At 62.9% G+C, this 230,686-nt stretch carries 203 protein-coding genes, 5 tRNA genes and 7 pseudogenes (1 of these 215 cut by a window edge); 93 read left to right on the top strand and 122 right to left on the bottom strand.

Annotated elements, in window-relative coordinates; translation table 11 throughout:
- The 11 genes and pseudogenes from BLT03_RS03770 to BLT03_RS03720 all read left to right on the top strand — a co-directional run.
- Positions 1-2,131, top strand: partial view of an efflux RND transporter permease subunit gene (locus BLT03_RS03770; RefSeq protein ID WP_092740464.1) — the 3' portion only. 1,037 nt of this gene lie to the left of the window's left edge; only the last 2,131 of its 3,168 coding nucleotides appear in the window; its start codon lies beyond the left edge, outside the window; the stop codon is at positions 2,129-2,131.
- A gap of 93 nt (positions 2,132-2,224) precedes the next feature.
- Positions 2,225-2,311, top strand: a tRNA-Leu gene (locus tag BLT03_RS03765).
- A gap of 53 nt (positions 2,312-2,364) precedes the next feature.
- Positions 2,365-3,675 carry a trigger factor gene (tig, locus tag BLT03_RS03760; RefSeq protein ID WP_092740462.1) on the top strand — a complete coding sequence of 437 codons (1,311 nt, stop codon included), beginning with the start codon at positions 2,365-2,367 and terminating at the stop codon, positions 3,673-3,675.
- 124 nt (positions 3,676-3,799) lie between these two features.
- The gene (gene clpP, locus BLT03_RS03755; protein WP_092740460.1) at positions 3,800-4,408 is read left to right on the top strand and encodes an ATP-dependent Clp endopeptidase proteolytic subunit ClpP; all 609 of its coding nucleotides are present in this window, start codon (positions 3,800-3,802) and stop codon (positions 4,406-4,408) included.
- Positions 4,409-4,508: 100 nt separating this feature from the next.
- A complete protein-coding gene (clpX, locus tag BLT03_RS03750) occupies positions 4,509-5,774 on the top strand; it encodes an ATP-dependent Clp protease ATP-binding subunit ClpX (protein ID WP_092740458.1) in 1,266 nt (421 codons plus the stop codon).
- A gap of 139 nt (positions 5,775-5,913) precedes the next feature.
- Complete coding sequence (gene lon / locus BLT03_RS03745; RefSeq protein WP_092740456.1) at positions 5,914-8,337, top strand: endopeptidase La; 2,424 nt, start codon at positions 5,914-5,916, stop codon at positions 8,335-8,337.
- 85 nt (positions 8,338-8,422) lie between these two features.
- A tRNA-Gly gene (locus BLT03_RS03740) sits at positions 8,423-8,498 on the top strand.
- 55 nt (positions 8,499-8,553) lie between these two features.
- Positions 8,554-8,627, top strand: a tRNA-Cys gene (locus tag BLT03_RS03735).
- Between the two features lie 121 nt (positions 8,628-8,748).
- Positions 8,749-8,824, top strand: a tRNA-Gly gene (locus tag BLT03_RS03730).
- Between the two features lie 221 nt (positions 8,825-9,045).
- Positions 9,046-10,293, top strand: a pseudogene (locus BLT03_RS03725) (tyrosine-type recombinase/integrase); the annotation flags it as partial.
- 586 nt (positions 10,294-10,879) lie between these two features.
- Entirely contained in the window at positions 10,880-12,490 is a 1,611-nt protein-coding gene (locus BLT03_RS03720) for a hypothetical protein (RefSeq protein WP_139160312.1), read from the top strand.
- A gap of 61 nt (positions 12,491-12,551) precedes the next feature.
- Here the strand turns inward: BLT03_RS03720 and BLT03_RS03715 are convergent, their stop codons facing one another.
- From BLT03_RS03715 to BLT03_RS03675, 9 genes are all read right to left on the bottom strand, one after another.
- Positions 12,552-12,923, bottom strand: a complete 372-nt coding sequence (locus tag BLT03_RS03715) for a hypothetical protein (RefSeq protein WP_092740452.1) — start codon at positions 12,921-12,923, stop codon at positions 12,552-12,554.
- Entirely contained in the window at positions 12,920-13,882 is a 963-nt protein-coding gene (locus BLT03_RS03710; RefSeq protein ID WP_245711226.1) for a phosphoadenosine phosphosulfate reductase domain-containing protein, read from the bottom strand. Before BLT03_RS03710 ends, BLT03_RS03715 begins: the two co-directional genes overlap by 4 nt.
- Complete coding sequence (locus BLT03_RS03705) at positions 13,879-15,279, bottom strand: integrating conjugative element protein (RefSeq protein ID WP_092740450.1); 1,401 nt, start codon at positions 15,277-15,279, stop codon at positions 13,879-13,881. Before BLT03_RS03705 ends, BLT03_RS03710 begins: the two co-directional genes overlap by 4 nt.
- A gap of 10 nt (positions 15,280-15,289) precedes the next feature.
- Positions 15,290-16,222, bottom strand: coding sequence for a TIGR03756 family integrating conjugative element protein (locus tag BLT03_RS03700; protein WP_092741041.1), 933 nt, complete (start codon positions 16,220-16,222; stop codon positions 15,290-15,292).
- Positions 16,222-16,671 (bottom strand): TIGR03757 family integrating conjugative element protein, encoded by a 450-nt coding sequence (locus BLT03_RS03695; RefSeq protein ID WP_217640136.1) that lies wholly within the window; start codon positions 16,669-16,671, stop codon positions 16,222-16,224. Before BLT03_RS03695 ends, BLT03_RS03700 begins: the two co-directional genes overlap by 1 nt.
- A gap of 139 nt (positions 16,672-16,810) precedes the next feature.
- Positions 16,811-17,311, bottom strand: a complete 501-nt coding sequence (gene radC / locus BLT03_RS03690; protein ID WP_092740448.1) for a RadC family protein — start codon at positions 17,309-17,311, stop codon at positions 16,811-16,813.
- Between the two features lie 462 nt (positions 17,312-17,773).
- Complete coding sequence (locus BLT03_RS03685) at positions 17,774-18,718, bottom strand: HNH endonuclease family protein (protein ID WP_092740446.1); 945 nt, start codon at positions 18,716-18,718, stop codon at positions 17,774-17,776.
- Positions 18,718-21,024: an AAA family ATPase gene (locus BLT03_RS23745; protein WP_139160311.1), complete on the bottom strand. Its 2,307-nt coding sequence runs from the start codon at positions 21,022-21,024 to the stop codon at positions 18,718-18,720. Before BLT03_RS23745 ends, BLT03_RS03685 begins: the two co-directional genes overlap by 1 nt.
- Before the next feature lie 101 nt (positions 21,025-21,125).
- Positions 21,126-22,364, bottom strand: coding sequence for a patatin-like phospholipase domain-containing protein (locus BLT03_RS03675; RefSeq protein ID WP_092740444.1), 1,239 nt, complete (start codon positions 22,362-22,364; stop codon positions 21,126-21,128).
- A gap of 93 nt (positions 22,365-22,457) precedes the next feature.
- Here BLT03_RS03675 and BLT03_RS03670 point away from each other — a divergent pair.
- A pseudogene (locus BLT03_RS03670) lies at positions 22,458-22,712 on the top strand (transposase); the annotation flags it as partial.
- 264 nt (positions 22,713-22,976) lie between these two features.
- On the opposite strand, the gene BLT03_RS03665 reads toward BLT03_RS03670, so the two are convergent.
- From BLT03_RS03665 to BLT03_RS03605, 13 genes and pseudogenes are all read right to left on the bottom strand, one after another.
- Positions 22,977-23,219 carry a DUF2274 domain-containing protein gene (locus BLT03_RS03665; protein ID WP_092740442.1) on the bottom strand — a complete coding sequence of 81 codons (243 nt, stop codon included), beginning with the start codon at positions 23,217-23,219 and terminating at the stop codon, positions 22,977-22,979.
- Entirely contained in the window at positions 23,216-24,496 is a 1,281-nt protein-coding gene (locus BLT03_RS03660; protein WP_092740440.1) for a TraB/TrbI/VirB10 family type IV secretion system protein, read from the bottom strand. The genes BLT03_RS03665 and BLT03_RS03660 overlap by 4 nt, the downstream gene beginning before the upstream one ends.
- Before the next feature lie 2 nt (positions 24,497-24,498).
- Complete coding sequence (gene trbG, locus BLT03_RS03655; RefSeq protein WP_092740438.1) at positions 24,499-25,503, bottom strand: P-type conjugative transfer protein TrbG; 1,005 nt, start codon at positions 25,501-25,503, stop codon at positions 24,499-24,501.
- Positions 25,500-26,204, bottom strand: coding sequence for a conjugal transfer protein TrbF (trbF, locus tag BLT03_RS03650; RefSeq protein ID WP_092740436.1), 705 nt, complete (start codon positions 26,202-26,204; stop codon positions 25,500-25,502). The genes trbG and trbF overlap by 4 nt, the downstream gene beginning before the upstream one ends.
- A 24-nt stretch (positions 26,205-26,228) precedes the next feature.
- On the bottom strand, positions 26,229-27,623 hold the full coding sequence (gene trbL / locus BLT03_RS03645) for a P-type conjugative transfer protein TrbL (protein WP_092740434.1): 1,395 nt from the start codon (positions 27,621-27,623) through the stop codon (positions 26,229-26,231).
- On the bottom strand, positions 27,620-27,910 hold the full coding sequence (locus tag BLT03_RS03640; RefSeq protein ID WP_092740432.1) for a hypothetical protein: 291 nt from the start codon (positions 27,908-27,910) through the stop codon (positions 27,620-27,622). Before BLT03_RS03640 ends, trbL begins: the two co-directional genes overlap by 4 nt.
- 12 nt (positions 27,911-27,922) lie before the next feature.
- Positions 27,923-28,459, bottom strand: a pseudogene (gene trbJ / locus BLT03_RS03635) (P-type conjugative transfer protein TrbJ); the annotation flags it as partial.
- A 161-nt stretch (positions 28,460-28,620) separates the two neighbouring features.
- Positions 28,621-29,688, bottom strand: coding sequence for an alpha/beta hydrolase (locus BLT03_RS03630; RefSeq protein WP_092740430.1), 1,068 nt, complete (start codon positions 29,686-29,688; stop codon positions 28,621-28,623).
- A 130-nt stretch (positions 29,689-29,818) separates the two neighbouring features.
- Entirely contained in the window at positions 29,819-30,895 is a 1,077-nt protein-coding gene (locus BLT03_RS03625) for an alpha/beta hydrolase family protein (RefSeq protein ID WP_092740428.1), read from the bottom strand.
- A gap of 56 nt (positions 30,896-30,951) precedes the next feature.
- The gene (locus BLT03_RS03620; RefSeq protein ID WP_092740426.1) at positions 30,952-32,079 is read right to left on the bottom strand and encodes an NADH-dependent flavin oxidoreductase; all 1,128 of its coding nucleotides are present in this window, start codon (positions 32,077-32,079) and stop codon (positions 30,952-30,954) included.
- 51 nt (positions 32,080-32,130) lie between these two features.
- A complete protein-coding gene (locus tag BLT03_RS03615; protein WP_092740424.1) occupies positions 32,131-33,126 on the bottom strand; it encodes an aldo/keto reductase in 996 nt (331 codons plus the stop codon).
- Between the two features lie 206 nt (positions 33,127-33,332).
- Positions 33,333-34,382 carry an aldo/keto reductase gene (locus BLT03_RS03610; protein WP_092741037.1) on the bottom strand — a complete coding sequence of 350 codons (1,050 nt, stop codon included), beginning with the start codon at positions 34,380-34,382 and terminating at the stop codon, positions 33,333-33,335.
- Positions 34,383-34,557: 175 nt separating this feature from the next.
- A complete protein-coding gene (locus tag BLT03_RS03605; protein WP_092740422.1) occupies positions 34,558-35,454 on the bottom strand; it encodes a LysR family transcriptional regulator in 897 nt (298 codons plus the stop codon).
- 240 nt (positions 35,455-35,694) lie between these two features.
- Here BLT03_RS03605 and BLT03_RS03600 point away from each other — a divergent pair, with 240 nt between their 5' ends.
- From BLT03_RS03600 to BLT03_RS03590, 3 genes are all read left to right on the top strand, one after another.
- Positions 35,695-36,543: an SDR family NAD(P)-dependent oxidoreductase gene (locus BLT03_RS03600; protein WP_092740420.1), complete on the top strand. Its 849-nt coding sequence runs from the start codon at positions 35,695-35,697 to the stop codon at positions 36,541-36,543.
- 35 nt (positions 36,544-36,578) lie between these two features.
- Entirely contained in the window at positions 36,579-37,346 is a 768-nt protein-coding gene (locus BLT03_RS03595; RefSeq protein ID WP_092740418.1) for an SDR family NAD(P)-dependent oxidoreductase, read from the top strand.
- 129 nt (positions 37,347-37,475) lie between these two features.
- Positions 37,476-38,438, top strand: coding sequence for a quinone oxidoreductase family protein (locus BLT03_RS03590; RefSeq protein ID WP_092740416.1), 963 nt, complete (start codon positions 37,476-37,478; stop codon positions 38,436-38,438).
- A gap of 161 nt (positions 38,439-38,599) precedes the next feature.
- Here BLT03_RS03590 and BLT03_RS03585 read toward each other — a convergent pair whose 3' ends face one another.
- Positions 38,600-39,664: a PDDEXK nuclease domain-containing protein gene (locus BLT03_RS03585; protein ID WP_092740414.1), complete on the bottom strand. Its 1,065-nt coding sequence runs from the start codon at positions 39,662-39,664 to the stop codon at positions 38,600-38,602.
- Positions 39,661-40,863 carry a tyrosine-type recombinase/integrase gene (locus BLT03_RS03580; RefSeq protein ID WP_092740412.1) on the bottom strand — a complete coding sequence of 401 codons (1,203 nt, stop codon included), beginning with the start codon at positions 40,861-40,863 and terminating at the stop codon, positions 39,661-39,663. Before BLT03_RS03580 ends, BLT03_RS03585 begins: the two co-directional genes overlap by 4 nt.
- A 177-nt stretch (positions 40,864-41,040) precedes the next feature.
- On the opposite strand from BLT03_RS03580, the pseudogene BLT03_RS03575 reads away from it, so the two are divergent.
- Positions 41,041-41,946 (top strand): annotated as a pseudogene (locus BLT03_RS03575) (IS3-like element ISXac3 family transposase); the annotation flags it as partial.
- Between the two features lie 23 nt (positions 41,947-41,969).
- Here BLT03_RS03575 and BLT03_RS03570 read toward each other — a convergent pair.
- From BLT03_RS03570 to BLT03_RS03520, 11 genes are all read right to left on the bottom strand, one after another.
- Entirely contained in the window at positions 41,970-42,773 is an 804-nt protein-coding gene (locus BLT03_RS03570; RefSeq protein WP_217640134.1) for a patatin-like phospholipase family protein, read from the bottom strand.
- Positions 42,774-43,034: 261 nt separating this feature from the next.
- Positions 43,035-43,727 carry a DsbA family protein gene (locus tag BLT03_RS03565; protein WP_092740408.1) on the bottom strand — a complete coding sequence of 231 codons (693 nt, stop codon included), beginning with the start codon at positions 43,725-43,727 and terminating at the stop codon, positions 43,035-43,037.
- Positions 43,728-43,741: 14 nt separating this feature from the next.
- Positions 43,742-46,651, bottom strand: coding sequence for a conjugative transfer ATPase (locus tag BLT03_RS03560; protein ID WP_092740406.1), 2,910 nt, complete (start codon positions 46,649-46,651; stop codon positions 43,742-43,744).
- Complete coding sequence (locus BLT03_RS03555) at positions 46,651-47,115, bottom strand: TIGR03751 family conjugal transfer lipoprotein (protein ID WP_092740404.1); 465 nt, start codon at positions 47,113-47,115, stop codon at positions 46,651-46,653. The genes BLT03_RS03560 and BLT03_RS03555 overlap by 1 nt, the downstream gene beginning before the upstream one ends.
- Entirely contained in the window at positions 47,096-48,574 is a 1,479-nt protein-coding gene (locus tag BLT03_RS03550) for a TIGR03752 family integrating conjugative element protein (protein WP_092741035.1), read from the bottom strand. The genes BLT03_RS03555 and BLT03_RS03550 overlap by 20 nt, the downstream gene beginning before the upstream one ends.
- Complete coding sequence (locus BLT03_RS03545) at positions 48,564-49,517, bottom strand: TIGR03749 family integrating conjugative element protein (protein WP_092740402.1); 954 nt, start codon at positions 49,515-49,517, stop codon at positions 48,564-48,566. The genes BLT03_RS03550 and BLT03_RS03545 overlap by 11 nt, the downstream gene beginning before the upstream one ends.
- Complete coding sequence (locus BLT03_RS03540; protein ID WP_092740400.1) at positions 49,514-50,233, bottom strand: PFL_4703 family integrating conjugative element protein; 720 nt, start codon at positions 50,231-50,233, stop codon at positions 49,514-49,516. The genes BLT03_RS03545 and BLT03_RS03540 overlap by 4 nt, the downstream gene beginning before the upstream one ends.
- Entirely contained in the window at positions 50,230-50,658 is a 429-nt protein-coding gene (locus BLT03_RS03535; RefSeq protein WP_092740398.1) for a TIGR03750 family conjugal transfer protein, read from the bottom strand. Before BLT03_RS03535 ends, BLT03_RS03540 begins: the two co-directional genes overlap by 4 nt.
- Positions 50,658-51,026, bottom strand: a complete 369-nt coding sequence (locus BLT03_RS03530) for a TIGR03745 family integrating conjugative element membrane protein (RefSeq protein WP_245711225.1) — start codon at positions 51,024-51,026, stop codon at positions 50,658-50,660. Before BLT03_RS03530 ends, BLT03_RS03535 begins: the two co-directional genes overlap by 1 nt.
- Before the next feature lie 19 nt (positions 51,027-51,045).
- A complete protein-coding gene (locus BLT03_RS03525; RefSeq protein ID WP_092740396.1) occupies positions 51,046-51,285 on the bottom strand; it encodes a TIGR03758 family integrating conjugative element protein in 240 nt (79 codons plus the stop codon).
- Positions 51,282-51,674, bottom strand: a complete 393-nt coding sequence (locus tag BLT03_RS03520; RefSeq protein WP_092740394.1) for an integrative conjugative element protein, RAQPRD family — start codon at positions 51,672-51,674, stop codon at positions 51,282-51,284. The genes BLT03_RS03525 and BLT03_RS03520 overlap by 4 nt, the downstream gene beginning before the upstream one ends.
- Before the next feature lie 189 nt (positions 51,675-51,863).
- Here BLT03_RS03520 and BLT03_RS03515 point away from each other — a divergent pair, with 189 nt between their 5' ends.
- Positions 51,864-52,685 (top strand): hypothetical protein, encoded by an 822-nt coding sequence (locus tag BLT03_RS03515; RefSeq protein ID WP_092740392.1) that lies wholly within the window; start codon positions 51,864-51,866, stop codon positions 52,683-52,685.
- A gap of 222 nt (positions 52,686-52,907) precedes the next feature.
- Here BLT03_RS03515 and BLT03_RS03510 read toward each other — a convergent pair whose 3' ends face one another.
- Positions 52,908-55,856: a UvrD-helicase domain-containing protein gene (locus tag BLT03_RS03510; protein WP_092741031.1), complete on the bottom strand. Its 2,949-nt coding sequence runs from the start codon at positions 55,854-55,856 to the stop codon at positions 52,908-52,910.
- Between the two features lie 367 nt (positions 55,857-56,223).
- On the opposite strand from BLT03_RS03510, the gene BLT03_RS03505 reads away from it, so the two are divergent.
- The 3 genes from BLT03_RS03505 (at position 56,224) to BLT03_RS03495 (ending at position 58,446) form a co-directional block, all read left to right on the top strand.
- Positions 56,224-56,733 carry a hypothetical protein gene (locus BLT03_RS03505; RefSeq protein WP_217640133.1) on the top strand — a complete coding sequence of 170 codons (510 nt, stop codon included), beginning with the start codon at positions 56,224-56,226 and terminating at the stop codon, positions 56,731-56,733.
- A 194-nt stretch (positions 56,734-56,927) separates the two neighbouring features.
- Positions 56,928-57,563 (top strand): DUF4124 domain-containing protein, encoded by a 636-nt coding sequence (locus BLT03_RS03500; protein WP_092740390.1) that lies wholly within the window; start codon positions 56,928-56,930, stop codon positions 57,561-57,563.
- Positions 57,564-57,765: 202 nt separating this feature from the next.
- The gene (locus BLT03_RS03495; RefSeq protein ID WP_092740388.1) at positions 57,766-58,446 is read left to right on the top strand and encodes a DUF6988 family protein; all 681 of its coding nucleotides are present in this window, start codon (positions 57,766-57,768) and stop codon (positions 58,444-58,446) included.
- 97 nt (positions 58,447-58,543) lie between these two features.
- Here BLT03_RS03495 and BLT03_RS03490 read toward each other — a convergent pair whose 3' ends face one another.
- The 5 genes and pseudogenes from BLT03_RS03490 to BLT03_RS03475 all read right to left on the bottom strand — a co-directional run.
- Entirely contained in the window at positions 58,544-58,885 is a 342-nt protein-coding gene (locus tag BLT03_RS03490; protein WP_092740386.1) for a hypothetical protein, read from the bottom strand.
- Positions 58,886-58,899: 14 nt separating this feature from the next.
- Positions 58,900-59,229 carry a hypothetical protein gene (locus BLT03_RS03485; RefSeq protein WP_092741027.1) on the bottom strand — a complete coding sequence of 110 codons (330 nt, stop codon included), beginning with the start codon at positions 59,227-59,229 and terminating at the stop codon, positions 58,900-58,902.
- A gap of 82 nt (positions 59,230-59,311) precedes the next feature.
- The gene (locus BLT03_RS03480) at positions 59,312-59,551 is read right to left on the bottom strand and encodes a DUF1161 domain-containing protein (protein WP_092740384.1); all 240 of its coding nucleotides are present in this window, start codon (positions 59,549-59,551) and stop codon (positions 59,312-59,314) included.
- Between the two features lie 108 nt (positions 59,552-59,659).
- Entirely contained in the window at positions 59,660-59,794 is a 135-nt protein-coding gene (locus BLT03_RS24995) for a hypothetical protein (RefSeq protein ID WP_281243275.1), read from the bottom strand.
- Between the two features lie 206 nt (positions 59,795-60,000).
- Positions 60,001-60,327 (bottom strand): annotated as a pseudogene (locus tag BLT03_RS03475) (transposase); the annotation flags it as partial.
- Between the two features lie 427 nt (positions 60,328-60,754).
- Here BLT03_RS03475 and BLT03_RS03470 point away from each other — a divergent pair.
- The 3 genes from BLT03_RS03470 to BLT03_RS24400 all read left to right on the top strand — a co-directional run bounded on the left by BLT03_RS03470 (position 60,755) and on the right by BLT03_RS24400 (position 62,820).
- Positions 60,755-61,336, top strand: a complete 582-nt coding sequence (locus tag BLT03_RS03470; protein WP_092740382.1) for a hypothetical protein — start codon at positions 60,755-60,757, stop codon at positions 61,334-61,336.
- A 165-nt stretch (positions 61,337-61,501) separates the two neighbouring features.
- Complete coding sequence (locus BLT03_RS03465; RefSeq protein WP_092740380.1) at positions 61,502-62,620, top strand: hypothetical protein; 1,119 nt, start codon at positions 61,502-61,504, stop codon at positions 62,618-62,620.
- A 56-nt stretch (positions 62,621-62,676) separates the two neighbouring features.
- Complete coding sequence (locus BLT03_RS24400) at positions 62,677-62,820, top strand: hypothetical protein (protein WP_175537647.1); 144 nt, start codon at positions 62,677-62,679, stop codon at positions 62,818-62,820.
- 85 nt (positions 62,821-62,905) lie between these two features.
- Here BLT03_RS24400 and BLT03_RS03460 read toward each other — a convergent pair whose 3' ends face one another.
- The 24 genes from BLT03_RS03460 to BLT03_RS03345 form a co-directional block, all read right to left on the bottom strand.
- Entirely contained in the window at positions 62,906-66,571 is a 3,666-nt protein-coding gene (locus BLT03_RS03460) for a hypothetical protein (protein WP_092740378.1), read from the bottom strand.
- Between the two features lie 171 nt (positions 66,572-66,742).
- Positions 66,743-67,492 (bottom strand): TIGR03747 family integrating conjugative element membrane protein, encoded by a 750-nt coding sequence (locus BLT03_RS03455; RefSeq protein ID WP_092740376.1) that lies wholly within the window; start codon positions 67,490-67,492, stop codon positions 66,743-66,745.
- Complete coding sequence (traD, locus tag BLT03_RS03450; RefSeq protein WP_092740374.1) at positions 67,489-69,660, bottom strand: type IV conjugative transfer system coupling protein TraD; 2,172 nt, start codon at positions 69,658-69,660, stop codon at positions 67,489-67,491. Before traD ends, BLT03_RS03455 begins: the two co-directional genes overlap by 4 nt.
- 1 nt (position 69,661) lies before the next feature.
- The gene (locus tag BLT03_RS03445) at positions 69,662-70,246 is read right to left on the bottom strand and encodes an integrating conjugative element protein (protein WP_434802327.1); all 585 of its coding nucleotides are present in this window, start codon (positions 70,244-70,246) and stop codon (positions 69,662-69,664) included.
- On the bottom strand, positions 70,243-70,845 hold the full coding sequence (locus tag BLT03_RS03440) for a lysozyme family protein (protein WP_175537655.1): 603 nt from the start codon (positions 70,843-70,845) through the stop codon (positions 70,243-70,245). The genes BLT03_RS03445 and BLT03_RS03440 overlap by 4 nt, the downstream gene beginning before the upstream one ends.
- The gene (locus BLT03_RS03435; RefSeq protein ID WP_092740370.1) at positions 70,830-71,588 is read right to left on the bottom strand and encodes a TIGR03759 family integrating conjugative element protein; all 759 of its coding nucleotides are present in this window, start codon (positions 71,586-71,588) and stop codon (positions 70,830-70,832) included. The genes BLT03_RS03440 and BLT03_RS03435 overlap by 16 nt, the downstream gene beginning before the upstream one ends.
- A 7-nt stretch (positions 71,589-71,595) precedes the next feature.
- Positions 71,596-72,246 (bottom strand): hypothetical protein, encoded by a 651-nt coding sequence (locus BLT03_RS03430; protein WP_217640132.1) that lies wholly within the window; start codon positions 72,244-72,246, stop codon positions 71,596-71,598.
- Entirely contained in the window at positions 72,243-72,839 is a 597-nt protein-coding gene (gene pilL2, locus BLT03_RS03425; RefSeq protein WP_245711249.1) for a PFGI-1 class ICE element type IV pilus protein PilL2, read from the bottom strand. Before pilL2 ends, BLT03_RS03430 begins: the two co-directional genes overlap by 4 nt.
- A gap of 132 nt (positions 72,840-72,971) precedes the next feature.
- Positions 72,972-73,607 (bottom strand): hypothetical protein, encoded by a 636-nt coding sequence (locus BLT03_RS03420; protein WP_217640131.1) that lies wholly within the window; start codon positions 73,605-73,607, stop codon positions 72,972-72,974.
- 40 nt (positions 73,608-73,647) lie between these two features.
- Complete coding sequence (locus BLT03_RS03415) at positions 73,648-77,544, bottom strand: coiled-coil domain-containing protein (RefSeq protein ID WP_217640130.1); 3,897 nt, start codon at positions 77,542-77,544, stop codon at positions 73,648-73,650.
- A 43-nt stretch (positions 77,545-77,587) separates the two neighbouring features.
- On the bottom strand, positions 77,588-78,235 hold the full coding sequence (locus tag BLT03_RS03410) for a DUF1629 domain-containing protein (protein ID WP_092740366.1): 648 nt from the start codon (positions 78,233-78,235) through the stop codon (positions 77,588-77,590).
- Between the two features lie 601 nt (positions 78,236-78,836).
- Positions 78,837-79,076, bottom strand: coding sequence for a hypothetical protein (locus BLT03_RS03405; RefSeq protein ID WP_217640129.1), 240 nt, complete (start codon positions 79,074-79,076; stop codon positions 78,837-78,839).
- 151 nt (positions 79,077-79,227) lie between these two features.
- On the bottom strand, positions 79,228-79,806 hold the full coding sequence (locus BLT03_RS03400; protein ID WP_139160310.1) for a hypothetical protein: 579 nt from the start codon (positions 79,804-79,806) through the stop codon (positions 79,228-79,230).
- A gap of 138 nt (positions 79,807-79,944) precedes the next feature.
- The gene (locus BLT03_RS03395; RefSeq protein WP_092740360.1) at positions 79,945-82,215 is read right to left on the bottom strand and encodes a helicase-related protein; all 2,271 of its coding nucleotides are present in this window, start codon (positions 82,213-82,215) and stop codon (positions 79,945-79,947) included.
- Positions 82,216-82,315: 100 nt separating this feature from the next.
- A complete protein-coding gene (locus BLT03_RS03390; RefSeq protein WP_092740358.1) occupies positions 82,316-82,621 on the bottom strand; it encodes a hypothetical protein in 306 nt (101 codons plus the stop codon).
- 83 nt (positions 82,622-82,704) lie between these two features.
- Positions 82,705-83,031 (bottom strand): methyltransferase, encoded by a 327-nt coding sequence (locus BLT03_RS03385; RefSeq protein WP_092740356.1) that lies wholly within the window; start codon positions 83,029-83,031, stop codon positions 82,705-82,707.
- Between the two features lie 54 nt (positions 83,032-83,085).
- Positions 83,086-84,195 carry a DUF6094 domain-containing protein gene (locus tag BLT03_RS03380; protein ID WP_092740354.1) on the bottom strand — a complete coding sequence of 370 codons (1,110 nt, stop codon included), beginning with the start codon at positions 84,193-84,195 and terminating at the stop codon, positions 83,086-83,088.
- A gap of 64 nt (positions 84,196-84,259) precedes the next feature.
- On the bottom strand, positions 84,260-84,913 hold the full coding sequence (locus tag BLT03_RS03375; RefSeq protein ID WP_092741017.1) for a hypothetical protein: 654 nt from the start codon (positions 84,911-84,913) through the stop codon (positions 84,260-84,262).
- Positions 84,914-84,988: 75 nt separating this feature from the next.
- Entirely contained in the window at positions 84,989-85,249 is a 261-nt protein-coding gene (locus BLT03_RS03370) for a hypothetical protein (RefSeq protein WP_092740352.1), read from the bottom strand.
- A gap of 14 nt (positions 85,250-85,263) precedes the next feature.
- The gene (locus tag BLT03_RS03365) at positions 85,264-85,671 is read right to left on the bottom strand and encodes a hypothetical protein (RefSeq protein ID WP_092740350.1); all 408 of its coding nucleotides are present in this window, start codon (positions 85,669-85,671) and stop codon (positions 85,264-85,266) included.
- A gap of 105 nt (positions 85,672-85,776) precedes the next feature.
- Positions 85,777-86,121, bottom strand: coding sequence for a hypothetical protein (locus BLT03_RS03360; RefSeq protein ID WP_092740348.1), 345 nt, complete (start codon positions 86,119-86,121; stop codon positions 85,777-85,779).
- 93 nt (positions 86,122-86,214) lie between these two features.
- Positions 86,215-86,910 (bottom strand): DUF3275 family protein, encoded by a 696-nt coding sequence (locus tag BLT03_RS03355; protein ID WP_092740346.1) that lies wholly within the window; start codon positions 86,908-86,910, stop codon positions 86,215-86,217.
- 95 nt (positions 86,911-87,005) lie between these two features.
- Positions 87,006-87,833, bottom strand: coding sequence for a DUF932 domain-containing protein (locus tag BLT03_RS03350; protein WP_092740344.1), 828 nt, complete (start codon positions 87,831-87,833; stop codon positions 87,006-87,008).
- Positions 87,834-87,988: 155 nt separating this feature from the next.
- On the bottom strand, positions 87,989-88,897 hold the full coding sequence (locus tag BLT03_RS03345) for a DUF3577 domain-containing protein (RefSeq protein WP_092740342.1): 909 nt from the start codon (positions 88,895-88,897) through the stop codon (positions 87,989-87,991).
- Positions 88,898-89,335: 438 nt separating this feature from the next.
- Here BLT03_RS03345 and BLT03_RS03340 point away from each other — a divergent pair, with 438 nt between their 5' ends.
- The gene (locus BLT03_RS03340; protein ID WP_092740340.1) at positions 89,336-90,661 is read left to right on the top strand and encodes a HEPN/Toprim-associated domain-containing protein; all 1,326 of its coding nucleotides are present in this window, start codon (positions 89,336-89,338) and stop codon (positions 90,659-90,661) included.
- Positions 90,662-90,833: 172 nt separating this feature from the next.
- Here the strand turns inward: BLT03_RS03340 and BLT03_RS03335 are convergent, their stop codons facing one another.
- The 5 genes from BLT03_RS03335 to BLT03_RS03315 all read right to left on the bottom strand — a co-directional run bounded on the left by BLT03_RS03335 (position 90,834) and on the right by BLT03_RS03315 (position 93,606).
- Entirely contained in the window at positions 90,834-91,199 is a 366-nt protein-coding gene (locus BLT03_RS03335) for a DUF3085 domain-containing protein (protein ID WP_092740338.1), read from the bottom strand.
- An 82-nt stretch (positions 91,200-91,281) separates the two neighbouring features.
- Positions 91,282-92,058 (bottom strand): GTPase, encoded by a 777-nt coding sequence (locus tag BLT03_RS03330; protein WP_092740336.1) that lies wholly within the window; start codon positions 92,056-92,058, stop codon positions 91,282-91,284.
- Between the two features lie 418 nt (positions 92,059-92,476).
- On the bottom strand, positions 92,477-92,836 hold the full coding sequence (locus BLT03_RS03325; RefSeq protein WP_092740334.1) for a hypothetical protein: 360 nt from the start codon (positions 92,834-92,836) through the stop codon (positions 92,477-92,479).
- A gap of 140 nt (positions 92,837-92,976) precedes the next feature.
- The gene (locus tag BLT03_RS03320; RefSeq protein ID WP_092740332.1) at positions 92,977-93,330 is read right to left on the bottom strand and encodes a hypothetical protein; all 354 of its coding nucleotides are present in this window, start codon (positions 93,328-93,330) and stop codon (positions 92,977-92,979) included.
- Between the two features lie 18 nt (positions 93,331-93,348).
- Entirely contained in the window at positions 93,349-93,606 is a 258-nt protein-coding gene (locus tag BLT03_RS03315; RefSeq protein ID WP_245711224.1) for a hypothetical protein, read from the bottom strand.
- A gap of 545 nt (positions 93,607-94,151) precedes the next feature.
- Here BLT03_RS03315 and BLT03_RS03305 point away from each other — a divergent pair.
- Positions 94,152-95,144 (top strand): hypothetical protein, encoded by a 993-nt coding sequence (locus BLT03_RS03305; RefSeq protein WP_092740330.1) that lies wholly within the window; start codon positions 94,152-94,154, stop codon positions 95,142-95,144.
- A gap of 562 nt (positions 95,145-95,706) precedes the next feature.
- Here BLT03_RS03305 and BLT03_RS03300 read toward each other — a convergent pair.
- The 16 genes from BLT03_RS03300 to BLT03_RS03225 all read right to left on the bottom strand — a co-directional run bounded on the left by BLT03_RS03300 (position 95,707) and on the right by BLT03_RS03225 (position 114,306).
- Positions 95,707-97,263, bottom strand: a complete 1,557-nt coding sequence (locus tag BLT03_RS03300) for a DNA cytosine methyltransferase (protein WP_092740328.1) — start codon at positions 97,261-97,263, stop codon at positions 95,707-95,709.
- A 496-nt stretch (positions 97,264-97,759) separates the two neighbouring features.
- Complete coding sequence (locus tag BLT03_RS03295) at positions 97,760-99,802, bottom strand: DNA topoisomerase III (RefSeq protein ID WP_092740326.1); 2,043 nt, start codon at positions 99,800-99,802, stop codon at positions 97,760-97,762.
- Positions 99,803-99,965: 163 nt separating this feature from the next.
- Positions 99,966-100,352, bottom strand: coding sequence for a single-stranded DNA-binding protein (locus BLT03_RS03290; RefSeq protein WP_092740324.1), 387 nt, complete (start codon positions 100,350-100,352; stop codon positions 99,966-99,968).
- A gap of 132 nt (positions 100,353-100,484) precedes the next feature.
- A complete protein-coding gene (locus BLT03_RS03285) occupies positions 100,485-101,024 on the bottom strand; it encodes a DUF3158 family protein (RefSeq protein ID WP_092740322.1) in 540 nt (179 codons plus the stop codon).
- Positions 101,021-101,875, bottom strand: a complete 855-nt coding sequence (locus tag BLT03_RS03280) for a PFL_4669 family integrating conjugative element protein (protein WP_245711223.1) — start codon at positions 101,873-101,875, stop codon at positions 101,021-101,023. The genes BLT03_RS03285 and BLT03_RS03280 overlap by 4 nt, the downstream gene beginning before the upstream one ends.
- Before the next feature lie 358 nt (positions 101,876-102,233).
- Positions 102,234-103,478 carry an STY4528 family pathogenicity island replication protein gene (locus tag BLT03_RS03275; RefSeq protein ID WP_092740320.1) on the bottom strand — a complete coding sequence of 415 codons (1,245 nt, stop codon included), beginning with the start codon at positions 103,476-103,478 and terminating at the stop codon, positions 102,234-102,236.
- A 4-nt stretch (positions 103,479-103,482) separates the two neighbouring features.
- Positions 103,483-104,043: a DUF2857 domain-containing protein gene (locus BLT03_RS03270; RefSeq protein WP_092740318.1), complete on the bottom strand. Its 561-nt coding sequence runs from the start codon at positions 104,041-104,043 to the stop codon at positions 103,483-103,485.
- A gap of 13 nt (positions 104,044-104,056) precedes the next feature.
- A complete protein-coding gene (locus tag BLT03_RS03265; RefSeq protein WP_092740316.1) occupies positions 104,057-105,718 on the bottom strand; it encodes a ParB family protein in 1,662 nt (553 codons plus the stop codon).
- Positions 105,718-105,957 (bottom strand): hypothetical protein, encoded by a 240-nt coding sequence (locus BLT03_RS03260; protein WP_092740314.1) that lies wholly within the window; start codon positions 105,955-105,957, stop codon positions 105,718-105,720. Before BLT03_RS03260 ends, BLT03_RS03265 begins: the two co-directional genes overlap by 1 nt.
- Entirely contained in the window at positions 105,941-106,792 is an 852-nt protein-coding gene (locus BLT03_RS03255; protein WP_092740312.1) for a ParA family protein, read from the bottom strand. The genes BLT03_RS03260 and BLT03_RS03255 overlap by 17 nt, the downstream gene beginning before the upstream one ends.
- Before the next feature lie 46 nt (positions 106,793-106,838).
- Entirely contained in the window at positions 106,839-107,051 is a 213-nt protein-coding gene (locus tag BLT03_RS03250) for an AlpA family transcriptional regulator (protein WP_092741013.1), read from the bottom strand.
- A 58-nt stretch (positions 107,052-107,109) separates the two neighbouring features.
- Entirely contained in the window at positions 107,110-107,970 is an 861-nt protein-coding gene (locus BLT03_RS03245) for a hypothetical protein (RefSeq protein WP_245711222.1), read from the bottom strand.
- A gap of 365 nt (positions 107,971-108,335) precedes the next feature.
- The gene (locus tag BLT03_RS03240; RefSeq protein WP_092740310.1) at positions 108,336-108,737 is read right to left on the bottom strand and encodes a DUF2628 domain-containing protein; all 402 of its coding nucleotides are present in this window, start codon (positions 108,735-108,737) and stop codon (positions 108,336-108,338) included.
- A gap of 64 nt (positions 108,738-108,801) precedes the next feature.
- Positions 108,802-110,463 carry a tetratricopeptide repeat protein gene (locus BLT03_RS03235; RefSeq protein ID WP_092740308.1) on the bottom strand — a complete coding sequence of 554 codons (1,662 nt, stop codon included), beginning with the start codon at positions 110,461-110,463 and terminating at the stop codon, positions 108,802-108,804.
- Between the two features lie 246 nt (positions 110,464-110,709).
- Positions 110,710-111,117, bottom strand: a complete 408-nt coding sequence (locus tag BLT03_RS03230) for a hypothetical protein (RefSeq protein ID WP_092740306.1) — start codon at positions 111,115-111,117, stop codon at positions 110,710-110,712.
- 126 nt (positions 111,118-111,243) lie between these two features.
- Positions 111,244-114,306 (bottom strand): TonB-dependent receptor, encoded by a 3,063-nt coding sequence (locus BLT03_RS03225; RefSeq protein ID WP_092740304.1) that lies wholly within the window; start codon positions 114,304-114,306, stop codon positions 111,244-111,246.
- Positions 114,307-114,763: 457 nt separating this feature from the next.
- Between BLT03_RS03225 and BLT03_RS03220 the strand changes: the two genes are divergently transcribed.
- The 3 genes from BLT03_RS03220 to BLT03_RS03205 are packed head-to-tail and all read left to right on the top strand — an operon-like array spanning position 114,764 to position 118,618.
- Positions 114,764-115,966: a hypothetical protein gene (locus tag BLT03_RS03220; protein ID WP_092740302.1), complete on the top strand. Its 1,203-nt coding sequence runs from the start codon at positions 114,764-114,766 to the stop codon at positions 115,964-115,966.
- Between the two features lie 9 nt (positions 115,967-115,975).
- Positions 115,976-117,166 (top strand): caspase family protein, encoded by a 1,191-nt coding sequence (locus BLT03_RS03215; RefSeq protein ID WP_092740300.1) that lies wholly within the window; start codon positions 115,976-115,978, stop codon positions 117,164-117,166.
- 9 nt (positions 117,167-117,175) lie between these two features.
- Positions 117,176-118,618: a hypothetical protein gene (locus BLT03_RS03205; RefSeq protein WP_139160309.1), complete on the top strand. Its 1,443-nt coding sequence runs from the start codon at positions 117,176-117,178 to the stop codon at positions 118,616-118,618.
- A 189-nt stretch (positions 118,619-118,807) separates the two neighbouring features.
- Here BLT03_RS03205 and BLT03_RS03200 read toward each other — a convergent pair whose 3' ends face one another.
- Positions 118,808-119,857 carry a FecR family protein gene (locus tag BLT03_RS03200; protein ID WP_092740294.1) on the bottom strand — a complete coding sequence of 350 codons (1,050 nt, stop codon included), beginning with the start codon at positions 119,855-119,857 and terminating at the stop codon, positions 118,808-118,810.
- Positions 119,838-120,413 carry an RNA polymerase sigma factor gene (locus BLT03_RS03195; protein ID WP_092740292.1) on the bottom strand — a complete coding sequence of 192 codons (576 nt, stop codon included), beginning with the start codon at positions 120,411-120,413 and terminating at the stop codon, positions 119,838-119,840. The genes BLT03_RS03200 and BLT03_RS03195 overlap by 20 nt, the downstream gene beginning before the upstream one ends.
- Positions 120,414-120,600: 187 nt before the next feature.
- Here BLT03_RS03195 and BLT03_RS03190 point away from each other — a divergent pair, with 187 nt between their 5' ends.
- Complete coding sequence (locus BLT03_RS03190; protein ID WP_092740290.1) at positions 120,601-121,263, top strand: LuxR C-terminal-related transcriptional regulator; 663 nt, start codon at positions 120,601-120,603, stop codon at positions 121,261-121,263.
- Positions 121,264-121,446: 183 nt separating this feature from the next.
- On the opposite strand, the gene BLT03_RS03185 is transcribed toward BLT03_RS03190, so the two are convergent.
- The 3 genes from BLT03_RS03185 to BLT03_RS24395 all read right to left on the bottom strand — a co-directional run bounded on the left by BLT03_RS03185 (position 121,447) and on the right by BLT03_RS24395 (position 122,947).
- On the bottom strand, positions 121,447-122,031 hold the full coding sequence (locus BLT03_RS03185; RefSeq protein ID WP_245711221.1) for a hypothetical protein: 585 nt from the start codon (positions 122,029-122,031) through the stop codon (positions 121,447-121,449).
- A 98-nt stretch (positions 122,032-122,129) separates the two neighbouring features.
- Positions 122,130-122,558 carry a hypothetical protein gene (locus tag BLT03_RS03180; RefSeq protein WP_139160308.1) on the bottom strand — a complete coding sequence of 143 codons (429 nt, stop codon included), beginning with the start codon at positions 122,556-122,558 and terminating at the stop codon, positions 122,130-122,132.
- Positions 122,559-122,776: 218 nt separating this feature from the next.
- Entirely contained in the window at positions 122,777-122,947 is a 171-nt protein-coding gene (locus tag BLT03_RS24395; protein WP_175537654.1) for a hypothetical protein, read from the bottom strand.
- Between the two features lie 547 nt (positions 122,948-123,494).
- On the opposite strand from BLT03_RS24395, the gene BLT03_RS03170 reads away from it, so the two are divergent.
- From BLT03_RS03170 to BLT03_RS03130, 10 genes are all read left to right on the top strand, one after another.
- Positions 123,495-123,950, top strand: coding sequence for a hypothetical protein (locus tag BLT03_RS03170; RefSeq protein ID WP_217640128.1), 456 nt, complete (start codon positions 123,495-123,497; stop codon positions 123,948-123,950).
- Positions 123,951-124,370: 420 nt separating this feature from the next.
- Entirely contained in the window at positions 124,371-126,560 is a 2,190-nt protein-coding gene (locus BLT03_RS03165) for a TonB-dependent siderophore receptor (RefSeq protein WP_245711220.1), read from the top strand.
- A 220-nt stretch (positions 126,561-126,780) separates the two neighbouring features.
- The gene (locus BLT03_RS03160) at positions 126,781-129,015 is read left to right on the top strand and encodes a type VI secretion system Vgr family protein (protein ID WP_092740282.1); all 2,235 of its coding nucleotides are present in this window, start codon (positions 126,781-126,783) and stop codon (positions 129,013-129,015) included.
- A gap of 9 nt (positions 129,016-129,024) precedes the next feature.
- A complete protein-coding gene (locus BLT03_RS03155; RefSeq protein WP_092740280.1) occupies positions 129,025-130,368 on the top strand; it encodes a DUF2169 family type VI secretion system accessory protein in 1,344 nt (447 codons plus the stop codon).
- Complete coding sequence (locus tag BLT03_RS03150) at positions 130,358-130,717, top strand: DUF4150 domain-containing protein (protein WP_092740278.1); 360 nt, start codon at positions 130,358-130,360, stop codon at positions 130,715-130,717. Before BLT03_RS03155 ends, BLT03_RS03150 begins: the two co-directional genes overlap by 11 nt.
- Before the next feature lie 6 nt (positions 130,718-130,723).
- The gene (locus BLT03_RS03145) at positions 130,724-131,713 is read left to right on the top strand and encodes a hypothetical protein (RefSeq protein ID WP_092740276.1); all 990 of its coding nucleotides are present in this window, start codon (positions 130,724-130,726) and stop codon (positions 131,711-131,713) included.
- Complete coding sequence (locus tag BLT03_RS03140) at positions 131,713-132,189, top strand: hypothetical protein (RefSeq protein ID WP_092741007.1); 477 nt, start codon at positions 131,713-131,715, stop codon at positions 132,187-132,189. The genes BLT03_RS03145 and BLT03_RS03140 overlap by 1 nt, the downstream gene beginning before the upstream one ends.
- Positions 132,190-132,313: 124 nt before the next feature.
- Positions 132,314-133,315, top strand: coding sequence for a hypothetical protein (locus BLT03_RS03135; protein WP_092740274.1), 1,002 nt, complete (start codon positions 132,314-132,316; stop codon positions 133,313-133,315).
- 166 nt (positions 133,316-133,481) lie between these two features.
- Positions 133,482-133,844, top strand: coding sequence for a hypothetical protein (locus BLT03_RS23735; RefSeq protein ID WP_139160307.1), 363 nt, complete (start codon positions 133,482-133,484; stop codon positions 133,842-133,844).
- A 246-nt stretch (positions 133,845-134,090) separates the two neighbouring features.
- Entirely contained in the window at positions 134,091-134,942 is an 852-nt protein-coding gene (locus BLT03_RS03130; protein WP_092740272.1) for an AP2 domain-containing protein, read from the top strand.
- 89 nt (positions 134,943-135,031) lie between these two features.
- Here the strand turns inward: BLT03_RS03130 and BLT03_RS03125 are convergent, their stop codons facing one another.
- Genes BLT03_RS03125 through BLT03_RS03115 form a run of 3 tightly spaced genes read right to left on the bottom strand, consistent with a single transcriptional unit; the run spans position 135,032 to position 136,719 of the window.
- Positions 135,032-135,748 (bottom strand): LysE family translocator, encoded by a 717-nt coding sequence (locus BLT03_RS03125; RefSeq protein WP_139160306.1) that lies wholly within the window; start codon positions 135,746-135,748, stop codon positions 135,032-135,034.
- Between the two features lie 6 nt (positions 135,749-135,754).
- The gene (locus tag BLT03_RS03120) at positions 135,755-136,090 is read right to left on the bottom strand and encodes a hypothetical protein (RefSeq protein ID WP_092740268.1); all 336 of its coding nucleotides are present in this window, start codon (positions 136,088-136,090) and stop codon (positions 135,755-135,757) included.
- On the bottom strand, positions 136,087-136,719 hold the full coding sequence (locus BLT03_RS03115; RefSeq protein WP_092740266.1) for a hypothetical protein: 633 nt from the start codon (positions 136,717-136,719) through the stop codon (positions 136,087-136,089). The genes BLT03_RS03120 and BLT03_RS03115 overlap by 4 nt, the downstream gene beginning before the upstream one ends.
- A 309-nt stretch (positions 136,720-137,028) precedes the next feature.
- On the opposite strand from BLT03_RS03115, the gene BLT03_RS03110 reads away from it, so the two are divergent.
- From BLT03_RS03110 to BLT03_RS03080, 7 genes are all read left to right on the top strand, one after another.
- Positions 137,029-138,258 (top strand): DUF1444 domain-containing protein, encoded by a 1,230-nt coding sequence (locus tag BLT03_RS03110; protein WP_092740264.1) that lies wholly within the window; start codon positions 137,029-137,031, stop codon positions 138,256-138,258.
- 277 nt (positions 138,259-138,535) lie between these two features.
- Positions 138,536-138,967 carry a tetratricopeptide repeat protein gene (locus BLT03_RS03105; RefSeq protein ID WP_092740262.1) on the top strand — a complete coding sequence of 144 codons (432 nt, stop codon included), beginning with the start codon at positions 138,536-138,538 and terminating at the stop codon, positions 138,965-138,967.
- A gap of 7 nt (positions 138,968-138,974) precedes the next feature.
- Positions 138,975-139,445: a tetratricopeptide repeat protein gene (locus BLT03_RS03100; protein ID WP_092740260.1), complete on the top strand. Its 471-nt coding sequence runs from the start codon at positions 138,975-138,977 to the stop codon at positions 139,443-139,445.
- 179 nt (positions 139,446-139,624) lie between these two features.
- Complete coding sequence (locus BLT03_RS03095; protein WP_139160305.1) at positions 139,625-140,329, top strand: hypothetical protein; 705 nt, start codon at positions 139,625-139,627, stop codon at positions 140,327-140,329.
- On the top strand, positions 140,326-141,042 hold the full coding sequence (locus BLT03_RS03090) for a hypothetical protein (protein WP_245711219.1): 717 nt from the start codon (positions 140,326-140,328) through the stop codon (positions 141,040-141,042). Before BLT03_RS03095 ends, BLT03_RS03090 begins: the two co-directional genes overlap by 4 nt.
- Before the next feature lie 284 nt (positions 141,043-141,326).
- Positions 141,327-142,322, top strand: coding sequence for a hypothetical protein (locus BLT03_RS03085; protein WP_175537653.1), 996 nt, complete (start codon positions 141,327-141,329; stop codon positions 142,320-142,322).
- 24 nt (positions 142,323-142,346) lie between these two features.
- Entirely contained in the window at positions 142,347-142,811 is a 465-nt protein-coding gene (locus BLT03_RS03080; RefSeq protein WP_139160304.1) for an STY0301 family protein, read from the top strand.
- A 353-nt stretch (positions 142,812-143,164) separates the two neighbouring features.
- Here BLT03_RS03080 and mobH read toward each other — a convergent pair whose 3' ends face one another.
- The 4 genes from mobH to BLT03_RS03060 form a co-directional block, all read right to left on the bottom strand.
- Positions 143,165-145,063: a MobH family relaxase gene (gene mobH / locus BLT03_RS03075; protein WP_092740250.1), complete on the bottom strand. Its 1,899-nt coding sequence runs from the start codon at positions 145,061-145,063 to the stop codon at positions 143,165-143,167.
- A gap of 130 nt (positions 145,064-145,193) precedes the next feature.
- On the bottom strand, positions 145,194-146,369 hold the full coding sequence (locus BLT03_RS03070) for an MFS transporter (protein WP_092740248.1): 1,176 nt from the start codon (positions 146,367-146,369) through the stop codon (positions 145,194-145,196).
- 71 nt (positions 146,370-146,440) lie between these two features.
- Positions 146,441-147,274, bottom strand: coding sequence for a hypothetical protein (locus BLT03_RS03065; protein ID WP_092740246.1), 834 nt, complete (start codon positions 147,272-147,274; stop codon positions 146,441-146,443).
- Positions 147,275-147,449: 175 nt separating this feature from the next.
- Entirely contained in the window at positions 147,450-148,301 is an 852-nt protein-coding gene (locus BLT03_RS03060) for a helix-turn-helix domain-containing protein (protein WP_175537652.1), read from the bottom strand.
- A gap of 119 nt (positions 148,302-148,420) precedes the next feature.
- Here BLT03_RS03060 and BLT03_RS03055 point away from each other — a divergent pair, with 119 nt between their 5' ends.
- The 18 genes from BLT03_RS03055 (at position 148,421) to BLT03_RS02970 (ending at position 165,122) form a co-directional block, all read left to right on the top strand.
- Entirely contained in the window at positions 148,421-149,410 is a 990-nt protein-coding gene (locus tag BLT03_RS03055; protein WP_092740242.1) for a Bug family tripartite tricarboxylate transporter substrate binding protein, read from the top strand.
- A 65-nt stretch (positions 149,411-149,475) separates the two neighbouring features.
- Complete coding sequence (locus BLT03_RS03050; RefSeq protein WP_175537651.1) at positions 149,476-150,336, top strand: PhzF family phenazine biosynthesis protein; 861 nt, start codon at positions 149,476-149,478, stop codon at positions 150,334-150,336.
- On the top strand, positions 150,333-150,812 hold the full coding sequence (locus BLT03_RS03045; RefSeq protein WP_092740238.1) for a RidA family protein: 480 nt from the start codon (positions 150,333-150,335) through the stop codon (positions 150,810-150,812). Before BLT03_RS03050 ends, BLT03_RS03045 begins: the two co-directional genes overlap by 4 nt.
- Positions 150,813-150,823: 11 nt before the next feature.
- Positions 150,824-152,077, top strand: a complete 1,254-nt coding sequence (locus BLT03_RS03040) for a lyase family protein (protein WP_092740236.1) — start codon at positions 150,824-150,826, stop codon at positions 152,075-152,077.
- Between the two features lie 33 nt (positions 152,078-152,110).
- Positions 152,111-152,860, top strand: coding sequence for a sulfite exporter TauE/SafE family protein (locus tag BLT03_RS03035; protein WP_092740234.1), 750 nt, complete (start codon positions 152,111-152,113; stop codon positions 152,858-152,860).
- Between the two features lie 313 nt (positions 152,861-153,173).
- Positions 153,174-153,785, top strand: coding sequence for a hypothetical protein (locus BLT03_RS03030; RefSeq protein ID WP_139160303.1), 612 nt, complete (start codon positions 153,174-153,176; stop codon positions 153,783-153,785).
- A gap of 139 nt (positions 153,786-153,924) precedes the next feature.
- Positions 153,925-154,200: a hypothetical protein gene (locus BLT03_RS03025; RefSeq protein ID WP_092740230.1), complete on the top strand. Its 276-nt coding sequence runs from the start codon at positions 153,925-153,927 to the stop codon at positions 154,198-154,200.
- Positions 154,201-154,460: 260 nt separating this feature from the next.
- Positions 154,461-156,209: an ATP-dependent nuclease gene (locus BLT03_RS03020; RefSeq protein WP_092741005.1), complete on the top strand. Its 1,749-nt coding sequence runs from the start codon at positions 154,461-154,463 to the stop codon at positions 156,207-156,209.
- Entirely contained in the window at positions 156,182-157,972 is a 1,791-nt protein-coding gene (locus tag BLT03_RS03015; protein WP_245711218.1) for a UvrD-helicase domain-containing protein, read from the top strand. The genes BLT03_RS03020 and BLT03_RS03015 overlap by 28 nt, the downstream gene beginning before the upstream one ends.
- Before the next feature lie 3 nt (positions 157,973-157,975).
- A complete protein-coding gene (locus BLT03_RS03010) occupies positions 157,976-158,581 on the top strand; it encodes a poly-gamma-glutamate hydrolase family protein (protein ID WP_092740228.1) in 606 nt (201 codons plus the stop codon).
- A complete protein-coding gene (gene qatA / locus BLT03_RS03005; protein WP_092740226.1) occupies positions 158,578-160,542 on the top strand; it encodes a Qat anti-phage system ATPase QatA in 1,965 nt (654 codons plus the stop codon). The genes BLT03_RS03010 and qatA overlap by 4 nt, the downstream gene beginning before the upstream one ends.
- Positions 160,464-161,432: a Qat anti-phage system associated protein QatB gene (gene qatB, locus BLT03_RS25070; RefSeq protein ID WP_353615272.1), complete on the top strand. Its 969-nt coding sequence runs from the start codon at positions 160,464-160,466 to the stop codon at positions 161,430-161,432. Before qatA ends, qatB begins: the two co-directional genes overlap by 79 nt.
- Positions 161,429-162,796 (top strand): Qat anti-phage system QueC-like protein QatC, encoded by a 1,368-nt coding sequence (gene qatC / locus BLT03_RS02995; protein ID WP_092740222.1) that lies wholly within the window; start codon positions 161,429-161,431, stop codon positions 162,794-162,796. The genes qatB and qatC overlap by 4 nt, the downstream gene beginning before the upstream one ends.
- Before the next feature lie 14 nt (positions 162,797-162,810).
- Complete coding sequence (gene qatD / locus BLT03_RS02990; protein ID WP_092741001.1) at positions 162,811-163,590, top strand: Qat anti-phage system TatD family nuclease QatD; 780 nt, start codon at positions 162,811-162,813, stop codon at positions 163,588-163,590.
- A 66-nt stretch (positions 163,591-163,656) separates the two neighbouring features.
- Complete coding sequence (locus tag BLT03_RS02985) at positions 163,657-163,797, top strand: hypothetical protein (RefSeq protein WP_175537650.1); 141 nt, start codon at positions 163,657-163,659, stop codon at positions 163,795-163,797.
- 301 nt (positions 163,798-164,098) lie between these two features.
- On the top strand, positions 164,099-164,332 hold the full coding sequence (locus BLT03_RS02980; RefSeq protein ID WP_092740220.1) for an AbrB/MazE/SpoVT family DNA-binding domain-containing protein: 234 nt from the start codon (positions 164,099-164,101) through the stop codon (positions 164,330-164,332).
- Positions 164,319-164,732, top strand: a complete 414-nt coding sequence (locus BLT03_RS02975) for a PIN domain-containing protein (protein ID WP_092740218.1) — start codon at positions 164,319-164,321, stop codon at positions 164,730-164,732. Before BLT03_RS02980 ends, BLT03_RS02975 begins: the two co-directional genes overlap by 14 nt.
- A 24-nt stretch (positions 164,733-164,756) precedes the next feature.
- Positions 164,757-165,122, top strand: a complete 366-nt coding sequence (locus BLT03_RS02970) for a DUF3742 family protein (RefSeq protein ID WP_139160302.1) — start codon at positions 164,757-164,759, stop codon at positions 165,120-165,122.
- 13 nt (positions 165,123-165,135) lie between these two features.
- Here BLT03_RS02970 and BLT03_RS02965 read toward each other — a convergent pair whose 3' ends face one another.
- Positions 165,136-166,632, bottom strand: coding sequence for a conjugal transfer protein TraG N-terminal domain-containing protein (locus tag BLT03_RS02965; RefSeq protein WP_092740214.1), 1,497 nt, complete (start codon positions 166,630-166,632; stop codon positions 165,136-165,138).
- Positions 166,633-167,199: 567 nt separating this feature from the next.
- Here BLT03_RS02965 and BLT03_RS02960 point away from each other — a divergent pair.
- Both BLT03_RS02960 and BLT03_RS02955 read left to right on the top strand, forming a co-directional pair.
- Entirely contained in the window at positions 167,200-172,188 is a 4,989-nt protein-coding gene (locus BLT03_RS02960) for an NACHT domain-containing protein (RefSeq protein WP_092740212.1), read from the top strand.
- Positions 172,189-172,417: 229 nt separating this feature from the next.
- Positions 172,418-173,641 carry a Swt1 family HEPN domain-containing protein gene (locus BLT03_RS02955; RefSeq protein WP_139160301.1) on the top strand — a complete coding sequence of 408 codons (1,224 nt, stop codon included), beginning with the start codon at positions 172,418-172,420 and terminating at the stop codon, positions 173,639-173,641.
- Positions 173,642-173,864: 223 nt separating this feature from the next.
- Here BLT03_RS02955 and BLT03_RS02950 read toward each other — a convergent pair.
- Positions 173,865-174,157 (bottom strand): annotated as a pseudogene (locus BLT03_RS02950) (transposase); the annotation flags it as partial.
- A 95-nt stretch (positions 174,158-174,252) separates the two neighbouring features.
- On the opposite strand from BLT03_RS02950, the gene BLT03_RS23730 reads away from it, so the two are divergent.
- The 3 genes from BLT03_RS23730 to BLT03_RS25145 are packed head-to-tail and all read left to right on the top strand — an operon-like array spanning position 174,253 to position 176,053.
- Positions 174,253-175,332 (top strand): hypothetical protein, encoded by a 1,080-nt coding sequence (locus tag BLT03_RS23730; RefSeq protein WP_139160300.1) that lies wholly within the window; start codon positions 174,253-174,255, stop codon positions 175,330-175,332.
- A 59-nt stretch (positions 175,333-175,391) separates the two neighbouring features.
- Positions 175,392-175,775, top strand: coding sequence for an IS5 family transposase (locus tag BLT03_RS02945; RefSeq protein WP_092740208.1), 384 nt, complete (start codon positions 175,392-175,394; stop codon positions 175,773-175,775).
- The gene (locus BLT03_RS25145) at positions 175,751-176,053 is read left to right on the top strand and encodes a transposase (RefSeq protein WP_139160299.1); all 303 of its coding nucleotides are present in this window, start codon (positions 175,751-175,753) and stop codon (positions 176,051-176,053) included. Before BLT03_RS02945 ends, BLT03_RS25145 begins: the two co-directional genes overlap by 25 nt.
- Here BLT03_RS25145 and BLT03_RS02940 read toward each other — a convergent pair.
- Both BLT03_RS02940 and BLT03_RS02935 read right to left on the bottom strand, forming a co-directional pair.
- Positions 175,991-177,084, bottom strand: a protein-coding gene (locus tag BLT03_RS02940) for an IS3 family transposase (protein WP_092740206.1) whose coding sequence is annotated in 2 segments (ribosomal slippage) — positions 175,991-176,823 and positions 176,823-177,084 — 1,095 coding nt in all. Because the reading frame shifts where the segments join, the coding sequence is not laid out codon by codon here. The two genes, BLT03_RS25145 and BLT03_RS02940, sit on opposite strands and share 63 nt — an antisense overlap.
- 447 nt (positions 177,085-177,531) lie before the next feature.
- On the bottom strand, positions 177,532-180,060 hold the full coding sequence (locus BLT03_RS02935; RefSeq protein ID WP_092740204.1) for a tetratricopeptide repeat protein: 2,529 nt from the start codon (positions 180,058-180,060) through the stop codon (positions 177,532-177,534).
- Positions 180,061-180,793: 733 nt separating this feature from the next.
- On the opposite strand from BLT03_RS02935, the gene BLT03_RS02930 reads away from it, so the two are divergent.
- From BLT03_RS02930 to BLT03_RS02920, 3 genes are all read left to right on the top strand, one after another.
- Positions 180,794-180,885: transfer RNA gene (locus BLT03_RS02930), tRNA-Leu, on the top strand.
- 13 nt (positions 180,886-180,898) lie between these two features.
- The gene (locus BLT03_RS02925; protein ID WP_092740202.1) at positions 180,899-181,531 is read left to right on the top strand and encodes a DUF6806 family protein; all 633 of its coding nucleotides are present in this window, start codon (positions 180,899-180,901) and stop codon (positions 181,529-181,531) included.
- Positions 181,532-181,591: 60 nt separating this feature from the next.
- Positions 181,592-182,107 carry a M48 metallopeptidase family protein gene (locus BLT03_RS02920; protein WP_092740200.1) on the top strand — a complete coding sequence of 172 codons (516 nt, stop codon included), beginning with the start codon at positions 181,592-181,594 and terminating at the stop codon, positions 182,105-182,107.
- 61 nt (positions 182,108-182,168) lie between these two features.
- On the opposite strand, the gene murI is transcribed toward BLT03_RS02920, so the two are convergent.
- The 3 genes from murI to BLT03_RS02905 all read right to left on the bottom strand — a co-directional run bounded on the left by murI (position 182,169) and on the right by BLT03_RS02905 (position 187,079).
- The gene (gene murI, locus BLT03_RS02915) at positions 182,169-183,065 is read right to left on the bottom strand and encodes a glutamate racemase (RefSeq protein ID WP_092740198.1); all 897 of its coding nucleotides are present in this window, start codon (positions 183,063-183,065) and stop codon (positions 182,169-182,171) included.
- Between the two features lie 154 nt (positions 183,066-183,219).
- On the bottom strand, positions 183,220-184,773 hold the full coding sequence (locus tag BLT03_RS02910; RefSeq protein WP_092740196.1) for a fumarate hydratase: 1,554 nt from the start codon (positions 184,771-184,773) through the stop codon (positions 183,220-183,222).
- An 86-nt stretch (positions 184,774-184,859) separates the two neighbouring features.
- Positions 184,860-187,079 (bottom strand): putative bifunctional diguanylate cyclase/phosphodiesterase, encoded by a 2,220-nt coding sequence (locus tag BLT03_RS02905; RefSeq protein ID WP_175537649.1) that lies wholly within the window; start codon positions 187,077-187,079, stop codon positions 184,860-184,862.
- Positions 187,080-187,278: 199 nt separating this feature from the next.
- Here BLT03_RS02905 and fumC point away from each other — a divergent pair, with 199 nt between their 5' ends.
- Positions 187,279-188,667 (top strand): class II fumarate hydratase, encoded by a 1,389-nt coding sequence (gene fumC, locus BLT03_RS02900; protein WP_092740194.1) that lies wholly within the window; start codon positions 187,279-187,281, stop codon positions 188,665-188,667.
- A 63-nt stretch (positions 188,668-188,730) separates the two neighbouring features.
- Here fumC and BLT03_RS02895 read toward each other — a convergent pair whose 3' ends face one another.
- From BLT03_RS02895 to BLT03_RS02865, 7 genes are all read right to left on the bottom strand, one after another.
- Complete coding sequence (locus tag BLT03_RS02895) at positions 188,731-189,885, bottom strand: DNA topoisomerase IB (protein ID WP_245711216.1); 1,155 nt, start codon at positions 189,883-189,885, stop codon at positions 188,731-188,733.
- Positions 189,886-190,195: 310 nt separating this feature from the next.
- Positions 190,196-190,930: a response regulator gene (locus BLT03_RS02890; RefSeq protein ID WP_092740192.1), complete on the bottom strand. Its 735-nt coding sequence runs from the start codon at positions 190,928-190,930 to the stop codon at positions 190,196-190,198.
- Positions 190,927-192,582, bottom strand: coding sequence for an ATP-binding protein (locus BLT03_RS02885; protein WP_092740190.1), 1,656 nt, complete (start codon positions 192,580-192,582; stop codon positions 190,927-190,929). Before BLT03_RS02885 ends, BLT03_RS02890 begins: the two co-directional genes overlap by 4 nt.
- A gap of 15 nt (positions 192,583-192,597) precedes the next feature.
- A complete protein-coding gene (locus BLT03_RS02880; protein ID WP_245711215.1) occupies positions 192,598-192,942 on the bottom strand; it encodes a hypothetical protein in 345 nt (114 codons plus the stop codon).
- Between the two features lie 89 nt (positions 192,943-193,031).
- A complete protein-coding gene (locus BLT03_RS02875; RefSeq protein ID WP_139160298.1) occupies positions 193,032-193,919 on the bottom strand; it encodes a dioxygenase family protein in 888 nt (295 codons plus the stop codon).
- A gap of 189 nt (positions 193,920-194,108) precedes the next feature.
- The gene (locus BLT03_RS02870; protein ID WP_092740186.1) at positions 194,109-195,488 is read right to left on the bottom strand and encodes an aminotransferase class V-fold PLP-dependent enzyme; all 1,380 of its coding nucleotides are present in this window, start codon (positions 195,486-195,488) and stop codon (positions 194,109-194,111) included.
- Entirely contained in the window at positions 195,488-196,396 is a 909-nt protein-coding gene (locus BLT03_RS02865) for an amino acid ABC transporter substrate-binding protein (RefSeq protein ID WP_092740993.1), read from the bottom strand. The genes BLT03_RS02870 and BLT03_RS02865 overlap by 1 nt, the downstream gene beginning before the upstream one ends.
- A 191-nt stretch (positions 196,397-196,587) precedes the next feature.
- Here BLT03_RS02865 and BLT03_RS02860 point away from each other — a divergent pair, with 191 nt between their 5' ends.
- Positions 196,588-197,499 (top strand): LysR family transcriptional regulator, encoded by a 912-nt coding sequence (locus tag BLT03_RS02860; RefSeq protein ID WP_092740991.1) that lies wholly within the window; start codon positions 196,588-196,590, stop codon positions 197,497-197,499.
- Positions 197,500-197,514: 15 nt separating this feature from the next.
- Here BLT03_RS02860 and proX read toward each other — a convergent pair.
- The 5 genes and pseudogenes from proX to BLT03_RS02840 form a co-directional block, all read right to left on the bottom strand.
- Positions 197,515-198,453 (bottom strand): annotated as a pseudogene (proX, locus tag BLT03_RS02855) (glycine betaine/L-proline ABC transporter substrate-binding protein ProX); the annotation flags it as partial.
- Entirely contained in the window at positions 198,454-198,576 is a 123-nt protein-coding gene (locus BLT03_RS25140) for a hypothetical protein (RefSeq protein WP_434802326.1), read from the bottom strand. It abuts the pseudogene before it with no gap.
- Positions 198,577-198,643: 67 nt separating this feature from the next.
- Positions 198,644-199,876: a glycine betaine/L-proline ABC transporter permease ProW gene (gene proW / locus BLT03_RS02850; RefSeq protein WP_092740184.1), complete on the bottom strand. Its 1,233-nt coding sequence runs from the start codon at positions 199,874-199,876 to the stop codon at positions 198,644-198,646.
- On the bottom strand, positions 199,873-201,186 hold the full coding sequence (gene proV / locus BLT03_RS02845; RefSeq protein WP_092740182.1) for a glycine betaine/L-proline ABC transporter ATP-binding protein ProV: 1,314 nt from the start codon (positions 201,184-201,186) through the stop codon (positions 199,873-199,875). The genes proW and proV overlap by 4 nt, the downstream gene beginning before the upstream one ends.
- Before the next feature lie 579 nt (positions 201,187-201,765).
- Entirely contained in the window at positions 201,766-202,377 is a 612-nt protein-coding gene (locus BLT03_RS02840; RefSeq protein WP_092740989.1) for a TIGR00645 family protein, read from the bottom strand.
- 200 nt (positions 202,378-202,577) lie between these two features.
- Between BLT03_RS02840 and acs the strand changes: the two genes are divergently transcribed.
- Together acs and BLT03_RS02830 are read left to right on the top strand one after the other, a co-directional pair.
- Entirely contained in the window at positions 202,578-204,572 is a 1,995-nt protein-coding gene (gene acs, locus BLT03_RS02835; protein ID WP_092740180.1) for an acetate--CoA ligase, read from the top strand.
- A gap of 300 nt (positions 204,573-204,872) precedes the next feature.
- Complete coding sequence (locus tag BLT03_RS02830; RefSeq protein WP_092740178.1) at positions 204,873-205,352, top strand: Signal transduction histidine kinase; 480 nt, start codon at positions 204,873-204,875, stop codon at positions 205,350-205,352.
- Between the two features lie 100 nt (positions 205,353-205,452).
- Here BLT03_RS02830 and BLT03_RS02825 read toward each other — a convergent pair whose 3' ends face one another.
- Positions 205,453-205,758: a c-type cytochrome gene (locus BLT03_RS02825; RefSeq protein WP_092740176.1), complete on the bottom strand. Its 306-nt coding sequence runs from the start codon at positions 205,756-205,758 to the stop codon at positions 205,453-205,455.
- Between the two features lie 107 nt (positions 205,759-205,865).
- On the opposite strand from BLT03_RS02825, the gene BLT03_RS02820 reads away from it, so the two are divergent.
- Positions 205,866-206,108, top strand: coding sequence for a TIGR04438 family Trp-rich protein (locus tag BLT03_RS02820; protein WP_092740174.1), 243 nt, complete (start codon positions 205,866-205,868; stop codon positions 206,106-206,108).
- A 95-nt stretch (positions 206,109-206,203) separates the two neighbouring features.
- On the opposite strand, the gene ilvD is transcribed toward BLT03_RS02820, so the two are convergent.
- Entirely contained in the window at positions 206,204-207,898 is a 1,695-nt protein-coding gene (gene ilvD / locus BLT03_RS02815; protein WP_092740172.1) for a dihydroxy-acid dehydratase, read from the bottom strand.
- Between the two features lie 152 nt (positions 207,899-208,050).
- On the opposite strand from ilvD, the gene BLT03_RS02810 reads away from it, so the two are divergent.
- Positions 208,051-209,028, top strand: a complete 978-nt coding sequence (locus BLT03_RS02810) for a LysR family transcriptional regulator (protein WP_092740170.1) — start codon at positions 208,051-208,053, stop codon at positions 209,026-209,028.
- Positions 209,029-209,132: 104 nt separating this feature from the next.
- On the opposite strand, the gene bfr is transcribed toward BLT03_RS02810, so the two are convergent.
- Entirely contained in the window at positions 209,133-209,609 is a 477-nt protein-coding gene (gene bfr / locus BLT03_RS02805) for a bacterioferritin (protein ID WP_092740168.1), read from the bottom strand.
- A gap of 589 nt (positions 209,610-210,198) precedes the next feature.
- On the opposite strand from bfr, the gene BLT03_RS02800 reads away from it, so the two are divergent.
- Positions 210,199-211,740, top strand: coding sequence for a Fic family protein (locus BLT03_RS02800; protein ID WP_175537648.1), 1,542 nt, complete (start codon positions 210,199-210,201; stop codon positions 211,738-211,740).
- Positions 211,741-211,800: 60 nt separating this feature from the next.
- The gene (locus BLT03_RS23720) at positions 211,801-212,244 is read left to right on the top strand and encodes a hypothetical protein (protein ID WP_139160297.1); all 444 of its coding nucleotides are present in this window, start codon (positions 211,801-211,803) and stop codon (positions 212,242-212,244) included.
- Positions 212,245-212,249: 5 nt separating this feature from the next.
- Here the strand turns inward: BLT03_RS23720 and BLT03_RS02795 are convergent, their stop codons facing one another.
- Entirely contained in the window at positions 212,250-214,391 is a 2,142-nt protein-coding gene (locus tag BLT03_RS02795) for a TonB-dependent receptor (RefSeq protein ID WP_245711214.1), read from the bottom strand.
- A gap of 417 nt (positions 214,392-214,808) precedes the next feature.
- Here BLT03_RS02795 and lgt point away from each other — a divergent pair, with 417 nt between their 5' ends.
- The 7 genes from lgt to BLT03_RS02760 all read left to right on the top strand — a co-directional run bounded on the left by lgt (position 214,809) and on the right by BLT03_RS02760 (position 223,602).
- A complete protein-coding gene (gene lgt, locus BLT03_RS02790; protein ID WP_092740164.1) occupies positions 214,809-215,630 on the top strand; it encodes a prolipoprotein diacylglyceryl transferase in 822 nt (273 codons plus the stop codon).
- Between the two features lie 397 nt (positions 215,631-216,027).
- Positions 216,028-216,714 (top strand): GntR family transcriptional regulator, encoded by a 687-nt coding sequence (locus tag BLT03_RS02785; protein WP_092740162.1) that lies wholly within the window; start codon positions 216,028-216,030, stop codon positions 216,712-216,714.
- Positions 216,711-218,165, top strand: coding sequence for a malonyl-CoA decarboxylase (locus BLT03_RS02780; RefSeq protein WP_092740160.1), 1,455 nt, complete (start codon positions 216,711-216,713; stop codon positions 218,163-218,165). The genes BLT03_RS02785 and BLT03_RS02780 overlap by 4 nt, the downstream gene beginning before the upstream one ends.
- Positions 218,166-218,311: 146 nt before the next feature.
- On the top strand, positions 218,312-219,307 hold the full coding sequence (locus BLT03_RS02775) for a Bug family tripartite tricarboxylate transporter substrate binding protein (RefSeq protein WP_092740158.1): 996 nt from the start codon (positions 218,312-218,314) through the stop codon (positions 219,305-219,307).
- Positions 219,308-219,390: 83 nt separating this feature from the next.
- On the top strand, positions 219,391-220,248 hold the full coding sequence (locus tag BLT03_RS02770; protein WP_092740156.1) for an enoyl-CoA hydratase/isomerase family protein: 858 nt from the start codon (positions 219,391-219,393) through the stop codon (positions 220,246-220,248).
- 8 nt (positions 220,249-220,256) lie between these two features.
- Positions 220,257-221,846, top strand: a complete 1,590-nt coding sequence (locus BLT03_RS02765) for a malonate--CoA ligase (protein ID WP_092740154.1) — start codon at positions 220,257-220,259, stop codon at positions 221,844-221,846.
- A 154-nt stretch (positions 221,847-222,000) separates the two neighbouring features.
- Entirely contained in the window at positions 222,001-223,602 is a 1,602-nt protein-coding gene (locus tag BLT03_RS02760; protein ID WP_092740152.1) for a sensor domain-containing diguanylate cyclase, read from the top strand.
- 60 nt (positions 223,603-223,662) lie between these two features.
- Here BLT03_RS02760 and BLT03_RS02755 read toward each other — a convergent pair whose 3' ends face one another.
- Positions 223,663-224,634: a LysR substrate-binding domain-containing protein gene (locus tag BLT03_RS02755; protein WP_092740150.1), complete on the bottom strand. Its 972-nt coding sequence runs from the start codon at positions 224,632-224,634 to the stop codon at positions 223,663-223,665.
- Positions 224,635-224,849: 215 nt separating this feature from the next.
- On the opposite strand from BLT03_RS02755, the gene BLT03_RS02750 reads away from it, so the two are divergent.
- The 6 genes from BLT03_RS02750 to BLT03_RS02725 form a co-directional block, all read left to right on the top strand.
- The gene (locus tag BLT03_RS02750) at positions 224,850-226,082 is read left to right on the top strand and encodes a metal-dependent hydrolase family protein (RefSeq protein WP_092740147.1); all 1,233 of its coding nucleotides are present in this window, start codon (positions 224,850-224,852) and stop codon (positions 226,080-226,082) included.
- 58 nt (positions 226,083-226,140) lie between these two features.
- Positions 226,141-227,361 carry an ABC transporter substrate-binding protein gene (locus BLT03_RS02745; protein ID WP_092740145.1) on the top strand — a complete coding sequence of 407 codons (1,221 nt, stop codon included), beginning with the start codon at positions 226,141-226,143 and terminating at the stop codon, positions 227,359-227,361.
- Between the two features lie 78 nt (positions 227,362-227,439).
- Positions 227,440-228,315, top strand: a complete 876-nt coding sequence (locus tag BLT03_RS02740; protein WP_092740143.1) for a branched-chain amino acid ABC transporter permease — start codon at positions 227,440-227,442, stop codon at positions 228,313-228,315.
- A 16-nt stretch (positions 228,316-228,331) separates the two neighbouring features.
- Complete coding sequence (locus tag BLT03_RS02735; RefSeq protein WP_092740140.1) at positions 228,332-229,210, top strand: branched-chain amino acid ABC transporter permease; 879 nt, start codon at positions 228,332-228,334, stop codon at positions 229,208-229,210.
- 92 nt (positions 229,211-229,302) lie between these two features.
- On the top strand, positions 229,303-230,058 hold the full coding sequence (locus tag BLT03_RS02730; protein WP_092740985.1) for an ABC transporter ATP-binding protein: 756 nt from the start codon (positions 229,303-229,305) through the stop codon (positions 230,056-230,058).
- A partial coding sequence (locus tag BLT03_RS02725; protein WP_092740138.1) for an ABC transporter ATP-binding protein occupies positions 230,055-230,686 on the top strand: 632 nt, incomplete at its 3' end. The genes BLT03_RS02730 and BLT03_RS02725, both read left to right, overlap by 4 nt.

The raw sequence follows: 230,686 nt of genomic DNA, 5'->3' as shown, positions 1-230,686 counted from the left end.
GGTGCTGATCGAGGCCGTGGTGATCGTGCTGGCCGTGAGTTTCCTGGCGCTCGGGCTGCACAAGCGCCCCGGCCAGCACCCGTTGTGGAAGCGCTGGACGCTGGACATCCGCCCCGGCCTGGTCGTGGGCATCACCATCCCGTTGGTGCTGGCCGTCACGTTCCTGGCCATGTGGTACTGGAATATCGGGCTGCACAAGATTTCGCTGGGCTCGCTCATCATCGCCCTGGGGCTGCTGGTGGACGACGCCATCATCGCCGTCGAAATGATGGTGCGAAAGATGGAGGAGGGCTACGACAAGGTGCGCGCGGCCACGTTCGCCTACGAGATCACCGCCATGCCGATGCTGACCGGCACGCTCATCACCGCCGCCGGCTTTCTGCCCATCGGCATCGCCAAGTCGGTGACCGGCGAATACACCTTCGCGATCTTTGCCGTGACGGTGATCGCGCTGGTGCTGTCGTGGCTGGTGTCGGTGTACTTCGTGCCTTATCTGGGCACGCTGCTGCTCAAGAAGCCGCCGCACGTGCACGTGGGCGAGGACGGCCAGCCGCACGAGGCATTCGACAGCGGCTTCTACAACGTGTTCCGCCGCTGCGTGGACTGGTGCGTGCGCTACCGCTGGATCACCATCGGCCTCACCGTCGGCATCTTCGCGCTCGGCATCGTCGGCATGGGCCGGGTGCAGCAGCAGTTCTTCCCGGATTCGAGCCGGCCCGAACTGCTCATGGACATCTGGTTCCCCGAAGGCACTTCGTACGAGGCCAATGAAGCGGTCACGCGCCGCGTCGAAGAGCGCCTGCGGGCCGAAGCCGGCGTCTCCACGGTCACCGTGTGGGTGGGCTCGGGCGTGCCGCGCTTCTATCTGCCGCTCGACCAGGTGTTCCCGCAGACCAACGTGTCGCAGTTCATCGTGGTGCCGCAGGACCTCAAGGTGCGTGAAACGATGCGCGTGGGGCTGCCCGAAATGATGGCGCGCGAGTTTCCCGAAGTTCGGGCGCGCGTGAAGCTGCTCCCCAACGGGCCGCCGGTGCCGTATCCGGTGCAGTTCCGCGTGGTGGGCACCGACCCGACCGTGCTGCGCGCCCGGGCCGATGAGGTCAAGGCCATCCTGCGCGACCACCCGCAGATGCGGGGCGTGAACGACAACTGGAACGAGTCCGTCAAGGTCATGCGCCTGGAAGTGGACCAGGACAAGGCCCGCGCCCTCGGCGTGACCAGCCAGTCCATCGCGCAGGCCGCCCGAACCGTTTTCACCGGCACGACCGTGGGCCAGTACCGCGAGGGCGACAAGCTCATCGATATCGTGTTCCGCCAGCCGCCGGACGAGCGCAAGGCCATCACCGACGTGGCCAACGCTTACCTGCCCACCGCGTCGGGCAAGGCCATCCCGCTGACGCAGATCGCGCGGCCGGTCTTCACCTGGGAGCCGGGCGTGATGTGGCGCGAGAACCGCGACTACGCCATCACGGTGCAGGGCGACGTCATCGAGGGCCTGCAGGGCGCGACCGTGACCGAAGCGCTGCTGCCGGGCCTGCGGCAACTGGAAGCGAAGTGGCATGCCGCCGGCCAGAGCGGCTACCGCATCGAAGTGGCGGGCGCGGTGGAGGAAAGCTCCAAGGGCTCAGCCTCCATCGCGGCGGGCATCCCGATCATGCTGTTCATCACGTTCACCCTGCTGATGCTGCAACTGCACAGCTTCAGCCGCGCGGTGCTGGTGTTCCTGACGGGCCCGCTGGGCATCGCCGGGGTGGCCGGAGCGCTGCTGCTGCTCGGCCGGCCGTTCGGCTTCGTCGCGCTGCTGGGGGTGATCGCGCTCATGGGCATGATCCAGCGCAACTCCGTGATCCTGATCGATCAGATCGAGCAGGACCGTGCGCGCGGCGTGCCGGCCTGGGACGCGATCGTGGAATCGGCCGTGCGCCGGCTGCGCCCGATCGTGCTCACCGCCGCTGCGGCCGTGCTGGCCATGATCCCGCTGTCGCGCAGCGTGTTCTGGGGTCCGATGGCCGTGGCCATCATGGGCGGGCTGATCGTGGCGACGGTGCTGACACTGCTGGCGCTGCCCGCGATGTATGCAGCGTGGTTCCGCGTGAAAGAGCCCGATCGGCACGCTCCGAAACCGGCTTGATGGGAGTCGGTCCGCCGACAAGGTAAAATCGAAGGTTGACCAATTTCACACAGGTGTCCGGCCCTGCCGGGCGCCTGTTTTGTTTGTAAGTTTGCGCGGGTGGCGAAATTGGTAGACGCACCAGGTTTAGGTCCTGACGCCAGCAATGGTGTGGGGGTTCGAGTCCCCCCCCGCGCACCACGGTGCGGCTGCAAAGCAGCCGTCACGGTCCCCATATTCATAGAGGAAGAGCCATGGCCGTTACTGTTGAGACCCTTGAAAAGCTCGAGCGCAAGATCACGCTGAGCCTGCCCCTCACCGCGATCCAGTCCGAGGTCGACACGCGCCTCAAGCGCCTGGCCCGCACCGTGAAGATGGACGGCTTCCGTCCCGGCAAGGTGCCGATGAACGTCGTGGCCCAGCGCTATGGCTACTCGGTGCAATACGAAGTGCTGAACGACAAGGTCGGCGAAGCCTTCGCCCAAGCCGCCAACGAAGCCAACCTGCGCGTGGCCGGCCAGCCCCGCATCACCGAAAAAGACGGCGCTCCTGAAGGCCAGGTCACCTTCGACGCCGTGTTCGAAGTGTTCCCTGAAGTCAAGATCGGCGACCTGACGGGTGCCGAAGTCGAGAAGCTGTCCGCCGAAGTGACCGACGCCGCCATCGACAAGACCATCGACATCCTGCGCAAGCAGCGCCGCAGCTTCGCCCAGCGCGCACAAGGCGCCGCCGCCGAAGACGGTGACCGCGTGACGGTCGACTTCGAAGGCAAGATCGACGGCGAAACCTTCTCCGGCGGCAAGGCCGAAGACTTCCAGTTCCTGGTCGGCGAAGGCCAGATGCTCAAGGAATTCGAGGACGCTGTGCGCGGCATGAAGTCCGGCGAAAGCAAGACCTTCCCCCTGGCTTTCCCTGCCGATTACCACGGCAAGGACGTGGCCGGCAAGACGGCCGACTTCATGGTCACCGTGAAGAAGATCGAAGCCGCCCACCTGCCGGAAGTCAACGAGCAACTCGCCAAGTCCCTCGGCATCGCCGACGGCACGGTCGATGGCCTGCGCGCCGACATCAAGAAGAACCTGGAGCGCGAAGTCAAGTTCCGCCTGCTGGCCCGCAACAAGCAAGCCGTCATGGACGCCCTGGTGTCCAAGGCTGAACTGGACCTGCCCAATGCCAGCGTGCAGGCCGAGATCGCCCGCCTGCTGGAAGGCGCCCGTGCCGACCTCAAGCAACGTGGCATCAAGGACGCCGACAAGGCTGAAATCCCTGAAGACGTGTTCCGTCCCCAGGCCGAGCGCCGCGTGCGCCTGGGCCTGGTCGTGGCAGAACTGGTTCGCGCCAACGAACTGCACGCCAAGCCCGAGCAACTGAAGGCCCACGTGGACGAACTGGCTGCCAGCTACGAAAAGCCGGAAGACGTCGTTCGCTGGTACTTCGGCGATCGCCAGCGTCTTGCCGAAGTGGAAGCGGTCGTCATCGAAAACAACGTGACCGATTTCGTGATGGGCAAGGCCAAGGTGACGGACAAGTCCGTTTCCTTCGACGAACTGATGGGCCAGGGCTGAAGCACTGGTACCGCTGGATGAACCCATTGCGGTTTCTGGCGGTTGGATGACATTGGGGGCTTGTGCTTGCGTGCACAAGCCCCAATTCATTTCTGGGTACAGTATCCGCTTGACAGGAGAAAACATGAGTGCACTGGAAACACAAGCCTTGGGCATGGTCCCGATGGTCATCGAGCAGTCGGGGCGCGGCGAACGCTCCTACGACATCTATTCGCGGCTGCTGAAAGAGCGCATTATTTTTTTGGTGGGCGAGGTCAATGACCAGACCGCCAACCTCGTGGTGGCCCAGTTGTTGTTCCTCGAAAGCGAGAACCCCGACAAGGACATCTCTTTCTATATCAACTCGCCTGGCGGCAGCGTCACTGCAGGCATGGCGATCTACGACACCATGCAGTTCATCAAACCCGACGTTTCGACGATGTGCGTGGGCTTCGCGGCCAGCATGGGTGCTTTCCTGCTGGCGGCGGGTGCCAAGGGCAAGCGGTTTTCGCTGCCCAATTCCAAGATCATGATCCACCAGGTTCTGGGTGGCGCCCGTGGTCAGGCGACGGACATCGAAATCCACGCAAGGGACATCCTGCGTACCAAGGACCAGATGAACCGCATCCTGGCGGAACGCACCGGCCAGCCGTTGGACAAAGTCAAGAACGACACCGAGCGCGACTACTTCCTGACGGCCGACGAAGCCAAGGAGTACGGTCTCGTGGATCAGGTCATCGCCAAGCGCCCCTGATCGCTCCGCAAGGGAATACGCGGCGTTTTCCCTAGGGAAGACGCCGTTTTTTATTTCGTTATCATCCCGACAACTTTCCGCAACACGAGGCATTGCCCCCATGGCCGAGAAAAAAGGCTCTTCCAGCGAAAAAACCCTTTACTGCTCCTTTTGCGGCAAAAGCCAGCACGAGGTAAAGAAGCTGATCGCCGGTCCGTCGGTTTTTATCTGCGACGAGTGCATTGACCTGTGCAATGAAATCATCCGGGATGAGCTTCCCGCAGCAGACGGCACCCGTGAATCGCGCGGCGATCTGCCCACCCCGGCAGAAATCAAGGCGAATCTGGATAGCTATGTCATAGGGCAGGACTTTGCCAAGCGCACGCTGGCGGTCGCGGTGTACAACCACTACAAGCGCCTGCGCCACAAGGACAAAGCAGGCAAGGATGAGGTCGAGCTCTCCAAGAGCAACATCCTGTTGATCGGCCCCACCGGCTCCGGCAAGACGCTGCTCGCGCAAACCCTGGCACGCATGCTCGATGTACCGTTCGTGATGGCCGATGCCACCACGCTGACGGAAGCGGGCTATGTGGGCGAGGACGTGGAAAACATCGTCCAGAAGCTTCTGCAAAGCTGCAATTACGAAGTCGAACGGGCCCAGCGCGGAATCGTCTACATTGACGAGATCGATAAGATTTCCCGCAAGTCGGACAATCCTTCGATCACCCGGGATGTGTCGGGTGAAGGTGTTCAGCAAGCCCTGCTCAAGCTCATCGAAGGCACCATGGCCAGCGTGCCACCGCAGGGCGGACGCAAGCACCCCAACCAAGACTTCTTGCAGATCGACACCACGAACATTCTGTTCATCTGCGGTGGGGCGTTTGCCGGGCTTGAAAAGGTGATCGAGAACCGTACGGAAGCCTCCGGCATCGGTTTCGGAGCCTCGGTCAAGAGCAAGAAGCAGCGTTCGCTGACCGAAGTGTTCACCGAAATCGAACCGGAAGACTTGATCAAGTTCGGCCTGATTCCCGAATTGGTGGGTCGTATGCCGGTGGTCACTGCCTTGGCTGAGTTGAGCGAAGATGCCTTGGTTCAGATCCTGACCGAGCCCAAGAATGCACTGGTCAAGCAGTACAACAAACTGCTGTCCATGGAGGGCGTGGATCTCGAAATCCGCCCTGCGGCCCTGAAGGCCATCGCCCGCAAAGCACTGGCTCGCAAGACCGGCGCGCGTGGACTGCGATCGATTCTGGAGCAATCCTTGATCAGCACCATGTTCGACCTGCCCAACGCCACCAATGTGGAAAAAGTGGTGGTGGATGAATCCACCATCGAAGAAAACAAGGCTCCTTTGCTCGTTTATCGAGAGGCTGCCAAGAAAGCCTGAGGCTCGGCACGCCGGTAACACAGCAGCCCGCCTGCAGTCCTCTTCGCCTGCAACCCATCGCCTTCGCTTTCCGGCGATTGTGGTGGGTTGAAAAATCTCGCTGTTGGACCATATTCCGAACAGCTTCATGAGGATTTCCATGTCCGGACACACCCCCCTGCCTGCCACCCCTATCGACCTGCCGTTGCTGCCTTTGCGCGACGTCGTGGTCTTCCCCCACATGGTGATCCCGCTCTTCGTGGGACGCCCGAAGAGCATCAAGGCCCTGGAGCTGGCGATGGACGCCGACCGGCGGATCATGCTGGTCGCCCAGAAAACGGCCGCCAAGGACGAGCCCCTCGTCTCCGACATGTTCGACGTGGGCTGCGTGTCCACGATCCTGCAAATGCTGAAATTGCCCGACGGCACCGTGAAGGTGTTGGTCGAAGGGCAGCAGCGGGCGCTCGTTTCGGCCATTCAGGACAACGAAACCCACTTCACGGCGACGGTTGCGCCTGTCGAAGCGCAGGACGATGGGCACAAGCCCAGCGAGATCGAAGCACTGCGCCGCGCCGTGATGCAGCAGTTCGACCAGTACGTCAAACTGAACAAGAAGATCCCGCCGGAGATTCTCACGTCGATTTCCGCCATCGACGATCCGGGCCGTCTGGCAGACACGATCGCCGCCCATCTCCCGCTCAAGCTGGAGAACAAGCAGGTGGTGCTTGATCTTTCAGACGTGAAACTGCGGCTGGAAAACCTCTTCGAGCAGCTGGATCGGGAAGTGGACATTCTCAATGTCGACAAGAAGATCCGCGGCCGCGTAAAGCGGCAGATGGAGAAAAACCAGCGCGATTTCTACCTCAACGAGCAAGTCAAGGCGATCCAGAAGGAGCTTGGCGAAGGCGAAGAGGGCGCTGACATCGAGGAGATCGAAAAGAAGATCAAGCTCGCGAAAATGCCCGCCGAGGCGCGCAAAAAGGCCGACAGCGAGCTCAAGAAGCTCAAGCTCATGTCGCCCATGTCGGCGGAAGCGACGGTCGTGCGCAACTACATCGAAGTGCTGACCGGCTTGCCCTGGAGTAAGAAGACCAAGATCAAGCACGATCTGATGAACGCCGAAGGGGTGCTCAACGAAGACCACTACGGCCTCGACAAGGTCAAGGATCGCATCCTGGAATACCTCGCGGTCCAGCAGCGCGTCGACAAGGTCAAGGCCCCGATCCTTTGCCTGGTGGGCCCACCCGGTGTGGGCAAGACGTCGCTTGGCCAGTCGATTGCCAAGGCCACGGGCCGAAAGTACGTCCGCATGGCGCTGGGCGGAATGCGCGACGAGGCGGAGATCCGCGGCCATCGCAGGACTTACATCGGCGCCATGCCTGGCAAGGTGCTGCAGAGCCTGAACAAGGTCGGCACGCGCAATCCGTTGTTCCTGCTGGACGAGATCGACAAGCTCGGCACGGACTTCCGTGGCGACCCTTCGAGCGCGCTGCTGGAAGTGCTCGATCCTGAGCAGAACCACAAGTTCGGCGATCACTACGTGGAAGTGGACTTCGATCTGAGCGACGTCATGTTCGTCGCCACGTCGAACTCGATGAACATTCCGCCTGCGCTCCTGGACCGCATGGAAGTCATTCGCCTGTCGGGTTACACCGAAGATGAAAAGACCAACATCGCCGTGAAGTATCTGTTGCCCAAGCAGATGGGCAACAACGGGGTGAAAGACGAAGAGTTGCAGGTCACCGAATCGGCCGTGCGGGACGTCGTGCGTTACTACACACGCGAAGCAGGTGTGCGCTCACTGGAGCGCGAACTGTCGAAGATCTGCCGCAAGGTCGTCAAAGCGTTGCAGCTCAAGCAGGCGACGCCCCAGGTCGTGGTAACCGCGGACAACCTGCCCGATTACCTGGGCGTTCGCAAGTACACCTATGGCCGTGCGGAGCAGCAGAACCAGGTGGGGCAGGTCGTCGGTTTGGCTTGGACCGAAGTGGGAGGCGATCTGCTGACCATCGAAGCGGCCACCATGCCTGGCAAGGGCGTCATCACGCGCACCGGTTCGCTGGGAGACGTGATGAAGGAGTCTGTCGAAGCGGCGCGAACCGTGGTGCGAAGCCGTGCGCGCATGCTGGGCATCAAGGATGAGGCCTTCGAGAAGCGCGACATTCACATTCACGTGCCCGATGGCGCCACGCCTAAGGACGGCCCCAGCGCGGGCGCTGCCATGACCACGGCTTTCGTGTCTGCGCTCACCGGCATCCCGGTGCGTGGCGACGTGGCCATGACCGGCGAAATCACCCTGCGGGGCGAAGTCACGGCCATTGGCGGGTTGAAAGAGAAACTGCTGGCGGCATTGCGCGGCGGCATCAAGACCGTGCTGATCCCGGAAGAAAACGTGAAGGACCTGCAGGAGATTCCTGAGAACGTGAAAAGCGGTCTGGAAATCGTGCCGGTGAAGTGGATCGACAAGGTGCTGGAAGTGGCACTCGAGCGCAAGCCGATTGCACTGACGGACGAGGAGATCGCTGCTGCCGTGCCGACGCCCGACGAAAAAAATGCTGCAACGGCAGGGTCCGTAAAGCATTGATGGATTTTTGTCCGGAACCTCCAAAAGTTGCGCTACAATTCATCCCATCGATGCAAACGTTGTACAATGTGAGGCTTCGGTAAACGCGGGAATAGCTCAGTTGGTAGAGCGCAACCTTGCCAAGGTTGAGGTCGAGAGTTCGAGACTCTTTTCCCGCTCCAATTTCCAAAAAAAGGGGAAGCAACGCTTCCCCTTTTTGCCAAGGAAAACAGGTTTGGCGCGGTAGCAAAGCGGTTATGCACCGGATTGCAAATCCGTGTAGGTCGGTTCGACTCCGGCCCGCGCCTCCAGTACACCGATGTTGAAAAGCTGAGGTGCTTGGTAGATCCAAAATCAATTTGGGTTGAACAGGGAAAATTTGGTGATATAATTTGAGGCTTGCTGAGATGATGAAAATCAAATCGGCAAAATGCGGGAATAGCTCAGTTGGTAGAGCGCAACCTTGCCAAGGTTGAGGTCGAGAGTTCGAGACTCTTTTCCCGCTCCAATTTTTATGCTGTGGACTTCCATCGAAGTCCACAGCGCCTTGATCCCACAGTGGTTTATGCCTGTGGAGCATCCAGCGAAGTCTGCTGAAATCCACCTCCAGCCAAGCATTTTTAGTACATAAATTAGTACTGGAAATCCGGTGGCCATGCGGTGCGGTTTTTGGCTGTTGGCGCTTCATCGACGTCGGTACACCTCTCCTCCAACTTGAAGGAGAGTGCGATGGCTTTGACAGATACCGCCGTTCGGCAAGCCAGAACGACCGGCAAGGACTACACCCTCAACGACGCGCATGGCTTGTTGCTCTTCGTGAGTGCCAAAGGCAAGAAGAAGTGGCACTTCCGTTTTTCATGGATGAGTCAGCAGCAGCGCATCGCTATCGCTCCGTATCCCGAGCTCAGCCTCAAGGATGCGAGGGCACGCCGCGATGAACTGCGGGCACACCTGGCCAACGGCATTGATCCGCGCGTCTATCTTCGCCAGGCCGAAGAAAAGGCGCATGCGGCAGCGACGCACACCTTCCAGGCAGTGTTTCAGTCGTGGCGGGACTTCAAGGCATTGAGCCTGAAGACCGGCCGGCAAAGCACGCTGTCGCAGATCAATCGCATCTTCGACAAGGATGTGTTGCCTTGGCTCGGCACGGTCTCCATCTTTGACGTGACGCCGGCACACCTGCTGGAAGTGTTGCGCAAGATCGAGCGCCGCCATGCGCTGACCACTGCTGAGAAGGTGCGCACCTGGTTCAACCAGATGTTTCGCTATGCGATGGTGGAGAAGGGCCTGCCTGCGAACCCTGCCAGCGATCTGGACATCGTGGCCGTGCCCAAGCCCCCGGTGAGCCATAACCCGTTCCTGCGCATGGAGGAACTGCCCGCGTTCCTGCGGACCTTGCGCAAGTACCGTGGCTTCAAGACCACTCGCCAAGGCATTCAATTGTTGTTCCTGACCGGCGTTCGGACGGGCGAGTTGCGCTGGGCGGTGCCGGAGCAGTTCGACCTCGAAAGAGGCCTGTGGACCATCCCCGCGGTGATCGTCAAGCAGTTGCAGTTGAAGATGCGCAAAGAAGGCAAGACCGTGCCGCCCTATGTGGTGCCACTGTCGACCCAGGCCATTGCTATCGTCCGCGAACTGCTGGACGCGCAGGCACGGCGGCCAGCGCAGCGATATCTGCTGCCCAATCGTGACGACCTCAAAGAGCCCATCAGCGAAAACACGCTCAATGGCGCGCTGCGTCGCATGGGCTACGAAGAGCAACTGACCGGTCATGGCATCCGGGGCACCATCTCCACCGCACTGAATGAGCTCGGCTACCGTGTGGAGTGGATCGATTCACAACTGTCGCACGCCGACCCCAACCAGATTCGTGCCGCGTACAACCATGCGGCCTACGTGGAGCAGCGTCGTCTGATGATGCAGGACTGGGCCAACCGACTGGATCGTTGGGAGGCCGGGGAACAGGTTGAGGAAGCGGGCGCATCGCCCGTGGCCCCAGAGAGCCTGGAAGTGATCGAAGCCTATCTCAAGGCGCTTGCCTCGGGTCAGTTGCGGCCCAAGGACGATGCGCTGCAGCTGTTAGGCCAACTCTTTGCCCGGGCCGGTGACAGTGGGAATGCTGCCGTGCGGGCGAGGGCATGAGCAATCGAACGCGGTCCAGAAAGCACCTTGAAGTCACCGCGCCAATTGGCTGCTGCTCCGTGCGGGAGAGGTTCTGCCTGGGATTGAGTGAGTGCCCGGTTCGCGGTGTGCCGCAATGACATGCTTGCAGATCCAAAACTTGCGCCATGAGAGATGGACTTGGCTTTGGACCTACAGCTGTCATGTCGGTGGCGAAAGCGCACGCCAATGGCTCCAGGGGGATGTTTTCATCGTCTCTTTCAAGGGGTAAGATTCACTCCTGCGCCGTTGCATGGTCGGCGTGCTGCCCATCCCCAGGGCCCATCGGGCCACAGCGAAGTGGAATCAACCTGCGGTTTTTCTGTCCCTTGGTTCAGCTCTTTGCGAGCACTGGGGAAGGTGGATGGGCGTCTCCAGTGCAAACCGCATTGAGGACATAACCATGACCGATTCAATCCTTGTCGAGCACAAGCTCGACACTATTCATCGCCAAGCGAAACGTTTCGCGGCAAGGCTCAAGCTTCCAATCACCGTGGCCAAGGACATCTTGGCCAGGTCTTGTTACCGCTGCTCCGCGTGGACTGACTTGGTTAACCGGCTGAAGCGCCGAACGCTGGACAAAAATATCCAACTCTTGGCATCTCTGCCTAGTTCCAGCGAGGCGCGGTCGTATTTCTTTGAGCAGCGTCGCGATCTAGCAAGGTCGATGAGTCAGCATCTGCTGACCAACACCAATTTGGCGGGGATGCTCGGCCACTTGCAAGAGATTTTTGCTGTGGGCTCTGGTCCGATTTTGCTTGGAGATGTGGTGCCGACGCTCAACGCGTCGGAATGGCAGCCGGCAAACATCGGCCCCGACCCTTGGGCTGTCGTCGAGTCCACGGTCGTTGTCAATGGAACCTGCCTACGTTTGATCGGCACGCGAACCTATCTGCCGAGGTTCTACGATTTCGGCTCTGAGAGAGGCGAGTATGCCGAACCCGTAGGAAAGCTTCGCATCGTATGGAAAGAACCAGCGGCTTGGTACCAAGCCGCCCTCGATTATCTGAATGACCCAAACGCAACAGACGTACTGCTTCCCATCATTGAGCTCACCGAAGAGATGGCTCGGCATCAGGATTGGTTTGAAACAGCGCTAGCGACGAGCAGCTATGTGGAAGAATATGGTTTTGGCGACGATGATCTTGTGCCAGTGTTCGTCGAAGGGCAAAACTGCTACGTCGTGTTTGGCTATCCAGTCAATCCAAGCCAAAAGCAGGCAAACCTCACCACCATCGAACTTGCTTTGGCAGATCACAACTTTAGCCAGGTCGTCGAGCTGCATGGGAGCCCAGTCTGCCTCGAATGGATCTCGTATGATTCCAAGACCCGGATGCATTCGGGCGAATTTGGCGAATACTTTGAAAAGCTGAAGCTCGCGATTTTGAGAGGCGATGAATTGTACCCAACGCTTCGAAAAGATGGTCAGTCGGGTATTCTGTTTGTTCATCCCGCGACCGATTTTGATATTCGGTATGAGCTGAAGATGGAGTTCACTCATTTGGGGGATGAGATTGCATTTGTGTTGAAGACAACGAATCTGGCGCTGTGCCGCGATCTTTTGGGGAAAGTGGCGTCCAGAGAGTTGATGGTTTATTCCTCGGGCGGGAAGCGGAGATACTTTTCTCTTCTGCTAGTCTCTAAGCATGACGGACCACCCGAGTTGAGTCTTGCATTTGAGTCGGAAAGTCCCGGCAGGGCAAGCATGTCGAATCTTGTCCACTCATTTTTTGTCAATGAGGAAAAAGATGGGTGGGAAATTCTGTTGGAAATTGCGCCTGAATTAATCAACTTGACCGATAGAATTGGTGTTAGGGCGCTAGGTGCGGCGATAAATCATGGATTAATCCAGCGACTTCCTGTCGACTTTATGGATAATTTTAATAAGCCTCCTGCGCGGTGTGACAAGATCCCGCAGGTGTCGGAGGATGTTATCAAACGGCTTGAGCGGCCATTAAATAGCGATGGCGTGGTGACATTGCGATCTGCGGATTACTCGCGCGAAAATTTCTAAGGTTCTGCAGCTATTAGAACTCTGGTGCAGAAATTAACCTGCTCGCAGTACTGCAGTGAGGTCAATGAACGGATGGGCCAAGGGGCCATCCGTTCAGCGCGCTTATTTCCAGTAATGCAATCACCAGCACTGAGGCGATCTCCGTGCGCCGCAGACGAGAGAATGCCTCGGTTGAGGCTTCACGCTGCCGAAGACGCCGGTGCATCCACCGCCAACCCCAGGCGGTCGCTCCATACAGAACCAACCGCCAGGCGAAAAAATAGCCGGCGTACGCTCGCAGCCAATGGCTCCAGGCTTCGATGCCGCCCAGCATGCGGATGCCCACCACGTTCGCAGCCACGGCGATGCCGATGGCCAGCGCGGTCCACAGCAACGCGATGCCCAGCCGGCGGTTGAGCAGCCATGCAAAGCGGTATCCGCGCTTTTCTGTCACGAAGGGTTCCTCTCGCACAGCGCCAGATCGGATGTGCATCCGCCACCAGGCGGGTCATCGAAGAACAACGCGTACTGCCGTCCTCCCCGCGCCGTGCGGCACCACTGCACCAGCCGGCGGATGCCGGAGTACCGGCCGGGCCGATCCGCATCGGTCGGGTCCTTCATGGCCGGGAAGAACGTCGCTGCATGCCGCTTGTTCGCCGCGGCCACCACCCGCTCCCAGCGCTCGATCCGGTCGATGTGCTCCGGGAAGCGCTGTGCGATCGAGCGCAACTCGGCCTTGCCGCAATGGATGCAGGGCATGCATCCGACCCGCCCCATGCCCATGGCATACAGCGGGTTAGGCGCCAAGCCATGGTCGGCGTGCTTCTTCCACACCTCCTGCACCGTCCAATCGAAGATCGGGCGCCACAGGAAGCAGCCCGACTCGTGCCGGTTCCAGCGGGGCTGCTGTGCCCGGTGCGTGCTCTCGTCGGCGCGGATGCCCAGCCACTGCAGCACCGGGCCTCGGCGCAGCATCGGAATCACGATCTGCTCGGTGATCGGCAATTCCTTGAGCTCGGACGTGCAGAACTGCGCCATCCGCGACGGAAAGCGTCCCTTCGTGATGCAGAGATCCAGGTATGGGTTGCCGGTCGGCTCGTGCAATTGCGCGGCCTCTTGCACCAGCGCATCGGGAATGCCCATGCGTGGCCAATGCTCCAGCACATAGGCCCGGTGCTTGGCCATCCGGGCACGAAAATCCGCCTTCACCCATTCCACCCGCGGCCCGCCGGTGCGCTCATGCAGCCGCCGCACGTACTCGTACGTCAGTTCGTGCTCGTTGCCCGTGTCCGCAAATACCGCACGAAACGGGCGGCCGGACTCGATCGCCATCAGGTACACCGCAGTGGAGTCCTTGCCGCCGGAGACATTGACCAGGTGCTGCACGCGCAGGCTGCGTCCCGCGGCGGTCACGGCGTGCTCCGTGGTTTCTGGATCTCCTGCACGCGATCACGCGTCGGATCGCCCTGGTAGATGCCGCGCGAGCCCGCCGCACGGGTGCTGTGGCGCTGGATCAGCGCCATCGGCGAATTGCCGGCCAGTTCGCGGCGCAGCTCCAGTTCGGTCTTGAGGTTCTGGATCTCCTGCGCCAGGGCGCCGCTCTCCTGGTCCACGGCCTTCGTCGCGAGTTCGTTCGCGGCGACGTTGGGTTCCTTGCGGCCGGTGAGCAGCGTGCGCTGCAGAAGCAAGGCCTTCTCCATCACGCTCGCCAGCGCCACTTCCGAGGCCAGGCGCTTGCCCAGCAAGTCCTGGTCGGGTTCGTCGCGCAGCGCTTCGATCACGCCGCGCGTGACCGGCAGCGATGCGCTGCCCGCCGCATCCAGGTTGGCGGCCGTCGTTGGCTTGGCGCCGCTCACCAGTTCCTGCAGTGCCTTGAGCTTGGTTTCGTACTCTTCCTGGATGAGTGGGGTCAGGCCCACGCCGGGCGTGGTCGCCGTCTTGTTGCAGGCCTGGCAGGTGCGCTGCTCGCGCTCGCCCAGCACGCGGGTCGCCCAGGTCGCCGCAGCCTGAGGGGATGTCCAGGTCTGGCAGGTCAGCCGGCCGTTGCAGTCGCTCGCGTTGATCGACGAGGTGTCGGTGACCCCGCGGCCATTGAGCAGGTTGTAGCCGGCGCGCGTCACGTCGCCCACGACCTTGATGGCAGCCTGGCCCGAGCCGCCCGCGCTGCTGCCGCCCACCCAGGGCACGCCGCTGTTGCCCTTGTTCGCCTCGGCCCGTTCGATGGCCGACACCGCATCGGTGCTGGACACCGCCTGCTTGAGTGCCATGCCCTCGGAGAGCTGGTCCCATCCGGTCTGTCCGCCGGCGATGTCCGCCATGCGGTTGGCGATCGCGCGGCAGGTCATCTTCGAACGGTCGAAGTCCAGGCGCGCCTGCAGGATGCCGTTGGTCAGCAGGTTGTACAGGCCCGGGTCGGCGCGCTGGATGATCAGCGCCGGCAGCGACGCCACCGCGCTGGTGGCGTTCTGGATCACGTTGCTCATGATCGACTGGAAACCGTTGGTGACGCCGTTGAGCTGGTTCTGCAGCGTCGTGGTGATGCTCATGTCGCCGCACACCAGGTTGCTGTTCCAGGCCGCGCCCACGCCGATGCTCTGCATGTTGCCGACCGGTCCCATGGATACGGCCCGGCCACCGCCGATGCTGTACAGCACGTCGCTGCCGAGCACGTTGCCGCTGGAGTGGATGCCGTCGGCATCCATGCGCGTCTGCGCCCACGCCGCGCTGGCGGCCAGCGTCAGCGCCGCAAGGCCCGCAGGCCCGAACCGGCGTACGGCAGAAAACTGCCTATGGGAAAAACGGTGTTTCATCGGCGTGCCCTCAGAAGAAATCCACGCTGCCCAGGAACACCTGGCCGCGCCGCTGGCAGCAGCTGTAGGGGCGCCAAAGCGCCCAGGCGTAGTCACCTCGCTGCGCCTGCACATGGGTGTTCCTGTTGGGAAATACCGCGCAGCCGCTCGCCAGGGTAGGGGTCAGTTCCTGCCACCTTCCGGTGGCGGCGTAGCTCTCGAGCAGCGCGCCGGCCGGCCAGTAGCCCGCATGCGCGGTGGCGAGCAGTGGCTGGTAGACGTGTGGCTGGCCTTTGCGCGTGACCACATCGCCCGCCCGCTGCGCGACCACCGCACCAGCCAGATGGTCATCGCTCTGATGGAGGAACCCTCCACGGGGATAGACGTTGCCCCAGAGGTCGGCCGTCGAGCGCGAGCCGATCTCGCGCACGCCAGGTGTCAGTGCCTCGGGATAGGCCATCTCCGGCACGTTGTAGCGCCAGGCGAGCGTGTCGAAGGTGCTGAGCAAATAGGGGACGAACGGCGTCCCTGCACCTTCGCAGGTGTAGCCGGACTGGCTGGCAAATTCGCTGAACGCCGCGCCGGCCGGGTGCCCGATCACGTCAGCGTTCTTGAACTTGGCCAGGTTGTTTTCGTGGTCCTCATTGGTCGTGCCATCGCCGCCGGCCTGCGCGCTGGGATTGGGCTGGCTCATGGCCCGCACTTCCACCCAGGGGTTCTCCCCCGTGTTGCTGTAGCTCGACACGACTGCGTCGGGGATGTAGTGCTGCACCTTGATCGAAGTGCGCACGGTGCAGCCGCTCCAGGTGCAGTACAACCAGTAGCACACGCCCACCACGCGGTAGGCCAGGCAATCCGGCGACAGTGCCGACGCCACGATGGTGGCCGTGTTGAGCGCGAAGGAGGAGCCTGTACTCGCGAGCAACGCCCCCACGACCACGGCCCGAAACCGCCGGGAGCGCATCATGGCTGCGTGCTCCGGTAGGTCGTGATGCGGGCCAGTGCCCGGGGGACATTCGGCTCGCCGTAGACCACATAGCGGCCATCGACCATGACCGCCGGCAGCTTCGCGATGCCAGCGTTGTAGGCATCCGCCACACCCTGGTAGGCCTGTGCGATCCGTGCAGGCGCAGGAGCGCCGGGCGGGGCCTCTTTCAGGCGCCGGCGCATGATGGCCTCGGCCCGTGCGGGATCGCTCGGCAAACCCGCGCCCAGCGCGGCCACCAGGCGGGCAGGAGCGTCGAGCTCGGTGACGGTGAAGCCCGCGGGCGCAGTGACGGGATGGGCGCTGTCGGTGAAGACCCGGACTTCGGCGCAGGCCGTCGATGCCACTGGCAGGAGGATGAGCAGCGCCGCCACTGGCGGTGCCCGGCGGCGCAGGCGCTGGAGCAGCGAGAAAGCAGGGAACGGCACGTGTCGACTCCGAATGCGGGTGGGTGTCCCCAAGTCGAACCGAAGCCCCGATGGCAAGCCATCGACAAACGGAAGCACCGCGGCCCCGCGTTGTTGTTGGGGCGAGAAGAGCGGGCGCCCGGTGGGGGGCGCCCGTGGGTCAGAGCAGGCCGTCTCGGGCGAACGAGTAGGGCGTGCCCTTGCCGACGATGACGTGGTCGATGACGCGAATGTCCACGTACCGCAATGCGGTGCGCAGCCGGTCGGTCACCGCGCGGTCTTTTTCGCTGCAAAGGGTGTCACCGGAGGGGTGGTTGTGCGCGAGGATCAAAGCGGCGGCATTCAACTCGATCGCGCGCTTGACGACCATGCGGGGATAGATCACCGCCTGGTCGATGGACCCGTGGGCCAGCGTCTCGAAGGCGATGACGCAATGCTTGGAATCGAGGAACACTGCCGCAAAGACTTCGTGGCTTTCCCCGCCCAGCCGGAGCCGGAGGAAATCGAACACGTCCTGCGGATTGTCGAGATGGACGCCGCGTTGGAACATGCGGCGTTCCAGCAGGGTAATGGCCCGCTGGATGAGACGGCGCTCCGGGGTGGAGAAGACGGACGAGAGGGTGGAGTGGTGCGGATTGAGGCGTGCAAGTTGCGTGGACATGGAACCTCCGATGGATGAAGGAGGTTCGCGGCCCCACAGGGGACGGAATCCCCCGGGGGTGACGATCATGGGCATCCGCCGGCACGGTTGTGCCGGCCGTTCGCGGTGGGTGGATGCGATGCGAACTGGAGCGATCAGCATGGACGGGCCATGCCGCAGCCTTCAAGATCGGGGCTGCCTGGGAAGCCGATGGAGAGCCACCGGCTGCCTATGTGCGAATGGTGATTTCTCGCCGCGGCGGGTTCCATCAGGAACCCGCTTTGCCTCGGCATGTATTGATTCGCTCGTTGAATCGCAGTGTTCAGAGCTGTTGCCCAAATCTCTTGTCTTGAGGAGATCCATCTCTTCCAACGAAGGACATGAGATGAGCGAGGAGGGCAGTGCCAGATTGCGTGACTAGAGTGGAGCCATGGAAATAGGCAATGTCGACATGCTTTTGTTCATTGCGATTTTTGGAGAGCGCTAAAGGCTTGCCACGAATTCATCGATCCAGCTGCGTACCATTTCCGAGTAGGGTGCGGTGGGATGTGCCATCTGGCGCATCTCGCCGAATATCCTGTCCTGCAGCAACTGCAGGCGCTGTGGAATGTCCGGCGTCGGTGATGCCATGAGTGCGGCTGCCACAGGTTCTGCTTTCAACTCTTCAATGATGTTGCCCAGTTCTATGGCCAGATTGCCCAGGAACTCCAGTTGGCGCAGTACCCTCGTCCGCTCCTGGACGAGGCCTAATCGGTTGAGTCCGTAGATTTGGATGGAAGTGGCCCCGCGCTCGCTTTCATGGCCCGGGCGGCCTGCCAATATAAGGCCCAGAGGCGACTTGTGATCGATATGGAAATGCAAATGCTCTCTGGGGTCGTCCTGGCTAGGATCCAAGAGAAGTGGCACTTCGGTACCTGGAAAATCCTTCTCTGATTGAGCGTGTTTGCTTCCCGTGACCAGCGGAAAACTGTCCTTCTTCCCGGATTGGACCGAGGCCATGGAGGTGGCGCCGAGCCCCCCGTTGGCATACAACTCCGCCAAGCTCGTGGAGCCGGAGACGATGCGCTGCTTGCGTCTTCGATTGCAATCGATGCAGCTCGGAAGCAAGTTCTCCCAGCTCATCCCCAGCCACCAATAGCCAGGGTGTTGAGGGTCTTCGCTCACGGCCCCTTTGGGCCGGTAGTGCTCGATGTCCACCGGGGTTGATGCGGGGTAGAAGGTTTCGCAGTAGGCGCATTTCCCGTGAAAGAGCAATGCGAGCTGCTTCTTGACCTCCTCGTGCTTGTAGACGGCGAAGTCGAAGGTCCCCTTGTCAGGCGAAGCATTGTTCTGGTGGTCTTGCGCCCGGTCTTTCTCGGTCTTTCCCTGCTTGTCTTTGGCGGTCAGGCAAGATGGTGCACTAACTGTACCCCTGTCCACTTTGCGCATCACTGCACTCCCTGTAGTGCCTGCACGATGCGTGCTTTGACGCGCTCTCTCAATCGAGCCCCTTGCTCCTTCGGGATTCTGGACCGTTGCTGCAAGTAGTCGGCGACTGCTTCTTGCACGACGCGCTGGGCCTCGGAGGTTCCAATCGGCATGGCCGAAGCGATGTCCCTGTTGAATTCATCGACAGCCTTGCGCTGTTCGTCCGTCAACTCGTTGGGTGCCATGGCGAGTAGATCGGCAATGTGCGCGAGCTGGCTTTCCATCTGAGGATCGTCAGTGGAATGGAGTTGGAAGAGATCGGAGGTCAGCAGCTGTTCCACCCGGAGTTCGGAAATGGAAGGGAGTTTGGTCTGTGCCTCGACGCGCATGGACAGTCCCGCGCCGGTCAATCCGTGTTCCAAGTTGGCCCGTCGCAGTACGACCACTTCGCCATCATTCATGCCGCGAAGGCACAGCGGATCATGGGTGGTTGCGATGAACGTCACGTTGGGGAGTGCCCTTCGGAGCCCGCGCATGATGCGCATTTTCCATCGCGGATGCAGGTGGGCCTCGACCTCGTCGATCAGGACCACGCCTGTTGCTGCATCCAGGCTGTCGAAGTCTTTGTGGACCTTGGGATTCATAAGCCCGCGCATCACGTCGCATGCCATTGCCAGAACGGATCGGAAGCCCGAGGAAGCCACGTTGAGTGGGCTTTTGACCAATGGCAGGCCATCGACAGTGGTGGCGGTCACGACAAAGCATTGCTTTCGTTCCTGGTCACGTTCGATGACGTCGAATTCCCCTTCGATCGAGAGGATGTCGCGCAGCGCTCTGACCACCATTGCGAACCGCTCCTTGCTCAGCTCCAGAAGCCATCGTTCCGGATTGGGAAGCACACTGGCATCGAAGAGATTGCGAATGAATGCTGCGGGAGAGCTTTTGCGACTCTGCCGGTGCTGGTACTGCCGGAATGCGCCATACGCGAAGACGGGAACGGCATCTTGAGTCCCAGGCGCCTGATCGCCCATCCTGTCGTGCTGAATGTGCAGTGTTCGAGTGGAGTCGTCCGAAAGGCGAATGGTCACCTTCGCAGAATGGATCGCTGGTGAGTCCTGACCGCCGAGTAGGTCGGGTGAAAGAACAAAGTTGCGCGCCGTAAGACCGAGTGCGTTGCGTGCAGCAGGTGTTGCCAGTGTCAGTGCAATGGCTTCCAGGATGGAACTCTTTCCGGCGGCGTTTTCGCCCAAAAGCAGGGCCGATGGGCTGCGTGGGATGTCTCGGTCCGAGCGAACATCTTCCGGAGCTTGAAGCTTGATGTGGATGCCTTCGATCGCTTTGAAGTTCTCGATGCTGATTTCGGAAACCGTCGCTTTGCTGGGGCGGTGCCAGCTCTCCGGGGTATCTGTCGGATTCGGCGGTTCCTCTTCGCTGAGTTCAGACCAGCAGCGGCTGAGGCGGTCGTAGGCATCCCTTGTGCCCTTGAGCGCGCGAAAGACGCGCTCAATGCGGCTCATCGCCAAAACTGGGCGGGCACCCCTTTTCGCGCCGAGTGAGGCAGCCAGTCGGCGCAATAGCAGATACCAAGTTCCGCCGAACTCCAGCTTCTGGAAATCGAAAACGGGACTTGGCATGTCGCCGTAAGGCGATGAGATCTGTTCCCGGAGTTCCTCGAAATATCTAGTGTGCTGACGGCGCCTTTCTTCGACCAGTTCCAGCGAATTCAGGTCGAAGTGCTCGATTGTGAAGGTCCCACGTCGCGTGAGGCCCCAGAGCGCACCATCCTTGCCTACCCAAAGGTGGGTATGGAAAGTTCGATCCGTGCAGGGATCGAGGAGCAAAGGTTTTTCCCTGGGAGGGTAGTCTGCCGCAGGCCACAGTCCATTGTTGTTGCCAGCGAACTGGTCAAACAATGCGGGGCGGGGAATCTCTGCCCGCTTGCCAAGCACCGGGAAATAGTTGGTTTCCCGGGGCCTGCACGACGAACAGATGGCGTAGAAGTTCTGCCAAGCTAAGGCCAGCCAACTGTAGTACAGGTGCGCCTGTTCGCTGCGCTCGTAGGGGAGGGCTTCCTCCGGCGGTCTGAAGTGATATGTCTCGGTTTCACGCTGCGCTTCGCAGAAAGCACAGCGACCGTGGAAGAGTCTTGCGAGCGCGATCTTGAGGCTGGGATGTCCAAAGTTGAGTTCGGAGCGATAGATCTTTGACTGACTGCGTTTTTCCTCTGTGTCTGCCATGAATCTGGCGAGCGTCTCGCGCTGCAGTTTGGCGATGCTCCCTCTCAGTATTTCGGGTGGTGGCTCTGTCTCTCTTTCGATGTACTGCATGTGTCCGCTCCTTGTGCTTTCCTTTTTGCGTCCATTCGCTGCCGATGGTGCCAGCGAGACTGCAATGCGTTGTGCATAGATGCTCCGAGTCCGTGGCTTTGCTAAATCCTTGGTGAGATCTTCAACTGGGCCAAAGGCTTTGGCGCGACATCCTGCATCGACGGTCTGTGTCCGGCACCAATAGCGCCCAACACTTGCAATTCGTTCAGGTAGTCCTTTGCAAGTTGGCGCTCATCGGCTTCATAGGAGGCGATCGTGTCCACGACGGTGTGCCACACACCGCTCTGCAGTGCAGGGCCGATGGCTTCGCTGGCGGGCTGGAGCGTGCCAAGCAGCGTTGTCAATCGTGCTTCCTGGTGTCGCCGCCATCCTTCTGCGTGTTGGGCGCCAGATGGGTGGAAGCTGTCGATCAATCGGTCTGCGGCCATTGCTCCGGCATTTCCGAGCGCCTCGATAGTGTCGCTGGGCATGTCCAGATTCAGCCCGCCTTCGCCGCCCCGTTGGCTGATCTGGACGATACGTTCGCGAAACCCCGGATAGGGAAACATGATCTCGTCGCGCCAACTCTGCATGGTGTTGACGATGCTGCTGAAGAAGCCGATCAGCCCACTCAGTGGCGAGGTGTCGTCGGCAGGCTGCCAGTAGCGCTGCATTCCGCCACGCCGGTCTTCTGGCAGATAGACGCGGCCACTAGCGTTGTTGGCCGCCTCTGGGGTGCTGATCTGGTGGTCCGGGTGCTCCGCTTTCAGATTGACTGCGAAAGTGGGGTGACCCGGCAGTAGCGAGTCGAACATGTGCAGTGGCATGTTGCTGCCGATGCCACCGTCGGAGAACCAGACACGCTTGGCCAGGAGCGGGCGACTTTCTCGTTTGCGCTGCGCATTGTCCTTGAGGCTCCAGTCGATCGCATGCAGTGGCACCGCAGACAGAAGGAGCGGGAAGCTCAGGCTCATTCGTACCGCTACCACCACCGGCAAGGCGGCATTCCTGGGCAGAGGGCGCAGCGTCTTGCCGCTGGCGTTTTGCACCTCCAGCGATTTTGCTTGGGTATCTTCATCTTTTTCGCTGCCGTGGGAATGGGTCTGGTTCAGGGCATCCATCACCGACGTCGGAAACAGCAGGCTCCACTCTTCGGGGTCGTAATAGAACGGTGGAGTACCGTCCCGAAACGGAATGGTGTAGACCATCTGCTGGGAAATCGCAGTGGTCATCACTTCCAGATTGATGGCTCGAGGCTGAGTGGGATCGGCATGTCCCCACAGCTGTCCGAAGGTGAGCGGGGAGGCATCTGGCGGCAGACCTGCCAGCGCATTGAGGTAGTTCGTCAGCCAGTTGGTCAAACCTTCTTGATGATTTGGCGAGGTGGCATCTGATACGCCCAGGGTTTCCTAGACATCTCAAGGCTATGGAAAATGGCTGATTCGGAGGTGTCCATGAGCAGTAAGCGGTATACGGATGAGTTCAAGATCGAGGCGGTCCGGCAAGTGACCGATCGTGGGTTCAAGGTGGCAGAGGTCGCCGAGCGACTGGGTGTCACCACGCACAGCCTGTACGCCTGGCTGCGCAAGTTCGGCAAGCCCGGCGTAGTACAGCGCGCTGAGGCGGACCAGAGCGCCGAAGTCCGGCGGCTGAAGATCGCGTTGCGCCGGGTGACGGAGGAGCGCGACATCCTAAAAAATGTCCGCCGTCAAGTCTTTGATGAGGACGTGCGGCGGTGCGAAAGGTCTTACGGGGCAACAGGTTAGGCCAGATTTCGGCCATCGAGTGCTTTTGCTGCTTTTCTGGCTAGGTGCCGCATAGGCGCTTCGCGGTAGCAAGCCTAGGGGCGGCGCAGCGGGCAAGGTCGCACTGTCATCATAGCCGTGGCTTGTCGCAAGCGGCCTCTCAAAACGAAAGCGCAGCCGGTGGGCTGCGCTTTCGTTTTTGGGCGGATAGTGGATGCGTCCGCATCGTCAACTCGGCTTCGGCAGTGACACCTTGCTCGCCCCTCCCTTCCTGAATCCCCGATCCCCAGCCATGAACGCCTCCAGCATGTGCGGGATCAGCGTCACGGCATCGACGGCCTCGCCATACGCCTGCGCGTGCAGCGCGGCGTAGCGGTCGAGGTCGGCTTTCAGGCTGCCCGGGCAGGCAAAGGTCAGCTTCGTGGATTCGGTTTTCGGGAGCGGCCCGAGCCGCAGCTTGCGCGTCGTCATCTTGAAGTCCCCTTGTTGAAGAACAATGGCTGGTAGGGCCGCAGCACCAAGTCGCGGTTGGCGATGATGCGAACCGGCAGGCCCGGCCGCTCGGTCAGCGTCGGCTGGATGTTCATGTTGCGCCGGGCCATCTCCTGCCCGACCTGATTGATGCTGTCCTGCGCGCTGTCGCGCCCGGCGATGATGATGCGGTCGCCATCCTGGCGGTTCTCCGGCGCGGCCAGCTCGGCGCCGACGCCCAGCAGCGTGGTCAGTGCCGCGCCAGCGAGAATGCGGCTCCAGTGGTAGTCCACGTCGTCTTCCAGCCCGGCATAGCCGGCCGGGTCGGCTCCGACCAGGTTGTCGAGCGTGAGCGAAGACGTGTCGGGCAGGATGATCCGGTTCCATACCACCTGCACGCGGCTCTGCCCATAGCTCACCTGGCTGTTGTACTTGCCCAGGACGCGCGAACCCTGCGGGATCAGCAGAAAGCGCCCGGTAGCCGTGTCATAGACCGGCTCCGTCACCGTGGCGATCACGTCGCCCGGCAAGTCCGACTTGATGCCTGTCACCAGCGCCCCGGCGATCACTGTCCCGGCCATCACTTGATACGGCGAAGCCGGCATTTGCAGATTGCCGGAATTACGGGTTTCCGCAATCCCGGCTTGCTGGAACGCCTCCTTCTGGTCTTGCCTGTTCTGTATGGCCGTCGGGTCGGCGGGCTGCGCCGCCGTGGAGGCCGGCCCGGCGGCCATCGGGTCGAACGCCACATTGGCGGCAAAGCCCGGCGCGGCGGCGGCCTGCGACTGCGCTACCGGCGCGGCCTTCTGCGTGCCCGAGCGGAAGAAAACCGATGATGCCGCGGCCGCTTCGGCTTCCTTGCGCAGCGCGTCGTTCGGGTCGTGGCCGGGGGCCGCATAGGCGGCCGTCACCGGCTGCTGCGACTTGACGATGGCCGGGCCAAGATCGCCCGGCAGCGGCGGCCCCAGCTCGGGCACCGTGGGCGGCAAGGTCGGCGGCAGCTTGGAGTAGTCCGCCGGCAGCGCGTCCAGTCCTTCGGACTTGGAGACGCGATCGACGTTGTAAAGCTCGGTCTGCTCACCAGCACCACGCCGCTGCGGTTGCAGCGACCACATCAGCGCGCCGAGCACGGCGACTGACAGGCCGCCGGCGAGGATGGCCAGCGTGCGCCGGTTCAGGCGCGTGACCGGGCGCGGCTGGGCGCGCAGCGCCACCGCCTCGGGCGCGATCTTGCCCGCCGCCTGCGGCGCGGCGAGGTCGGGCGTGTCGTCACTCATGGTCAGTTCCTCCGCGCCACGCCGTCGGTGCGCTCGATCCGCACCACATCACCACCATCGCCACCCAGGCGCAGTTCGGCCGCACCAAAGAGGCGATCCACGATGTAGTACGGCGAACGGAAACGGTAGTTGACGAGCTGGCCGTCACCCTGCGCGCCGATGACGAACAGCGGAGGCAGTTCGCCTTGGGCGATGCCAGGCGGAAACTGGATATAGACCTTCTCGCCATCGTCGAAGGCCCGCTGCGGCTTCCACGGCGGATTGCTGCCGCTGATCGCGTAGCGGAAGCGGATCTTCTCCAGCGCCAAGCCGGTATCGACCGGCGCGGCTGTCTGTGCGGCCTGCGACTGGCGCTGCAAGGCCAGCATCCGGTCTTTGGGATAGTCCCAGGACACCGAAGCCATCCAAGCCTTTTCCGTCGAGGTCAGTTCCAGCAGGTAGGTCCTGCGGCTGGTGGTGATGACCAGATTGGTCTTCAGGCCGGAGCGGGTGGGCTTGACCAGCACGTTGACGCGCAGCGCCTCGCCGCTGCCGCTGGACGTGTCGCCGACGATCCAGCGCACAGTATCGCCAGCGGCGACCGTCACCAGTTCCTCGCCGGGCTGGAGCGAAACCACGGTGACGCGCCCCGGCGCCGCATAGACCTGATACAGCGCACCGTCGCTGTACGGCCACACCTGAATCGCATTGACGTAGCCCTCGCGCGTGGGCGCGATGCGGGCCTCGGCGTTGGCGCGCGAGACGCGCACCTTCTCGTCCGCCGGCTCCGGAACGGGCGCCGCCTCGTCCACCTCCGGCAGCGGCTTCAACTGCGCCGGCAGCGCCAGCGGCTCGGGCACGGCGACGACTTCGACCGGCTTGGGCGGTTCGGGCAGCGGCTGCGCCTGCACCGGCTCATCGAGCGAGATGGTCGGCGGCGGCTTGCCCTGCGAGGCGCAGCCCAGCAATGACGACGTGGTGGCCGCGAGCGTCAGCACGAAAGCGTAAAAGCGGAAAGGCAGTTTCATGGCTTGGCTCCTTCGGAAGAATCCAGTTCGCGGCTCCACGACAGGCCGTTGACGTAGACCCCCAGCGGGTTCTTGCGCAGGCGCTGTTCGGTACGCGGGGTTTGCAGGACGATGGAAAGCACGGCGTTCCAGCGTTCGGTGCCAGCGGGTGCACCATTGACGAACCGCTGTTCCGTCCAGCGGACGTTGAACGAAGCATCGCTGGCGCGCGTGACGCTGGTGATTTGCACAGTCACCGACTCGCGGCCGACGCGGGCGAACGGATCGTTCTTACTCGCGTAGTCGTTGAGCACGGCCGCGCCCTTGTCAGTGGTGTAGTCGTAGGCGTCGAGCCAGTTCTGCCGCACCACGATGGGGTCGATGGACAGCGAGCGCACCAGAGCCACAAAGCGCGCCAGGTGGTGTGCAATCTGCGCATCGGCGGGCCGGTACGGCGTGGCGGCCTCGCCCACGGTACGCACCTGGCCGGATTGATCGACTTCGATGACGTAGGGCGTCACGATGGACTGCGCCGAGCGCCACACCAGGCCACCGGCCATCAACAAGGCCAGCGCCAGGCAGCCGAAGGCCATCAGCCGCCAGTTCTTCGCCTGCACGCGGGCCGAGCCGATACGCTCGTCCCACACCTGGGCGGCGGCTTGATACGGAGTGGCAGGCTGCGGCGTATCGGCATAGCGCACCTGCGGTCGTTTGAATCGCATGGCCAGTTCTCCTTGTGAGTCGCTTTAGTCGTCGGAGCCGCGCAGGCTCGGGCCTTGCCCGGAGCCGCCGCCATCGCCACCGCGCAACGTATGTGCGGCAGTGGTCGCGGCATGGGTGATCTGCTGGCGGCGGTGCATCCGTTTGGCCCACGCGGGCTGCTCTTGCTTCTGCGCGCTGGCGGCGCCGTGTGCGCCTTCGCCTGCGGCCGCCTGGCCGGAGCCAGCCGCACCGGACGTAGCGCCGCTACCGGCCTCTGTGCCGTTCCATCCAGCGCGGAAAGAGCCGGTCATCTTCTGCGCAGCGTCGGAAGCCCCGGATGCGGCGCCGCGCCCGGCAGCCTGTGCGCCGGTCTTGGCGACATTGCCCAAGCCGGCGATCGCGCCCTTGGCGCCGCCGCCCGCAGCGGCGGAACCGGCCCGGAACGCCGAGCGTGCGCTACCGGCCGCCGAGGTGGTGGCACGCGCACCGGCGCCGGCCAGCTTCGCGGCCGCCGGCGCCATGCGTGCCCCGGCCACGACCGCGCCGCCCACGCCCGTCGCGGCAGCGCCGATGGCAACGGCCGTGCCGGTGGCACCGACCGCCGCACCCGCCATCGCGCCGGCGCCAAGCTGCGGCGCACCCGACACCAGACCTGTGGCGATGCTCGGCCCATAGATACCCAGCGCCAGCAGCGCGAGCGAGGCCAGCATCACGACAAGGGCGTGGTCGATGGAGGGTTCGTCGGGGTGAACCTGGAACTCGGCGAATAGGCCCGAGCCAATGCCGACGATGACGGCCAGCACCAAGACCTTGATGCCCGACGACACCACGTTGCCGAGCACTTTTTCGGCGAGAAACGAGGTCTTGTTCCAAAGCGCGAACGGCACCAGCACGAAGCCAGCGAGCGTGGTCAGCTTGAACTCGATCAGCGTGATGAAAAGCTGGATCGCCAGCACGAAGAAACACAGGATGACGGTGAGCCAGGCGAGAAACATCACCACGATGGGGTCGATGTTCACGAAGACTTCGGGGAAGCCCACCATGTCGCCGATCTGCTCCAGAATCGGTGCACCCGCGTCGATGCCGGTCTTGGCCAGCCGCCCCGGTTGCAGGAAGTTCTCCATCGTCATGGTCGAGCCGGCGGCCGTCAGGCCCAGCCCGGCGAACGAGCGGAAGACGATACCGGCCAGCCAATTGAAGTTGCCGATGATGTAGGCGAAGGCACCGACGTAGAGCACCTTGCGCAGCAGCTTGGCGATCACGTCCTCGCCCTGGCCGGTGGCGTGGCTCATGGCCCAATACAGGCCGGCTATGGTCATGTCGATGACGATCAGCATGGCCGTGAGGAACGCCACTTCGCTTTGCAGCAGCCCGAACCCGGAGTCGATGTAGCGCGAGAACGTATCGAGGAAGCGGTCGATGATGGTCACGTCGTTCATGGCGCGTCCTGTGCAATGGGTTCATCGAAGCTCGCCGGAATCGGCGGCAGCTCGGCCAGCGTCCGGTATTCGTCCGGCCCGGACTGGCCGGAGAAGAAGCGCCGCCGGAAGGCTTCGGCAGCGGCGCGGCAGTCGTCTTCGCGCACGGTCTGACGGCCATCCGCGCACTGCGCACGCAACGTCTTGAGCCGCACGGGATCTGCGGTCAAAGCGTCGGCCAGAATCTCAGCCGGCTGCTGGCCGCATGCGGTCAGCAGTGCGGTCAGCAAGACGGACGCGCATCGCATGGCCGTCTCCTGTCAGTTGTTGTAGAAATTGATGGACTGCGGCGTGTACGGCGTGCCGGTGCCGAGGAAGCGCCGGCGCACCTCGCGGGCGCGCTCGGTAGCTGCCGCCTGCCGCGCCAGTTCGAGCGACGCGGCACGGTCTTGCGTGATCTGGAGCTGCTGGGACTGGATGGACTGCTTGGCCTGCAAGGCAAGAAGCTGGTTGGTTGCCTGCTGCGCCTGCAAGGCGCCGGTGGCCGACTGGCTCTGGCTCACCAGGTCGGCCAGTGCGCTTTCGTCTTGGGCCAGGTTCTGCGACACCTGCGCCTGCATCCGCATCGCGGTATGCAGGCCGTTCAAGGTGTTCTTCCAGCGTTCCTGCGCATCGCGCAGCATTTGGTCGCCGCTGATGGTGGCGGCGTACTGCTCCGGGTACAGACGCGAGAACGTGGCATCCATGCTCTGCACGTCGTAGGCCAACCCCTGCGCCTCGGCGATCAGACGCTCGGTAGTGGCGAGCGTCGAGCGCAGGCGGCTGACGATGTTGAAGTCCAGGCTCGCCAGATCACGCATCGAGGGGCGCGATTGCTGAGTGAAGAAGATCGGCGTCGATGCCATCAACAGAACGGACCCGGCACCGACGATCGCGCCGCGGGGGCGAACCACGCTCCTCGAGCTAAAAGCTTCTGCGAAACGGCGATAAGGCCAAAGATGAAGGCTAGCGCTACGCTCTAAGTCGCAGCGAAAGCTCGGCGCAGAGCCGCCAATTTGTCGCTGTTGAATGTTTTTACGATCTGAGCGTCGGGCGAAGTCTGATCGAAGCCATGAAACCCGCCGGGGACCACCACAAGTTCTGTGGCAACGCCAGCATCGATCAGACGATTTGCATATTTGATGTCCTCATCGACGAACAGATCGATCGAGCCCACGCATATGTAGGCAGGCGGCAGGCCAGCGAGGTCACGCGTACGCGCTGGAACACCGGCAGCTGGAACCGCCGCTGTGCCCGGCGGCAAGCCGAGGAAAGCCCCCCACCCGAACCTGTTCGCCGCCTGGGTCCAAATGATGCGACCGATGTGAGATGGCGCCTGAACGACACTTCCAGTCCGATCATCCAGCATAGGGTAAACAAGCAACTGCAACGCAATCGGGAACTCACCGCGATCGCGAGCCTTGATCGCTAGCAGCGCGGCATGCCCCCCCCCGGCGCTTTCGCCCATTACGGCCACCTTGCCGGTATCGATACCGAGCATGTCCGCATTCTTGAGTACCCATCTGAGCGCGGCGTAATTGTCTTCGACTGAACCGCTGTACGTAACCTCGGGAGCCAGTCGGTATTCGACCGAGACGATCACGCAATCAAGCGAAGCTGCGGTCGCCTGCAGTCGCGGCAGATCTTGCGCTACCGTGCCAAAAACATATCCGCCGCCATGCATGTGGACGATGGCCGGTCTGCGGGTGCCCGGTTTGGCGTTGATAACATAGACCACCACGTCGGGTTGGTTGCGAGATCCTGTCACCTTGCGCTTCGTAACCGTCACCGACGGATCGGGAGCGGGGTTCTGCTGATCCAGAGACCTGCGGATCTGCCTGAGTGTCGACGACGACATTTTGCCGAGGGTGTCGGTCAGCGGCATCACAGCTGTTGCAGCAGCCCGAAGCTCCGGATCGACATAGCTCATGAAGTCCGCCTCATGTGCTGTCGAAACTGACCCGGCAGCGATGCTTTGTGAGACTGAGGCAAGCAGGGTCGCAGAAAGTGCCCCGAGAGCGAAGTTACGCCGTGTCAAATCGGTCATGTTAACTAACCTTTAATTGGCGGTCGGACCGCCATTAGACGCTCACGGAAGCAGCGATGCGCGCAACGTCACGACCGCTTCCCTAGTGCCTTTTAGGCTAACCCCAGGCGCAGTTTCACCTTGCCTGCGTCTATGCCGCATTGATGTGGCTTGCGAACCAATCCAGCACCACTTTCGGATTACGACCGAAATAGTTGTAGCCCTCGAAACGCTGATCCGTACCTTCGATCCAAAACATCTGCTTGTCCTTGGCCGCCATCAAGTCGTGGATTTCCTGCACGCTGGATACCCTGGTCGAAGAGTCCAAGCGCACCTGCGCCACAAGCGTTGGAATCGTGACAGATTTTGAATATTCTATTGGCCAGGCGTCAGTGAAGTGGTACCCGGTCCGCTTGAAAAACGCCGCGTCGAGCCGGTCGTATCCATTTTCTATTTTCAGGTTTTCAGCAGCTTTTCCTACGAACACTCCGGGCAGTGATGGTTGCAGGGCAATCATCGCCTTTATGTGGCTGAACTCGTTGGGATGTTTGTGCATGCCGACGATCGTCGAGTTGGCACCGAGACAACGGCTATAGAGAGCCGTCTTCATGTCCTTTGTGTCGGGGCGTGACTTCGCGTAGCGCATTGACCCAATGACGTCGCGATATTCAAGAACACCGTGCCCATTGACGCCGCCACTGCCCGTGCCGCTACGGCCATGATTGCGCATGTCGTAGGTAATGATGTTGTAGCCTGCATCGTGCAGAATCTTGTATTCGGGGAGAAAGTTCACCTCGAAACCACCAAAGTTTTTCCACGGATCCATGTGCCCCGGATATCCATAGCGATTGCAGGGCATCGGGTGATTCATGATCAGCAAACGATCGGAGTCGGCCGGAATGAACCAGCCCTCGATCGTTATCCCGTCCAACGCGGGGAAGAAGATTTCCTCGTACTCCATGCCGTATTGATCGGGCCACCTAAGAATCGGCGTGCGGGTCGAATGGGCCATCAAATCGGCCAAACCATCGATGAACGCTTCAGAATTTGTGTCGAGGGCAGCAGCAGCGGCAGGAGTGGAGGTTGGGTTTTCTGCAGCCTGTGCGGCTGACGATGCGGCGGCTAAAAGGGGAAGTGCCGCCAAGGACGCGCTCGTTGTCAGCAGTTGTCGACGGCTATGCGAAAAAGCAACATCTGGTGGGGTGGTTATTTTGTCCTGATTGCTCATACTGAACTCCTTTAATGCAAATTTAATATCTATTTTAAAGCAGAAATTTACGGAATTCACGCGACCTTTCGAACGTTGAACCACCCTGTCGTGACTCCAATAACGCTCCAGAGTTTGGCTGGGATTGCCAAACGAGGCACGTCAGCCGCAGAGACATCAAGGGAGACCGCGCCTTGCGCCTCGCCTCGCGCGAAACTAACCCAATCGGGATTCATCACCAACCCTTGGCCGATGGCCGCCAGGGAAATCCCAGCAGCAATCGCTTGCTCGGCTTGCGCTGGTGTCCTGATCCGGCCCGCCATGATGAGTGGGATGCGCCCGGCAAGATGGTCACGCACAACTTCGATGATCCTGGGGCCGCTGGGCGCATCGACTGGCCGAGCTCCAAGCGCGTCTCCCAACGACACGTGCAGATAGTCGATACCGCCATCTATCAAGCGGTCGACAAGCGTGAGCGATTCTGCAATACGCAAGCCATCTTCATGCGGCTCGTCGAGTGTGATCCGGTAACCCAATACGAAGGGACCACTGGCATGGTCGGCGATGGCCGTGCGAACCGCCTCGACGACGGCCAGAGGAAAACGCATGCGGTTTTCTAGCGAGCCGCCCCAGCGATCGGTTCGCTGGTTGAAATGGGGAGACAAGAAATTCTGCAGCAGGAAGGCATGCGCACCGTGAAGTTCGACGCCATCGAAGCCCGCTTCGATGGCACGGCGGGTCGCCTCACCGAAGGCGCGGACGATAACCTCGATTTCCTCATCGGCAAGTGCCCGCGGCATAACAGCCGGAGCCGAGGGACCAGCGTCGCCCGGGACAGCACTCGCAGCAACAATGTCCGACACAAGGTCGGGGCTGGTTTTGACGCCTGCGTGGAAGATCTGCAGGATTGCCGGTGCGCCGCCGCTTTTCGCAGCCGTTGCCAGCCGCGCCAGGCTGGGAACGAAAGTGTCGTCATAGGCGGCGAACTCGCCGGTAAATCCCATCCCATTGTTCTGGACATGCGTGCAGCCGGTAATGACCAAGCCCACATCCTTTACGCGCAGCCGGTAGTAAGCCTCTTCCTCGTCCGACACAGTGCCGTCGTCATTGCCAGCCCAGGTAGTCATCGGCGCCATGACGATGCGGTTGCGCAGCAGGACGCCCTGGCCGAGCGGAAAAGGTTCGAGAAGTGTTGTTCGTTTCATTGCGGGCTATCCATCGAGTATCAGTTTGTTGGCATCGCGTGGGTGAAATCCTCAGATCGTGCTTACTGGCCATCCGTCGATGGCACGCATGTTGGCTTCGTCCATCCGCAGTCCATGCACCGTCATCAGTGCGTACTCGGATTCAAGCTCAGCAAGGTCCGTCGGTGACAGGGCGACGTTGATCGCGCCCAGGTTTTCCAGCAGATGATCCTCGCGACGCGTGCCGGGAATCGGCACGATGAAGGGCTTCTGGGCCAGCAGCCACGCCAGTGAGAGTGCGGCGGGCGTGGTGCCCTTGCGCTTGGCCACGCGTTGCAGCAAGTGCAACACCGGCAGGTTCTTCGCCAGGTTCTCCGGCGACAGACGCGGGAAGTTGGAGCGGAAGTCATTCTCGGGATTGAAGCGGGTGCTGGCGTCCATGCTGCCCGTCAGGAAGCCCTGGCCGACCGGGCTCCACGGCACGAAGCCTATGCCCAGTTCCTCGCACGCCCTTATCACGCCGTTGCCTTCGGGACCGCGGAACCAGAACGAGTACTCGCTCTGCAACGCAGTCACCGGCTGCACCGCGTGGGCGCGGCGAACGTGGGCAGCGCTTGCCTCGGACAGGCCGAAATGCAGCACCTTGCCCTGCGCGATCAGATCCTTGACCGCGCCGGCTACGTCTTCGATCGGTACGGTGGGATCAACACGGTGCTGGTAATACAGATCGATGCGGTCCGTACGCAGGCGCTTGAGCGAGCCTTCGACGGCCTTGCGGATATGCTCCGGCCGGCTGATCAAGCCGCCTTGCTCAAGATTGAAACCAAACTTGGTGGCAATCACCACTTCATTGCGGAACGGGGCGAGCGCTTCGCCAACCAGATCCTCGTTCGTATATCGGCCATAGACCTCGGCCGTGTCAAAGAAGGTCACGCCATTGGCGTGCGCGGCTCGCAGCGTGGCGATGCCCTGTGCACGATCCGCTGGCGGGCCGTAGTTGGCGCTGATGCTCATCGCGCCTGCGCCGACTTCAGATACCTCCAGATTTCCCAGCTTGCGGGTTCTCATGCGGGTGTTCCTTTGCTTAGATTGGATTGCAGGGCCCATGCCCCCGCTCGCAGCTTGTGCCTGAGCAAGCGGGGCCAGCATCGCGGCACCGGCTGCAAGTGCGGCCGAGGCCAGGAATTCCCGGCGGCCAAGGGTGCTGATTGGAGTGCTCATGTGATCACCGTGGGTTGTGTTCAAAAGGCTCGGCTATGCGAGGCATAGCAGGGTCACAGCTCGCGAAGGGCCTGTTCGCTGGAATCGATATAGCGTTCGCGCTGGAGCGCGCCGAAACGGCCATAGGGATAGTCATCGGGCGCCGGTGCGCTGACCGCGGACAGTTTTGCCGTCATCTCGGCGTCGAGCACCAACTCCGCCGCGCCTAGGTTGTCGCGCAGTTGCTCCATGGTCCGCGCACCAACAATCGGGGCGGTCACCGAGGGTTGATTCATGACCCAGCTCAGCGCGACCTGGCTCGGCGTGGCGCCAATTTGCTCGGCGACTTCTCTGACCATGTCCACTGTCGCCCACTTTTGGTCGTCGTCGTGGATCTGCCTAGCCTGATGCTGGTTAAAGGGATTATCGGAAGCAAGGCGCCCGCCGTCCCCGGAGTTGGTGCCGCGTATGTATTTTCCGCTCAGGAAGCCGGCAGCAAGCGGCGACCAAGGAAGCAGGCCGATCTGGTTATGAAGGGCAGCGGAAACGACCTCAAACTCGATTTCCCGATAGATCAGGTTGTATTGCTGCTGTAGCGTGATCGGGACCTGAAGTCCCATTGCCCGTGCGGTCGAAAGAACCAGTTGTAGCTGCCAACCGGTGAAGTTGGACAGACCCACATAGTGAATTTTCCCCGCACGCGCGGCTGCATCCAGAAAAGAAAGCGTCTCCTCGACGGGCGTCAGCGGATCCCAACCATGCATCTGATAGAGGTCGATGGACTCCACACCCAAGCGGCGTAGCGAGGTGTTGAGGGCGCGGTGGAGGTGCGGGCGGGAGGTGCCGGCATCGTTTACGTCGGGCCCGGTTCCGAACCGGGCCTTGGTCGCAATAACGAGGCGACTTGTGGCGTCCGCGCGGCTCGCCCGCCAACGACCGAGAAGTTCTTCCGACGCGCCGCCGCCATAGACGTCAGCGGTGTCGATCATGTTGCCGCCCGCCTCAAGAAAGGCGTCAAGGATGGCGAATGCCTCATCTTCGGGAGTCTCGGTCCCGAATCCCATCGTACCCAGAATCAGATTCGATACGGAAAGGCCTGAATTTCCGAGCTTGCGATACTTCATGGTCATTGCTCCGATTTATCGAGCTTGGCCCCGACCGCGGACGCGATGAGAGCATTTCGTGAAGCTACGATAGATCGTCGGGTATTAACCGACTAGACTGCTTATTTCGAATGTCCTTAGAAGTCTATTTTCTTAATGCAGGCGACAGCGACTGTCAGCTCAGCTCGTACTCAGATCACTTGCTGCGATAACGAAGCGCATCCAAGACTAGTGCAAACGCAGGCGATTGCTGGCGACGGCTTGGGTAGTAGAGGTGATACGCGGGCCGCGGCGGCGACCAGTCGGCCAGAACTTGGACCAGGGTGCCGTCCTGTAGCGCCGCATCCACCTGGTCTTGCGGAAGATAGGCGAGGCCAAGTCCGTCCAGTGCGGCCTGCTGCATCATTCTCAGAGAGCTGAAAGCAGCCCGCCCGTCGATGCGCACCTTCAGCTCTCGCGCGCCTTTAAAGAACTCCCATACGTAATAGCCGCCGTGAGTGGGCAGGTGCAGCCTCAAGCAACTGTGCTCTGTTAGCTCGTTGGGGGTGAGAGGCCGCTTCCTACCGGCAAAGTAGGTGGGCGCTCCGACCACCGCAAAGCGGAAGTCGCGAGCGATCGGAACCGAGATCATGTCCTTGTCCACCTGGTGGCCCAGCCGTACGCCTGCGTCGTAGCGGTCCGCAACTATGTCCTTCAGCGTGTATTCGCTGATGATTTCCACATTGATGTCGGGATAGTCGAGAAGCAAAGGCGCGAGCTTTGGCCAGAGGATGGTCTCTGCGGCGTGCTCGACGGTAGTGATGCGTACGGTGCCCGCAGGCTTATCGCGCATGCTGCTGAGCGCAGCGATCTCGGTTTCGATTTCGTCAAAGTGGGGCCCGATGCGGTTGAGCAGACGTTCGCCCGCCTCGGTGACCGAGACACTGCGCGTTGTACGCGTGAGCAATCTCACGCCCAGCCGGGCTTCGAGCGTCCGAACGGTGTAGCTCAGCGCTGATTGCGAGACCCCCAACTGGGCTGCCGCTTTGGTGAAGCTTTGTTCGCGCGCGACTGCAATGAAGGCCACGTAATCATTGACGTTCTCTCGACGCATTCATAACTCCAGTTTCTAAGTCTATGCAGATATTACCGTCTTATAAGGCAGTCAGGGTTGCGGTATGGTCGAATCCAATGGGCTGACGTCTACCCAACGAAGCATCTGCTGTTCTGCCATTCGACATAGCTGGCGAACACTTCCAGTGTGCGACCGGGCGTTTAAGTCTCGGAACATCGCAACAGCACACGCCCCGCGCCCGTGGAGGCGACACCGTGACAAAGGAACGAAGGTAGTTTTATGACTGACAAGAAGGTTTGGTTTGTCACCGGCACCAGCCGAGGGCTGGGCACCGAGATTGCCCGGCAGGCACTGAACGCGGGGCATTGCGTCGTCGCGACAGGACGCAACGCGGACAGTGTGCTCAAGACAATTGGGGCACACGACAATTTGCTGGCCATCGCTCTGGACGTCACCGACCCCAATGCCGCGACGACCGCAGCGCAGGCTGCCGTTGATCGCTTCGGCCGCATTGACGTGCTCGTCAACAACGCGGGCAACTTCTACGCTGGCTATTTTGAAGAAATCAGCGATGCCCAATTCCGGGCGCAGATGGAGACCAACTTCTTCGGTCCATTGAACGTGACGCGCGCCATCCTGCCAATCCTGCGCAAGCAGCGCAGCGGTCAGGTGATCACCGTCACGTCCACCGCCGCTCTGATCGGCATGGAGTTCTGCGCCGCTTATGCGGCTTCGAAGTTCGCGCTCGAAGGCTGGATGGAGTCGCTGCGTTACGACGTGGCGCCTTATGGCATCAAGGTGATGGCGGTCGAGCCGGGCTTCTTCCGCACCGAGCTGCTGGTTGAGGGTTCTTCAACGATCTGGCCGGAACTTTCGATCAACGACTACGCCGAGCGCACGGCGCAGACGATCACCGCATGGAAAGGCATGAACGGCCAACAGGGCGGCGATCCGGCCAAGCTCGCGGCCGCGCTGGTGAAGTTGTCTGGCTCTGATGAGCTCCCGTTACGCTTCGTGGCCGGCGCCGACGCCATGGGAATGGTCGAGGCCAACCTGAAGGCCATCCAAGCACAGATCGACGCGCAGCGGCCTCTGTCGGCATCGCTGTCCTTCGATGCAGCCGCATGACCTTGTAAAAAATATCTGTTGAATAAGGTGCATTCATGACTTCGAAACTGGCCGGGACCGTTGCGATCGTGACCGGCGCGAGCAGCGGCATCGGGGCGGCGACGGCACGCCGTCTGGCCATGGCGGGCGCGTCCGTGGCTCTGCTGGCCCGTCGTCAAGACCGGTTGGATCTACTTGTCACCGAAATCGAAGCTGCAGGGGGCACGGCGTTCTCCGTTCCTTCCGATATTGCCGATCAGACACAGGCGACGGCCGCCGTCCAAACAGTCATCGACCGGTTCGGCCGGATCGATATTCTGATCAACAACGCCGGCCTCATGCTCCTGGGGCCAATTGTCGGCGCGGACGTAGAGGAATGGGAGCGGATGCTGGCCATCAATGTGCGTGGCCTGCTCTACATCACCCACGCAGCCCTGCCGCATCTGCTGACTGCGGCAGCCGACGGGCCGCGGAACGTTGCCGACGTGGTGAACATCAGCTCAGTCGCTGGACGGAGGGCTTCGGCACTGTTTGGCGTCTACAACCTGACCAAATTCGGCGTGAATGGGTTCACCGAGTCGCTTCGCCAGGAAATCACCCAGAACCACGTCCGTGTCGGAGTGCTTGAGCCAGGCGCGGTGGCTACCGAATTGGGATCGCACAACAATGATCGCGTGCAGACCGAGATGCTTGAGCCGTTCAATGCGCAGCATCAGGTGCTCCAGGCGGACGACATTGCCGACGGTATCGAATTCATGGTGACCCGCCCGCGTCACGCTTCGATCGCAGAACTTTTCATCATGCCCACCGACCAGGTCACATGAGTTTGCCGATGGTCGCTGGGGAGTACCTCTTGCTCATAGCCGCAGCGGCGGGCGGTTTTTCAGCCGGAAGGGTAAAGGTCGAACTTGATAGCAACAGAGCATGTATCTGACGCTCTAGAGAGAGAAGATATGGCAGATCGTTCAGTCACTCAGCCGATTACCAGCAATGCTGTCACTTATGAGGGCCTCGGCGGTCCTGAGGTCATCAAAATCATGGAGCGGACGGTTCGGGCGCCCGCCGCCGACGAGGTCCGCATCGAAGTGAAGGCGGCAGCGGTCAATCCGACCGACATCCTTTCCCGCACGCCAGGCTATGGCAAGCCCAACGAACACTTCGTGCCGGGCATGGATGCGGCGGGCGTCATTGAGTCTGTAGGGCCTGGCGTGACTCGCCTGCATGTTGGCCAGATCGTAATGGCAGCCGTTTTACCACGTCGGCCGGAAGGCGGCGCGCAGGCGCAATATATCGTAGTGCCCGCTGCCTCGGTCGTGCCGATACCCGACGGTGTCTCCCTGGCAGAGGCTTCCACCTTGCCGATGAACGGATTGACAGCGCTTGGCGCGCTGGAGCTTGCGTCGCTGGAGAAAGGTCAGGCTCTTGCCGTGAGCGGCGGCGCGGGGCTCCTGGCTCACTACGCTATCGCGGCGGCGAAGCGGCGGGGGTTAAGGGTTATCGCTGACGCGAAGCCGGAAGAAGCCGATCTGGTGCGTAGCTACGGCGCGGATGTAGTGGTCGAACGTGGTCCCGGCTTTGCGGACGCAATCCGTCGAGAGGTGCCCGAAGGTGTCGATGCATTGCTTGATACGGCGCTGCTAGGAGAAAAGGCCTTCGGCGCAATCCGCGACGGTGGTGTCTATATCCCGGTCCGCGGCTGGAAGGACAAGCTGGGCGAACGAGGGATCGTGATCAGGCCTTTTTTCGTGGATACGGTACTTCAGCGGACGGACTGGCTTGAACTGCTTCGCGATATGGTCGCAGCCTCACAGATCAAGTTGCGTGTGACTGGAGAATACGCGCCGCACCAAGTCTCCGATGCCCAGCGCAGCGTTGAGGCTGGCGGGCTTCGAGGCCGCCCCGTGATCTCGTTCTAGAGCGGTTCGCGATCAGCCTGGATCGTATCCCGCGAACAGGCCGTTAGCAGAGCACTGACTGGCCAAACAGGCGCATTCCGGCATGGTCGTGGTGCCAGATAGATAGACGCAGCCCGCGAACCCGCCGGCGGAACGCGGGTGCACGAATGCTGTCGCTTGGACTACTGGGTGTCTTTCTTGCGCTGCTCGATCTGCAACCGCGCCCGCTCGGTCGCCTGCTGCAACCGTTCGCCCAACATTGCACGCGGCGGCAAGGTGGTCAGGTACTCGGCGACGTGAATACCGGACTTGTCCAACTCCAGCAACTCGATCTGCTCGGACTTCTTACCAGTGCAGAGGATGATCCCCAGCGGCGAAGCTTCTTCCGGCTCCCGCTCATGCTTGTCGAGCCAGCGAAGGTAAAGCTCCATCTGCCCTTTATAGGACGCCTTGAACTCGCCGATCTTCAACTCCACCGCCACCAGCCGCCGCAGCTTGCGGTTGTAGAACAGCAAATCAAGGTGGAAGTCCTCGTCATCAATCTGGATGCGCTTCTGCCGAGCGAGGAAGGAAAAGCCCACGCCTAGTTCCAGCAGGAAGGATTCCATTTCGCGGATGATGGCCGCCTCTAGGTCGCCTTCCTGCCAGGTGTCCCGCAGCCCCAGGAAGTCGAGAATGTACGGGTCGCGCATGAGCAGCGCCGGTGTCATGCGTTGCGCATCGCGCAGGGTTGCCAACTCCTGCGCAATCGTTTCGTCCGGCTTTTTGGATAGTGCCGTGCGCTCGTACAACATCGAGTCGATGCGCTCGCGCAGCGTCCGCACACTCCAGCGTTCGGCACCGGCCATCTGCGCGTAGTAGTCCCGCTGGAGCGGGTCTTTCAGCGGGATCAACGCGATGAAATGCGTCCAGCTCAATTGTCGTATCAGTGATACGACAATCTGCTCGTCGGGAAAGGTGGCGGCGAACTGCACCATGCGGCGCAGGTTCTTGACTGCAAAGCTGCTTCCATATTCCTTCACCAACTGCGCCGCCAACGTCAACACAACCTCCTCACCGTAATCGGCCCGCCGGCCCTCCAAGACCTGCGTGTGGATGCGCTGGCCGATGCGCCAGTAGAGCATCGTCAGCTCGCTATTCACTGCCGAGGCGGCGCGCTGCCGCGCCGCCTCGATCAGCACTCGAATGTCGCCCAACAGCACCGCCGGCGCTGCGGGCGAAGATGCGGATACCTTGTGCCTGGTCATGCTGTCGCCTCCGCTGGAGGTTGCTTGGCGCCGGTAATCGTCTTGCGCCGGTTCGCCACCAGTTCGGCCGCCTCGCGCACCGGATCGTCCTCGGTATGGACATAGCGCATGAACATCACGACGGTCTTGTGCGCCGTCAGCGCCATGCCGACCTTGACCGGGATACCTGAATTGGCAATGTCGGTCGCAGAGCGATGGCGGATGCCATGCGTCCCAACGTGCGTCGCGCCCGCCGCCTTGAGAGCGCGGCACCAGCCGCCGTAATACTCGCCCGTGGTCAGGTGCTGCCCCGGATGGCGCGGCGACGGCAGCACATAGAGATTGCCTTTCTGCCTCGGTGCCGTCGAAAGCAACCGGTAGGCTTCCTCGCTCATGGGCTTGGACATGACGCCGGTCTTGCTGTCGGGCCAGACGACGCGTCGATTCTCCAGATCGACCCATTCCCATTCGAGCGTGACGATTTCGGAGCGGCGGGCGGCGAACTCGAATTGCAGGCGAATCGCCAGCGGGATGACGTAGTTCTCAAACTTTTCGGCCTCTATCTTGTCGAGCTGCCGGAACAGCTTGCCCATGTCCTCGTCGCTGATGAGGTGGGTGGACTTGCCGGCAGGGAACATCGGGACGTGGCGGCAAGGATTGGTGCCGTCTGGCCGATAGCCCCACACCTCCGCCATGTTGAACATCTTGCGCAGGATGCTGAACGCCTTGTTGGCCTCTGTCTGCTTGTATGAAAGCTTTTCCATCAGCCCGGCAACGTCCGGCCGCTTCACGTCGTGAACCTTCTTACGGCCCAACAGTGGGATGATGCAGCGGTTGATGACGCCTTGATAGCCGACTCGGGTGCTGGGCTTGTTGCGCTTCCTGGAGTAGTCGTCCATGAACTTCTTGCACAACTCCTCAACGGTGGGTGCCTTGCGCGCCTCTGCCTTTTCTGCTGCCGGATCGCCGCCCCGGCGCACCTGAGCCAGCCATTCCTGTGCCAGTGACCGAGCCTGTTCGACGGTCAGCTCGCCGAACAGACCCAAAGCCGGCTTGCGTCGCTCGCCGGCGTTCGTCCGGTACTGGAGCATGAATACCTTGCGACCGGCCGGCGTAATCTTGCACAGGAAGCCGGGAACGAGGGTGTCGCGCAGCTCGACGGCTTGCGCTTGGCGTTGTGCCGCATCGACTGCGGACTTGGTGAGCTTGATCTTAGCCATGATGACTCCTCGGAAAGACCCGATTCCCAGGAGCCCCGTAGGAGCCAGTAGAAGAGAAGCCGGGTCAAGTTTCAGAAAGCACCGGCATATGTTGAACTCGCCTAAGTCCTTGATAAACCTGCTACATAGGGCTATGGCGTAGTCCAGCAAAGTGCGGTGCTGGAGTCATCCTGAAATAAAAAAGGCCGCCGCGTACTTTGCCAAGGGGTAAAGGCAAAGTACCTCTTCATGCAAGTCCACCGCGAAGAATTCAGGGTGTGCGCGATGTGCCGGGTTTTGCGGGTGAACCGGGCTGGATACTACGCGTGGCTAAAGTCGCCTGACAGTGAACGCGCCAAGGAAGACGAACGCCTGCAGGGGCTGATCAAGCACCACTGGTTGGCCAGCGGCAGTGTCTATGGGCATCGCAAGATTGCCAAGGATCTACGCGATCTGGGTGAGCGTTGCAGTCGCCATCGGGTGCATCGATTGATGCGCGCCGATGGGCTGCGTGCCCAGGTGGGCTATGGCCGCAAACCGCGCTTCCATGGCGGAACGCCGTGCATGGCGGCAGCCAACCTGCTGGATCGGCAGTTCGACGTGACCGAGCCGGACACGGCCTGGGCGAGCGACTTCACCTTCATCCGGACGCATGAAGGCTGGATGTACCTGGCTGTGGTGATCGATCTGTTTTCCAGGCAGGTCGTCGGCTGGGCGATGCGCGATCGAGCCGATACCGAGTTGGTCGTGCAGGCCTTGCTGTCGGCGGTGTGGCGGCGCAAACCCAGCGCTGGTTGCCTGGTTCACTCGGACCAAGGGTCGGTCTACACCAGCGATGACTGGCGCAGTTTCCTGGCGTCCCATGGCTTGGTGTGCAGCATGAGTCGGCGTGGCAACTGCCATGACAACGCACCGGTGGAGAGCTTCTTTGGTCTGCTCAAACGCGAGCGAATCAGGCGGCGGATCTACCCCAACAAGGACGCCGCACGCGCCGAGGTGTTCGACTACATCGAGATGTTCTACAACCCACAACGCCGTCATGGTTCAACTGGCGACCTGTCCCCTGTAGAGTTTGAACGGCGCTACGCGCAACGAGGGTCTTGAGTGTCTACGGAACCCTGGGCGTATCAATCATCAGGCGTTCGGCCACTGCACAGACCGTAGTGGTTGCCGTGCAGTCCTCGCAAGAGACTACGCGCAAAAAATCCGACAATCGCTGTGCAGACGGCGGCTTGGTACAGCAGGGTCACCGCAATCGTTCCCACCGTGTATGCACCCAGGCGAAGGAACGAGCTGTCTGCTGTTGCTGCAATCAGCGCTGTAAACACCAGAAGCGGTAGTGCTGTAGCCAAGAGCAGGGCAAGCACGGTCTTTCCCCGTGCAAAACTGCGGACTGACAGCACAGTCATTCCGGTGATGAGTAGCACCAGCCCTACGGAAATCGCAACGTGCTTCCATTCGCCGGCGATGGGAAGGAGGGCGTCAATGAACGGGTACAGCAGCAGGCTGCCCAATAGGATGCCGATTCCCACGGAGGTCTTGTACATGCGGATGAGACCGCCTAGAACCGCCTGCACCGCTTCACGCGGATCTTTGTTCAACATACTCACCAGCACGGCGAAATGTCGTCGGACGCTTGGAGCGGGCTGGAAGAGAGTGAACAGCTTGGAGCGATGATCGGCTGTGATCTTCTCGCTCAGCAGATCAGGCAGCTTCGTCAGCGTGTCGAAGGCTTGCGGATTGCCATGGTGCACGCCGTACTGGGCAGCAGCGCAGGCGCTTGCCGCGATGGCACCTGCGGACGTGCCGCCGATATTTTTGAACTGGTACTTCGATGCAAGCCGGGCAATCAGCTTTGGATAGATCACTCCACTGGTGATCCCACCTTTCATTACAAGGTCGCAGTACTCCACCATGACGCTTCCCCCCATGTGTGTTGTGCCAGTCCGCATACCAAGACTCGCCGAGCCCGGCTTCGCATTGCGAGGCACTACTTTTGACCGATAGTGTTGCACCCCGAAATGCTTTGCCAGATCGAGACTAACCCTGCCGCATGCAGCTCAGGGGAGATTGAGCGGCACACTCGATCCCCCATATGGCACCGCATTGGAAGGCTCTCTTGCAGGCGTCGACGGAGGATAGCCCGACCGAACACGGTAGTGAGCGTGTTGCTTGTCACGCACCCCAAATGTCTACTTCTCGGAGTGCGTCAGCAGGTCCATCGCTGAAAGCAGTGCATCGCCTTCGATCGGCCCGGCCAATGCCATTGCCTTGCCCGTACGGCGATCCTGCAGCTGCAACGAAGGGGTCCCGCTCACCCGTGCGCGTTGCGCTTCCTCGGTTTGCTGCTGCACAACCTCCTGCGGGCGTGGACTGCCCAGGCACGCCTGCAGCGCTGGCGTCATGCCAGGATAGGTAGCACCGGCCTGCAGACCTTGGCCTTCACCCTGCGTGTGTCCGTAAATCCACTCCACAGCCTTCCAGAAACCCACCTGTCCTTCGACCTCTCCCGCGCACTCGGCCAGGCGCGCCTCATTCCCAGCGGCCGGCTCGTGCATGGCCAGCGGCAAGTGGTGCCACTGCAGGTTCACGTCCGGGTTCGCATTGATCCACCGCTTGAGTTGCGGAAAATACCCCTGGCAGTACGGGCACTCCAGGTCCGCGTACAGCGTGACCGTGAAGCGTGCATCGGCCCGCCCATGGATCCACGGCGGTCCCGGCGGCAGCGGTGGTGCCGCTGTCGTGGTGGATGCAGGCGTCGTGCCCTGCCGGGGAGCAAGCGGCCAGACCGCCAGCGCGATCGCCGCCACCACCAGCACGGCGGCCAGGACCGTCGGCCATTCCAGGCGCCGAAGGAGGGCGCACCAACGGGAAAAACGCCGCATGTCTGGTCTCCGGTTCAGCCCAGCGCATCGAGCGACAGCGGCTCGATCCCGCGCGCCCGGTCGATCTTCTCCGCCACGCGCAGCGCTGCCTCCAGTTCGCTGATCCCGTGCTGCTGCATCAGCGCGAAGCGCTCGGCTTTCTCTTCCGGTTCGGTCATCGCGAGCGCCAGATACAGGCTGGGCGGCACCGCACGGAACAGCAGCTCCATCGACTTCGACAGCACCACGCCCTCGGTGAACTTGCCCGCTTCCTTGCGCGCCGACAGCATCAGCGCCTTCTGCGCCGCGTTGAGCTCGCGAAACCGCGCGATCTTCTCGACCTCGTCCGGCGGCATGGACAGGCAGATCCACCACTCGATCATGTTGAGCATGGGTTCCGCGGCCCGGGGCAGGTCGTCCAGGTTCTGGGTCGCCAGCCAGTACCAGGCGCCGAGCTTGCGCCACATCTTGGTGATCTTGACCACGTAGGGCGCCAGCAGCGGGTTCTTGGTGATGATGTGGCCTTCGTCCGTCACGTTGATGATCGGCCGGCCCAGGAACTGGTCGCGCTCGGCGAGGTTGTTGACGGTGTTGATCAGCGAGATGTAGGCGATCGACAGCTGCGCGTTGTAGCCCTCGCGCGCAAACGTCGCCAGATCCACGATGGTGATGTCGGCCTCCGGCCAGGGCGTGCCGGGGCGGTCGAACATCTCTCCGTCGACCCCCTGGCAGAACATGTCCATGGCATCGGCCATCTCCAGCAGCCGTGTGCGCCGGCTTTCCGGCAAGGTGGTGTCGCTTGCGCGCTCGCGCAGCGCGTCGCGCACGTCGCGGGTCAGCACCGTGCGTGCCTGCGACGCGCACCGGCGGGCAGCATCCAGGATGCACTGGCGAATCAGGCTGCGGTCGGCGCGTGTCATGCGTGCCTCCTCCTTGTCCTCGCCGCCGGTGATCATCAGGCGGGCGGTGATCTCCAGTTCCCCGAGCACGTCGCGTTGTTCGTCGTGATCGAGAGCGGGGCCTGAGGCCTCCGGATCCTCGTCCAGTGCATCGGCGTCCAGGGTCTGCACCTGGCTCGGCGTCTCCACGAGGCGCCGCGCATCCGCGAACGGCGCGAGGCTGACGCCGGCGCCGGGAGCGAGCTTGACTCGATGCACCGTCAACCCGAGACGTTTGGCGAAATCGCCGAACAGGCCGAAGCTGTTGCCGGCTTCCACCACGAAGAGCCGCGGCCGGTAGATCGCCATCACCTGGTTGAGCAGGTTGTTGAGCGTGGCGCTCTTGCCCGAACCCGTCGGGCCGAACAAAAAAAGATGGGCGTTCATCTGCCGGTCCAGGCGGTTGAGCGGATCGAAGGTCACGGTGCCGCCGCCGCGGTTGAAGAGCGTGATGCCCGGATGGCCCGTGCCCTGGCTGCGGCCCCACACGGGCGCCAGGTTCGCGGCGTGCTGCACGAACATCAGCTGCGTGTACCACTTACGCGTGTCCTTGGCCGGATCGAACACGCAGGGCAGCCAGCGCAGGTAGGTGTTGAGCGGCGCCACCTCGTCGTCCTCGCGCACCGGCTGCAGGCCGGCGCCGAGCATCACGTTGGCCAGCTGCACGCCGCGCTCGTCCAGCTGTGCCATGTCCCGCCCGCGCAGGTAGAAGGCGAGGGCGCCGTGGTAGAGCTTGTGGGCGCTGCCGATCAGCCCTCGCGCCTCCTGCACGTCGCGCCGCGTCTGCTCGGAGGCCAGCGTCTCGCCCACCGCCTTGCGTGCCAGGTGGTTGAGGTGGGATTCGAGCACGTCCTGCGGCGTGGCGACCAGCGTCAGGCAGATCACCGTGTCCTCCGGCATCTGGTCGAACAGCGCATTGACCGCATCGCCGCCCTTGCGCGTCTCGCCGGTGAGGTGGCCCGTGCCTGGTGCGCTGCGCAGCCGGTCCATCACCACCGCACGGTGCGGCATGCCGTCGAACCACCAGAGCCCGTTGGTGACATCGGAGCGCGGCGCGCCGAAGAAAAGGCGCTGCGCGAAGTCGGTGCCGCTGGCCAGTTCCAGCTCGCCTTCTTCCCGCTCTTCGGGATAGCGGGTTAGGGCATAGAAGCGCTCCCGGTCTGCGGCCGTGTCGCCCAGCAGCGCGGGGCAGGGGTTGAACCAGCGCAGCAGCCAGGCGTGGATGTCGGCCGCGCCCAGGCGCTGCGCGCGCACGCCCGCGTTGGACAGGCCGCCCTGCAGCCGGTCGCACACCGTCGCCAGGGCCTGTTCCGGGGACGGGCCGCGGCGCTGGGCGCTGGTGCCGGGCACGCGGCGGTGCACCACCATGCGCACGCGGCGTGCCTGGCCTCGCCAGGGCAGGCGCGTCACCGCCGTGTCCTCGAACAGGCCGCCCGGTTTCGCCACCGCGCGCAGGTGGTGGGCAAGAAAGCGCTGGTAGAACGCGGTGAACGCCGTGTCCCGTGCTCGCGGTTGCAGGTAGGCGTCCAGGCCGCGCAGATAGCCCTCCCAGTCGGCTTCGTCCTGGGCATAGAGCTGCACCACCCACGGGTGATCGTCCAGTTCGTCGAAAGCATCCTGCAGAGCGTTCTCCAGCGCATCGCGCGCCTGCCACAGCCAGTGCATCTCGCGCCCCTCGGTGCCGATCGGCGTCAGCTCGAAGAACGCCGCCACGGAGACCCCATCGTCCAGCAGCACGCTGCGCGATCCGGGCAGGTACTCCACCCACGGCAGCATGTCCACGAACGAGGGGGCCACGCCGTAGAGCGCGCGCTCATCGGCGAGCGTGGCACGCGGCCGGCCCGGATCGCGCGCGTGGGCGCCCGGCGCTTGAATGCCGTGCGCCGCCAATTCGGCGACGTGCCGCTCCCAGGCATCCGGCCCCTCGGAATCGCTTCCAGGGGGATCGCGGCGGGCCTCGGCCCCGGCGTCCCGGCCTGTCCACGGCCAGCGCGGCCGCCGCACCATCAGTAGTCCTCCACGCGCTCGCCCGGCATGGCGTACTGGATGCGCTGGTACAAGGGGAACACCGTGCTGTAGCCGGGCACGGGCACCGGGTCGGTACCCGCCAGGTGCGGGAAGACGTACATCACCAGGTCGGGATTGGGTAGCCGGTGAAACTGCCTGTAGATCTCGTTTGCTGCGGTGCGCGTGTACGCCATGTTCTCGGCGGGCATGGCCTGCCGGTCGGCCTCGGTGAGCGGGCGGCGCAGCACCTGGCGCGCATCGAGCAGTTGCCGCGCCGCCGGGCCGTTGGCGCGGCCGCCCCCGCCGCCCCCGCCGCCCGTCTCCTGGTCCCAGACATCCCGCATGGTGCGATCGCCGTGGGAAAGCAGTGCTTCCTTGTGGGTGGCGCATCCCGTCAGCAGGGCCAGCGACAGCGCGAACAGCGCCCCCCCGGCTGCCGTGGGCTTAGTCCAGGTCCATCGCATGCGCGCCTCCGAGGGTGTGGTTGACCTTGCGCCCCTGCGCGTCGTAATCGATCTGCAAGGGCTGTTCGAGATGGATGGCGACCTGGGCGCCGGGCGGCACGTAGACGGCGGCGAACGCTTGGCCGTAGAGCTTGTTCACCCACTGCGACATCTCCTGAACGCCACCGGCCAGGATGCGGCCCATGGCTTCGTTGCCGGAGATGCCCACCGTGCCCAGGGCGCCGTTGCCGTTGCTGACCACGGCCACGTTGCCGCTGTCGCTCTTGATCAGCGAGGCGGCGCCGGCACCGGCGGCGGTGATGAGGGCCTGCGAGCCCAGATACTGCTGCGCGTTGCTGCGGCGTTCGCCGCTGACGCAGGGGATTCCGTGCGGATCGCTGATCCAGCCCAGGCCGCCCAGGATGGGGCCGTGGCCATCGGCGGCGTTACCCGTGCCCGCATTGGTGGGGTTGCCACCCCCCTGGCCCTTGTCCTCGGGCACCGTCCGGATCGTGCCGTCGCGAAACACGAAGGTCACCGAGCGGATCTGGCCGCGCACGCATGACAGCGTCCAGTCGCCGGATGCGGTGCCGCTGACCACGGCGCCCGCCACCTCCGGCAGGTCGATACCGTTGGCCGTGAGGTTGTCCGGCCCCACCAGGACCTTGAACGGATAGGGGTCGTTCACTGTCCCGTCGATGGGCACGCGCCCGATCAGGGCCGTCATCGCGACCGACCCCATGAGCGTGGCGTTGGTGGGAACCGTGTAGACGGCCTTGGCCGAGGCCTTCGTCGACGCGCCGCCATCGGCCAGGGCCGCCGCCGAGGACGGGACCGATGGGCCGCCGGCGGAATCGGCGACGCCGAAGCGCATCGGAAACCGGTCCGCCTTGCCAGTGGGCGCCGTCGCACCCTTGGCGCCTTCCGGCCGCGCATCGTCGGGCTCGATCCAGCGCACCCCGTGCGTGCCGGCGGCCGCGCCGAATCCCTTGCCGTCGCCCTCTTCGAGTCCGAGGCCGACCGGCAGGTCCGCATTGCCGTTCTTGCCGCCCATCTGGTCGAGCTTGTGCTGCAGGTCCTGCAGCAGGCCCTGGGTCTGCTGCTTGTCGCCGGCCACCTGGTCGCGCTCTTGCTGCAGGCGACTGCGCTCGCTGTCGAGCGCGGCCTGGATTCGCTGGTCGATGGCGCTCTCGCGCTGGCGCAGGCGCTCGTTCTCGGCGCGCTGGTTCTTGTTGTCGCCCAGCGAGGTCTGCAGCTCGTTGCGCAACTGCTTGACCTGCGCCACCAGCGTGGCGACCGTGTCGCGCGGTGTGTCGCCATCGATGCCGAGCGCCTTCATCTCCTCCGGGGTGAGCTGGGCCGACACCTCGCCCGATGCCGCGCGATGGGCCTTGTCCCCGGAAAACACCTGGATCCCCACGAACACCAGCAGCGCGGCCATCGGGATCATCAGCCACTTGAGCAGGCCGTTACTTTGCATGCGGGTCTCCCGGGGATGGCGCCGCATCCGCCTCGTTGCCGGAAGCGCGCGGCAGGTTCTGCGCGGCGTCGATGCGGCTGATGCGCGGCAGCAAGGCGTCGGCCAGGCCACGCCCGCGCGTCACCAGGTACAGCACCGTGGTATCGGTCGGATCGCCCGCCGGTCCCAGGCCCGGGTGCTGGAAAGTCGCTGCCACGAAGTCGCCCAGCAGCGTGCGCGGATCGAGGTCGATCCAGCGCGGCGAGGTGTTGGTCAGTCGGACTGCGGTGACCCATTGGTCTTCCATGCGCCAGGCGGCGAGCGGCTGCGCCCGCACGGGTAGGGACGGTGCCAGGGTGTCCAGGTCCAGGCCGCGGCGCAGGGTGGCCTGCGTGACCCCGCGCACGGGCTCCACGGTGCGCAAGGGCGCGTACAGGTTCTGGGCGGCGTAGCGGGTGAGCACCACCGCGATGGGGGTTTCGCGCCGGGCGGTGGATGCGGCCTCCGATGTCGATGGGGCCGTGGCATCGGCTGGCGGTTCGGTGTCGGCGGCGCCGCCTGCGCGATCGCGCGCGCCATAGCGGGGACCCGGTGCCTCGCCCTCGACGATGCGCACTGGCTCCAGCGGCGCCTGTCCGTCCTTCGCCGGCTCGGCGGCGATGTCCAGCAGGATCAGCGCACCGCTGTCGGCGTCCTGCAACTGCAGGCGCGTCGGCTCGATCGCCTCGCTGGCCTTGAGGTAGATCGCGCCGCCTGCGCTCTGCACGCGCAGGCGGTCGGCGATCTCGGCCGGCACGCCGACGCGCACGTTGCGGTCGATGAAGAGGACGCGCTCCTCGCCGATGCGCAGCGGCACGGCGAGCGGCAGGCGCTCCCAGCGCAGGATCTGCAGCGCGTGGGCCGCGGGCGCGCCGCCCCACAGGACGCAGGCGCCCAGCGCCAGGGGCAGGACGAAGCGCTTCATGGATGGCCTCCGGACAGCGTGGGGGTTGGAGTGGTGGGCGCGAGCGTGGAGGGCACCGTGGTGGGGGCTGGCGCCGAGGCTGCAGGCGTGGGCGGCGCGATGCGCTGCGGCGTGCCGCTGTAGCAGTCCAGCGCCAGTCCGAACGGATTGCGCTCGGGATCGACGTCCAGGCGCACGACCTTCAGCGGATAGCGCACCAGCGCCCGCTTGACCTGCTCGCCGCCGTAGTACTCGTCGGCGCTGACGTCCAGGGTGACCACCCAATCGCGCTCGGACAGCACCTTGACCCGCAGCGCGGGGTCGTCGCCGTAGCCGCGGCCGGGCAACTCGTACAGGCCCCGCACGCGCTGGCGCAGCTCACCGTTGTTGCGCCGGGTTTCGTAGTCCTGCTGCAGCAGGGCCTGGCAGGCGGGCGTGAGGTAGGCGGACAGGGCACGCAGATTGCGCGGGTAGTCGTCCTCGCCGTTGGTCGGCCAGCGGTTGAGCTGCTGGAAGACGTAGAGGGCGAACGCATACACGCTCTCGGGCGGCACGTCCCACCACTTGCGCGTACTGCCCGAGCGCAGATCCGGCGGCACATGGATCGTGAGGTGGCGGGGCGCGTTCCACCAACCCAGGCCCAGCAGCAGCGCCAACGCGAACAGCGCCGCACCGCCACGCCGCAGGGTGGTGACGTGGGCCTGCAGGTGCGCCACTTCGTTCTTGAAGCGGCTCATGGCGTGCGGCCCCGCGGCCGGGTGCGGCGAATGCGCGACGCGCGGCGCGTGGTCCAGCCACCCGTGCGGGTCACCAGGCCGCGGCCACCGAACCGGGCGGCCCAGTGGGGATGGCGCAGCGCCAGTTGCCACTGCATCTGCCGGTACAGCCAGGTGTCGGGGCGCCCGCGCTTTTGACGGCGCAGAAGTCCGCCGCCGATGAACACACCCGCGGCGATGCCCGCCACGATCAGCGTCGGCACCATGGCCACGCTGCGCGTGAGCCAGGCCAGCGGCAGGCCCGCGATCAGCCCGGCCGCGGCGGACAGGCCCGCGCAGATCCAGAGCTCGTCGGCTGTGAGGCCGCGCACGACCACGGGCTGGCGGTTCAGGCGATGCGGCAGGAAGGCCACGAGGCCGTCGCGCGGTGTGTCAGGGAGCGCCATTACAGGATCGCCGTGGCCTTGGTGAGCAGCCAGATGCCGACTACCAGGAGCATCGCGCCCACGGCTACGGTCAGGCCGAACTGGCCCCACGTCGCGCGGCCGGTGTGGATTTCCGAGTAGCGCGTGTAGGCGTGGTAGCAGACGCCGATGAACATCGACGCCACCACCAGCAGGGCCACCAGCAACACGATGTCGTAGCCGTAGTTTTGTAAGGTTTTGAGGATGCCGCTGCCGGCACCGCGCGAGGGGTCCTCCATGGTGGGCAGACCCGAGGCGCGTGCCGCCGGGGGCAGCGGCAGGAGGGTGGTCGCGAGCGCGGTGCCAGCGATGCTCGCAGCACGGCAGCGAAGGCGGGTGGGGAGGTTCATGGCAAATCCTTGGCGGTCATCAGGAAAGCAGGAAGAAGCTCAGCACCAGGTACATCGCGAGGAAGCGGGCGATCACGCCCAGGAACTGCCGTTGCGAAATCCGGTGCTCGGCCCAGCCGACATAGGCCGTGCGCAGGGCCCAGACGCCCCACAGCAGCAGGACGGCGAACACGAAGCTCAGCACCACGGTTGAAACGGCCGAGGGCGTGAAGCCGCCGTTGGCCTGGAACGCGGCGATCTGATCGGCGCTCGCGGTCATCGCGATCGCTCCTGCTGCGGTGAAGGGCTGGTGCTCTCGCGGGCGTCCTCGCGGGTGTAATGGCCCGCCAGAGACGACGGGTCGCGCGGCTGCGCGCGCTGGGGCGTGAGGTAACTGGCAAAGCCCGCTCGCATGCGGCCCACGTCGTCGCGCAGGCGGGCATAGTCGAAGTGGTATCGGGCCGGTTGCACAGCCGCCGTGGTGTCCGATGCCAGGGCGATGCGGTCTAACTGATCAAGCAGGCGGATGGCGCTCGTCAGTTGCTCGCGTTCGATGGCGGGATCGGCGTGCGCCGATGCGACGCCGCCACAAAGGAGTGCCACGGCCAGCACGCCGCACAGGGGGAGGTGGACGGGAGCGTCGTGGCTGGCCGTGGCACGCGAGGTCATGTCGGGTCTCCTTGGGCGGTGGGGAGACTCGATGCTGCGGCGGGGGGCGCCGGTACGCCGCCATCAATGGGGACAGGTCCGCCACCGCTTTGTCAGCAATTCAGGACGCTCGCGCGGTGGGCCTTGATGTTCAATAGTGATCGGGTGTGCCGGCAACCGTTTGGCGCAAATTTTTGAAAGGGACGACGAATGAATGAGCCGGTGAACCCTGTAGAAAAGCGTCTGGGCAGCTCAAAGCATGGGCAGGCGGATGCGCGGGCGTGGGTTGAGGAAGGCGACGGACTGGCCGCGACCGCGCGCTCGATCCGTGCGCGTTGGCTACTCATCAAAAGGAAAATCAAAGCAGGGAAAATCGAACGCTTGCGCCACGGTCAAATGGTTGCCCTTACCGGTAATCCCAGGGCATCGGTCCTTCTGATGGGTTACGCGGTAGAGATGTACTTAAAGGCCGGATTGGCCCAGTGGCTCACGCACTGTCCCGAAGCGCTTTTCCTGACCGACATCAGGCAGTACAGCCACGACTACAAGCGGCTGGCCGATGACCTGGGGATCGATGCGCAGATCGCACCGCGTGATCTGCTGCAATTTTTGAGCAAGGCAGTCACATTGGAAGCAAGATACCCAGCCAGCCCTCGTGAGGGTGAAACGCCCATCGATGCCACCAATCGGCGAACCAGCGATTTATGGAGCGATGCGAGATTCAAGGCCATCTGCCTGCTCGTAAAAAAGCTACGTATCCACGTGGTTCAAATGAACTCGGATCGCCGCAACCCAAGGTATTCGACGGGATTCGGCCTGGAATCAGGCGGCTACATTGTCATGCGTGTCGGTGGCCACCTTCCGTCGCGGGTGACCGTACGACCACCCGACGGTAAAGCATGGACCAACAAGAAACTCAACGCTGTACTTGAAGCCATTCCATCCATCGCAGTTCAGCAGCGCTGGCGCCAGTGTTCGATCTACCTGCACCACGCAGAAAAAGGCAGCCAACGGGTTAAGTTCAAACCATAGCTTGCAGAACTTGCTTTGATGCTGCACGGGCAAGCGGCGCAAGCCGATGCGGTGTGATGTTCGTGGTGGCATGGAGAAGTCGCATGCTGAGCTCTGCAGTGACCATGGCGTTCCCAGCGCGGTCGTTATCGATGAGGTGTTTTCCTTGCATACGACTCCCTGGCCGCGTCACGGTCAGGATCTAATCCGAACGTCCAATAAGGCGCCAATCGTCCTGCGGCTTCAATGAATGGAAGTGGGTTTTGCGGCCTGGCCTACCCAAGCCCGGTAGCCGCAGCGGCTGGAGCGTGAGCAATCGAGCCTGCGCCCGTTGGAGTGCATCAATAGCGATCCTTTCGTGCATTTCGGACACGTTGCACGCTGGGCACCCAGGTTGATCCAGTCGATAAAAGCGTGCTCTTCCGACAGTGCCGACAGCTCAAGGGCATACTCGCTCGGTGCCTCCCCATTTGCCAGGATCACGACCAGATGTTTGGCCCGGGTGAGGCCGACGTAGAGTAATCGGCGTTCTTCTTCGTTTTCGTTGGCGAGCTTTGGCAAGACCAAGTCCAGCAACGGCTCCGGTGCGCGTTCGTCCGGGAACCCTCGAAAGCCAGAGTCGAATCCGACCAACACCACGAAATCGGCCTCCAGGCCCTTGGACCCATGCAGGCTCATGGCCTGCACATCCAGCTTGCCGTCGTACCTGGATTTCAGTGCCTTGATCGCTTCCTCCGATTCCAGCCCCTGCGGCGCCGTTGTTTCGGCCGTCGTGCGGGTGAGGATCTGCACAGACGGAATCGTGATGCCCAGGGCTCGGCCGGTGTCGATCAGGCTTGCAAGCTGCGTCTCCAGTGCTGGCATCCGATGCTCCGCGCCTGGCTTGTGAAGAACGACACGCACGCACTGGGTCAGCCGGTCCGGCCGGGCATGCACGGGCTTGTCGAACTGGTTGGCATTCTTCAGCACCAGTTCGCGGGCCAGCGTCGCGATCCCGCTGGAACAGCGGAAAGTGCGTGACAGCATCAACTGGCGCTCATGGCGTCCGAAGTGGGCGCCGATGTTCTTGAAGATGCTGACGTCGGATCCGGAGAACCGATTGATGGTCTGCCAGTCATCGCCCACGCAGAACACGATCGACTCGTGGGGGGCCTGGTCAAGGACGGACTTCACAAGGTCTGCCCGCAGACGTGCGATGTCCTGGAACTCGTCCACCAAGAGAAACCGATATGGTGTTTTGACGCGGCCATCGCGTAGCGCAGCCACCGCCTCGCGCAGCATGTCGGCGTAGTCGATCTTGCCTGCCTCCCTCAACGCTTTTTGGTAAGCATGGAAGACCGTAAAAGCCACCTTCAAGAACAGGCCTGCGCGCCACGAGTTGGGCTGCTGCTTTGCTTCGTCGAAGACCTGTGCTTCCGTGAGCCCCGAATCCTTGAACCGCAGCACGAAGTCCATGATGAGCTTCTCGCGTTCTTCTATGGGCCCGAAGCTGGCGATCGCCCGCCGGTACACGTCTTGGGAGGGCGGACCCACCAGGATGCCGGCACCCTTGAGCGACTGCTCCAGATGGGCCCACAGCGTGCCATCGCGCAACTGGGCTGAGGTAGTCTCGAAGAAAACGACGGGATTCTTGGTGCGTTGGCTGCTGGCTACTCGCTTCTTGAACATCGCTCTCTTACTGCGGGCTTGCGCTTCGTACTGGGCGCCCCCCATCCATGCAGGTGCTCGCCCATCAGCATCCAATCCGAAATGCTCGTGCATGATACGTACCTCGCGTTGCGTACCATCGTGCAGGCGGTCAGTCCGGCGATAGGTGAAATCTGGCTTGTAGGGGCGCTGCTTCTTCGATGTTTCCGAGACTCCGAGTCCAAGCAGCTTTGCGCCGTCCCAATCAGGCAGTTCATACGAGAATGGAATGCCCCGCAGAACCAGCCAGTTCACGATGCTGCGCTCTTCCAGGGAGCGCACCGGGATCGCCGGGTCCAGGGTCGGAATGGTGGGTACGTAGCTTTCCTTTCCCTCTTCTCTCTTCGCTTTGATGCGCTGCCGACAGCATTCCTCGTAGCGCCGGGCGCATTCTTCCAGATCGCCGGTCACGCCGAAGGGGCTGGGGTCTTCGAAGGGTGCGAACAAGAGCCAGTCGGCGAGTGCCTGCTGGAAGGCGAGATCCTTGTCCTTCAATCCTGCAATGACGGTGCGCAAGAAACGTCCTTCCTCTCCTGCATCCTCCTTGAGTACGCGCGGCCGGATGCCTTCTCCATTGGCCTCAACCAGCACAGACAGACCAAAAGAATGGAAGGTTCTCGACGCCACTGTCACCTTGCGCCCAATGGCCTTCGAGAGCTTCTGGGACAGCCGCTTTTCCAGGCTTTCGGCAGCCTTCGCGTTGTAGGCCAGTGCGATGATCTCGTGGTCCTTGAACATACCGGATTTGAGCGCGAAGCCGATCTTGCCGACGATGCATGAACTCTTGCCTGAACCTGCCGCGGCAACGACCAGGGTTGCATCTTCAAACACCAGCGCAGCTTTGACCTGCTCTTCGGTCAGCGGGCTGCTTTCGACCTGGTTGAAGTAGTCGGCTTCCAACTGGGCTTGATAGCCAATGTACCGCTCGTTGTGATCCTGGCGGTACGCATCAGGGTCGATAACGGGTTTGGCTAGGCCATCGAATTCTTCTTTCAATGCCCTTGCACGAACCCTGTCGCCGGGTTCCAGCAATGGATGTCTATGCAGCGCATTGAGGTGCGGCGCCATCTTCTGGACCATCACTGAATACTTGTCGACAATCCGCTCCGCCTGAGAATGTCGAACGTAACGGCCCGATCGATATGCTTCGTCCAGGTCGTACCGAAGAGGGACCAGCTTTTGATGCGCCGAATCTAGCATCTGCACCAGCTTCAGCTGGACACGCTGCAAGATCGACTGCCGTGTGGAAGCCCCTGAGTTGCTGCGCAGGACGAGGGTGAAATCCCGTTGTTGCTGATTTTCTTGATAAGTCAGCAAGAGGTACGAGCGGTCCAACCACCTTGGTAGGAACCACGACGGCGCCTTCTCTTGCACCGAGGTCAGTTGCCAATACCCGATGCATGTTCCGTCGAACGTCACCGTCTGAGCGGAGAGCTCTAGAGCGAGTGGCTTGCGAAAGCAGAACCACACGTCAAGCCATGACTCTTTGACGGTCACGGTTGGCATGGCGACCGTTCCGTTCATCGTTTTTGTGGTTTCCAAACGCATCCCCCGTGGCCGTAAATTTTAAGCGACGCCTTCCGCTGGTGACGCGTGGCAGGCTCGACAACTGTGATGGCGCTCCACATTTTTGGTGGTGCTTGTTGTCTGAAGTGGGGGCCCATTCCTCTCCATTCGTCTTTCCCTGATGTACTCATTCGTTGGCACATGCGTGCCTAGAAAAGGATGTGAGTGAGTTCATTCGCTGATTCATTCATTTGATAACAACAAGGGAATTGCTGTGAGGAATTTGATCAAGCTGGTGGTGGCAGCCGCCGTTGCGCTGTGTCCAGTCATCGCGATTGCGGGTGTGCAAGGGGGACAGACTAGTACGATGAGTCTGCAGTCGCCCAACTCCATTGACCTGATGGAAATCTGTGCCAACGTTCCCATTCCCGAAGGCTGGGTGGTGACGTCGATTCGCGCCGGCTGTGGATCCGGCAATGGCTTGTATGAAATACGCAGGGTGGATCCGGCCCGCGGCACGATGAACATGTGCGGCCTGACGGCGGTGCCACGGGGATGGGCGGTGACCTACGTCCAGGGCGGCTGCATCGCTGGCGTTCCCAACTACCAGATCCGGTATGCAGCGCCGAACAGCATCAGTTTCTCCATGTGCAACGTTCCCGCCTCCAGCGTTCCGCCGGGATGGGTCGTCACCTCCGTCGCGAAAGGGTGTGGGTTACCGGGATACGCCTATTGGGAAATCCGCGAGGCTCGCCCTGAACTGGGCACCATGGAGGTTTGCAACGTGGCACCGGTACCGTCTGGTTGGGTGATCCTGGCGCAAAGAACCGGATGCATCGCGCCCAACGCGTTACTGACGATCAAATACATGCCGTGATGGCCGTGGAAGTGGAAGGTCCAGGGCAGGGCCTTCCACTTCCATCCCGCAGTTGGCGCCTCTGCGTTGCAGTACGCACGGTTTGAAGTGTTGTAGCAGTTTGTTGCAATGTGGCAGGAGCCTCAGACAACTATGCAGTCCGCTCATGCGTTGATGGGGAATCACGCACCCTGTTAACCCTTGCGGATCGCTACATGAAAATCTTCAAGTCACTCCTCTGCGCCGCCGTGTGCGTGTCCGCTGCCTTCGCTGCCAACGCCCAGGTCCACCGCTGCACGGATGCAGCAGGCAAGACCGCCTACGCGGATGTTCCCTGCGCTGCAAACCAAACGGGCGAGCTGCTGGAACGTCCTAAAAGTGCCGACGAAATCACGCGGGAGCGCGCGCAGGCGGCAGGGGCCCTGGAGCGAAAACACCAGGATCGGGTGGCAGAGCGCGATGAACAGGAGTTTCAGCGGCGCCAGCGTGCAGAGGCATCGTCGGTCGCTCAGAACGGGACCTCTGTGTCCCCGGCCGACACCCCGGCCTGCCGCAGCGCACAGAAGGAACTGGAGTTCGTATCGAGTATCCGGACGCTCTCCCAGGACGAGAAACGCATGCGGACCAATGCGGCTATTGCGCAAGTCAATGCCAGTTGCGGTAGCAACACCCCGCTGATGCAGGAACCCCCGAAGATCATCACCACCCCGGTCCCGACGATCGCCAGTTGCGACGCAGGCTTTTGCTACGACACGGCAGGCGCGATCTATCGCAAATCCGGTCCGGACGTCCTCACCGGTCCCACCGGGCGAACCTGCAGCCGCGCCGGGACCGGATGGAACTGCCAATGACCTGAGCCCTGCTGGAGCGGCGGCTACCTGGTGCAGCGCATGCGGTATCCATCACCCTGTGGCGGTGCTCGTCCTGATGCCTGCCGTTCGGCCGGTCGCATTCGGCCAGTCCATCCAGACTGGTGTTAGGTTGCGATCTGGCCTCTCAAGCCGTGGTGACGGGCTTCACCGGTGAGGCGATGCCGTCCCCTACCATTGGCCAATGACCAGCTTCTCTTTGCCGTACGGTGCGCAGCTTGACCTCGATCAGATGCTGGCGCGCTCGGAACAGTTGCACGAGCACATCTTCAAGCTCCTGGGTGAGCAGGGCTTCCATGGTGCTCCACGCTCGCAGGTTGCGACGGGCATGTGCTTCGTGGCTTTGGAACATGCAGAGGGACTTCGCGCCCTCATGGAACTAGCGCTCGCCACTTCGGCGGTAGCCCTCATGCGGCTTCAGTTCGAAGCGCTGACGCGGGCGGCGTGGCTCCTCTACGCCGCACCCGATTCAGCGATCGAAAAGCTGCTGGCACCGCTCACCGTCGAGAGCGAGAAGGCCGCGAAGAACCTGCCCAGCGTCAGCGAAATGATGGAGGACATGCGAAAGAGCATGGGGAGCCCAGGTGAAGGGATCTCTGTGGGTGCCTATCAAATGCTCGCGCACTTCAAAGACATGACCTGGTCGGCCATGAACTCGTTCGTTCACGGCGGGCTGCATCCGCTGCGCCGCGTCGAGGAAGGATTTCCATTGCCATTGGCTTTGCAGATCCTGCGCAATTCGAACGGTCTGGTCACCATGACCGGAATGCTGCTGGCGGTCCTGACCGGCGATTCACTGATCGCCAGTGCGATGTCCCGGATCCAGCCCGACTTCGCCGACTGTCTGCCGGATCTAAAAAAGTGATGCCAATGTGCCTGATACCGTGGTGGACAGAGGAGTCGACACATCACAGCGTGGCCAGGAAGAAGATGCCGCCAATCCCCGTGACGCGCTTCATGATTCATGACCGCTCCGCTGATCCGATGGTGGGCTGGTCGGGCAGCGGTTCATAGCCATCGCCGCGGCCGCTCAGCCAGCGCAGTCTACGCTTGCCGGCCTCGGCCAAGTACGCCGCGGCGGCCAGCAGCAGCGGATGCCGCAGATCCGCATCCGTCATCGTCCGCGGGCGGCCATCCACCTCGATGTTCAGAAAATGCGCCTGATCGGCCTCGTCGTCGTAGCTGCGCGCCAGCAGCCGATCGCGGCCGTCGCTGAAGCGGTAGAGGGTGTAGGCGTAGTAGTAGTAGCCGTCCGCCTCGCCGGGTTCGCTTTCGTCCACGTGGTGGGTGATGTCGACGTGCATCCTGGGTGGTTCCGCTAGCTCTCCGGCACGGACTGCCGGACATCCTCGTCCTGGATCCAGGCCTTGATGGCGACCGTGACCCGCTGGCGGGTATCGACATCCGCCTTACGAACCAGATACGGCGACCGATTGCCCACCACCCCCGGCGCGGTCGACTGCACGCGCTCGGCGAGCTGCGCGATGACATCACGCCCGAGCGCGCGGAATTGCGCAACTTCCTGGGCCGTCAGCACCATAGTCCACACGTAACCGACCGCGCCATGGCTGCAGTCGACGTCGAGCAGCAGCGTGTCGCCGTCGCGCAGCAGGAACCACGCGTGCGGTTCGTGATCCACTACCTGCATGGCGTACCCCTGCACCGCCCGAGGACGCCGCCTTGCGCGCCGTCGCACCACGTTGCCTGCATGACGGGATAGCGTATGCCGATTAGGTCGACGGCTTGTTCTTGCTGTAGACGATCTTCTTGCTTCCTGCCTGGCAAGTGCCTATGACCTTGCTGCGTTCATTGATATCGGCGTTGTCGACGATCTCCAGCGTGTAGTCCTTGACGCCAAGGTGATCGAGTTTGGCGGTAAGTTCGAACTTCAATTCATCGCAACTTCTGCCGGCTGCCAGCGTTGGCAAGGAAACGAGGGCGAGCAACACGAAGGCGAGAGTGGATTTCATGATGGTACCGATGGTCGAGGAGAGGAGTGGGGACTTGGGTATGGAAGGTTGGGCGCGTCCGAGGTCTGGTCGCGAGGCCGTCCTGGTCGCCTGGCGGTTGCCGCCTGATCAGGCCGATTCGGCGTTGAACGAGTGTAGCAAGTCGGGCGTGGGGACAAGGGTGCCAGCAGCACCCTGATTGATCGGTTGGCGCTTGGCGATGCGCCACGCGTAGGCGAGAGCGCACACGCGGAATGCTTGCATGTGCGCAGTCTAGCGATCGACCCAGACGCCCGAGTCGTACATCAGCCGCATTGTGTAGTTGAGCTGCAGCGTCTGATTGGCGCCGCACACGATCTCCGTATCCTTGTCCGATGTTCCCGGTCGCGAGGCCAGGATTGACGAGCCCGACCTGAGCAGGTCGAACAAATTCTACTGGTAGCCACCGTTCCATCGGCGACTTCCTACCCCAGCAGGTGACGGAAGTTGAGAATCGTGGTCTCGTCCGGCACATCGTCCAAACCGCCGATCTTGGCGAAACGGCGCATGGACACCATGTCGTACAACGCTTCGTCCGCCGACGGATCGCTCGGTGCATACCACTGCTGCAGAAAGTGGATGCGTAGCATCGTCTCCAGCGGGTACGGCTACCGGCCCGGCTGCCCCGACGTTAGATAGTGCTGCGCGATCAGGGACAGCAGATCCTTCCACGGCACCAGATGATCCATCTCCGACAAAAACACCTCGCGCTGTGCCCGCTTGCCGTTGTAGTCCGCATCGCCAAAGCTCAGCTGCATCGAGATCGTCCGCTCGGGTCGTTGATCCATTGTTGCAACATCAGATGCAGTTGTTCAGACCTTCCTTAAAGATACTTCTCAAAACTTCCGGCGGTGATATCCGTGGCCACGCCCAAGTGCGATGGCCCGAATTCAGCCCGATTTCGCTGACTGTCTGCTCGAGCTGCAGGAACGTCGTCACGGAGCCTGATGGCGCGCACTGGCGGTCCTCGCTTACATTTCGCAATAGGGCTCGGCAGGCATAGGGTAACTGTCTAGTCGATGCAAGCATATTGGAGCATGCTAGCTTTGAAGTTCCTGATTCCTTCGGAAACTTTGCGCATCGATTGGGCGGTCTCCGTAGCAACGCTTCGCATCTGCGGGCTTAAGTGACCGGGAGGACGCGGACACATCCGGTGAATTCCATTTCTGCTCTTTTGATGCGCCCATGAACGCAGCTCTTGTGCATGTCGGCTGGCTTGCGGTTGCCATGCTGTCTACAGTGGTCAATGTGGGGGCAAAAGCACCCATGGCGCTCGATCCCACCCATTGCCAGGCGCCAGAGGCGGACCTGCCGCTTCCGGCGGGCTGGGAACCGTACCGCAAAGCTGTCCGTTCCTGCCCGCTGGTGCAGGTCGGTGCCGGGAACTCGGAGTCCAAGGCCGCCAAGGTGCGCGTGCTGGCTGTGTTCACCGACGCCTACTACCGGGGCCTGCCGCCCGATGCACCCTGGGAGCACTTTCCGCTGCCTCTATTGGTGGATGACAGCGGCCGCTGCGTCGGCAAGCTGTCCCACCTGTTTCCAGCAGACCCGCCCGAGGAACTTGACTTGGTTCCGGGCCACTGGCGCGATGGCGTGCCGCAGGAGATCCAGCTGAAGGTGCGCTCACCAGCCATGGGCGGCGATTACCACCTGCCCACACTGCGGTTGGATCCCAAGACCCACCTGTACCGACCGGCCTATGCACAGCCAGCAACGTCCTCGGACCAAGACAAGACCCCTGTCCCTAGAGCGTGTTCTGAACTTTGAGCGCCGCAATAATAGTGATACTAGAGTGCGGTGATGCCCTGCAAGGCGATGCCGCGTTCGGCGCTGGTTTGGAAGTTGGAGCCACAGACGTGCAAGCTTGGCGCTCAAACGGCACGCCAACTGTAGGCTTGGCCGGCCGGCTTTTGAAGGATAGGCGGTGACGCGATGAAGCTAAACAAGGCTTGGTGGGAGCATCTGGCGCCTAAGTCGATGATTCGAAGGCGGCGCGAGGTTGAGCAACTGATTGAAGACTTCGTGCGGTCTTCCGACTACGGGCGGGAATGGGCGCGGGTGGCTGCGAATCCCCACGGCGTGTTTAGGCTCAAGCCAGGCCAAGTGATACCCGTGGTGCGCATGATTTTCATGGGCGACCGTCCGGGGTTCATCTCTCCGTTCAGGAAGCTCATGGATGGGCACAGAACGGTGGACCGCAAGCCAGAGTACGGTCTCGGCGCCCTGGGCGAAGGCGAGTTAGCTATCCAGCCTACGATTTCGGTGGAAGTCGTTACTGACCCCGCGTACTTGGCTGCGGCCATGCGCGGAGCTACGCAGATTGACGAAAGCACCATCAGGAGCCCTAGCCTTGTATTTTCGGTGCCCGCGCACTTCCTGCTATCGCCCAAGCACTACCCCGAACGCGCATACGTCCTCTACCAGCACATCTTCGGCGCTGGTGCGTCTTACCCCGACGACGGGTCATTTTATGTGGGTGTGTCCACCCGCAGCTGGCAAAAGCGCTGGTCCGAGCACCGTCGCGCGATTGAGACGGGCAGTCCATTGCTTTTCCATCGCCGATTTCGCGAAGAGCAAGAGGGTGGGCGTCTCACGTACGTGCACCACAAGGTGATGGCTATCACCGACGATGTGGAGCAGCTCTACGAGGCGGAAGAGTTCCTAGTGGAAGGACATTGGGATGACGAACGCCGGCTCAACATGGTGCCGGGCGGAAAGAGCGGCCTGCGCTACCTGCGCGAAAACGGATTGCTTTCGAAAGGCGTCGTTCCTCTGCCCGATGATCGCTACAAGATTCTGCACAAGTGGCTGAATGACCATCCACGCTTGGGATTACCGGCACCATGGGTCGCCGAAAAGTGGAAGGACAATGACTGGGCGATAGCGCAGATTTGCGGGCGGGACGGGCGCTTATCTGTGGTCCAAGTCAAGGCAATACGCGAACTCGCCAAAAACCACACGCCCGAGGAAATTTACGTGCGCATCGGGGCGAAAGATGTGGACCAAGTGAAACGAGTCTTGGATGGAAAAACCTACGCACGAATAGCCTGATCTCCCAAGCGCTGTACCAAGCCACCACGGTTCGCGTTGGCGTAACCGTGACCGTAATGCTGCTGGCAGTCCTGACCGGCGATTCGCTGATCGCCAGCGCGATGTCCCGGATCCAGCCTGAGTTCGCCGCTGTTTCCCGGATCTTCGGTGGCGTGTCAAACAGCTGCGCCATGATGTGGTTAGTTGACTGCATACCGTGAACGCCTGTCAGACCGCGACCATCTGAGTGCCCCTCCGCAGGAACCCGGGGCTGTTCAGCCATTCGAAGGAGCGAAAATGAAGACGTCAGACAAGTCTTCTGCGGAATACGTCGAAGCGGACCTCATCAATGAGGCCTGCGGTATCCGGCCGCTGCTTGGCCGCTTCCTCAAACACCCGAAACTCCTTACGGGTTCCTCCTTCGCTGATGATCTCCGCGATGATCTTGATAGCTCGTTCCTCATTGTTATTTTCTAGCCACTGCATCAGGGCTTCGATGAGAACCTCGCGGTCCATTCCTCGACGCATCGAGTTCTCAAGCCATCGATGGATGTTGACCAAGACCCCGGGCTTCGGATTCAGAGCCTTATCAAGGGCGGCCATATCGACCGCATCACCAGGCAAAAAGAATCTGCGATTCGGCATCGCTCGCATACGCGGCTCAAGATATCGACGCTTGAAATCAACCCATCCGTTCTTATCGCACGCGTCCGAAAGGATGACGATATCTCCTTCAGAAAGGTGCTGTAGGAATGGACGCAAATTATCTAATTGTTCAGGTGCTGCGAGTCGCTGCGTTCCATTTGAAAATACGGTCGCCGTGATCGCGAAGTGCTTCAGCAATACACCAGGATCATGTGCTCCAGTGATGGCATCCAACACCAAGGCAAGCGCCTCAGGACCAACAGAGAGGAGAGCTACCTGAACCATTTCAGGAGTGGTCTGAAACTTTGTCCATCTAGCGCTCAGCATTGCGACACGCCGCTTCGTTTCTACGCACATCAACGCATTCGCGGTGTCATGAATAAGGTCGTCGGGGTCTCCATCCGACTTCGCTGCCAGTTGGTCAAGCACGGACTCCAGCACTTCTGTCAGCGGGCTCGACCAGATGTGGATTCCGGTCCGAAGCCAACCTTTCGGGTCACCCTTGATTTTGAGGAGTACCTGCGGGGTGACTGAATAGTCGCGCCGCCGCGCCCTGGCCCGAAGAGCGCGGTCAAAGAGAAGGCTCCCTTCCGGAATCTGCTTCATGGCCTGTAGATCGGTAGGCGAGGCGGACCTATCCCAAAAAGAGAATGCCTGCTTACGGACGTCATCAGCCTCGTTCTCGGAGAGGGCGATCTCCAGAAGCCGGTGCTTCGAATCCGACGACATTTGTCTGACAGGCCTGCTGGACTTCGGTTCCCAGTCCGACAGCAGGCCGCTCGTGAATATGGCGAAGGAATGCGCCGCTGCATAGCGTGCCAAATGCTCCACCGCGATGGGGTGATCGACCGTTCGCAGCATGTAAGTGATGGGCCATCTCAGCCTTTCGGAGGACTGCGCTCTATCGACGAAGTACTGGACGGTTTGCCGGGGCGGGTAATGCCTGAACTCCCAGGCCAGCCCGTCGGACGCCAAGTAATCGACGGGCTGGCCGATCGTTGACTCTGGGTCTTCGGGAAGGCTCTCCCAGGCGGTAAGAATCGGGTCAAGGGTTGCTGCTGCCGCATCACCGCAACACCGTGCGGCCGCGAACAGATAGGAGCGGAGGTCCCGCTCTTTCTTGTTGTCCTTGTCCCAGCAGACTCGAATGGCGAGAGCCAACTTACTGTCGCCAACGTAGCCAGCCAGACGAAGGGCCCCCGTCCTCATGCCGTCATGCGTGAACAGGTCCAAGTCAGCGCGCTGCAAGATCTTGCTGACCTCATCGACTAGGTGGTCGCCATACGTCCTTTTCACCAGCGACAACAAGCTTTGCTTGCCTGCCACTGTCATGCCCAGCTCAAACCGTGAGAGGAAGGCCAGGCCGGAGCGGAGATTGCCGTTCCTGAACGCAGCTGCCCACAGCGGATCCCACCATAGAGAGTCATCTCGAGGAAACTGCTCAGCTAGGAGCAGAACTTGGCGGGATGTGGTCTCGGCGAGAACGGCGGCCACCGCGTATCGTCGACTGGCCATCGTCACATCGGCTGTTTCGGGCCGGACTAGCCAGGACATAAGCGCCTCCGCTGCAATGTCGGCGTAGGCCAGGTTCTGTTCCGACGCGAGCCTCAATGCGTGGGCAGCCACTGTTGGACTTGCGACCGTCAGGTCGAGCAAAGCCTTCGCCGGTAGCCTTGCCTCTACCGCGGCTCCTGCCGCCATCTCAGCGAAGAAAGGATCAGCGACGTACTCAGGTGCCTGAGCTTCACTGAGGACTTCGGTCATTGAGCCGCTGGCCAGGGCGTGCAAGACGCGGTCATGCCTAAACGCGATGGTTTCATCCCTTCCGGAGCTGGACAGCCGAATGATGCTTCCTTCAAGAGCGACGTTTCTCAGCGTGTCTAGCACCTCCTTGTCATGAATCCAGGATCGGACCTCGCCCCAAGATGGGGACAGGTTTCGCTGCTGCAGCCCGGACCGTAGCAGGGCGTGGACAGCTTCAAGCATTTCGGAAGGCGTGCGATGACGCGCACTCGCGACCAGGCGAAGGCGCTTAGCAATATAGGACTGGATGACGTCCGCGGCCACGACGTCAGACTGGATGTCATGCAGCCCAATCAGCAAGGGATCGCACCCCAACCTTGAGGCGATGTAATCCGCGCGCCCTTCGTCCATCGTCACCCCCAGCAACGTCGCGCGCGTGGAGATGGCTCTAACTGCCTCGGCCTGGCTGAACTTGTCGATCCGGAGGATTTCCACACCTTCAGCCAAGCCCTTCTGTTCTTCGATCGCATTCAGATGTCGTGGCCAGATGGGGCATACAGCGCGCCAACCCCGGACGTTGGCAGATCCCCCAGACATTGCCTTGGTCCATGAGAGGATCTTGTTTAATAGACGCTCCGGGCTAGACGAGCGATTGATGTCTTCGAAGAGGACCATTAGGGGCGCATCGCCAGTGCACAGAGCCACGGCTCTCTCGCCTGCTGCCGATTCAAGGCCGGGGTGTTGGCGCCTGAGTTCCTTCTCGAGCGCGGCTTCCAAAGTTGGCTCAACTTCGACGAACTCTGATGGGATAGCGATCGCCGGCAACCCGGCTTCGATGTGTGAGTTCAGAGCCACCGCGCACGCCGTTGTCTTACCCATCCCTGAGTCGCCGACCACCAGCAAGTCGCTCAGTCCGAGGGCGAATTCGTCGCGATGGACTGCGTCCGGCAGCGACAAATATGGGAAGTGATCTCGAATGCTGCGCTTGCCCATCTCCAGCAAAAGCTCACGTGACAGCAGTTCGATCTCCGACCCGAGGTGAGACCTGCGGATGAGCTGTCCAGTCGGGTCGGTGTCTAGGAAGTGCGCTATCCGAGAGACAGACCAGACATCAAGCTCAACGTTGGCGACCAATGCCATCTGCTCGGCCGCAGTACGCAATTCAAGGGAGACCTCGATGTTGCTCGTCAAGGCGTAGGTCACGCCGAGGCCTGGTGTCGTCGTGCGCAATTTCTCGATTTCTTCGATGCCCTTGATCAAGTCCCCTGCGGGCTTTGTCGGCTTGCCGCCGGGCCTTCTGACCTTCACTGTTGATGGATCGTGAAGCCACTTTCCGCTCAGGTCGTTCTGCTCTGTGGTGTGCGCAGCACACACAAGCCGCGACTGACCGTTCGGCAGGTTCAACCAGCCAACGTTGTCGAACGGCGCTCTCACCGTCTTCCCGCCAGGCTGCACCCCGGGATGGGCCATGTTCCCGTAAACGTAAGGATTCGCGGCCCGCAGAACTGCCGCGGCAAGGCGCTCAAATGCTGAGGGGTCGCTCATCTCCGCAAGTCGGCGGATGGTCTCAGTGCTTGAGGTCATGTCGGTCCAAGTTCCCTCCGGGGCTGCCGCCTCGTACTTTTGTTGGGGCTGGAGACTTCGACTTTCGTGACTCTGACCGAAACCTCCCGTGGCATCTAGCTTAGCAATGCCTGCTGGTGCTCAGCGCGACTATCCCTCAACCGGTGTTTGCGACGCTCCGTATCGTCCCTATCAGAGGTATTTCTTGAAACTTCCGGCAGCAATATCCACCGCCACCCCGAGCATCACCGCGCTGGGCAACAGGATCGCCACCGGATGCACGCTGACCGGCAAGGCCAGGTAGGTCACCCATGGCAGCACCGCCAGCGGCACCAGGCTGGCCCGCGCCCGGTGGTAGAGGAATCCCGATTCGCGTCCCGCACCGAAGCGCCGGATGTCGCGACGCACCAGCCCGTCCACCATCCCCACGAACGCGGCCAGGGCAAAGAGAGGCAGGGTCAGGCACAGCACCAGCAGCCGAACCAGGAACACCAACACGGTGTAGGCTGCCGCGATGAGGTAGCCCTCGGCGTGCGTGGATACCGTCGCCAGCACCCGACGGAAGCTCCACGCGGAGCTGGATGCTCCCGCGCGTGCCTGGCGCGACGCATCCTGTATCCACTCCAGTAGCCCGCTGCGCACGAACGCCCATTCGTAGGCGTGCTCCACCCACTGGTGCGCCGTGCGCCCCGGCTCCTGCACCAGTGCGCTGCGCACGAAGTATTCAGACAGCTGGTCCAGCTCATGGCCGAGCATGGCCTGGGCGTGGTGCCAGCCCTGGTCCGGCCAGAACACCGCCATGCCGATGCATTCGACCACGATGCACAGGAACAGCGAAACGCACAGCACGCCGAAGCAGCGAAACGGCAGGGTGATGAGACCGAGGATCAGTCCCTGTTGCCGCACCTGCTGGCGCTGCGCGGTGGCGGCGACGTCGCTCATGGCGCGTTTGTTCCGGCGTTGTCACCGTCGGCAGTCTCCGGTGCAAACCCCGCGAGCAGGTCGTCAGGCAGTGCTGCATTCTGCGATGCCGGCGCGCCCTGGCCATCCCACCACGCGCCCGACTCGACGTAATGTTGCAGCATGTGGCCCGCCAGTTCCTGCAGGTCACGGGGCATCACCTCATCGGGATCGGGCGCGGGCAGGGGCATGCGCACCTTCCAGAGGTTGCCGCCCTCCATCAGTGCGAAGGCCTGGCCCTTGGGCAGCGCCACCACGTGCGCAGGCTCGATCAGCGGCACGCTCGTGCTGGCAATGCGATCCTGCGTATTGGACGTGAATGCGGTGCTCCCCGTGGGGTCGGAACTGTCGGTGGCGCCGCTGGTGACGGACGTGGCGAACACCTCCACCTTGGGCAACTGCCGGGTCAGCAGTTCGGCCGTGGCGGTCTCGCGCACGCGCAGCATGATGAGGTTGTTGAAATTGCCCACCACCTGGCCGGCCTTGGCGCGGTTGCCGATGCGCGCCTCGATGTCGGAGAGCGTCTGCGTGTAGGCCGTGACCTGGATGCCGGCGCCGCCGCCCTTGTTGACCATCGGGATGAACTCGTCGCCCATCAGCTCGTTGAACTCATCTGCATGCACGTTGATCGGGGTCTTGGTGTTCGCGGATGCGCCCGGCAGTCCATCGTCCACGCCGAACTTGTACAGGTGCCCGGCGACCGACACCAAGTCCGAGAACATCGAATTGCCCACCGCGGCGGCGACTTCGGCATCGGACAGCGCATCCAGGCCCACGTAGACCACCGCGCGTTTGCGGATGATCTGCATCCAGTCGAAGATCGGCCGCGGGTCGGACAGGTCCCCATAGTTCGGCGCCAGCAGCTGCGCGATCTTGCCGGTGGTGAGCTTCTCCAGCAGCGGCAAGAGCGACGCGACGATCTTGTCGAAGTACGTGCGGTCGTAGCGCACGGCGCTGCGCAGTCCGTCGAGCACGGGGTCGTAGACCCGCACCTGCGAGAGGTACTGCTCAATCGCGATGACGCGCTTCTCGCGCCCGATCATGTTGCGCGGGATGTTCTTGTCGTTGAGCCGGGCTTCGAGCTGGACGATGATCTCCCAGGCCTTGGGTTCGGTCTTGGCGAAGAACTGCGCCGCGTACTCCATGAACAGCGCATCGATGTTGATGACGTGGCGCTGGATCAGCAAGTAGTCCGGGCGCTGGCCCAGTTCCACGAGCGCGCGGGCAATGATGTTCACGAACCGCCATGCAAATTCCCTGAAAGCCGCGCTGTTGCCTTCGCCGGAGAGCTGTCCCGCGATGCGGGTCGCCACCTCGGAAATGCGGCCAAAACGCCCGATGGCGTTGTAGCGAGCCGAGATGTCCGGCCACCCCAGGTGGAATACATAGAACTCGCCATCGCGTCCGGCACGGCGCGCTTCAACGTACATCCTCTTGAGCAGGTCCGCGTCGCCTTTGGGGTCGAACACGATCACCACCTCGTGCTCGCCCGTGCTGCTGCGCCTGCGGATGTCCTGGGTGATGAACAGCTCGGCCAGCCGCGTCTTGCCCACACGCGTGGTGCCGAGCACGAGTGTGTGGCCGACCCGCTCGCCCAGCGGCAGCGTGACGTCGACCTCCTGCGGCTCGATGCCGTGCAGGCGCGGCAGGCCGCCCACCGGCGGCAAAAGCCGGGCCGGATTGAGCGGGTGGTCCCAGCCCGTGAGCCGGGCCAGGCGTGGCCATGGTGGCGGTGCGAATTCCAGCCGCGCCTCGCAGCGCCGGGCGAGCTGGTACATCCGCGTAGGCTCCACATAGCGCCGGAACTCCGGCCGGTAGGTCTGCATGAGGCGGTGGGTGTGGCGCTGGTCCCAGCGGAAGCCTCGACCGAGGAACAGGCGCTGCTGGCTGACAGGCACCTCTTTGCTGGCCATCACGTACCGAGGCAGGCGGCGGATGTTGCGGCGGTAGCGCAGGATGGCCCATGCCTGCCGAAGTCGCAGGGCGCCGAACGCCAGGAAGGCGAGCGCGCTGGCAAGACCGAGGAGGGGGTTCAGCGCCAGCGACCACGGGGCCACCAGGCACACCAGCGCGGCGCCGGCGCAGACCGCCACGGTGTATAGCTCCACCGCCGGGCGCAGCAACACCTCCACCGCGTGCGCCTGGGCCATGTCACTGCTCGATGCCCGTGGCCGTGACGAGCACCGGGTAATGGCTCAGGGCCAGCCGCTGGGCCAGGTCGTCCCCGGATGCAGGCGAGAGCGCCACGCCCGGTGCCAGCCGTCGCAGCGCGTCCAGCGCCTGCGGCGACGCCACGTTCACGACCAGCCCGGTGGCGTGCAGTTCTCGCAAGCGAACGAGCCGCTGCTGCAGCCATTCGCGCGAGCGCGCATCGTCGCCGATAACGAAGAACGGCGTCAGTCCCGATGCCAGAAGCGGTCGGCGCTCGACCACTCCTGGCGTAAGCAAACCCGAGCGCACCGGCAGCATGGCGGCTTCTCCGCGAGGACCGGTGGTGGCGCCGGGCAATGGCAGGCGTTGGGGCGCATCCGCTGGCGCCGAAGAGCGCGCCGGCAGGCCCAGGTCATCGTAGTAGGGCTGTGCGGGAACCCCGCCGTGGTCCTCCACCACGATCAGCGCAGGGCGCGGCGTGGGCAGACTGGCCGGCGCCGACGCGGCCCGGATCGCGCAGGGCAGCGTGCTCAGTGTGGCCAGCGCGAGCAGGCCGCTGGCAGCGTGGAATCGATGCATGTTCATGGCGAGGGACCTCGAGGGCCGTTCAATGCGGCGAGTGCTTGGGGGCTGCCCAGCACCCGGACCAGATGGCGGTGCACGCTGCCGCGGTAGCGCATGGCGGGCGCACCGCCGGCGGGCCGGTGGTAGCGGCCGATCGCCAGCAGCCAGTCTTCGCCGGGCGTGTGCTGCTCGCGCAGGATCTCGGCCGCGATCGCGAGATTGCGGTAGGGATCGAGCAGGGCACAGGGTTGCGCGACCCGCTGGCCGTGGTAGCCGACATTGACCTGGCCCAGCCCGACGTCGATCCGCTGTGCCGGTGTCTGGCGCAACGCCTGGCGCAGCCCAAGGCACGCGTCGGCGCGCGTGGCATAGCGCTGCGAGGCTCCGGCCACATTGAGCGTCCACGGCCATGGCACCTGCCGGCCTCGCAGCCGCGTTCCGCTTTCTTGCAAGGCCACGGCGTACAGCACGGGCGAGGGCACGCCTGCCTGGGCCGCGGCGAGCTGATAGGCCGGCGGCGGCAGTTCCTGCGACCGTGCTTGGGTGGTGCCGCACGCACCCAGCGCGAATGCCAGAGCCAGCCAGGAAGGGGGGCGTCGGCCCATCATTGCCGCTGCCATTGGCCGCCGACCTCACGCACCACCGCTGGCAGATCGCCCGGCAGGCCGAGCGACAGCCAGCGGCCGCCGTCGTGGTTGAGCGTGATGGTGCGTGCGCGCACCCGTGCCGGATCGATACCTGCCTGGGTGGCCCAGCGGCGGATGCGCTCGTCGTCGCCTCGGCTGCCGACCACATACAGGTCGAAGGCCGTACCTGCCGCCTGCAGTTGCAGCGCCCGCTGGTTGCAGGGCGCGCAACCGTCCTTGACGAACACCGCGATGCGGCCGGGCTCCGCGGCGCCGGGCATGCCGTCTTTGCTGGTGTCCGCCTGCACACCCTGCACGCCTTGCAGGTTCACGCGCTCCTGCCCGGGATGCAGGCGTTGCCAGGCCGCGTCGTAGGCGCGCTGGTAGCTCAGGGTCTTCTCCACGCGGCGGGCCTCGGCCTGTACCTGCAGCTCGGCATAGCGGCGGCGTTCCTCGTCGGAGCGGGCCTCGATGCCCAGCGCGGTGAGCGGATCGAGACCCGGCGAGTAGGTGCCCAGCGGCCCCTGCATCAGCGCCCGGTAGCGCGACCACTCTTCGGCGCGCAGGTTCCACTCGCGCGCCTGGCGTTCCTCATCGCGCGCTTGGTCCAGCGGGCGGGACTCGCTCTGGCGGATGCGGGACTCGGCGCTGCCCGGTGCCTGGGCCAGCGCCTGGGCATTCGCCGCCAGGGCCAAGGCCAGGCCCGCGATCACGAGGGCAGGGCGAGGATCGTCCATGTTGCGCTTACCGTGCGTGCACCGGCACGCGGCGCGTCTGGGCGCGCACCGTGAACAGCGCGGCGCCCGGCTCGATCCCGTCCAGCCGCCAGTCTCCTTCCTGGTCGCCAGCACGCAGCAGCCGGATCTGCGCGGGCGAGGAAGCACCCGGCGGTGCGATGGCGAGGAAGGGCACCCCGGCCCGCAGTTCCGTGCCGAGCACCGCGAAGGGTGGCGGCGCCGGCGTGGCATCTCGTGCTGCACCACTTGCGGATGCACGTGTCGGTCGGGCGGCGGCCTGGCGCTCGGCCAACTGCTTTTGCAGGGTGTCGATGCGTGCCGTCAGTGCGGTCACGTCGTCCGCGCGGGCCATGCTGGCCTGTGCCTGCTCGATGCGGGCGATGCGTTCCCCGGTAGCCTGCTTCTCCGCCGAGAACGCCGATTCGGTGACTGGTGCAGGCTGGCGCCGGGCTTCGTCGAGGGCCCCGCGCAGTTGCGCCACGCTGCTTGCCAGGCTCTGCATCTCTGCGTCCCGGTTGGCATTGCGCGTTTCCTGCGCCAGACGGGCAAGCCGCACGGTGTTGGTCACCGTGGCGACGCCCAAGAGGAGCACGGCGGCCCCGACCGCCACCCAGGGCCAGCGCATGCGGGCGCGCCCGCTCGGCGGATGGGAAATCATGGGCGCTCTCTGTGGTGTTCGGTGGCGAGGTCCGCCCGAGGCGGCAACGTGCAGGTGCTGCCAGTGCCCTCGGCGGACGCTTCGGAGGCAAGGTGGAAGCACACTTGTCGGGATACGTCATCGACGTAGAGTCCCCAAGCGCTGCCAGCCATGGTCAGCAGTGCATCGCGCAACGTAAGTGGTCCCAGGTGCATGTGCGCGGCGGGCAGCGGCTGGGCATACAGCTCCGATCTCGCTGCGCCGTCTGTGCACAAACGGTATCCCGAGTGCCGCAGCAGATACTGCAAGCCTTCGCCGACGGTGGTCTGGGGCGATGGCGGGAGCGTGATGTCGACGACCTGCAGGAGCAGGTCGCGTTGGGCGGTCTCGGGCACCAGTTCCACCAGCGTATAGCGGCTCTGGCGAACTACTGGGATAGCGCGGGGGAGCGTCGTATCGGTCGCAGGCATTGGGGCCAATGTAGGCGCCGCTTTATCCTCCGTTGCGGTGACGGTGGCGCAACCGCCCAGCATGGCCAGAGTGAGTGCGCCAGCAATGGCCATGGCATGACTGCGGTCGAATTCGGACAGAGAGATCGCCTGCATTTGGAACATCTCGAACAACTGGGTTGTCGTGACGATCCATCTGATCGGCGCTCGCGTCAGTCATCAATCCGAAGTCCGCACCTGCGCTTTGATTGTGCTGCCTTCTCCAAGCCTGCGAGTTTCAAAAGCTGCGCGAGCAGCTCAGCGTGGGGTGGATCGGCGCAAGGCGATCACGCGAAACTGGCTCTGATTGCCATAGCGCGCGCCTTTCTTCTCTAGCTCGGCGCATAACCTATCGTCGCCGCAGGGCACGAGATTGGCGCGCGCAACACGATCCAGATAGTCGATTTCTGCCCGGCGCTGCGCCGCTTCCGCGATGACCGCCTTCGTGCTGTACGCAGCGTAGCCTGCGACGATCACACTCAGGACACCCGACAGCAGCAGGGCAATCGATGCGATCCACATGCGCCGCGTTGTCGTTGTCTCCAGGGAGTGCTGTGCGTGTGCGTAACGCTGGGTCGCCTGCTGGACCGTCTGCTCCGCAGTTGCCATCGTCTTGTTGAATCGCTCGGCCGCCGGTTCCAGCGTTTGCGTCAGCGCCTGTTGGCTCAATTGCGTCAGCCGGGGAAGTGCGTTTTCCACCACGCCAGTGACGCGCTGATCGGCGTGTTTGACGGCAATCTGCAGAAGCTGCAGCTGCTCCCGGACCAGATCTTCCAAGGCGTGCTCGCGCTGCTGCAGCGTCCCGATCACCGCCGCCATGGCGTGGATCGATTCTTTTAGCATGCGTTCCGACCCGTTGGCATCGGGTAGTGCGGAGGTGTTCTGCATGTCCATAGTGTTCTCTCGATGATCCAACTTGCTGCACGTGTTCCGGCTATCCACCACCACCGCCGCCGCCCCCACCACCGCCATCTCCGCCACCACCACCGTCACCCTGCGGACCTTGCATCGCCGGTCCGTTGGCGAACTGCGGCAGTGTCATCACCATCACCGGGCCACGGCTGGTCTGCACCTCTGTCGAGACGTCCATGTTCAGTGCCTGGCGCGTACTTGCCTGCTCCTGGGCTTCCTGCATCGCCTGGGCATCCAGAAATTCATGCCCTTGTTTGGCAAGGGCCTGGCTGTAGGGACTGTTGGCGACCCGTTTCAAGGCCTGTTCGATCGCCAGTTCGTTCTTGCAGTCGATGGCGTACAGCAACTCGTCCACATCCGGATCGCCGGTGATGTTTTTACGTTGGGGCTGAGGCCGCTCTTCCTGCTCGCCAGCAGCAAGAGACTGTGGCGCGGCGTCTGCCGGCGGGGCGCGTGGTGGTCTCAGTCCAGAGGGGCCATCCGGATCGTACCCATCACGCAATTCCAACTCAGTAAACGGCCGCTCACCACGGTCCACGCGGGCCTGCCGCGCTTCTGCGACGCGGTTTTCCGTTTCGAGATCCTGTTCGAGTTGGATGCGCAGCTCACGCATGGAGCGCTCTATTTCCTCCCAGGAGTTCGGATCGGCGGGCACAGCGGCAGGACGGTCGTGCTCGTCTGCCAGGGACGCGGAAAGCGGCTCGCGCGCATGGGCCGCGCCCTCGGGTGCGTCGGCGGAGCCGCCAGCGGTCGGCATGTCCAGCGATGGCCCTGTCGCTTGCGCGAGGTGCGCGGACACTGGCAACGCTGCCGAGGGATCTGGTGCTTCCAGTGCTTGTGGCGTGCGCGCCTGTTGCTCGTCGCGCTGTTCTGCGGCGACCGGCGTGGTGAGCGATGGCGCGGAAGGCACGGTCGCCGCCTGGGCCAGGTACGCGTCCGCCGGCTGCTCTGGCTGCTGGGCAGGTGCATCTTGCTGCGCATCCGAGGCTTGCGCCGTCATCGGCCGTTGGCCGCCGTGCAGGTCCGCAACCTGCTGCTGGACTTCCTGCGTGTGCTCTTCTTGCGTTTGTCGGCTTTGCGTCCGCTGCTGCGCTACGTCGGATGCATGTGCTTGCGCAGGCTCTGCCAGCTGCTCCTGGCGCCGTTGGGCGACGTCATCCGGGGTATACCGCTGTTCGGGCTGGCGCGGCGATGTGTCTTGTGCGTGGAGCGACGACGGCTCGCGAGAGACGGCTTCCTGTGCCGGCTCCTGCTCGCGTTGTGGAGTCGTTTGGGCGTGCAGCGACTGTTGCTCGGGATGTTGCACAGCCTGCGCTTGAAGGCGTTCCTGCTGGCTCTGCTGGTCGTCCTGGGCCTGGCGTGTTTCCTGCTCGCGCTGCTGCGTCTCCTGGGCCTGCTGCCGCATTTGTTCGCGCTGCTCGGTCTCGTGCGCCTGCTCCTGGACTTGTTCGCGTTCCTGGGCAGCCTGTGTCTGGCGTTCTTGCTGCTCCAGCTGTTGCGACTCTTGCTGGCGAAGCTCCTGCAATGCATGCGCCTGTAGCGCCTGAGCATCCTGTGCCCGGTCTTCGTGCGAGGTCTGCTCCTGCAGCGTGTGCGCGCGTGCCTGCGCCAGCTGCTGGTCTTGCGCTTGCCGGTCCTGCTGCTGCCGTTCCTGACGCTCCTGCGCGGCGCTGGCCGCCTGGCCCCGCGCCTGCACGTCGAGGGCATGCTGGTTGGAGGGGGCGGAAGACGACGTGTCCGCATCTGCGGATCCGTCCGATGAGCGAGGCGCAGAGGCCAGCTGCTGTATCGGCAGGGCCGGGTTCTGCCGCGCCTGTACCTCCTGCAGTGCCTGGCGGATGTCCTCGGTGCTGGTGACTGCTGCAATACGCTCTACGCCATCGGGGCCGCGTTGCAGATGCGCAATCGGGCTATCGGCGCCGAAGCTTCCACCAGGGCCGCGCTGCAACTGCATCGCGCCATCGCCCGCAAGTCCCTCTGCCTCGCGGGTGCGCTGCGTCGCCAGTTCGATCGCTTCACGCCATTGCGGCTGCAACTCGGTGCCGACGATGCGATAGCGGTAGAGCGTCTGCTCGCCCTGTACGTCCTGCGGAGACTGCCGGATGGCGGTAATGGCCTGCGCCTGCTCGGCAAGTGCCGGTTGCAGCATCGCGCGCGTAGCCTCCAGTTCCAGCACGCGGTTGCCATCGGGTGGGGCGCCGTTGCTGGTCCACTGGCCTTCGATGTCACGGAAGTAGCGCTGGCCGTTCGAGGCGGTCAAGGCATCTGGATCGGGCAGCGCCTGCTGCACCGCTGGCGACATCGGCAGGCCATCGGCCGCCCAGCCGCTGCGGTGGTGCGCCAGTTCGTAGCGCGCGGCAATGGCGCCGGGACTGTTGGCGATGTTGCGGGCGATGACGTCCTGCGCCTGCGCGTCCAGTTCGGCTTTGCGGTGCGGCAAGGCGGTTTCCTGCACGTAGCTGCCGCGATCATTGGCGCCAGAGATCTCGGCCTTGACCAGCCGATGCCACTGACCGTCCGCTGCATCGCGTCGCCAGTCGGCGCTGCTCAGGCTGGGGCGGTCAGTGGCATTGGCCGGCTGGCGATACGGATCCTGCGGAGCGGGCGCATCCTTCAAGGCCAACGCGGCAGCGGCGTTGGTGGCCTGGTAATTGAGTTCACGTGCCTTCTCGTAGCTGGCAACGATGGGAGTGGCGGTGGGGTTGTCTACCCCGTCGTTGGTGGTGTCGGCCTTGCCCTCGCGCGCCCAGGCGGTGCCGTTGAACGACCACTGCGTGCCCTCGCGATCGGTCTGGGTGTAGATGGCGCGGTTGTCGAGCAAGGCGGCGGCCTTCTCACCAGCGGCACTCAAGAAATACGCATCGGCCGCGATCAGCACCATCGGCCCGGCGCCCGAGCTCCCCAGCGCGTAGGCAGCGGCGGTACCGCCGGCCCAGCCACCGACATTGCGGCCGGCAAAGTGCTCAAGCTCCGATTGCGCGGCGAGCGGGTTGTCCTGGCCGAGCAAGCGTGTGGCGCGTTGGCCGGTCATCACCGTGTCGGCGGCGGTGGCGAGCAGGCCGGCGGTGCGCAGTGCCTGGCCTGCAGATAGGTCGCCGGCCAGTAGCTCTGCGGTGGCGAAGCCGCGTTGCGAGCGCGGGGCAACTGTGGAATGCGGATCCAACGCGGTGGAGCTGGATGCCATTGGCACCGTGCGTGGGGGCTGCGCTACGGCCGCGTTGCTGGCAAATGCTTGACTGACCTGATCGGCGCCCTGCGCTGAAAGCGTCAGGCGTCCACCTGCCTGCGCCTGCTCGATCGATTCCCCCAACAACTGCCGACCGATTGACGCATCGCCTTTGACTGTCTTGAAGCCCGGTTGATCGATCGCGTGAAGACTGTGGATGAGATTGGGTTCGGACTTGAGTACCGCAGGCCAACGTGCTTCCGGACCCGTCAGCTTGATGGCTTCATCGATCTTCGGCGCATGGGTTTGCTGGTAAGCCGGCAGTTTGTCGAAGAAGCTTTTGTTGAACTGGTTGGCCTGCTCCGCCGTCATTCCGATGGGCGTGTTGGTCAGCAGATCGTTGTTCACCATGGCCACTTTCAACGTGGCGCAAAGCCTGTCCACGTCCTTGGAAATCCTCGTGGCCGCGGCGCGATCTCCGACCAGGGCCGCTTGGCCGTCAGGGCTATCCTGAAGAAAAGTCAGTTCTTGTTTCAGTCCATCGGAATACTGGCCGAGGGGTCCCCCATTGTGAGGAGAGACGTCAAGCTGCAGCGCCAGTTGCTTGTTCGCCGGAAGGTTCAGCAGATTGGCGTCGCCATCCAGATTGAAAAGTCCTAAATTGGAGAGCTTTCTGAGTAGAACGCTGTCGCGGAGCGCCTGCTGCTCAATAAGGTGGTGTCCCTGAAAAACCGGCTTGTCATTCTTGGCCACGGTCCGAAATTCCGAGTTGGCACATCACAGGGAGTGCAAGCCACTAGAAATCGGCGGCGTCCTTCCACCACAGGCCATTGGAGCTAGGTTTCACTCCAATACCTGCGCTCCGTATCGCCTCATACATGGTTCGATCACAGACCACGCTGGAGAGCTTCTCTCCCATCCTGAACACATGGGCATTCCCAATCAATTCCTCCTTGAAAGATAGTTTCGCGCCTCCCGAAAAGGTAATGATCTCCACGTCTTGGTTCGCAGCGTGGTCCCGGGCGATTCGCGTCTGAAATTCAGAGTTGGATTTGTCCAGTGCAAAAATGGTCCGAACCACATCGCACAGATAGTGCTGTGGTCCCTTCGAGCCATCTGGCAATGTGTAATGGCAAGGGACAAATGCGAAGCCCTCGGCGTCCACTGACTCGAAAGCGCGCTTGAGTCGCTCCGAAACCAACCAATAGCCACTGAATCCCCCTTCGAGATCTCGAGGGCGCCTTTTTGAATTGCGCTCGTGAGCCAGAACCGGTGTTTCCGCGAGAGTAGGAAATCCGCCTTCCACTGGCCGAATGATCAGGCGTGGAGGTGTCAGAAGGGCTTCTTCGTTGGAGATTTCAACGTCGGTTCCAGGACCTCCGCCGCGGATGTCCGGATCGAGGAGGTAGAAGCGTCCCTTTTGAGAATTCTGATTGCTATTCATTGGGTCACTTCAACTGATTTTTGTGCCATTCGATGATTGGTGAAGACTTTTTGGAAGTGAAATATCAAAGCTGCAGTGTTAACCCATTCGACCAGCTTGCCACTAGTCAAGAGGAGCTTCACCACAATCAGGGTGAGTCAGAAATTACTGTATCTTCAAGCCGTACACCCCAGCAATCTCGTAATTTTCCAACTACGTTCGGACAGGGCATCGCGCGACACGCGGTCACAACGCACCAGTCGACTGTTGTATGGCGTCCTCACGCCCGCAGAGACAACATGAACTCTCTCTTGCATATGCTTGGCTTGTTTTCAAGCTTCATTCGACCCTGGCCTTTGTAGTTCCCTGAAATCTTCTATGCGCAATTCAAAGTCTTAGGGCCCGAGGCATGCAGGACACCCGGACTTCGATAGGATGCCAGTTCGGTTGATGGCGCGCAGTAGGGGAAGTCTGACCGTCTCGCTTGCGGCAAGCAGTACCGTGATGTCGTTCTCGGCTATCAAGGTGACGCATCGCGGCGCGTACAGCGCCCGTGGTCTGGACACCAGCTGCTGAGGATATCGATCGTGTTCTTCTCCATCAGAGCCCCGCTTGCGGCGACTCACTTGCAGTACGCCAGGGCCGTCACCCGGTACTTTTCGGTAAAGCTGCGGGGGCTGGGGTTTTCCGTGGCACCGACGCTGGCCAGGTTGAACCCGTTCGGGCAGTGCCTTCGGAGAGCGCTCTCGCAAGGAGGCGCTGTCGTCGCGTCGAACGTGTTGCCAGGCTCGTTGCAGGTGGCGAGGTAGCCGCCATCATCGCGGCTCTTGAACGAGTCCAGCCAACTGTCGAAGCGATGCATGCTTCTGTCCATCGAAGCGCAACCAGCCAAGGCCAGGATCAGTGCGATCAGGATTGCCCGAGCGACGAAGGATTGCGGCAGCATCTGCGTCCACCGTAAGTTTCCGAAAACTAGTGCGCGGCACGCAGCGCACGCGATCGATGCTATGCCGTCACTCGACCTTGAGTGTGAAGTTGGCATTAATCGACCAACTGCCGCCGCTGTTCTCGAAATTCAGTGCCGTCTGGAAGCTGCCCGCAGCCGGGGAGCTCCAGCTCGCGTTCCATGCCCCGTCCGTACTCCTGCTAATCGCGGCGCTGGCGCCGTTGGCGAACTTGAACTCGGAGCCGATGGAGTCATTGGAAAACGAGAACGACGCGTCGCCCACGGTGACCTTGCCCGATCCGCTGAGTTCTCCGCCCGGGGTGAACGAGGCGCTCAACTCGAAGTTCTCCAGGCCAGTTCTGAATCCCACGCGGCCATCCATGGACGTGCCGTTGGTGGAGGCGGAGCCGAAGGCATTGCCTCGCTCGACATTGACCTCGGCGCCGCCGGTCTTCACCCGTCCGTTGAATCTGGTGGTCGAAATCTGCCCCTTGAAAGTCGCTCCGACGACGCGCCCGTTGTCCCTCCACACATCCGCCTTGAACGGGATTTCATCATCGGGAAGGGGTTGGCCGGGTGTCGGGGGACGTGCGTTCGGTGCTGGGTCCTGGTTGGACGTGGCTGCAAGAGTGCGGGAAGAGATCATCCTGTTCTCCAGATCGTTCTACACGGTGGAAAGTGTCGGACATGGCTCGTCCGCCGTCGTAACGGCTGGTAAGCGCGCTTGGCTGGTGCATCGGAAAAAAAACGGCTCCCGAAGGAGCCGCCAAGGGTCGTCACAGGATCAATGCACCAGCTGCCGTGCGAGTGCCACTTCCACCGAATCGCCATCCTGGTTCAGCACGTCGAGCCCGGATTCCGGGATGTCGCCCGAGGTGCTCTGGGCCACCATGATCTTCTTGGCCATCAGTTCCAGGCAGGTCATCTGCGAGGTGGCACCGTAGCCCAGGTAGATCACGCGCACCGGCTGCTTCTGGCCGATGCGCCAGGAGCGGCGTGCGGCCTGTTGCAGCGAATACACGTTGTAGCCCGATTGCAGGAAGACGATCGTCGGAAACTCCAGCAGATCCAGTCCGGTCTTCACCAGCTCCGGATTGGTGATGAGCACGTCGATGCCACGGTCCAGCTGCTCGGCGATCCAGTCCTCGCGGCGGGAGGCTTCCACGCTTGCGCGCAGCACCGCCACCTTGAGGCCTTCCATCTCCAGCAGCCGCTTGAGCCGCGCCGTCGTGTCGCGCGTGCCGGTGTACACCGTGTAGACCAGCGTCTTGCGGCCCAGTGCCTTCTCCTGCCGGCAGATCTCGACCAGTTCCCGTTCCTTGGGCATGGCGTCCAGTTCGTGGAACTGGGCCGGCACGAACGCCAGCGTGTCGCGCGTGCGGGGATGCACCACCGTCTCCGACCGGAAACACGTGTCCGGCCAAGCCAGCAGCACGTTGAGGACCACACCCAGCAGCGTCGTGTCGCGGCGTGCCAGCGCCTGCCGCAACTCCGCAGTGAGACGGCCTGCCAGGTTCTGGTAGGCCGATGCCTGCGCCGGCTCCATCGCCACTTCGCGGAACTCTTCGTCGTAGGGCGGCAGCACGTCGCCGCCGATGTCCTTCAACTTGAGGAACACCGTGAACGGCAGCACGCAGCGCAGCACACCCTTCGGCCCGAAACCCGGTGCCTTGACCGTGCGCACCGACACCTTGGAACCCTTGGCCGTCTTGTGCGAAGTGCCGGTGCTCTCGGAATAGATGTCCTTGAGCACACCGTGGTCGCGCATGAATGCCATCGCGGCCGAGGTCATCGAGCCGCTTTTCGAGGGCCGGTAGCCGTCTTCGATCATCCGCCCGGGAAGGGCACGGAACAGCAGATAGAACAGGTCGTCGCCATAGCCACCCATCAGCGTGCCGGTCAAATTCAGCGTCTTTCGCGCCTTCGCCGCCAGCACGCCCATCGCCTGGCCCTGGGCCGAGCCGCCGTTCTTGTACTCGTGCGCCTCGTCGGCGATGAGCAGGTCGAACGTGCCTTGCGGCAGGTAGCGTTTGATGAACTCGGACGGCTGGTAGCCGCCCTCGCCGAAGCCGAACTCCATGTTCGCCATCGCGCGCTCCATGCGGTGCGCCTGGCGGTCCGAGAAGACCAGCTCGCCGCGGTCATCCATCAGGTTGATGAACTCGTGGATGTTGTCGCCGAGCATGGAGGCGAGAAAGCCGTCGCCGAACGTGCGCATCAGCCGCTGCGCGGTGACCTGTCCGATGGTGGGAATGCGCTGCAGCGCCTTGAGCACCGCGCTGGACTGATCGGTGGCCGACAGGCTGCGCGGGCGCATCAGCGTCCACAGGGGAGAGCGGCATCCGCCGCAGGTGCGGCGGGTTTCCTCCGCATCGAGTTCAGCGGTGCCGATGGGCTCGCCGTCCTCGTCGGTGATGACGGTGCCGCAATGCGGGCACGTGCCGACGTCGCCGTGGCGGGTGCGCCGCACCGCGAAGGCGGGGTTCCAGTGAAAGCCCAACCGCATGCGCACGCGCCCGAGCACAAAGAACTCCTGCGCGTGCGCGGGGACCTGCAGCTGCTCGCGCAGCTTGAGCAACTTGACCAGTGTGTCCGGGCCGTTGAGCACCCAGACCTTGGCGCCAGCGACCGTCTGCTGGATTTCGCGGCGCCACTTGTAGACCAGGTGGGGCGGGGAGAGCACCAGCGTGCGGCGGTAGCCTTCGGCGTGCAGCACGGCCGCGGTGGCGATGCCGACCGTGGTCTTGCCGCAGCCCATCTCGCCGTTGACGAACGCGGCGCGTTCGCCGCGGTTGACGAGCAACTCGGTGACCGCGTGCACGACGTCGGCCTGCGCGGGGAAGAGCCGGCGCTTGAGGCTGGAGAGCACCGATTGCCGGTGCATGCGCACCTGGCCGGTGTAGACCGGCGGGTTCGCATCGTTGAGAGCCTCCAGCAATTCGTCGCCGAACTCCGAGACGAAGTCCGCGAGGGCGATGGTGAGCAGGGACGATGCGTCGTCCAGCAGTTCGCCCTGCACGGGCGCCGCATCGTTGGAATCGAGATCGAGGGACATGGTGATGCTCCAAAGAAAAAGGGGCATGCACCCGCCCCGAGGGGCAGGTGGCATGCCCCAGGGATGGGAAGAGCGACGGCGGGCCGTCAGGAAAGCGAGATCAGATCTCGGACGGCAGCACGACGTGGGTCGCGCTGCGGTCCGGCAGCGTGAAAACGTGGAGATTCAATTCGCGGGTGACGACATAGAACGAGCCCAGGCGTTCGCCTGCGGGCAGCGCGGCGTGGTTCGCGTGCCAGTCCTCATCGGAGACATCGCCCCAGTCACCGCGCATGTGGCGTTGGACATAGGGCAGGGGGTCCAGCCGGCCCTCGCGGACCAGCCGGTAGACCCCTTCGCTGTAGACCAGTGCGCCGATGGGAAACAACTGGTTTTGGCGCTGCGCGGTGCGGTGAGAAGACGACATGGAATGCTCCTTTCAAAAGCGGAGCACGCCCGGCCCGGGGCCGCGACGTGCCCCATGCGCTGGATGAAAAAAAGCGGAACCGCTCAGCGGGGATCCGGTTCCTCCGGCAGCCGCACGACCGTGCGGTGGCGCGCCTCGTCGGTGAGGACGAACAACGCCAGCCGGGGCGTGATGCGGTACTGCGATCGCAGGACGCCGCCTGCCTGGAGCGCGCCTTCGTTGGCGCGGCGCTGGGCTTCATCGACCTCGCCCCAGTCGCCGCGCAGATGGCGCTGCACATAGGGCAGGGGATCGAGGAGGCCCTTGCTGTCCAGCCAATGCACCTGCTCGCTCAGCTGGAGCTGGCACACGGAGAACAGCGGGGACGGCACGGATGCACGCCGCTGGCGTGCGAAGAGACCTTGCAGCATGGAATGGCTCCTTGGGTTGGAAAGAGGCGGCGAGGCCGCCGATGGGATCGAACGTCAGCGGATGGTCAACACCTCGCCCCGAGTCGGGGAGGACGGCGTCATGTCCCACGCGCGGATGACCGGCACGAACTTGTCGGTGAGGATGCGGGTCTCGGCGACGGAGCCGTCGTCCCGCTCGGTGTATTGCCTGGCGAGCGTTTTCTCCTTGTGCGTGTCGCCCTTGACGGCCAATACGCGGCCGGTCTTGGAGGTGACCACGCCGGAGATCGCACCGGCTGCGAGCGCCAAGGCGAGATGCCAGGAGGACAAGGCCCGCGCCGGTGGGCGCAAGGCCTGCTGGGCGGCGCCCAGGTGCGTCTGTATCGAAGGCCACAGCCCTTGCAGCCGGCCGACTTCATCGGCGAACTGCGCCGGCTCCATCGTCACGCGGTAGAAATGCTCCGGCGGCGCCGGGCTGGCAGGCACGGTGTACGGCAGGAACGGCCATTCGGTCGGCAATGCGTCGGCTTCCACGTCGCCATGCCCGACCTGCAGCAGCAGGCCGCGCGCGGCTTTCGCTTCGTCCGACGCCTGGTCACGTTGTCGGACCCGGCGACCGAAGACCACCACCTGGCGGAACTGCGTCTCCACCGCCCGGTAGACCCGCAGGCCATCGAAGTGGCGCGTGAGCCATCCGACCAGTTCGGCATCGAGCACGTAGCTGGGCACGATGAAGACGAGCATGCCGCCGTACTGCAGCAGCGGCAGGCAGCGCTGGTAGAAGAGCTTTTCCAGCCGCGCACGGCCTTGGCCCTGGTAGCCGACGTTGCCGTTGGCGTCCCGGGACAGGTCGCCGTAGGGCGGATTGAGCCAGAGCAGGCCGAAGGCCTGGCGGGAGATCATCGTGTCCATCAGGTCGCCGTGCAGGCAGTGGTCCACCAGCGAACGCGCGTGGGACGCGCGTTCGCCGTCGTATTCGACGGCATACGCGGTGACCTGCTCGCGCCCGAGGGCGTGGGCCGCCTCGGCGATCGCCACGCCTTCGCCGGCGCAGGGATCGAGGATGCACATCGGACCGCTGGCTGGCGCGAGGGCGGACAGCACCCGCTCCAGCGTCGGTTCGTCGGTCGGGAAGTAGCCCGCCTTGATGAAATTGCGCGCGAGGCGCGGAAACATGAGTGCCATGGAATGCTCCTGTTGCGGTGAGAAAAAAGGAGGAAGGGCCTGCTTTGCAGGCCCATCGAGGGCGTCAGGCGCGTCGCCGAAGCGGCTCTGCCGGGAGGGCGTCTTGCGCGCAGGCGCGGAGAACGTCGCGGCGGATCAATTCGCCGAGTGCTTGGGTGAGCACGGGCACGTCCAGGGCCAGCCGATGGCCTTCGAGCGGCCCGAGGGCCAGCGGAAGGCGGCTCAGCATCGCGTGGGTGGACAGCAGCTCCAGCACGGTGTCGCGCCAGTGGTCGAGCAGGGGCAGCGGACAGGTCTGCCGCACCAGCGTCCACAACCGTTCGGTGGACGCGGCGTCGGCCTTGGGGATCAGGGCGAGCGCGCTGGCGTTCGCTTTATCGGGCTGCACGCAGCGGCGATCGAACAGCCACAGGTGGACCATGGAGCCGAACAGGGTGCGGCGGAAGGCGCGGGTCGTGCGCTTTTCCAATTGCTCGACGTTGCCGACGAACACGGGAATCGAAGCGCCCTCGCCGGTGACCAAGTGGAACTGGTCCAGGCCCTGTGCATCGCCTGGCAATGTCAGGCGCGCCAGAAACTCCTGGATGGCGGTGTCGCGCGCCCAGACGGACAGGAAGACGAGTTCGCCCTGTGCGCCGCAGACGCAGGCATCGGCCATCAGGTCGGCGCATTCGTCGATGCGGTAGAGGGGCGGGTTGGACGAAGGGTTTGCGGGCATGGTGGTGTCCTCGGATGACGGGAACAGCACCGCCCGCCGGGGCAAGTACTGCCCCAGGGGGTGGAAAAAAGCCGCTCAGTCCGGCGTGAACTGCCGGGTGTGCGGGTTGAAGTGAAGCGCCTGGTCTGCCGAGGTGATCGGCGTGAAACCCTCCAGGTAGATGTGGTGGAGGTACTGGTCGCGGTAGGTCAGTGCCCGTCGCGCCTGTTCTTCGGAGAGACCGCTGCGGATGAAGGTCTGCTGCATTTCCTCGTCGCTGGACACTTCGTCGTTGGACAAACTTCCTTCAACGAGTGCCAGCAGCGAGGGCGAAAGCGCCGCCAGGATCGGGTCCATGTCGGCTCCTTCGCTCAAGCGGTCAGCGACGCGGCGGGTGCAGTGGCCATCTTGGGCGTGCGACGCCGCGCGTGGTAGGCGCGAACGCCTGCACGCCAGTCGGCGCACCGCTCTGGCGCGAGGTCGAGGTAGGAGAGCGGGCACGAGTAGTAGTACGGGTGCATGGACTCGTCCAGGGGCTTGTGGCCCCATTGGTCGCCGCTGCGCTTCAGCAGATCGCAACGGATGGTGCGCAGGGACTGGCCCGGTGCGAGATCACGATGCACGCCTTCGGCCTTGGCGGTCATTTCGGCGACGGACCAGAGGACATTGCCGCGCAGCGCGTGGGCGATGACCTTCACGCTGGCGCGCTCGGTCTCCTGCGGCGCGATCAATTGCGCGATCAGTTCAGACCGCGATTGGGGAGAGAAATACCAGCCCATGAGAGGCCTCCTGAGATAGAAGAGCCGGAGGTCTCCCCCGCGGGGAAGAACCCCGGCGGGTGGTGAAAACGCCGCGTGTGTGGCGATGGAGCGAAGGGCCAGTCTTCAGTACGAACCGCAACCGGCGGGACAGCAACCCAGTTCGATGCCGTGCGAGCAATAGCCGTTATCCGCATTCCAGTCCTGGGATTCCTGCCGTTCGGCAGGTGTTGCGTAGTCCCATTCCCGTGCGATTTTCAGAGCCTGTGCACGCTGGTCTTCGGGCAATCGACCGGCTTGCGCATCGATCGCCGAACTGAAGCGTTCGACGTAGTAGTCGTGAGACAGGCCGCAACCCTTGTTGGCTTGTGCGGCGAGTGCCTCGCAGACCGTGCGCCACGCGGGTTCATCGAACGCGTCGGCCGTGTGATCAATGGGATGTGAGTGAGTACTGCAGTCGATCGTTGACATGGTGAAGAACTCCAGAAAGAGGCCAGAGCCCCCCTTCCGCGCGGGAAGGCGCTCCAGCGGGTGGATGAATCACCGCGGATGCGGTGCAGAGACTTACGCCGCCTGGGGTTCCGGCTGGCGTTTCCATTCCTGTGACCTGAAATCCAGTGCATAGCCCAGCGCGCCCAGGCGTGCGATCTGCATGCGCAGCGTGCGACGGTCGATGGTCGAGTCCAGCTTGACGAACTCGCCCAGGGGCCACAGCACACCGAACAACGCAGCGTCCTCGCTGTCGGCACCACAGGACTCGGTGGCATCAGCCGCGGCAGCAGATGGCGCTTCCACGCCGAACGGCGTGGTATCGATCAGCGGATCTTTCGATGTCCGCACGGGCGCGGGCTTTGACGCGGGACTTGGCTCGGGGACCGGTGCCGGTGTGGCCGTGGCCGGTGCACCCAGGTCCTCGTCCAGCGGATCGACGTCCTGCGGCGCAAAGCTGCGGACTTCGTCGCGGCTCAACTGGTCCAGGCCCGAGAGGGTCATCCCGTCGAGGTTGGCCCGGATTTCGAAGCGCATGCCGCCGGCGGTGGGATACGCCTTGGGATAGATGTAGCGGATGGCGAAGCTCCCTTCGTACTTGCCTTCGGGGTACTGCTCCAGTTCCGCGTCCTTCACGGCGAACTCGCCAATCGGCGTGACGAGCCGACCGACGTTGAACGGGCCGTTGCGGCCACGGATGGTGCGCAGCGTCAGCTGGCCGGTAACGATGTGGGGTGTCGTGGACAACGGCGGTTGGTTGGTGGCCACCATGGGATGTCTCCTCGGAAAAAGTGATGGGCGCCGGAGGGCGCCCGTTCAAAGCGGAAGAAGCGGACTCGCCCGCGAGGGGCGAGGTCCGTGCGGCGCTAGGCCTTGAGTTGGCGCAGGCCATCGGCCAGCATCCACAGCGCGCGGTTCAGGCGCAGGTTCTGATCGATGCCTTGCACTTCGCGCGTGCGCTGGCGGCGGCCATTGGCCGTTCGCGCGGACAGACCGCCCTTGACCAGGTTTTCCTGGACCCGGTTGAAGACGGACCACAGGTCTGGCCGCCGATCGTCGAAGCGGCGCGCCGAGAGCAACTGACTCTCCGCGACTGGTAGAGGCTTGTCCGGATCGTCGTACTTGAGCGCCAGTGCGGAGCGCGCGAACACCTGCGCCTCGCCCTCGTTGAGGGTGAGGGCGCTCATGGCGTCGCGGGATTCCCGCACGGTCTCGAAGCCGTCGAGTACCTTGAAGGCGCCTTCGATCACCTGGCCCGACACGTCGCCCTTGTGGGGCACGCGGATGTCGGCGGCGGTGTCGCCGCAGACCAGGCCGTTGTGGCAGACGAATCGGTACATGCCGGCGAGCATCTGGTAGCTGCTGGTGCCGTCGTGGCTGTTGACGAGGATGATCTCTTGGGCCTCGGCGCCGTTGATCTGGCTCGCATGGCGCAGGCGGATAAGGTGCTTGGTGAACTCGCGCCGATCCTCGTTGCGGACGCGCGTCTGGCACACCATGAAAGGCTCGAAACCTTCGGCACGGAGTTTGGAGAGCACGGTCGCGGTCGGAATATAGGCGTATCGGTGGGACCGGCTGCCGTGGGGTTCATCGGCGAAGATGGAGGGCGCAACGGTGCGGATCTGGTCGTCCGACAGCGGACGGTCCGCGCGCAGCACGGGGGAGTGGTGCGAAAAGCGGGTGGCAAGAGACATGTCCGTTCTCCTTGAACAATGCAGCAGCCTGCCGGCCGGTGGACGGCCTCGCGGGATGCGTAGGAAGGAAATTGCGAACGCATGCACCTCCGGGGAAGGAGGTGCATGGGCTGCGGGGAGGAACGGCAGGGCCCCGGCGATGGGACCCTGTCGGTTCAGTACGAGGCAGCCAGGGCCGACTCGTGTTCTTCGGTCTCGCGCTCGGCGGACTCGGACGGCGGGACGCCGGCTTCATCGTCGGCAGGGCCGGCGGCGTCGCAGGCGCTGTCGTCCTGCGCCACTGGCGCCTCGGTGGTCGCGGGGACCTCGGGATAGACCTTCTGGCCGTCGATCTTGATCATGCCGACGTGGATCAGCTTGGACTCCAGGCTCGCAGCCGCTTCGCCCGCATGCTCGCCCCGGGTGCGGATGTACGGATCGATCTTCATGTCGTTCAGACGGAAGGCGATCAGTACCTTGCGCTCGGCCTCGATGGCCTGCACGCAACGCCGCACCAGGTGCTGGGCATCGTCGGTTTCGACGATCGCGTCGATGTAGCGGTATTCCGGTTCATCGACGGGACCCGCCAACGCGGCAATGGAGCACGAAAGAAACGCATCGCGGTCCTTCGGAGTGACTTCCTTGGGACGGTTGAGGTAACCGATGCCCCGGGTGATCAGTTCGTGCACATCGACCGTTCCCAGTTCGGTGCGCTCGATCGGTTCGGCTTTCAGCAGCCGGCCCTTGATGCTTGCTGCGGGCTCGCCCTTGCGATCACCGCTCGGACGGATGTACGGATCGCCCCACAGGTCGCCGATCCGGAAACGGACCAGCGGACGCTGCCGGGGATCGTCGACACCGATGTAGCGTTCGACCAGCTTCTTGGCCTCGGCACCCGAGACCTTGACATCGAAATACCGGTAGCTCGGATCCTTCGCAGGACCGACCAGCGCGGCGATCGTGCACGCCAAGAAGGGCTGTGCACGCCGCCCCCCTTTGACGGGAACTTCGCGGGCCCGCTGCACATAGCCGATGCCCGAGGTGTGGAGGTCGAAGTAGGACTTCGTGTGGGATGGGGTGTTCATGGTGGATCTCCATGGGAAGAAAGCGGAGACACACCGACCCCACGCTGCGGGGGAGAGGTGCGTAACCCCGCGGTGGGTTGATAAGGCGATCTGCATCCACCACCGGGCAAGCCGGTGGTCGTTCGCACGAGGGATGCGGTGCGAACTGGTCCGGTCACGCAGCTAATGGCTGCGCGCAACCTCGAAGACCGGAGGTTGCCTGGCATGTCACCGACATCGGTCGGCAGGCATGCGCGAAGCGTCGTGCGTCCTGGGCCGGTGCGCTACTCACAAGGGGTACTGGCATCCGACCGCATTGCCTGTGAGAATCGACCCTGCGGATGAGCCGTGTTTACATTAGTGCGATTCTGGGCAAAGTCTTTTCTGGCGGCAGTAAAGGCCAAAGGTGAAAGCGTTTGCCGTCATTAGGTGAGCGCATACATTTGAAAAGGAGCCTAGTTGAGCACGCCAATCACGCTTTCGATCGGTGACATTGATCTGACATACAACACCGGTCACATGGGCATCGATCATGGTCATCTTTTCCAAGAGATCGATCGAAAGCGTCGGCGTCGCCCTACGATCGACTACAGCTACTTTGAACAGCATCCAGAGGATGATCTCGCACAGATGGAAATGTGCTTGGTCCGACCGCTGATCACCATGTTGCCCAGACTGGAGTTGCTGGGACACACATTGGATACGGTCAAGGAGGAATACGAGCTAAGAGCCGCAGAGCATCAAGAGCGGAAGATGTACGATGCTGAAGATCCCGGGGCTTGTGACATGCCGCTATTGGGTTTCGATCACTTTCTCGACTTTGTTCGCATGCATGCGATTTGTGACCTGAGCAATGAGCTACCTGACGATGTAGGAGATGCTGATCGAGACGGGAAGTTTGGCCGCTTCTCGAGTGATGCAGTTTCTGCCTTTTTGCCGAAACTTGAGTGGTGGGACGCTGGAAACAGCTACTCGGAACGTAGCCACTTCGGTAGCCTGCTTGATTTTCTTCATCCTTACTCTGTACTGCGGGTGCTTGCGGAGAATCCCGCCAACCTAGAGTTGGATGTCGTCTGGGACTATGGCGCATTTGTCAGCGCTGGCTGGGAAAAGAACGAGCACTTCATCACTGGCGCTCGGAGAGCGCAGACATACTTGATTGCGACTGAAGGCACGTCAGACACACATATCTTAAAGAAAGCGATCGCGCTCTTAAAGCCCGACGTAGAGGACTTTTTCCGGTTCATCGACTTGGCCGAACGCCATCCTTTTCCTGGTACTGGGAATCTGGTCAAATTCGCGGAAGGGTTAGCCAAGATCGACGTTCACAACCGCGTAGTTTTCCTCTTCGACAACGACGCTGAAGGAATAGATGCCTATCGCGCCCTGCAGCGAATGGCACTTCCTGCCAACATGCGCGCGCTCGCTCTGCCGGACCTTCATGAGTTACGGGAATTCCCGGCGCAAGGGCCAGAGGGGGTCATCGCTACCGATATCAACGGTCGTGCTGCTGCCATCGAATGCTATTTGGACTTACGATTGAAAGGGTTCAAGCAGGCCCAGGTCACGTGGACTAACTACAAGGACAAGCTGGGGATCTATCAAGGCTCACTTGATCACAAGGATTCCTATGCCAAGGCGTTCTACGAAGCAACGGCAGAAACTATTGCAGATGGAAGCTACGACGTCAGTAAGCTTCGCATTGCGCTCGACGCCCTTCTTCGTGAGTGCATCCAGTTGGCCAAAAATGTATCCAATCCATCACATGGTGCACGCGGCGCATAGCCATGCAAGAGTACTTGATTGGAGGGGCGACGCGACTCTCAGAACTATCTACCCAAATCGAGCATTGAAATTTACTTGGCAAGTCGGGGCATCGGCCAGCAGTCGAACGCATTGCCGGAAAAGAAAAAAGCCCCCGCTTGGCGGAGGCTGAGGAAGGGGAAAAGGGGGCCGATCAATGGTCGATCGCGGCGGGCGGCACGGTCTGCAGGGACAGGTGGGTCGATGTGGCCGACAGCTCCAGATCGTCTTCGCTGGCCAGAATGCGGGCCAGCACGCCTTGGGACGGATCGAGGTATTCCCCGAAGTCGTCGCCGCCCAGTTCGGCGCGCGCCCGTTCCCACCAGTGATCGAAGGGATCGACATCGGGGTTGCAACCGACCGCATAGGCGATCAGCTTCTGGTGGCCATCGGGTCGTCGCTCGCCGCGCTCGGCGAGCCAGTACACACCCTGGTCCTTGACAAGGATGACACGGCACTTTTGGGCGATCGCTTCGGCCAGCACGGGCCGCAGATCGGTGCCTCGGAATCGAAGGGACATGGTGGACTCCTGAAAAAATGAAGGAAAGCTCCTCGCCGGGCGGGCGAGGAGCGAGGCGGGTGTCATCGCCAGACGGGTGCGATCACGGCACGCGCTTCACGCGGATGCGGCGCCAGCTGCCGTCGTCGATCAGCCCCTCCAGAACCCGGCCGAGGTCGTCGAAGAACACGTCCTCGATGCGATCAATGCATTCGCCACCGCAGTGCAGTTCGATCACGTACTGATCCGCACCGCGGTCGTACAGCACGCGGACGTCGCCGGCGAACTTGCCCGTGGCGACGGTGAAGCCGATGGCAGGCGGCGTCTTGATGATGTTGGCGGGCGTCGGATCCACCCAGGTGAAATCCCGCGCGCCCGCATCGACCAGCATGTGCGTGATGCGACGAAAACCGTCCGGTGCCGGCAACTGCTCCAGCTGTTCGATCAGCGCGGCAAGTTCGGGGCAGCGGGGCTTCGGGATGGGCAACGGTGCAGACGCGGAGCCCAACACCATCGTTTCCACCGAATAGGGCTGTCCGTCAACCGTCCGTTCGATCCGCTTTTCGGGCGTGTCCGCCCGAAGGCCATCGAAGCGGCGCCTGGCATAGGGCTCGACGTGCACCTTGGCACCTTCATCGGGCACTTCGGTCACCAGCGCCCGGTCGAGCACCGCGAACTCGGCGCGACCGGTCTTGACGATGATCGCCTCGTCGGTCTTTGCAATGACCTTGCCGTCGAAAGGCTTCGGATCGACGTGAAAGCCCAGCATCGACACCTTGGGTTCGCCGTCGAAGACCTGGAACTTGAAGCGGTGGACGTTGGAGGGCACGTGGCCGCAAACCAGTGTCGGCATCTGTGCGCGGAGGGCTTGGGTATCCATGGAAGACTCCTTGAGAAATCCAAGGGACTTCCGCCCGCAAGGGAGGAAGATCCCTTGTGGGTTGGTGTGAAAGGACGCACGACGCGTCCGAAGAGGAATGACCTGTGCGGCGAACCGCACCGCAGCCTGGATAGGTCATGGCTGCTGGGGAAATGCCGCCGGCGAATGGGACGAACGGGCTTTCGGGGTCACTGCTCCCCGTCAGTGCAAAGGCCTTCGATCAGATGCCAGACGACACGGCGTTGCAGTTGCCTGCGATGGGCGGCATTGCGGATGCCGGCCAGCAGTCGGTCTGTAAAGCGGCCCTAATCAGGTTGCCGAGCTGCAGCGCATCGCTGGAGGCGCTGTGAAACAGGAGGTCGATCAGGCCACGCTGGTCCAGCGGCTGGATTTGGCGGTAGTAGTCGCCCGAAGGCGGCTACTCGGCCACGGTTAGCCGGGCATCAAGATCAGAAGGGCTCTGCCGCACGCCGCGTGCGATTGCCAGTGGATCGGGGGCGTCGTCGGCGCCGGGTTCGTCCAGAGCGGTGAGTACCGCCCGTGGCGACAGCGAATCCGCCCATTGCTCGTGCACCGTGGGCTGCCAATGGCGGCAGATCGCTTTGGCCTCAGTGTTGCCGAAGAGAAAGCGCGTGGTCTCGTGATCGGCGGCACCTTCGGTGTCGTAGTCCACGACTGCAAATGGCGGCAGCGGCAGGTGCTCCGGCCAGTCCTGGACGAGGATCGCCTGGACGAGGCCGCCTTCGAGAACGATGGCGAAAGAGGAATTTCGGGACATGGTCCACTCCTTGGAAGGAGGTGGAGGGACACCGCCCCCGAAGGAACGGATGTCCCTCGATGGGTTGAGAAGAAATACCTGGGTGGTTCGCTGGTGTCAGCTCCCCATCCGACGTAGGTCAGCACCAGATCAGCGATGACCTAGCGCCGCTGCAGATCGAGGCCGCCCAGGTCGGCGAGGCCCTCGAAACCGCAGCGGCGCAGCATGGCTGCGCCTTCGCGGGCGTTGTAGAAGCTGACCATCGCCGACAGGAACATGCGCTGGCCGCTGCTCAGCACGCCGAGGGCGTCGCCGAGCCGCAGCAAGTTCGGGCGCAGGTCCCACTTGCTGCGGGCGCGCTGCAGGCCTTCGTGCGTGCCATCGCCGAACCACTCGGGTCCAGCGATTTCCACGCCGCGCTTCCAGGCTTGGAAGAACGCATCGGGTGCCGCGGCGAAATGCCGTTCCTCACGTTCGATATGTTCGACGACTTCCGGTGGGAGAAGCGGGTGCATGAGATCTCCTTCAATGGATCACGGGGTGGGCAACTGGGACCAGCCACCGCGCTCCAGCGCCTGCTGGGCGGCGGCTTCGCTGCGGAAGTACTCGTTGGACTCGCGCGAGACGGGACCTTCTGCGTCGCGCGTGCCGATGTAGTGGCCGGCGGCGCTGTGCAAGACCTGCAGCGGCAGGTACTTGCCGGCGTATGCGAGGGCGAGGCAGCCGAAACGCGTTGGCTGGGACGAGGTGTCGGCGCTGGTTGGGTGGGACAGGTGGGACAGGTGGGACATGGGCGAACTCCTGGAAGAAGCGAGATCGAGCAATCCCTGACGGGATGGCAGCTCCCGCAGGCAGTGGATGAATCGGCATCGGCGTCACCAGGACGCGTGTCCGCGGACTCGATGCGATGGCGGACGGGCGGATCGCGCGGGAGAAACTCCCGCGGCAGCCTCGGGGACCCTGGCTGCTGGCATGGTGCTGACGGCGTCAGCGACACATGCAGCCAGCTTCGCGCGCGCGCCTGGCCGCCTCGGCCGGAAATCGGAATCCCGCGCCGTCCGGATTGCCGAGGCAAAAAAAAGCCCCGGATCGGAATGCGGGGCCATGGGGAAAGGGAGGGAAAGGGCGGTGAGAAATCAGGCCAGTTGCAGGCGTGCAATGCGGGGATGCTCGCGGTGTTCTGCCTGCCACAGGTCGTAGGCCGCCTGTTCGGCCAAGTATTGTGGTCGAGAACCGAAGGACTGTCCGGTCCGAAGGGCGCCATAGCCCCCGCCCGAAAAGGCGCAAGGAACTTGCGGCCGGTTAGACTTGCTGTGGCTGAGCCGGACAATGTTCCATGAACCAATTCTTCGCTGACCAAATCGACCAACTTGACCTAGCCATCGATCAACTCGCGATTCGCGACAGGAACTTTGATCGATTTGCGCTGATGCTTGTCGACAACGTCGTGGAACTGGTTCTTCACCAGCACGCGAAGGACAAGGTCATGTGGGGCCAGGCTTTCGCATCGAACAAGCAGCCCAAACCGGAATGGAAGACTGCGGTAGCGGCTACAGGTCGGAACTTCGATGCCAAAGTGGCCTACGCCCGAGAAACTCAGATCATCTCTGCGGCAATGGCGGACAGCATCCAGTACCTGCACTCGTTCAGGAATTCTGCTTACCACCAAGGAAGTCGCCACGAGGGCATCTTGCATTCACTTGCGGTGTTTTACTTCAAAGCGGCGTGCGCTTTGCTGGGCGCCTACAAGCCTACTTTCTTCGGTATTTATTCGGGTGACCAGATATCGCACCGGGCAGTGAAGTATCTCGGTAGGCCCGACCTGTTCGATCAGAAGGATGCGTTTGCCAGGGCGTCCGGCCGACTTTCAGAGGTCGCCGACGCGCTTGGTGAGAACCTGATCGAAGACCTGCAGGCCGACATGCTCTCGACAATCGAACAGGCTGACTCTTGGCTCGACTATATCTCGGCAAACGCTCCCGACCGTCCGAGCAGAGATCAGGCGGTTAGACACTGCCAAGCTTGGCCACTTTCTTGGACTGAAGAGGCCAGGGCCTTCGCGAATGCTAATGGGTGTAAGGCATCGAATCTTGGGGGGTATGTGGAATGGCTTGGGCATAACTATAACTGGCAGGTAAAGACGGATCCGATTGCCAGTTGGAAGCGGCGGCATAGCTCATTGAAGAATGAGAGGGGTGCGGACGCAGCGCTCAAGAAATACTGCGACTTTATGAAGCAGACGGAGGCGTTTCGCGAGGCGCTTGAGGAATATATCTCACAGCTGGATGGCTACATTCAAGAGCAGATTGACTATGCCCGCGGGAAATAGGGAGCTCAACAGCGCTGCTGCTGGAGAATGTATTTGCAGTGGGGTCGCTCACTGCTGGACACTCACTGGTTTCGGTGAAATCAGAGTTTTGATCACGGCACAAGCACACCATCACCACCTCACCCAAAGGCGTTCTGGGTGCGCGCATACCCAATGCGCCATCGAGTGTATGGCTGATTCCCCAGACTGGAAGTAGGCACGGGTGTCGGGCCGCGTTTTCCCACTGACGATTGACATAAGCGATCCATCGGTCTTCAGTAATTGCCGTGCTGGCAATGCTCGCGATGACCGCACCGCTACCCTTACACTTCGGCCAGACCGAGCCCCACTATTTCATGTCCGATGCAAAGTCTTCCGGACGCGCCATGCAGACATGCTATTGACCGGCATCTTGCAGGCTGAGATGCCGGTCATATAGCTAGATGCCGCATCGGCGCTGCGTAGGCATCCCCGTGTCGAGCGGCCACATGGCTCTAGGTCGTCATGGCTATCGTTGCGCGGGTACACGACGTGTGCCATCGGAATCCTTGCGTCGCGCAGCGCGGAATCGCCCGGAGGCTTGTCAGGACTCCCCTACCAGGCTACGTCTCAGGCGTGCACCGAGCCAAGCGACGCACGGCACGGCCATCGAATTGCCGATGGCCTTGTAGCGCGGCGCGTCGGCCGCCAGCTTGCCCCGGTAGGGCACCTGCGTGTAGTCGTCGGGCATTCCCTGCAGGCGCTCGCACTCCCTGGGCATCAGCCGGCGCACCCGCCAGTGCAGGCCATGCAAGCCGGCGGTTGGTGCTTCGCAGAGGAAGTGCGCTTCATGGCTAGGTGCTGGCGCGCGTTCACCGCCATCGCCCTCGCTCGTGCGCAGCGACAGCGGTGCAGGCTCGCTTGCGGCGGCGGCACCGTCCCGGCCGCGCAGGGCCATGCTCAACACCATGGGACGGCCCTGGCCGGGCTTGCCGCCGCCGGTGGACAGCGTGCCGGCGATCTGCCCGTGGCCGGACTCCCAGCGCAGCTCGCCGCGGGAGTTTTGTGCGAAGGCGATGGCGGGGACCACGCCGGCATTGGCATGGCTTGAGCGATGCCCACCGGCGCGTAGCGTCGGCGACAGTCCCAGCGCTGCATCGGCACCGCATCCTTGTGCAGTGAAGGCAATGATCGGGACACCCTTGCCGGTGCCATCCTCGCCGCACCCCTTGCCGCCCTTGGCCGTGTCCAGCGTGTGGCTGATGCGTCCGGCCACCGACTGCACGAGAACCGTCTCGGTGCACAGGTCGTGCCGGGGGCCGGCGGCCATGAGGCAGGCCGCGACATCGACAGGCCCCTGGCCGTTGCCGAAGCCGAGCGACACGGTGACTTGGCCGTAGGGCGATTTCAGCCCTGTCGGGCCGCCTGCGCGCGCAGGGCGTGGTCCAGCAGCGCCGGCAGCGTCTTGCCACGGTGCGCAGCCCGGCGAAGGATCCCCGCGCAGGCCTTCGCGCTCAAATAGTATTTCGGCGGGATCGATGTGGTCTCCACCACTTGCCACAAGAAACAAGCGCCTGCGGCGCTGGGCGACGCCGAAATATTGGGCATCGAGCACGCGCCAGGCGATGCGCCGGCGCGGTCCAGACACACAACCTGCGTTCGTCCATCGGGGCCCTGGCGGTTCGAGCGCACGGTCTTCGCCGGCCAGTGCGCCCAGCAGGCAGCCAAAGGCATTGCCGCGGTCGCTGAGGACGCCCGGGACGTTTTCCCAGACGAGCGTGGCTGGCGTGCGGCGGGCACGGGTGCGGACTTGGTCGATGGCATTGGCGATCTCCACGTAGGCCAGGGTGAGGGCGCCGCGCGGATCGGCGAGCCCCTGGCGGGCGCCGGCGACGCTGAAGGACTGGCAGGGCGTGCCGCCCACCAGGATGTCGGGCGCGGCAATGGCGCGGGCGCGGATTCGATGCGCCAGTTGCGTCATGTCGCCGAGGTTCGGCACGCGGGGGTGGCGGTGGGCGAGCACCGCGCTGGCAAACGGATCGGTCTCGGCAAACCATGCCGGCACGAGGCCGAGCGGTTCCCAGGCGAGGCTGACCGCCTCGATGCCGCTGCACACGCTGCCGTACGCCAATGCGGTGTTGGTTGGGGGGTGGGGGTTCATGGGGGTCTCCTGTTCGCAGTGGGGGGAAGTCAGCAGAAAGACGCCGGAGACCGTGGGTCTCCGGCTCGCGAGGAAGCGACCACCCGTGGACTGGCACAGCACGCGGTCGTCGGTGGAACCGTCCGCTGTCTCAGCCTTCACCCGGCCCGTGTCGTGGCTGGGGCCGACAATCCCTGGCACGCATCCGCGCACAAAGGGCACCTGTTGTTTCGCCGGTAGGCGCCGGCATTGACTGCCGTCGACCCAGCGGGTCTCCGGGCGGCTCGCATCGCAAGGCGCCTGGGGACCCGCCGCGCAAACGGGAACACGCGATCAGTTCGTCCCGCTGGCGCGGGCTGGGCAGGAAGGTGCCTTCACGCCGGCCGGTGCACGAACGCCAGTGCCGGCGGGCACACCTTGCAGAAGGCTTGAGCGTGCTGGGTGCCTCGCGGGGGGCGCGAGGACAACGCATCGGCGCGGAGGGCGATGCGATCGGGTAGAGGGGCCTGTCGGGAGGCTAGTGGGAGCGCCCGCGCGGGGTGCGTGCTGTGCCAGCGTTGCCGCTGCTGGCGCGGCGCGTCTTGGCTGGGCCGATGGGGAGCGTGCCCTTGCAGTCGGGATAGCGCGAGCAAGACCAGAACGCCCCGGTCTTGCCGCTGCGCTGGCGCGTCGCCGCGCCACATAGCGGGCAGTGGGGGCCCTGGGGAATGCGGATGGCCAACGTCGCACCGCGGTACTGCTGCACCAGCTGCGCGACCCAGGCGGACTGCTTCTCGACGAACGTGTCCAGGCGCATCTGCCCCGCTTCGATCATGTCCAGCGCCTGCTCCCAGATCGCGGTCGTGCCGGGATCGGCGATCGCCGCCGGCACCGCATCAATGAGCGTCATGGCGGTGTCGGAGGCACGGACCGCGCGTCCTTTCCTGAGCAGGTAGCCGCGGCCGAGCAGGCCGCTGATGATGTTGGCGCGCGTCGCCTCGGTGCCGATGCCGGTCGTTTCCTTGAGCTTTTGCTTCAGGCGCGGGTCCGTGACCAGCTTGGCGACAGTCTTCATCGCCTTGACCAGTTCGCCTTGCGTGTACGGCCTGGGGGGCAGGGTCTTGAGCGATTTCAGATCGAGGGACTCGACCTGGCACGCCGTGCCTTCGCGCAGCACCGGCAAGACCTGGTCGCACGGCCGCGCGTCATCCGTCTCGGCGTCCGCGTCCTCCGGCGGGGAGGGCGGTGCTGCGAAGGCCAGATGCCAGCCCGGCACGGCGACCTGTTTGCCGACCGCCTGCAGTGCCTGGCCGTCGCTGGTGAACTGCGCGGTGGTGCGATCGAATTCGTGGTGGGGAAGGAACTGGGCGAGATAGTGCGCGCGAATCAGCCGGTAGACGGCGAGCTCCTTCTCGCCCATGGCGGACAGGTCGGCCGGCTCCAGTGTGGGAGTGATGCCGGGATGCGCCGTGATTTTGGAGTCGTTCCATGCGCGCGAGCGCTGGGTGGGGTCGAGCTGGGCGATGAGCGGGCGCAGGCTGGGATCGGTCTTGACCAGGCTGTCGAGAACCAGGGGCACCTCGGCGAGCATGCTGTCGGGTAGGTAGCCGGAGTCGGTGCGCGGGTACGTCGTGGCCTTGTGCGTTTCGTAGAGCGCTTGCGCGATGTCGAGGGTTTCTTGCACGTCCAGTCCGAGGCGCCGGGAGCAAACCTCCTGCAGCGTGCTCAAGTCGAACGGCAGCGGTGGTCCCTCGCGCAAGCGCTCGGTGTCGATGCCGACCACCTGGGCCGCGCCCGCGGCGCGGATGTGATCGGCCGCCTGCCGCGCCACCGCGGGCTGCAGGCACCGGCCGGCGTCGTCGGTGCAGCCCGCCGGCGGCGTCCAGCGCGCAATGAACGTCTGTCCGCTGGCGGAGAGCGAGACCTCGATGGACCAGAACGGCACGGGCACGAATGCGGCAATCGCCCGGTCGCGGTCGACCACCAGCTTGAGCGTGGGGGTCTGCACGCGCCCGACGGACAGCACGCCGTCGTAGCCGGCCTGCCGGCCGAGCAGGGTGAACAGGCGACTGAGGTTCATGCCGATCAACCAATCGGCACGGGAGCGCGCGAGCGCGCAGTGGTAGAGCGGCAGCGTCTCGCCCGAAGCCCGCAGGGTGCCCAGCGCCTTGCGGATCGAGGCATCGTTGAGCGCCGACAGCCACAGCCGCTTGATCGGTCCGCGGTAGCCGCAGTAGTCGATCAACTCGCGGGCGATCATCTCGCCCTCTCGGTCCGCATCGGTGGCGATCACCAGTTCGGTGGCCTGTGCCAACAGTTGCCGGACGACTTTGAATTGCGCGGCGGTTTGGGTCTTGACGACCCACTGCCAGTGCTGGGGAAGAATGGGCAGTGTCTCCAGCGCCCAGCGCCGGTACTGCTCGCCGTAGACCTCCGGGGGCGCCGCCTCGATCAGGTGGCCGATGCCCCAGGTGACCTTGATGCCCGGGCCGCCGTAGCAGCCCGCCTCGCGATGGTGTGCGCCCAGGACCTTGGCGATGTCCTTGCCTTGGGACGGCTTCTCGCATAGAACCACGCGCATGATGCCTCCCGAAAGTGCGTGACGGTCACCGAATGTCCATCAGCATTCCCGGCTTGCGCGCGCACCACAGCCAACAACGCGCGCGCCGCGGTCACCGTGTTGCGCCGCCTTCGCGAGGCAGCGCATTCGCAGGTCTCGACCGCGGTGTTGGGTTGTGCATGGGTCAATCGCTGGCGGTGCCCGGCTTCGGGCTGAGCGCCACCGACTCCAGGCGATAGGGCAGGATGCCGACGCTGCGCGCGTTGATTCGGTACGTGGTGCGCGGCTGGTTGTCGCTGTCGGTCCAGTCGTCGCGCTCCTGCCGGCCGCGGACCATCACGCGCATGCCTTTCGAAAAGAGCGTGGCCCAGTGCTCGGCATCGCGGTGCCACCACTCCACCGGCGCCCAGTACCCGCCGCGGTCATCGAACGAGCCGTCCTTGTTGGGAACGGGATTGTCGAAATACACGTTCAGGCGCAGGACGCGGCGCGGCTCGTCGTTGCCGTTCGGGTACTCATCGAACTCGGGGGGCGAGCCGATGTTGCCTTCGCCGCTGAAATACGTGCTCATGGGATCAGTCTCCAGGTGGGTTGAAAGAACTGCATGGCAGGCGCCGATGCAGGTGTCGCGAATCGATCCAACGTCCGGTCGGGCGCAGGTTCCCGCCGTGCCCGTACGTCCTCGTGCAGGCCGCCGCTGCGTTCATGGCGCAGGATTTGCGGTATGCGGGGGCAGGCCGTTGCGGCGCTGATGGCAGGCATGGGCTTGCTCCAGCTTGGTGGCGCAATCGAGGGCCTGGCGGCCCAGCGTGTGCAGCAGGCTCACCTGCATGTTCAGCACCACGCGCTCGACCTCCATCGCGTAGAGGTCGTCAACCAAGCTGTCCGGCGTTGCGGGGTTTTCCATCAGGTCTTGCCATAGCGCCACGCCCATCGCCGAGCGATCGTGGCTGCGCCAGCGCAAAAATCGCGTGCCTGCGCCAGTGGTCTGCTGGGCCAGCTGGACCGGCAGCAGCAGAAACGGATATCGGCTCGCCTGCGCCAGCACGCGCTGCTGCGCCAAGGCGGCGAGATCGTCCCGCAGCGCGTGGCACTCGCTGGCCCAGAGCCTCAAAGGTCCCTTACCTTTAAAAGGCTGTAAAAGGCCTTTTAGAGAGGCTGCCTGTCGCAGATTGCGGAAGTCCGCCTGTTCCAGCGGCACGAAGCGACGGCCTGGCGCGCTGGTGGATGGTGCGTGGTTCATGCCGGCGTGCCCCCGCCATCTTCGCCATCCCGTGTGGCCGATGGGCTGACGTCAGCGGTGCCTGGCACAGGGCGGCCATCGCCCTCGATGGCGAACGTGCCCTCGTCGTCGCCGCCGGCACCACCACCATCAGTGCTGCCGCTGCTGCGCGCGGTCGCCGCCAGTGCCGAGCGCCGGACGATCGGTGGCGCATAGCGCGAGCGGCGCGTGCCTTCGAGCACCTCTTGAGGCAGTTCGCCGAACTTTTCCAACGCTGCGCGGGCTGCAGCATTCTTGGCGGCGAAGTCGTCGCGGGTGCAGCCGGAATAGCGGTACTGCTGCGCCAGCGAGAACAGGCTACGCAGGGCATGGGCACCCTCGTTGAGCCAACGCTCCAGGGTCGAGCGGTCGATGAGCGCCGTATGGTGGGCCAGGATCAGCTTGCGCGCCAGCTCGTCGTAGTCGGCCAGCAGGTACACCGCCATGAAGCCCAGTTGCGCATTGACGAAAAGGGGCAGCCGGATGGGCTGCACGTTGAGGTTGTCGCCCAGCGATAGAGCGGGCGGCACGTCGGCGAGAGCGCTGTCCACCTGCTCGCGCAGTTGCCGCAGGGCGGTGTCGGTCTGCGCGAGCTTCTCCTCGATGCGCAACATCCACCAGTCCGAGTAAGGATCGTCCTGTTCGGCGCCGCGCTTCATCTTGTTCATGACGGCGATGTAGCCGTTGAGGCCGACGATGCCCGGCCGTCCTTCGGCGGCGGCGCGGCCATGCCAGATGCGGGAGGCGTGGTGGGTGTGCAGCGTCAGCGACATCGCGCTGCGCAGCGATCCGAGATTGAGCTGCAGGGCGGGGGGATTGGAGGCTTCGGCCATAGGACAACTCGCTGAGGGATGTACGAGCCGCCAGCGTCGTCGCTGAGAGGGAAGGCTGTCCGTGAACAAAACGCAGCCCATGGCCGCCTGTTTGGTGTTGCTGGCGCCGACCGCGCGCGTGCGAACGCGCCGGGTTCGCCCTGGTGCTTTCGTCGGTGCGAGGTGCCAGGGAAGGCCGCGTGTTCCGCCTATACCCTGGGTCTAGTGCCATGGACCGCCAGGGATGTCTGCTGGCTTCGAAAGGGGCGTGCGTGATGGCTCGTCGGCCTCCCGATCGTCCTGTGCCGAGGGAAGGCAGCGTGTTCGGTTGATACCCGGGGTCTGGTGCTGCCAAGCGCCACGATGTTCTGCGCATTGCTCAGGGGCTTCGCAAGATGGCGCGCAGCCGGTCCAGATGGGCCTGCACCACTTCGCGGCTCGCAGGCTTGGGAGCGGCAGGGGGCGGTGGTGCCGCTGGTGGTGGCGGCGCAGACGCGCCGCCGTCGGTGGCGCCCCTGGCACCGGCCCACGCGTTGAATTCGCCGCGAAGGGCTTTCTGGATGATGCCGAACAGGTAGCCCGCCGGGCTGCGCACCGCGCTGTCCCGGCAGCGCGCCGCCCACTCGTCGACCACCGCCTGGCGCTGCGCCGCCGGCACCTGCTCCAACGCAACCAGCGCACCGGCTTGCTGCTCGTCTTTCAAGCGGAGAAACAGCGCGGGCAGGCGCAGGTCCGTGCGCGCCTGCACCCGCGGTACCGTACGTATTTCTGAGAGAGAACTACTACGTACGGTACGGTCCTGCTTCGGATTCCGAACGGAGGCCTGCGACGCGGGTTGGCGACCGGCTTCGGAATCCGAAGTGGGTGCATCGGCCATCCGAAGGCGGTCGTGCGCGCTGCCTTCGGATTCGTGGGAGGGTGTCTCCTGTGGACAAGTTTCTGTGCCGTGCAAGGCGTCCATCCCGCCACGGGCCATGCGGTCGGCGAGCACTTGCAGCCGCGTGGGCAGCACGCGTCCGTTGAGCAGTGGATCCTCGGCGATTTCCTGCAGCGTGTGCAGGCCGACCTGCTGCACGGCCTTGCTGGCATGCGTGAGGGCCTGACTGACCAAGCCAAGGTAGCCGGCGTCCAGTTGCATCGCCTCAAACGGCGTGAGCGGTTCGTCGTGGAGCACATACAGGTTGCCCAGGATGCGCCCGGTGCGCGGGTCGCGTCGGCGGCGCACCAGGCTCAGCCAACGCGTGAGCCGCAGCAGCGTGAGTGCGCGCGCGACGGTTTCGGTCGAGGCCTTGGGTCCGCAGGGCATGGCCGACAGATAGGGGCGCAACTGCTCATAGGTGGGCAATGCGGTGAGTCCATCGCCTTGCAACTGCAACCGGAATACCTGCCACGCATTGCGCTCCAGCGGCGTGAGCCGCCGGTCCAGGAAGAGCGCGCGGGGGACGCTCTCCTGGCGATTGCCGCTGTAGAGGAACCCGTCCTGCAACGCGGGTGCGGACGGCGCGGCGGGACGGGGTGGCAGGGTTGTATTGGGTGCACCGGCCTGGACCTGCCGCCAGGCGTCATCGAGCACGGCCGAGAGCGGGCGCGGGCCGGCCGGCCGGGGCGTCCCCGACGTCGCCATGGCCCTACACCATTCCTTGCGCGATCCAGCCCTGTATCGCGGCCCAGACAACCGACAGCGGGAGGGCCATGTCCTGGGCCAGGTCCATCCCCACGTCCAGCATCGCCATGTCGTCTTCGAGCGCGACGCCTCGCTCGCGAGCAGCGGCGCGCCAGCGCGCCCACAGGTCGGCATCCTGCGCCTCGCTCAGCACGGGGTGGCGTCCCTTGCGTTTGGGCAGTCCGAGGATCTCGCGGCGCAACGCCACCTCCTGGTGCGACAGGCCGTAGAAGGTGCTGACCATCTCCGTGCTCGCGCCCAGGCGCAGCATGCGGTCCACCGTGGAGATCTCGCGCTCCACGTCCTGCACCTGGCCGAGCAATCGCCGCACGACCTCGCGGTTGACCGTGACCGAGCACCACGACACCGACGCGTTGAGCAGCACGCTCACCAGGTCGGGTCGCTTGAGCGCGGCCAGCTCGGCATCGCCGAAGCCCATGGACCGGGCGCGGCGCAGCTGGCCGTTGCGCAGGTCGTGCAGCGCTTGGGCGATCACGGCCTGGTTGAGCGGGTGGGGTGCGGTCATGGCAGCAGGCCGGTCAGGTGGGCATGGCGTCGGCGCCGGCCTCGACTTCGGCCAGCCGGCGTGCCAACCGCAGCAGGCGAAACAGTTTTACCAGGCCGCTGTCGCTGAGGCGCGGCGCGGTGCCGTGGGGGCGCAGCAGGGGCGTCAGTGCCTCGGCCAGCGTGCAAGGCGCGGCAAGGGCTGCTGGTCCCGCGTAGCCCGCCTCCAGCGCCCGCAGCAGCGCGAGCATGGCGTGGGCCAGGGGCGCCACCGCAGCGGGGTCTTCGTCGCATGCGAATCCCAGGCCGTGGTCGGTGGCGGCGATGCGGTCGGCTGCGCTCCCCTCGGCGGCGATCTCGCGCGCGAACTGCGCGATGTGCACGCGCAGGCGGTCGGGGGTGTCCAGTCCGGGATCGATGTGCCAGACGTCCGAGATGGGATAGAGGCCGCCGGCCTGCACGGGAATCGCCTGCACGACGTTGTCGGCGAAGGAGGGCGATGCTTCGCCGTGGTGGTCGGCCACCAGCTTCTGCAGGGATTGCAGGCGCTCGGTGCTCGCGGCAGGGGAGACGACATGGTCCTGCACGCGCGCCTCCATCGGATCCGGCGTGTCGCGGGGCGAGACGAGGGCGGCATGGTCCGCATCCCGTGCGCCGGCGGCGCGCGGGGTGGGATCGGACGGCGCGCGGGGCGTTGCAGGGGGCGTTTCAGAGCGTATCTCGGGGCGCGTGGAGGCCGCTGCCTGCGATGCAGGCGCTGCCACGCCGCCCGGGCTCGGCGAGGGTGCGGGTACGCTCAGCAGGGCCCGCTGGCGGCTTTCCACACCGGCGATGTCCAGGGCCAGCGTGTCGTAGTCCGCCTCCAGCCACTGCGCCATCTGCCCGATCAATTCGTCCTGCACGCGCTCGTAGGAGAAACCGTCAGGCAGTGCATCGAAGCCCGAGAGCACTTCCTGGAACAGGTTCGCGAATTCCATCGTCGGCGCCTGCGCGATCGCGCGCTGCGCCCAGGCGTGCTCGCCGGCCTTGCGCAGCAGCGACAGCCGCTCCACTTGGTGGCGCCCCAAGCCCGCGTAGAGGAGCGAGGGAATCGCGGGCAGCAGGTACTGCACGGCGTCTCGCATCCGACTGATGTGGGGCTGTGGCACGGGGTAGCCATCGGCCGCCAGGCGCCGCGCCAGCTCCGCCTGCGTCATCGGCTTGCCGCCATTCTCCTGTTCGTAGAGTTCGCGGGCCTTCTCCACGCCGAGCGCACGCTCGATGAAGGTCAGGCTCCCATGCAGTTCGTTCTCGGCCAGATGGCCGGTGAGGGCGACGATTTCCCCTCGGGCGGGCCAGGGCCGGAACAGGCAGGGAATGCGGAAGAACCGTTCGTCCTTGGTCTCGGCCCACAGCTCGCGCAGGATGGCCAGCCGCGTGTTGCCGCCGTTGCGGATGGTGTAGTGGGCCTCGCCGGGCCGGCGCGTGATCGCGGGCGCCGCATCGAGTCCCCGCTCGCGGATGGATGCCTTGATCTCGGCGTAGAGCGGATTGACCGTGACGCGCGGGTTCAGGTCGTACGGGCGCAACTGGTCCAGCGTCACCACCATCGGCGTGTCGGCGATGGGGTCGGTCAGCTCCGAAGTGGCCGGTCCCGTGCGATGAAACGCCTGTGCCAGCAAATGGTCGGCAAGGCCTGAGTCCTGGCGGGTGGCCATCACGGCCCCGTCTCGCGCGCGTGCGCGGCGCGACACCGGCAGCTTGCGGTGCCTTGCCGCACTCGCGCCAGTTTGCCGAAGCTGGAGGGCGCGCCCAGATGGATGCAAGGCATGCCGCGCTTGCACAGGCATCGGGATGCGTCCGAGCGAATCACGAACTCCCAGCCCTCGGCTTGGGCGAAAGCGATCAAGCGGCGCAGGGCGCGCCGCATGGAGCGCAGATCAGGCAGGGAGGCCATATGGAAATTTCCCGGAGACCCGTAGGAAGCGCTCGCGCCACTGCGGAAACAACTCGCTGGCCAGCGCGCACTGGCTTTCCAGGGCCGCCGGTGCGGCGCGGCCGTTCGGGCGGCGGTATTCCATGCGGTGGACGGGAACGCCCCGCAAGGCAGCCCGTGGATAGGCCTCGATCGCCGGGATCGGCGTCTCCAGGACCTGGATGCCGGAGCGTTGCTGGAAGACTTCGCGCAACGCTTGCTGGATCTGGCGCGCGTTCGCGGAGACGGGGTGAATGCGGTTGATGAGCAGGCGCAGGGGCGGCGGCTCGATACCCAGATGCTGGTATGGAGCGAGCTCCTGCATCAGTTGCAGGGTGCCACGCTGCAGTTCGCGCGCAGCCAGTATCTCAGGGGTGACCGGGGAGAGGGATAGGTCCGATGCCAGCACAGCCATCTCCAGCAGCACGCTGCGGGCGCCCTGCGTGTCGATCAGCATCAGGTCGTAGTGCTGCTGGAACGCGGGCAGCAGGTTGCGCAGTCGAAGGCGCCCGTCTGCGGCATGCAGCAGCAAAGTATTCAACTGACCTTGTCCATCGTTTGACAGGACGATGTCCAACCGCTCGATCGACGAGCGTGAGGCCAGCTGCCCGAGGTCGCGTTCGTTCCAGGCCAGCAGCTCGTAAATGCCACCGGGTGCGCGATGGTTGAGTGTGAAGTAGCTCGACAACGTGGGCTGGATATCCATGTCGAGCAGCAGCACTCGCAGGCCGGCATCGGCGGCGAAGCCACCCAGATTCGCGGCGGTGGTGGTCTTGCCGACACCGCCTTTGGTCGAGATGATCGACACCACCCTCATGCCTGGGGTCTCCGTTCGGCATGCAAAAAAGAGGGGGCAAGGCGCCTCATGCGCGCTCCCGGTCTGCGAGCCATTGGTCGATCTCCGCTTCGTACCAACCGACCGCGCGCACGCCCAGGCGCACCCGCTGAGGAAACTTCTTAGCCTTCATCAGGCCGTAGATGTGCGCCCGTTTGATTCCGGTTCGGGCTTCGACCTGTGACCGGCGCAAGATGCGGCGGTTGGAGGGCGTGTCGGGGGACGGGTTCTGCAAAGACATGATGGCCATTCCTGACGCTCGCTGGCGTTGTTCGGACAGGTAGCCAGTGGAATCGGATTCAGTCCCTTTGGACACCGTAAATGCGGTTTTCCCGACCGCACATACGGTCTTGCGCTGGAGGTGGCTGACGTGCGTTGACCTGCCGCTTGGCGCGCGCGAATTTGCCTTGCAACGTGCGTTCGGTCAGTCCCATCAGCCCGCCGTTGTGGGCCAGCAGAGCGCTGATCACGGCTTCCTGGGTGCGGAAGTCGGAATACGGCTTTCCGGACGGCGACTTGCCCAGCAACAAGTCCATGAGTGCCCCGATGATGTTGAGGTAGGTCGTTTCCGCGCGATCACTGAGCGGTGACGCTGGTGCCTCGGGCGTGGGGACGGCAGCTTGCCGTGACAGTAGCGCCTCGTACCGCGCTTGCAGGGACCGGTTCTGCTGTTGGCACTGGCGCAAAAGCGCATGCGTTGCGGCCTGTTCCGCCAGCATTGCCTGGCCGACCTCCACGGTGATGATCGGATGGGCGGCACGCTCTGTAGCGGAGAAGAGAAAGCGCGGTCGTTGGCCAGGATAGCAGCGCTGCATCCACGCCCGAAGATCGGTGTGCCGCACAGTCAGGCCCTCCAGATCGAAGTGCTCGGGGGTGCCGGTTGGGGGCGTCGCACCGCGTGCGGTAAGGCCGTTGTATCCATACGCCAGTTCCTCATTGAGGATACCGTCGTAGATGCGTTCGGCATTCAGACTCAGCGCAGGCCAGCGGGGGAAATCATGGAGGGTGGGGGTCTGTCGATGCCCAAGGACGTTTAGGATCATCGCTTCGTGGCGGTGCAGACCACTCCAGCGGATGGCCGCTTCGATCGGGCGGTAATACACTTTGCATAATGGGCTTGATCGGGCTTCGTTTCTCAAGAGCATCTGTCGCAACTCCATTGCGAACTCCTGCTTCCCCCTGTCGCGCGTGATCTGTCCTGCAGCTTTCCATGGCAAGGTGGTCCCTGGCGGATGCGCGCTCGAGTGCTGGATCAGGACCTGTGCCCGTTCCATCCATCCGCATTGTTGGTAGGAGTCCGAACTACTGGAAAAACGCTGTATTGCAGCGTGCGTGGTACCGGGAACGCGTGTTGTTCTTGCCGGCACGCGATGCCTCCCGCATCGCACGTGCTGTTTTGTTCCGCCAGATAGAATCTATGTTGGTCATCGCCGGGTAAATCCCCCCGCAGTAGGTGTCATGTAACGCGCTGTGTGGCTTCTTGATCGCCGCTATCAACGGCGATCGAGTGGGGCTGCGCATGTGCTTACCAACGCACGCCCTCCAGGGGATTCCAGCTGGTACTGCCCTTGATCTTATGAAGGTAGTAGCCGTAGTTGGCGGTCATGCCCACCAATAGGGCGTACGCAAAGCTGAAGGCACGCAGCACGTATTCCGGCAGGAAAGCGCAGATGAAGCCCACCACGAACGACACGCCGATCAAGACCAGCGCCTTGCGCCACATGCCCAGAACGAAGTAGTAGATGAATCCGAAGAAGAACGCATAGAAATTCATGTTGAGCTTGATCTTCTGGCCCAACGACAACGTGCTGGACCGCATCGCTGCTTTGAAGGTGGAGGATTTCGGCTCGCCGTAGCGGTCATAGAAATCGAATCGAAACTGCCATTTGGGGCTGTATTGCGAATAGTCCTGGGCCGTGTCGTTCATAGGTGCATGTCCTGCGGATGGAATGGGCGGTGTGGTGTGATGCAAGGCGGCGCAGGCTCGCGTACTAGCGTAAGAGCCTTGAGAGCCACCCTTTCTTGGGCTGTGCAAGTTGTTGGGCCAGCACGTAGTTCTCGCGCACGTCCGGCCTGTCGTCATGGATGAGCGATGCCTCGTAGGCGCGGACCGCGGCAGGAAAGTCACCCGCATCGAAATGGCTGTTGGCCAGCATCATGTGCAGCTGCGCCACCGACTGCGGATCGTCGCGTGTGATCGCATCGTTGATCCGTTCAGAGGCGCGTCGACCTGCTGCCAGCGTGGCCCCCACATCCTTCAGCACGTAGTGGCAATTGGCCTGGTAGTAGCAGGTGTAGAAGTCCAGATGGCCACCGTGCTCGATGGCGTTGTAGTCCTGCAGTGCCTGGAGTGGATCGTTCAAGTGATACAGCAGCAGGTAACCGCGCGCCCCGAGTGCATTGCGAAACACACGGGCATTCTGGGCTGCGGCGGCATCGTGCACCAAGCTACCGTAGGAAGCGAGTGCCTCCGCATAGGCCTGCCGGTTCACCAGCAGGCTGCAGTGTGCCAAGCGCAGTTCAAGATCCTGCGGACTGTCCTCCAATGCCTTCTCGATCAACCCTTCGTCCATCGCCGATGGGGACGTGCCGCCGAGTTGCGATGCAGCCAGTGCCCGATGCACCGACAGCTTGGCGTAGATGGCCAGGCACTCTTGCTGCATGTCCTCCGACAACGACTGGTAGGTTTCATCGGCGGCATCGATGATCTGCAACACGTCCTCGCTCTGGCCGATGCGGTTGAGGTAGCTGCAGGCCGTCTGCGCACAATCGAAGAACAGGGCCGGCTCCAGGTCGTAGTGCTGCAGCAGCGTCAGCGAACTGTCGGCCGCTTCCTTGGCCATGCCGAGGTGGCGATAGGTGTCGCGCAGGTTTTGGCGCAGATACTGAAACTCGCTGTGCTCCAGGCCCTGTTGAATCAGTTTCAAGGCTTCTTCGTGCCGGCCCTGGGCGTTATACAGCTGACCCAGGTTGTTGCAGCACATCGCAAACGTATGGCCGTCGGCATTGAAGGGATTGCCTTCGTGATGAACGAGGCAGAGGGCATACAGGGCGCTGCAGCGCTCGTACAGCGCGACTTGAATGGCTGCGATGTACGCTGCATCGGCCGCGTCATCGATGTCGGCAAGCCATTTACCCAAGGTCACGCCGGCGCGGTAGTAATTGCTCGCCTCGTCGTCGCGCAGGTCCAGTGGCAGTTCCCGAAAGCTGCTGCCATCGGGACGCAGTGCCATCTCGAACAGGCGCACCTGTAGGTCAACCTGCGGCTGCAATGTATTCGATTGCCGATAGGCCGCGATCGCCCGCGGGTGGTCGCCCATCCAGTAGCAGGCACTGCCCGCCAGGCGATGCGCCAAGGCATTGCCTGGTGCAAGATCGATCGCTTTCTGTGCCCACTCCCAAGTGCTGCGCAGGGCAGTAGCCCGGTTGGCGATGAACTGGTCGCTGCAATCGAGGTAAATCGAGCATTGCATCAGCCAGGGCCATTCAGCATCCTGGCCGCGCTCGGCGGCGGCGCGACATTGCTGGAAAACCGACGCGATCGCCTCGTCCTCCAGGTGGCTGAACACTGTGCTGCCAGACCACAGCCGACACAGGTGCGCGTAATCCCCGCGGGCAAGCGCTTCCTGGCCGGCTTGGATCAGTGCGTCCATCGGGCAATCCTCTGCTGGAAGGCCAAGGGTTGGACACGTTTGAACGAGAGGAGACGGTGCTCGGCGCGAATTTCACTATTCATGCGATGGTCTGGAGGAAGTCTTGAATGTGTTTCGTTAATCGACGGGTCCCCATGCCACGGCATCAACCGTGCATTCCAGATCGGCATGGGGTGTGAGCAGGGCGTAGGCGCATCGCATGAGAACCGGCACCCGGTGCGTGGGCGCCGGTCTCCGGGGCCTCACTCAGGCGCGGCCGAGGCTGACGTCATGGCGGCGGTTGGCGAAAAAAGCATTAGCCGCCGGGCGCAGCAGGAAGAACACAACGATCGCAAACAGGATCGCCCCTGGAATCAGCGCCAGCTTCATGGGCGATGTCGCAAATCCGATCACCAGCCCGATGACGCCCCAGCCGATGTAGAGCGTTCGTCCCCAGGCCTTGCCCTTGAGGAAGGCGAGGGCGCAGACCAGCTGCACCGCCATGCCGAAATAGCCGATCGCATACTGAAGCCACAGGGGCAGAACGCCCTGGCGCATGACGTTCTCTGCTGCGGGGTTTCCGTGGGCCATCACGAAAGAGGCGACCGACAACACGCAAGAGACGATCAACAGCCAGGCAATCACGGTAAGGGAGGTGGGACGGGGTGTTTTCATTTCCTTTCCTTGGGGTGGTGTGAACGAACGCCCATTGGGGCGAGTGGTGCGGGAGGCGTTGCGTCGGGCTGCACTCGGCCGGTGCGGAGTGATCGCCCCGGGCAACGTCACTGCTCGGGTGGCGGCCTAGTAGAGCGGCGTGCCACCGAACTTCTGGGTGTACTGGAGAGTCAATCGCCGTCCGGTCGTGTCGAACCAGGACGTGTCGTAATACGGGTAGACCGTCGCGCTGCGGTCCACCGGCGGCATCGCATCGAAGAGGTTCGTCGCGGCGAGCGACACTTGCGCACGCGCGTTGAAGCGGTACTGCAGCGTGCCGTTGAAGCGGTAGGTCGCAGCGATCCAGGGGCTGGCTCCGCTGCCTGCTTGATAAAGCTCCAGGGACGAGTCCTCACTGGGGAGGCGTCCCAGGCGCTGGCCCTGCAGGCTGGCGGCCCACGCATTGCGGGACCAGAGCAGGGTGGCGTTGGCTTTCGTGCGCGGTGCGTCGTAGCCACTGTTGACCGCGAATGCGTCCTCTATGGCGCCACCGCCTTGGAGCTGGATCCGGTGCTGGTGCACCCAGGTGTAGCTGCCGATGAAATCGAGCGCTCCTGCACGCGTCTCGATCCGGTAACGCAGGCTGGCATCCACGCCGCTGGTGGTTTCCCGCGCTACATTGATCGGCACTACGGAGACCGCATAGAGGGCGCCCTCTGCGGTCCGCTCCACGCGCTCGACCGCTTGGCGGCATGCGCTGGAGGCCGGGTCCCGTTGTCCGAGCTTGCAGTCGGCCTCATCGCGCAAGACGCGGTCTACGCGAAGGTCCTGCACCTGGTCGCGCATGTCGATCGAGAAATAGTCCATCGACAGGTCCAGGCCCTGATGAGGGGACCACACCACGCCTGCGGTCCAGGCCGTGCTCGTTTCCGCCTTGAGATCCCGGTTGCCACGGCGGCGACGCACCAGCGACTCGTCGTTGAAGCGGCACGCGGCGGTGCTGGCCTGGGCGTCCTGGGTGGCACAGCGGTAGTAGTCCACGCTTGTGGCTTCGTCGTTGCCTTCGCCTGCATAGAGGTAATGCAGGTCGGGGGCACGAAAACCTGGTCCATAGGAACCCCGCAACAGCAGGCTGTCGCGGGGGCGCCATTCCAGTCCTGCGTTCCAGGTGAAGCGACCGGGATGCCGTCCCGTGTAGCGGTACTGGTCGTAGCGCCCGGCCAGGCTGACGTTCAAGCGCTCGGTCGCCGGCAGGCGCAACTCGCTGGCCAGCGCCCAGCGATCACGGCTTCCGCTGCCATCGGCATCGCGCCAGCTGTAGTAGTAATACTGCGTCGCCAGGGGATCGGGGTGCAGGTCGTAGGACTGCCCGCCGACTTCGGCCGTCACCGACAGTGCGGCATTTACGCCTGGAAAGGCTCCCAGCTGGGTATTCGTCAGTGTGGCCGAGAGGGTGTCCGTGCGCGAGCGCGGCGTGTACTGCGTGCGCTCCGCAATGGCCTCGTATTCGTCGCGGCGCAACGGGGCATACAGGCGAGCGGGATCTGCATCGAACACCGCGGTATTCGAGCCGGGATCCGTGCCGGTCGGTTGCCCGAGGAACAGCCCGTTCGCACGTGCAGCCACGATGCGTGGCCAACTGATGCGTGCCCGGTACTGCGAATGGCTCAGGGTCGTTTCGTAGGACCACGCTTCGCCAAGCTGCCCCTTGATGCCGGTGGCGATGCTCAGGGTCTTTTGCCGGGTATCGATCATGTTGCGTGCCAGGCCTCCCATTTCCTCGGGAGTGAACTGGCGGCTCCAGTACTCGACCTGGCCTGTCGCACGGTTGTAGAAGTCGCCTTGCTCGTTGCCGTCGGCGTCCATGTAGGCCCAGCTGGGCACATCGCGAAGCAGCGAGACTGCGTGCGAGCCGAGCTGAAGGTCGGCGAACCAGTGCGATGACGCGTCCAGCGCGTAGCGCAGCGAGGCGTGCGCATTGAAGCCAAGGCGCCGATTCAGCACGGTGCCGTAGCCGATGGACGCGGGGCTGCCGCAGTAATAGCCGGGGCCACGCTGGCCGGACGCTGGATCGACGGCACCTTGCCCGGGGCGCGCACTGTAGCTGGTGCTGTTGCCGTTAAGTTCCTCCACAGGTGCACAGGCCGATTCGCCCGGATCCAGGTAGGCACCGGAGGCATCGGCGCGCAAGAACGTGCGGCGCGGCGCGGCCGCGTGCTCGCTCGGTGCGTCGCGGGTGGAATCCTGGCGGCTGCGCTGGTACGCCCAAAGCGGTTGCTGGGAGGTGAGCTGTAAGCCAAAAATGCCGTCGAAGGCAGTGTGCGAATAACCACTGGAAATTCCCAGTTCCAACGACTGCGCATCGCCCCGGTCCGTTTGGCCCATGCGCGCGTCGAACGTGGTGCCGTCGGTGCGCTGCTTGAGGATGAAGTTGATAACGCCGGCGATGGCGTCGGAGCCGTAGATGGCCGATCCACTGCCGGTCAGGACCTCAATGCGTTCGATCAGGCCCAGCGGCAGGCCGGAGACATCGGCGACGTTGCTGCGCCCCATGAAAGGCATGGGGAAGTCGGCGATGCGTTGCCCGTTAACCAACACTAGCGTGTGGTTCGGCCCCAGGCCCCGCAGATCCACCTGCTGCGATCCCGGACTGTAGTCGGCGTTGCCGAGTGACTGCTCGCTCTGTGTCTGGCCGATGTTCTGGGTCATGGCGCGCAGCACCTGCGGTACGGTAGTGAAGCCGCCGGCCTGGATCTGCTCGGCGGTGATGACCGCAAGCGGTGCCGGTCCTTCGACCTGTGAGCGGGCAATGCGCGAGCCGGTGACCTTGATCGCCTGCAGCGCAATCGGCGCCGGTGTGCGAGGGCGCGCTGCCTGCGGGCCTAGCTTCGCAGCGGGTGTACTCGCCGGTGCCGGTTGCAGCAATACCGCGCCGGAAGCATCGCGGTGCGCCATGAGGCCAGTGCCCCGGAGCAACTGCTCCAGCGCTTGGCCAGCGCCCTCTGCGCCATGGGCGCCGGGGCTGGAGACACCTTCAACCTGCTGCGGCTGGTACAGCACTTGCGTCCCGGCGCGGCGCGACAGGGTGTCCAGCGCCACGCTCAGCGGGCCGGCGGGGATGTCGATCGTGGTGGGCGTGGCGATTGCCTGCAGCGCGGGCACTGCACAGCAGATCAAGCCGAGCCATTGCGAGCACGCACGAAGCGACATCCGGTCCTTCTTTCCTGTTCACGGCGCACCGTTGCGCCCGCTAATAAAGACGAATAAATGCGCTATATCCCCCACGCTATCAGCTTCGCCCGTTACCGGCGCTCCCGAGGCGCAGGGTAAGCAGCCGGGCGCGGAGAAAGAAGACGCTGCGAACTCCAGACTCTGCGCAGACGTTCTGAGCTCCCCCTTTTCTTTTGCAATCCCATTCGCATGAGTGCCCTAGGGAATCCTCACCAGAACGCACGAGGCGACAGTAGAAAGGGAGCTGCCGCTGCTGTTGGCTCCGCTAGACCTTTAGGCCGTTCGTCGCACCTGCGGTGACTAGGCGGTTCCCACGGCCGGCATGTAATATTGCTGTGCCGCGCTATGGATTGCGGCGTGCGCCGCGCCTTATGATGGGCTGGCGACCAGGCGGGGGCCGGCGTCAAAGCACAAAAATCAGGGAGGAGAAATCGCAATGCCTATCGTGTTCGTGCATGGAGTCAACAACCGTACCAAGGACGCCGGTTATAACGACCGCGTGGAGCGCACGCGTGGTTTCTTCCAAACGCTGCTTGCTCCCAGTATCGGTATCGATCCAGCCAAGTTGACGACGTTCTTTCCATACTGGGGCGAGAGTGGTGTGAAGTTCCGCTGGAACCATGCCTCGCTGCCCCAATTGGACGATGGCGTGGAAACGCTCAGCGTCAGCCCATCGGGGCAGAATACTGCGGGACTGAACCTGTGGCTAGGCGAGGCCCGCCATCATTACGGTCCCGGCGCGGTCAGCCTGAGCGATGTGAGCCGCGATCGCGGCTTCGCGGAGGCGGTCGATTTGGCTTGGGATACCGCCTCGGCTGTCGCTACCAGTGAACCGGCATATCGCGATATGTTGGAAGGATACCTTGCCTCTCTGGCGTATCTTGAGGCAAACCGCGCACCTACATGGGCCTTGGCCGAACCGGCTCTGACAAACGAAGAGTTCGTCCAAAAGCTGCTTCAGGAGATTCAGCCCTACCGCGCCACGATAGCAGGCAGGTCAGTCGAGTCGCTGGGTTTGAAAGACTGGTTCCAGTCCTTTAAAGAGTCGATCAGTCGACTGGGTAAAGCACCGAGCGACGCTGCCACCGCGCTTCTCACCGGATTGGGACGCAATAGCCTGCATAAGAACGCCGCGCGTTTTCTCGGAGACGTCTTCGTCTATCTGTCACAGCGGGGCACCCGCGAGGCGCCAGGCCCCATCGTGCGGCAGGTGCTGGTAGACCTGGACGAGGCGGTGAAAGCCAAACGCTCCGGGGACGACAAGTTGGTGGTCATCGGTCACAGCCTGGGCGGCGTGATTCTCTATGACATCGTGACCCACTTCAGGCCCGAACTGGAGTTCGATATTTTCGTCTCGGTCGGCTCGCAGATCGCGGTGTTCGAAGAGATGACCCTGTATCGCGTCAGCGACGCAAAGCTGCCTGCGAATCCGCCGACGGATCGTCTCGGCAAGCCTAAATCCTTCCATCGCTGGCTCAACGTCTACGACTCCAACGACGTCTTTTCATTCCGGACCGAGGGGGTGTTCGAGGGTCCGGACGACTATCGCTTCGACACGGGCTACGGGCTGCTGCAGGCGCACGGCGGTTACTTCGCACGCCCGAGCTTTTACAAGCGCCTGGCCGCACGCCTGAGCTAGGAGGATTTGGTGGCGCTGATCTTCGAATCGACCGCAATCCACCAAGATCCGGCGAGCACGGCCACCCATGTGCTGCTAATCGGCTGCGAGACCTACCCGAATATGGCTGCCGCGGGCTTCGGTGACGGTACGCCGCTGGGCTCGCCGCGCCGCTCCGTCGAGGCCATGGCGGACTGGTTCCTTGGTGGCGCGGATGGCATGAGCCCTGCGCGGGGATTGCCGTCTGACAAGGCGTTCAACAACCCCGACGCGCCGCTCGGTAGTGTCGAGATGCTCACTTCCCCGGAGCTCGACTACACCACACCCGCCAATCTCACGAAAGCCGTTACCCTTTCTACATTGTCCAATGTGCAAAAGGCCTACAAGCGCTGGTTGGCGCGGCTCGAGACCAGCCCAGATAGCCGCGGCGTTTTCTATTTCTGCGGTCACGGTGTGGGTGACGGCGTAGATCAGTACCTCATCTGCGATGACTTCGGCGACGACTTGGATAATCCCTGGCAAGCCGCCTTCCACGTTTCCAACACCTGCCAGGCCGCGATCCGTAGGGCACGCGCAAGCCTTATTTTCTTGATCGATGCATGCATGGAGTTCAGTCCTCAGGTGTTATTGCAGCTAGAAACCCCCCGGCCGCTCATCAACGCTCTGCGTAGCGGCGAACCGCTCTGCACCGATTGGGCGGTGCTGCGGGCCACCACGACAAATCGCCTTGCCTATGCCGATCCGAACGGCACTGCACGCTTCACGAGTGCCCTGCTACAAGCTCTGCGTGGCCACTGTGGCTTGCAGCGCTCGGGGGCGGCTGTGCAGTTCGATGTGACCGTCTCTCAACTGCGCGATGCAACGGCGCTCTTTCTGGCAAGGCTACAGCAGCCGGGCAAAGATCACGCCCAAAAGATTGGATCTCCGCAAGGTGACGGAGCCTGGAATATGCCGCTGCACGTGTTGACCAAGCGACCATCAGTGCTGATGGAGCTTGATGTCAATCCGCATGGGTACAGGCCCGTTGCTGAAGCTTTCATGGAGCGCCACGGCGGGCCACGCGATTCGAAGGCTTTGACTTCAGCGGGTCCGGCCCAGTTCGTCGTCGCGCAAGGCGAGTGGACTTATGGTGTTGGTGGCGGAATTACCGAGCAGAGCGAGGCTGAGCGGATGCTCACGCAGGCGGTTTACTCCTGCTGCTTTTCCGTTCCCAGCACCTGAGGAAATGCCATGCGCTTGTTGAAGGTGGTCATGCTCGGTGATCCCTCGGAATCGAGGATTCTGGCTTTACCCTTCGGTGTTTACGGCCCGAACGGAGAGTTTCTCGGCCAAGGAGTCGTATCCATTGATCAACCTGCGCGAATCGAGCTGACTCGTGAGGCCAACATCCTTTCCCGTGTGCACGTGGTTGCCGTTCGGCCGAACGGCAATCAGCTGCAAGCCAGTGCCCGGCTGCGGGACGAACCAGACCATGAGACCGAAGTGACGTTGGAGGCTGGCAGGCAAAGCCCGCACGAATGGCTGCAATGGGTGACGCCATTCAGATCCCTGGCTCATCTGGCGTCTCCCGCTGGCGATGGCTTCTTATCTGCAGGGCGGCGCCGGGTTGGTGCAGTGTGGGTAACCCTATGGCAATTTCGGAGAGGTCGATGGCAGGCAATTGAGGCTTCTCCCCAGACTCAATACAGGTCGGATGGCGTGCGGATGATCGTTCTGGACGTGCCATCTGAACCCCACTTGCTGCAGATTGGGGGAGATGATGTGGCATGGCGACTGGTCTCGCTTCCGCCGGGTGGCCAGGTGCGCGTCGCGCTCACGCGGCGCGCAGCGGACAGTGGCGACACCATCGACGTTACGGTGGGACGCCAAAAACCGGGAAACGATCTGATCATGTCTTATTTGTCGCGGGGCGAGACAGATCAGGCGACCAGCTTGGCCGAGACATGGCGCGCTGCGGATCTTGCTCTCTATGCAAAGGTCGAAGATCCGGTATCGGCGGCTGCAGGAGCCTATGTGCTACTCAAGTTGAACAGGCTGCAAGGGCGTAGGGGCTGGGTGAAGAACCTGTTTAATTGGTTTCCCTACTTGGCTGATGGCCCGATCGTTGCAGCGGCACTGGAACTCCAACGCCCGCAAACGGACCTGAAGCGCGTGCGTGAGCTCATTGTCCAGGCGATGCAGCGCGGCTTACCCGTGTTCTCCATGGGACTGTCCATCCTGGTTGAAACCATGGCGGCGATTCACCGCGGCCGGCGTGAGTCTTTGAGCTTTCAGGCGAACTACCAGACGGCTCGTGCGCTTTTGCAGGCCCAGGCCTCGAAGGGGCCATATCTGACCTTCTACGGTCGCAGTCCGGTGGAGCCGTCGCCCAACCGTGTGTTCGGGGATTCGGGCGCGCCGAGGGTCGAAACCGCCCCCCAAAGGCTTGGGGACGGATCGACGCGCGTCCGGCGCATAGGTCCCCCTAAAGTCAGGCGCTCGCCACCAAGATCGGTTTCTCCACCCTTGCCGGTTGCTTATGAACGGGAACCGCTGGATCTGTTGAGGCAAGACTGGTTGTCGATTGAGGATAGACTGTCGATGCAGAATTATCGCGACATACAGTTTTCTCGAAACGATCTGAACATTCAGCGCTCTCGCAATGCGCTTCGCGTCTTCGAGGGTGATGAATAGATACGGTCCACTTACAGCGGTACTGGATCGACAACCAAGAAACGGCTTCACGCCGTCTGTCTAGTTTTCCGATTTCGACGCGCAGCACTGCCAAGCATCCAAGCAAGCAGTCGATTCGTTGGCGTCCGCTTAGTAGCGGAACGAGGTGGCGGAATTAAATTTTCTCGAGGTTCTTTCCATACTCCCAAATTAGCGGGCGTGAAGGATGACCTGATCGGCGCGCGATTCGGTGCGTATCGGATAGCTGCGCTCGAGTAACCGCGCGAACCCGTCGGCATTGCGCCAACTGAAACGCCCGCCGATGCGAAGCTCTCCCAACTGGGGATCTGCCAGGATCAATGGACGTGTGCTGAAGCGATTGAACTCGGCCACCGCTTCGCGCAACGGCGCATTGACGAAGCTGAGGTAGCCCGAACGCCAGTCCACTTGCCGCTCCGCTTCGGCGATGGTGCTGCTGCGTACGAGCACCCCGTTAGGGCCGGCCAAGGCGATCCCGCCTGCAGCGATGAGTACCGGCGATTGCGGTTTGCCACCCTTTGGATCGGTCTCCAGGCGTACCGTTCCCTCGGTGACGATCACCCGCACTTCGTCGGCATCGCGGCGCACGGAAAACTGCGTACCGACGGCCACGACGCGGCGCGCGCCGACCTGCACGACAAATGGGCGGCTCCTGTCTTTGGCAACCTCGAAGAACGCTTCGCCTCGCTGCAGCGCAATCTGCCGTTCACGGCCCCCGAGATCGACGCTGATCCGCGTGTCGCTGGCGAGCGAGGACCGTGACCCATCGGCCAGGGCCAACGACCGTAGTGTGCCGGGCATGCTTTGGTAGGCAAGCCCCGCTCGTGGGGGCGCAGGTGGGGCGCGGTCCAGGAACAGCGCGCCGGCAATGGCCATGCCACCGGCCAGTGCAACAGCGAGCGGTGCCTTCCAGCGGCGCCTGGGCCGAGCGGTGCGGGGCAATGGCTCTGTGCGCGCGAGCGTGCCATCGGCAGCCCCGGCGACTGCGTTTCCTGCGAAACGGCCGCGTGGCGGCGGGCCGCCCTTCGGGAGGCCGGCGGCGATCGCCTTTAGACGCCCAGCTTCCCGCCAGGCTGCATCCAGGCGCAGGAACGCAACGCGATGCGCAGTGGACTGTGCCAGCCAGGCGTCGAGTTGCACCTTGTCGGTCGCATCCCACGGCCCGCTCTCGCGCCGCGCCAGCCATTGCGCGGCGACGTCTTCAATCTGCCTGCTGTCCATCGCGCGTTGACTTGATTGCCTTGACGGGCGTCGGAAGCGGGGATGTCGTGGAGCCGTGGAAATAGTCCGCCAGCAGGCGCACGCCCTTGGCCATGTGTTTTTCGACGGTCTTCTCGCTGATACCCAACTGCACGGCGACCTCCCTTTGCGACAGTTCCTGCACACGGCGCAGCCACACCACTTCGCGGCAACGATCTGGCAACCGGTCGAAGGCGTGGACAAGACGTGCGAGCAATTGGCGCCCACCCATCCAGCGCTCCGGGGTGCACTCATCTACTAAGACGAGCAGCGAGTCAGGATCACCCACTGCCTCGATCGACACCACCCGGCTGCGCCGGATGCGATCGGTGACGAGGTGATTGGCGGTGCTGAAGAGAAAAGCTCGTGGGATGTCGGGAAGTCTGCGGCTTGCTGATTCGTACACACGGGCATAGATCTCCTGACGAAGATCATGCACGTCATCCGGGTTCGGCCAGCAGCGCCTCAGATAGGCGACCAATGCTGCTTCATGGATGAGGATATGCTGGACAAACCAGTCGTCGACGGCGCTAGACATCCAGTCAGATTAGCCCAAATCAGGGCCATCCGCACCAGCGATCCGTGCTTGATTGAGGGTAGGGAAATTGGCCACTCGTTCGACATAGATATGTGCAGCAACGCTGATAAAAGTGCATCTGGTCGGATTGGGGCGCAGCGGCCGCAACGATGCAACTGCAGGACACTGGCATAAGCAGGGCAGCACCATGGCAATCGCGGTCTATGTTATCGGCAGACACACGTTGGTGCGCGAGAGCATTGAAATGGTCCTAGCCCACGAGTCTGATTTCGATGTGCATCGCGGTGCAGGCACGGGGACGGAAGCACTGCGCCAGATTCCCGAGGCGTGTCCAGATGTTGTCCTGTGTGATCTGACGTTGCCAGACGCACGCGCTGTAGATGTCATCCCGCTTCTCATCGGGAATGACGGTACTCCGCGTGTCGTCGTCCTGTCCGAGATGGATGATGGGCCCTGGCCTGCGCGTGTCATGCGTGCGGGAGCGTCCGGTTGCATCAGCCTGAGCAGTGAGGTTTGCGAACTGATAAAAGCCGTGCGTAAAGCCGCAGCCGGTCGCCCCTATCTCGCGAGCGCTATCGCGCGGAACCTGGCATTCAGTCCTGGCACGGAAAGCGTTGATCCCTTCGACATGCTTTCGCCTCGCGAATTGGCGGTCGCGGCGCTGCTCGTGCAGGGGGTGCGACAAAAAGAGGTTGCTAGGCGTTTAGGCGTGAATGCAAAAACGGTGGGCACCTACAAGGCGAGATTGCAGAAGAAACTGGGGGTAGCGCACACCGTCGCTCTGCTGCATTTGGCCAAGCGATATGACAGATTGGGAAAACTCGACATGGCCGGACTTTTGACACGATGAACGAATGATTTTAGGAGGGAGCCTGGTAGCACCAGTTGCGCTTGAGTCCATGCAGAGGCAGTGCTGTGACCGCGCACCTGCCAAGGGTGATCGCGGATGGCGTCGCGCAAGGCTGCGCACGGCGCGGCTAGCCAGGATGGGGTGCCATGTTTTCACCTGACGGGCCGACTCTGTTTCCAAAGCCTACTGCACTGGCGAACGCGGTTGAAATGGTCGAATTCGCACTTTAGTTCCCACCCGCCGACATTGCGCGAACATGTGATCAACCCAGGGGCGGCTGACGAGAAAGGTACTGGTGCCTACGTCTTCGTCGGTCGGGACCACATGGCTGGTGAGATCCACCGTGCCTGTGCTGGAGGCCAGCGATTTTCCCCTGGTCACCGGATCCAGTGCGGTATCCGGATCGTAGCGCTCTCCCACTCTGACGAGGTTGACGAGGTAGATGGCCTGTCCTTCATACCAGATCATTGACAAGACGCTGAGACCTGGCTCTTCTGTTTTCGGCCGATCCGGCCCCTGCTGCACGAAACAAAATCTGTTCGTTTGTCCCTGGCTTTTCAGCTCGGTCAAGAATGCCCGCAGCGTGGTGCGGCTGGGCATGCGCCTTGCCTCTGGGCGAGAAAAAGCGGGGTCGATAGCCGGATAGGCTGTGCTTTGTGGGCCGGACGTCCCTGTCGCGGGAGATTCTGCCGCTGTCGCCAGGAATGCGGCAGACAACGCGCATGCCAATGACACGCGGGTAAGAATGAAGCGTGCAACGGTGGGCATGGTCTGATGCTTCGTTGATGAGTCTCTTGCTTTGGGTGCCGGCCGCAAATCGCCTGCAGGCATTTTCAGTGCCTCACCCCAGATAGGGGACCACGGGTTCAAAGCGCACCCGTTTCGAAGGCATGTCCGGGCAGCCTCTGAGCGCACCACGGACAGAAATTCGCAAAAGCATACTGTTCGTTGATCAGCCAGCACGGATCGAGACGAAACAGCTCGAATGAGAATCGAACCTCGGCAGCAGCATTGGTCACTGCCTCGAACATATGAAGGCAACAGTATTTTGCCAACCGTTCCCGGTGTGCGGCGCGTTCTGGGGACAGTTCGTCCAGCCAGCGACCAAGCCAACATTGGCACGATGGGCACGCCTCAATGTGGGCCGCTGCCTCGTAGGTCGCCTTGTCAGGAAAGTTCTCTTTCTCTACTTGGATCGCGCCCCCGAACGTCATTATCAAGGCAGGATCTGTTTCGATCCGGCCTTGCATCGTCATTACGATTTCCCTGGCGGCGCTGCAGGTGTCGGTCGTCATTGTCGGCCTGAGGTAATGCGTTTGAGCGGGCCCGAGTTCAGGTCGCTGCATTGGGTCGGAAGCAGTGAATCGCGCAATACTGCGAACACCATGCAGCAGTTACCGATGGCAGAGGTGGGTCGCATTCCATGCACCGGAGCTTCGGCATGATTGCCGACGTTCAGTGTAGAAATCTGCGCATAGTCCGCCACAGCATATTGATGACCACATGTTCTCCCTCAATCGCAGTGGCCTGTGCTGGCAGATATTTTGCGTCTTCGCTGGCCCAGGTACAGCCCCATCACCAAGCCGAGAACGAAGATTCCCACCGATAAATAGACCTGCAGGTAGTAGCTCCAGCCCTGCTCAGCAAAGAGGTGGGGGGCGATGTCGGGCGAGTGCATTTCCATCAGAAGGCTCGTCAGCCACAACGCAGGGACAACAGAGATGGTTGTCCCCAGCCACGGTCGCCAAGTGGTGATTACTCCACACACTCCGGATCCCGCGAGCGCGAAGACCCAGATATGCGTCGTGGTGGGTACTTTGTCGCTGATCTCAGCAATAGCCAAGGCTGGCGTCAACGAAAGTACCAAGCCTGCCTGTGTAGCCAAACGACGTAGTGCAGGCTTGTGAGAAAGACATCGCATGGGTGCAGGCCTAGCTTTCGTCTGAGTAGGTCGATTCGGGAGCGGGTTGCTCACGCTAGCCGGAGGAATTAGAAGACGCAAGCGGGCAGTGACGCTGTCGCACCTGCTTAAGAGCCGGCCTTCGAAAGCGCGACGGCCTGGACATGTTGCTCGAATCCCGAGGGTGGGGAAACCGACCTCTCGTTCGTCTTGATACAGGCAAGGCAGTTGAGTTCGCGAAGCCAGCAATTGGCGTTTGATCCAGCCTGCTGAGCGTCGAGTGCTGCAATTGTCCGTACGTTACATGACCTATCCACCAAGGAAGATGTTGATGAAACTTCGCTATCGCCTTCGCCGATTGACCGTCACGGCCGTGCTCTTTCCCGTCCTGTTTGCAGGTGCGGTCGCAGCGGTCCACGCAGATACGCCGCGCGCCGAGATTGCTACGCAGGTAAAGACCTACGCGTCCACCGATGGCGTCAAGGCCTGGACCTTGCGTTACGGCCCGCGCGAGAAGAACCAGGCACTGATCCAGGTCACCGATTCCGATAGCACGATCGACAAGAAGATCCTGCTCGCAACCACCAGCACCACGGCCAAGGACACGCGTTACACGGTCCAGCTCAACGGCCGCCCCTATGTGCTGCTGATCCTCAATGGGAGCGCGGGCGAGCTATATGTTCCAGGCTCCCAGAAGTCCACCTGGGTGCGCTATGACGAAGACCTTTCCGCGCAGAGCAACCCGGAGCACTACCTGACGGACTACGAACAGCAAGGCAAGCCGTAACCGTGCGGGGCTGCTGCCTCGCCTTGCAGGGCGAGGTGTGTAGGATCCTGTTGCTCGCTTGCCGCAGGATTCTGCAGTAGCCCATCGGCCTGTGCACTGCAACACCGTTTTACCAAGGCAGCCAATCCGATAGCCCGCTCGCGCATGCAGGGCGGCGCCGACACGCAAGAGCGCGGACTCGGTCCCTCATCGGTCGCCACCGAGGCAAAGATCGTTCATTCTTGCCGTTCGGAGCCCGGTTCCATGACCCATCGCGTGTCTTCCATTGTTTCAACCGGCATGGCCGCTGCCTTACTTGCCCTTGGCGCCTCCGCTCCCGCATCGGCAGCCGATGCGCGCGAGCATGAGGAGCCCATGTCCGTATCGGTTCCCGCGCGACCGCTCGGAGAGGCGCTCAATGACTTTGCTCGGCAAGCTGGCATGCAATTGCTTGCCCCTCCCGCGCTGGTAGCGGGCAGGCAATCGGTGGCCGTTTTCGGCCGCTTGAGCCGTTACGAAGCTCTGCGCCGGATGCTGGCAGGCACAGGGCTCGTCGCCGAGATCGACCTGCACGAGCGCTTGGTGGTGTTGAGGTCCGCGGCAGTACCCGACGCCACCTCGCTTCCGACCCTGCAGGTCACTGCAGATGCACAAGTTCCCGAGCCCATCGGCTATGCGGTCCAGCGAGGCTGGACGGCGACCAAGACCACGACCGCCCTGCTGGAGACACCGCAGTCGATCTCGGTGATCGGGCGCACGGAGATGGATGCGCGCGGCTCGCTGGACCTGATGGACATCGTGGCGCTGACGCCTGGCGTCTCCGTAGCCGCGTATGGACCGGACAACCGCGGCTGGGAGTACATCGCGCTGCGCGGCTTTCCGGGCAACACCAGCAGCTACAGAGACGGCCTGCCGCAGACCCAGTTTGGCGTGATCTATCGCCTGACCGAGCCGTATGGGCTGGAACGCGTGGAAGTGCTGCGTGGCCCCTCGTCCGTGCTCTTCGGCCAGGGTGACGCGGGCGGTGTCGTCAATCGTGTGAGCAAGGCGCCGGGCGCGGACGCTGCACGCGAGATCGAGCTGCAGGTCGGCAGCTTCGACCGCAGGCAATTGGCATTCGACGTGAGCGGCGCTCTGGGCGAAGGCAGCGACTTGGGCTTCCGGCTGGTGGGCGTGAGCCTGGACAGTGACGATCAAGACCGCTACCCGAACGGCGACCGCATCAGCCGCACGCGCGCCCACCTGGCGCCCTCGCTGCGTTGGCAACCGACCGACGCCACGTCGCTCGTCCTGCTGGGAGAGGTCATCAAGGACCGCTCGGGCGAGGACCCTTACTACGCCAACTTCGTCGATCCCGATGGCCGCCTGCGCCGCATCAAGTACGGCGATCCGTCGTTCAGCCGCTTCCAGCAGAATCAGTACTCGCTGGGGTATCAGTTCGAGCATGCATTCCAGGACGGATGGACGATGCGGCAGAACATGCGGTACACCGACATCGCCCTGGAGCGCAACGCGCTGTGGGCGGACACGGTGCTGGCGGACGGGCACACCATTTCCCGCAGCACACGCTCCTGGGACGACGGGCTCAAGCAAGGCTCCCTGGACACGCAGCTGCAAGGCTCGGTGCGCACGGGCACAGTGCAGCACACGCTGCTCTTCGGCCTGGACTGGAACCACCTCGAAGGCACCGCCCTGCGCTTTCGGGGCACCGGCCCCAACCTGGACCTGCTCAATCCCGTGTACGGCATGGCTGTGCCGACACCGCGCACGCCCATGGCCGATTTCACTCAGAAGATGGACCAGATCGGGCTGTACGCGCAGGACCAGATCCGCTTCGGCGACCGCTGGGTGGCCACGCTGGGCGGGCGCCAGGACCATGTCAAGATCACCACCGACAACCGCCTGAGCGCGCAGCGCACCACGCAGAGCGACGATGCCTTCAGCGGCCGCATCGGGGTGAACTACCTGCTGGGCGGCGGATGGTCGCCCTACGCGAGCTATGCCGAATCGTTCCTGCCCACCAGTGGTGTGGACATCAACAACAACCCGTTCAAGCCGAGCCGGGGCAAGCAGGTCGAGGTGGGGATCAAATACCAGCCCGAGGGCGGCAAGACCCTGTTCACCGCGGCGCTGTTCGACCTGCGCAAGACCAACGTGGTCACCTACGATAGCGTTACGTCGGACGCCCGGCAGATCGGCAAGCAGCGCTCGCGCGGGCTGGAGCTGGAGGCCAAGGCCGAGCTGGCGCCTGCCTTGAAGCTCGTGGCGTCATATACCTGGCTGGATCTCAAAGTGCTGGAGAGTGCCGATGCCAGCGAACGCGGCAAGATCCCTGCCACGGTACCGAAGCAGACCGCATCGCTCTGGTTGGACTACGCGATCGGCAACGGCTTCGGCGTGGGTGCGGGAGTGAACTACGTGGGCGAGCGCCAGAACGATGAGGCCAACACGTCGGCAGAAGGCGGCTTCATTCTGCTGGCGGCCATGGCGCGCTACGACACCGGCAAATGGCGCATCGCCTTCAACGTTACCAACGTGCTCAACCACCAATACAACACCATCTGCTACCACGGCGAGTGCTACCTGGGAAAAGAGCGCACGTTGACCGCCAGTGCCAAGTACCGGTTCTGAGCGTTGCATGGGCGCCCAATGCAGGCGCTGCAACATGGCGCCCCCTGCTCAAAGCATTGGATTACCATGATGGAGATAAAAATGGCTTATCTTAAATATAAGAAATAACATTTGAATACACATACTCCCTCGCGGGGGAAGGGCGCATGTTATCGGTTGCACGTTAATATCCGCGCCAATTGATACAACTGCGTGTCCTTCATGGACACGCCCATGGAAAATGACCCGGCGCGTTACGATTCAAACTCCCGTTGGCGATCAACTGCAATTCAGGCAGTTAAAGGGGGAGGAGGCCATCAGTCAGTTGTTTCGTTTTGATATCGACCTGTTGAGCGACAGCAAGGGCATCGATCCCAAGGCATTGCTGGGGAAGAACGCCACCATCGTGGTGGAAACGCAGGGGGGTGGGGTGCGCCATCTCGATGGAATCGTCACCCGATTTGGTATGCAGGGTGAGGACCATCGGTATTACGCCTATCGGCTTGAACTGAGTCCCTGGCTTTGGCTGGCCACCCGCAAGAGCGATTTCAAGATTTTCCAGGGGAAGACGGCCCCGGAAATCATCGAACAGGTTTTGGGGAAATATGGTTACCCCATGGAAAAACGCCTGACGCGCAGCTATCGCACCTGGGATTACTGCGTCCAGTACAACGAAACCGATTACCAATTCGTCTCGCGTCTCATGGAGCACGAGGGCATCTATTACTTCCATCAGCACAATGCGGGCCAGCACACGCTGACCCTGGCCGACGACATCGTCGCCTCGCACAGCCCATTGCCAGGGGCGGCGGTGATTCCGTTCTACCCGCCGGAGAAGGCGGCGGTCGCCGACAAGGAAAACATCCACGCCTGGCAACTGAGCCAGAGCATCCACTCCGGACGGCACTATAACGACGACTACGACTTTACCAAACCCCGGGCGGACCTCTCCAACATGCGCCAGACCCCGCCGGGCCACGCGCACGACAGCTACGAGATGTACGAATGGCCTGGGGGCTATACCGACTTTGGCGACGGCGAAGCCTATGCCCGTGTACGCCTGCAGGAAAGCCTGACAGGTCACAGCACCGTGCGTGGGCAATCGCGTCACAGGGCCCTTGCACCTGGCTACACCTTTACGCTGGAGAACTACCCCCGCGAAGACCAGAACCAGCAGTACCTGCTCACCGGCCTCCAATACTACTTCAAGGAAAATCCCCAGGTCAGCGCTGCGGCGCCCGGGCCGAAGGGCACGCCGCAGGAAGAGGGCTCGTTTCAGAAGTTCACCCTGCAAGCGCAGCCGACCACGTTGCCCTATACGCCGGCGCGCATTACGCCCAAGCCCAAGACCACCGGCCCGCAGACCGCCGTGGTCGTCGGCCCGCCCGGCGAGGAAATCTGGCCCGACCAGTACGGGCGCGTCAAAGTGCAGTTCCACTGGGATCGCGTGGGTGCGATGGACGAGAACTCCAGTTGCTGGGTGCGCGTCTCCAGCAGTTGGGCCGGCTCCGGCTTCGGGGCCATGTTCATCCCGCGCATCGGCCACGAGGTCGTGGTGGACTTTTTGAACGGCGATCCGGACTACCCGATCATCACCGGCTGCGTTTACAACGCCAACAACATGCCCCCCTGGTCGTTGCCCGGCAACGCCACGCAATCGGGGATCAAGACCAAATCGAGCAAGGGTGGCGCATTCGGCGACGGATTGAAGAACGGCGCGGGCGATGCCAATGCCATTCGCTTCGAGGACAAGGCAGGGGCCGAGCAACTGTGGCTGCACGCGCAGAAGGACCAACTGTCCGAAGTGGAAAACGACGAGGACCGCTGGATCGGCCACGATCTGCGCACGGTGGTGGACCACGATGAGACGCGCACGGTGCACCACGACCGCACGACCACCATCGACAACGACGAAACCCAGACCGTCCACAACAACCGAAAGCGGCGCGTGGACCATAACGAAACCCTGTCCGTGGGCGACAACCGCCAGCGCGACGTGGGGATCGACGAAACGGTGAGCATCGGCAAGAACCGGACGAAGACCATTGGCCGCAACGAGAAGGACAAGATCGGCAACAACTGGTCGATCAAGGTCGGCAGTTTCAAGACCGAGACCATTGGCCTGGCGTATCTGCAGAACGTGGGGCTGGCCAAGATGATGAACATCGGCGCGGCCTACAACGTGAACGTGGGCGCGGCCATGGTGGTCAACGTGGGCCTGACGCAGAGCACCAACGTGCTGATGGGGCGCTCGGTCACCGTGGGGCAGAGCCAGACCACGAAGGTGGGTGAGAACTGGAGCCAGACCACCGGCAAGGTGATCCGCATCGAGGCAGGCGATTCCATCGAGCTGGTCTGCGGCGCTTCGGTGCTCAAGATGGAAAAAGGCGGGCAGATCACCGTCAATGGCAAGGAAATCGATGTGGTGGGGACCAAACACATTGGCCTGGATTCCAAGCGCATCGACCTGAATTGAATCGACGCCATGGCACTCCCATCGCATACCTTGCCCAGCCCCATCGATGCTGCGGGCGTTCCGGAAGTCATCAACCACACGCCTTGGCCGAGCCAATACTTCCAGCATGTGGATCCGCACGGAGACATCTTCCATGTGGTGGTCACACGCATCTCGTACTCATTGCTCCAACTCCAGGAAAAGAACGGACGCATGGAGCCGGTACTGCTGCCGCCCGAGCAGCAACTACCGCTGTGCCAGGCGGACCAGTTCCTGGGTGAGGTCAACGAAACCAGCCTGTTGCAAGAGAGCGACTACGCACCATATAAGCCGCGGTGCGACGTGCTTCTGGTCAATGCGACAGCCCATTCGCCGGAAGGCACGCCGCTGGCCCGTTGGCCGGTGGGATTTCGCTTTGGAAGCGCCATCGAAAAAACCTTTCATGTCACCGGTCCGCGTCGCTTTGCCCGGTCCGTCGCCGCACTGGGCATGCTCCAACTGACCGATCCCGAGCCGACTACCCGTGTGCGCCTGCGCTACGAAACTGCCTTCGGCGGCCCCAACGTCATCCGCCAGGAAAATGCCTTGCAGGCCTGTGCGGACGGCGAACTGGACGGCGGCATGCCCGACGCATCGCGGCAATTTGCACGGAAGGCGCATTCGCAACTGCCGGCGCTGTACCCCGCCAACCCTATCGGTTGCGGGCGGTTGCCCGACGCGGTGGTGCAAGCCAACGAGGCGTTGGACAGACTCCGGCGCGAAGGTGCCTCGCTGGCATCCCCGCCCATCACCGATGCATCGATGTCCGACGCCGAACGGCCCGCACCGCAGATCGAGGCATTCAATCGCCCCTATACCGGGCAGGACGACTATCCCGTCGTGGGTGTCGGGCCGGTAGGCCGCTGGTGGTCCCCGCGGGTGGCGCTGGCCGGCACGCACGACGAGCGCTGGAAGCAGACCCAGTGGCCCAAGAGCCCGCTCGACCACGACTACCGCTACTGGAACTGCGCACCCGAGGACCAGCAGATCGACTATCCGCAAGGCGGTGAGGAAGTGGTGTTGGTGCATTTCACAGCGGCAGCAAGGCACAAGGGCCCCTACCGTTTCACGCTGCCCCGCCAGGACTTGCAGTTGCTGGTGCGGTTGAAGGTCGGTGTGCTGATGTTCGCGCCGATGCACATCGACACCGTGATCCTCGATCTGGAAGCGGGCACGCTCAGCATCGTGCGTCGCGCTGTCGTCAGCGCCAAGACCGATGTGCGGCAGTTGGAATTGGGCACCTGGCCTGCAGGCACTGGCATGCAGCTCGATGAGGCGATGCAGCAAGCAGCGCAGGTCACGCAAAAAACCAGGGGCGCCGGCCATGGCCAATGAAAACATCGTCGCCAAAGACGGTCGCTTTCGCGTTGTCTCGCTCGCGCCCGACGTCTGCCTGACGCCCAGCAAGAACGGCGTGCCGGTGCCATATCCCATCACCCACCAGTTGGACCAAAGTCAGCATTGCTCGCCCAACGTCTTCTTGCAGGGAAAACCGGTGTATCTGCACAACCAGAGCTATGTGGATAACGTGATGGGTGATGAACCTGGACAGGGAAAGGGGGTGGTCAGCCAGACCAACGTCTTCATCAGTCACGGCATCGACCACAGCAAATCCGTGTACGTCAACGGGCGGGCCATCGTGCGTACCGCCGACAAGATGTGGATGAACTGGAAGAAACCGTAACACCCTATGGCGTCCAAAAGACCCCGGCCGCCAGAGGCCGAAACACGCAACGCGCGCGTCAAGCCCAATAACTATCCCTCACCGGGTCCGATCGGCAACACCACGGGCATCGTGGTCCCGGACACCGCGCCTAATCCGCACGGCAACAGCGCCCCACCTATCAAGCCCACCGAGCCCGAGAAAAGCTGGTGGAGTCGCTGGGGCAGCGACGTGGTGCATACCGGGTTGGATGTCGTCGGGCTGATTCCCGGGGCCGGCGAAATCGCGGATGGCGCCAATGCTTTGATCTATCTGGCGGAGGGCGATAAAGTCAATGCTGCCATCAGCGCGGCGGCCATGATTCCTGGCGCGGGCATGGCCTCCACGGGTGCCAAGTACGGTAAGAAAGCCGCTGACGCTGCAGTTGAGGCAGTAGGCAAGAAAACTGCGCGTGAGGCGGAAGAAGCGTTGGCCAAGAGAGAGGCCAAGGAGGCGGAAGAAGCTGCTGCCAAGAAGGCGGAGGGCAATGGAGGCGGGAAGGACACGGGAAAGCCCAAGAGGCATAAGGATTGCGGGAAGAAGGTGCCCTACAACGATAGGAAAGCTGTCAAAGGTAGTGGGTTGGAGAAAGATCACACTCCTTCGGGTGCGGCGTTAGAGCGGGCTGCGGAGAACAAGATTCAAGACATGAGAGATAGCGGCGTCTTTATCGATGACGCGAAGGCTAAAAAGATCAAGAATGCAGTTAGGAATAATGCACCTACCATTGCAATTCCACCCGACATTCATGCCGAGGGTGATACCTGGCGACATAAAAATAACCAAACAAAGATTGATGCTGATGCAAAGGATTTGAAAGGAGCTGTCAAAAGAAATACAGAGAAAATATCAAAGGCGATGGAGGGTAAAGATCATGGCTGCAAAGATGCTTATGACATAGCAGCTCAGGAATTGAGAGATATAGACTGGGATAAGTACATAGAAGATGCCGTTAATAACGTGATAAAGGGTAAATGATGAGCGCAATTGAATTAATGGAATTCCTCGGGCATAGTAGTATTTATCCGCCTTTCGATGAGTATTTGACTGCGTCAGGTGTAACGGCGCGACCCAAAGTGGGTAAATCATTGGATACGATTATTCCGATTAAAGGGCAGGGGTTGTCAATGTCCTTTGAGATTGGCGCGCGAGATAAGGGGATTATTGCAAAAAGTGAAGGTTCTTTTATTTTTTACCAACTTGAGATCATGCTGCTGAAGAGCGGGCAAGACAATGGCGTGTACATTGGACCTTTACCGCATGGCCTTCTTGTTGACGACTCTCGTTCTGCCGTAGAAAAAAAACTAAAAATGCTCAAGCGGCGGCTTGACGATAATGACAGCTACTTTATCGATGGCTTAGTTTGGACTGTTGCCTTTGAATCGGAGAAGCTTCGAGCATTCCAAATCAGCGTTCCTACTAATGGCAAGCGAAAACACGGCCTATGCTCCTGAGGCTAGTTCAATGATGTCCGATTTCTGTGGCGATGTCCTGGCTTTGACCGGATGGTTGAGATGCTCTTGCGAAGAGTCTGGGTTAAGGACATTTCTCGCACAAAAGCGCATCCATGACCGTCCCATGACGCCAGAGCAAATTGAGGATGAAGGCGCGGTGGAAGACGATGGCGACACGGACGTGGAATACGAGCTGATGCGCCGGTCTAAGGAGTCCATGGTCGTACAGTCTGAGCGCCACGGCTTCTGTCTGATCTTCCAGCTGCGCGAGGACTACGATCTGGTCCATCGTTCGCCTTGTGGTGTAGAAGCCCCATTCGTCTTGGAGCAGATCGCTTTTTTTGCCAAAGGCGTCCAGATCTACCAGGGGTTTGAGGGTCCGGTCTTTCGGGATGTGTGCATGACAACCCGTCGATCAGATGCCGCATATGCGGCATTAGGCTCGCCATTGGCCCGCCGATCCGTTTACGAAACCTCCACGGACCTCTTTGTCGTCGACGACTTTGTGCTGAATTTTGGTTTTCAGGATGATGGGCAGGACTCGCATCTGGCCCACATTCACATCCGACGCAAGAATATTTTCGACGACGTCATGCTAAATCCAAGGTTAGTGGATATCCCTCCCAATGCCTCTTACTCCATGCCGGGCTTGGCTCAACTGGGACTTTGCTCAGATTCGCTGGACGTGCGGGATTTCCTTGCTGCCCTGGGACTGAGCAACGAAATCGATGAGGATATCGGTTGCCCCGAGGAAATGAGTGGACGAGCCCGATCACATGGCATTGTCATCTACTTTAAGGAAATGCCGGGGGCAGAAAATCACTCTCATGCATTGCCTGACAAGATCGTATCAGCTATTACCTACAAGCGGCGTGGCGATCTGGGTTCCTCTGGATACCTTGGTGATCTGCCTTTTGGGATGCACTTTGGTGATCGCCCTGACGTTGCGATTGCCAAAGCAAAACATGCCCCCTTAAAGGTGGCTGAGAGCGAGCAACTGCTCTCCTACTACTGGCATGTGGCCTCAGGCATAGTGGTGCAAGGGGTATTCAGCCTCATTGATTGGCAGTTAGCCAGAGTCACACTTCACACGCCAGTACGTGCTTCTTACATCTTGAAAAATTAGCTTTGCACGGTGATTTTAAAAATTCTTTGAAGAAACAATTCCCTGAAATGATTCATTAGGCGAGCCCAAGTGGAAATTGGGTTGAAAAGTGTGAAGTTGGTCGGCGAGGTTGACTATGGCAATAGTGAAGGGGGAATATCGATTTTCCAGCAACAAGGATGACCTGATGAGCATTCACAGTATAACGTTGAAAATTACAAATTCCTCAAATCATTTTTTAACTTTGACCAACTACGGGCACAATGGCGCTGGAGCGCATTGGGACAACCGTCCTACTGATTTACAGCAAGCTTCGGATTGCAGTTGCCACGTTTATAGTAATGATGTCGATATATTAATGATTTGGTTTGAATACACGTCCGATGATGGCTCTGTTCTTTACTTTACAGCAACAGTCAACATTCCGGGTGGTTTTGAATTTGATGTATCGGGGGTGAGTCCGCCGTATTGGACGGAATCAAACTATTCGTACGTCAATGCGGATGTGAACCACATTCAGGCCGAGCTTACGTTAGAAACACAACCTTAGTTACTATAGGCATGCACCTCTTATAGTAATATTAATTCTAGATATGACGATGCTCACTTAGCGCGATGGCCGGAATGCTAATCTTAAAAACTTAGTGAACACTCGATAAGTAAATGGCGACGGCGTGCTCAATTACCTGCGCGTCGCCGCAGAAGCATTGCTGCGGGTCAGTTTTAGAGCCGTATCTCCCCTCGCAGGCCTGCGCCCAGCAAGTATTTGCTCATCCGATTTACTAGGCATAACAATATGGTATTTGGCATCATCAGCGCCCCTTTGCACAACAGAGATGTTGAACAGCGGATTGGTGAAGGCGCCAAAGATCATCCTTTTGTACAGCGTGACGCTTGGTTGGGGTTGAGCGCCCAGAAAAAGCGTTATGGCATTAGCATGCGCACTGTCAACTCAGTTCCGTCCGCTTGGCGTGTAAGCATTCGCCGTCGTGGAAGCGTCATTGGGCGTCAATTCAGTGCGAAGGCATTTGGCAGTATGGAAGAAGCGTTAAAAGCTGCACTGGCTTTTAGGGATGAGGTCAACGAACGTTTCCCGCCGTTGACAAAGCAAGAGGCACACGCCATTCGCCGATCAACGAATACCAGCGGTGTGCCTGGTGTGTTTCGCACGAAAATGGGCGAATGGAAAGCCTCTATTCACTTTGAAGACGGCACATGCAAGACGCGGCAGTTCGCAGTGCGCGTATATGGCGAGGAAAAAGCAAGACAACTGGCAATTGGGGCACGCGTTGAATTGCTCAAGCAGGTTCACGGGTACGTCATTTACCACGACGAAAAGCTCGACCTCCGGTCGTCGAGCGGTAATGATGAGCCTGCTGTTTGCATCATTCCCAACAAGCAGGAGCCCGCGCCCAATCCGTATCGCCAGCAGACCGATAGAGTTCCAGGTGTAGGTACTGTCAATGTCAAAACGGTTCTGCGCAACGGACAGGTGCGGAGGGTGACGTATCGAGTGGCTCAGTTCACCAAACCAGAGGGATTACCCAAGCGAAAGTACTTCTCTGTGCTTCGTTATGGTGAAAAAGAAGCCGAGCGCTTGGCCATCGCGCAACGCCAAGCCTGGGAGCGCGAGGCGCACGTTGCCTAGGGTGCTAGGAAGGTTGCTAACGCTTTGGCAAGCAACGGACTGCATAGGTGAAGGCCGACGCGGCTTGGCGGCACATGGTGGCAAAGTTTCTATTTGGGTAGAAGAAGTCTTGCGCCGAAGAAGATCAGTAGCCCGCCGGTCAACCGGTCGATGATCGGTTTGGTGGTGGCGTAGCGCTTGCGCGCCGCGTCGGCGGAAAACGCATTGGCGATCACGGTGTTCAAGGTGAGCGAGATCACCGCGACCACCAGTACCGCGGCTACCTTGGCCCAGAAAGCCAGGTCCGGGGTGAAGAGTGTCGCGAAGGCACTGCTGAAAAACACCAGTGTCTTGGGGTTCGTCAGATTGGTTGCCAAACCGTAGCGGTATGCCTGCCATGAGCCTCGCATTGCGGGAGCCTGCACGTGCTGCGTGATCGGTCGATCCGCTCCGTGGAACATCCTGATGCCGATGTAGACGAGATAGACCCCACCGATCGCGCGCAGGAGTTGTTGGGCCCAGTGGTACTGCCCAATCACCACGCCCAGGCCCACCGCAGCGAGACTGGCCCACACCACACTGGCAGTGGAAACACCCAGCCCCACACACAATGCCTGGCGCCGGGACTGGCTGATGGCCGTTGCCGTGATCACCAGGAAATTGGGGCCTGGACTGATTGCCAGCATCAAGTAGAGGCTGGCGATGCTGCTCAGAAAGAGCATTTCATTGGTTGCCATCGAAGATCCATTTTCTCGAAGCAAGTGGAAGATTGCATAAAGGTGGGTCACAGCGCTGGCATCGACGTCGACATCAAGGTCACCGTACACACGACGTCACCTTGCCGAACTCAGCGCAACAAGCACCATCCCAACAATGATCAAGCTGGCAGAGAGCGTCCGTTCCCACGGCGAGCGGGTTCTAACGCCAAGGACCGCCTGCACCAGTGCCACGAGCGCAAACACCACTCCGGCTACGACGACGTGGTTGCCGGAGCCACTCTCGATGGCATTCGGGAGGATGGACGGGTCCATCTCGTAGATCAGATCATCTTTGCGCCCAGTCAGTGCGATGAGCATCAGGCCGAGAAGGGACGCTGCATGGAAAACGATGCGAATCAGCTTTTTCATGGCGAACAGGTTGCTTTGGATCGGGTGCGGATCGATGATCATGGCGATGCCAGGAAATCGAGTCCTGTCAGATCATCGTTGATCTGAGCCACGACATGCCCGCGGCCCGGATAAGCGCTGAACGCAATGGTCAACTTCCCATTCCTGACCGTGTAGGGGCTCAGGTCGCTGCCGCTGCTGGCTGCCAGTTCAATGTTGTCCAGGCAGCTGGACACCGGCACATGTCCTTCGACCTTCGGCACGGGGCGCAGGTTCACCACGGTCACGCTGATCTCGGCACCCGCGCCACAGTAGCCATGCCCATCGCCTGGTGATGAACGGCGTGCGGAGAAATAGAGCAGCTTGCCGTGTGCGAGATAAGGCTGCAGCTTCATTGGTAGCCAGCGGATGAGGTTCTCCGCGCCAACCCGTGCGGGGTCGTAAGGGTGGGGGATGGTCTCCAGCACATTCTTTCGTGCAGTGGGCGCCTGCAGCACGATGCGGCCAGACGCGCGCTCATACGTGAGCTTCAGCAAGCCATGCTGCGCAGTGCACAACGCCGTGTCCCCTGTGAGGGCCGGTGCCTTGACGCACTCCGGTGACCGGTCATGGCTGACGGCGTATGCGGCGCCTACGCTGCACATCGCGGCACCGGACAGCACGGTAAGCAGCACGTTCAGGGCGGGCAGCATGGGGCAGTCTGCATCGATTCGAAGGTGCCAGTGTGCCAGCGGCACGAGCGATGGTCGAATATGCGGCACGTCAGAAGGCGGGGTAGGGTACGGTCCTTCTCGCTCGTCTCCTTATGGAAGAAGACCTGTGCGGCGATTGGGGTTAATTTTTCCAAAGATTTCTAGATACCGTATGACAGCCGCAAGTTTGCCTGCCCAGGTTTGTCAGGAAGAGATGACGTATGGGACTACTTACTAGTGAGGCGAAGGCCGGGTGACTATGTTCTGGCCGAGCGCACGCATGACCCCATTCGCCGAGGACCACTGCTGATGTTCGCTGCACTGTTCGACATGCTATTCAACCGCAAACCCGGCCCTGACACTTTTGCCAAGCGATTCCTCGCCGCGTTGCGCGCGCAGGGCGCTGGCGAAGACATGGACTACGATCCGGACACGTTCCAACTGGTCGGTCGCAATGGTCGCACCATCAATCTCCACAACCTGTATCAAACCTACAGCAATTCCGACCACCGCGGCCGGGATGAAGCGATCCGCAGCTATGTCGCCGCCTTCATGGAAGGGAACAACGGAGAAAGCCAGGCCATGACGTTCGAACAGGTGCGGCCTACACTGATGCCGGTGCTGCGCCACCGCGCCATGCTAGAGGAAATGCGGCTGGTTCACCGCCGCGAGCACGGTCCCGATGCCGCGTTCACTGTCGTCTTCCGCGACATCGCCGACGACTGCGTCGAGTTGCTGGCCGTCGACCGCGTCGAGTCTGTCTCCCCCCTGTTGCAGGGGCCGAATCAAGAATGGGGCATCACCTTGGAACAAGGCCTGGCCATCGCTCATGACAACCTGCGCGACGCCACCTCAGACCGCTTTGTGGAGGTGGCCCCAGGCGTGTTCCGGGGCGCCTGGCAGGACGCCTACGATACCAGCCGCGTGCTGTTGCCCGACGTGATCGCGCGCGTAGCGGTCAGGGGGCGCCCTGTGTTCATGCTGCCCACCCGCGATTGCCTGCTGGTCGTCGGCGACCGCGACGAAGCGCCCATGGCGGCCATGCTGGAACTGAGCATCGAAGCCGCCAGTCAAGGGCGCTGCATCTCCGCGCTAGCCTACACATACGAAGAGCGCCGCATCGTGCCCTTCGCGCTGTCGCAGCCCCAGCATCTGCGTCGCCAAGGCGACCTGCGACGCATGATGGACGCCTCCAGCTATGCGATGCAGAACGAGTTGCTGCAGGCTGTGCACAAGGCCGAACAGCTGGACATCTTTGTCGCGTCCTACCGCTTGTACAAGGAAAACGACGGGAGCGGCCATCAATTCTCGCTCGCCACCTGGACCGAAGATGTAGACATCCTGCTGCCTAAGGCCGACCGCATCGCCTTCGTCACGTCTAACGAGGAAGGCGATGCCGATGTGGTGGTGGCGCAGTGGAACCAGGCGGTCGATGTTGTCGGTGCATTGATGGAGCTGCAGCCAGATTTGTATCCGCCGCGCTATCGCGTGCGAAGCTTTCCCAGTTCCGTGCAATTGCAGCAATTGGTGCCGGCCTAGCTATGAGGGGTCACTCGATTGGATCCGGAGTTCATCCGGATTGGTTTCGAGAGACTGGACTTCGCCAAAAATCCAATCAACTCAGGACGCCCAGCCGGACCAACGCCCATAGACATGCCCGACTTACCTTTGTGCGTCGACTTGAAATGGGCAAGCAAATGATGCTGAAAGGCTTGTATGCCATGCGATCCTGGCCTACGCAGGGCATCACCGCACAACAGCCGAGCTTAGCGCCACAAACACCTATCTCTCCGCACGCCCGTTTTCTGGATATCTTATGACAGCCAAAAGTTTGCCTGCCCATGTCCATCAGGAAGAGATGAAGTGTGGAATGGTTTATAGAGAAGCCAAGGGTTCAGGTGACTATGTTCTGGCCGAGAAGATGCTGTTATCTGTCTGGAACGCCTATCCGGATCCAAAGCATCTTTGGGACTCTTCCCAGAGCCTGATAAAAGACATTGCGGATTTCTATCGGGAGCGGAGGGACTACGCGGTCGCCGAGCAATGGGCGGGGGAGCTGTTCAAATGTGACTTGCTGCCGTACGACGCTGAGCCCTACATCATCCTTGGCAGGATCTACTTGGATTCGGACAGGCAGGATCTGGCTGCTCAGTACCTGATCAAGGCATATGAATTGGGTGGGCGAAGAGGTTACGTCGGTGAAGAACCCAAGTACCTGAAGTTCGCTCTTGACCAGATGAAAAGGTAGAAGAGTAATGGCAGAAGTCGATTTCGATGACTCCGACGACAATGAGGAGGAGGCTGAGTTGCCCGATGACATTTACGAAAAAGTCATGGCACTGTCGGAGCTAGCCAATGACGCGTTGGAGAACGGCAGGCCGGCGGCCGCGGTGGCACCCCTGCAACAGGCCCTCGACCTGTTGCCCGCTCCTCAACATGATTGGGGTGCCTGGACCTGGTTGAACGGCTCGCTCGGCGAAGCTTACTTCGATCTCGCTGATTTCAAGATGGCACGAATCTCTTTTCTGGATGCTATGAGCGGGCCGGATGGGATCGCTAATCCATATCTCCTGCTGCGGACGGGCCAGTCGCTGTTTGAACTGGGAGAACGAGTGCAGTCCAGGCACATGCTTACGCAGGCCCATATGCTGGAAGGGGCTGAACTGTTCTCGGAAGAGGATCCAAAGTATCTGGCATTTCTTCTGTCGGACGACCAGTCACCCTGATCGCTCCAGCAGCGTGTACAGCTCATTCTAATCTTCTGGGTCACATGCGATAGTCGAACAAGACGGGGTAGGGCGTGGTCCTTCTCGCTCGTCTTCTTGAAGAAATGCATGTGCTTGCACGACACTGGGTTGGCCCGTGCGCAGCGGCTACTTGGTGCAAACCGTCATCGAAGGTCAACATGGATCCAACTGGTATTTTTGCTGCAATTTCGCTGTCCCCACTGGCATTCGAGCGTTTCTGCGACGACCACGGTAAAGCGCTGGTGCAGGATATCAACTACATCCTCGCTAACCGCGCGATTGATCGGGAGTATCAAGAGGCGCTGGCCGAGGCTCGAAGCCAGTCGGCGACGCTGACGTCGTTCTTGAATTTTCAGAAAAGCCATCCCTCTCCGGATTCACGCTACCGCAGAACGCTGGAGAACTATCTGCATCCGGGGTCGGACGAACTGATCATTCAGTACGATCTGGCCAGTCAGACAATGTTCTATTTCTACATTCTTGATCGCCGCAATCCCGATGAGATCGAGGACGTGCCATCCTTCAGGGTGCTGCGCGAGGTCGTCAAGTACAAGGACGGAGACGGCACGGACTACGTGGCCTTGTCCTCCAGCGCCACGAACTTCAATACCGATCCGATCTGGAGATCGTTCACCATCCAGAAGACCGGTTGGAGCCGGCAGCCCGACGGCACCTCGATTCCCCAGCATGTGATCTCCCAGCTGGATGGCTTGTCGCAAAAATATTATTTCGATGCGATTGACCGTGATCTCGGTTTGGCATCGGCGGGCACGGAGGAAGAGGCACCGTGGATCTATCCGAAGGACCACCTGCATCCCTGCCTGCTCAGGCATGTCACCGAACAGCCGATGAACCTGGATTGATCCCTTTGCTGCTTGCGCGAGCGCTGCGAATGAAACGGGCGATAGCCCTTGCCGCCGCGGTGATGGTGACCGGTGCTTTGCATGCTGCCAACACCAGTGCTGCTGCCGACAACGCCGCTGGTGTGGTGCATGTCATCAACTCGGAACTGCTCTCGGCGCTGCAAAACCTCAAAGCAACCCTGCCGGCCGGGCGCACGCCGCTCGCGTTCGACAACGGCGCTTCAGCCAAGAACTGCCTGGAGTATTCGGATCTGTTGTCGACAAGCAAGCCAGTCGAATCGACTCGCAACTTCGAGATTCGAAGCGAGTATCGGCTGTGCGACGGCATTCGCATCATTGCGGGTAAGCCCGTCGTCGCGCAGAAGGCCGCAGCCTCCGGCGAACAGGGCAAAACCCTGTATGAAAAGCTGGACCTGCGCTCATTCCCTTCATCGCTGCACAATCGCACTGATGCCAGCAAGCGCACGCTCAGTGCGTTGCTGCCCGGCGACGTTCGATCCGAAGGCAGCACCGTGCAAGTGGAAACACCGGAGCAGTTCTTCCGGTTGGAGGTGGTGGGCATCATCGACCATGGAACGGGCCAAGCACCCGAATGGATCGTCTGGGTGACCGACCAGCTCAAGACCGGCAGCTATCGCGGGTACAGCACCCTCGTCGTGCACCCGCCTCGTGTCGCATCGGATCTCTACACCGCAGCCCCTTCTCCCCGATGAGCGAAAGCCTGCCGATTTTCTGCTCGTGGGGTTGCCGTTGGTCGACGGACGCACCACGCATCGCCTCGCGTATCGCATCCACTCGACGGCCGCTGGGACGCCATCGACTGCAGGTGGTTTATCGCCAACGAGGCATGCGAGGAGGACACGATGGTCTGCTTGATGGGGTCGGATGGCTCAAGCCAGGCAACTTCTCAGGCGCAAGGAGCTAGGTGGTGCAGGACTGCGTGCGTCGATGGATTCGGCATAGGTTGTCTCCAGGCCAGTATGTTGGCAGGGCGATCGTGCCTGCGATGATGATGGGTGTGTTACCAGTGGTGGAGATGCTGGGATCCGTCGATGCGTGCGCTCCCGATGATCCGAGCCGCCAGGTGCTGGAGTCGCTTCCCGCGGACATCGGTGCGGATGGCGGACGCCGTTCGACCTACGAGCTCGCTCTTGTCCCATGCGATGACGCCGCATGTCCCTTTGAGGTGCGCTTGGTCGCGAGGACATCGCAAGCAGAGTCTGCAGAAGGCCATGCGAAGAAGGGCGTTGACACGCATGGATCGGTCAGGTTGACGTGTTACGCGTCGGGCGCGCCTGCATGGGGAGCCGATGCGCAGACGCACACCGCTGAACCCATCGCATTCTTCGGAGCGGCTTTGCCACGCGTCTGGACGACGGGCCTGGAGGAGGATCAGGTCACCGTCTCCGCCGGCGCGGTGCCGCTTGAGCCGGGCAAGCAAACAGGTGCGTATGCACTGCTCGTGACGCAGACTGCGGGGTTCGAGCATCCGAAACGTCAGCACGCCCTGTTGACCGCGGTATCGGGTGATCTGAAAGTGGCGTGGTCCAAGGTCGAGCCGCAGGGCCCTCACGTGTCCTGGGTCGCGATCCCCAAGCGCCATGCTCCGGTCTACCTCTCACTGTTCTTCTCGCCTGACGACGATGCTGCAGATGACGTGCTTGCTCGTCAGCTGAAGTGGGATACCGAACAGCAGGTGTTTTCCGAGGAACCTCCTCCGCCGCAGGTGCAGGCCGTCGTCGCAGGTTCTTACCGCACCCTGAGCGCGGCAAGGGTAGCCAGGTCCGCCTCGGACTGCCTGACTGGATACAGTGCGATCGATACCGGTCCGAATCAATGGGCGGTGCCGCATCGGTACGCGTTGATCCGGGTGACCTGGGAGCCAGCCCAGGTCACCACGGAGACCGAGCGACTTCGCCAGTGCCGTCCAGGCGGCCCGGCGCACTCGCTTCCGCTCACGCATCTGTTGTCGTCCTCGCCCTCCAACCCATAAGCCCAACGCATCAGGAGTCATCGCGTGTCATCCAAACGTTTTTCAACCGCTGCGATCGCGGCAATGTCGTTGGCTGGGGTGCTGCTATGCGGTGCAGCGTTTGCCAAGGACACGTTGAAGTGTCCAATGAGACTGGCTGTTTCAGAGACGGTCCTGCAAACCCAGGATGTACCGGAAGGAACCCAGGCCATCCTCAAGGGAGACGGGTCTTTGCCATTCTTTTCCATGGGTGTCTTTTCAGGGCACCCTCGCGATTTGGCCTCGCTGATCCCTGACGGTAGCGATGAGCAGGAATCATCGGGGGTCTCAGAGGGCGTCTGGAAATTTGAGAGCAGAAATCCCTATGGAATCTACCTGGTGTGCGAATACGGCGCCCTTGGCGCGGTGCAGATCTACAAGCGCGTCGGCGACGACGTCAGGTCTTGCACGGCGACGACGCGCAAGGACCGCGACCAGCATCTAATCGACATTGATTTCGAGTGCGAATGAGCGCTAGGCCCTTCGCTTTGATTGGTGTGACTGCAATCAGGCGTGCGTGCGATCCACCCTACAAAGCAGTCAGTGACTTCTTACAAGCCGGTCAGGGGTGACCCGATGGAGGCGCTCGATGGTCCGCGGCAATCTATGGATGTCGGATGGGTCGTTACAGCCCGCAGCTCGGTGACGAGGTCCGAGCAGGCCGACAACAAAGACCAGCAACGTTCGGGCCGATGGCTATCCACCGGGCGGGCCAGGTAGGGATACCTCGGCTGCTGGTCCCTTTTATAGCCGGACCGGCGCAAGGGCGCTATCACGCATCCTGACTGTGCGCGCTGCCATCCAATGGCTACTTGTGGAAAGCGTCAGCCCTGGACGGCTGCTTCGCCCTTATCAGCCTCCGATTCTGGCGCCGGCTCCTTCAAGACGAGATACGGATTGCCAGGAAGGGATTGCGGCAGGACCATCAAGGGGTCAATGAGCAGATAGCCATGCAGCCTGCGCGTTTTGCGAGGACCGGCGACCTCGCATGTCCAGATGTTCAGTCCGTCGCGCTGCTTGCGATGCACGCGCAGTTTTTCAAACTGCTTTTGCACCCACTGCCACTCGGGCAGTTTTTCTTGCCTGGCTAAAGCGACGACCTCTGGATGCTCCTGCGCATAGCGCTGAAAGACACCCGGGCTGACCAGGTAGGCGGTGTCCGCCACCGTGTGCACCAACGCCTTGGCATCGTTGATGACAAGCCGGCGGCTCACGATGCTGTGCCGCAACCAGCTCAGGAAATGCCTGCCCGATGGTGTGGCTTGCCCATCGGCGGGAAGGCCAGCGCAGTCGGTGGTGGATGCCGTGCCTCCACCATGCGGAGTGATGGCCGGCGCGACAGTTTCGAAGGGCGTTTGCGGCGCGTCCTCGTGCGTTTTCGCGTCCGGCTGCATCAGCGCCAGCAGCGCATCGATTCCATCGTGCGGCGGTGGGGCCGATGGGAAGGGGAGGGCCGCGGCGGTGGGTGGGCGGCCAGCGGCTTCGCTTTCGGGCGCCTGCGGCGGAGATGCTGAGGGGCTTGGATGATCCGCCGCTGCCACCGGCGCCAGATCGTCCTTCATATCCGTCTCCACCACCGTCACCTGGCCATGGAAGGCTTCCGGCCGCTCGGAGGCATCCCAGACCAGGGCAGGGGAGAGGCGCAGAAACGTGAACGTTTTGGACCAGCCGCCGTCGCTTCGGACCGTGGCCCGCCAGATCGCTTTGCCATCGGGTGTCGGCAACGCAATGCCATGCTCCTGCAAGACATTGAACACCGCCAGGTTGCTGGTGGGGATGCCCTCCATGCCTTGCGACAGCAAGTGCGCGCGCAACTTGTCCGAGACGGTCTTGCTGACCAGCCAGAGGGCGTCCTGCGTCAGCCAGCCATCGGAGGCTTCGGGCTGGTTGAGCTTCAGTTGGTCGCGCAGCAGGTAGCGCAGTCCGTCGAGGAGCTTGCGCTGCAGGGCGTGGCGAGGGGCAGCCAGGGCTTTGGCGGGATCGCCGCCCAGCGATTGCGCGACCGAGGCCTGATCGGCTTGCACGACCAGTTCGCCCAGCACGCCGGCATGTTCGTGCTGACCCGCCAGGACGTAGAGCAGCGGACCCCACAGGTCCGGAAAACCGCTGAGCCAGTCCAGGATGTCCCGGTCCAGCACGCGCACGTAGAGCAACCCGGTAGCCGCGCCATGCAGGCGATATTCGCGCCCGGCGCGATAGCGGAATCGATACGGGCGCAGCAGCGGGCCGTGCCATGGATGCCATGCGCTCCCATCACCGTACTCGACCTCCAGGTCGACCGCGATCTTGCCCAGGTCGTGCACCAGCGCAGCGTAGGCCACGCCAGCGGTCCAGGCCTCCGCCTGGGCGGCCTGGGCCTCGGGCGTGGCGCCAGCGGGCAGCAGATGCGACTGCCGCAGCTTCAGCGCATAGGCCACGATTTCAAGGCCATGGTCCAGCATGCCGCCCGGGTACGCGTGGTGGTGGCTCTCGGAAGCGGGGAACTGTTGCACCAACTCGGCGTAGCGCTGCAGCGGTCCCAGGTAGAGATGGTCGAATTGCGCACGCGAGAGCGAGGTGCGCTGCCAGATGTGCTCGATGAGGCGCTGGCGACGGGCCGTGGCGAGGAGGGCCTGCGCCGATTGCGGCGACACGAGGCTGGAGGGGGCCGCGGAGGGCGGCGTGGCCACGAGAGCCGATGCGTTTGGGCGTTTCGCCCGCGAGCGTTGGAAAAGATTGAACATGCAGGCCCGTCGGCAGGATGGGGCTGCACCGAGATGGCGAACCCAGCCGCAGGGTGGCGCAGGTCCGTTCATGCTGTCCGGAACCAATCGGGTACCGCGCGATGCCGATAGAGTGCGATGCACGAACGCCTCATTGCTTGGCAATGGACCGGGCTGTTCGCCTGGTCCATCCGCAGAGCAGGCCAGCAAGGGCAGTAGTGGCTGACAATGCCCACCATGCCTGGCGATACCCGCCGACCTGATCGACGCTCCATCCAAACGCCAGCGGAAGCAGCGCGATCGATACCTGGTTCATAGCCAGCGCCGCGCCCAGCGCTCGGCCGGTCTTGTCTGCCCGCGCGGACTCGGTCAGCCAGACCACCCAGGGCCCATACCAACCAAAGCCGAAGAAGCCCGCCGCGCAGCTCAGGCTGACAAGCCATGCCAGAGGCGCCGAGGCGGGGAGCAGTGCAGCGCAGGCCATGACGGCCGCACATCCCCATGCGCATCCGCTGACGCTTATCCACCGCTGGCCGGGATGCCGATCGCTGACGCGTGCCAGGACGATGCGGCCTACAGCTCCGGTCAGTTGCACCCCGAATAGCAGCCCGGTGGCGGTTGCCAGCGGCAGCGCAAAGGCCTGGGCCATGAACAGCCCCCAGTACACGCTGATGGCCGTCTGCCCCAGAACCAGCAGGGCACCTACTACCATGGGCAAAAATTTGCCGTACCCCGTCAGACCGAGAGGCAAGGCAGCATGCGGCGCGGGGATCGGTGCCGGGCGATGAATCCAGGCGAACGCCCCACCCGCCAGCCCCATCAGGAGCGCTGCGCTACCCATCGCACCCATCCAGCCCAGTGACCCGATAAGCGCAGGAAAGAGCAGTGCTGCCAGTGCCCCACCCAAGGGCAACGCTGCTTGGCGGATGCCCATCGCCAGTCCGCGTTGCGCAGGCGGGAACCAGCCGTGGACGACCCGGCTGCCGCCCGGCTGGATGGGGCTGTAGCCCAGGCCCAGCAGCACCATCGCGGCCAGGCAGGCGGGGTAGCTGTCGGCCAGTCCCAGCAAGGCCATGGCAGCGGCCACGATGCACACGCCAGCGGCGACCGGCCAGCGCTCTCCGTGACGGTCCAGGGCGCAGCCGGCCAGCCACAGCCCGGGGATGGTGATGGCGCCGCAGAGCGTGGCCAGCAGGCCGAGCTGGGCATGGGTGAGCCCGAAACGCTGCTGCGCGAACACACCCCATGCACCGATGCTCTGTGTCCCGAGCGCCGCGCACAGCTGCACGCCCGTGGACACGGCGAGAATCTTCCAGCGGGTGTGCATGCGGGCGCTCCTCGGATGCAAGGATTTTGCGAGAACATGCCGTACATCGGGCGCTGGCGGCTGCGCCTGGATCAGGCCACCACTTCCAGTTCGGATCGGGTGTGTGCCGCTTGCATGTATTGCATCAGCAGCCCGTAGTGGGTCGCCATGTTCTCGATCAGCTGCCGGCTCGCTTGGTATAGCAACTGCCAGTCAGGCTCCCGTTGTGCTGCGGCGAAGTAGTCCTCCATGCCGCGCACTAGAGCGGCGAAGTGTCCGCTTTCCGTGGTGCCCAGGTGATCGTGGAGGAACTGCAAATCCTCCTTGACTCCTTCCTGGCCTCGGCCCAGCCGATCACGGCGCCAAGCCACGAAACAGGGCGTGGCATAGGCAAATTCACCGTGGTTGTAGAGCTCTTCCGGCAGCGAACGGATGATGGCCACCCCGAGATCTTCTCCGTTTTCCCGGTAGCGCCGCGAGGCATTGAGATATGCCTTGGCGCCGGACATGCGGTACCGATCCAGCTTCCATTGGTCATCGCCGGTCAGGCCGGTGGCGAAGCGGTCGTACAGCAGTTGGTGGTTGGTCGTGCCGATGCCCACGTCTTCGCGCGACACCTCGGACACACGGGCCGCCGTTCGCAACAAGAGCACTTGGCGATCCTGTGGTGCGTGCTCGGCTTGTTCGAGCACGCGGAAGGCCAGGGCGCAGAAACTGGCCGATCCGATCCCCGGACTGCGCCAGTTGTGAAAGAAGATGCGCCGGGCGTCAGGATGCCAGGCCATCGTGCTGAAGGCGTCGAAAAAGTCTTCAATACGTCGCAGGCTTTCGGTGCAATCGCGATAGGCGTTGCGCAGTGCCTGCTGCGCTTGCGGTGCATGGACCAAGGCGATTTCCGGTTCCACGATATCGTTGATGCGTTTCATGGGCGCTGTCCTCTGCGGTCGCGCGGAAAGTGACCACGTGGCAGCGCTCTCGGCGCCGCAGTGGCTTCCGAGCAGGGGCGCGATGGCAAACAACGGTGCGTCGGACTGCTCGCAGCCCCGACGTTATGCATCGGCGGCTGCCGCTTGAATCAGGCTTCCCTGAAACGCCTGTGCGTTATTTCGTACGCGGTGCGCAGTCGCTGCGCTCTGTGCGCGCACGCAACTCCGAGGCGGACATCCCTAAGGATTTCCTCATGATCCGTGCCAGGTAGGAGCCGGACTCCCAGCCCACCTGCTGCGCAATGCACAGCACCGATTGCTCGGTATTTTCCAGCAGGTATTTGGCGCGCAGAAGACGCTTGCTTTGTTGGAACTCCAGGGGCGAGTGGCCGTACTGCAGGCGGAAGTAGCGCTCGACCTGGCGGCGCGACAGCCGCTGAGTGCGCGCGAACGCATCCAGCGCGAGCGGTTGATCGAGGTCGGTTTCGATGTGGTCGGCAAGCAGGCTGGCGATGTGCCGCGAAGGGTGCGCTTCAGTGTTCCGAACCGGGTGCGAACACAGTCGCGCGGCTTCCATCACCACCGCACCACACCAAGCGGTGGTATCGATCTCGCGACCGTGTACTGCAATGTCGAGCAGGCGACGCGAGAGCGCGCCCAGTGCTGCACTTCCCGTTCGCAAGCCCTGCGAGGGTCGGACGATGGCCTGTGCTTCCAAGACAGCAGACCAAAGTTCCGGATCGACATAGATCGCGAGGTGCGTCTGCCGAAACGTCTGGGCGGACGTGGCATGGGCCGCATCTGCAGCAAGCCACAAAAAGTCGCCAGGCGACGACTGCAGGCTCCGCTCCCACGCATCCACGATCTCGAACCGTCCCTGCATCGGCACGAACAGCATGTCGCAATCGTGCGTGTGAGGTGACGCTGCGTAGCCCTGCCGGTGATTCGCCACCAGCGTAGAGCCATGGCGCAACTGCTCCCGAAAGGGAGACACCCGCAATCCCTGCGGTCCCAATTCTTGTTGCATATCCATCCCTTGTCGCGATTGTGCTGAGTGATGTCGCAATCGGATGTGCGCTCCACTCAGTGTTCGCGAAGAATTAATTGCAGCGTTTCATCCACTGCGTTTTTTTTGAAAGAACTGCTATGACTCTTCGATCTCAGCGCTTTTGGCGCCTCGGCATATTCTTGGCATGCCTCGCACTGGCATCTGCTACTTCCCGCATCGCGAACGCGCAGGATTTCCCTAGCAAACCCATCACCATTGTCGTCCCGTTTCCTGCCGGCGGGGGCACGGATGTGGTTTTTCGGTCGATCTCCCCGAAACTCCAGGCCGCCCTGGGACCTGCTGCACGCATCGTCATCGACAACCGCGCCGGTGCTGGCGGAACCGTTGGCACGGCCTCCGCCGCCAAGGCCACGCCAGACGGTTACACGTTGATTGCTGCCACGACAACGACCATTGCTTCTGCCCAGGCGGTGTATCCGAAACTCGGTTACGACCCCAACGCCTTGGTGCCCATCGGCCTATTGGGTACCACTCCCTTTGTGTTGGTCACTGCGCCAGGGTTCCCGGTGCGAACCCTGGCGGAGTTCATCGCCCATGCGAAGGCCCACCCGGGCAAGATCAACTACGCCAGCATCGGAAACGGCAGTGCGAGTCACCTGGTCGCGGAGCTGTTCAAGCAGCGAGCAGGGGTGGAGATGACGCATGTGCCTTACCGCGGCGCCGGACCGGCGCAGACCGATCTCATGGCGGGCCAGGTGCAGGTGCTGTTCGACAACCCGACGGCGCTGGTGCAACAGGTGCGCGCCGGGCGCATGCAGGCCCTGGCGATCACCGAGTCGTCGGCCGTGTTCCAGGACCTGCCCACCTTCGCGGCGTCAGGCATGCAGGGTTTCCGTCCCGAGCTTTGGTATGGCCTGATGGCGCCGGCGGCTACACCGGAGCCGGTGATCCAGCATCTGCACGCGGCGCTGAGCCGGGTGCTGGAAGACCGGGAAGTCCGGGCCGATCTGCTCGCGCGCGGCGTGGCGCCGGCTGCTGGAATGCCCCAGGCGTTCGCGCAGCGGATCCGTGCCGACATCGACTTGTGGGGTGGCATCGCACGCTCGGTCGGGGCCAAGGTGGAGTGAGCATGATGCACTCCCAGAATAGGGTTTCCCCAAGTCCAAGCCATGCACCGCTCCGGGCACCGTTGGTGCGGGTCTTCACCATCGATGGCGATCCACGCGGCGGCAATCCCGCGCCGGTCTGGCTGGATGCCGAGGCCATGACCGCGGCCGAGATGCAATCGCGTGCGCATGCCAGCGGCCATGAGTCGGTCTTCGTGCGCGCTTGCAGCGACGGCGTGCATCGCTGGGACATGCGCTACTTCGTGCCGCTGCACGAGATGGAAATGTGCGGCCACGCCACCATCGCCGCGCTGTGGTTGCTGCATGCGCAGGACCGTTGGGACGGAGAGCCGGTCGCGATCCGCACGGCCAGCGGGACGGTGCACGGGCGCAGGATGGACGATCGTATCGAAATCAGCCAGCCACCGGCTTCCATGCGATTACTGGGCGAGGGGCACATCCGGTCGCTTGTGCAGTGCCTGGGGCTCAGAACTTCGCAGATCGTCGATGGGGTGTTGAACGCCTCCACCAGCCGTGCCAAGACGCTCATCCGGCTGGACAGCGTAGAAACCCTGCATGCCTTGCGCGTCAAGGCTGAGCAGGTACCCATCGTCTGTGAGCGCATCGGGTCAACCGGGTTGTATCCCTATGCCGTCTCCCGCGTCGAACCGCGAGAGGTGCATTGCAGTGCGCGGCAGTTTCCCAGGTCCTCCGGCTACCTTGAGGACCCGGCGACAGGCATCGCTGCCGCTGCCCTGGCATGGGGACTGCGCCGTATGGCGCTGTTGGGTCCAAGATCCGCGGTAGTCACCGTTCGACAAGGCGAGACGATGGGATCTCCCTCTCAGATCACAGTGCGTATGCCCGCCGTGACCCAGGAAGCCGAGGGCTGCTGGGTGGGTGGCCACGCGCTATTGGAAACGGATTGGGGAGGGCAGTGGATATGAACCACGCTGTTTCCGCAGCCGACCGAAGGCTCGATGCACTGGTGGCGGGCGAGCCTGAGCTGCAGCCATCGGGCCGCTACAGCAGCTTCTTCCAGATTGGCGATTGCTGGGTGTCCAGCGGCGTGGTGGGGCGGCAGGGTGGTGCCATCATCGCCGGTCCACTGCGGAGCGAAGAGGACGTACCTATCGGCGAACGGGCGGCTGCTGCCGCGGTGCTGCTGATCCTGCGCGCGGCGCAAAAGGCGCTGGGCACCCTGGACCGGGTCGATCGGGTCGTCACGCTGCAGGGCTTCATCAGCAGTACCGCGGACTTCCGAGACCACGTGCGGGTGATGGATGCGGCGTCGGCCTGCCTGCAAGACGTGCTGCCGCAATCACCGTTGCCCGCTCGCACGGCGGTGGGCGTGGCGTCGTTGCCTGGCGGCGGCGCGGTCGAGGTAATCATGGTGCTCGCGACCCGCGACATCCCGGATTGAAGGAGCCAAGAATGGTCGATCCGAAATGGGGCGCCTACACGGCCGATGCCCTCATGCACTATCCGAGCGACCTGGGCCGGATTCCATGCAGCCTGATCCACGCTTTCGGGCTGCAAAAGCAGGCGAGCGCGCGGGCCAATGCGCACCTGCAGGAACTGCCGGTGCCCATCGCCGACGCCATTGCACTTGCTGCGCAGGAAGTGGCGGCGGGGGCGTGGGACGCGCATTTCCCACTCGGAATGTGGCAGGCAGGCGATGGCAACCAGACCCACATCAACGTCAACGAAGTGATCGCGTGCCGGGCGGCCGAGCTCATGGCCGAGACCAAGGCCGGGTCACCCGACATCGGGTCGGTTGCCGAAATCCATCCGCTCGACCACGTCAACCGGAACCAGTCGTCCAACGACAGCTGGCCGACCGTGGTGCATATGGCACTGGCCCGCGAACTACAGGCTTCGTTTTCTTCATCGCTGGAGACCTTGGTGACGGCGCTGGACCTCTTCGCAGCGAGGCATCATGAGACAGCCAAGGTCGGTCGCACCTTTCTGCGCGACGCGCATTGCACGACGGTAGGCATGGAGTTCCGTGGATTCGCCGCCTTGCTGCGCGGATCTCAATCCCATCTGGCGACCGCCTGCGAAACGCTGCGAGTGCTCCCTCAAGGGGGCGGTGCAGTGGGCAATGGCGCAGGAGTCCATCCGGGCTTCGGGACACGCTTTGCCGAGGAGCTGCGTACGCTGACGGGCATGCCGTTTCAGTCGGCGCCGCAGCCGTGTGGGGCCCAAGTGGTGGATACGGCGTTGCTGACCGTGTGGAGCGGGTTGGTGATGATCTCGGTGGTGTGTTTGAAGCTCTGCCGCGACATCGAGCTACTGGGATCAGGGCCCGCATGCGGATTGGGCGAGCTGTTACTGCCCGCGGTGGGGCCGGGTTCCTCCAGCATGGCCGGCAAGGTCAATCCGACCCACGCCTCCATGCTGGAGATGATGTGCATGAAGGTGCTGTCCGACCACGCGATGGTCTGTGCCTCGCTGTCGAGCGCGCGTCTGCAACTCAATACGACCTATCTGCTGGCCGCTTGCGTGACCGTGGATGCGGTTGAGACGCTAGGGCAGGGCCTGGAGTGCTTTGCCAGTTCTTGTATCGATCGGCTGGAGGTCGATCATTCGCAGTTGGACGTACACCTGGCAAAAGGGCCGGGTGCGCGGTATCTGCAGTCGCGAGAGCTGGGATATGACGCGGTGGCGAGGCAAGATGTGGGGTGAGCGCAGCGCGTAGCAAATCGGAGTGACGGGTGCATGGACGATGTGTTTTGGGTGGTGGTGATCGGTGCCGTGGTAGCAGGCTTCGTGCAGGGCTTGTCGGGTTTTGCGTTCAGTCTGGTTGCGATGTCGTTTTGGGCCTGGGCGTTGGAGCCGCGCGTTGCCGCGGCGCTCGCCGTGTTCGGTGCATTGACAGGGCAACTGTTGGCCGTGGCATCTGTGCGACGTGGTTTTGACTGGCGCGTGTTGCTGCCTTTCGTGTTGGGCGGATTCGCGGGTATTCCGCTGGGCGTGGCCTTGCTGCCGCGGATCGATATGGCCATGTTCAAGGCGATCCTGGGCACGCTGCTGGTGCTGTGGTGCCCCGCGATGCTGATGGCCAAGCGGCTACCCCGCATTCGCAAAGGCGGACGTGTGGCCGACGGGGTCGTGGGGCTGGCCGGTGGCGTCATGGGCGGCCTTGGCGGCTTCACCGGCGCGCTGCCGACGCTGTGGTGCACGCTGCGCGGCTACGAGAAGGACCAGCAGCGCGCCGTGATCCAGAACTTCAACTTGTCGATGCTGCTGGTCACAATGGCGACCTACCTGGGTACCGGGGCGGTCACGCGGGACATGCTGCCGCTGTTCGCCATCGTGGCGCCTGCGATGCTCGTACCGACCTTGCTTGGTGCTCGACTGTACGTCGGCCTGAGCGAGGCGACCTTTCGGCAGGTTGTGCTGGGGCTACTCACCGCGTCGGGCGTGGCGATGTTGCTTTCGTCCGTGCCAGACCTGCTGCGGAGATGATCTCGACGTGCATTGGGCCTGCACCGGTCGGGGCGAGCTCTACAGCCATAGTTGATCCATTCGCCTTCCGTCTCCGTCTCCGTCTGCTGTAGCTGCAGGGATTGATTGGGTAGATCCCTGTTCGTTGCCTACTTCTTCCTGGCCTTCAAGGCGGTGCCACTCTGGCTCGCTACGTTTGGCGGCTTATGCCAGGTGGGGGAATGTTCCGCGTCGTTCGTCTTATTTTTAGGCCCTTCTAAACGTCAAACAGCCTTTTGAACGCCAAGATGAAGTGTTGGAACGGGTCAACCAATCCATAAGGCAAGAGGTCTGTATGCACGACGACGTAAGCCAGGACCACGATCCGTCCCAGGCCGAATTACTCGAGATGGCAGCTCAGGGGCGTGAGACGCTCACCATCTATGAAGGAGGTGGTTTTTCGAGCGCGCTGCTCTGGATATTGGCGCTACTGTGTGCACTTCCCGGCGTGGCGATGCTTCGGAGCAATATCGTCTTTGCCTTGGTGTTTATAGCCATGGCGGCCGCATTAGGGATGCTCGCCCGCGGGCTTGGGCGACGCAGAAAACTTCCCTTCTTGACGCTCAGCGCTCAGGGGCTTCAGTACTCAGCCGTCACACAGCCGATCCCGTGGACGGCGATCGAAAATTACCGGGTCGGCGCTGGCAGTCACCGTGGTGAGAATCTGATTCTTTTCGTAGATCTCTCCAGTGATTATGACGTCCCACTCAAGGACGCCCGTTCGGTCAGCGCTTGGCATAGCGTCGGGCGCTCCTGGTACAACGCCAAACAAGACTGGATCATCTTCAAGGTTCCAAGCGTCCAGGGAATGACCAACCCTCAACTGATCGAACTTTTCTCGACGTATTGGCAAGCAGGGCTCGCACATGCGCGGCTTGAGCAGATGAAGCAGCCATTAGTATCCTGATCAAAGTCTGCAGATCGGGACTATAGGCGAATCAGCGTGGTTGCATCTGTTGCGAACTTGCGTCGCCTCCCCTTGGGCCCGGTTCCACCAGCATGGCTGGCACGCTTAATCCACTCCGCGCCTCCATGCTGAAGATGATTTGCATGAAGGTGCTGTCCGACCATGCGATGGTTTTTGCTCGCTGTCGAGCGCGCGTCTGCAGCTCAACACGATCTACTTGCTGGCCACCTGCGCGACGGCGGATGCGGTCGAGACGCTGGGGCAGGGAATGGTGTTCTTTGCATCCCGGTTGGTCGACCGGCTGGACGTGGATCGAGAGCAACTGGTGGCGCAGGTGGAGAAGGGGCCTGGTGCACGCTATTTGCGATCGCGGGAGGAGGGGTATGACGCAGTTGCGAGGCGAAGCGTTCCGTGACTGCGGTGCAGGTCGACTCAGAGATTACGCACAACGGATCCTAGATGCGAGCGCACGCAGTTTCGCCGGAGCCGCAGGCTTCAGGGATCAAAACCTGGTTGCCGTGATTCGGCAAGAGGGGCTCAGTCTAGCTCGCAAGCTCTACAGGGACACGCCGGGGTGCTACACGGGCTCTTGCTAGCTCAAATCTCGATACATACGCTACGATGTAACCATAAGTACTTTCAGCATCATCAGAAATGCGGTGGGAGGGACGCCCTGTGTATCTGGCTCAGTTGATCATCTCAAACTTCAGGAAGCTGCAAACAGCCGAGCTGAGTTTCCAACCTGGGTTGAACATCCTGGTTGGCGCAAACAACGTGGGTAAAACCGCTGTTGTAGATGCGTTGCGCGCGTTGCTAGCTGGCCATGAGGAACCTTACCCACGGCTCGACACCGACGATGTGCACCACCCAAAGGGCGGCAAGCCAGCAGGGGACATAGTTTTCCAGTATATTTTCCGAGGACTCAACGAGGATGATGAGGCCGATTTCCTCGCAGCGCTGAAACCCGACGCGGCAGGCAAGCTGGAAGCACACATCACTATTCGCTACACCGAGGCGGACAAGACTGGCCGGTTGCGTGCCAAGCGCTGGTGTGGCGACCACGAGGACGTGGGCCTTACCGCCGACATGATGGAGAACTTGCGCGGAGTCTATCTGCCGCCTCTACGTGATGCCTCTCAGAGCCTCAGACCGAGCCGCACTAGCCAGCTGTCCAGGTTGTTCCAGCTTCTCTCTGACGACGCTGGGCGTGATGGAATCAACGCGGCGCTGAAGACGCTCGACGATGAGCTGAAGAAGCATCAGCCCATCGTCAACACTCATGCTGAGATCAACACGCGCCACGGCAGCATGCTCGGACCGCAGTTGGCTCAGGCGCTGGAGATGGGCCTGAGCGGAAGCGATTTCCAGCGCTTGGCGTCGCGCTTGTCATTGCTGGTGGACGCTTTCGAGATTGAACAGAACGGATTGGGCTTCAACAATCTGATCTTCATGGCGGTGGTACTTAGTGAACTCGCTAAGAACCCGGAAGCAAGTTATCGCGGCTTGATCGTCGAAGAGCCAGAAGCGCATCTGCATCCCCAGCTCCAGGCGATTCTTCTCAGCTATCTGGGGACGATTAAGGCCGTCGAGGGTGAAAATCCGGTCCAGCTTTTCGTGACCAGCCACTCCCCTAACTTCGCCAGCATTGCCGATCTCAAAAGCTTGACCTGCTTGGTGGATACCGGGGCGACGGTAGAGACCTTCTTTCCGCGAACCATTACCTTCGAGAAGGGTAAGCGCGAAAAGCTTGAACGCTATCTGGACGTTACTCGCGCGGAACTGTTCTTCGCGCGTCGAGTGATCTTCGTCGAAGGCGCAGCCGAGCTGATGCTGGTGAGCGTGCTGGCCGAGAAAGCCGGATTCAAGCTGCGCGAACACGGCGTCAGCCTGATCAGCGTCGAAGGCTTGAACTTTGACTCGTTCCTGCCGTTGTTCGGCAAGAAAGCGCTGAAGATTCCGGTGGCAGTGATTACGGATGCAGACCCCGTGGACGAGCCCATCGATGACAGCGAACCGCAAGCGTTGTATCCGGCGCTTGGTGATGTGGTCAAAGTCTCCGACAACACTGCCAAGATGAAGGGTAAGGAAGATACCTTCGTGAGGGTCTTTCATGGACTGAAGACCCTTGAATACGACCTGGCGTTGCATGCCGACAATCGCACCGCAATGCTGAAGGCCCTTAGGGAACTCCACCCAAAGATTGCTAGCACAGTTGGAGCAGCGGTCGATGTCGCAGTAGATGATGCAGCGAAAGCGCGTGCCCTGTTCAGCGGCATGTTCGAGCGCAAACAGAACAACGTTCAAAAGGGACGCTTTGGTCAGGCGCTGGCGCAGGTGCTATCTGACGGCGCTGCTTGCAAGGTGCCTGACTACATTCGGGACGCCATCGTGCACGCATGCCAAACGGCGCCGGCGCAGCCATGATGGAGTTGTCGGCCGAACAGTTGGCCATCATCGACGCCCCCCTTGAGCCGATGTCGGTCGTCGCATGCGCAGGCAGCGGGAAGACACGGACCGCAGTGCGCCGGCTTGCAGAAATCCGCAAGCGACTCGGCGATCACCGTGGCCGAGTCGCGTTGCTGTCATTTTCCAATGTGGCCGTAGATACTTTCCGCCAGAGCTACCAATCTCTGGTGCAGGCTCTTTCCCCAGGCATTGGTCGTGATAGGGTAGAAATCGACACGCTGGATGGGTTCATCACCAGCAATGTGCTGCGTCCACACGGCCATCGGACGATGGGTTGTGACCGGACGCCATTCCTTATTGCTGGAACGGAACCTTTTCTCCGGAATAAGGATTTAAGGTTCTGGGTGCAGTCGGCCACAGAGGACTTTCCGGTGCAGCCCGTCGATATGCGAAAGGTGGTGGTGAACCTCCAGGCCGGGGCTGCTCTGTTTCACTATCAGCAGCACAATGCCTTGCTGCCGATCAACAATGGTCCGGCGGTTGCGGCTCGCTTGGCCGAGGTGGGGGCGTATACCCATAACCTCGGACGATACTGGTGCTATCGCGCATTGTTGGGGCAACCGGGCGTACTGCGGGCACTGGTTCGGCGCTACCCGCACATACTGATTGATGAAGCGCAAGACATCGGCACGCTACACCAGGCAATCCTTGAGCAGCTTATCAAGGCTGGAGCACAGATCTCGTTGATCGGCGATCCGAACCAAGGCATCTATGAATTTGCTGGCGCCAACGGGGCGTTCCTGACGCAATACGGACAACGCCCGGGAGTGAATGGCTATGGACTGACCCGGAACTATCGGTCCGTCCCTGAGATTCTGGCGCTGGCCAACAAGCTGTCGATCCGCACCGACATCGCGGAACGAGGCGCCCCTGACACTCTCCACGGTGCGTACTTTATTGCCTACAAGAACGCCGAACGCGAACAACTCATCACTGCATTTCATGCGGCTGTCGTCTCAGCCGGCTTGAAGACCGAAAGTGCAGCGGTGCTCTGTCGAGGCCGGGATCTGGCAGACAAGCTGGCCGGCAACGATGCCCCTGCAGGTCAGGGAATAGTGAAGGTCTTTGCGCAGGCAACGATTCTCAGGGACAGGCGGCAAGACTACCTGGGTGCATTCAAATTGGTTGCGGCGGGCATCGTTGGCCTGCTCGCTGATCCTCCGCAAGGGCTGATAGCTCGGATCACACAACCAGCGCGTTACCGGGAGATGAAGCCCTTGCGCCGCCTCATCTGGAGATTCACTCGTAACCCGGATACTGGTTTGCCCGCCGCTGGATTGACGGCGGATACGCAGTGGCATCCGCTGTTGCTGGTGAGGACGAAGGCTTTGCTGGCCGTTCTCGATCAGGAATTTGGGCTGAAAGTGGCTGACAACCTGGGAAACAAACTGGCGAAGAAAGCGCTGCCCAGTGCTCCGCTAATGACCGGAGGTGATCTTGCTGCCGAAAAGGACGCACGTATCCGCGTGGATACGGTGCACCAAGCGAAAGGCGAAAGCCTGGATGCGGTGCTCTATCTTGCAACCAAGGAGCATGTCTCCGCGTTGCTAGCAGGTGTGTGCTCCGAACTCGGTCGTATCGGATACGTCGCCGCCACGCGCGCCAGGAATCTTCTGTGGTTGGGGGTGCCATCCAACGCGCTCGCGGAGCTTCGGCCAGCATTGCTCGCCCGTGGATTTCAGGAAGTCGGTGTCGCCGTCGCAGTTGCTGAGCCGGCCTGAGCTATGAGCAACCTAGCGGACAACTACATGGGTTTCCGAGATCTGGCCAAAGTTCAGGTCGAGGGCTCTGATTACCGAGTCCATGTACGCCCGAACGCAAGGTCGTCCGTCGCCGTGATAGCGCCGCACGGAGGGAGCATCGAACAATACACGTCGGACGTTGCAAGCGCGGTCGCCGATGCGGACTTCAACCTCTACCTGTTCGAGGGAATTCTTCCTGCCGGCAACTATGCCGCGCTTCATCTGACGAGCCACAAGTTCGATGAGCCGCGATGCTTGGAGCTGCTGTCTAACTGTGATCATGTGATTGCGATACACGGATGTCGTGGGGAAAAGCAACAGGCGCTTGTTGGCGGCCTGGATGAACCACTGAAGTTCAGCTTGGCGCAGGCCATCGCTGGACTTGGCATCGACACTCAATTGCAAGGTCACCAATTCCCGGCAGTCGAACCAAAGAACATCTGCAACCGTGGACGCCGCGGAGTCGGCGTGCAGATCGAGATGACGATGGCGCTGAGAAGTCAAGGGCCGTGCGATGCGATTTCCGCTGCCATTCGGTCGGTGTTGCTTGCGTTGCCGATTTACTTACCTGGGGGGCTACGCGAATGATTCTGACCGACAACGAAACCAAAGTTGACTTGCTCAACAACGAAGCGATTGCGAAGACGATCATCGAACTGTTGCGTGAGAAGCCGGATCACCCCGTCACGATCGGAGTTCACGGCGATTGGGGTGCCGGAAAGTCCAGTGTTCTTGAGATGATCGAGGTAGGATTTTCAGGCAATGACGACGTGTTGTGCCTGAAGTTCAACGGCTGGCGCTTCCAGGGTTTCGAGGATGCCAAGATCGCATTGATCGAAGGCATCGTTACCGGCTTGGTCGAAAAGCGCCCGGCAATGACGAAGGCCGCTGGCGCTGTTAAGGACGTCTTCAATCGCATTGACTGGTTGAAGGTCGCGAAGCGCGCAGGTGGCCTGGCGGTCACTGCATTCACCGGTATCCCGACGCCGGACCAGATCAGTGCCATCGTGGGAACGCTTGAAGGAATGTTCGCGGACCCCGGCAAGCTGGCGACGAAAGAAAACATCACGTCCGCCATTGAAGGTGTGAAGTCGATATTGAAGCCGACAGAAACCAAGAACGTTCCGGAGGAGGTTGAGGCCTTTCGCAAGGCGTTCGACAAACTCCTGAAAGATGCTGGAATTAAGCAGCTCATTGTGTTGATTGACGACCTTGATCGCTGCTTGCCGGATACGGCCATAGAGACGCTCGAAGCGATCCGTCTGTTCGTGTTTACTGCCCGCACGGCGTTCGTCGTCGCAGCGGACGAGGCGATGATCGAATACGCGGTGCGTAAGCACTTCCCTGATCTGCCGGAGACCACGGGGCCGCGCGATTACGCTCGGAATTACCTGGAGAAATTGATCCAGGTTCCGTTTCGCATCCCGGCCTTGGGCGAGACTGAGACGCGCATCTACGTGACGCTGTTGCTGACAGGTGCTGAGATCGGCGACGACGACGCCGACTACGCAAAGCTCATTGCCGCTGCGCGGGAACGCCTCAAGCGGCCTTGGGAAAACGCCGGTCTCGACGCTGCGACCGTCAAGGCCGCACTCGGGACAAAAGCGGACAAGGCCAACAATGCGCTCGCGCTCAGCGATCAGATCGGTCCGATTCTGGCGAGTGGTGCCAAGGGAAATCCGCGGCAGATCAAGCGCTTTCTAAATACGTTGTTGTTGCGGGAGCGTACAGCGACAGCGCGTGGATTCGGCGCCGACATCACCTTGCCCGTGCTGGCGAAGCTGATGCTTGCCGAGCGTTTCATTCCACGGCTCTTTGAGCAAATCGCTTTTGTCGCGGCCGTCCACCCAAAGGGTATCTGCGAGGATCTGGAGATGCTAGAGAAGGGTCTCGCCGACGATGGAGCCGGTGCCAAGAGTGACGGCAAGGCGGTTGCAGCGGATGCGCGCAAAGGCTCGAAGCCGATGGAAGCCGCCATCCCCGCATCGGAGAACGCCGTCCTTGCGGAGTGGAAATCGTCGGACATGGTTCGAGACTGGGCGCGCGTGCAGCCCTTGCTGTCCGGTATCGATCTTCGCCCGTACCTCTTTGTGACGAAGGATAAGAAGGACTACTTCGGTCCAGTGTCGGTCTTGGGGCACTTGGCCAGCGTGGTGGAGAAGCTGTTCGGCGGAAAGATGATGGTTCAGGGCTATGAAGCCGAACTGAAGCTGCTTGTGCAGCCCGAAGCGGATAAGGTGTTCGAGGCAGTGCGAACCAAGATCATGGGCACTGGCGCCTTTGAAACCATGCCGGCCGGTGTTGACGGCCTCATCGTGCTAGTGAAGGCGCAGCCTGGGCTGCAAAGCAAATTGCTGGACTTCCTGGAGGCGCTGCCGAGCAGTAAATGCGGGCCGTGGGCCGTGCGCGGCTGGCAGGGTGTCATCAAGGACGCGGAGTGTGTTGGGCGCTTGACGACGCTGCTGACGGAATGGAGCAAGCTGACCAACAACCTTGCACTCAAAACGGCTTCCGAGTTGACATTGAAAGACACGAAAGGGGTGCGCTGATGGGAACGTCGACGGCGTACGGCGGTCCGAGCGGCGGCACACCACTGGTGCCTTCTTGGCTTGGAGATGCGGACGGCGGTGGTTCACAGCCGGCATCGCCGGCCGTGGGCGATGGGGCGAACGGCGATGGCGCTGCACCGGGTGATGGCGCCGCGCCCCCTGCCGCGCCGAAGCGGCCGGCAATTCCGGCAGTGGCTGATCCTCAGCGCTTTTCCGGCGCTCGCAATAGTTTCACGCGATTTGCTGGCTCAGGGGGCACCGACCGGGCCAGCCTCGGGCGCGCTGTCTCGCGGTACGTCTCCACATCCTCAGGGGGCGCGCGCCAGGCGGCTCAACGCATGGGAGCCTCACGCGGCTCCGGTGCGAGATTGCTCGGTTTCCTGGCGGATGCGCAAACCCGTGGTCTTCGTGAAGCGCTACGTTCGTTGGACCTTGAGTCGCTTGCGGGACGGCCGATCGCCGAGATCTTTGTCGGCCTGGCTGACTACATCTGTCCTGGGGCGGGCACCGTCGATGAGGGTATCGCGCGCGAGGCTTATATTGAAACGATCATCGAGTTGACCACCGAAGGCTTGACCGATCTTTCGACCTTCACGCCGGACCAGATGCAAACAGTCTTCGAGTTGTACGCGACGCATGCGATTGAAGCTCGAATCTGCAACGACATCGGTACCAAGGCCGTGACGATGCCGACGGACGCACAGGCGGCGCATCGGGTGGAGGCGCAGTTGCGCGATTTCATTCGTGGCGGAGTTAGCGATGCACTTACGAGAGCGCGTGCCGAGTCTCCGAACCTGAGCTCGGAGCGTATCCAGTCGTTCGTGGACACCGTCTATGAATCCGCGTTCGCGATCCTTCAATCGCTAGGTCAAGCGGAGGCCGACCTATGAAACGGCAACTTCTGGCTGGCCGTTTCGGCCCTGACGATCACACCCAAATTCCCACGGCCGCAGACGAACAACTCACCTTGCTGCAGCTGGTCGCGGGGGAGCAGTCGCTTGACCATGGCATTGGCGGTGCGCTGACGAGCCTAAAGAAGCTGGGTGTCTTCCCATCGGAAATTGGCATTGACCTGCTGGTGGTCGCTGCGCACGTTCATGCTGCGGATACTCGTATCTCCCGCGCAGAACAGTCACAGGACTCCTGGACACGGGAGATCCGATTAGTCATTCCAGTCAGTGCCCCAGCGCGCTGGGCGGCTGCGGTCCCAACGCTGGTGAAAGCCTTGAATTTCTTAACGGGCGATCGCTGGACGATTGGGTTTCGGGCGCGGCCGCCCAGGTTCGCGACCATTGCCCAAGAAGCGCCCCCCACCTTGATTGCGCCAACGTTCGATTCCGTGAGCCTGTTTTCAGGTGGCCTAGACAGTTTGATTGGTGCCATCGATTTGCTGGAGGGCGCATCAACGCCACTGCTGGTCAGTCACTTCGGGGAGGGCGCGACTAGCGATGCCCAAGGCAAGCTCTTTGCCGCTTTGAAGAAGCACTACGGCACGTCATCGTTCGAGCGTCTGCGCGTGGGCATGACATTCGTCGACGGCCTTGTCGAGGATGTCGGGTCGGAAAACAGCACGCGGGGTCGCTCATTCTTATTCTTTGCATTGGGCGTGTTTGCAGGGACCGGGCTGGACAAGGCCTTCATCCTGCGGGTGCCCGAGAATGGGCTGATCGCGTTGAACGTTCCCTTGGACCCGTTGCGTCTTGGTTCGAACAGCACACGCACCACCCACCCGTACTACATGGCGCGCTGGAACGAACTGCTTGCAGAACTGGGCATCAATGGGCGCATCGAGAACCCATATTGGGACAAGACGAAAGGGGAAATGGCCCTAAGTTGCGGGAATCACGCTCTGCTGACCAGACTTGCTCCGGATTCGCTGTCGTGTTCATCGCCGACAAAGGGGCGGTGGCAGGGGCTCGGCATCGAGCATTGCGGGTACTGTTTGCCGTGCCTGATTCGACGTGCTGCGTTGGACAGAGCATGGGGTGCCGGAGAGGACAAGACAACCTATACGGTGCCCGATCTTCACGCCAAGGCACTGGACACGCGAGAATCTACGGGAAAGCAGGTGCGATCCTTTCAGTACGCGATAGAACGCCTACGCGGTCGGCCCCAGCTCGCAAACCTCCTTATCCACAAGCCTGGCTCACTTGCCGATGAGGTCACGCACCTCGATCAGCTTGCAGATGTTTACCGCCGCGGCCTTGCCGAAGTTGCGCGCCTGATCGATGGCGTCGAAACAAGGCCAAGTTGATGCCGGGAACGAACATGTCCTCAACGTCAGGCCTCGTAGACTTTCATTGCCATCTCGATCTGTATCCGGATCATCCCGCCGCGGTTCAAGAATCAGAGGACGCAGGTGTCTTTACGCTGGCGGTGACGACGACGCCGAGGGCTTGGCCTCGTAACCATCAATTGGCCCAAGGTACGCGTCACGTGCGTGCGGCGCTGGGGCTGCATCCTCAACTGGTCGCGGAAAGGGCAGGTGAACTAGATCTGTGGGATCGGTACTTGCCGGAGACTCGCTATATCGGCGAAGTTGGCCTCGATGCGGGGCCACGCTTTTACAAGTCAATCGATTTGCAGAAGCGAATCTTTCAGCATGTACTGCAGCGTTGCGCGGAAGCGGGGGACAAGATCATCACGGTCCATAGCATCCGTGCTGCGAAGATAGTGCTCGATCACATCGAGTCCCATCTCCCACCGACACGTGGAAAAATTGTGCTTCACTGGTTCACGGGTACGAAGGCGGAGGCAACGCGTGCGCTCGAACTGGGATGCTACTTCTCGATCAATGCGGCGATGTTAGAAAACCCTCGGCACTCGGCTATGGTCTCAACCATTCCGCTCAATAGGTTGCTGACCGAGACTGATGGACCGTTCACAAAGACCGGCTCGAGACCTTCAAAGCCCGCAGATGTTGCGATGGTTATTGAAGCGCTGGCGAAGTTGCTAAACATTACATCTGCTTCGATTGCTGCAACCGTAAGGAGCAACTTGCGCAGCTTGCTCGAACCCGGTGAACAGGTGCTCCCAACAGGCCTTTAGAGGGTCAAGCTCCACTCGCTCCATCAGTTTCTCTCACCGATGCATAGATCAAGGACGAGCACGACCATGCCACTCACAGTGAAAGAGATAGCACACCTGAAGAAGAAGCTGATCAATGATCAAGCAGACGATTACCCTGGCCTAAAAAGCATGGTTGCTGCAGGGAAGCTGTCCTATAAGGCCGGATGGTATGAAGCGAAGAGCTAAGGAGACGTATGACGCCATTAAGTATGCGTCCTCGATGCTAGTGAGCAAAGACGGGAAGGCTGTGCAACCTTGCACTGGCTTGGATTTGAAGGTGTATGCCGCGGCCACCTTTGCGCTCACTCATAAATAGCCTTTTACCTTTTCCAGGATAGAGCCTTTCCCCTTGTTGCCCCTTCCATTCCTTTTGACCTTTGATGCCATTTTTCTGTCTTGACTGTCGCAATGGCGTCCGGGGTTGCGAAGACGCTTAGGAGTAGTAGGATATACGTCAGATATGTATATCTTTTTTGCAGGTGCGAACATGCAAGTAGCCAAGTGGGGCAACAGCCTGGCAGTGCGCCTGCCTGCGAGCCTGGTCGAGGCCTTGGAACTGCGCGAGGGCGACGACATTGAAATCGTCGTGGACGAGCCGCGCCTTTTCGCGGTGCGCAAGAAGCCAGGTTCGGAAGCTCTGTTGGAACGGTTGCGCTCGTTCCGCGGCAAGCTGCCGGCAGATTTCAGGTTCAACCGGGAAGAGGCCAATGGTGGGGGGTAAGGCAAAAATCTTCCTCGACAGCAACGTCGTGCTTTACCTGTTGTCTGAGAACGCCGCGAAGGCGGATGATGCTGAAAAGCTCCTTCAGCGGCGGCCGATCATCAGCGTGCAGGTGCTCAACGAAGTCACGCACGTGTGTGTGCGCAAGCTCAGGATGGGGTGGGGCGAGGTGGGGCAATTCCTTGCGCTGGTGCGGGAATTCTGCAAAGTTGTGCCTCTCACGGTCGACGTGCACGACCGGGCTCGGCAGTTGGCCAAACGGCACCAGTTGTCGTTCTACGATGCCTGCATCATTGCGGCGGCAGCTATCGAAGGCTGTCAGACCCTGTACACGGAAGACATGCACCACGGCCTCATCATCGAAGAAAGCCTTTCGATTCGGAATCCATTCAACACCTGACCCCAACGATTGCTGGAGGACACCATGATGGCTACCTCTTACTCCAAGCCAACACTGAGTCGGTGGGCTGGACGTGCTGCTGCTCGGACATGGCGCTGGCTGGTGCAGCGAGACATGCAGTTCGTTGCTCGAATGATTTCGTCTGGCATTTCGCCAAATGCTGCAAAACTTGCTGGAATTTGCGCGAAGCTAGTGGTGTTTGGTTGTGTCTTTTATTTGGCTGTTTGGGCGTTCCTGCTCGCTACCGTTGCTGTAGGCGTAGTCTGGCTTGTTGGAACTTCCCAAAAGAAGACATTTCTCAGTAAGGTCGATGACCATAGAAAAAATGTTTTCTACGACCCCGTCAACTACGACGACGATCCGGACCCGCGGTTTGATGAGCGAATGTAGCTGTTTTGGCGGACTACTTCAGGACGAGCTTCGATCCTTTGCTTCCTGCTTGTGCGGGGCCCCTCGTGGCCTCAGAAAGCCCTTGCAATGCTCCGCCAGCGCGTAAGCCAGCCCAGCCTAAGGCAGCAACCCAAAACCCTGGCAGCACGATGAACATCGACGCCATGACGAAGTTAAGGAGCATGTCGCCGAGGGCGTTGTTGAGGCCAAGAAACAGGTTGAGATTACTGTGCGGTGAGTTCCACCCGTAGAGCGCGTCGAGGATGGTACTGTCGATCCAGCGGGCCAATTGGAACCAGAAATCCACGAAGAACAGCGCGAACTGCACGCAGCTCATTGTCACCACCGCCTTGAGGTCGTAAGTGCCAAATAGCAGGACGAGGGGGATGCAGATGACCATCGCCATCTTGAGAAACGACAGAACCATCGGCAGCGCCTGCCGCACCACATCCATCGCCGGGAAGAACCCGATCGAGCCAGCTGCCAGACCGACGTCAGCTGCGCCGCGCGTCACGATGTTGGGTAGCGTCATGTCCACCTGGCCGCCGTAGTCGGCGTAGGCCTGTCCTTGGTTCATTGTCTGCTGCCGCGGTGCGGCGATCGCGCGGATGATGGCATCGTCCGCTTGCTGACGGGATACGAAACCCGCCCATCGCCCGATACGCGACAGCAGATCGGGATCCACCTGGGCGAGCAAACGGCTGCGCAAACCTTGGTCGCCGTCCGACCACCATTGCCGGCAGGTTGGATAGCCGCCTCCGTTGTCCACCTGGGCTAGGCCTGCATCACGCGTTGCGTTATAGGGCCAGGCGGAGCGCGGTGTCTGCGAGTAGTAGGTGTCGTAGAACCCGCCGGTTCCCAGGAAGTAGGCCGATCCAATCCAGGTCACATCGTTCATCTGCGTGTCGGAGAGCGCTGGCCGCCCCATGAAGAGTTTTGCCCGCGCAGGCCCGTAACAGTCATGGGTGAAGTCGGCCACCTCCTGAGCGAGTATCGGATCGTTGATGCGTGTGCTGTCGATGTCCATGCGCATCTGCCGCAGGTCCGTGCCGCACGGGATGGCAGCGACCGCCGCACCGGTAACCGCTTTCGAGATCGCATGCATGAAGAACCACCAGACCGGCACCTGCGCACTCTGGTTGTTGAGCGTAGTGAAGGCATTGGACCATCGGGTGTCCTGCGGCGTCGCTACATCCACCTCGCATTGCGTGGAGCGCGTGGCATCGAACTGGATCGTCGAGAGATTGACGTTGATGAAGGGGATGCCGGCCAACATGATGACCACGATGGCGACCCACACGCGGTTCTCGATGCGGGCCGCCGACAGGACTCCCTTGTTCCCTTCGTCGGCTCCCTCGGTTCGTGCACGGAGCCATTCTTGGATGATGATGGACACGAAGGGCAGAGCGAACACGCCACTGGCCACCAAGATGCTCCAGATCCCGTTGTGCACGATCCAGCCGACCAGCGTGAGGTAGTACTCCAGGTAGTCTGTGGTGTAGAGGGTCATGGGATCTCCGCGCGCCTTGCGTGACCATGACCAGATGCTTGGCTTGGGCGCCGGTCTTCCAGGACTACGACTGCGGGCAGGGAAGATGCATCTGCGCTGTCGGAGCGCTACCTTGCAATCAAGGCCATGTTTGATTGAGCTTGATATTGGGGGCAACGCGTCTGTATAGGCAGAACAATCCGAATTGCGCGCGACCCTGATTCTTATGGGTTGGCGTCCAGGGACTAGGTCAACCGAGAATTGAAGGCCTACAGCCTGAAGGTCATGGATATCGTGAGCCCTGGTTGCCGTGGATTCGATAACCGTGGATGTCACTCCTGAGTCTTGGATGTCGTATCGAGTCGTCTACTGCCGACTCGAAACTGCCTGTCGCTAACATCGAAGAATGTACTCTGCTTTGTTCTTGCAGGTAACGGAAGGCCCATCGGCAGCAACTCGTAGGGTGCTACGAGTTGCTGCGCGGACAACCCGGATGTCATCTACTGTTGTCCGGCGATTGGTTTAACCTCCAGCGCGACGATGCTAATGTGCAACATCAAGTGTAGGGAATAGAAGAGAGAGGATCGAATGGCAGTTGTTGGCAGTTCAGTGGTTCGCCTTTCAAGCGAGGCACCATCGTGGCTGCAAGAACCACCGACTGGTCCTGAACCCAAACCGCCCGTCGAGACTCGTGAGCAATCCCTGCCCCTTGGCGAATTGTCGTGGCAAGACTTTGAACGTCTTATTCTTCGGTTGGTTCGAAGGGAGGATAACGTCATTGACTGCTCTGCCTATGGCATGCCGGGACAATCGCAGGGCGGTATAGACATCATCGCAGTGCGTTCGGGGCAGCCTGCGCATAGGGTTTGTTACCAGTGCAAGAAGGTATCTGGATTCGATGCTGTGGACGTTGCTTCCGCCGTGGACAAGTTCCTTTCGGGGAAATGGGTGGAGAGCACTAGCGAGTTTGTCTTATGTGTTTCTGCGTCTCTCCAGAACACCCAGTTGCAGGATGCAGTGGGCCGCGCACGAGGCAGATTGGCAGAGCGGAATATTGCGTTGTCGGTCTGGGATGGATCAGCGGCGGGCTTAATCTGCGAGCGTCTAAAAATCCATCAGGACATTGTCGATGATTTTTTTGGTCGCGCCTGGGTGTCCAGCTTCAATGGCCAGGATGCGGCTATTAGCCTCGGGGATCGATTGAACGGTTACGAGCTCGGAGCTCTTCGGGCCCGGCTAGCAAATCTCTACTCCGTTCTTTTCTTGCAGCACGATCCAGGCTTGCGTACAGATCGGAGCTCGCCCCTGGACTTACGCGATCGTTACGTCATGGCCGATGTCGTCGAGCGAACTCAAGTTGATGTGGTTTCAGTGAACCACTCGACGACGAAAGCATCAACCCGGGACGGAGAGCCGGCTGGAGATGTCAGGGGTCAAGTAACTACGGGATCTTCGAAAGCAAATCCGACGACGTATGAAATCAGGAGGTCGGTGTTCGATTGGTTGAGGGACCGGAGGAGGTGTGTCGTTCTTGGCGAGCCAGGTTACGGGAAGAGCGCGCTTCTTCGGTACTTTGCTTTGTCTATCCTCAAACCGGAAAGGTTGGATCTCGAGGCACTGGATTCTGGCCACTCTGCCCGTCTACCGATATGGATGTCGTTCTCCCGGTTTTCAGCGGCCATCGGTCGGGAGCAGGGCACTAGCATCGATGATTTTTTCCGGCAATGGCTTCATCAGTACAGTTTCGCGGATGTTTACCCGCTGTTCCAGCGAGCGGTGCGCGGCGGGCAAGTCCTGCTTCTTGTCGATGGCTTGGACGAGGCGACGGACGAGCACGCTGGGCGCGAAGCGCTCGATCGCATCCTGACATTTCTCGAGTCCTATGATGCGTTTGTTATCTGTACTGGCCGCCCCCAAAGCTACAGAACCCTCGGCATACCCCCAGCGTGGGCAACTGCGACGCTTGCTCCTTTCAGCAACCAGAAGATTGAGGAGCTCGCTACGCGCTGGTTCGACTTCTTGGAAGCAGTTCCTGATGACGTACCCGAGGCCATGCATGAAGGGGGCAAGCTGGGCCATCGTCGGGCGCAAGCATTCCTGCGCGAGGCAAGTGGCAGTCCGAAAACGCTCGAACTAGCCCGCAACCCGTTGCTATGCCAGTCATTGATCCAACTCTTCAGGTTCTCCCATCAGCTTCCCGAGGCTCGGGTCGAGGCCTATAGGCAAATCGTGGAACTGCTGCTTTCGAAGCATCCTGCCGCCCGTGCGCAAGCAAGTGGCACGTCGGCGCCGATAAGTTCCTTGGGTCTGAAGCCTGCAGATCTCAGGGAGATGCTCATACGACTAGCTCGGGAAATGCAATCGCAGCCGACTCGTTCCCTCGTGAGAGAGCGGTGCGAGCAGGTCTGTACTGAGTTTCTGATAGACGATATCTACGGCTTGGGCGAGTCGGCCGCAAAGGCACGGAGGATCGCAGGGGAAGCCGTTGGCCAATTGACGAGCCAGTATGGGGTCTTGGTCGAGCGTTCGCCGGGAGAACTTGGCCTCTTGCACTTGAGTATTCAGGAGTATCTGGCCGCTGAATCGGTTGCGCGCGAACCGCACGAAGACCAACTCGCATGGATGGCCGGCATCTGGACGAACCCGGCTTGGCGTGAAAGTTTGATTGCCTGGTTCGGAATTCTGGGCGAGCGGGGCGAAAAGGTACTCGCCAGCCGGGCATCTCAGCGTCTGGAGGAGCTAGGCGCTGCCGAGGAATGGCTTCGGACGCAGTCGATTGAACTGCGCACGGAGATTGCAACCTCGGATTTAGGGCTTTCAGTCAGCGAAGCGCGTCGAATCGTTGAGCAAGCCATCAAAGAGGTGGAGACTTCCCCTTTCGTCGAGTTGCGAACGGCATTGGCCAAGAGCATCGTGGTTGGCGCGCTGGGAACACCCGTGAGAGGCGAGTGTCGATCCGCAATCCAACGATGGCTTCCCGGCCAATTGAGTTCTAAACGGAAGGCGCTGCTGACTGCATTCAAGGCATGGACGCCCTCCCCAGCCCTGCGATCCACGCTTATTCGCGCTTTCCAAGACGAAGAGGTCAAGTGTCGTCGCGCAGCTGCCGAAACATTCTCCCATGTTTTCGCTGATACCGACGATGCTCTGACCACCCTTAGAACGTTCGCAATCAGTCACGTTCAGCCTGAAGTCCGGGCTGCTGCGCTACATGGATTGGCGAGTAGGCTGGAGTGGTTGGAGGTGGCCACAGAGTGTGCCGATGCGAATGGAAAAACTGTCAATGCCGAATTGTTCTTGGTGGCATCGCGTATCCGAATCGAGCGTGGGCAGCAGACCGATGCAGACCTTAACCGGCTCTGGATGCTGTGGGCTACGAATACATTGGACTTCTGGATTCGCCATGAGCCGATTGATCTGTTATGCAAGGGATGGCCAAGGCACCAGCGGCTACGCCAGTTTCTGATAGAACGGTTGAGCAACCTACAAGGGACGATGAACGTCGAGTTGCCACTTCTATATCTCGTCCGCTGTTACCCTGGGGATCTCGAAGTCGCAGAGATTGTGGCTTCGTTGGTTATGAGATTTGGTCGAGCGTTGTCGTTCGGTCAGGACCGTATCTGGGAAGATATATCTTTGGGATTTCGCGGGAACGCCCGAATTTCGGCCGCAATTCGGAGCGCTTTGAGCGAGGATCGGGAAAAGTACAAGCATGTGCTGTGGGACCCGCAGACGGCTTACGCGATGATCGCACTCGGTGACGAAGCAGCGAAGAACGAACTCATAGCCTCATATGAAGCAGCGGATCAACGTGGTCGATATTGGATAGCTATCGCCCTTCATCGCGGATGGGGGGAGGATGAGGTGGTACGAGGCAAACTCAAGGACTGGGCGAGTGGCTGCATCGATGTGGCAGCGCCCCTAGGAGGCTTCGGAAAGATTCTTTTCCCGGATTCCGATCAGCGTGTCGGGTGGCTTCGCGAAATCGCACAAGAAACCGTCGCGTCCCGGGAGGTCGGTGCCGTCATGGCTCTCCTTGATGAGTACCCTGATGAACAGACCAAGCGGTTCACGAGGACGCTACTCGACAATGCAAAAGTCTGGTACTACCACCGGACAGAGCTTCAAGGTCGGTTCGCGAGCGCCTTTCCAGACGATCCCAAGAGCATGGAGATACTCGAGGATGCATTGGCCAACATCGATGGGCCAAACCCCGGGAGCTTTGCAACATCCTTTCAGGATGTCGTCGGGGTTGCATCGCGCCTTCTAGCTGCGGCAGTACCGGCACCTTCCGATGTAAGGATGGCCGTGGCTTCTGTCCTGCATGAGCGGGCTACTGATCTTACTGCGGTCATCGAGATGACGCCATTTCCGTTGGCGGAAGAGGACAGCGCGGTCAGGGCGAGCTGTCTAATGGCACGCGCCCGGGCCGCCAAGAGTGACCCCGTATTGGCCGAACGGTTGGAACTGTTCCTGCTGCCCGAGCTGGATTCCAATGGCACATACATGGATGTGCGACGCAGGACCGCCTTGGCGGCCCTGCTGGAGCTTGGGGTCTATCCGCGAATCGTCTCGGCCCTGGTCAAAAATGGCAGGTCCGATTGGACGCATGGGCTCATCGAATGGGAGGGAAGAGACCCAGTGTCGGTCGGAGCTCTAATTGAGCATTGGGAAGTGCTCAGGCCGTTGCTGTTGGAGCATAACGTCAAGGATGAACTTCCTGTGGCAGAACTGGTTCGATCTGGCTATGACGCCTTATTCGAGCGAAACCCATTCCTGGAGCAGATGCTTGGAAACTATTTTGAGAAGGGGGCGCCCGATTTGATCGGCTCCGCGTACTTTGATGCCTTTGCACAGCATCGCCCCCAAAGTCCGTCGTTGCGATCTCTGCTCATAGAGAGCATAGGAAGAGGCCATCATGGTGATGTAGCCTGCGCAGCTGCACGTGTTCTGGCAGCCCAGTTTTCTTCCCAAGAGGACATCTGGTCCGAGCTTTCATCGTTGCTTGGAGTTCTACAGAACGCGTCACGTCACTTGTCGGATGGTGTGCTTGGGCATGTGGCCCTAGGTTGGCCATATGGGGAGGTGGCTGCTTGGAGCCGCTCGTTGTTCCCTGATGAACGCACCAAACTTGGTATTCGGGATCGGCTGCTTGTCGCGATTTTGATGAGCAATGCGCTAGATGCTGAGAAAGCGGCAGTCGAATTTCTCTCGGAGCCAATGGCAACATGGCAATATCGAGCTGAGGACATTAATGTGCTGCGCCTCTGGGCCAAGTGGGAGGGATCTAAATCGTCGCTTGTCCGCTGGCTCGAATCGGAAAATCCTTCGTTGTCACTGACAGCCATCTCGCTGATGGCCGGTACGCGATGGGATATCGAAGAGCATGTCCAAGCATTGATGGATCGTTTCAATTCACAGTTTGTAGCGTCTCACGATCCTCCAGAAGATGGGCTTGATGCTGCGATAGGTCGGGGAACTCCTTGGGCGGTATCGGTTTACTTATTTCTTAAGGAATGGCCAAGTGCATCAAGGAGAGTGGCGGTGCGCGAGCCTGATTTAGCATCTCCCCTGTAGAGTCGGATGTTATGGCGTATCTCAATACTAAGAGTGGGGTGGGGTACGGCATACTTAGGTTCGGCACAGTAGCAGTAGGCAATCCTGGGAGCTCTGGAATTGGATAGGCTAGTCTTTCATAGGTTGCGGGTCGTCCGCTCCTGGCTACGTGCAGAAACTCTCCGCTTCAACGGAATTAACCTGCTTGTTCGTTTGATGCTTAAGTAACCGCAACTCTGAGAGTGACGTGATGTCTGATGAATTCCGGCGCATGTGGGAACAGCAGGAGTCGCTCCGTCGCCTCATGGATCCCTTGGGCGACATGCGGCAGCTCCTCAGTTGTCGTGACGACCCCCTCAAAAGTCTCGGCATCGCTTCTGCGACCATAGACTTTCTTTACCAGGAGGAGGAGCGCCGCAAGTTGTTGTCAGACCTGGTAGACGTGGGAGGTGTTGCCAAGATGCTGCGGGAGCTCGATCAAGAAGCTAAATTGCTTTCGGGCCCGCTTGAGGATGAGAAGCGCCTCGGACTTCTCGAGGAGCATTTGGACCTCCGGCAGTCAGTAAAAGTGGCCCTTGAGGCGAAGCAGTCGTATGAGAGCCTGTTCCGACTGCCCAGAGCATCCGAGTTGAGCCGAATGGCTCATGACGCTCTGACCGCAACCAGCATACCGCCCGCGGTGTTCGGTTCGGAGGAGAGCCTTGCTGCGGCTATGGCGAGGATGCATTCTCCTTGGCTACAGATCGAAGAGCCGTTTGCATCAACCAAGGCTTTCTCGGAAATCGTTGCCATGGGACGTGGCATTGAGGACTTGCGCCCTTTCGACCCTGTCCTCGGTGATGTGCTGCGGTCTAGCCTGGGCGATTGGCGCGATTGGCTCGGTGTAGAGCCTGAGTTATTAGTCGATCCGGTGCTCCGCACCGGACTCTACGTAGAACGCGGACTCGATTCCAACCTAACGGACTTCACTCCGTCTGCGTTCGATGAAGGACTACGAATTGCAGGTCTGCGGGGATTGGATCCGAGCGAATCTCTGGACGAAGAGGAGGATGGCTTAGCTCGGGCACGCGTAGCCTTTGAGCACCTGCAGCGCTTCGAGATCGCGCTGCGACGGTTCATCGAGGGTGCCATGAAGGCAGCTTTCGGTGAGCATTGGATGAAGCGGCAGCTCCCCGCCAAAATGCTTGACGCATGGACCGAGAAGAGGGATAAGGCCATTAAAGCGGGGCAGGATGAGCAGCCGCTTATCGAGTATGCGGACTTCAGCGACTACAAGGGAATCATCGAGCGGAAGGACAACTGGAATGCGGTGTTCAGTAACATCTTCGGCCGCCCGGAAGACATTCGCGAATCGCTCCAGCGTCTATTCCCGGTACGAATCGCGACCATGCACGCTCGACTCATTACCCGGGATGACGAACTCCTCCTGCTGGTCGAAACAAAGCGTGTTCTTAAGGCGATTGGATCTGAGTAGTTGCTGAATCACCGTGGTTTGCTATTGCCCTAGCGTAGCTGGCACCAGGCAGCGCGAGTTCCAGGCGCTTACAACAAGCCCTAATAGCCTCTGCGATGAGAGGAGGCTCGGGGAACTTGACCGGCCGGCGCAGTCAGCGAGTGCGCCGCCTGGATGCGCGAGCTGAACGCGACCAGGCGCTGGCTGAGCACAGCGCTGACCCTGCGCGACGCCCGATCCACTCGCGCACCAGCGTACGACGCGCCGGTGCGCTTACCACTTTTTTCGCAGCGCATCCTTGATCAGGTCGTTCTCGAACAGCTGCTCGGCTAGCAACTTCTTCAGTCGAGCATTCTCGGACTCGAGGTCCTTGAGCCGCTTGGCATCGGGGACGCTCATCCCGCCGAATTTGCTGCGCCACAGGTAGTACGAGGCCTCGCTGAAGCCATGGCGCCGGCACAGGTCCTTGATCGCCACGCCGCTTTCGGCTTCGCGCAGAAAGCCGATGACCTGCTCGTCAGTAAAACGTTTCTTCACGCCCAATCTCCTCGGGGCAGGGAATTGGACTCCAAACTGAGGCGCTACTCAAAATTGGGTGGACGTCGTGATAAATTAAAAATAAGGAGCGAGTAATGGAAAGAGATTTTTTGGCGAAAAATGTGGAGGCAGATGTCTTGCAAAAGATAAAAAGCATCTATGCCCTCGCCAGTCAAAAAAAATCAACTCATGAGGTATGCTTAGATAATTTTTTAAAGTTCAGAAACTCCAGCTCCGATAAGGAGGTGGAAATCCTGGATCAAGCTCTAAATGACGCCCTCTTGAACTCAATGGCGACGCTGATAGACTACTATTGCATTTATTGCATGATAAATATTGGAGTTGATTTTGAAAAAATAACAAGAGTTCAGTACCGCCTCATCGGAAAAAAATATTTGATAGAAAATAGCACTCTAGAGAAAGAAGAAAAGGATATTCTATCATTAGATCTCTTCAGGCGAAAATTTGAAGAACGACTGTCTGCTTCATGCGGAATGGATATTGGTCAAGTTAATTTACATGACTATTGGACTGGCTATGTGGCGGATGCCATCTCAACAACACTCAACGCATACGGAGTTCTGAAAAATAAAAGAATTGAGCTTAAATTCGATCAAGTTAATAATTGTTTCATTTTTGATGATAAGATATCTGAGTATCATCATTGCATGGGATTCCTGTACTGCAATCCATCGTCTAACACTGGTGTAAGATATAATATTTACCTTGATATAAATAACTATCTTAAGCACAACTCTATTCCTAGAATTATGCGTAGGATAGAAGAGTTTCCAGATCCTCAAGAACGGAGAATTTATTCCTTTTTTGAAATTAGCAGCTATAAGTCAATTTTTTTGAAGGATGGGTTTTTGCGGGATATATTGGAAATGGACTTCGACAGCCTTGGTGAGAATTTAAAAATCAAATCAATTGAGGGGCGTCTTGAGTTATGCCCTTTGGAGCGGCGCTGGGAGATAGGCCCAATTATTGCTGTCGACAATAGCAATGGCTTCATCAGTGATGATGGTGAAACATTATTTTTCTTTGTTGATAGTGTTTTTCTTGCAAAAACAAAAAAATCAATATTGATTGACTCTGAGTCAAGCTTTAGAAATGTTTTGGGTTGTTTAATTGAAGGAATAGAAGGAGGGCTTGAGTACTTCAGGCGGAAATGATTTATATTGAAATTGCCTAGGAGTTGTTGAGAATCAAATCAATTGCGTGGAAAGATGTGATGCAATCGGAAGATGACATCCGATGGGTATTAGCAGGCGCGCAGTGGGCAAAGATGGAGCCCAATTGCCTAGGCAAAGCAAGCGATCCAGATCGCAGTGGAACGGACAAACGGCGTTTCGTGGAAGCGGTGCTGTGGATTGCCCGAACGGGCAGTCCGTGGAGAGACCTGCCTGAGGAGTTCGGAAAGTGGAACACGGTGTTCAAGCGCTTTCGGGACTGGGTCAAGGCGGATGTATTCCAAGCTCTGTTTGATGCGGTGAGTGAGCAGCCGGATATGGAATATGAGATGGTGGATGCCACCATTGTGAAAGTGCATCGACATGGCCAGGGTGCAAAAGGGGGACTTCGGGCCAAGCCATTGGTCGTTCACGCGGGGGGCTGACCACGAAGATTCTGCCCTTGACGAATGCGTTGGGCAATTTGGTGAAGTTCATCCTGATGCCCGGGCAGCGCAACGACATCACCGGGGTGAAGGCGTTGATCGCGGACGTGCGCTTGGATGCATTGCTGGCTGACAAGGCCTTCGATGCAAATTGGCTGATCCAGGAGTTGCAGCGACGGGGCACACAGGTGGTGATCTTGTCGACTCCCCGCAATTCAATGCCAGCTAAAACTAGAGGTCTGCGGTTGATGTTGATCGCGGAACTCGGCGGGCGTTAGCCCGCCCAGGCTGCCGTGCGGTATCTGTTGGTTGTAGTCGGCCAGCCAGTGCTCGGGCTGTTCGCGGACCTCGCTCAGGGTGCGGAAGAGATACATGTCCAGCACGCCGTGCCGGTAGCTGCCGTTGAAGCGTTCGATGAAACCGTTTTGCATCGGCCGTCCCGGCTCGATGAAATCCAATGCGATGCCTTTGCGCTCAGCCCACTCGGCCATGGCCAAAGCGACAAATTCCGGGCCATTGTCCAGACGAAGTTTGCTCGGATAGCCGCGCCACGCCGCGATACGTTCCAACGTGCGGATGACTCGAGCAGCCGGGAGGTTGAGGTCGACTTCGATGGCCAACGCTTCCCGACTGAAATCGTCGATGACATTGAACGTGCGGAAACGCCGACCATCCCACAGCGCATCGGACATGAAATCGATCGACCATCCAGCATTGGGTCGATCATGTGAATGACGCGTCGTTACCCGGCGCTTGCTGCGGCGACGTTGATTGAGTTTCATCAAGCAGTACACGCGCCAGACCCTCTTGTGATTCCACACATGTCCGCGACGACGGATGATCTGAAAAAGCTTTCCAAATCCGTGCTCGGGAAAACGCTCGGCCAACTCGGACAACAGCGCAATAACCTCCTCATCCCGATCGGGACGGCGCCGATAACGTGCTGTCGAGCAAGCCACGCCAACCACCGCACAAGCCCGGCGCTCGCTCCAGCCATGCTGCTCGATGAGCCAAGCAAGAAGCGGGCGCTTATGCGCCGGGTCTACAGCTTTTTTGCGATGACATCCTTCAATGCATGGTTTTCCATCGCGAGATCGGCGTACATGCGTTTGAGCTTGTTGTGCTCAGTCTCCAGGTCGCGGAGGCGTTGCACGTCAGCGGCCTCCATGCCGCCGTACTTGGACTTCCAGACGTAGTACGTCGCATCGGAAATGCCCAGCTCGCGACAGACATCCTTGACCTGGCGACCGCCCTCGACCTGCTTCAGCGTGGCGACGATCTGGCTCTCGGTGAACTTGCTCTCGCGCATTGGTGGTCTCCTTGGTGGCTAGTGCGCCGGAGACCTCTAGTTATGGCTGGATCAATTTTACGGGAGGCTGACAATTCCTATGGGGTGGAGTCCAGGGACAAGGGCAACCTAGAATTGAAGCGCAACGCGCCACCGGTCATTGTTACCGTTAGCATTGATTGCCGTTTGTCAGATGACCGTTGACGTCGCTCCTCGGTCTTGGAAGCCATATCGAGTCGCCTACTGTTGCAGAAGTCCGGAATAGCCGCACGTGAGGCGCGTACTCCAGCGAAGCCGACGATCAAACCCAGCAACATAAACATCGTGTCAGTGATCGGCCTATATCTTCCTGGTATGGGCCAGAAGTTCCCATTAGTACTTGAATGGTTGTCACACAGGTGTGGGCCGAGGAACCGTTCCAATCCATCATTTGCAGCGGTCGTTGGGCAGTATGCTAATTTTGGAAGACTACAGCAGGGTATATACCTGGTACGCGCCGTAGCAAAACGGCTGCTGCCGCAATGTATCCATCTGCAACACCAAACCCGGCGAGAGTTGCGTCCCCGTTGGTAATGCGCGAAGCAGCAGGGCCGGAAGCTCTTGGACTGGGAGGTCGACGAGCTTGGCCAGTGCGGTACTCGCGGCCTGCGAGGGATGAACGTCGCGCAGCCCTGGTGCGAAGAGCGAAGTGAACAATAGGTTGAATCGGTCCATGATCGCCCACGACGCGGCCAGGGCTTCCGAGCGGCCATTCAGGAGGAAAACGACCGGAAAGCCCATCAATTCGTGCGCGCGAAATCGCTGCTGCTGGTTGCGGTTGACGAGGCTTCCGCTGTGGCAGGTGCCCAGAACCGCGAGGCGATGGGGCCACCGAAAGGTCGCGCCCTGGAGTTTCATCAGGCTCATGACGCTCTTTTTGCCATGCCCTGCCATGTCCGCGAAGAACGGATCCGTGTACAGGCCGACGGAGACGCCGTGATGGGACAGAAAAAGCGCATCCGTCGAGGCCATCCGATCCGCGAACGCATCCCACCCCGGATTCTCCAGCACAGTCCCGGCTGTGCCGGCGCCCCGGAAGAATTCCTCGACGTCCGTGCGGTCGTATTGAAGGTCGGAATCGCTTCCGACAATGCCCAGGCAGGCATCGGGCGCACTGGCAACGCGCTGAGCGGGATACAGCGCGATGCAGGTGCGCACATCGAATCCACCAGCAGCCATTCGGGCCCGAATCCGCGGATCGCCCACCATCACTAGGTTGATCGGCGTCAAGTCCATCCCATCTGGAAGGAAAATGACACCTTTGCAGTTGGACACCGCTAGTTCGTCCAGCACGGGGGCGAGTGCGTCCAGCAGCGCTGTTTGGTAACCGTCGATGGTTTGGCCGAGCGCCTTTGTGGTTGCCTTGCCCGGGTCTTGGCGGTGCCGCGCCAGCGCCTCGTAGAACTCACGGGTCTGCACCTCTGGCAACGTGCACAGGACATACCGTTCTCCGAGCAGCAGCAGCAGCTTATGGTCGGCGGTGAGCAGGTTTACGAGGAGGGCGTAGCCTTCGTTCAGCCTTTGCACAATGACGGCTACGCTGCGCTCGGACGTCGCGTTTTGAAAGGGCCGGCCGATGCCATGCCTGGCACTCGCCCTGTCCGCGTACTCGGCGATGTCGCGCCAGGGATCGGGCTTCGCAATGGCCGACATCGGATCGTCGTACTTCTCGTGATAGCCCATCAGGTGTGGCGACCCATGGTGTGCGAGGTGATCAACCAAGCGCTCGAGTTCTTCGCGCTCGTGCGGGGCGAGCTTGGCAGCCAGGGCCGCCGCCCATTCTAGGAAGTTCAGCCAATCCGACACGCGGTTGGCGCGCGTGGCGGCGATCACGCCGACGACATCCGCGGCACGACCGGCGACGGGGAGGTCGGAGAGCAGCCGTTCCATTCGTCGGATATAGCGGTCGCGGAATCCGCGCCGGTAATGCAACTTCTCGGCCAGGGCAACCCCCGCCTCCAGATGTGCAGCGGCACGCTGTAGGCATGCGACGGCCTCGGCGGGATCGCCTCCGGCAATGGCATTCCGTGATGCGATCAGCTCCATCTCCAGACGATGCTCAGGATCAACGTTATCGAGCGACAACATCAGCGTGCGTGCATCGCACATCCGCGCTCTGGCGAGACCGGGCTCGTCCAGGTCGCGAAGGCATGCCGACAGGTTCATGAGCACAGCGGGCCGCGCGGCATCGCGCGACGACATCGCTGCGAGGATATCCTCATAGGCTATCCGGGCCGCGGCAAGGTCTCCGGTCTGGAACAGAGCCGTTGCGCGATTGACGGCCAGATGTGCCGGCACGGGCGTTCCCAGTTCGGCGTACTTTTGCACCAGCGTCGGCCAGACCTTTTCGGCGTAGACGTGGTCCTCCTCCTGCAGGCAGATCGCGTGAAGCGCACCGATGGCATCCGCATACGGCTGGAGCAAGCGGTAATCGCGCGCCAACTCCTCCGCTTGCCCCAGGGACTGGTAGGCCGGCTGGAATGCGCCGAAGTCGGCGAAAAGGTTCGCAGCGGCAATGAGGTTCTTGATGGCCTTGTCAATTTGCCCCAGTTGCTCGTACAACCGAACTACCTCGTAGAGCACGTGGGGCACGTGGTCGGCCTTGGCGTTGCCCGGCAGCAGGCGGCCGACGTTCTCCGCAGCCGATAGCGCCGCCATGTCGACGCCGCCCACAATGGTCAAGTCGACGAGTTGTGCAAGGTATCGCCTGACGCGCTCGGTGTCCCCGGACATGCAACTTGCGCACACGGCAGTGTTTAAAGCGTAGGCCAAGGCCTCTGGACGGTTTTCGCTTGATAGCACTTCGACGGTAATGTACGCGCAGGCTCTCGCGTCCTCGGATTCAACCGTTGCCTGCTGGAGCGCATCGTCAAGCTCGTCCAGTTCGAGATCCGAGTCGGGATGGGCCACCAAAGCTCGGAAATGGAGTTCGAAGGTCGCGGGATTGAAATCGATCATCGGCGGTGAACTGTGGCAGAGTTGTGAGCGATCTATGGCTTGGGATGGAACATTGCGAGTTGACCTTCTTGTCTTCGGTGACCAACAGCGTCACGCCTGAACAAGCGTTTCGTTGAGCATCAGATTGCCTTTAGGTGCAAATCCTTGTCTTAAGCCACGAATCGGTACCGGGCAACGCGCATGAATAACAAAGTATTGACTCCCTTGCCCAGCGGTTTCAGCGATTCCCGCCTCCTTGCGCGAACACTTGCCGACCGTGGAGGCGGCGCAGCGCCCCGTCCAAGATAGGCTGGACCAGTTGGAGTCGATCAACCAACGCCGCGCACTGGAGCTGCAGGCCACGGATCAGCAACGTACGCAGGATCAGCAGCGCGCTCCGCAGCTATCTATGTAATGAGAAGTGAGGCACGAGGCCTCAGCTTGTAGTGAATTTGAGCCCGAGGCGGGGTGCGTCGAATAGATTTGATCTGGTGAGTTGGCCAGTCTCGCAAAAGTAGTACATAATAGAGGTCTTCCAAAGGAGGGGTGTCTGACAAACCTCTTATGGATCAAGGAGTTAGGTCGGGAGCGAGCATCTCGTTTCCCGCTCCAGTTTTGTAAGGGAAGCTTCGGCTTCCCTTTTTTATTGCGTGCGGCGGTTGTTCTTTCGGGATGGCCGATCCGTATTTGGAGCGTTGCGCACCTGCGTGGCCCGGGTTACGCTTGAATGCAAGGCGCGCGCCGCGCGGCAGGCGCCCCGATGGTGAAATTGGTAGACACTGCGGACTTAAAATCCGCCGCTTCCTGAAAAGGGGCGTGCCGGTTCGACCCCGGCTCGGGGCACCACTACGATTCGATCATGTCAAGTTACAACGCTCCCTTTGAAATCCATGTCCATGGTCAGGTCCAGTTGCGTGCCGATGCAGGATTCGACCAGTTGCAAGAAGCCCTGAAGCCCCTCTGGAAGTACGCTGGCGCCCGTTCGCTGGCCGACGGGGCCGCCAGCGCGTACGAGGAAGAGCCCGGCATCCAGTTCGATGCCAAGGAGCACATGCTGCAGATCTGCTGGACGGTGCGCGGCGACGAGGACTTTCGCCAGTCGCTCGACGAAATGTGCATGAGCCTCAACGAACTGTCGGAGCAGGGCGCGGCCATCGAGGTCACGTTCTACGACACCGACTTCGATGAAGACGAAGAGGACGACGGCACCGAAGCACGCGACGACTTCGTGATGCTGTTCGTCGGCCCGACACCCGCTGCGATCATGCAGGTGCAGCGCGATCTGCTCGTTCAAGACGTCGTGAACATGATGGAACGCCATTTCGATGGCGCCGAGCTGGGCGGTGTGGTGGCCGAGATCGACAAGCTGTTCTCGCAGCGTTTCGATGCCCTGGTGAACTCGCTCGAAATCGGCAAGCCTCCGCGCGGCAGCGGCGGGTCGGGGGGTGGTCATGGGGGCAGCGGTGGCCGCCGGCCGCGCCATCTCCACTGAAAACGCCGGTTTTTTAATGAAGCGCGCGGCCGCCTTGCACTAGGTGGCTGCCAGTATTCGATGTCGATCGAATTGCCTTATCTCCGCGCGTATCCTGAAGCCTTGCAGGATCAGGTGCGCACGCTCATGGCCGAGGGGGGATTGGGCGACGTGCTGCAGCGCCGCTACCCGCAGGCGCATGCCGTGCGCACTGACAAAGCGCTGTACCAGTACGCGGCCGATCTGAAAGCCCGTCACCTGCGCAAAGCCGACACGGTGCAGAAGGTGGTCTTCGACAGCAAGATCCATGTGGTGCGGCATGCCCTGGGGCTGCACACCTCATCGGCGCGGGTACAGGGTGGACGGCTGACGGCTCGGCACGAGATTCGCATCGCATCCATGTTCAAGCAGGTGCCGGAGGAGTTCCTGCGCATGATCGTCGTGCATGAACTGGCCCACCTGCGGGAGAAGGACCACGGCAAGGCCTTCTATCAGCTGTGCGAGCACATGGAGCCCCGCTACCACCAGTATGAGTTCGATACCCGCTTGTACCTGACGCACATCGAGCAGGCGGGAGAACGCCTTTGGGGTGCTTGATTGCTATTGAATTAATAGCATTATACCGGCGCATTCATTGCGCTGGAGCCCAATTTCGCTATTAAACCGTTGGCAGCTCGCACTGCGTGACAACGGTCACGTTGCTGCAGCAACTGGCGGGTAGCTGCAACCAGCGGTGCGCCGCGGCCTGGAGGGGGGGCAACGCGCCAGTGGTGAGCAACTGCATGCGGCCGTGGACCAAGGTGCTGTTGCCCTCGACGGGTGCGGCCAGCAAGCCGGAGGCTTCCAGCAGCCGCCGTGTTTGCCGCGCGACCGGCTCGCCCGTGTCAACCAGTCGAACGTCGTGGCCAACCAGGGTACGCAGCACCTCTTCGGCAAACACGTAATGCGTGCAGCCCAGCACCAGCGTGTCGATGCACCCTTCGGCCGTGCCAAACGCGCCCATGGCGCCGATGTAACGCTCGCACAACCCACGCACTTCCGATGCCTCGGACGCGGCGGGTGCTGCGTGTTCGGTGCTTTGCTCGATGGCGTAGGCCAATCCATCGCACGGCTGCACGACGAAGTCGGCCTGCGACTGCAGCGAACCCAGCAGCAGCGCGAATTTGCCGCTGGTGAGCGTGCCCCGCGTGCCGATGACGCCGATGCGCCGGGTCCGGCTCAGCGCGACAGCCGGTTTGATGGCGGGTTCCAGCCCCACAAGGGGCAGGTCCGGGCATTGGGTCCGGACCTCATGAATGGCGGCGGCGGTCGCCGTGTTGCAGGCCACCACCAGGGCTTTGATGCCGTGCTGGGCCTGCAGATGGCGGGTGATGGCATGGCTGCGGGCCGCGACGTACGCATCGCCCCGTTCGCCGTAGGGGGCGTAGCCGCTGTCCGCCAGATAAACGAAGCGTTCGTTCGGCAGCTCGGCCTGCAGTGCGCGCAGCACGCTCAGCCCCCCGATGCCACTGTCGAACACCCCGATGGGGCGCTGCTGCGTCGTTTCTTGCGTCATGGGTGCTCTGAATGCTCCGCGCTGAAAAGCAAGGCTGCCAAGCCCACTGCCAAGCCATCTCGCAGGCCCTGGCCAAGGCTACAGCGGCGCGCTCGGCCCGGTGCGTTCACCGGGCCGCGGGCGCGGCTGCTGTTCGCCGGGCCTGGCATGGCCATCAAGCGGCGACGAGGTCGATGGACTTGAACTCGCCCGTGGCGATGCGCTTTTGCCATTCCGCAGGGCCGGTGATGTGGGCGCTGGTGCCGCCGGCATCCACCGCCACCGTCACGGGCATGTCCACCACGTCGAATTCGTAGATGGCTTCCATCCCCAGGTCGGCAAAGCCCACCACCTTGGCGTCCTTGATGGCCTTGCTGACCAGGTAGGCGGCGCCGCCCACGGCCATCAGGTAGGCGCTTCGGTGGTTCTTGATGGACTCGATGGCCACTGGGCCGCGCTCGGCCTTGCCAATCATGGCGATCAGGCCGGTCTGCTCCAGCATCATGTCGGTGAACTTGTCCATGCGCGTCGCCGTGGTCGGGCCGGCGGGGCCGACGGCCTCGTCCTTCACCGGGTCCACGGGGCCCACGTAGTAGATGACGCGGTTGGTGAAGTCCACAGGCAGCTTTTCGCCCTTGGCCAGCATGTCCTGGATGCGCTTGTGGGCTGCGTCGCGGCCGGTGAGCATCTTGCCGTTGAGCAGCAGCGTGTCGCCGGGCTTCCAGCTGGCGACTTCTTCCTTGGTGAGCGTGTCGAGGTTGACCTTCTTGCTCTTGTTGTAGTCGGGCGCCCAGTTCACGTTGGGCCACAGGTCCAGGGACGGCGGCGTCATGTAGACCGGGCCGGAGCCGTCCATCACGAAGTGCGCGTGGCGCGTGGCGGCGCAGTTGGGAATCATCGCCACGGGCTTGCTGGCCGCGTGCGTTGGGTACATCTTGATCTTGATGTCGAGCACGGTGGTCAGGCCGCCCAGGCCCTGCGCCCCGATGCCGAGGGCATTGACCTTCTCATACAGCTCCAGGCGCATTTCCTCGATCTTGTCGAGCTTCTCGCCGCGCGACGACTTGGCTTGCAGCTCGTACATGTCCAGGTCGTCCATCAGGCTTTCCTTGGCCAGCAGCACGGCCTTCTCGGCGGTGCCGCCGATGCCGATGCCCAGCATGCCGGGCGGGCACCAGCCGGCACCCATGGTGGGCACGGTCTTGAGCACCCAGTCCACCACGCTGTCGCTGGGGTTCAGCATGATCATCTTGCTTTTGTTTTCGCTGCCGCCGCCCTTGGCCGCCACGGTGATGTCCACGGTGTTGCCGGGCACGATCTGCGCAAAGATCACGGCAGGCGTGTTGTCCTTGGTGTTCTTGCGATCGAACTGCGGGTCGGCCACGACGCTGGCGCGCAGCGTGTTGTCGGGGTGGTTGTAGCCGCGGCGCACGCCGTCGTTGATGGCGTCTTCCAGGCCGGCAGGAAAGCCCTCGAACCGAACGTCCATGCCCACCTTGATGAAGACGTTGACGATGCCCGTGTCCTGGCAGATGGGACGCTGGCCGGTGGCGCTCATCTTGCTGTTGGTCAGGATCTGCGCGATGGCGTCCTTGGCGGCCGGGCTCTGTTCACGCTCATAGGCGCGTGCCAGATGGGTGATGTAGTCGGCGGGATGGTAGTAGGAGATGTACTGCAATGACGCAGCAACGGACTCCACGAGGTCGTGGTACCGGATGGTCGTGGTCATGGTGGGGATGTGTTTTTGGGGAAAGAACGGACCGCGCAATTATCGCCGCCCGCTCCGGACGGCGCTCGCGGCCGCCTGCTGCGCGGTCAGCCGCGCTGCGTCATGTCGAACGGCAGGCTGCCGGCGACTTCGATCGCGCCCAGCACCGACGGCGCGAAATCCGCCGAGCCTTCCGGCTTGTCGCCCTGCGCCCAGGCCAGCAGCACGTCCGCCGGCATGGGGCGGGCGTAGAAAAAGCCCTGCAGTTCGTCGCAGCGCATGGCCAACAGGATGTCGCGCTGCCCGCTGGTCTCCACGCCCTCGGCCACCACGCGCAGGCCGAGCGCATGGGCCAGACGGACCACGGCATCCACGACGGCGCGGGCGTCTTCCTCGTGTTCGAGGTCGTTCACGAAGCTGCGGTCGATCTTGAGCTGCTGGGCCGGCAGCTGGCGCAGGTAATTGAGGCTCGAATAGCCCGTGCCGAAGTCGTCGATGGACAGAAACACGCCGATGCGCGCCAGGCCCTCGAACGTGCGCTGGGTGGCCTTGGTGTCTTCCATGGCGACCGATTCGGTGATCTCGCACAGCAGTTGCGAGGCGTCGAGGCCGTGGAACTTCAGCGCATGCTCGATGCGCTCGGCCAGGCCGCTTTCGCGCAACTGGTGCACCGACAGGTTGATCGCCACGCGCATGCGCAGGCCGCTGCGGGCCCAGTCGGCCATCTGCCGGCAGGCTTCCTCGATGACCCAGTTGCCCAGCTGGCCGATCAGCCCGAACCGCTCGGCCAGGCCGATGAACACCAGCGGGCTCACCATGCCGCGCTGCGGATGGCTCCAGCGCAGCAGCGCTTCCACCCCGTTGATGCGGCCGCGCTTGCCGTCGATCTTGGGCTGGTAGTGCAGCGAAAGCTCACCGCGGGCGAGCGCATGGCGCAGGTCGTTCTGCAGTTCCAGCTGATCGGTGGCGTCCGATCCCATGTGCGGCTCGAACATCGCGTAGCCATTGCCGCCGGCGCGCTTGGCGGCGTACATGGCGGCGTCGGCATTGGCGACCAGCTTGTCGCGATCGCCATGGTCGGGGTGCACCACGATGCCGATCGAGCACCCGATCTGCACTTGGCGACCCGCCACCTGGAACGGCTGGGCGATCGCAGCCAGGATGCGGGTGGCGACGACGGTGCAGTCCGCCGCGTTGCCCACGTCCTCCAGCAGCAGCAGGAATTCGTCGCCGCCCACGCGGGCCACGGTGTCGCTTTCGCGCGCTTCGGCCCGCAGCCGTTGCGCGGCTTCGATCAGGATGGCGTCGCCGGCGGCATGGCCGAAGGAATCGTTAATGGGCTTGAACCCGTCCAGATCGACGAACAGCACGGCCAGTCGGTCCACCACTCGGTGGTGGTTGATGCGCTCCAGGCGCAGCAGCGCGTGGATCAGGCGGTCTTCGAACAGCAGGCGGTTGGGCAGGGCGGTCAGGGCATCGGCGAAGGCGCGCTTTTGCAATTCGGCGTTGGCCTCGTGCAGCTTGGCATTGCTGTCCTTGAGCGATTGGGTGAGGCGGCGCGCGGTGTTCTGCAGCCGCGCGTCGAGGATGGCGACGAACAGCGTGCTGATCAGCAGCACGAGCGTGGCGATCACCACCATGGCGGTCAGCCCGGTGCCGCCCAGCGCATTCGCGCTCAGGCACACGGTGCCTTGCGGGAACTGGGCGGCGGCCATGCCGATGTAGTGCATGCCGCAGATCGCCAGTCCCATCACGAGCGATGCCCCCGCCTGAAACAACCTGCGCCGCATGCCGTGCATGTGCTGCAGCGCCTGAAAGAGCCACAGCGCCGTGGCCGAGGCCAGCACGGCGACCACGACGGAAAGCACCACGTAGCCCGCGTTCCAGACGATGCCGATGGACAGGTGCAGGGCCTGCATGCCGATGTAGTGCATGGCGCTGATGCCAACACCCATGGCCAACGCGCCCATCGCCAGTTGCGGCCACCGGAACCTGGCCAGGCCCGCCATGCCCAGCGCCACGCTGGAGGCGGCCACGGCGGACAGCCACGACACGAACGTGAGTCCCCCGGTGAAGCCGAGCGCGATGGGGAGTTCGAAGGCCAGCATGCCGACGAAATGCATGGACCAGATGCCGGTGCCCATCACCAGCGAGCCGGCGGCCCACCATGCCAGGCCGATGTGCCGCTGCGAGGTGCGCACCCGGCGGGCCACGGCCAACGTGACATAGGACGCCAGCACCGCCACCGCAAACGATGCGGCAACCACCAGCGGATCATGGTGCGACGGCAGAAAGCCGGTCAGCGGGTGGGCAAGTTCGGACGACATCGGAGGGGCATGGGGTGCCGGGAGTCGGCGCGGGAAGGTTTCCAAGTGTATCTGCCGCCGGCTTCTTGCACACCTGGGAGGGTCTCTGCACGGTAAGGCCCCAGCCAATGAGAATGGTTTTGTTTCGCGTATGCTTTTGGACGCCTGCGCACCCGGGAGTGCGCCCCTCTTTCTTCACCACCTCTGGATCCAGCCTGACATGACGACCACCCGCATCGAACGCGACACCTTTGGCCCCATCGAGGTCCCCGCCCACCAACTGTGGGGCGCGCAGACGCAGCGTTCGCTGCAGAACTTCGACATCTCCGGCGAACAGCAGCCGCGCGAGATCATCAAGGCGCTGGCGCAGGTCAAGCGGGCGTCGGCCGTGGTCAATCAGGCTCTGGGCCTGCAGGACGCGAAAAAGACCGATGCCATCGTCGCCGCGGCCGACGAAGTGATCGCCGGGCGGCATCCGGGTGAGTTTCCGCTCGTGGTCTGGCAGACGGGTTCGGGCACGCAAAGCAACATGAACGTCAACGAAGTGCTGGCCAATCGCGCCAGCGAACTGCTGGGCGGCGAGCGCGGCGAATCGCGCCTGGTGCACCCCAACGACGACGTGAACCGCAGCCAGTCGAGCAACGACGTGTTCCCCACCGTCATGCACGTGGCCGCCGTGGAAGCGCTCACGCACCGCCTGCTGCCCGCCATCGCCAAGCTGCGCGCCACGCTGGCGCAAAAGGCCAATGATTTCGACGGCATCGTGAAAATCGGCCGCACCCATCTGCAGGACGCCACGCCGCTCACGCTGGGCCAGGAGTTTTCCGGCTACGTGGCGCAGCTCGACCACGGCGAGCGCCACGTGCGCGCCGCGCTGCCGTACCTGTGCGAACTGGCGCTGGGCGGCACCGCCGTGGGGACGGGCCTGAACGCGCCCAAGGGCTATGCCGAGCAGGCCGCGGCCGAGCTGGCGCGCCTGACCGGCCTGCCGTTCGTCACGGCGCCCAACAAGTTCGAGGCCCTGGCCTCGGTCGATGCGCTGGTGCATGCGCACGGCGCCTTGAAGACGCTGGCCGCCAGCATGATGAAGATCGCCAACGACGTGCGCTGGCTGGCCAGCGGACCGCGCAGCGGCATCGGCGAGCTGAGCATTCCCGAGAACGAACCCGGCTCGTCCATCATGCCCGGCAAGGTCAACCCGACCCAGAGCGAAGCGGTGACGATGCTGGCCGCGCAGGTGTTTGGCAACGACGTCGCCATCAACTTCGGCGGGGCCTCGGGCAATTTCGAGCTGAACGTGTTCCGCCCCATGGTGGCGCACAACTTCCTGCAGAGCGTGCGGCTGCTGGCCGACGGCATGGTGAGCTTCAACGACCACTGCGCCGTGGGCATCGAGCCCAACCGCGACCGGATCGCCGAGCTGGTGGACCGTTCGCTGATGCTGGTGACCGCGCTCAATACGCACATCGGCTACGACAAGGCCGCCTACATCGCCAAGAAAGCGCACAAGGAAGGCACCAGCCTGCGCGAGGCGGCGGTGGCGTCGGGCCACGTGACGGGCGAGCAGTTTGACCAGTGGGTGGTGCCGGGCAACATGGTCGGCCGCTGAGCGCGGCGCGCCGCCTCACAGGACCGCGCGGGCGGTCCCGGGGCGGCACATCCAGCGGCTACCTCAGTGGGTGGTCTTGCGGGCGCGCTTGGCCCGTGTCGGCCGGTCTTTGTGGCGCAGAAACGCCAGCAGCCGCCGCTCGGCCGCCTGCAGAGCGCGCGGCGTGTTGGTGCCGCCGATGCGGTCCCACAGCACCTGCATGTCGGGGCCGGCATCGGAGGTGAGCCGCGAGCCCAGGTCCAGCACCGACGGGTGCACGTAGGACTTCTTGCAGACCGCCGGCGTGTTGCCGAGCTGCCGCGCTACCTCGGCCAGGATGTGCTTGGCCGTCACCGCCGGCGTGCCGGGCTGCTGGGAGCAGGCCAGCCGCGTCAGTTCCAGCGCCTGCACCGTGCCATGCCAGGTGCGAAAGTCCTTGGCTGTGAAGTGCTCGCCCTCCTCGGTGCCGGTGATCTCGCGCAGGTAGTCGTTCACGTCGCCCGAATCCACCGCGTGCAGCGTGCCGTCCTCGTCTTCGTACTGGAAGAGTTCCTGGCCCGGCAACTGTTGGCAGCGGCGCACCACGCGGGCCACGCGCGGATCGTCCAGCGTGGCCTCCTGCTGCACGCCGCTCTTGCCGCGAAACCGCAGGCGCAGCCGGTTGCCGCGCAGGTCCGCGTGGCGGTTGCGCAGCGTGGTCAGGCCGTACGAGCGGTTGGCGCTGGCGTATTCCTCGTTGCCCACGCGCATGAACGTGGTGTCCAGCAGGCGCACCAGCGTGGCCAGTACGCGTTCGCGGGAGAGGGCGCGGCCCGGCGTGGCGCGCAGGTCGCGGGCCACGCGGGCGCGGATGCGGGGCAGGGCGCGCCCGAAGGCCTGCATGCGTTCGAACTTGGCCTCATCGCGCTGCAGGCGCCAGTCGGCGTGGTAGCGGTATTGCCGCCGCCCGCGTGCGTCGAGGCCGGTTGCCTGCAGGTGGCCGTTGGCCAGCGGGCAGATCCACACATCGGTATAGGCCGGCGGAATTGCCAGCTTCTGGATGCGGCTGATCTCGTCGGGGTCGGTCAGCCATTTGCCGTCGGGCTGGCGGTAGCGAAAGACATCGCCCTGGCGCTCGCGGGTCAGGCCGGGCATGTCGGGGTTGACGTAGCGCAGGCCGCCCGGCAGGCGCGTCGGAGGCGGGCGCGGAACCGGGGCGTTGGCGGTGGAGGGAGCAGTGGCGGTGGCGGTGCGTGGCATGGATCGAGGGGGGCAGGCAGGGCGCGGTGCGGCCCCATCGCCGATCACAGCCCAGCCGCCGCACGCCGGCTGTAGGAGGCCGTCCGCAGCACCGGTGGGAAATGCGCCGCGCCACGCAGGCACGGCCAGACGCTGCACCAAAGGGCTTTGAATGAAAATGGCCTCCAGCGCAATAAACACTAACGCAGTGTGCTATGAAAAATATAGCATTGCTTTCAGGGTGGATTCTCGCAATGCCATTGCTGCGCTGGCGTCCGTTCCGTCGCCCACTGACTGGCCGCGTCTGCGGCGGGTTGCAGATCGGCGCTACTCAGGCCGCGGTGTCGTCGGCCGTTCCGGCGTCCCCCGCATCCTCATCGAACGCGAACCCGACGCCGTACACCGACCGGATCCATTCCACGCCGTCGCCGCTGGCGGCCTTGAGTTTCCTGCGCAGGTTCTTGATGTGGCTGTCTATGGCGCGCTCGTTCACGTCCAGGGTGTCGCCGTAGGCGAGGTCGAGCAACTGGGCGCGCGAGAAGATGCGGCCGCTTTGCCGGGCCAGGGCCTGCAGCAGGCGGAATTCGCGCGGGGTGAGGGCCACGTGCGCGCCGCGCAGCGTGACCTGCCAGTGCGCCTCGTCCAGCGCCAGCACGGGTGGGCTGGCGGGTGCTGCCCTCGCGGCTGCCGGGCTTTGCGCGGCGCCGCGGCGCAGCACGGTCTTGACGCGCGCCACCACTTCGCGCGGCGAGAAGGGCTTGCAGATGTAGTCGTCCGCGCCCAGTTCCAGCCCGATGAGGCGGTCCACCTCTTCGACGCGGGCGGTGAGCATGATGACCGGCTTGTCGGTGTGGCGCCGCGCCTGGCGCAGTACCGACAAGCCGTCGAGCCCGGGCAGCATCACGTCCAGCAGCGTCAGGTCGGGCGGCGTGGGGCCGGTCAGGCGGGCCAGGGCGCTCTGCCCGTCGGCCATGTGCTCGGCCTCGTAGCCGGCGTGGCGCAGGTAGTCGAGCAGGATGTGGGCGATGTCGGTTTCGTCCTCGACCACGAGGATGCGCGCTGTCATGAATGGTTCTCCAGCAAGGGCAGGATGAGGGTGGTGCGCAGGCCGCCGAGCGGCGAGGGCTGCGCGGCGATGCGGCCGCCGTGCGACTGCACGATGGCCCGGCAGATCGCCAGGCCCAGGCCCGATCCGCCCAGGTCGCCGGTGGCGCGGGCGCGCGAGCTTTCGGCCCGGTACAGGCGGTCGAACAGGCGCGGCAGGTCGTGCGCCGCCACGCCGGGCGCGGTGTCGTCGAACTGCAGCACCAGCGAGGGCGCGGGCCCGCCGCGGTCGATCTGCGCCTTGATTTCCAGCCGGCCGCCGGGGTCGGTGTAGCGCACGCTGTTTTCCAGCAGGTTGAGGAACACGCGGTGCAGCTGCTGCGCATCGCCCTGCACGAGCGGCGCAGGCGCCAGCGCGGCCAGTGTGCCGAGCCCGCCGGTGTCCACGGCCACATCGGCTTGGTGAAAGCGCGGCTGCATCGAGGCAACGGCCTCGGCCAGCAGCGACAGCGGGTGCACGGGCACGAGCGCCGATGCGGCGCTGCCCGCGGCAGCGTCCAGGCTGGCACGCAGGTCGCCCACCAGCTGGATGAGCCGCATCACTTGCCGGTGCAGGCGCAGGGCGGTTTTGTCGTCGAAGGGGCGCACGCCGTCCTGCACGGCCTCGATTTCGGCGCGCATTGCGGCCAGCGGGGTGCGCAGTTCGTGCGCCACGTCGCCGATCCACTGGCGGCGGGACGCCTCCATGCCGCCCAGCTGCTCGGCCATGTCGTTGAAGGTAAGGGCCAGGCGGGCGAGCTCGTCGTCGCCATGCACGGCCACGCGCGTGTCCAGCCGGCCCGCGGCCACGCCGCGCGCGCCGTCCACCAGCGCGCCGATGGGCGCAAGCCAGCGCCTCGCCAGCGCCCACGACAGCAGCAGCGCCAGCGCCAGGCCGGCGATGCCGGTCCACACCACGAAGCCCAGTTGCCGCGCGATGAAGGCGCGGTCGGCCTCGGTCTCCAGGTGCGACGGCGGGCTCAGCACCAGTTCGCCGATGGGGGTGCCATCCGTGCCGCGCAAGGGCAGGCGGGCGGCGTCTGGCGTGGGGCGCACGCCAGCCACCAAGCGGCCTTGTGCGTCGAGCACGCCGAGCCGCTGCGACAGCATCGAGCCGGGCGGTGGCGGGGGACGGTCGCGGTGGTCGGACGAGCCCGCGTCGGGCATGGGTCCGTCGGGCGGCGGCTCGAACGGGTGGCCCTCGCTGGGCGCGCCGAAGTCGGGCGGCGGTGGTGGGCGTTCGCGGACGTTGCCACTGCCGGTGTCGTCGCTGCGCACTTCGTTGCCGGCAAAGGCGTTGTCGCCGCTGCGGCGGGCGCTGCTGTTGTTGCTGCTGCCGCCGCCGCCGCTGGCCGCGGTCTGAGCATTGCGCAGCGATGGGCTGTCGCCGGGGCGGCGCATTTCGCGCCACAGCTCGGGCTGGGTGCGCAGCGTCTGCCAGCCCCCGTGCAGCAGGTGCATGCGCTGCAGCCGCGCGGCGAGCCAGTCCATGCGGGCCAGTTCGATCTCGGCCACGTACGGACCGAGCCCGCGCTGCAGGCCCAGGCGCGAAAACCCGACGAACAGCAGCAGCAGCACGGCCAGCAGAACGGTCAGCGCGAGGAAGGCTTTGCTTTGCAGCGTCAGGCGGGGCATGAGCGAGGGGGTGGGTCAGCGGGCAGGTGGCGGGCCCCCGGCGCCGTGGGGCGGGCCGCCCACAGGCATGGCGACGAGGGTGCCGTTCATTGTCCGGCATGTGCCGGGCAGGGTCTTGCCGTCCGGCATGGTCAGCGTGACCGAGGCGCCTTCGGCCAATCCCTTGCAGGCCGTGTAGGCCTCGGGCGGCGGGCCGGGCGGCTGACCGGAGGGTGCGCCCTGGGCCCGGGCGCTGGACGCGGCCAGGGCTGCCAGCGACAGGGCGATGAAGGCGCCGGCGAAGGTCGTGGCCGTGGTCGTGGTCGTGGGCTTGCGCGTGTTTTTGAACACGGCTTGGAGAGGGGGGCGGAATGCGGACATGGGCAGGGCCTTTCTTTCGGTCGTCGTTGCTGGCAGGGAAGGTGGAAATGGGAAGCGGGGGCGCGGGGCGCCCAGCGCCCCGGCCGGTGTCAGGCGGCGATCGAGATCGTGATGGAGGCGGTGTAGCCCCCGCTGCCATTGCTTTGCAGCGTGGTCATCTCCAGGTCGGTGCCGTCGCTGAAGACGTTGTCGGTGGCGAAGGTGATCGCCGCCAGGTTGGGCACGCTGGCGCTGTAGCCCGCGTTGGCCGCGTAGATGGTGCGCAGCGTGTCGGTGGGGAACGCCAGTTGCGTGGTCTTCACCTTGTTGCCGGCGGTGGTGGCCACGGCCAGGCTGGGGTAGACCTCCAGGTGCATGTGCGGCATGCGGCCCGCGTAGCAGCCGGGCACGATGGTGGTGAAGGTGACGGTGCCGCTCGCATCGGTGGCCTGCACGCCGCGCAGGTAGTTGGCCGCGATGCTGCGCTCGGTGTAGACCGAATAGTCGCCGCCCTGCGAGCAGTGCCACAGGTAGATGGCGTAGCCCTGCAGCGGCGCGCAACTGGAGCGCGTGTTGGTCAGCGTGATGGCGATGGTCAGCGGCACGCCGCCCACGGCGGTGGACGCGCCGATGCTGCTGCGGATGTCCTGCCGCACGATGCCGCTGAGCGCGAGCACGTTGTAGTTGGCATTGCTGGCGTTGGAGCCGTCGGCCGGGTAGGGGCCTGCGGTTTCCTCGGGGACGACAGAGCAGGTGGTGCTCGTACCGGTGCCTGTCCCGGTACCCGTTCCGGAGCCCGTGCCCGTTCCAGTGTCGGCACCGCTGCTGTCGGCCACGGTATCGGAGCCCCCGCCGCAGCCCAGCAGGTTGGCGATGCCCAGGGAGCCGATCGTGCCGAGCGCCAGGCGCCGCCGGGCGTCTGCCTGAGGCGGCGTGGGGCCTGTCGTCGCTGGGCCGGCGACAGGCGCGGCGATGGGGGTGGGTGTGGATGTTTGCATGGTTCCTCTCCTTCTCTTCGTTGGGGATGGGAGGAACTTTGCAATCCAATTGGGGAGAAATTAAGGCAGCCCGGTAAAGGCATCAAGGGTACCAATTGCTATCAAGTTAATAGCAATGTACCGCCGTATTCATTGCACTGGAGGCACTTTTGGCTCAAGTCCCGGCGGACCTCGAGGGCCCGCCGCCTTTCAACGCGCGGCGAAAGCCCGGGCGATGTCCTGAGTCACTGCCAGGAACCGGTCCACATCGGCCGGCGAATGGCAGTGCAGCGGCGAGACGCGCACCGCGCCTTCCAGCCCGAACGATTCGAGCATGCGGCGCGAATACAGGCTTGCGGCCGAGCGTTCGTACACCGTCACGCCGCGCGCAGCGTATTCGCCCACGGCGCTGGTGCAGTCGAGGTTTGCAAAGCCGATGCCGATGATCAGGTCGCGCTGGGTGAGGTCGGGGTGGTCGAGGAACACTTCCACCCCCGCCATGTGGCGCAGGCCCGGCGCGGCGGTGCCGGTGCCGGTGTCGGTTCCGGTGGCGTCGCCGCTGCCGCCGCCATTCAGCAGGCGCGACAGCAACGCGCGTTCGTGCAGTTCGATGGCTTCGATGCCGGCCACGAAGCGGGCGCGCCGGTCGTCGCCAGCGTGGCGCCCATCGCTGCTGCCATCACCGCTTTCGGGCGACTGGCCGCCGAGCCAGCAGACGTAGTCCACGATCTCCGTCATCACCGCGAATTGCCACGGCGCCGAGCTGCCCAGGTCCCAGAAGTCGGCCGGCTTGGCCGATAGCTTGTGGTGCGGCAGCGCCGCCGCGCGGTCCGACAGCCAGGCGATACCCGAGCCCCGGCATCCGAAGAATTTGTAGGGCGCGATGTTGATGCCGTCCACCGGCGTCTTCTCGAGGTCGATGACGCCGTGGGGCGCGTGCTGCACGGCATCCACCAGGATGTACAGGTCGGGGCGGATGGCACGGGCCTGCCGCACGATGGCCTCCAGGTCCAGCTTGGCGCCCGAAATGTTCGAGGCATGGATCACGTTGAGCACGCTGGTGCCCCGGTCCACCAGGCGCACGACGGCTTCCACGTCCACGCCGCCCGTGGCGCGGTTGCTGGGCGCCACGCGCAGTTCGCGGCCGAGTTCGCGCGCGTAGCGCTCCATGGCGTCGTACGACGAGGGGTGCTCCAGCACGGTGGTGACCATGTTGGTGCCGGGCACGTTCTGGGCCACGGCTCGCACCATCTCGAACATGGCGCCGGAGGCCGTGAGCGCGGCATACACGCTGCCGCCGCGGGCGTTCAGCACCCGGCGCACGTCGGCCACGCCCGAGGCCTGAATGGACTGCAGCTCGCGCGCCGTGGCGTGAATGCGCTCGGTGTTGTCGGGCACGGCGTCGATCTGCAGGAACCGCTCCACCGCGGCCTTCAGGCGGAACGAGCCCCCCGCGTTGTCGAAGTACAGCCGCTCGCGGCCGTGGTGGTCGTGCTCCACCTGCAGGAAGCGCTCGCGCACCTCGCGCATCAGGCGGTCGGAGAACAGGCGGCCTTGCGGGTAGGGCGTCGCGTTGCTGTGGCCGGCCATCACACGCCCTTGCTGCTGGGGTTGCGGTATGCCTCGCGCACGGCGTCCGACATGGGGAAGTTCAGGTTCACGCTGCTGGGAGGAATCGGCTGGGTGAACCAGCGGGCGTACAGGCGTTCCATTTCGCCCGACTTCATCAGGCCCGTGACGGTTTCATCCACCAACGCCTGGAACTGCGGGTCGTTCTTGCGCAGCATGATCCCGTAGGGCTCCTGGCGCAGCACCACGTCCTTGAGGATGCGGAAATCGCCCGGGTTGGGCGCCGTGGCGATCAGCCCGGCCAGCTGCACGTCGTCCAGCACGTAGGCGGCGGCGCGGTCGCTGGCCAGCAGCAGAAAGGCATCGGCCGTGTCCTTGCCCGAGATTTCCTGCACTTCGAGGTTCTCGGCGCGCTTGTAGGTGCGCAGCAGCTGGATCGACGTGCTGCCTGCCACCGTGGCAACCGTCTTGCCGGCCAGGTCGGCCAGCGACTGGATGCCCGAGTTCTTCTTCACGGCCACGGTGATGTTGGTCACGAAATGGCTGGGCGCGAAGTTGACGTACTGCTGGCGCGCCACTGAGTTGGTGGTGGTGGCGCAGTCCAGGTCCACCGTGCCGTTTTGCATCAGCGGAATGCGGTTGAGCGAAGTGAGCAGCGTGTACTGCACGCGCAGGGCCGGCAGGCCGAGCTTGGCCTTCACCGCGTCGGCGATCTTCAGGCAGATGTCGTTGGAAAACCCGATCGGGTCGCCACTGCCCGTGGGCTTGTAGGAAAACGGAATCGAGCTGTCGCGGCTGCCGATGTTGAGCGTGCCGCTCTCCTTGATCTTGCGCAGCGTGTCGATCTCCTGCGCGCTGGCGGCGGTGGCCAGCAGGGCGGTGCAGAGCGCCACGGGCAGGGCCTGGCGAAGGGTCGAGCGCAGGGTCATGCGCAAGGCAGTGGCGGCGGGGCGGGTCAGTCGGTGCATGGCAGGCTTTCGTGAAGACGGAAGGATCTTGGGGCGCCGGGCAAGGGATCAGCGAGGCGATGAAAGTCATTCTGAAAGCGCCGACGCTTTTGAAAAAGCGATTTTTTGTGCTCGAATCAGATGAATAAAAGTGTTCGATGAGCCGCACCATGATGACCTTCAAGCAACTCGAAGCGCTGTACTGGATCGGCCAGCTCGGCGGCTTCGCGCAGGCCGCCCAAAAACTGCACACCTCGCAGTCGGCCGTGTCCAAGCGGGTGCATGAACTGGAACTGATCTTCGACACGCCGCTGTTCGACCGCAGCCAGCGCACCGCGCGGCTCACTGAAAAGGGCGAGGAAATGTTCGTGCTCGCCCGCAAGCTGCTGCGCCAGCGCGATGCGGCGGTGGAGCAGTTCGGCAAGCCCGGGGTGATCGAGCGGCGCCTGCGCATCGGCGTGACGGAACTCACCGCGATGACGTGGCTGCCCCGGCTGGTCGCCCTGGTGCAGGAGCACTACCCCAAGGTCACGCTGGAGCCCGATGTCGACGGCAGCCTGCCGCTGCGCGACAAGCTGCTGGCGGACGAGCTGGACCTGATCATCGTGCCCGATGCGTTCAGCGATGCGCGCCTGCCCGCCAAGGCCATCGGGCAGGTGGAGAGCGCCTGGATGTGCAAGCCCGGGCTGGTGCCTGCCGGCACGGTGCGGCTGCACGAGTTGGCGCGCCACCGCATGCTGGTGCAGGGCAATGCCTCGGGCACCGGGCGGCTGTACGACGCCTGGATGAAAGAACGCGGGGTGGAGCTGGCCGATGCCATCGTGGTGAGCAATCTGGTCGCGCTCACCGGGCTGACCGTGTCGGGCCTGGGGGTGGCGTACCTGCCACGGCATTGCCTGGCGCCGCTCATCGCGGCCGGCATGCTGGCCGTGATCGACGTGGTGCCCGCGCTGCCCACGGTGCCCTACGTGGCCATGCACAAGGGCGATCACCGCAGCGCGCTGGCCGCATCGATCATCATGCTGGCCCAGTCGTGCTGCGACTTCACGCGCGCCTTCCAGGCCCAGGCGGAAGGCGCGGCGTGACGGCCCGGCGCCGCTTCAGCGCTTGGCTGCGGCGAGCGCCTGCTGAATCCAGCCGTCGAACGTCTTCTGGTGCGCCTTGATCCAGCCGTCGGTGTGGCGGGCCAGGTCGGCCTGCTGGTTCTGGCCGTTCTTCATCGCCAGGTTCTGGGCGTTGATGTCGCCCACAGGCAATTGCATGACCTCGAACAGGCGCGCGGCTGCGGGGTTCTTCTCGGCAAAGGCCTTGTTGGCCACGATGCGCTGGGTGTTCAGCACGAAGCCGTAGTTCTTGCCATCGGGCAGCGCGGTGTCCTGCCCTGCCTGCGCGCCCGGCAGCGAAGACCGCGGCACTTGCAGCCACACCACGTCCTGGCCGGGGCGCAGCACGCCGCTCACCCAGTAGGGGGTCCAGGTGTAGTAGAGGATCGGCTGGCCCTGCTTGAAGCGGGCGATGGTGTCGGCGATCAGCGCCGAATAGCTGCCCTGCACGTGCGTGACGGTGCGGCCCAGGTCGAAGGCCTTCAACTGGTGCTCGATCACCGCCTCGCAGCCCCAGCCCGGGTTGCAGCCGGTCAGGTCGGCCTTGCCGTCGCCGTTGGTGTCGAACAGCTTGGCGAGCTTGGGGTCCTTCAACTGGTCGATGTGGGTGATGCGGTATTTCTCGGCCGTCTTCCTGTCGATCAGGTAGCCCTGCGCAGCGTTCTGCGAATAGGTGCCCTTGCGCCACAGCTTGGCGTCGCCGCCCGCGTTCTTGTAGAAATCCGCATGCAGCGGGTCCCAATGGTCCGCCATGAAGGTGGCGTCGCCATTGGCAATGGCCACGTGCGCGGTGGCGTATTCGATCTCCTTGATGGGCTGCACTTCGTAGCCCAGCTTTTGCAGCGCACGGCCCACCAGCATGGTCTGGAAGGTTTCCTCGGCGATCGAGCTTTGCAGCGGCTGAACGCGCACGCCTTGGCCCGGCAGGTTCTGCGCCTATGCGGCGCCCGCCAGGCCCATGGCCAGGGCGCTGGCCGCGAGCAGGGCACGCGCCACCGGGCGCGATGGCGAGAGCGTGGTGCGAGGGGTGAAGCGCAGGGGAAGGTTGAAACGTGTCATGGCGTGTTCCTTGAAAGAGTGAAGGGAGCGGGACTGCGGCGATTCGGCGATTCGGCGAATCGGTGCCTCAATGGCCCGCAGGGGCCAGGCGGGCAGAGGGCACAGCGGTGCCTTGCGTGGCGGGCTCGTCATCGGCCGCCGGCGGGGTCGCGGCGCGGCGCGCAGCCAGGCGCCACACGAGTCCGGCCGGGCCGGTCTGCCACCAGTGGCGCACGCCGCGGCGCGGCTGGCCCATCGACTGGGTGATGCGGTCCAGCGTGATGGCCAGCAGCACGATCCCCAGGCCGCCCACGGTGGCCAGGCCCATGTCCAGCCGGCCGATGCCGCGCAGCACCATCTGGCCCAGCCCGCCCACGGCGATCATCGAAGCGATCACCACCATCGACAGCGACAGCATCAGCGACTGGTTGATGCCCGCCATGATGGACGGCATGGCCAGCGGCAGTTGCACCTTGGCGAGCAGCTGCAACGGTGAAGCCCCGTAGGCGCGGGCGGCTTCGACCAGATCGGGCCGCACCTGGCGCAGCCCCAAGTTGGTCAGCCGCACCAGCGGCGGCAGCGCGAACACGATGGTCACCACCACGCCGGGCACGTTGCCGATGCCGAACAGCATCACCACCGGCACCAGGTACACGAAGGCGGGCGTGGTCTGCATCGCGTCCAGCACCGGCCGCATCACGCGCTGGGCGCGGTCGCTGCTGGCCAGCAGGATGCCCAGCGGCAGCCCGATCACCAGGCAGAACGCGAGAGAGGTCAGCACGAGCGACAGCGTGACCATGGCCTCGGGCCAGATGCCGAGCATGGCCACCAGCAGCAGCGAGATCACCGTGCCGATCGCCAGCGCCCGCCCGGCGAACTGCCAGGCCAGCACGCCGATGAGCGCGATCATGGCCAGCGTGGGCACGCTGGTGAGCAGGCCTTCCACCCACGACAGCGTGCCGTCGATGGGCGCGCGCACCGTCTGGAAGAACGGCCGGAAATGCGCCACGACCCACGACAGGCCGTCGTTGATCCACGTCTCCACCGGCAGGCTGCCGTCCCAGAGCTGGTGCAGGTGAAAGCCACCCGCGGCGGGATCGATTCCCCCGGCAGCGTCGCCCGGCGTGGCGGTGGCGGGCGCGCTCAGCCAGTCGGTGCTGCCGGCATCGCTCGGCGTGGTGGAGGCGGCCCACGGGTCGGGAGCGGCCGTGGTGGCGGTGCCTGTTGCCCATGGGTTGGCGCTGGCGTCAGTGGCCGCGGCCGGCGCTGCATCGGCTGCAGCCAGGAGGGTAGGGTCGTTCGATGGCGCTGCCGTTGTCATGCGGGGCTCTTTTCGGTGGTCGATTCATTGGCGGGGAGGGCGGATGCGGTCGCGGTGGTGGCTGGGTTCACGGTCGCGCCGATGGCGGGCGGCACCGGGTCCGGCGGCACGGGCGGCGTGTCGCGGTCGAGAAAGCGCAGCAGGGTCGTCTTGCTGATCGCGCCGCGAAAGCGCCCGCCGTCTTCCACCACCGGCAACGGGCAGGGCGCCTGCGCCACCTGTCCGAACAGGTCCGCCACCGGCGCGTCCACCGCGATGGGCTCGACCCCGTTCAGGTAGGCGTGCTGCAGGCCCAGGGGGCCGACATGGCCCTGCAGCGCGGCGCGCAGCGAGTCGGCCGAGACGGTGCCCAGGTACAACCGCGCCGGGCTGACCACGTAGGCGAATTCGCGGTCCTGTTCCTCCAGTTGCTGCAGCGCGGCGCGCGAGCCCCGGTCGCGCTGCTCCGACACCACGGTGAGCGGGCGCCGGGCGATGTCGCCGGCCTTGAACACGGCCGCCGCGTCCACGCCGCGCACGAAGCTGCGCACGTAGTCGTTGGCGGGGTTGCGCAAGATCTCGTCGGGCGTGCCCACCTGCACCACGTAGCCGTCTTTCATGATGGCGATGCGGTCGCCGATGCGCATGGCCTCGTCCAGGTCGTGCGAGATGAAGACGATGGTGCGGCGCTGGATCTGCTGCAGGCGCAGCAGCTCGCTCTGCATCTCGGTGCGGATGATCGGGTCGAGCGCGGAGAAAGCCTCGTCCATCAGCAGGATCGAAGGGTCCGACGCCAGCGCCCGCGCCAGGCCCACGCGCTGCTGCATGCCGCCCGACAGTTCGTCGGGGTAGCTCTCTGCCCAACCGCTCAGGCCCACCTGTTCCAGCGCCAGGGCGGCCTGGCGCTGGCGGTCGGCGCGGGGCACGCCGGCCAGTTCGAGGCCGAAGGCCGTGTTGTCCAGCACCGTCATGTGCGGCATGAGCGCGAACGACTGGAACACCATGCTGATGTCCTTGCGGCGCAGTGCGCGCAGTTGCCGGTCGGACAGCGCGTTGATGTCCTCGCCATCGACCAGGATGCGCCCGGCGGTGGGTTCGATCAGGCGGTTGAGCATGCGCACCAGGGTCGATTTGCCCGACCCTGACAGGCCCATCACGACGAAGATCTCGCCCGCCTCGATGGTGAAGCTAGCGTCGAACACGCCGATCGAATGCCCGGTGCGCGCCAGGATGTCCTGCTTGCTCAGGCCCTGGCTGGCCAGTTCGAGCGCGGCTTGCGGCGCATCGCCGAAAACCTTGAACACGTGTTCGATGGTGATTTGTTTGGCCACGGTGTGGTCCTCCCTCGTTGGTGGGTGGGAACAGGCTCCGATCGCCCGAAGGCAGGCGGAGCCGGCGAAGGCCGAAGACCCGGAACCCTGATGCGGCAGCGCACCCCCGCGCGCCGAAGCATGCGGAAGTCGCCATGAAAGGGTGGCCACCAGGGGTGGCCGGGATCGGCCCGAATGGCACGCGAGGCGGTGCGCAAGGGCCTGGGTTAAGTGCCGCAAGGGGCGGCACCGAAGGCATCAAGGGCCGGTTTTCGGCCGCTGGCCAGGCAGCGAAACGGTGGAACCGAAGGTTGCCTGGCGAATATCCGCTTCAGCAAAAGGCCCGGTGTGGGCTGCCGAAAGCGCGGATTACCTGCACTGCAGGTTGTAAAACACTCGAAAAGTATAGTAATTGAGTGTTTTTGTGTCAAAAGAACCGGCTTTGTCGGATGTGTTATCCGCGGGCGCGGCGGTTGCCTGGCCTTGGGTGCATGGCGCTATGCTTTCAATAGCGTCAAAGGCATGAAATCCAACGGCAAGAGCCCCGAAAGACCCGATTTTCGGGCCCATTCGGGGCTCTGGGGATGGGGGCGCAGGGGCCTAATGCTTTTCGTGCGAAACGTTCAGCAATTTGTCAGTGTAGGCAATGGCAATCGCGCTCAGCAGGAACACCACGTGGATGATCGTCTGCCACATCAGCACCTTTTCGTCGTAGTTGGCGGCGTTGATGAAGGTCTTGAGCAGGTGGATCGAGCTGATCCCGATGATGGATAGCCCCAGCTTCACCTTGAGGACCGAGGCGTTCACGTGGCCGAGCCACTCCGGCTGGTCGGGGTGGCTTTGCAGGTTCAGCCGGCTCACGAAGGTTTCGTAGCCGCCCACGATCACCATGATGAGCAGGTTGGAGATCATCACCACGTCGATCAGCGCCAGCACCACCAGCATGATCACCGTCTCGTTCAGTGCGGTGACCTCCACGCCCGGCTTGTAGCCGATGCTGGTCACCAGCGACTGCAGCGCGCCCTGGTGGCCGAAGGCGGCTTCGATCAGGTGCCACAGTTCCACCAGGAAGTGCCACACATAGACGCCCTGGGCGGCAATCAGTCCCAGATAGAGCGGCAGTTGCAGCCAGCGGCTGGCGAAGATCAGCGAAGCCAGGGGAGTGAGGGACTTGCTGCCGTTGCGGGAAGCTGGGGGTTGCGGGAGGGCCATGGGGGAGTTTTCGTAAAAATCGCTGGAAATGAGGTCGCGCGATTCTAGAAGCACCGGCCGCGCGCTTCATGACAGAAACCCGCCGCCCCGCAGGCGTAGCATCGGAGCCCTTGGCGGCCTGCCTTTCATCGTCAGTGGCATGTAAGTGCAGGCCCCGAAAGTACCCGCCAAACTCTATCTGACCCCAGGAGACAAAACCCATGAGTGCGTCCTCATCCACGATCGAATCCGTGCTGGTGGAAAACCGTGTTTTCCCGCCTTCCGAAGCCTTGCAGAAGGCCGCGCGCATTTCCGGCATGGCCGGCTACGACGCGCTGTGCGCCGAGGCCGATCAGGACTTCGAAGGCTTCTGGGCGCGTCTTGCGCGCGAGAACCTGCAGTGGAACCGTCCCTTCACCCGCACGCTCGATGCCTCCAAGGCGCCTTTCTACGAATGGTTCGCCGACGGCCAGTTGAACGCGAGCGCCAACTGCCTGGACCGGCACATCGGCACCCCGGTCGAGAACAAGACGGCCATCATCTTCGAGGCCGATGACGGCACGGTCACCCCCATCACCTACAAGGAACTGCTGGCCCGCGTGAGCCAGTTCGCCAACGCGCTCAAGGCCAACGGCGTGCAGCAGGGCGACCGCGTGCTGATCTACATGCCCATGACCGTCGAGGGCGTGATCGCGATGCAGGCCTGCGCGCGCATCGGCGCCACGCACAGCGTCGTGTTCGGCGGCTTCTCGGCCAAGGCGCTGCAAGAGCGGATCATCGACGCGGGCGCGGTGGCGGTCATCACCGCCAACTACCAGATGCGCGGCGGCAAGGAACTGCCGCTCAAGGCCATCGTGGACGAAGCCCTGGCGATGGGCGGCTGCGACACGATCCGCAGCATCCTCGTGTACCAGCGCACGGCCACCGCCTGCGCCATGGTTGCGGGCCGCGACAAGACTTTCGCCGAAGCGCTGGAAGGCCAGAGCACCGAGTGCGCGCCCGTGCCCGTGGGCGCCGAGCATCCGCTGTTCATCCTGTACACCAGTGGCTCCACCGGCAAGCCCAAGGGCGTGCAGCACGCCACGGGCGGCTATCTGCTGTGGGCCAAGCTCACCATGGACTGGACGTTCGACCTGCGCCCCGACGACGTGTTCTGGTGCACGGCCGACATCGGCTGGATCACCGGCCACACCTACGTGGCCTACGGCCCGCTGGCGGCAGGTGCCACGCAGATCATCTTCGAAGGCATTCCCACGTTCCCGAACGCGGGCCGCTTCTGGCAGATGATCGAAAAGCACCGTTGCACGATCTTCTACACCGCGCCCACGGCGATCCGCTCGCTCATCAAGGCGGCCGAAGGCGACGCGGCCGTGCACCCTGCGCGCTCCGACCTGTCGAGCCTGCGCATCCTGGGCAGCGTGGGCGAGCCCATCAACCCGGAAGCCTGGATGTGGTACCACAAGAACGTGGGCGGCGAGCGCTGCCCCATCGTGGACACCTTCTGGCAGACCGAAACCGGCGGCCACGTCATCACCCCGCTGCCGGGCGCCACGCCGCTGGTGCCGGGCAGCTGCACGCTGCCGCTGCCGGGCATCGCGGCCGCCATCGTGGACGAAGTGGGCAACGACATCGCCAACGGCACCGGCGGCATCCTGGTCATCAAGAAACCGTGGCCCAGCATGATCCGCACGATCTGGAACGACCCCGAGCGCTTCAAGAAAAGCTACTTCCCCGAAGAGCTCAAGGGCTACTACCTGGCCGGCGATGGCGCCGTGCGCAGCGCCGACCGCGGCTATTTCCGCATCACGGGCCGCATCGACGACGTGCTGAACGTCTCGGGCCACCGCATGGGCACGATGGAGATCGAATCGGCGCTGGTCTCCAAGACCGACCTGGTCGCCGAAGCCGCCGTGGTGGGCCGCCCCGACGACGTGACCGGCGAAGCCATCTGCGCCTTCGTTGTGCTCAAGCGCTCGCGCCCCACCGGCGAAGAAGCCAAGGCCATCGCCAAGGAACTGCGCGACTGGGTTGCCAAGGAAATCGGCCCCATCGCCAAGCCCAAGGACATCCGCTTCGGCGACAACCTGCCCAAGACCCGCAGCGGCAAGATCATGCGCCGCCTGCTGCGCTCGATCGCCAAGGGCGAGCCGATCACGCAGGACACGAGTACGTTGGAAAACCCTGCGATCCTGGATCAATTGGCTGAAACCAATTGATCCAGGGGGCCGCTGACAAGCGGCCCGGCGCGCAGCGCTTCGCAGGGTTTGACGGCACTCATATCGCCGTAGGCGATGTGAGTGCCGGCAGAATCCCTCACCGCAAGTACGGCGTATCTGTTTTTCCACTCCCAGTACCACCGCACGTACCGTCCGGTGGTTTTTTTACGCCCGGCCCCCTCTGTAGGACAGTACCGGTTTCCTTTCCCCCAGCGCAATAACCCCCTCCCCGCAGGTTAAAAACGTCCCCCAACCGCACCCGCCTGGCTGCGGATTTCGACACCTTCCGGGAGATTGACAATGAATTTCAGAACCATCGCGCTGCTGCTGATCGTGGCCGCCATGGCCGTGCTGGCCGCGCTCAACTGGACCACGCTCGCCACGCCGTCCGTCATCTCCCTCGGGCTGACATCGTTCGAGGCCCCGCTGGGCCTGCTCATGCTGGGGCTGACGGTGCTGCTGGGCGTGTTCTTCATCGCCTACGTGCTGTCGCTTCAGGGCTCTGTGCTGCTGGAAACCCGCCGCCATGCCAAGGAAATGCAGGTTCAGCGCGAACTGGCCGACAAGGCCGAGGCCTCCCGCTTCACCGAGCTGCGCACCTTCCTCGAACACCAGCACCTGCAATCCCACGCGGCGCTGATCGCCCGTATGGATGCGCTGGAACTGCACCTGGCCCAGCGCGCGCAGGAGTCGGACAACACCACGGCGGCCTACGTGGGCCAGCTGGAACATCAGCTGCGTGGAAACCCACGCGTCGATTCGCGCATCGATCCGATCTGACGCCCAAAACACAAAGGCCGCGCTGCACGATCGTCGTGCAGCGCGGCCTTTTCAATGGCGCCTCCGTTCAGCGCAATTCAGTGCGAGGGACGCGGTTCGCTCACTTGAGCGACAAAACCCACGCTGCCAGCTTCTTCGCTTCGGCATCGTTCACCTGGGCATTGGCCGGCATGGGCACCGGGCCCCACGCGCCTGAGCCGCCCTTCATGATCTTGGCGGCCAGTTTGTCCACCGCATCCTTTTGCCCCGCGTACTTGGCCGCGACATCCTTGTACGACGGGCCCACCAGTTTCTTGTCCACGGCATGGCAGGCCATGCAGTTCTTCGAGGTGGCCAGGGCTTGGTCGGCCAGGGCGGGCGCGGCCACCGACAGGGTCATCGCGAGGGTGATCAGGGTGCGCTTCATCGGGGGTTTCCTGTGGGGGTTGTGGGTTAGTATCTCGGCTCAATGAAATTGTAGTGGCGGGGGTTGACCCCTCGCCAGGTAAAGACGGCTTTGCACAGGAGATCGCCATGTACGCGCTGAGTCTGGGAGTGCTTCTGGTGCTGCTCAAATACCTCGAAATCGGGCCCGTGGCCCAGTGGAACTGGTGGTGGGTGCTCTCTCCTTTTGCCCTGGCCCTGGTGTGGTGGACGTGGGCGGATGCCAGCGGCTATACCAAGCGCAAGGCCATGGAAAAGATGGACCGCCGCAAGCAGGACCGCATCGACAAGCAAAGAGAAGCCCTGGGCATTCAGCCGCGCAACCGCCGTTGATCCTTCCACCGCGATCTTTCCAATCCCCCGAATAAAAAATGCCCGCAGCCATTTGGCTGCGGGCATTTTTACGTGAGGCGTTCGTTGCCGATGGATCAATACGCGTCCAGCACCGCGCCCTTGCTGGCGCTGGCGGCATTGAAGGCGAACTTGGCCTGCACGCCGCGCGTGTAGCGCGGGGCAGGGGGCGTCCAGCCTTCGCGGCGGCGGGCCAGCTCGGCCTCAGGCACGTTCAGTTCCAGGCGCAGCGTGTGGGCGTCGATGGTGATCGAGTCGCCCTCGTTCACGAAGGCGATGGTGCCGCCCGCCGCTGCCTCAGGCGCCACGTGGCCCACCACCATGCCCCAGGTGCCGCCGGAAAAGCGTCCATCGGTGATGAGGCCCACGCTCTCGCCCAGGCCCGCGCCGATCAGCGCGCCGGTGGGTGCCAGCATCTCGGGCATGCCGGGGCCGCCCTTGGGGCCCAGGTAGCGCAGCACCATCACGTCACCCGCAACGATCTTGCCGTCCAGAATGGCCTGGAGCGCCGACTGTTCGTCGTCGAACACGCGCGCTGGCCCGGTGATCACGGGGTTCTTCAGACCGGTGATCTTGGCCACGGCGCCTTCGGGGCTCAGGTTGCCTTTCAGGATCGCGAGGTGGCCTTGTGCGTACATGGGCTGGTCGATGGGGCGGATCACGTCCTGGTCGGCACGGGGCACGTCCGGCACGTCCTTCAGCACCTCGGCGATGGTTTTGCCTTCGATGGTCAGGCAGTCGCCATGCAGCAGGCCGGCGTTCAGCAGCACCTTCATGACCTGCGGAATGCCGCCGGCCTGGTGCAGGTCCACCGCCAGGTATTTGCCGCTGGGCTTCAGGTCGCACAGCACGGGCGTCTTCTGGCGGATGCGCTCGAAGTCGTCGATGGTCCAGTCCACGCCGGCCGCATGCGCGATCGCCAGGAAGTGCAGCACGGCATTGGTCGAGCCGCCCGTGGCCATGATCACCGCCACCGCGTTCTCGATCGATTTCTTGGTCACGATGTCGAGCGGGCGAATGTCTTTCTTGATCGCCTCGATCAGCACCTTGGCCGACTCCTTGGCCGAGTTCTGCTTCTCGTCGTGCGGGTTCGCCATGGTGCTGGAGTAGGGCAGGCTGATGCCCAGCGCCTCGAATGAACTCGACATCGTGTTGGCCGTGTACATGCCTCCGCACGAGCCGGTGCCGGGAATGGCGCGCTTTTCGATTTCCTTCAGGTCGAAATCGCTCAGGTTGCCTGCGGCGTTCTGGCCCACGGCCTCGAACACGCTCACGATGTTCAGGTCCTGGCCCTTGTAGCGCCCCGGCAGGATGGTGCCGCCGTACACGTAGATGGCCGGCACGTTGGCGCGCAGCATGCCCATCAGGCCGCCGGGCATGTTCTTGTCGCAGCCGCCCACGACGAGCACGCCGTCCATCCACTGACCCTGCACGCAGGTCTCGATGCAGTCGCTGATGACCTCGCGGCTCACCAGGCTGTACTTCATGCCTTCGGTGCCCATGGCCATGCCGTCGCTGATGGTCGGCGTGCCGAACACCTGGGCGTTGCCGCCGGCCTCTTCGATCCCCTGGATGGCCGCGTCCGCCAGCTTCTGCAGGCCGGAGTTGCACGGCGTGATGGTGCTGTGCCCGTTCGCCACGCCCACCATCGGCTTCTTGAAATCGCCCTCTTCGTAGCCCATGGCGTAGTACATGGACCGGTTGGGCGCGCGCGATTTGCCTTCGGTGATGTTGGCGCTGCGGCGGTTGATCTGCAGGGGTTTGTTTTCCATGGAGCGTCCTTCGTGGGAGGAAATTTTTGCGTCCGCCGGGCCGGCATCCGCAGATGGGAGCAGGCCGGTGGACTTTGGGGCAGCGCGGAGTATGCGCTGTTTGATTGATTGGTTCCAATCCGTTTTCAAGGCGCCATTGATATGCTTGGCATATGAATGAGGCCTCCATCGAGTTGCGCGTATGGCGCCAGTTTCTGGCCGTGGCCGAAGAGCTGCACTTCGGCCGCGCCGCACAGCGCCTGCACATGACCCAGCCGCCGCTGACCCAGGCGATCGCCCAGCTGGAGCGCACTTTGGGCCTGCTGCTGTTCGACCGCACGCGCCGCCGGGTCGCGCTCACTCCGGCGGGTGAAGCCCTGCTGCCCGACGTGCGCGACGTGCTGGCCCGCGCGCAGGCCCTGCCGGCGCGGGCGCGGGCCGCAGCCCAGGGCGAGGTCGGGCGCATCCGGCTGGCCTTTGTCTCCACCGTGGGCTTCGAGCAATTGCCGGCCTGGGTGCGTGCCTTTCGCAGCGAATGCCCCCAGGTGGCGCTCGAACTTGTCGAGGCCACGGGCGATGTGCAGTTGCAGTGGCTCGAGCGTGGCGAGATCGACGCCGGCCTGCTGCTGCATTCGCCGCAGTTTGCGCCGCCTGGCTTGGCCGGCCTGCGGGTGGCGCGCGAGCCGCTGGTGCTGGCGCTGCCATCGGCGCATCCGCTGGCGTTGCATGCCGACGCCCCACCATTGCCCGCCGTGCTGGCCGAGCCGGTGGTGATCTTCCCGCGCCGCATCCTGCCCTCGGTGTACGACGCGATTTTTGCGCTCTATCACGCAGCCGGGCACTCCCCGCAGGTGGCGCAAGAGGCCATCCAGATGCAGACCATCGTCAACCTGGTGGCCGCCGGTCTCGGCCTGGCCTTCGTGCCGCAAAGCGTCATGCAGTTCCAGCGCCCCGGCGTGGTCTACCGCGAGGTCGCCCCACCGCGCCGGCAAGGGCCCGCGCTGCCCGAGTGCGAAACCCGGCTGGTGTGGAACGCGGCGTCAGCCAGCCCGGCGTTGGTGCGCTTCATGGCCTTCGTGCAAGCGCTTCAGGCCAGGGAAGGGAATGGGCCCGCGAAAACACTTGGCAAAGATGATTTGCTATTGAATTAATAGCTGCCGGCGCAATGAATACGGCGGTGGAGGGCTAAAAGGCTCGAAATGGCGTGCACGCCGCCCTGGTATGCACGCCGTGCCGAAACCGGCCGAGGGTTGGGTCAGTCCGCGGAAGCCGATTGCGTCTGCAGGTAGTTCTGCAGGCCGACCTTGTCGATCAGGCCAATCTGCTTCTCCAGCCAATAGGCGTGGTCTTCTTCCGTGTCGCGCAACTGGGCCAGCAGAAGGTCGCGGCTCACGTAATCGCGCACGCTTTCGCACAGCGCCATGCCGTTTTGCAAGGCGGCCCGCACTTCGTACTCGGTGGCGAGGTCCTTGCGCAGCATCTCGGGCACGGTGGTGCCGGGCGTGAACTCCTTGGGGCGCATGTCGGGCATGCCGCCCAGGAAGAGGATGCGGCGCAGCAGCGCGTCGGCGTGCTGGGTCTCTTCCTGCATTTCATGATCGATTCGCGTGTAGAGCTTGATGAAGCCCTGGTCTTCGTAGAGCCGCGAATGGATGAAGTACTGGTCGCGCGCAGCCAGCTCGCCGCGCAGCAGGTCTTTGAAATAGTCGATGACCTGTGGGTTTCCCTGCATGTTTTTTCCTTGGAATCAGGGCGCGAGTATCGCGCGGCCGGCAGCACCCCCGCAGGGAAAGCCCCCGGCATGGCGCTCTGCATGCGTACCGGGATCAGAAGCGTTCGCGTTGGGAGCGGTTCTTTGAGGGCTCCAGCACGGTTATTAATCCGATTAATGAACGTGCGTACCCACCGTTTTATAAATCGCCAATTTTATTTGGATCGTTTTATCTGCAGAGCGATGTTCGTTAGTCGAATGATTGCTTCGTGTCGGATGGGTCAGTCCGCTTTGTCATTTTTAAGATGCTTCAAGAAATTGCAGTGGAAATCCCATGAAGTCATCACCCATTGATTCGTCATCACGTCGCACTCAATCTGCGACGACTTCGGGAGAGGGTACGAGTACTCATCGCCCGCCCTTGAGGCATCGCTCTGCACTCAACCGACCGGCTGATTTGCCCCCTCGCGCCGACGGCAGTTCATCGAGTTCAAGGTCGTCTGCGCCAAGGCAAGCGTTTGCATTCCAACCCCGGGGACCTGCGCTGGATAGGCAAAGGCTGAGTGAAATTGCTGAGCGGGTCGTGTCAGAACCTGGTTCCAGCCTGATGATGTCTCCTTCGATAAGAGGGCAGGCGGTCAGATCGGAAATCAGGCCAGTACTGCCGCAGAGCAAGAGCGAGCAAAGGGAGTTGCTCGAGGATTTTTTGACGAATTGGGCAGGTCCCCAGTCGGTAAAAACCAAAATTCTCAAGGCCCACGAGCAGGAGTCCTTCGTTCTAGACTTGGAAGGGAAACATCTGAACAGCCTTCCGGATGGGCTTTTCTTGCTGCCACATTTGGGAAATCTCATTGTGAATGGCAACCCTTCACTCAAAAATTTGCCGCCCGATCTGGCGTACGCCCCCGCATTGGCTCGCATCCAGGCAAACGATTGTGACCTGCATGAGTTGCCGGAAAATATCGGTCAGGCGGGTGAGTTGGTCATGCTGGAGATTAAAAATAACGGCCAATTGACCGAACTCCCTGCATCGATGGCAGATTTGAAAAAATTCGAGGTGATCGAGGCCAGCCGTTGTAATTTGGTGGTTTTGCCAGAAGGCGGGATGGGCCCAAAAATCAGGCAAATCGACCTCTCTGATAATCCAGGGCTCCGTCACTTGCCAGAAATATTTGCGGAGGGCACGAATATCGAGCATCTGGAATTAAAAGGTTGCTCACTCTCCAATATTCCCGACGGCATTGGACGTCTGCCGAAGTTGAGGGCTTTGAATTTGGCTGACAACATAGATATGCAGCAGCTTCCGTCAGGCCTCGACTTTAAAAAGGTGCATGTTGGCACACGAGGCACACAAATCCGGCTGATGGACCTGGTTTTAAATCAACCCATCAGTCCGCAGGTGCGTAAAGAGCAGGAAGCCAAGCTCAAGCACGTGCAAAAACAATGGGGAACGATCCAAAAGCTGATCGAGACCGGTAGCGCCAGGACCGCAGAAAGAGCAGAGGCCGCTCGGCTGGAAGTGGATCAAGGACGGGCGGGTCTCTCCAATACCGCGAAGTCAACGCCATTGGCAGGGCGTAATTGGAAGGCCGCTGATCATCAGATGAAGGACTGGATAGGGCAAAATCACCCGCTCGATACCGAACATCTCAAGCGCCTGAATGCGTTGCTGGGCAAGGGCACCATGCCTTTCAATGACCCCGATGCCTTTGAAAAATTTGGCGCTCGCTTTGGGGAGTTTCGCAGGCAACCGACCGGTTTCCCCCAGGGCACCTCTGCAGCTGCCGTAGTGGATGAGCGAGAAGTGGGGGCAGAGATGGCGCACTTCGATGAATGGTTTGAACATGCATCTGCTCAAGTGGATCAAGGCAGAATGAGTCCGGCTGAATTAGCCGCCGCGACGGTCCAGCGACTGATCAGCATCCATCCGTTTCCTGACGCCAACGGCCGCACAGCGAGACTGGCGGGTGATTGGGTGCTGATGAGCTACGGTCTTCCGCCCGTCAACAGCCCGCAACGTCCCATCATCGTGTATTCCAGCGGACGCAATCCAAACGGTCCCGACGATGCTTTGGCCTGGACAGTCGAGGGCATCACAAAAACCGTCGAGATTTATGAAAAACAGGTGGGATTAAAACCTTCCAAGCGTTGAAATCGCTGTTTTCAGGGGTGCAACGCATCTAGTCTTGTGTGAATTGAGTCACTGCTGCCCATGAAAACGACGGGCTTTGCGAAGTGTTTCCTGGCAAGCATTCTCAGTGCTTGTTTTGTCGCAGCCGATGTAACCGCCTATGCCGGTGGAAGCGGCACCTCTTCGCTCGACTGGCCCCACGCGGGAGAAGTTCTCGACTATCGCTCTTGCGGCTGCGCCGACGCATGCTGGATGGCCGAAGTGCGGCACCAGCGAACGAAAGCCCTGAAAGCCCGCTTGCGGTGCGACTGCGAGACGCTGCACTATTCACGGTTCGCCAACCCTTCGGTGGAAACGGACTTTGGGAGTTGCGAAGCCATCAACCGCAGTGAACGCAAGCCGGAAGCGATACGGGAAAAACTGGAGGAGCTTCTGCGTCCTCCAGCAGTGCCCCGGGTTCAAAAGCCGTCAAGCCATGAGGCTGGCCCGGCGACTTGCCGGCGCCCTGAAATCACCGGCCGGTAGCTTCCTCAGAAATCCACAGCCGCCGACAGCATCAAAGTGCGCGGCGCGCCCACGGTCACGTAGTTGCTGACCACCCAGTAGTTCTTGTCGAACGCGTTTTCCAGGCTGGCGCGCAGGACCACGGGTTTGCCGGAGACCTTGGTGGCGTAGCGGGCGCCGATGTCCAGGCGCGTCCAGTTGGCCACGCGCAGGCGGTTGGCGGCGTCGGCGTAAACCGGGGAGGTGTGGATGACTCGGCCGTTGAAGCTCAGGCCCTGCACGAAGGGCGTGTCCCAATCGAGGCCCAGGTTGAAGGTGCGGTCCGGCACGCCGGCGGCGTTGTTGCCCTGGTTCACGCCGCCTGCGGTGCGCGTGAGCTTGGCGTCGTTGAACGCGGCGCTGGCCATCAGGCGCAGGCCGTGCTGGACTTCGCCGTAGGCCGTCAGTTCCAGGCCGCGGTTGCGCTGCTCGCCGCCGAAGCTGTAGACGTTGGTGACCGGGTCGGTGACCGCGCCGGGCTTCTTGATCTGGTAGATGGCGGCTTGCGTCGTCAGCTGGCCCCAGTCTACTTTCACGCCCACTTCGTGCTGCTTGGACTTTTGCGGCGCGAAGGTTTCGCCGGCGTTGGCGGTGGTGACGCCCGCGGTGGCGCCGCGGGTCAAGCCGGCGGTGTAGTTGGTGTACACCGAGACGTTCCTGGCCGGCTTGAACACCAGGCCGGCCAGCGGCGTCACGGCATTCTTTTTGTAGTGGCTGCTGGACACGCCCGTCGTGGGCGTGAAGTTTTCCTGCTCCATGGTCTGGTGGCGCAGGCCCAGCGTGACCAGCAGGCGGTCGTCGAGGAAGGCCATGGTGTCGGCCAGCGCCAGGCTGGACTGGTCGGTGACCGAGCTCTTTCCGGGCTCTCCGCGGGCCACGGTCATCGCGGGCAGGGGAGAGGGGTTGTACAGGTTGGAGGGCCGGCTGGTGGCTGAGGTGGCGTAGAAGTAGCCCGTTTCCTGGTTCAGGTAGTTCGCGCCGATGGCGAGCGTGTGCTTGATGCCGCCCGTGTTGAACCGCGTGCGCAGTCCGATGTCGGCCGCCTTGGATTTCGTGTACTGGTCGTAGTAGGCATTGGACACATTGAAATTGCCCAGCGAATCGGGCCGGCCGCTGGGGAAGGTCTGCTCGTAGTCCATGTCCATGTAGCCCACGCTGCCGTACACGGTGGTGCGGTCGTTCAGGTCGTGCTCGACGCGCGACATGACGGTCTTGACGTTGTCCTGCAGCTTGGTGCCGGGGTAGAAGTTGAGCCGTGCGTCGGGCACTGCCGGAACGGTCGCTGCCGTGCCGGCGAAGTTGATCTGCGGGCGGAATTCCTTGGTTTCGCCGCGCGTGGCGAAGGCGTCGAGCGACCAGCGTGTGCGGGCGCCGACGTAGTCGAGGCCGATGGAGCCCAGGCCCAGGTTCTGCTTGCCGCCGTCGATGTTGCCCTCGCCGCCGCGCACCAGGCCGTTGACGCGCACGCCCCACTGGTTGTCTTCGCCGAAGCGGCGGCCCACGTCCAGGTGCGTGCCCAGTTGCGCCTTGCCCATGTAGGTGGTGGTCAGGCGCGTGAGCGGTACGTCGGCCGCGCGCTTGGTGACCACGTTGATGCTGCCGCCGACACTGCCGCTGGGGCCCACGCCATTGGTCAGCGCGCCAGGGCCCTTGAGCACTTCGACGCGTTCGACCATTTCCAGCGGAATGCGCGTGGAGGGCGCGAGGCCGAACAGGCCGTTCATGCTGATGTCGCTGTTGGACACCGTGAAGCCGCGGATCTGGAAGTCGTCGCCGAAGCCGCCACGCGAGGTGAGTGTGCGCACGGAGGCATCGTTCATCACCAAGTCGGCCACGCTCAGTGCCTGCTGGTTGTCGATCAGCTCCGACGTGTAGTTGGTCGTGCTGAACGGCACGTTCATCAGATCGGTGTTGCCCAGAATGCCCAGGTTGCCGCCGCGCGCGAACTGCCCGCCCGAATAGGTCTTCTGCAGGCCGCCGATGGCTTCCGCCTGATCGGACACGACCACTTCATCGAGCGCGGTTTTGGCAGCGGTCTGCGCGCTGACGCCGGCAGCGGCGACGAGCAGACCAGCGCCCACGCAATGGCGGACCAGGCGGGCGAGCGGGGTGGGAGCGAAACGGGGCATTGCGAGAAGGGCGTGTCGTTGCATGGTGTTCAGGGTTGCCTGGTTCCGGGGCATCAGCGCAGGAGCGCAGGGCGGCCCGGAGGAATGAGCGTTGAAAACGATGGGGACGGAGCGGCTTTTGCCAGGCTCCGTTGAGAAGAAAGGAAAGAATGAGAAGCGTTATCAATTATGCGATCCGTGAGAAAGCGGTTCATTGAGTGTTTCTTTTTTGCGCTATTTATTCGATAGCATCAGAGCCAGATAAACAGGCGGCAGGCAGCCGATTTGATTTGAATCCCGCTGGACGGAATGCGGCGATGCTCGCCTTGGAGCGCTGTGCTTTAACCGTCTCGCCAACCCTGAGTCCTTCGCAGTGGGGGCTGCCAGCCTTCCGGTGGGCAGGAACTGCCATGCCGCGCGGGCACAATACCGGCCACCATGCTGACGTACCCCCAAATCGACCCCATCGCCCTGCAAGTGGGCCCGCTGGCCATCCACTGGTACGGCCTCACGTATCTGGCCGCCTTCGGCCTGTTCATGTTCCTGGGCCTGCGGCGCCTGCGGCACCAGCCCTTCGCTTCCATCACCGGCCCCGGCGCCTGGACGCGGCGCGACGTGGAGGACATCCTCTTTCTCGGGGTGGTCGGCGTGGTGGTGGGCGGGCGCCTGGGCTATTGCCTGTTCTACAAGCCGGGCTACTACCTGTCGCATCCGCTGGAAATCTTCTACATCTGGCAGGGCGGCATGAGCTTTCACGGCGGCCTTCTGGGCGTGATCGCCTCCATGGTGTGGTTCGCCCACTCGCGCAAGCGGCCATGGCTGCAGGTGGCCGACTTCGTGGCGCCGTGCGTGCCGACAGGGCTGGCGGCCGGTCGCGTGGGCAACTTCATCAACGGCGAGCTGTGGGGGCGTTTCAGCAGCCCCGATCTGCCATGGGGCATGGTCTTTCCGCAAAGCGGCTCGCTGCTGCCGCGCCACCCGTCGCAGGTCTATCAGTTCCTGCTGGAAGGCGTACTGCTGTTCGTGCTGCTGTGGCTCTATGCCCGCCGCGAGCGCCGCCAGGGCGAAGTGGCCGCGGCCTTCCTGGTGGGCTACGGCACTTTCCGCTTCATCGCCGAATACTTCCGCGAGCCCGATGCGTTCCTGGGCATTCTCTCGCTGGGCATGAGCATGGGGCAGTGGCTGTGCGTGCCGATGATCGTGGCCGGTATTGCGATGTGGGTGTGGGCGTGTCGCCAGCCAGTGCTGCAAAGGGCTTGATGCCTTTTGAGGCTCCAGCGCAATAAAGACGTGCGCTGAATGCTATAAAAAATATAGCGCATCGTTCTTTTGCACGCCATTGAAAAGATGGCGCGCAGTGCTCCCGCCATGGCGTCCGCGTGGCGGCGGCGGTGGGACGCTCGGCTTCTGGGTCGAGCCACCCAGCCCGAGAGTGCGGCGCTCTCGGGCGAAACCGCTCACAAACCGCCTGTCGCACGGCCTGTTCCGTCCGTTTTTGCGCCCCAGGCAATCCCTGATAGCCAAAAGTCTGTACCGATCGCCATAATTATGCGAAATTACATGTAATGTCGCGCGATGCCAGCGTGTTGCTGCATGTTGCACTGCGTTTTCACCGTTAACGAGGTCGATCGCTCAAGCCAACCTACCGACTGTTGCCATGACCCTGCCCGCCGTTGTGCGCTCCCAAGCCCCGTCCCTGCATGCCGAAGCTGCGGAGCGCATCCGCGAGCTGATCTTTGCCGGCCAGTTGCCGCCGGGCAGCTTCGTGGACGAGGTCGCGCTGTGCGACCGGCTGGCCATCTCGCGCACGCCGCTGCGCGAGGCGCTGAAGGTGCTGGTGGCGGAAGGGCTGCTGCGCCACGAACCCCGCCGAGGCTGCTTCGTGGCCGAGGTGACCGAGCGCGATCTGGACGAGATCTTTCCCGTCATCGCGCTGCTGGAGGGCCGTGCCGCGCACGAGGCCACCCTGCGTGCTGGCGAGGCCGACATTGCCGCGCTCGAAATCCTGCATGAACGCCTGCGCGAACACGCAGCGGCCGGGCGCATCGCCGAATACTACGCGGCCAACCACGCCATTCACGAAGCGCTCATCACCCTGGCCGACAACCGCTGGCTCGCCCAGGTGATCGGCGACCTGCGCAAGATCCTGCGCCTGGCGCGCCTGCAGCAGTTGCGGGCACCGGGCCGGCTGCAGCAAAGCCTGGCCGAGCACCTGGAACTGTTCGACGCCATCAAGCTGCGTGCGCCGGAAGTGGCCGAAGAGGCCATGCGCACCCATCTCGTGCGCCAGCGCGCCGCGCTGCGCGACATCGCCCGCAACCAACACTCGAGGATCACGCCATGAATGCCGCCGCCGAATGGATCACGCGCAGCGTTTCCCGCCTGCGCCCCGCAGACAGCAAGACCGAATCGGCCGATGGCGCGGGCAGCGCCCCGGCCAAGCCGCAACCACCGCGCTCCACGCACGAGCGCCTGCAGGCCACGCTGCGCCGCGGCAAGGAGGCCCTGTCGCCCCGCGCGCTGCGGCGGCTGCTGGCCGATCTGCAAGAGGTGGCGGCGCCGCAGGTGAGCGAGGTCGAGGGCGGGCGCCGCGCGCAGACCGTCGCGGCCTGGTACGCCACGGCCGAGCCCGAAGAGCGCCGGGACATGTGGCTGCTGCTGTGCGAGCAGTTCTCGCCCGACGTCACGCGGTTCAAGTCGGCGCGCCAGCGCTACGAAGCCGCAGCCGGTACGGCCGAAGAGGCCCATGCCGAAATCCACCTGCGCCGCGCGCTGGTGTCGCCCCGCACGCGGCTTCTGCAGCGGTTCGCGGTGTTCCCGAACGGCATGCGGTTCCTGCTCGACCTGCGGGCCGAGCTGCTGCCCCAGCTGAAAGGCGACAAGCGCCTGGTGGCGCTCGACGCCGAGCTGGAGCAACTGTTCTCCACCTGGTTCGACGTGGCGTTTCTGGAGCTCAAGCGCCTGTCGTGGGATTCGCCCGCGTCGCTGATCGAAAAGCTCATCAAGTACGAAGCGGTGCACGACATCCGCAGCTGGGCGGATTTGAAGAACCGGCTGGACAGCGACCGCCGCTGCTACGGCTTCTTCCACCCGCGCCTGCCCAACGAGCCGCTGATCTTCGTCGAGGTGGCGCTGGTCATGGACCTGTCCGCCAGCATCACGCCGCTGCTGGACGAGGGCGCCGCGCCGTCCGACCTGTCCAAGGCGACCACCGCCATCTTCTATTCCATCAGCAACACGCAGACGGGGTTGCGAGGCGTCAGCTTCGGCGATTCGCTCATCAAGCACGTGGTGGAAACGCTCACCGACGAGTTCCCGCGGCTGCGCACGTTTGCCACGCTGTCGCCCATTCCGGGGTTTCGGTCATGGCTGTCCAAGCACTGCGCCGCGGCGCTGGACCAACTCGACGAGAAGCGCCGCACCGAGCTGGGCAAGGCCGTGGGGTTCGAGCCGCCGCAGGCCGCGCACGTGCTGGCCGCGGCCGAGCAGGCGCTGGACCTGCCGCTCAAATCGCCCGTGCGCCAACTGCTGCTGCAGTGCGCGGCGCGCTACCTGGGGCGCGAGTTGAACGAGGGCAAGCCGATCGACCCGGTGGCGCGGTTCCACCTGGGCAACGGCGCGCGCGTGGAGCGGCTGAACTGGGCGGGCGACCCGTCGCCCAAGGGCGTCAAACAATCGTTTGGCCTGATGGTGAACTATCTTTACGATCTGAAGCGGATCGACAAACACCGCGGCCTGCTGGCGCAGGGCCGCGTGCCGATGTCGGGAGACATCGAAAGCCTGTGCCGGGATTGACCCGCGGGCAGGGGTAGAAAAAGGGCCGGCGCGTGCCACGGGACGCGCGCCAGGCTTTTCGCCCCTGCGGTGGAGGCCGGTGCTGGCGCGGTGGAGCGCGCCTTCCTTGCATGCACAACAGAGACAACGACAGGAGACAAAAAACCATGAGCGATTCCTCTTTGCAGCGCCGCGGCGTGCTGCGCGGCGCGGCTGCGGCCGGCCTCGCCTTCGCCACCGGCCAATCCTTCGCGGCCGACCCGGCATGGCCCTCGCGGCCGGTGAACCTGGTCGTGCCGTTCCCGGCCGGCGGCGGCACCGACGCTTTCGCGCGGCCCTTCGCGGCGCAGTTCGCCAAGTCCACGGGCAAGACGCTGGTGATCGACAACCGCGGCGGCGCGGGCGGCACGGTGGGCGCCAGCTTCGCGGCCAAGGCGCAGCCGGACGGCTACACGCTCTTCATGGGCGGCACGCACCACGTCATCGCGCCGTCGATGTACCCCAAGCTCGACTACGACATCGAGAAAGACTTCATTCCCCTGGCGCTGCTGGCCAACGTGCCCCAGGTGGTCGTGGTCAACCCGCGCACGGTGCAGGCGACGAACATGCAGCAGTTCCTGGATTTCCTGCGGCGCAACCCGGGCAAGCTCAACTACGCCTCGGCCGGCGCGGGCACCTCGCACCATCTGGCGGGCGAGCTGTTCAAGCTGCAGACCAACACCTTCATCACGCACATTCCCTACCGCGGCGCGGGCCCGGCGCTGCAGGACCTGATCGGCGGCAATGTGGACATGATGTTCGACGGCCTGGGATCGTCCGCCGCGCACATCAAGGGCGGCCGCATCAAGGCGCTGATGGTGGCCGGCACCAAGCGCAACCCGGCCTTCCCCGACGTGCCCTGCGCGGCCGAAGTGGGCCTGCCGGACTACACCGTGACGACCTGGTACGGCCTGTGGGCGCCCAAGGGCACGCCGGCCGACCTGCAGGCGCGCATCGTCGAAGAGGCGCAGCGCCTGGGCACCGCCGAAGAGCTGAAGGCCGTGTGGGCCAAGAACGGCGCCGACTATGGCGGCATGACCCAGCCGCAGTTCGCCGCGATGGTGAGCTCCGAAGTGCGGCGATGGGCCAAGGTGGTCAAGGAATCGGGCGCCAAGCTCGACTGACCGGGCCGTTCGGCGCGGGCGGGGGTGAAGCGGGGGCCGGCAGGGTCGGCGGTTCGTCGGGCAGCAAATCGGAGATCGGGTCAATGGCGGGTGACATCGTGGTGGAGCGGATGGATGCGTCGGACGGCGCCGCAGGGGTGGTGCGCGTGCTGCTGCGCCACCCGGGGCGGCTCAACGCCATGTCCCGCGCGATGTGGCGCCAGCTGCGCTTGGTGTTCGAGGCGCTGCAGGACGACGCCAGCGCCCGCTGCGTGCTGATCGAAGGCGAGGGCGATGCCTTCTGCGCCGGTGGCGACATCTCCGAATACCCCGCCTTTCGCTTCGACCCGGCGGCACTGCGCGACTTCCACGAAACCGAGGTGTGGGGCGGGCTCGCCGCCATGCTGCAGTGCGACGTGCCCATCGTGGCCTGCATTCGCGGTGCCTGCATGGGCGCGGGCGTGGAGATCGCCAGTGCCTGCGACGTGCGCATTGCAGGCACCCATGCCCGCTTCGGCGCGCCCATTGCCAAGCTGGGGTTTCCCATGGCCCCGCGCGAGGCGCAACTGGTCGCCGGCGCGTTGGGCGACCTCGTCGCCCGGCAGATGCTGCTGGAGGCCGCCACCTTCGGCGCCGACGACATGGCGGCGCGCGGTTTCCTGAACCGCGTGGTGCCCGAGGCATCGCTGGCCGCCGAGGCGCTGGCGAGCGCGTGCCGCATCGCCGCGCTGGGCCCCGCCGCGGCGCGCATGAACAAGCAAACGCTTCGGGTATTGAAATGGCCTCCAGCGCATATCTCCCTATGGAGTAGTGCTATTGAAAATATAGCATTGACCTTGAACGGCTCCGCCGCCTCCACCGGTGCTGCCCCTGCGGTGCCCGACCCCTACGCCTACGCGGACAGCCCCGAGCACCGCGAAGGCATCGCGGCCTTTCTGGCCAAACGTCCTCCTGTCTTCTGATTGCTTCCATGAGCCAACACAACCTGTTCACCGCCCTGCGCGCAGCCTTTCCGGACGACCTGGACACCGTGGCCGTCGAAACCACGGCCACCGACGGCACGCCGCTGCACTACACCTGGAGCGACCTGGAGCGCGCCAGCGCCCGCATCGCCAACCTGCTCGATTCGCTGAAGCTGCCCGAGGGCAGCCGCATCGCGGTGCAGGTCGAAAAGTCGGTCGAAGCGCTCATGCTGTACCTGGGCACGCTGCGCGCCGGCCACGTCTTTCTGCCGCTCAACACCGCCTACCAGAGCGCCGAGATCGAATACTTCGTCGGCAATGCCGAGCCCGCCGTGGTGGTCTGCACGCCGGCCAATTTCGGCTGGGTGTCCAAGATCGCGTTCACGGCCGGCACGCAGCACGTGTTCACCCTGGGCGACGACCGCACCGGCAGCCTGCTGGAACGCGCATCGCACCACGGCGACACGCAGCTGCCCGCCACGCGCGCGGCCGATGACCTGGCCGCCATCCTGTACACCAGCGGCACCACCGGCCGCAGCAAGGGCGCCATGCTCACGCACGGCAACCTGCTGTCCAACGCGCAGGTGCTCAAGGACTACTGGGGCTGGACGAAGACCGGCGGGCCCGACGGCCGGGGCGACGTGCTCATCCATGCGCTGCCCATCTTTCACGTGCACGGCCTGTTCGTGGCCATTCACGCGGCGCTGCTCAACGGCAGCAAGATGATCTGGCTCGCCAAGTTCGACCCGCGCGCCGTGATCGCCGCGATGCCGCGCGCCACCGTGTTCATGGGCGTGCCCACGCTGTACGTGCGCCTGCTGGCCGAGCCGGGGCTCACCCGCGAGGCGGTGCGCAACATGCGGCTGTTCATCGCCGGCTCCGCGCCGCTGCTGATCGAGACCTTCCGCGAATGGCAGGAGCGCACCGGCCACACCATCCTGGAGCGCTACGGCATGAGCGAGACGATCATGCTCACCTCCAACCCCTACGCGGCCGACGGCCGCCACGGCGGGCAGGACGAGCGCCGCGGCGGCACCGTGGGCTTTCCGCTACCGGGCGTGGACCTGCGCGTGGTGGACGATGCGGGCCAGCCGCTGCCGGACGGCGAGATCGGCAACATCCAGGTGCGCGGCCCCAACGTGTTCAAGGGCTACTGGCGCATGCCCGAGAAAACGCAGGAAGAGTTCAGCACCGATGCGCAAGGCCATCGCTGGTTCAAGACGGGTGACGTGGGCAAGGTGGACGAGCGCGGCTACGCGAGCATCGTGGGCCGCAGCAAGGACCTCATCATCAGCGGCGGCTACAACGTCTATCCCGCCGAGATCGAGGGCTACATCAACGAGATGCCCGGCGTGGCCGAAAGCGCGCTGATCGGCGTGCCGCACCCGGACTTCGGCGAAGTGGGCGTGGCCGTGGTCACGCCGAAGCCCGGCGCGCAGCTGGATGCCGACGCCATCGTGGTGCAGCTCAAGTCGCAACTGGCCAACTTCAAGATTCCCAAGCGCTGCTTCATCGCCGCGGAACTGCCCCGCAACACCATGGGCAAGGTGCAGAAGAACCTGCTGCGCGAGCAGCACAAGGGCCTGTTCGCGGGCTGATGGGGTTGCCGCCACCGGCGCCGCGGGCCTCGCCTGGCGGCCGGTGGCTGGCCTGACCGGTGGCCCGGTTGGCGGAATCGAGGGGAAAGCCGCTTCACCGCGGCGGCAGCCGGTGCTAACCTGAAGGCGCCTTCGCCCTCTGGAACCGTGCTGAATGCCTCTTGCCTTGCCCCGATCCCCGGCGGCCCCCCTTCCTCCTGACCGTCCTGACAAGGACCGCTCCGTCGCATCGACGGTGCTGTTCGTCGTGCTGGTCGCACTGCTGCTCGTGGCCTCCAACGTGTGGCTGGCCTGGCGCGCGCGCGACGCCGAATGGCAGCAGGCCACCGACTCGGCGCGCAACCTCACGCACGCCTTTTCACAGCAGACCGATGCCATGTTCGCCGAAGTCGGCCGGGTGCTCGCCAGCGTGGTGTATGAGCTGGAGCGCTCCGACATGGCGCCCGAAGCGCTGGACCGCCTGCAGCCCGTGCTGGTCACGCACGTTGCCCAGTCGGAGCACCTGCACGGCCTGTTCATCTTCGGGCGCGACGGCAGCTGGCTCGTCAACTCGCAGCCCGTGCAGAACCCCCAGGCCGACAACGCCGACCGCGCCTATTTCATCCACCACCGCGACAGCCCGAGCACGCGCCTGGCCATCGGCAAGCCCATCGTCAGCCGCTCGTCGGGCGTGTGGGTGATTCCCGTGTCCCGCCGCATCGACGACGCCAACGGCCAGTTCGCGGGCGTGGCGCTGGCGACGATCCGGGTGGACTACGTGCTCGGCCTGCTGAACGGCCTGGAGATCGGGGAGCGGGGCGCCATCGCGCTGCTGCTGGGCGAGGGCACCGTGCTGGCGCGCCGGCCCTTCTTCACCGAAGACCTGGGGCGCAACCTGGGCACCTCCGCGTACTTTCGCACCCTGGCGGAAAACCGGTCCGGCATCACGACGGTGCCGTCGCCCATCGACGGCGTGCGCCGCCTGGTGAGCTTCGAGCATGCCAAGAGCAACCCGCTGTTGATCACGGTGGCGCTGGCGGAAGACGAAGTGCTGGCGGAATGGCGCCGCGCCGCCACCGTGCAGGCCCTGGGCATTTTGCTGCTGGTGTCGGTGGTCGGTCTGTCGGGCGGCTATGTCATCCGGACGGTCCGGCATCGCCGCGATGTCGAGCGCGACCTGACCGCCGCGCGCGATGCGCTGGTGCTCGCCAACGACAAGCTGGAACACCTGGCCGAGCACGACGGCCTGACGGGCCTGTACAACCGCCGCGCCTATGACCAGCGCGTCGCCGAGGTGATGGCCCGCTGCCGCCGCAGCCGCCAGCCGGTGTCGGTCGTCATGTTCGACGTCGATTTTTTCAAGAAGTACAACGACGCCCTCGGCCACCCGCAGGGCGACGAATGCCTGCGCCAGGTCGCCCGTGCGCTGGAGGCCTCGGTGCGCCGGCCCGGCGATCTGGTGGCGCGCTATGGCGGGGAGGAGTTCGTCATCGTGCTGCCCGAGACGGACGCCTCGGGCGCTGCCCTGGTGGCCTCGGCCGCCCGCGCGGCGGTGCGGGCGCTGGAGATACCGCACCCCGAAAGCCCTTTCGACTGCGTGACGGTGAGCGGCGGCCTGGCGTGCTGCGACTGGACGGACAGGGCCCCCGCCACTGCAAAGGACCTGCTGGCCGAGGCCGATGCAGCGCTGTACGCCGCCAAGCAGGCCGGGCGCAACACCGTGCGGTCCGTGGGTGAGGGTGGTGCCGGCCCCGACACTGGCCCGGGCCCGGCCTGAGCGTCTGACCACATCACCCGCAGGGACGGCCTGCCGCCGCGCTGGCGGCCGGCCCCGGGCTCAAGAGGCCGCTGCAGGCTCCACGCCACAGAAGATGCACCCCGCCGCGGGCGCCGTGCCCACGCCCGGGTCGGTGCCCGCCGCATGGCTGCAGCAGTGCTCCAGCCAGCCGCTCACCAGCCGGTACACCGACAGGTTGGTGCGGGCCGTGGGTGCGCACAGGTAGTAGCCCAGCGGGCTTTGAAAGCGCTGGCCGAGCGGCTCCACCAGCGAGCCGGCCTGCAGTTCGTCTTCCACCAGGCACGTGGGCACGATGCCCACGCCGAAGCCCGACACAGCCGCCCGGATGATGAGCGAGTACAGGTTGAAACCCGGCCCGAAGCGGCTGCCGCCGGTGTCGCCGCCATTGGCCACCATCCAGTCGTGCCAGGCCAGCGGCACCTCGATGTGCTGCAGCAGGGTGGCGCGCTGCAGGTCGGCGGGGCTGCGCAGCGGCAGGCTGTCGCGCAATTGGGGGCTGCAGACGATGCTGGTCTCCTGCCCGATCAGGTAGCGCGCATTGGCGCTGGGCCAGTTGCCGTAGCCGTACTGGATGGCCGCGTCGAACTCGTGCGGCACCGCGAAGTCGTGCGCGTGCTGGTAGCGCACGAAGTTCAGCGACACCTGCGGCAGCGTGCGTTTGAAGTGCCCCAGGCGCGGGAACAGCCACTGCGCCGCGAACGTGGGCGGTACCGACAGATTGAGCGCGCCGCCATCGCCGCCGTACGACATGAGTTGTGCGGTGGCCGATTCGAGCGCCGCCATCGCGGGGCGGGTGGCGTTGAGGTAGGTGGCGCCCGCATCGGTCAGCTCCAGCCCCGAGGATCGGCGGATGAAAAGCTTTTGCCCCAGGTAGTCCTCCAGCGATGCGATGTGGCGGCTGATGGCGCTCTGGGTGACACATAGCTCCTTGGCCGCCATGGTGAAAGCCTGGTGCTTTGCCGCAGAGTGGAAAGCGTTCAGTTCGGAGAGGGTGGGGCAGAGGCGGCGCATGCAGTGATATGAGCTGTAGTCATGGGCGGTTGAGATTTTAGGCGTTGCGACGGGAGCGGATTGGCCTGATAAATGCAACCTGTGACGGCGTTGTGACGGTTTTCCCCGAATGGAGTGCTTTCATTGCACCGCAAACGGGACGGCGCAGGCCCATGGTCCTCCGGTTGCGCAGGCCATGAGTAATTTTGAAGCCCTTTTTTTGAATCTTCCTCTTCATGACCGCTTTGTTGATTGAGAACAGCCAGGTGCTGGACGTGCATGCCCTCACGCTGCGCGCCGGCCTTTCGGTCCTCGTGCAGGACGGCCGCATCGCGGCGGTGGGCGAGGGGCTGCAGGCCCCCGAAGGCGCCACGGTGATCGACGCGCGCGGCATGACGCTCATGCCCGGCCTGATCGACTGCCACGTGCACGTGGTGGCGTCGTCGTTCAATCTGGGCACGGTGGCCAAGATGCCCAACGTGTTCACCATGCTGCGGTCGCTGCCCATCATGCGCGGCATGCTGGACCGCGGTTTCACCACGGTGCGCGATGCGGGCGGCGGCGACTGGTCGCTGGCCGAAGCGGTGCGCACCGGGCTGGTGCCGGGCCCGCGCATCTTCCCCTCGGGCAAGGCGCTGTCGCAGACCGGCGGCCATGCGGACTTCCGCGAGCGCAATGACAACCTGGACGTGTGTTCGTGCGCCTACAAGCTGGGCAACATCGGCCGCGTGGTCGATGGCGTGGACGCCTGCCGGCTGGCGGTGCGCGAAGAAATCCTCAAGGGCGCCACGCAGATCAAGGTGATGGCTTCGGGCGGCGTGGCGTCGCCCAACGACCCGATCGGCAACCTGGGCTATTCCGAGGCCGAGCTGCGCGCCATTGTCGAAGAGGCCTCCAACGCCAACACCTATGTGATGGCCCATGCCTACACGCCCCGCGCCATCGCCCGCGCCGTGCGCTGCGGCGTGCGCACCATCGAGCACGGCAACCTGGTGGATGCCCCCACTGCCGAACTCATGGCCGAGATGGGCGCCTTCATGGTGCCCACGCTCATCACCTACGAGGGCCTTGCGAACGAGGGCGAGCGCTACGGCCTGCCGGCGGTGTCCATCGCCAAGATCGATTCGGTGCGCAGCCAGGGCAAGGCGGCCATCGAAATCCTGGCCAAGGCTGGCGTGAAGATGGGCCTGGGCAGCGACCTGCTGGCCGAAACGCATTACCTGCAGGCCGACGAGCTGCGCCTGCGCGCCGACGTGCTGGGCAATGGCCCGGTGCTGCAGCAGGCCACGCTGATCGGCGCTGAAATCCTGGGCCAGCAAGGCCAGTTGGGCGAAGTGTCCGTGGGCGCCATCGCCGACCTGCTGCTGGTCGATGGCAACCCGCTCACCGACATTGCCTGCCTGCTGAACCAGGGCGAGCACATCAAGGCCATCGTGAAGGATGGCGCCGTGTTCAAGAACACCCTTTGACGACCGCGACCTGACCCCGACCCACCGATCCCGACCCCTGACCTGACTGGAGACCCTCATGCAACGTAGAAATTTCGTGAAGCTCGGCGGCGCCGCAGCCGCCCTGCAGTGCCTGCCCACCATCGGCTTCAGCCAGCAGGGCGACGTGTTCCGCATCGGCTCGCTCACGCCCATCACCGGCGCGGGCAGCCCGTACGGCCCAGGCATGCAGCAGGCCATCCGCCTGGCGGTGGACGAGGTCAACGCCGCCGGCGGTGCCGGTGGCCGCAAGCTGGAACTCTTCAGCGAAGACTCCCAGACCAAGCCCGACGCCGCGGTGCTGGCCGCCAAGAAGCTGATCGAAGTGAACAAGGTGCAGGCCGTGCTGGGCACGTGGGCCTCGGGCGTGTCGCTGGCGGTGATGCCGCTGACCGATGCGGCCGGCATCATCGAGATGAACGTGTCGGGCGCACCCGCCATCTCCACGCTCGATACCAAGGACCTGGTGTGGCGCTTTCAGGCCACCAACGACCGGTTCGGCGCGGCGTTCGCCGAGATCTGCAAGAAGCGCGGCTTCAAGCGGCCCGCAACCATGGCGTTCAACAACGCCTCGGGCCTGGGGAACGTGGAAGGCTTCACGAAGGTGTGGACGCAGCGCGGCGGCCAGGTGGCGGCGCACGTCACCTACGAACCCAGCCGCCCCAGCTACCGCAGCGAGCTGCAGAAGATTCTCGCGGCCAAGCCCGACGTGATCGTGATGGGCTCGTACCTGCCCGACACCACCATCATCCTGCGCGAGTGGTTCCAGTCCGGCGCCGACACGAAGTGGATCATTCCCGGCTGGGCGGCCAACCCCGACCTGGTGAAGGCCCTGGGCGCCGAAGTGTGCGAGGGCATCATCTCGGTGGAAACCGTGTCGAACGAAAAGAGCACCTCGTACGCGCAGTTCGACGCGGCCTTCACCAAGGCCACGGGCAAGGCCGCCTCCACCAACATCTACGCCGCCATGGCCTACGACATGGTGATCTCGCTGGCCCTGGCCATGGAAGCCGCCGGCCCCAAGGCCACGGTGGAACAGGTCAACGCCAAGATCCGCGATGTCTCGAACGCGCCCGGCACGGCCGTCTTCAGCTTCGCCGAAGGCAAGGCGCAACTGGCCAAGAAGGCCAAGGTGAACTACGAAGGCGCGTCCAGCAAGCTCGATTTCGACAAGTACGGCGACGCCACTCCGGACTTCGGCGTCTTCGTGATCGAAAAGGGCCAGCTGGTGCGCAGCGACGTGGTGTCCATCGCTGCGTGATCGCACACGCTCCGGGCTGCACGGCAACGCGCGGCCCGGGGCTTTTTGGCAAGCAAGGGTGAAGAACGAGATGACGCAATGACCTGGATCGATTTCGCAAACCTGTTGATCAACGGATTGATCGAAGGCCTGGTGGTGGCACTGCCCGCGCTGGTCATGACCCTGGTGATGGGCGTCAACCGCTTTCCCAATGCCGCCACGGGCGACTTCCTGACCACCGGCGCCTATGCCGCCGTGGCGGTGCAGATGCTGGGCGGCTGGCCGCTGTGGGCGGCGGCGCTGGGCAGCATGGTGGCCACGGCCGCGGTGTCCGCCGGCTCGTACACGCTCATCTTTCGCAAGCTGGCCGGGCGGCCCATGGTGTCGTCCATGCTCGCGGCGATCGGCCTCGGCTTTTTGCTGCGCAGCCTGATCTCTTTCTTTGCCGGGCACGACCAGCGCACGTTCGACCTGCCGCTGGTGCGCGCCTGGAACTTCGGCGGCGTGCGCCTGCTGCCCACCGACGTGGCCATCGCGGGCATCGCCGTGGTGTGCCTGATCGTGGTGTTCGTGCTGATCTACCGCACCAGCTTCGGCCGCCAGTTGCGCGCCGTGGCCGACAGTGCCGATCTGGCGCGCGCCAGCGGCATTCGCGCCGGCAAGCTCATGCTGAGCCTGTGGGCGCTGGTGGGCGCGCTCTCGGCCATCGGCGGCGTGCTGCTGGGCATGAAGGCCATCGTCAGCCCCGAGATGGGTTGGGAGAGCCTGATTCCCGCGTTCGCCGCCATGGTGCTGGGCGGCATCGGCAGCCCGGTGGGCGCGGTGCTGGGCGCGCTGCTGCTGTGCGTGGCGCAAGAGCTGGCGGTGCCGCTGCTGGGCCCGTCGTACAAGCTGGTGCTGTCGTTCGTGGTGCTGGCGCTGGTGCTGCTGCTGCGCCCGGCCGGCATCATGGGCCGCGTGCAGCTGGTGCGCTGAACAAGGAGCCGATTCCATGATTGCCTACCTTTGCGCCATCGGCGTCATCGCCCTCATCTATTGCCTGCTCGCGCTGGGGCTGAACCTGCAGTTCGGCCTGACGCGGCTGGTCAACTTCGGCGTGGTGGCGTTCTTCGCCGTCGGCGCCTACACCTCGGGCCTGCTGTCGCTGCAGGGCGTGCCGCTGGCTGTGTGCTTCATCGCGGCGGGCGTGCTGTCGGGCCTGCTGGCGCTGCCCATCGGGCTGCTGTCGCTGCGCTTGCGCGACGACTACCTGGCCATCGTCACGCTGGGCTTCTCCGAAGCCGTGCGCATTTCCATCCAGCAGGAAAGCTGGCTGACCAAGGGCGTGCAGGGCCTGCCCGGCCTGCCCAAGCTGTTCGCGGCCTGGGGCCCGGTGTCCGACATGGCCACGTTCGCCACCTTGCTGCTGCTGGTGGCGCTGGTGTCGTGGGGCACGGTGCGCCTCACGCGCAGCCCGTTCGGCCGGCTGCTGAAGGCCATCGGCGACGACGAGGCCGCGCTGTCCGCGCTGGGCAAGGACCCGGCCTGGTTCAAGGTGCAGGTGTTCATGCTGGGCGCGGCGCTGGCCGGCGTGGCGGGCGCGTTCTATGCGCACTTCATCACCTTCATCACGCCCGAGCAGTTCATTCCGCTCATTACCTTCTACGTGTGGATGGGCCTGGTGATGGGCGGCGCGGGCACGGTGCGCGGCGCCGTGTTCGGCTCGCTGCTGCTGATGGTGTTTCTGGAGGGCTCGCGCTTCGCCAAGGACTGGGTGCCGGGCGTGTCCGAAGTGGGCATGGCCAGCCTGCGCCTGGCGGCCGTGGGGCTGGCGCTGATCCTGGTCACGCTGTACCGGCCCAATGGCCTGTTCGGAGGCAAGACCCAATGAATGCGACCGCAGATGTGAGTGCCAATGTGAGTGCGAATGTGAGCGCAGATGGGATTGCGGGTGCCGCGCCAGCAGGCCAGGGCACGGCCCCGATGCTGAACGTGGAGGGCGTTACCCGCCTGTTCGGCGGCTTCAAGGCGGTGGACGATGTGTCGCTGCAACTGGCCGAGCGCGAAATCCTGGGCATCGCCGGCACCAACGGCGCAGGCAAGAGCACGCTCTTTGCCGCCATTGCCGGCCAGCAGCCGGCCGACGCGGGGCGCATTGCCTTCGCGGGGCAGGACATCACCCGCGTGCCGCCTTATCGCCGTGCCCGCATGGGGCTGGTGCGCACGTTCCAGATCCCGCGCGAGTTCAAGAGCCTGACGGTGCACGAGAATCTGCTGGCCGCCGCGGCCAACCCGCAGGGCGAGCGGCTGGTCAACGCGTTCTTCCAGACCCGCAGCCGCCGCGAACATGAAGCGCAGCTGGGCGCCAAGGCCGACGGCATCCTTCAGTTTTTGAACCTGGCGCGCGTGCGCGACGTGAAGGCAGGCGGACTCTCGGGCGGGCAGAAAAAACTGGTGGAGCTGGGCCGCGTGCTCATGCTGGACCCGCGCTGCATCCTGCTCGACGAGCCCTTCGCCGGCGTGAACCCGGTTCTGATCGAAGAAATCTGCGACCGCGTGCGCGAACTGAACGGGCAGGGCATCGCCTTCATCGTCATCGAGCACCACCTGCAGGCGCTCAAGGCGCTGTCCAACCGCATGATCGTGATGGACCGGGGCCGCATCCTGGCGCAGGGCGACCCGCACACGGTGCTGGACGACCCGCGCGTGCAAGAAGCGTACATGGGAGGGGTGGTATGAGCGACGGCAACCTGCTGCAGATCGGCGAGCTGAGCGGCGGCTATTCCGAGGTGGACATCATCCACGGCATCGACCTGGCGGTGGCGCCGGGCGAGATCGTCACCATCGCCGGCACCAACGGCGCGGGCAAGTCCACGCTGGTGAAGGCACTGCTGGGCCTGCTGCCGCGCGTGTCCGGCCGCATTCACCTGGGCGGGCGCGACATCACGCGGCTGTCGGCCGAAGACCGGTTCGACGCCGGCCTGGCCTACGTGCCGCAGGTGGCCAACGTGTTCACTTCGCTCACCGTGCGCGAAAACCTGCTGGTGGTGCGCGGCGTGCCCCACGTCAAGCGCCGCATGGATGCGGTGCTGGCCGACTTCCCCGCGCTGGTCGAGCGCCTGCCGCAGCCAGCCAGCGACCTGTCCGGCGGCGAGCGCCAGCAGCTGGCCTTCGCCCGTGCGCTGATGCCGTCGCCCCGCATCATGGTGCTGGACGAACCCACCGCCGCGCTGGGGCCGTCGCTGGTCGGCAAGGTATTCGACATGGTGCAGAAGCTGCCCGCCGCCGGCGTGGCCGTGCTGATGGTGGAGCAACGCGCACGCCAGGCGCTGCAGATCAGCCAGCAAGGCTACATCCTCGATCAGGG

The organism is Paracidovorax valerianellae (genome assembly GCF_900102625.1).
GTDB lineage: Bacteria > Pseudomonadota > Gammaproteobacteria > Burkholderiales > Burkholderiaceae_C > Paracidovorax > Paracidovorax valerianellae.
Note: the sequence above shows the minus strand (reverse complement) of the source record. Positions and strands in the feature narration are given on the sequence as shown.

Coding starts and splice junctions, on each gene's coding strand:
- BLT03_RS02760 (WP_092740152.1), top strand. CDS start 222,001: ATGCCTCTTGCCTTGCCCCGATCCCCGGCGGCCCCCCTTCCTCCTGAC.
- BLT03_RS03190 (WP_092740290.1), top strand. CDS start 120,601: ATGGCAATCGCGGTCTATGTTATCGGCAGACACACGTTGGTGCGCGAG.
- BLT03_RS03390 (WP_092740358.1), bottom strand. CDS start 82,621: ATGTCGTCTTCTCACCGCACCGCGCAGCGCCAAAACCAGTTGTTTCCC.
- radC (WP_092740448.1), bottom strand. CDS start 17,311: ATGTCCACGCAACTTGCACGCCTCAATCCGCACCACTCCACCCTCTCG.
- BLT03_RS03685 (WP_092740446.1), bottom strand. CDS start 18,718: ATGCGCAAAGTGGACAGGGGTACAGTTAGTGCACCATCTTGCCTGACC.
- BLT03_RS03585 (WP_092740414.1), bottom strand. CDS start 39,664: ATGACCAGGCACAAGGTATCCGCATCTTCGCCCGCAGCGCCGGCGGTG.
- BLT03_RS03135 (WP_092740274.1), top strand. CDS start 132,314: ATGACGCCAGAGCAAATTGAGGATGAAGGCGCGGTGGAAGACGATGGC.
- BLT03_RS03545 (WP_092740402.1), bottom strand. CDS start 49,517: ATGAAGCGCTTCGTCCTGCCCCTGGCGCTGGGCGCCTGCGTCCTGTGG.
- BLT03_RS03380 (WP_092740354.1), bottom strand. CDS start 84,195: ATGGCACTCATGTTTCCGCGCCTCGCGCGCAATTTCATCAAGGCGGGC.
- BLT03_RS02955 (WP_139160301.1), top strand. CDS start 172,418: ATGTCTGATGAATTCCGGCGCATGTGGGAACAGCAGGAGTCGCTCCGT.
- BLT03_RS03115 (WP_092740266.1), bottom strand. CDS start 136,719: ATGCTGCCCGCCCTGAACGTGCTGCTTACCGTGCTGTCCGGTGCCGCG.
- BLT03_RS03640 (WP_092740432.1), bottom strand. CDS start 27,910: ATGCGATGCGCGTCCGTCTTGCTGACCGCACTGCTGACCGCATGCGGC.
- BLT03_RS02920 (WP_092740200.1), top strand. CDS start 181,592: ATGTCGATCGAATTGCCTTATCTCCGCGCGTATCCTGAAGCCTTGCAG.
- BLT03_RS03325 (WP_092740334.1), bottom strand. CDS start 92,836: ATGTCCCGAAATTCCTCTTTCGCCATCGTTCTCGAAGGCGGCCTCGTC.
- clpP (WP_092740460.1), top strand. CDS start 3,800: ATGAGTGCACTGGAAACACAAGCCTTGGGCATGGTCCCGATGGTCATC.
- BLT03_RS03250 (WP_092741013.1), bottom strand. CDS start 107,051: ATGTCTTTGCAGAACCCGTCCCCCGACACGCCCTCCAACCGCCGCATC.
- BLT03_RS02880 (WP_245711215.1), bottom strand. CDS start 192,942: ATGTCCGCATTCCGCCCCCCTCTCCAAGCCGTGTTCAAAAACACGCGC.
- traD (WP_092740374.1), bottom strand. CDS start 69,660: ATGGCCCAGGCGCACGCGGTGGAGGTGTTGCTGCGCCCGGCGGTGGAG.
- BLT03_RS02885 (WP_092740190.1), bottom strand. CDS start 192,582: ATGCCCCGCCTGACGCTGCAAAGCAAAGCCTTCCTCGCGCTGACCGTT.
- pilL2 (WP_245711249.1), bottom strand. CDS start 72,839: ATGTTCCAAATGCAGGCGATCTCTCTGTCCGAATTCGACCGCAGTCAT.
- BLT03_RS02970 (WP_139160302.1), top strand. CDS start 164,757: ATGATGGCTACCTCTTACTCCAAGCCAACACTGAGTCGGTGGGCTGGA.
- BLT03_RS02740 (WP_092740143.1), top strand. CDS start 227,440: ATGACCTGGATCGATTTCGCAAACCTGTTGATCAACGGATTGATCGAA.
- mobH (WP_092740250.1), bottom strand. CDS start 145,063: ATGTTCAATCTTTTCCAACGCTCGCGGGCGAAACGCCCAAACGCATCG.
- BLT03_RS02820 (WP_092740174.1), top strand. CDS start 205,866: ATGTACGCGCTGAGTCTGGGAGTGCTTCTGGTGCTGCTCAAATACCTC.
- BLT03_RS24995 (WP_281243275.1), bottom strand. CDS start 59,794: ATGCAAGCATTCCGCGTGTGCGCTCTCGCCTACGCGTGGCGCATCGCC.
- BLT03_RS03455 (WP_092740376.1), bottom strand. CDS start 67,492: ATGAGCGACGTCGCCGCCACCGCGCAGCGCCAGCAGGTGCGGCAACAG.
- BLT03_RS03515 (WP_092740392.1), top strand. CDS start 51,864: ATGAATGAGCCGGTGAACCCTGTAGAAAAGCGTCTGGGCAGCTCAAAG.
- BLT03_RS03200 (WP_092740294.1), bottom strand. CDS start 119,857: ATGGACAGCAGGCAGATTGAAGACGTCGCCGCGCAATGGCTGGCGCGG.
- BLT03_RS02860 (WP_092740991.1), top strand. CDS start 196,588: ATGACCTTCAAGCAACTCGAAGCGCTGTACTGGATCGGCCAGCTCGGC.
- qatB (WP_353615272.1), top strand. CDS start 160,464: ATGGAGCAAGCTGACCAACAACCTTGCACTCAAAACGGCTTCCGAGTT.
- BLT03_RS03540 (WP_092740400.1), bottom strand. CDS start 50,233: ATGAGCCGCTTCAAGAACGAAGTGGCGCACCTGCAGGCCCACGTCACC.
- BLT03_RS03040 (WP_092740236.1), top strand. CDS start 150,824: ATGGTCGATCCGAAATGGGGCGCCTACACGGCCGATGCCCTCATGCAC.
- BLT03_RS03320 (WP_092740332.1), bottom strand. CDS start 93,330: ATGCACCCGCTTCTCCCACCGGAAGTCGTCGAACATATCGAACGTGAG.
- clpX (WP_092740458.1), top strand. CDS start 4,509: ATGGCCGAGAAAAAAGGCTCTTCCAGCGAAAAAACCCTTTACTGCTCC.
- qatD (WP_092741001.1), top strand. CDS start 162,811: ATGTCCTCAACGTCAGGCCTCGTAGACTTTCATTGCCATCTCGATCTG.
- BLT03_RS03485 (WP_092741027.1), bottom strand. CDS start 59,229: ATGCAGGTAGTGGATCACGAACCGCACGCGTGGTTCCTGCTGCGCGAC.
- BLT03_RS03480 (WP_092740384.1), bottom strand. CDS start 59,551: ATGAAATCCACTCTCGCCTTCGTGTTGCTCGCCCTCGTTTCCTTGCCA.
- trbL (WP_092740434.1), bottom strand. CDS start 27,623: ATGAACGACGTGACCATCATCGACCGCTTCCTCGATACGTTCTCGCGC.
- BLT03_RS03445 (WP_434802327.1), bottom strand. CDS start 70,246: ATGAACATGCATCGATTCCACGCTGCCAGCGGCCTGCTCGCGCTGGCC.
- BLT03_RS03010 (WP_092740228.1), top strand. CDS start 157,976: ATGAGCAACCTAGCGGACAACTACATGGGTTTCCGAGATCTGGCCAAA.
- BLT03_RS03300 (WP_092740328.1), bottom strand. CDS start 97,263: ATGAACCCCCACCCCCCAACCAACACCGCATTGGCGTACGGCAGCGTG.
- BLT03_RS02905 (WP_175537649.1), bottom strand. CDS start 187,079: ATGTCGTCCGAACTTGCCCACCCGCTGACCGGCTTTCTGCCGTCGCAC.
- BLT03_RS02945 (WP_092740208.1), top strand. CDS start 175,392: ATGCAATCGGAAGATGACATCCGATGGGTATTAGCAGGCGCGCAGTGG.
- BLT03_RS03535 (WP_092740398.1), bottom strand. CDS start 50,658: ATGGCGCTCCCTGACACACCGCGCGACGGCCTCGTGGCCTTCCTGCCG.
- BLT03_RS03590 (WP_092740416.1), top strand. CDS start 37,476: ATGGCAGATCGTTCAGTCACTCAGCCGATTACCAGCAATGCTGTCACT.
- BLT03_RS03035 (WP_092740234.1), top strand. CDS start 152,111: ATGGACGATGTGTTTTGGGTGGTGGTGATCGGTGCCGTGGTAGCAGGC.
- BLT03_RS03145 (WP_092740276.1), top strand. CDS start 130,724: ATGGCGTCCAAAAGACCCCGGCCGCCAGAGGCCGAAACACGCAACGCG.
- BLT03_RS03570 (WP_217640134.1), bottom strand. CDS start 42,773: ATGGGGGGAAGCGTCATGGTGGAGTACTGCGACCTTGTAATGAAAGGT.
- BLT03_RS03555 (WP_092740404.1), bottom strand. CDS start 47,115: ATGCGATGGACCTGGACTAAGCCCACGGCAGCCGGGGGGGCGCTGTTC.
- BLT03_RS02975 (WP_092740218.1), top strand. CDS start 164,319: ATGGTGGGGGGTAAGGCAAAAATCTTCCTCGACAGCAACGTCGTGCTT.
- BLT03_RS02735 (WP_092740140.1), top strand. CDS start 228,332: ATGATTGCCTACCTTTGCGCCATCGGCGTCATCGCCCTCATCTATTGC.
- BLT03_RS03100 (WP_092740260.1), top strand. CDS start 138,975: ATGGCAGAAGTCGATTTCGATGACTCCGACGACAATGAGGAGGAGGCT.
- lgt (WP_092740164.1), top strand. CDS start 214,809: ATGCTGACGTACCCCCAAATCGACCCCATCGCCCTGCAAGTGGGCCCG.
- BLT03_RS03240 (WP_092740310.1), bottom strand. CDS start 108,737: ATGAACGACACGGCCCAGGACTATTCGCAATACAGCCCCAAATGGCAG.
- BLT03_RS02775 (WP_092740158.1), top strand. CDS start 218,312: ATGAGCGATTCCTCTTTGCAGCGCCGCGGCGTGCTGCGCGGCGCGGCT.
- BLT03_RS03305 (WP_092740330.1), top strand. CDS start 94,152: ATGAACCAATTCTTCGCTGACCAAATCGACCAACTTGACCTAGCCATC.
- lon (WP_092740456.1), top strand. CDS start 5,914: ATGTCCGGACACACCCCCCTGCCTGCCACCCCTATCGACCTGCCGTTG.
- BLT03_RS03285 (WP_092740322.1), bottom strand. CDS start 101,024: ATGAACCACGCACCATCCACCAGCGCGCCAGGCCGTCGCTTCGTGCCG.
- BLT03_RS03220 (WP_092740302.1), top strand. CDS start 114,764: ATGCCTATCGTGTTCGTGCATGGAGTCAACAACCGTACCAAGGACGCC.
- BLT03_RS03245 (WP_245711222.1), bottom strand. CDS start 107,970: ATGGAGTTGCGACAGATGCTCTTGAGAAACGAAGCCCGATCAAGCCCA.
- BLT03_RS02980 (WP_092740220.1), top strand. CDS start 164,099: ATGCAAGTAGCCAAGTGGGGCAACAGCCTGGCAGTGCGCCTGCCTGCG.
- BLT03_RS02870 (WP_092740186.1), bottom strand. CDS start 195,488: ATGGCCGGCCACAGCAACGCGACGCCCTACCCGCAAGGCCGCCTGTTC.
- BLT03_RS03065 (WP_092740246.1), bottom strand. CDS start 147,274: ATGAAACGCATCAACGATATCGTGGAACCGGAAATCGCCTTGGTCCAT.
- BLT03_RS03420 (WP_217640131.1), bottom strand. CDS start 73,607: ATGGACATGCAGAACACCTCCGCACTACCCGATGCCAACGGGTCGGAA.
- BLT03_RS03345 (WP_092740342.1), bottom strand. CDS start 88,897: ATGAACACCCCATCCCACACGAAGTCCTACTTCGACCTCCACACCTCG.
- BLT03_RS02730 (WP_092740985.1), top strand. CDS start 229,303: ATGCTGAACGTGGAGGGCGTTACCCGCCTGTTCGGCGGCTTCAAGGCG.
- BLT03_RS03495 (WP_092740388.1), top strand. CDS start 57,766: ATGACCAGCTTCTCTTTGCCGTACGGTGCGCAGCTTGACCTCGATCAG.
- BLT03_RS02810 (WP_092740170.1), top strand. CDS start 208,051: ATGAATGAGGCCTCCATCGAGTTGCGCGTATGGCGCCAGTTTCTGGCC.
- trbF (WP_092740436.1), bottom strand. CDS start 26,204: ATGCGATTCAAACGACCGCAGGTGCGCTATGCCGATACGCCGCAGCCT.
- BLT03_RS03275 (WP_092740320.1), bottom strand. CDS start 103,478: ATGGCGACGTCGGGGACGCCCCGGCCGGCCGGCCCGCGCCCGCTCTCG.
- BLT03_RS03530 (WP_245711225.1), bottom strand. CDS start 51,026: ATGAACCTCCCCACCCGCCTTCGCTGCCGTGCTGCGAGCATCGCTGGC.
- BLT03_RS03160 (WP_092740282.1), top strand. CDS start 126,781: ATGACCCGGCGCGTTACGATTCAAACTCCCGTTGGCGATCAACTGCAA.
- BLT03_RS03225 (WP_092740304.1), bottom strand. CDS start 114,306: ATGTCGCTTCGTGCGTGCTCGCAATGGCTCGGCTTGATCTGCTGTGCA.
- BLT03_RS03270 (WP_092740318.1), bottom strand. CDS start 104,043: ATGACCGCACCCCACCCGCTCAACCAGGCCGTGATCGCCCAAGCGCTG.
- BLT03_RS02830 (WP_092740178.1), top strand. CDS start 204,873: ATGAATTTCAGAACCATCGCGCTGCTGCTGATCGTGGCCGCCATGGCC.
- BLT03_RS03705 (WP_092740450.1), bottom strand. CDS start 15,279: ATGAAACACCGTTTTTCCCATAGGCAGTTTTCTGCCGTACGCCGGTTC.
- BLT03_RS03170 (WP_217640128.1), top strand. CDS start 123,495: ATGAAACTTCGCTATCGCCTTCGCCGATTGACCGTCACGGCCGTGCTC.
- BLT03_RS03180 (WP_139160308.1), bottom strand. CDS start 122,558: ATGACGACCGACACCTGCAGCGCCGCCAGGGAAATCGTAATGACGATG.
- BLT03_RS02865 (WP_092740993.1), bottom strand. CDS start 196,396: ATGACCCTGCGCTCGACCCTTCGCCAGGCCCTGCCCGTGGCGCTCTGC.
- BLT03_RS03095 (WP_139160305.1), top strand. CDS start 139,625: ATGGATCCAACTGGTATTTTTGCTGCAATTTCGCTGTCCCCACTGGCA.
- BLT03_RS03280 (WP_245711223.1), bottom strand. CDS start 101,875: ATGGCCGAAGCCTCCAATCCCCCCGCCCTGCAGCTCAATCTCGGATCG.
- BLT03_RS02960 (WP_092740212.1), top strand. CDS start 167,200: ATGGCAGTTGTTGGCAGTTCAGTGGTTCGCCTTTCAAGCGAGGCACCA.
- proW (WP_092740184.1), bottom strand. CDS start 199,876: ATGACAACGGCAGCGCCATCGAACGACCCTACCCTCCTGGCTGCAGCC.
- murI (WP_092740198.1), bottom strand. CDS start 183,065: ATGACGCAAGAAACGACGCAGCAGCGCCCCATCGGGGTGTTCGACAGT.
- BLT03_RS03070 (WP_092740248.1), bottom strand. CDS start 146,369: ATGCACACCCGCTGGAAGATTCTCGCCGTGTCCACGGGCGTGCAGCTG.
- BLT03_RS03565 (WP_092740408.1), bottom strand. CDS start 43,727: ATGCGGCGTTTTTCCCGTTGGTGCGCCCTCCTTCGGCGCCTGGAATGG.
- BLT03_RS03105 (WP_092740262.1), top strand. CDS start 138,536: ATGACAGCCAAAAGTTTGCCTGCCCATGTCCATCAGGAAGAGATGAAG.
- BLT03_RS03665 (WP_092740442.1), bottom strand. CDS start 23,219: ATGACGACGCGCAAGCTGCGGCTCGGGCCGCTCCCGAAAACCGAATCC.
- BLT03_RS25140 (WP_434802326.1), bottom strand. CDS start 198,576: ATGACACGTTTCAACCTTCCCCTGCGCTTCACCCCTCGCACCACGCTC.
- BLT03_RS03625 (WP_092740428.1), bottom strand. CDS start 30,895: ATGAGCAATCAGGACAAAATAACCACCCCACCAGATGTTGCTTTTTCG.
- BLT03_RS03355 (WP_092740346.1), bottom strand. CDS start 86,910: ATGGTGGCCACCAACCAACCGCCGTTGTCCACGACACCCCACATCGTT.
- BLT03_RS03060 (WP_175537652.1), bottom strand. CDS start 148,301: ATGCAACAAGAATTGGGACCGCAGGGATTGCGGGTGTCTCCCTTTCGG.
- BLT03_RS02780 (WP_092740160.1), top strand. CDS start 216,711: ATGAATGCCGCCGCCGAATGGATCACGCGCAGCGTTTCCCGCCTGCGC.
- fumC (WP_092740194.1), top strand. CDS start 187,279: ATGACGACCACCCGCATCGAACGCGACACCTTTGGCCCCATCGAGGTC.
- BLT03_RS03660 (WP_092740440.1), bottom strand. CDS start 24,496: ATGAGTGACGACACGCCCGACCTCGCCGCGCCGCAGGCGGCGGGCAAG.
- BLT03_RS03185 (WP_245711221.1), bottom strand. CDS start 122,031: ATGCCCACCGTTGCACGCTTCATTCTTACCCGCGTGTCATTGGCATGC.
- BLT03_RS02795 (WP_245711214.1), bottom strand. CDS start 214,391: ATGCCCCGTTTCGCTCCCACCCCGCTCGCCCGCCTGGTCCGCCATTGC.
- BLT03_RS03550 (WP_092741035.1), bottom strand. CDS start 48,574: ATGCAAAGTAACGGCCTGCTCAAGTGGCTGATGATCCCGATGGCCGCG.
- BLT03_RS02800 (WP_175537648.1), top strand. CDS start 210,199: ATGTCTCCTTCGATAAGAGGGCAGGCGGTCAGATCGGAAATCAGGCCA.
- tig (WP_092740462.1), top strand. CDS start 2,365: ATGGCCGTTACTGTTGAGACCCTTGAAAAGCTCGAGCGCAAGATCACG.
- BLT03_RS03605 (WP_092740422.1), bottom strand. CDS start 35,454: ATGCGTCGAGAGAACGTCAATGATTACGTGGCCTTCATTGCAGTCGCG.
- BLT03_RS03510 (WP_092741031.1), bottom strand. CDS start 55,856: ATGCCAACCGTGACCGTCAAAGAGTCATGGCTTGACGTGTGGTTCTGC.
- BLT03_RS02755 (WP_092740150.1), bottom strand. CDS start 224,634: ATGCGCCGCCTCTGCCCCACCCTCTCCGAACTGAACGCTTTCCACTCT.
- BLT03_RS03205 (WP_139160309.1), top strand. CDS start 117,176: ATGCGCTTGTTGAAGGTGGTCATGCTCGGTGATCCCTCGGAATCGAGG.
- BLT03_RS02965 (WP_092740214.1), bottom strand. CDS start 166,632: ATGACCCTCTACACCACAGACTACCTGGAGTACTACCTCACGCTGGTC.
- BLT03_RS03720 (WP_139160312.1), top strand. CDS start 10,880: ATGACCGATTCAATCCTTGTCGAGCACAAGCTCGACACTATTCATCGC.
- BLT03_RS03235 (WP_092740308.1), bottom strand. CDS start 110,463: ATGGACGCACTGATCCAAGCCGGCCAGGAAGCGCTTGCCCGCGGGGAT.
- bfr (WP_092740168.1), bottom strand. CDS start 209,609: ATGCAGGGAAACCCACAGGTCATCGACTATTTCAAAGACCTGCTGCGC.
- BLT03_RS02985 (WP_175537650.1), top strand. CDS start 163,657: ATGCCACTCACAGTGAAAGAGATAGCACACCTGAAGAAGAAGCTGATC.
- BLT03_RS03315 (WP_245711224.1), bottom strand. CDS start 93,606: ATGTCCCACCTGTCCCACCTGTCCCACCCAACCAGCGCCGACACCTCG.
- BLT03_RS24395 (WP_175537654.1), bottom strand. CDS start 122,947: ATGGAAATGCACTCGCCCGACATCGCCCCCCACCTCTTTGCTGAGCAG.
- BLT03_RS24400 (WP_175537647.1), top strand. CDS start 62,677: ATGCTGCTGGCAGTCCTGACCGGCGATTCGCTGATCGCCAGCGCGATG.
- BLT03_RS23735 (WP_139160307.1), top strand. CDS start 133,482: ATGAGCATTCACAGTATAACGTTGAAAATTACAAATTCCTCAAATCAT.
- BLT03_RS03045 (WP_092740238.1), top strand. CDS start 150,333: ATGAACCACGCTGTTTCCGCAGCCGACCGAAGGCTCGATGCACTGGTG.
- BLT03_RS02765 (WP_092740154.1), top strand. CDS start 220,257: ATGAGCCAACACAACCTGTTCACCGCCCTGCGCGCAGCCTTTCCGGAC.
- BLT03_RS03595 (WP_092740418.1), top strand. CDS start 36,579: ATGACTTCGAAACTGGCCGGGACCGTTGCGATCGTGACCGGCGCGAGC.
- BLT03_RS02895 (WP_245711216.1), bottom strand. CDS start 189,885: ATGCCACGCACCGCCACCGCCACTGCTCCCTCCACCGCCAACGCCCCG.
- BLT03_RS03410 (WP_092740366.1), bottom strand. CDS start 78,235: ATGAATAGCAATCAGAATTCTCAAAAGGGACGCTTCTACCTCCTCGAT.
- BLT03_RS03120 (WP_092740268.1), bottom strand. CDS start 136,090: ATGATCATCGATCCGCACCCGATCCAAAGCAACCTGTTCGCCATGAAA.
- acs (WP_092740180.1), top strand. CDS start 202,578: ATGAGTGCGTCCTCATCCACGATCGAATCCGTGCTGGTGGAAAACCGT.
- BLT03_RS03600 (WP_092740420.1), top strand. CDS start 35,695: ATGACTGACAAGAAGGTTTGGTTTGTCACCGGCACCAGCCGAGGGCTG.
- BLT03_RS03505 (WP_217640133.1), top strand. CDS start 56,224: ATGAGTCTGCAGTCGCCCAACTCCATTGACCTGATGGAAATCTGTGCC.
- BLT03_RS03440 (WP_175537655.1), bottom strand. CDS start 70,845: ATGGCAGCGGCAATGATGGGCCGACGCCCCCCTTCCTGGCTGGCTCTG.
- BLT03_RS23720 (WP_139160297.1), top strand. CDS start 211,801: ATGAAAACGACGGGCTTTGCGAAGTGTTTCCTGGCAAGCATTCTCAGT.
- BLT03_RS03110 (WP_092740264.1), top strand. CDS start 137,029: ATGTTCGCTGCACTGTTCGACATGCTATTCAACCGCAAACCCGGCCCT.
- BLT03_RS23730 (WP_139160300.1), top strand. CDS start 174,253: ATGGAAAGAGATTTTTTGGCGAAAAATGTGGAGGCAGATGTCTTGCAA.
- BLT03_RS03140 (WP_092741007.1), top strand. CDS start 131,713: ATGAGCGCAATTGAATTAATGGAATTCCTCGGGCATAGTAGTATTTAT.
- BLT03_RS03500 (WP_092740390.1), top strand. CDS start 56,928: ATGAAAATCTTCAAGTCACTCCTCTGCGCCGCCGTGTGCGTGTCCGCT.
- BLT03_RS03230 (WP_092740306.1), bottom strand. CDS start 111,117: ATGAAAACACCCCGTCCCACCTCCCTTACCGTGATTGCCTGGCTGTTG.
- BLT03_RS02875 (WP_139160298.1), bottom strand. CDS start 193,919: ATGCAAACATCCACACCCACCCCCATCGCCGCGCCTGTCGCCGGCCCA.
- BLT03_RS03015 (WP_245711218.1), top strand. CDS start 156,182: ATGCCAAACGGCGCCGGCGCAGCCATGATGGAGTTGTCGGCCGAACAG.
- BLT03_RS02910 (WP_092740196.1), bottom strand. CDS start 184,773: ATGACCACGACCATCCGGTACCACGACCTCGTGGAGTCCGTTGCTGCG.
- BLT03_RS03030 (WP_139160303.1), top strand. CDS start 153,174: ATGCACGACGACGTAAGCCAGGACCACGATCCGTCCCAGGCCGAATTA.
- BLT03_RS02785 (WP_092740162.1), top strand. CDS start 216,028: ATGACCCTGCCCGCCGTTGTGCGCTCCCAAGCCCCGTCCCTGCATGCC.
- trbG (WP_092740438.1), bottom strand. CDS start 25,503: ATGAAACTGCCTTTCCGCTTTTACGCTTTCGTGCTGACGCTCGCGGCC.
- BLT03_RS02925 (WP_092740202.1), top strand. CDS start 180,899: ATGTCAAGTTACAACGCTCCCTTTGAAATCCATGTCCATGGTCAGGTC.
- BLT03_RS02745 (WP_092740145.1), top strand. CDS start 226,141: ATGCAACGTAGAAATTTCGTGAAGCTCGGCGGCGCCGCAGCCGCCCTG.
- BLT03_RS03055 (WP_092740242.1), top strand. CDS start 148,421: ATGACTCTTCGATCTCAGCGCTTTTGGCGCCTCGGCATATTCTTGGCA.
- BLT03_RS03700 (WP_092741041.1), bottom strand. CDS start 16,222: ATGCGCTCCCGGCGGTTTCGGGCCGTGGTCGTGGGGGCGTTGCTCGCG.
- BLT03_RS02750 (WP_092740147.1), top strand. CDS start 224,850: ATGACCGCTTTGTTGATTGAGAACAGCCAGGTGCTGGACGTGCATGCC.
- BLT03_RS03265 (WP_092740316.1), bottom strand. CDS start 105,718: ATGGCCACCCGCCAGGACTCAGGCCTTGCCGACCATTTGCTGGCACAG.
- BLT03_RS03385 (WP_092740356.1), bottom strand. CDS start 83,031: ATGCTGCAAGGTCTCTTCGCACGCCAGCGGCGTGCATCCGTGCCGTCC.
- BLT03_RS03330 (WP_092740336.1), bottom strand. CDS start 92,058: ATGGATACCCAAGCCCTCCGCGCACAGATGCCGACACTGGTTTGCGGC.
- BLT03_RS03560 (WP_092740406.1), bottom strand. CDS start 46,651: ATGGTGCGGCGGCCGCGCTGGCCGTGGACAGGCCGGGACGCCGGGGCC.
- BLT03_RS03405 (WP_217640129.1), bottom strand. CDS start 79,076: ATGCATCGCTTCGACAGTTGGCTGGACTCGTTCAAGAGCCGCGATGAT.
- BLT03_RS03155 (WP_092740280.1), top strand. CDS start 129,025: ATGGCACTCCCATCGCATACCTTGCCCAGCCCCATCGATGCTGCGGGC.
- BLT03_RS03630 (WP_092740430.1), bottom strand. CDS start 29,688: ATGACCGATTTGACACGGCGTAACTTCGCTCTCGGGGCACTTTCTGCG.
- BLT03_RS03430 (WP_217640132.1), bottom strand. CDS start 72,246: ATGATTTCCCATCCGCCGAGCGGGCGCGCCCGCATGCGCTGGCCCTGG.
- BLT03_RS02840 (WP_092740989.1), bottom strand. CDS start 202,377: ATGGCCCTCCCGCAACCCCCAGCTTCCCGCAACGGCAGCAAGTCCCTC.
- BLT03_RS03290 (WP_092740324.1), bottom strand. CDS start 100,352: ATGAGCACGTATTTCAGCGGCGAAGGCAACATCGGCTCGCCCCCCGAG.
- BLT03_RS03335 (WP_092740338.1), bottom strand. CDS start 91,199: ATGTCCCTTCGATTCCGAGGCACCGATCTGCGGCCCGTGCTGGCCGAA.
- BLT03_RS02935 (WP_092740204.1), bottom strand. CDS start 180,060: ATGATCGATTTCAATCCCGCGACCTTCGAACTCCATTTCCGAGCTTTG.
- BLT03_RS03255 (WP_092740312.1), bottom strand. CDS start 106,792: ATGAGGGTGGTGTCGATCATCTCGACCAAAGGCGGTGTCGGCAAGACC.
- BLT03_RS03370 (WP_092740352.1), bottom strand. CDS start 85,249: ATGGACCCGATCCTGGCGGCGCTTTCGCCCTCGCTGCTGGCACTCGTT.
- BLT03_RS03490 (WP_092740386.1), bottom strand. CDS start 58,885: ATGCACGTCGACATCACCCACCACGTGGACGAAAGCGAACCCGGCGAG.
- BLT03_RS03435 (WP_092740370.1), bottom strand. CDS start 71,588: ATGGACGATCCTCGCCCTGCCCTCGTGATCGCGGGCCTGGCCTTGGCC.
- BLT03_RS02770 (WP_092740156.1), top strand. CDS start 219,391: ATGGCGGGTGACATCGTGGTGGAGCGGATGGATGCGTCGGACGGCGCC.
- BLT03_RS03150 (WP_092740278.1), top strand. CDS start 130,358: ATGGCCAATGAAAACATCGTCGCCAAAGACGGTCGCTTTCGCGTTGTC.
- BLT03_RS02890 (WP_092740192.1), bottom strand. CDS start 190,930: ATGACAGCGCGCATCCTCGTGGTCGAGGACGAAACCGACATCGCCCAC.
- BLT03_RS03460 (WP_092740378.1), bottom strand. CDS start 66,571: ATGACCTCAAGCACTGAGACCATCCGCCGACTTGCGGAGATGAGCGAC.
- ilvD (WP_092740172.1), bottom strand. CDS start 207,898: ATGGAAAACAAACCCCTGCAGATCAACCGCCGCAGCGCCAACATCACC.
- BLT03_RS03465 (WP_092740380.1), top strand. CDS start 61,502: ATGAAGCTAAACAAGGCTTGGTGGGAGCATCTGGCGCCTAAGTCGATG.
- BLT03_RS03520 (WP_092740394.1), bottom strand. CDS start 51,674: ATGACCTCGCGTGCCACGGCCAGCCACGACGCTCCCGTCCACCTCCCC.
- BLT03_RS03350 (WP_092740344.1), bottom strand. CDS start 87,833: ATGTCTCTTGCCACCCGCTTTTCGCACCACTCCCCCGTGCTGCGCGCG.
- BLT03_RS03295 (WP_092740326.1), bottom strand. CDS start 99,802: ATGCGCGTGGTTCTATGCGAGAAGCCGTCCCAAGGCAAGGACATCGCC.
- qatC (WP_092740222.1), top strand. CDS start 161,429: ATGAAACGGCAACTTCTGGCTGGCCGTTTCGGCCCTGACGATCACACC.
- BLT03_RS03470 (WP_092740382.1), top strand. CDS start 60,755: ATGAACGCAGCTCTTGTGCATGTCGGCTGGCTTGCGGTTGCCATGCTG.
- BLT03_RS03165 (WP_245711220.1), top strand. CDS start 124,371: ATGCAATTGCTTGCCCCTCCCGCGCTGGTAGCGGGCAGGCAATCGGTG.
- BLT03_RS03195 (WP_092740292.1), bottom strand. CDS start 120,413: ATGTCTAGCGCCGTCGACGACTGGTTTGTCCAGCATATCCTCATCCAT.
- BLT03_RS03130 (WP_092740272.1), top strand. CDS start 134,091: ATGGTATTTGGCATCATCAGCGCCCCTTTGCACAACAGAGATGTTGAA.
- BLT03_RS03610 (WP_092741037.1), bottom strand. CDS start 34,382: ATGAAGTATCGCAAGCTCGGAAATTCAGGCCTTTCCGTATCGAATCTG.
- BLT03_RS03580 (WP_092740412.1), bottom strand. CDS start 40,863: ATGGCTAAGATCAAGCTCACCAAGTCCGCAGTCGATGCGGCACAACGC.
- BLT03_RS03525 (WP_092740396.1), bottom strand. CDS start 51,285: ATGACCGCGAGCGCCGATCAGATCGCCGCGTTCCAGGCCAACGGCGGC.
- BLT03_RS03400 (WP_139160310.1), bottom strand. CDS start 79,806: ATGATCTCTTCCCGCACTCTTGCAGCCACGTCCAACCAGGACCCAGCA.
- BLT03_RS03375 (WP_092741017.1), bottom strand. CDS start 84,913: ATGCCCGCAAACCCTTCGTCCAACCCGCCCCTCTACCGCATCGACGAA.
- BLT03_RS03260 (WP_092740314.1), bottom strand. CDS start 105,957: ATGGCCTCCCTGCCTGATCTGCGCTCCATGCGGCGCGCCCTGCGCCGC.
- qatA (WP_092740226.1), top strand. CDS start 158,578: ATGATTCTGACCGACAACGAAACCAAAGTTGACTTGCTCAACAACGAA.
- BLT03_RS03620 (WP_092740426.1), bottom strand. CDS start 32,079: ATGAAACGAACAACACTTCTCGAACCTTTTCCGCTCGGCCAGGGCGTC.
- BLT03_RS03615 (WP_092740424.1), bottom strand. CDS start 33,126: ATGAGAACCCGCAAGCTGGGAAATCTGGAGGTATCTGAAGTCGGCGCA.
- BLT03_RS03360 (WP_092740348.1), bottom strand. CDS start 86,121: ATGTCAACGATCGACTGCAGTACTCACTCACATCCCATTGATCACACG.
- BLT03_RS02825 (WP_092740176.1), bottom strand. CDS start 205,758: ATGAAGCGCACCCTGATCACCCTCGCGATGACCCTGTCGGTGGCCGCG.
- BLT03_RS03365 (WP_092740350.1), bottom strand. CDS start 85,671: ATGGGCTGGTATTTCTCTCCCCAATCGCGGTCTGAACTGATCGCGCAA.
- BLT03_RS23745 (WP_139160311.1), bottom strand. CDS start 21,024: ATGCAGTACATCGAAAGAGAGACAGAGCCACCACCCGAAATACTGAGA.
- BLT03_RS03395 (WP_092740360.1), bottom strand. CDS start 82,215: ATGTCCCTCGATCTCGATTCCAACGATGCGGCGCCCGTGCAGGGCGAA.